This is a genomic window from Mesorhizobium sp. LNHC232B00, assembly GCF_000502435.1.
Classification (GTDB): domain Bacteria; phylum Pseudomonadota; class Alphaproteobacteria; order Rhizobiales; family Rhizobiaceae; genus Mesorhizobium; species Mesorhizobium opportunistum.
In genome coordinates, this window is record NZ_AYWP01000009.1 from 1 (window position 1) to 230,686 (window position 230,686).

Genomic DNA, 230,686 nt, shown 5'->3' on the forward strand with positions numbered 1-230,686 from the left:
GGTGCTGGCGAAACCGGTGGCAAGGCCGGCGGCGCCGGCGAGACCGGTGGCAAGGCCGGCGGCGAGAGCGGCAAGGGCAGCGGTGGCGCTGGCTAGGCCGATAGAAGCTTGAGACTATCGGGTGCCGGTAATGGTTGTTCCCTTATCGGCATCCGTGTCCAACAACTGGCGCAATTCATCCGCGCAAGCAGCAAGTCCCATCACTGGTCACCAGTCCGAACCGGCATAGCGCGCGGCCTCCTTCCACAGGGCGAGCGCAACCTGTGGGGAACGGGCTTTCACCTCGAAATCTTGACCTTTGTATTTCCCGGCCGCGACCCAAACTGTTTTTGAGCGCTGATAAACAGTGACGCCTATAGCGCCGGCGAGCGTTCGCCATTGTGGATCATTTGCATTCATACATTCCAGCCCCCGCGATGTAAGAAGCAACGAGGGATGCCAGATTGGAGTTCCAAGGAATGTGATCATTTTAACACTTCCCGATCCGAACCTTCCATTCGGCAACCGAAACAACCCGCCGCTGGCGTGAGCGGCGGCATCGATCCGGTCCTCGACGATTGCAAGCCACCAGGGGCCAGGCACTCCCCCGACCAAAAGTCTAGCAAGAACACCCAAAAGCCTGTCTGGGATCGTTGGGTCTAGCGGCGATACCATCCACCTCATGATCTGCGCGTAACAGCAGCCGCTTCGCTTGGTGCGCAACGCTTGATCGCCCGCCGCACCAACATGCGGCGAGCAATTCTCATCGGATGGTGCGCATGCCTGTATCGCCAAAAGCCTGGATCGCCAAAAGTCCCTTCGCCTTCGGGCAGAATTCAGCGCGGTTTGGCCCTCTTCATCTCCGGAGGACCGACAGCGTCCCCTGCGATTCATGGGAGCGTGCACCGTCCTTGTCCAGAAGAAGGTCCACCCTGTTGGATGATCGGCCGTAGGTAAGGTCTTGCTATGCGGGCACTGTCGCGAAGGACGTTTGGGCAGGGAGCCATATTCGGCTTTCTGCACTGGCTGGGCGCTGGCAAGGCAGCCGGCGCGTACGCTCAGCCAGGCGATGGTGTGACGTTGGTGGCGGGAGGCAGACCCGCCGTCACGCTGGTTATCCCGGACAGGCCGAAGGACTCCGTCCGCTATGCTGCCGTGGAGCTCGGCTGGCATATCGAGAAAGCGACCGGCTTCCAACCTGCCATGGCGACTGAAAGCGAGGTGACGTCGGCGAGCCTGGGCAAAGCCCATGTCTTTCTGGGCGATACCCGGTTTGCCCGAAAGGCCGGCATCGATTCCGACGCATTGGAGCCGGAATCGTGTGCAATCCGCACCGTCGGCCGCCACCTCTGTATCGCGGGGCATGACACGAGCGGCAGCCCTCTTGATGAGGACACCTCCGCGGGAACGCTCTTCGGCGCATACGAACTTCTCGATCGCTACTTCGCGGTTCGGTGGCTATGGCCAGGCGAACTGGGAACGTTTGTTCCAAGAGCGGAGTCCGTGGTCGTTCCTCTTCAAGACCATGTCGTAACGCCTCGATTCATGCAGCGCCACGTGCGCTCGGCTGCGGGCTTGAAGGCCAAGGATCATCCCGAGCTGGGCTTCACTGCCGCGGCGGCCGAAGAATACATGAACGCGCAGGCAACATTTCTGCGCCGCAACCGCATGGGCCGCCGAATCCCGGCGAAGTACGGCCATGCCTTCGTGGACTGGTGGCGGCAGTATGGCGCCGAGCATCCTGAATGGTTTCAACTGGTCAACGGCAGACGAGGCCCCTCAAGGCTGGGTGCGCGCTTCTCCATGTGCATTTCCAATCCGGGTCTGCGCGAAGAGATTGTCGCGCAGTGGCGCGAGCATGGAGGGGATACCCCGGAACAACTTCCAACCTTCGTCAATGCTGTCGAGAATGACGTGCCTGGCCAATGCGAATGCGATGCATGCAAGGCGCTCGATGGCCGGGAGCCACCGGATTATCGAAAATTCATTCCGTCGAAATCAAAGATCGCCAGCAAGCCTTTCGTATCCGACCGATATGCGCGTTCATGGCAAGCCATCCAGCAGATCGCCGCGAAATACAATTCGAACTCGGTTGTCGTCGGCTACGCCTACATGAACTACTTCGCCGCTCCGACCTCGGGCATAAAACTGGGGCCGAACATCATGATCGGATTTTGCCCATCATCCTGGTTCTATCCCCGAAGCGGCGACGAGCAGGATTGGATGAAAGCCCAGTGGCGAGGATGGGCGGAAACCGAAGCCCGGCTTTTCATGCGGACGAACTATTTTCTGGACGGATATTGCATGCCGCACATATTTTCCAGCCAGTTCGCCGACGAGTTTCAGAGCGCCGCGAACAACGGGATGATCGGGACCGATTTCGATTCGCTGACAGGTCATTGGGCGACACAAGGCCCAAACCTTTACCTGTTGCTCCGCTTGCAGATCCACCCCGACATGCCTGCCAGCTCCCTGCTGTCCGAATATTACTCCGCCTTCGGACCCGCGGCGGCTGACGTGAGGAGATATTTCGATTTCTGGGAGGCGTATACGTCCGGTGGGCGAGCCCGGCTGCGTGACACTTTCGAGGCTCTTGGGGCTTCGCGTTGGCGAAGCTGGGCGAAAGCGGCGCATGCGATCTATCCAGAGGAGAGCTTCGCGCCGGCCGAAGCATTGCTCGACAAGGCAGCATCCTCCGCGGCGGCAGACCAGCAAGCGTCAAGGCGGGTGCAGTTCCTTCAATTGGGATTGCAGCACGCGAAATTGTGCTCTTTGGCCTCCACCAAGCTTACGCTCGGCGATCCGGAATCCAGCTACGAGAGAGGCAAGGTGGAATTGCAGGCGCTGTTGGAATTTCGACGAGCGCACGAGCGCACGTGGGTATCCAACATGAATCACTGCGCGTGGGTCGAGAGCACCAGCTGGGCCCTTCCCGGCGCTGCAGTCCAATTGCAGGCGCCCGATCCGGAGTGATCTTCTTCAAGCAGCGAAACTTCCAGCCTGGCCTTCGGTCACCAACAGGGAAGGCACCCCGCCAGCTTGCACGCTGGCAAGGGTGCGCTCTTTACGACCTGGCAAGATCGGCAAGACGGTCAGCCGCCCTTGCTGCCGCCACCGTCTCCAGCGCCGCCGGATTTCCCCCCGGACTCACCGGCGCCGCCAGCCTTGCCGCCGGACTCACCGGCGCCGCCGGCCTTGCCACCGGTTTCGCCGGCACCGCCCGCTTTGCCAGGTTCTGCAGCGCGCCCTGCCTTTCCGGGTTCTGCGGCGCGACCTGCCTTGCCTGCTTCCACAGACTTAATTTTGGTCGCCGATTCGGCAAAGCTAGTCGTCGAGACGGATGCGACAGATATAGCAAGAGAAATTGCGGTAAGAATGCGAATGATCATGATAAGCCTCCTTAACAGGGTGACATTCAGCCCCTGAGGATCTTGTCGTGTATTTTTCCGGGAAGATCGAGTCTTGTACGAGGGTGAGCCCGTCGGCATGTTTTATAATTAGTGAAAAAATTTTCGGACGAAATTTTACTCATTTTTCTTTGGAAATAGGCGCACTAATGATTTCTTGGATATCTGCCTAAAACTTGCAACTCAATGTGATCGGTCGCAACAGTCACCTGCATCGATCGCGAGGGCCAGCGCTCCGGTGTGGCGTCGCCAAGTAGAAAATGACGTATCTATTTAAAACTCCGGGGAGCTGGATCGTCAGCTCGGTTTGACTGTTCGTCGCATTCTTGACGTCCGAGCCGACAAACCCCAAAGTTCAGAGGCAACCATTTGTTAACTATCTGACAATGTTGTGGTGATGGTTGCGTGCAGTGCTGCACTTTGGGCACGCACAAAGCGATTTCCGTCTATCCGCCCCGATCTTCAGGCTTGTGCCCGACGATCGACAGGTCAATCGGGCCAACCGCGCGTGAGCCGGGATGGCCAGCGCCTGGGGCTGCGAATGGATGCTTACGCGTCGGCGATCCCGGTCACTAAATCCGCTGACCAGCATATTGAGCGGCTTCCATCCATAACGTGAGTGCAACCGCGGGCGAGCGGGCTTTCACCTCGAAAAGGCGGCCTCGGTAGCTTCCCGTGGCCACCCACACTGTTTTTGAACGTTGAAGGATCGAAACCCCAAGAGCATCCGCCCGATGGAAAATCTCGTCGTGATCGCGGTGCATTTGCTCTGGCCTTTGGCTCCTAAAACGGGCGAAGGTGCTCCTTCATTGGCAAACCATGGCTTGGTCTACGTTCATATTGGGGCGCTGTCATTTGCATTTGACATAGATGCGGGCTTCGTACGAATCCGTCATAGCATCCCAACAGTCGCTATGACCGTGCAAAGTCACGGCCTTGATAGGTCAGCAGCCAGCCGCTCACCCTCATCGCCCATGGGACTTCAGTCTTATTTGCGTTATTGCTAATATGTCTATAATTTGAGCAGTGCGGGGGACACCCAAACCAACCCGCAGTGGCCGGTGTGGCGCAAATCAAGCTGCCCAACGCAGCGCAGCCGCACCGGCCATTGGTTCCCAAAAGCCTCGGCTTTGTCGTCATACGGTTGCAATGACATCTCGACTGCGGTGCCTTCCGACACATGCGAGGAAGCCGCGGGGTCTAATCGATCGGCTCGCCACCCAAAGACCTGAGTTGTCGATAGACCGTCAAGGGATCAGATTGGGACCAGGTTGCACGTTGATGAGCGCGCTACCGATCCAAGAAGCCGACACGCAGGCCAAGCCGATCATATCGACGATGGGACGCTCAATCGGCCGAAGACTAAACGGAGCCAAGACTTGCCGTCTTGTTTCATCACATAATCTTCAGTCTCGGCCATTTTCTTACACCAGCGGCCAATCGTCGACGGAGTTCCTGGGAAATAGCGCGAGCAGTAGCCGCTGCCTCTTCATCGTCGTCGATATCGTCTTCAATCAGCATAGCCAGCGTTTCGACATCGTCGAATGGAAATTCATCGGCGATGTCATCGGCAGCACCCCGTATCACCTCGGCATGGGCACATACGATTTCGGCGGGCTCTTCCAACATCCGCAATTGCCGGAACAGCGATGCAATAGTTTCGGATTGTTGGGACATCGCTCCATGCCTCCGTGTGGGGCAGGAGTAAGTCTATGGCTCCCAAGCGCTAGCGCCCAAAATATTTGCTAACGACAGCACTCCTTTTAGGGTTTCGTGCAAAACCCGTAAAGTCAACTGGCGAAGAAAACTGTTCACAACCCAAGCCAGTCCGCGCGTCTCGGCAACAGGGACAGACCATTCGCGCTCCTGGTCCCTGCGGCGAGCCGCCGAGCTTGAGCCGTCTCGCGGCTGCGGATGCTCGAGCTTAAAACGCCGAACCTCTATAACGTGTCGCTTCCTTCCACAAAGCGATCGTTGGCTTTGGAGCACGCCCCTTCACCTCGAAAGTACGGCCACGATAGCTTCCCCTGGCCACCCAAACTGTTTTTGAGCGTTGATAGATGTTGATGCCCAACGCGCATGCTCTTGCAAGCAATTCTCTATCATTTCGCATTTTGATCGACCTCGTCACGGCTCCTTGAAAGTTGAGATAACAATGATGCCCAGAGTTTGTTGCAGTATCGTGTCGGACCCCATTCCGTCAGGTAACCTGTCGTCACGAAGGGCCGATGCTTCCGCGTTCGCGAGGCGACCCATCTAAGAAAAACCCGCCGCCCCATTCACGGCAGCGACGGGCCGCCCCTGGGATTTTTGGGACTTGCCGGGCGTTGGGTCCCTGCCACCACCAACCTTTAGATGGACCTAATGTTCCTGGATCGTCGCGATGGTACTTTTTTGACGATTCATCATCGCACGGGCGAAGCTGCGTCATGCGGCGCAGCCAGCGCGCGGTGAGTTTTGAGACTACATTCCGCAGGTGTGGAGCTTCACAGTTCTTGGGCCTAAGCGGGTGGCTGCGCGTGCTTGCGGTCGCTAAGCTCCCGAATGACGTGGCGAGTTCCTCAGCCCTTCGGTCGCTGAGCTTCACCCCATGGCGGAAGCCCACTGTCCAAATGGAGAGGCGGAACAAGACGCATCCCGTTTAAATTGGGCCTCGCTGACCATGGAGGCCCGCTTGAGGTTCATCGCGTTGCAAGATCCGGCCGACAACTGGATGGTGTATGATCTACATTCCGAGGTTCCGGCGGAATTCACTTGCAAAGTGCTCTTCGGTCTCTCGCGCGAAGAAGCAGAGCATCTGACCGTTCTGGCCAATGCGAAATTTCGATCCAGAACAGCTATCGCGGAGCCCATGCTTGGCCGCCCGGCCCTGGGTTGAAGGATCACACGCCCCTCACAACGCTGGACATGGGACTGGTAGCTTCCTGCTCGGATTTGTGACTGGGGGATGCGCCGCATGGCTCGGGGAAAGGCGGCAGCGCTCTCCCGCGACCAAACCATGATTAGAGTTGACTCGGGCGTCGAGCAAGGCAGCGGATCGTGCTGTGGCAGGCTGCGATCCCCCCCTTGCGTTCAGTGCATTATCCTTTGCCTTAGCCAGGCAATAAACCTGTTCCCGCCAATCGTTGCGCGGACCCGGTTGGCAGCCCAGCCCGCCTTCATCGTAGCGCCGACGTGACAATCGCAGACGATGTCGTGCAGTTGCCAGTCGCTCAGCCCGAAGAAGCGTTTTGCCTCACCATAGCTGTCGTCTTGCAGGCCCGATGCGCGCAGCACCGGATCTTCGAAGGCCACAGCAATTGCCGATCCTTCCCCACGCACGCTGTCACGTTCCTCCAGGCGCAGATATTCGGTGCCTGTAAACGCTGCAAGGCATCGCTCGGGATGTTGTTCGAGAAGTTCGGCCCAACGTTCGATACGCTGGTTCCGCGTCATCTCCGAATATGCCGCCGAGGATTCGATCTTGGCGACGGCATGCAGTTGGTCGAGTGTCTGATGTTTCATGGCAGGCTCCTGTCGAGAGTGAGAAGCACCCACGCCTTCAGGGAAATTATCGCGCGGTGATGCCCCGACAAGAGCGGGAGATTGAGGCGGTCAGGATTGTAAATGGACCGATTGCATCGGCCAGCAGAACCAGGCTGCCCAGAACCGGGCTGCATGAATCCAGCGACTGCAGCTACTTTTTAATGATGTTTCCGTTGCGCAGGTCGAAGGCTTCGGAACCGCGGGTCTGGCGGTAGAAATCATCCTGCAGTTCGCCCCATTCGCCAAGAAAGGCACCGCACTTGCTGCAGTGAATTGGCGTCGACTCCTCGGCGTTGTCGGGAATGTCCATTTGGATAGTCCCGCATACCTTGCAATCGAGTTTGTCGTCCAGCCGGCGTTCCATTTTCCAAGGATTGCGCATTTTTAGTCAAGAGCCAATTGTTGGTTTCGTACCAAGGAACATAGACCAGCGCCAAGCCTTCGGCCATCGATCACTCACGAGAGTCAAAAAGGACGGCTAGGCCCAGTTCCCGTGCCAGATCGACGATCTTCTCCGTCAACTCGTCATCCGTATCTTGCAAATAGGGCGCATCCCTGCGAGCGGCCTCTATTGCCGCTTTGACCGAGACGATATCGCCATATCGCGCACTTCGAAGCTCTGATGCCAGAAACTCCCTAGCGGTACCGACGGGTCTTGTTGCCCATCTGGCGATGCTCATGCGGTTCCTCCCATCACCCTCGGCTTCATCTTGATCCCGTCCAAGACGCCGATCAATCGATGGTACGATTCCGTACCAAATCGCTCAGCTATAAGAAGGCAACGGCGGCACGGCATCGGCCGGGCCTTGGTTTGAGTGTCGCGAAAGTTGCCCACGCGAAATTGTCCTGCGAGGCAATCGCGATCTACGAAAGGCTGGCTTAGTCATCGCACTTCCGCAGCGGTCGTCATGCTGCCTAGCTACCGGCAAACCGCCGACCCAAGATCGATTGGATCCTTGCATCGGCGTTACCACAAAGCGCCGCCGGTCACCTGGATGTTCTCCATGGTGATGCCCCTGGCGGCGTCCGAGCACAGGAACACCGCGAGCGCCGCGATTTCCTCCGGCTGCAGCATGCGCTGCTGCGGGTTGCCGCGAACGATTTCGGCCATGGCTTCCTCTGGCGTGCGGCCCTTGCCCTCACGCTCGACCACTTGCGCGACGTTGCGGCGCATCAGTTCCGTCTCCACCCAGGTCGGGCTGATCATGACGCAGGTGACGCCGTGTGCGGCACCTTCCAGCGCCACGCAGCGCGTCAGCCCGAGCAGGCCGGCCTTCGAGGCGCAATAGGCAGGATTGTCCTTCCAGCCAACCGAGGCCGCGGTGGAGCCAATGTTGACGATGCGACCCCAGCGGCGTCCGATCATGCCCGGCAGCACGGCGCGTGTGACACGGAAGGCACCCGTAAGATTGGTGTCGACGATCTTGTCCCAGAGTTCGTCGGAATGCCCCACGACCGGCTGCTCGGCGGTGGTGCCGGCGGCATTTACGAGAATGTCGGCCGGCCCGATCGCCGCCTCCGCCTCGGCCACGAAACGATTGCTGAGATCGCTATCGCGCACGTCGAGATGCGCGGCGTGGACACTTGAGCCATGCGCCGCCAAAGCCGAGCGTACCCGTTCGATCTCGCCGGCGCCCGGATAGTAGGCGGCATCGGTCCTTCCCGGGCCCGGCGCGGCCACGTAGGAGCCGACAGCGACATTGGCCCCTGCCCTGGCAAGCGCGGTGGCGATGGCGAAGCCCATGCCGGAAAAACCGCCGGTGACGATGGCCCCGCGGCCCGAGAGGTTGGTCATCGAACTGGATCTCCGCAATCAAACCACAAGGCAGTGGGCACCAACCGTCATTTTCGGAAGTCGCGACGAACCTATCCAAGGCCCGGCAACCGGCCTGGTCAAGGCTGCAGCGGCTTGCCCAGCCATTCGCGATAGAAGCCCTCGAGGTCGGGTTCGAAATCATGCACGATTGGGTAGCCGGGTGCGGCTGCTTCTACTTCGTGCATGGTGCCGCATTGCGGGCAGATGAATTCGCGAATTTCCATCCACTGCGGATCGGGAATATCATTGTTGGGATAGATTTCGCGCAGCGTCTCCTCTGTATTGCGCACGATGATCGCTGCGTTCAGCTTCCAGTTCTTGCGATAGTCGCCGAAGGAGTGGCCGCACTCACAACGGGTCACCCGCTCGTCACCGCTCTGGCAAATGAACAGATGATCCGAGACCGGCAACAGGATCGGGTCTTTCCAGCCGACGCGATCCTGCAGCACCGCGACGTATTTGAAGAAGCGGTCGTCGTCCTTGTAAGCGCTCATGACGCGGCGCGTCTGCGGCCAGGACAGCGTGCCCGCGACCAGATCGGCGATGACTTCCTTGCTGTACGAGGTCATGGCTTTGCTCCCGGCATGAAGATCGATTTGGCGTCGACGTCCCAGAAATCGCTGAATTCCCTGGTGAAGCGCGAGGAAAGCTTGATCGCGCTGGCATACATTTTCTTGACCTCGGGCGCGAAGTCGGCCTTTTCGACCCGGCCGCGCTCGGTGGCGATCCACTCCGACACCGGCTTTGCCTCGGCGAGCCGCCTGGCGCGCATCTCGGCGCGGTGACGCTTGGTGGCCTCGATGTTGGCAACGGGATAGCCGTCCCCATCCTCGTCGAGGATGATGCCGAAGATGCCCTCGGCCGCTTCCTTGGTGAGATAGCCGTTCTCGACATCCAACGCCGTCTTGAGCGGATCGCGCTCCAGCACGTCGCCATAGCCGCCACCGCCATTGTAGGAATGGGTGAAGACGTCACCGGTCTTGTGCGGGGCGGTGATGTAGGGGCCCTCCATCGTCACATGCTCGCCCTGCAGCCGCAGCTCAAGCTCAGAGCGATGCGGGTTGGTGCCGGTGTGGTGCGCGAGCGGTGCCCTTTTTTCGGCCAGTTCGAAGATGTTGGAGTTGCGCACCGCGCGATGCTTCTGGCAGGTCGGCGCCGGATAGCCGCCGCACATGCCGCCATTGTCGAACACGCGGGACGAATGCTCCGAAGTCACCAGTCTGAGATGATCAGTCTTGCTGACCAGCCAGGTCGACAGGAAGGAACAGCCGCCGCGATACTTGCCGGCGCCGCCGGAATTGGGAACGATCGAGCGGCCGATATAGACCATTGGCATGTTCTGTTCCCAGATCTCGATATTGCCCATGTCGGATTCCGGGTTCCAGCCGACATAGGCGGTGTCGAGACCGTCCTTGATCGCCAGCGCGCCGGAACCGGCGGCCGCGCATTCGAAATGCGCCATGCCGAACAGCTTGCCGTACTGGCTGGTGCCGCCCATCTCGATCATCGGGCTGTTGACCTGGCCGACGAAGGCTTCCTCGACGAAGCCGCGTCCGATGAAGGAGCGCGACAACAGCCGCTGGAACACGCCATAGGCCGGAAGCAGCAAGGCCCATGAGGTGGCGGTCGCCACCATTTCGTTGTCCGGGTTGGTCCATGTGCCGTGCGGCAGTTTCAGTTCGGTCGCCATCCAGGCCCCGTCATTGACCAGCCCCTCGAAATTCATGTGCTGGGTGAGCGTCACGAACATGCCGCCATCCATGCCGGCCGGGGTGCAGTTCATCGAATGGTAGCCCCAGGGCTGCGTGCCCTCGAAATCCATGATGATCTTGCCGTCGGTGGTGATCTCCATCTCGATCGGGATGTTGTACAGCCAGTCGGGGTCGCCGAGCGGCTGGTAGCCGGGCTTGCCCGCTGTGACGTGGCCGTAGAAGGTGTGGCCGCGGTAGATGCCGGGCACAGTGAGCTGGCGCGTGCGGGCGAGTTGGGCGCGGCGGCCTTCTTCGATGAACTCCTTCGACACCTTCATCCAGTAGTCCAAGCCGATCTCGTCGATCAGCGCCTTGACGCTTTCGCGCATGTCGATGCAGGAGGCGACCTTGGCCTTCTCGTCCAAGACCCAATAGATCGGCATGCGCAGATTGCGCTCGCAGCGGATGACATAGTCGCGGCGGATCTCGTCGTTCTCGCCGATTTTTTCGGCGCAGACGAACAGCCCTTCCGTGAAGCGCTCCTGCGCCAGGGCCACGTCGCCGCCGGGCGTGATGCCGCCGGCCTCGAGCTCGTGGCAGACCGCGCCCGCCCAGCCGACCAGTTTGCCCGAGTGGAAGATCGGCACCACGTCCATCACATCGGGCACCTGCACGGTGCCGATGAAGGCGTCGTTGTTGGCGAAGATGTCACCGTCGCGGATGCAGGGGTTTTCCTCATAGCCCTGTCTGATCATCCATTTGATGAAGCGGCTCATCGTGTGCACATGCACCATGATGCCGTTGGAGAGCGCGATCGCATCGCCTTCCGGCGTGTAGATGGCGACCACCATCTCGCCGACCTCGCGCACGCCCGGCGAAGCAGAGATACGGCGGGCCATCTCGCGGGCCGAGACGCAATAGGCGCGCAGCTTGGTGTGCAGCGTCTCGAATTTGAGCGGATCCTGGTTGCGCAGCGAAAGTTCCGTGATGCCGTCGTAGCAGCCGGTCTCTTCCATGAGCCGTTCGGATTCGATCAGCCGTTCGCGGAGGCGGAGCGCGGAGGCGGGTTTGTCCAGCATGGCGTTCGCCCTTCTCAAGCGTGGGTGTAGTGCAGCAGCGTCCATTCATCGACATGGACACGGTCCTGCGGATGAACGACGAGCGTTGTGGCGGGATGTTCGATGATAGCCGGGCCGGTGACCTCGTGGCCGGGCTGCAGCAGATCCATCTCGTAAAGATTGGCCTTGTGCCAGCGGCCGCCGATATAGGCCTCGCGCACGCCCTTGTGGGCGGCCGCCGGATCCGGCTTGCCGAGCGCACGCTTCAAGAGCATCGGCTTGACCTTGTCGGCGGTGGCGACGAGCCCGAGTTCGGTGATCGAGAAGCCGGCTTCGCCGTAGCGCGAGACGCGGTGGTTGACCTTGGCATAGACGGCCTCGAATTCGTCGATGACACCGCGCATGTCGTCGGCCGAACGGATGGCCGAGAGCGGCGCCATCACCTCGACATCCTCAAGCTGGCCGGTATAGCGCATCATCAGGAACGGCACGGTCTTGATCTTGTCGCGCGCATGGCCGTCCTCGATCATCTCGTCGACGGCTGCCTTGGTGAGATCATCCCAGACATTGGTGACCTTCACACCGAAGGCCATCAATTCGTCATCACTGGCGCGCGCGCCGATGTCGTGCTGCGTCGACACCGAATGGCGGCGCATGAAATCGGCCGTGGTGCAGCCGAAGGCCGAGAAGGCGGCGGCGAACTGGAAGGTGATGATGTCCTTGAAGCCGATGCCCCTGGAGCAGCCGGCCAGATGCAGCGGGCCTGAGCCGCCATAGGAGAGCAGCGTGAATTCGGAGGGGTGGATGCCCTGGCCGGAGATGACGCGCCGCAACGCGTTGTTGGCGTCGGCCTCCAGCATGTCGATCATGCCTTCGGCAGCCTCCTCGACGCCCACACCGAGCAGGCGCGCGCACTTTTCCTCGAAGGCTGCCCTCGCCTTCTCGACCTGCAGCACGACCTTGCCGCCAAGGAAGTAATGCGGGTTGAGGCGGCCCAGGATGGCGTCGCAATCGGCGATGGTCGGTTCGGTGCCGCCCTTGGCGAAGCAGATCGGCCCGGGATCGGAGCCCGCACTTTCCGGCCCGAGCGAGACCTTCTTGGTCAGTGGATCGACCTTGAGGATCATGCCTGCGCCGGCGCCGATCGTGTCGAGATGCAGCGTCGGCACGTTGAGCTTGAAACGGTCCATCAATGGCTCGTTCTCGATCCGCGTCTGGCCGCGCGTGATGACGCCCATGTCGAAGGAGGTGCCGCCCATGTCCGAGCAGATCAGCGAATCGTTGCCAATCAGCTTGCCGACATAGGCCGCGCCGAGGATGCCGCCGATCGGGCCGGAGATCATGGTTTCGTGCAGGCGCGGATGGTTGATCGAGGTCAGGCCGCCGAAGGACAGCAGCGTCTGCACGCCATATTTGAAGCCGTATTTCTTCGAGACGTCCTCGATACCCTTGAGCTGCTTGCGGCCGCGCGACGTCGCGTAGGCCTCGATCAGCACCGAGTTCAGCCGTGACTGTTCGCGGATGACCGGGCGGACTTCGTGGCTGGTGTAGACGGTGATCTCGGCGCCGGCCTTTTCGATCTCCTCGCGGCAGATCTCGGCGATGCGCTTCTCGTGCACGGGATTGACGTGCGAGAAGATCGTCATGATGCAGATGCCCTCGACCTTGTCGGCGATCAGCTTCCTGGCTGCCGCAGCCACCTCATGCTCGTAGAGCGGCAGGATGATGTCGCCGAACTGGTCGATGCGCTCCGTGACGCCATGGGTGCGACGGCGCGGCACCAGCGGATCGGGATGATGATGGGTGACCGCATGCAGCCGGTCGGCGTAGGAATAGTCGGCCCAGACCTGCAAGCCGCGGCCCATCAGGATCATGTCCTCCAAGCCCTTTGTGGTGATCAGGCCGAGGCGGCGGCCGGTGCGCGACAACAGCGTGTTGAGCATGCCGGTGCCGGAATAGAGCACGACGTTGACGCCGGAGAAGAGCTGCTCCAGCGAGATGCCCCAGGCATCGGCCGCGTCCTCGGCGGAGGCCAGGAAACCTTCGGCTTCGTTCTTCGACGTGGTCGCCGACTTGCCGATCTTGAAGTGACCGTCCTGATCGACAAGGATGGTGTCGGTCATGGTGCCGCCGGCGTCGATGCCGATGACGATGGGGTTGCCGACGATGGGGCCGATGGGATTGGGTTGGGTCACAGGCGCCTCGGAATGTGGTCTGGGTTGAGGCAAGGCTAGAGCTCTTGGGCGGCCTCGCGCCATATGCCAAAAGACACAATGACGGTCGGGCCGGGATCGCCGAGAAAAGGGCATGCGCATGGGCAATATCTGGGCGCCGCTCGCCAGGGCGATCGCCGCCACCGGCACGGACAGGCATGTCGACTGCCTGATCGACCTGATCGGCGCCGACATCGAGCACGACCTTGTCACCGTGACGCGCTATTCGGCGACGCAGACACCGGAATTCGTCAAGCACCGGCGCTTCTCGGACGAGATGGTGCAGCGCTATCTCGCCAGTTACTACGTGTTCGACCCGTTCTACGCCTCGTGGCGGCGCGAGCGGCGGCTTGGCATCATGCCGCTGAAACGGCTTGCCGACGACGAGGCCAAGCGCGGCCAGTACATAGCCGGCTTCCTGGCGCAGTCGGAAATCTGCGATGAAGTCGGCATCATGCTGGCGGATGGCGGCGACTGGTGTCTCGGCATCTTTCTCGACCGTTCGAGCGCCTCTTTCAAGGACAGCGAGATCGCGCGATTGGAAGAGCGGCTGCCGGTGTTCGCAGCCCTGCACGCACTCGACATAACCGCGCGCGGAAACGAATTCTCCCGCACATCGGTGCCGACAGGGCCCGGCGCTTCGCCGCAGCAGAAGCCCAGCATTCCGGCCAGCCTCTGGCCAGAGCTTTCACAGCGGGAACGCGAACTCGTCCAACTCGTCCTGGCCGGGCATCCGACCGCCAGCATCGCCGAGCGGCTGGGGATCGCGGTCGGCACGGTCAAAAATCACCGCCGCCGCATCTACGAAAAACTCGACATCACCACGGAGCGCGAATTGTTCCTGCAGTTCTTTCAATCGCGGACATCCCGGTTGAATGGTCCCTGAGATTTCGGACCTGGATCGAACCTGTTTCGACGCCGCTGCACGCCTATTGCTTGACCGAGGTGGAAGTCCCCCATGTGTCCGACAGCACGTAGCCTTGCGGATATGGGTCCGTCGGATCGAGGTAGTAGGCATGCTCGCCGGTGACCCAGGCTCGGCCAGTGATTTCCGGAACGATCGCCTTGCGGCCGCCGATCTCCGTCAGCTCAACGATCTTGCCGGTGAAGCGCGAGCCGATAATCGATTCGTGGATCAATACGTCGCCAACTCCCATCAGGCCTCGGGCCTGCAGCACGGCCATGCGGGCCGACGTGCCGGTTCCCGTCGGGCTGCGGTCGGATCGTCCCGGCGAGACGATGCAGGTGTTGCGGGTGACATTGCCGGGACCCTGGAACGGCATGGCGAACTGCACGATGGACACGCCGCGCACATGCTCGAATTCCGGATGCACGACATCAAGCTGTTCGCGCGCGGCCCGTCGGACCTTCTCGCCCATCACCGCCAACTCGCGAGCCTCGTCGGGGGCGACCGAGAAGCCGAGCGCCCTAGCATCGACGATCGCGTAGAACATGCCGCCATAGGCGACGTCGATCGTGAGCGTTCCCAGCCCCTCGACCTCGATGTTGGCATCGAGACGTTCGGCGAAGGCAGGCGCATTGCGCAAGGTGATCGACACGCATTTGCCGTCACGGCATTCGGCGCGCACGTCGATGACGCCACCCGGCATGTCGAGCCTGAAGCGCGTCTCGGGCTCCAGCATCGGCACCATGCCGGTCTCCAGCAGGACCGTGGCGACGCAGATCGTATTGGAACCGGACATCGGAGGGTATTCCGTCGGCTCCATGATGATGGCGCCGGCGACGCAATCGTCACGCGTCGATGGCACGAGCAGGTTGACGTGCCGCGCGACGCTGCCGCGCGGCTCGCAGATCAGCATCCGCCTGATATGGTCGTGATCACGTTCCATCGTGATCATCTTCTCCATCATCGTGCGGCCCGCCGGCGGCAGCACGCCACCCACGATGACGTCGCCGACCTCGCCTTCGGCATGACAGCCGACGACACGAATGCTGGTTTTGGTGCGCATTGTTGAAGCCTGTCCTAGACGGCGCGCGTTATGCCGCCATCGACGCGGATGTTCTGGCCGGTGATGTAGGCCGCGCCGTCCGACGCAAGGAACGCGATCGTGGCGGCGATTTCCTGGCTGGTGCCATAACGCCCCAACGGCACGCTGTCGCGGCGTTCCACGGTTGCGGGCAAGCTGTCGATCCAACCTGGAAGAACGTTGTTCATGCGAATGTTGTCACCGGCATAGGTATCCGCGAAGATCTTCGTGAAGGAGGCCAGTCCGGCACGGAAGACGGCAGAGGTGGGGAACATCGGGCTCGGTTCGAACGCCCAGGCGGTGGAGATGTTGACGATGACGCCCGATTTCTGCATCTGCATGATTGGTGTAACCAACCGCGCCGGACGAACAGCGCACAGGTAATAAACGTTCATTGCGTCATGCCAATCCTCGTCGGTAATCTCGAGGATGGGCTTTCGTGGGCCGTGGCCAGCGCTGTTTACAAGCACGTCGACGCGACCCCACCGCTCGACAGCGCCATCGACCAGCCGCTTGAGATCGTCATTGGATTGGTTCGAGCCGGTGACACCGAAGCCGTCGAGCTCCTTTGCCAACGCTTCCCCTTTGCCTGAGGACGAGAGAATCCCGACCTTGTAGCCGTCCGCAGCAAGTCGACGGGCGGTCTCCGCGCCCATGCCGCTTCCGCCAGCGCTAACCAACGCAACTTTTTGTCCTGTCATCGTACTTCCCTTCGGCTACCAACTCTCATGCATTTTTGCGAAACTGGGCGAAGTTCTGACACATCGCCGTGGGGATGGCTAAACAGAAATCGGCCGTCGTCCAATAGGAAACTATCGAATGACTCAAATGGCTGAACGGCTCGCCTCGGGGCATTCGCGCCGGCAGGGTCTGACAGCCTCGGACATTATAGCTGAAGGTATATTAGGAGTTTCTTGACAAACTGGTTAACCTCTGATTTCCTGATTTTGTGGGTATTTAATAAGTTCGTTGCGTTTTTTACGGACGGTGTTCGCATGTCAACGTTGGTTGTTGCGGACCCGCGGGGGGTATATCTCGCCGGTCTGGAGTGGGTGTTGCGCAAGGCGGGACACGATGTTGTCGCCGAATGCAACCGCGCGGTTGATGTTCCCCTTCATGTGGAGCGTCACCAGCCTGATGTTGCCATTGTCGGCGTGGATGCAATCGACCCGCAGACGGCCGGGCTCTCTTCACGGCTGAGAGCCTGCGGCAAAGCTCTCGGCATCATCTTCATCGTGCAGCCGAACAGCGGCCTCGGCGTCAAGGAAATACAGGCGCTCGACGCTGACGGACTGCTGCTGGACGGCATCAGCAACCACTATCTCGTCGACTGCGTAAATGCGGTTGCGAGCGGCAAGAAATGGATCGACAACAAGATCCTCCTGCATCTGCTGATGCCGGAACCACAGAGCCAGCCAATGTCCAGGCTGACCGGGCGGGAGACCGAAATCGCCGATCTCGTCTCGCGCGGATTGCGCAACAAGACCATCGCGCAGCGGCTGCATGTCTCGGAAGGCACGGTGAAGATGCACCTGCATCACGTTTACGAGAAGCTGCAACTCGGCGGCCGGGCGGAATTGGCCTGGGTGGCGCATAACAAAGGTGGCGACCATCCAGGAACGCGTCACTCCGGCCTGCTCTGACCACCGCTTTCAACATTGATGCCTTGCCGGAAGCCGTCTGACAGCACCGGCCGTGATACCGGCGCGACCGCCTGCAGTAGCCTGATCTATCGAAGGATATATATCGTTCGATCAGGTGTGGGCATTCACCCTAATACTATCGAAACGCGAATGGACGCGCCCTCTGCGCCGACAACACAATGGTCAATTGAAAACCGCAAATTCAATGCGCGTGGGGTAGGCCTGGGGCAGGTGCATTTCTGCGTTACTGGATGTGCGGATCGTTAGAAGCGACCTTACCAAGGGGGTAACGATCATGACCACCACCATCGACATCAATGGCACGCTGACGCTCGACCAGACTTCCGGAGCTCAGTCCGGCGATACGGCCATCAGCAGTGATCTCACTGGACTTTCGACGGCGTTCAAGGACTTCCTCAATGGGCTAACCGGCGACCTGCAACTGTCGGCAGGCCAGTTCGCTTTTGCCGATAACGTCGAGGCGGCGGTCAGCGGCGCCGGTCTTGTCACCGTCACTCCGGACGGCGCGACGATCAGCAAGCTGTTCTTCTCCGACGGCAGCGGCAATGCGCTCGACGGCGACCAGGTCATCTACAATGGCAGCCCGCTGCTGACGGTCGATGGCAGCCAACCTATCTATCTGCATTCCTATGCAAATGGAACGATCGTGCTGGCGACCACTAGCGCCACCGAAGGCGTCGGCGATGTCGTCGCCGCCTTCTATCTGAACGCGGCAGGCAACAATCTCAGCGCCAGCGTCGAGATGGTGACCTTCCAGGCCATTGCCCACCCGGACACCACCAACCCTGACGACGCGATCGACTGGACCAACCTTCTCAACGTTTCGGCGTCAGGCTCCACATCCTTCAATTTCGACAATCTCGCCTCGGGCAACAATCTGTTCGTGGCCGTAGGCACATCCGGCGCGGGTCTGGTGGTGAGCGGCATACACCCGGTCATCAAGGCCGACGGAACGCTCGACAACTCAGGCGACAACATCAAGACCAGCCAGGGCGGCGTCGGCGCCACTATCGGCGTCAACAACCAGATGTTCGATCCGGGTGAGACCGCGGTGTTCAGCTTCGTCAAGGGCCAGGCACCGGGCACATACGGCGATATCGACAATATGAGCTATACGGACTTCATCGACGTCACCGACGCCAAGCTGTTCATCTCCCAGACCGAGGGCAGTCCGGGCACCAATTTCACCGTGAAGATCGGCGCCTTCAGCGCCGGCGGCGCTTCTACCAGTCCCGAGGCGGGCCGCAGCTACATCGACAACAATCTCGCCAGCGGCGCCAATCTGGGCAACGACGCCGGACAAAGCGCGCTTGCCGATGACTCGGCGGTCGCCATCGTTCGCGTCGTCATCAGGGATGGCAACGGGGGGCTGGTCACCGATACGACCGCGACAAACGGTTTCGTTACCTTCAACGCGGACGGCACCATAACCGCGCAGCATCTCAACGATGCCTATACGGTGCAGTGGTTCACCGACAATAGCGCCACACAGGCCGTGGAGACCTTCAACCGCTTCCAGGCGACGGCGGTGGTCGGAAAATTCGACGTCGGCCGTGTCGACCTGTCGCAAGGCGTGACCGTCACGGAATCCGTCGGCGACAAGCTGCACACCAATGATGACGGCCCGACGGCGGCCTTGACCGAGAACGCGGCCAAGGTACTGCATGACGAGACCTCCGGCGTCGATGCCAATTCCAACGACCAGTCCGGTGCGGCTCCAGCCGCCTTCACCGCGCTCGGCACCGTGCTTGGNCTGGCGTCGATGCCAATTCCAACGACCAGTCCGGTGCGGCTCCAGCCGCCTTCACCGCGCTCGGCACCGTGCTTGGCTGGGCGGCCAGCGCTTCCGCCGTGGTCACGCCGAACTCCAGCTTCGGCACCGACGGACCGGGCACCCAGACGCTGTCGCTCGGCGTCAGCGGCGCCAATGCCGATTCCGGCTTCGATTCACTCGACCACCACAACATCCTGCTCAATGTCGAGGGTGGCCTCGTCGTCGGCCGCGTTGACGTCAACAACGACGGCAACACGACGGGTGAACCCATTGCCTTCGCCATCTCGATCAGCCAAGGCGGCATCCTCAGCATCGCGCAATACATCGCCATCGCGCATCCGGACGGCACCAATGCCAACGACGTCGCGACGATGCTCGACAGTGCGCTGCTTGCCAAGCTCCACACCACCGACGGTGACGGCGACACCAGCGACACCAGCATCGCCATCGGGGACAAGGTGCAGATCAGGGACGACGGCCCGACAGCGGCTCTGACCGAGAATGCAGCCAAGGTGCTGCATGACGAGACGGCTGGCGTCGATGCCAATTCCAACGACCAGTCCGGTGCGGCTCCAGCCGCCTTCACCGCGCTCGGCACCGTGCTTGNGTCGCGACGATGCTCGACAGTGCGCTGCTTGCCAAGCTCCACACCACGACGGTGACGGCGACACCAGCGACACCAGCATCGCCATCGGGGACAAGGTGCAGATCAGGGACGACGGCCCGAGCATCGGGGCAAATGGCACAGTGCCAACGGTCGTGGTCGATGAGTCCGACTTCACGACAAACGGTGGCCCGACAGATTTCTCGAGCATCTTCACACCGCAAAGTGGTGGTGCCGACGGCACAGCGGCGGTCGCCATCACCTTTGCACTGGCCGCGTCCGGCGCGTCAGGTCTCACCGACACTCTTACCGGTCAGTCGGTCGTTCTGTCGACAGTCGGTGGGGTGGTTTTCGGCAAGAACGGCGACGGCGACACGGTGTTCACGATCAGCGTGGACGGCAACGGTAACGTGACGCTTGACCAGTCCCGCGCCGTGGTTCACCCGACCAGTGACCCGAACGAATCGGTGTTCATGTCGAACGCAAACCTCGTCACGCTGACGGCGACCATCACCGACCGCGACGGGGACACGGGTAGTGCCTCGGTCAACATCGGCACGGCGTTCGAGTTCAAGGACGACGGCCCGACGATCACGGTGCCGTTCGACGGCGACCAAAACGCCGGCAACGGTAACGGGACCCATGAGACTCTGGCTAACACGCTCAACGCGTCGGTCACAGGAGCCTTCGGGTACGACATCGGCCATGACCTCTTCGCGGTCTACGACGCCACGCACTCGGACTTCGCGAGCATATCGCTGTCCGGCAACGTCACCGGCCTGGTGCCGAACACTCCGACCGCATTCGCAACCTCGAGCGTTACGCTCGTGGCGGGGTCGGAGACTGCCACCTCAGCGACGTTCAACTGGGCTGCCACTTACGATGCTAACCCGGACTTGGCTGGCGTTCAGCCGGGGACGATCGCCGGTACGCTTAGCTTCAACAAGACTGCCGACACCTACACCATCACGTTGAGCGATACGGCGGATGGCTTCACGAAGGACCTACTCCACACCTCGGAGTTGCTTTCCAAGGAGCCCATCGGCAACACGGGTCACCCGAACGTCGTGGTCGAGAAACTTTTCGATGCGTCGACGACACCCGAACAGACCGACAAGGATTTCTTCGTGCAGTTCACCGGCAACTCAAACCCCAACGGGAGCCCCTTTGGGTTCAACGGGACGGGTGACGGTAGCCCGATCGCCGGCGATACTTTTTTCAACGCCGGCCAGCAAGTCACCAGCAACTTCGAGGACTGGGTTTCCGCAACCCAGACCACGAACGGTGTTGCGGGCGACACGATCCAAAAGGGCGAAGCGCTTACCCTCCGATTCTTCGAAACCACGCCGGGCATCACGACCGACGACGGCCACATCGCCCCGACCCAGACGGCCAACGATATGGCCATCGAGTTCGACGGTATCGGCAACTCCGAGGACCTGATGCTGGTCCTTAACCTCGTCAACCTCGGTTCAGACGGAGCGTTTGGGGGTTCCGGCACTGCGGCAGACACCTTCACCACGAAGGCGATGTACGTGGAGAACCAGGACATCTATAAGGCCAGCACTCCGGGTGGTGTGCCCTCCCCGTACACCAACGAGTTCTCGCTCGACAACAACGACGGTCTCGTGATCGTCGAGCGGAACGACTATAACAGTGCCGGCGAGAACTGGGTGCTTCAGGGTGCCCAGATCATGCAGTCCGGTAACGGTCTGACCGGTCCAGACAGCGTACCGGGAGGTGCGTTCACGGAACTGGCAACGGCGCTCAACCTGCAGAAGGCAGTCGGCGCAAACGGTGGCAGCACGACCATCGCCCTTCAGAACTGGGACCCGACGGACAACGATGTGCTCAAGATCACGGACATCGCTTTCACGGCGACCCAGACCGTGACCCCGGACGCGCACCTTAATTTCGCAGTCAACATTCATGACGCGGACGGCGATGTGACCGGCATCAACAACATCTTGGTCGACGTCGTCTGACCGACACCGCACCAGGGGAGGCAGCTCACGCTGCCTCCCTCCCCCTGTAGATGATCTCGCGCCCTGCCTAAAGCCGGTTCAAAACAAATGAAATCAACCGCACAGCCCCGCGCCTTGCAGACGGTGATGAAAGAGGCTCGACGGGCCATCAAGCCGCTCGTTTGGTTCAGCGCCGGTATCAACATACTTATGCTGACGGGGGCAATATACATGCTCCAGGTCTATCACCGCGTATTGGGCAGCCACAGCTTGGAGACGCTAGTAGCGCTGTCGTTGGTGGCGGCGGCGGCTCTCGCGACAATGTCAGCCTTGGACATCGTGCGTGGCCGCTTGCTGGCCAAAGTCGGCGCATGGATGAACGTGCGACTGGCACCGGTTCTCCTGACCGCGACGGTGGAATACGCCGCCGCCACACCAGGCCAGGCCACGTCTCGCCCGCTGCGCGACCTCGACCAGGTGCGGAACTTCTTCACAAGCCCGAGCATCTTCCCGATTATCGACGCACCGTGGGCACCGATCTTCTTCGCCGCCATCTTCCTCATGCACCCGTGGCTCGGCTGGTTGGCACTCTGCGGCGGCATCGTGTTGTTCGCCCTGGCCCTGTTGAACGAATATATCACGCGGAAGCCGACCGCGGAGGCCGCAAGTGCCCAGGCGCGGGCCTACACGCAGGCCGAGGCGGCAATCCGTAACGCCGAGGTCGTCCAGGCGATGGGCATGTTGAAGCCACTGTTGGAGGGCTGGAAGGCGCAGCAGGACGAAGCAAACAAAGGACAGATTCTCGTCGCCCACCGCGGCGGCACAATCTCGGCCATCGCGAAGAGTTTCCGACAGGGTCTCCAGATGGCCATCCTCGGACTCGGCGCTTATTTAGTCGTGAAGAATGAGGCTTCGGGCGGTATCATGATTGCCGCCTCAATTCTGATGGGTCGCGCGTTGGCCCCCGTCGAACAGGCGATCGCCACGTGGAAGGCGACGGTGGGGGCCCGCGCGGCTTACAAGCGGCTTGTCAATGTCGCCGGTCAGCACCCGGAGATCACAACCGCCCTGCCATTGCCGCGCCCAAAGGGCAGGTTTGAGGCCGAGAACATCGTCCTCGCGCGCCAGGGCGGTGAGCACATCTTGAAGGGAATCAGCTTTCAGCTCAAGTCGGGTGAAGCGATGGCTTTGATCGGTCCGAGCGGAGCCGGCAAGACGAGCCTGGCGCGAATACTGGCCGGCACTTGGCGCCCATCAGGGGGTCGCGCTTTGCTGGACGGCATGAGCGTCGCCGAATGGGCATCGGAGGACCGCGGAAAATACGTCGGCTACTTGCCACAGGATATCGAACTCTTCGCCGGCACCGTCGCCGAAAACATCTGCCGCTTCACGACGCTCAGCCCAGCTGTCTTCAACAAGGTGGTCGAGGCCGCGCAGTTGGCGGGAGTTCACGACCTGATCAAGGGGCTGCCGAAGGGTTACAGCACCGACATCGGCGAATCTGGCGCGGCGCTGTCAGGCGGGCAGCGCCAGCGCATCGGGTTGGCGCGGGCACTCTACGGCGACCCGGCGCTCCTTATCCTAGACGAGCCCAATTCCAATCTCGACCGCGAGGGGGAGGAGGCATTGATCGCAGCCCTCGGCACGGTCAAGGCGGCGGGCACGACCATCATCCTGATCGCGCACCGACCAAACATTATGGAGAAAGTCGACAAGATATTGCTGCTCAACCGGGGCCAACTTGACCTCTTCGGGCCTCGCGACGCCGTCTTCAACGAACTCGCCAATCGCGCCGGCAAGGTGGCCCATATGCCAAAGGCGGCCCAGTTGGCGACCCTCGAGGTGGTCAAGGAAATCAAAGAGGTCAAAGAAGCATGAGCCGTTCCCCGGAATTGAACGTCGTGCCGTTGCCCGTTCCGCCGCCCTCCCTGCTGCAACCGGTGCCGCTGCGTCTCACGGGCGTGACGCTCACCGGATACGCGATCATGTTCCTGTTCTTCGGTGTGGCTGGGGGCTGGGCGGCGCTGGCGCCGTTGGACAGCGCCGCTGTGGCACCGGGTGTCATCAAGGTCGCCGGCGATCGCAAGCTCATCCAGCATCTCGAGGGCGGCATCATCGCGGAGCTGAACGCCGCCAACGGCGATATCGTCAAGGCGGGCAAGGTCCTCGTCCGGCTCGACGACACACAAGCCAAGGCGCAGCTGGACCTGGTCCAGAACCGCATAGCAACGCGTGAGGCATTGGCCGCTCGTCTCAGGGCAGAGCGCGATGGCAAGGCCGAGATCGCGTTTGATCCGACCTTGCTGGCAAATCCCGCCTCCGCAGTAAGGGACGCGGTGGCCGCACAGCGTGACGTGTTCGCGGCCAAGCGCCACAACTTGACGGACGAACGGGAAATTCTCAGCCAGCGCCGTCACCAGACCGAGAATGAGACTAAGGGACTCGAGGACCTTATCGCCACCGAGGACAAGCAGATCGTAGCGATCGAAGGTGAAACCAAGGACCTGGAAGGTCTGCTCGAGAAGGGACTGACCACTCGCGAGCGGTCGCTGTCGCTCAGGCGACAACAGCGGGAGATCGAGGGGCAGCGCGCCACCAATGTCGCTTCCATCGCGCGAGCCAGAAGCGGCATGGCCGAGATCGACATGCAGATCCTGAACCTCGACACGGTGCGGCTGAACGATGCCGTCGATGAGTTGAGCAAGGTCGAGGCGGAGCTGTTCGATCTTAGACAGGGGGAACGCTCGGCTAGGGACGTGCTTACCCGCACCGGTATCGTCGCCCCTGTTGACGGCATCGTGATGGACCTCAAGGTCCATACGGCCGGCGGGGTCGTGAAACCCGGCGACACGCTGATGACGATCGTGCCGCTCGGACAACAACTCGTGGTCGAAGCCATGGTCAAACCAGAGGACGTCGAGACGATAGCCCCCGGACAGCCCGCGCACATCAGCTTCCCGGCTTTCGCCCGCTACAACCTGCCGCCGCTTGATGGCGTCGTGGAGATCGTGTCGGCTGACCGCATGGTCGACGAGCGCAGCGGCGCACCCTATTTCGCCGCCACCGTGCTGATCGACAGGAACGAGCTCGCCAAGCTGGAGGGCCGCAAGCTGCTGCCCGGCATGTCGAGCGAGGCGATGATCCGCACAGGGGCTCGTACCGTGCTTTCTTATCTCGCCGAGCCGATCACGCAGAACTTCCGTCGAGCGATGCGGGAAAAATAGCCGCCAGAACGCGCTGCAACCTGGGGATCGACAGGGGCGATCTGCCGCGAAAAGCTTGCTCGGAACGAGTCCGGCTTTGTTTCAGCGGAATCCCGCCTTGCCCTGGTTGCGTCGGAACCCCACCCGACGAAGTTCGTTCCAAAAGGACGACCCCTTTTGTTCATCCCAACGGCCCGGCATGCCCACGAGCAAGACCAAAACCGACGAAGGCGAGAACCGGCAGCAACTCCTGCAGATAATGACCACGGAACATTTCGTGCTGGGAACAGCCAGGGCAGCCACCATTCAGGAGGCGAACCAGCGCGCGAATTTATTCCTGACTTCGGTCTCAAGCGCCACGATCGCCCTCGCCTTCGTAGCCCAGGTGACGAGGATGGGGCTTCCTTTCGTGCTGTTCAGCCTGATCCTGCTGCCATGCCTCTACTTCCTCGGGCTGGTAACATTCGTCAGGGCCGTGCAGGTCGCCGTCGAAGACATGGTTCACGCCCGTGGCATGGCACGTATCAGGCACTTCTATACCGAGCTTGCCCCTTCGATGACGCGATATCTTGTTCATTCCACCCACGACAACCAACAGGCGCTGCTGGCCGATGTCGGTCTCCAGCCAAGGCCCTGGCAAGCATTCACCAGCACCGCGGGAATGGTGAATGTCGTCAATGGTGCCATCGCAGGCGTCTTTGCCGGCGTGATGACCAACGCTGTCCTTGGCTCGACGGTTGGTCTCGCCGTTGCGGTCGGCATTCTGGCCTTCGTGGTGAGCAACTGGTGTCTGTGGCAACATCACGCGCGCAGCTGGGCGGGCGCCGAACACAAGCTGAAGGTGCTGTTCCCGGATGCGCCCGGCCGTGACCGCATGGACGGAGCGCACAGCGGATAACCGGTCGAAAGCGACAGGACGGATCTCACGCGGCGCGGCCCGCCTGCGGGGTTTCGGCAACCTGTCGGAACCGGCCGCTCTCCACCACATTGAGCGCGGTGACGGCGGCCAGATTATCGCCTTTTTGGTCCCACTCCACGAGATCGCGATAGGCGATACCCATGAAGTGGAGATTGCGCATCGCTGCCACCACACCGCTTCGGTCGGGATATCGCTTGGCGTCATCGACGGCATCTTTTATCGCTGCGATCAAGACGCGGGCTGCATCGTAGGAATTCACGGCATAATTTCCGATCGGCCCAAAGCGGGCCGTGTAACGTGCCGCGAACTCGTTCGAACCAGCGACCCTGCCCAGCTCCGGCGTGGCCGAGAGCACCAGGACACCTTCCCCCACCGTCGCGGCGTCTCCCGCCGGTTCGAGAAAATTCGTGGTGTCCCAGCAGCCGTCGCCACTGGCAAAAAGCTGGCGGAGGCCCGCGTGGCGCATCGCTTTCAAGATGTAAGCACCCTCGAAACTTCCGCCATAGAACAAGACATCGAAGTTCGCCCGCAAGGACGCCACCAGCGGGTCGAAATGACGGCTCCCTTCCCGAACGGTGCGCCGCTCCGCAATCCGTCCTCCAAGCGAGAGAAATGCCCGGGAGAATGCGCAACCCATGCTGTGGCCGTACATTGTTTCCGTCTCGACCAGAACGGCTCGGCGCTTGCCCAGGACGTCGTGGAGATGACGCGCAATGGCCGCTCCGGTCTGATCGTCACGATTGGTGAAGCGAAAGACATTCGGCAGCGCGCGCTCGGTGAGCGCAGTGTCCGAAGCAATGGGCGTGATCATCCCAAGATTGTATGCGGCATAAATCTCCGCCGCGGCCAAAGTGACGTTGCTGTTGTAGTGACCGACCACGCCAAGCACATCCGGTCGCCCACAAAAGTCGTCCGCGACTTGCCGGCCCGTCTCGACCGACCCCTGGTCGTCCGCTTTCTCGGCGGCAATGACAAAGCCCGCTATGCCGCCGCTCGCATTCTGCTCTTCGACCGCGAGTTCTACCGCCTGCGCCATTTCGACACCGAGCACCTCCCCGTTTCCCGACAGCGGTGCCCCGATCGCTATCCGGATCGTTTCGACACCGCTGTTCATGGCAGGTTCTCCATGGCCACCTACGGGCCTCCCGTGACCGAACTGCGCTTGTGCCCATCGGTTCCCCGTTCGACGGAAGAAACACTACCAGCTGGCGTCGACGAGCCACGTGAGCGGCGCGGAGGTCCCCCCGCCATTCGAGCGCTTCGAGGCGGCACCTATGCGCCGACGCTGTCGGGCCATAGCGCCTGTACGCCTTTCGGCAAGGCGTCGCGCACTTTCGCCGACTGGCCAAGGTCGACATGATGGGCAAGCGTCTTGAACACTGTTCTTGTCGCCTCGCCTGCGTTCACGGGTCGACCAGATTTCAGCGCTTCCGCGATGCGATGGACGAATTCCTCGACAGTGCGATCCCGGCTCGGCACATCGGACGGCTGATACTGATCGTAATATGCGCCCCTGATCAGGAGCGGCAGCTCCGCACCGAGATTGGCTCCCAATTCCGCGGGCAGCCTGTCGCGCAAGGCGCGCAAGACCACGCCAAGCACGTGCCATGCGAACTGCCGGTCGGGGCCGAGATCATCCATGATCTCGTTGAGCCAGATGTTGGTGGTCTGCACTGTCTTGTCGATAACATCGAGGCCGGTTGCAGTCATTATCGCCTCCAGACAAAGAACGCTCCCACGCCCACTGCCGGTAGAACACCTGACCGCTCGGATTGTTTCCTTCTTTCGATAATTGGTGAAGTTCGACGGACCGCCCCCCGGCGCGGAACATTCGCCCCACCCGATCGTTCCACGAAACGACGATAGGCTCCGATGAGGAGGAAATCATGGCCGGAAACAAGACCCACGAACAGCAGCTTCGCATCCTGGAAAAACACGAAAATACCAGGAATGCCGACAAGGATTTCGACGCCAACGGCGATCTGAAGAAATCCGGAAGGGAGCGAGAGGCGTACCGAAAGGGCGCGGACCTCAAGCCTGATATGCCGGATATTGCCGACCGCGACGACAGGAACATCATCCGCGGCGAAAACCAGGAAAGCGGGCACCACAAGCGTCGCGCGGATGATTGAAACGCCTCCGTCGGCAGCCGCTGCCGGTAACGAAAAAAGCAGCGGGTAACGACTGGCAACCTACCGCGATTTGCCAATCCCCGAGGAGGAACGCCATGGCCACGAGCAGGAAGATCACCACCGGCGCGAACGATCGGCCGCGCGATGCCCCGATCGGCCAGACCGCGGAGGGGCTGCCCGATGACAGCTCACAGCCGATCCAGGCCGACAACGAGCAGATCGAGCGTGTCCGCAAATCGCTGTCGCGCAAGCCGCAAGAGCGCAAAAGGCCTGCCACCGATGAATAGCTCTTGGAAAGCCGCCTCGGTTAACCGGAACACGTGTCGCGCGACGTTGTCACCCCGCGGTAACCGTTAAGGAGACCAATCATGACCTTTGCTTTGAGAAGCCCCGCCTTTGCCGATGGAGAAAGGATACCGCCGCGATATTCCCGTGACGGCGAAAACCTCTCGCCGCCGCTGCAATGGCAAGATGCTCCCGCGGGCGTCAAAAGCTTTGCCCTCGTCGTCGAGGATCCCGATGCGCCTTCAGGCACGTTCCGCCATTGGGCGGTCTACGACATCGACCCGCAACGCGACATTCTGGCCGAGGGCACGACCGCGGGCGCCAAGACCGAAAGCCTTGGGCATGGCATCAACGATTTCGGCAATCCCCACTATGATGGGCCCCAGCCGCCATCCGGGCACGGCCTTCATCACTACCATTTCAAGCTTCTGGCACTCGATGTGGAGACGCTGCATCTCGACCGGAAAGCGCCTGTCGACGAGGTGATGAAGAGAGCTCAGCCGCACATATTGGAACAAGCCGAATTGGTCGGTACGTTCGAGCGGAATTGAGCATCGGCGCCATCGAGGCGGTTGACGGACGCTCCATGCGATCACTCGCCCAATACAATTCCGGATGCCACGATCTGCGCCGTGCGCTCCGTCAATTTTCCGCATTTTACAAGCGTGGGTTTGACGTAGGTTTTCTTCTTCATGATCGCGATCCGATGTAGCACCGGACTAAACGACCTTCGGCACGGCAACGTTCCATCGGCCGACATCGAAGGCAGCCGCCCTTCTCCTCACCTCGCGCTCAACGCGACCATGCGTTCGAGCGCCGCGCTCAGGCCGTGCAGCGACACAGGAAATGTCAGCGGGGTCTCGGCATCCGTCGTGACATTGAGCTTCAGCACCGTGCCTCCCCGCATCTTTCCAACCACGGACCGATCGATGGCAAAGACCGCGAGGCAGCCCGTCGGCAGGCAGGTCCTGAAACGCTGTTGGGACGATGGCGGCTGATCGTCGATCTGCAGCGTCACGCCGGAATCGAGCAGGATGCCGAAAGGCAGAAGCAAGGTAGCCGTCGTCGAGCCGTCCGCGCGTCTCTGTATCTCCACGGCAAGCAGCCTTTGGCCGTTCTTCTGGACCTGGTCCTGCGAAAGCGAGCAGACCCTCACATTCTCCTGGACAGAGCAAGCCACGCTCCAGTCCTGGTAGACTTCGCGCAGCGATGAGGGGCCATCCGGAACAGCCGCCACCTGCCGACCTCGGTTCAAATCCTCGGCCAGCGATGCCGCGCCATCGGGCTGCGAGGCATGAGCTGATGCATTGCCTTCTGCAATCGCTCGCTGGATAGTCCCGGCAATGTTCGAGACTATTGCGACTCACGGCACCACAATCCTGGCGATCATCTCGGTGACGATGGCAACCGTCGGCATCGCCCACGCTGTCATGACCAAGGAAGATGTCCGCGCCGCCACCGGCTGGGTCGGCGTGATGGTGCTGTCGCCGATCCTCGGCGTGCTGATCTATGCCGTCGCCGGCATAAACCGCATCCGTCGTGCCACGATCAGCGCACAGCGCCCGCTTGCCGGCGATGCGGTGTCGGCCAAGCATGAGCGCGACCTCGCCGCCGAGGAGGCCCTGATCGTCGAGCGCTACGGACAGCGCTTCACGGGTCTTAGAACGCTCGGCGACCGGGTGGCGAGACGCACGCTGAACCCGGGAAATGCAATCGACGTGCTGGAGACGGGCGACGAGGCCTACGCCGCCATGTGCGCGGCCATCGATGGCGCCGAGCGCAGCGTCTTGCTCGAGACCTATATTTTCGACAATGACGCCGTCGGCCTGCTCTTTGTCGAATCGCTGGCCAATGCCGTCCGGCGCGGCGTCACCGTTCGCGTGCTGATCGATGCCGTCGGCGCCCGCTACTCGGTCCCCAGCATTTTGGGGCACTTGCGCGAGGCGAATATTCCTGCCGATCTCTTCAACGGCAACATCGTCATGGGCCTGCGACTGCCCTACGCCAACCTCAGGACCCACCGGAAGATCCTGGTGGTCGACGGCACGGTTGCCTTTACCGGCGGCATGAACATCCGCAAGGGTTTTTCCGCGGAGTTCGCCGGCTCGAACAGCGCCAGGGACACGCATTTCCGGGTAACCGGCCCGGTCGTCGCCGACCTCTTCTCGGTCGCCGCCGAGGACTGGCGCTTTGCCACCAACGAGGCGCTGAAGGGCGAAGCCTGGCGCATAGCGCCACTGTCGCCGGCGCCCGGCGTCCCGATGCTGGTGCGGGCGGTCGCTTCCGGCCCGGATGCCAGCAACGAGACCAACCACAAGCTCTTGATCGGCGCGTTCTCCGTCGCGCGCAAGTCGATCCGCCTGATGTCGCCCTATTTCCTGCCCGACCGCGAATTGATCAGCGCGCTGATCACCGCTGCCCGGCGCGGCGTCGAAATCGACATCGTCGTGCCGGCGGTGAACAACCTTTTCCTCGTCGATCGAGCCATGAGCGCGCAATTCGATCAGGTGCTGAAGCACTATTGCCGCGTCTGGCGCACCGAAGGGCCGTTCGACCATTCGAAACTGCTGTCGATCGACGGCGCATGGGCCTATATTGGATCGTCCAACCTCGATGCCCGGTCGCTGCGGCTCAACTTCGAAATCGATCTGGAGGTCCTCGACGCAGGCTTTGCCCGCGAGATCGAAGCGCGGATCGGATCGGCAATGACCTCCGCCGTGCCGGTGACGCTCGATGCCTTGCGCGCCCGGCCATTCCTCATCAGGCTGTTCGACCGGGTCCTTTGGCTCGGTTCACCCTATCTCTAGATGGGTTTACCCCTATCTCTAGAGGGGTTTGCCCTATCTTTAACAAAACGACGTGTTTGCCAGATAGTTTGACGCCGATCATGGAACACAGACGGAAAGACTCTATTTGATGTGCATGATGAAAGCGGCTGAAATGGCGGGCACGCGATGCGGATGAACGGACGCAGCCTGCCGGCAAGCATGCTTTTGTCCATTCGCGACCGTCGGATGCAGAAGGCAAACGCTGCCGCGCACAAGACGAGCGGCACCACCGGCACGCTGGTCGCCTCCTACAATGTCCACAAATGCATCGGCGTCGACCGCAAATTCGATCCCGAGCGCACCAGCCGCGTCATCCGCGAAATCGATCCCGATGTCATCGCTCTGCAGGAAGCCGACAATCGTTTCGGCGACCGTGACGGGCTTCTCGACCTGCCCCGGCTCGAACGGGAAACCGGCCTTGTTCCCGTGCCGATTTCGGCCACCGGGAAGGGCCATGGCTGGCACGGCAATGTCCTGCTGTTCAAGAAGGGCGTGGTTCGCGACGTGCATCAGATCAAGCTTCCGGGGCTGGAGCCGCGAGGTGCCGTCGTGGCGGAGATCGAGATGGACGGAAGCCAGACTTTGCGCGTCATCGCCGCTCATCTCGGTCTGTTGCGCCACTCGCGTTCCCAGCAGGCACGTGTCGTGCTCGATCTCATGAACAGCCCGGACGAAAAGCCGACCTTGCTGCTTGGCGACCTGAACGAATGGCGGCTCGGCAACCGCTCGGCGCTCAACACGCTGCATGCGACCTTCGGTCCGCAGCCGCCGGCTGTTCCCACCTTCCCGTCAAACCTGCCGCTGCTGGCTCTCGACCGGATCATGACCAATCGGCACGGACTGATCGCGGCGGTGGAGGCGCACGATACGCCGCTTTCGCGCGTTGCCTCCGACCATCTGCCGCTCACGGCGCTTGTTCGCCTCGATCGTATGGCCGATCCTGATAACGCCATGATGTCCCCGGCGTCGCAAAGCGTGTAGATGCAACGGGAACGCCCAGTTCTTCCATGAGTTTATACCTCTTGGACAGGCAGGAGGATGAAATGAAAAAACTGATTTTGGCTTCCATGTTGGCATTTGCCGCGACAGCGGCAGTGACTGCACCAACGCGAGCCGCAAGCGTGATTATCCAGTCCGACGACGGCAACCGATATTCATCCGACGATGATTCCGACAGCGGAATTGTTATCCGCCGTCACCACAATCGGTATTATGACAACCAGTATGATGACGACCAGAGCGTCCAGTACGACAGTGATAGCGATTACCGGGATCGCGTATACCGGCGCCACCACCGGCACCATCGCTGCCACGTCGAAACGGTCGTGCATTGGCGCCACCACCACAAGGTGATTGAAGACGTTCGCGTCTGCGGCTGATCTCATGCGGCGAACGCCATGAGGCGCATGGCTGCGGTCTCATTGATGGACATGGCTATGCCGCATTGCACAATTTGACGGCGTTGCCCACAATGCAGGCATGATCCGCCCCGCCCTAGCCGTCCTGGTGATCGATGAAAATCGCATCCGCGCCTCGATAATCGAGGCCGGCCTGCGCGAGGCCGGCCATCAGCAGGTCACCGTCATTCACGATGTCACCGGCATTGCGCGGCGGATCGCCGAGATCGAGCCTGACGTCATCGTCATCGACCTCGAAAACCCCAACCGCGACATGCTGGAGAACATGTTCCAGCTGTCGCGCGCCGTGAAGCGCCCGATCGCCATGTTCGTCGACCGCTCCGACCAGGCCTCCATCGAGGCCGCGGTAGATGCCGGCGTTTCGGCCTATGTCGTCGACGGCCTGCGGCAAGAACGCGTCAAGCCAATCCTCGACATGGCCGTAAGCCGCTTCAACGCCTTCTCGCGCATGGCGCGCGAACTGGAAGAGGCGCGCAGCGAACTGGAGAGCCGCAAGGTGATCGACCGTGCCAAGGGCATCCTGATGAAGTCGCGCGGCCTGACGGAAGAAGCCGCCTACACGCTGCTGCGCAAGACCGCGATGAACCAGAACCGCAAGATCGGCGACATCGCCCAGAGCCTGGTGACTGCCGCCGGGCTGCTGGGACCGGCGGAGGACGAATGACGATGGGCGCCGAGCACCAGATAACCGCCGGCTTCATGCCGCTTTTCGACAGCGCCGTGCTGGTCGCCGCCGGCGAGCTTGGCTTCGCCAGGCGCGAAGGCATCGACCTGACGCTGCATCGCGAGACCTCATGGGCCAACATCCGGGACCGCATCGCCATCGGCCACTTCCATCTCGCGCATATGCTGGGACCGATGCCGCTCGCCTGCAATCTCGGGCTGACACCGCTCGCTTCCGAGACCATCGTGCCTTTCTCGCTCGGGCTCGGCGGCAATTGCGTCACCATCTCCAATGCAGTGTGGAAAGGCATGGCGGCGCATGGCGCGGCGCCCGATCTCGATCCGGCGCGCGCGGGTGCGGCACTTGGCGCGCTCATCCGCGAACGCGCGGCCTCTGGCCATGATCCGCTGCGCTTTGCCGTCGTGCACCCGCATTCGGGGCATAATTACGAACTGCGCTACTGGCTGGCCGCTTGCGGCATCGATCCCCAGCGCGAGATCGAGATCGTCATCGTGCCGCCGCCCTTCATGGCGGACGCACTGGCCGCCGGCCGCATCGATGGCTATTGCGTCGGCGAGCCCTGGAACAGTGCCGCGGTGGCGGCGGGCACCGGCCATATCGTCACCGTCAAGGCGCTGTTGTGGCGCAACAGCCCGGAGAAGGTGGTCGGCGTGCGCAAAGCCTGGGCCGAGCAGTCCCCCGAAGCCCTGGCGGCGCTCTTGCGCGCGCTGCATCATTCGGCGCGCTGGTGCCAGGATCCGGCGAACCGCGCCGAATTGGCCGATGTGATGGCCAAAGCTGGTTTCCTCGGCCTGCCGCCGGCTGTCCAGATGCCGATCCTCACCGGCCATCTCCAGTTGGGTGGCGGGGCGGACCTGGATATCGACGACTTCTTCGTGCCCTTCGACAAGGCGGCGAACTTCCCGTGGAAGAGCCATGCCTTGTGGTTCTACACGCAGATGGTGCGCTGGGGGCATGTCGCGCACACGCCGGACAATCTCGCCATTGCCCGCGACTGCTATCGTCCCGATCTCTACCGTTCGGCGCTGAAGCCGCTGGGCGTGGCGCTGCCGGGTGCCAATTCGAAGGTCGAGGGCGCGCTCAAGGTCGCAACCGCGGTCGGCGCGACCGGGGCGGGCCTGGTGCTTGGCCCCGACGGTTTCTTTGACGGCCAGATCTTCGATCCGGACCAGATCGAAGCGTATGTCGAGAAGCAGAAATCGGCCCGCGCGGAAGCCTGATCGTTTCCGCGCCACTCTTGTGCATTGCACAAAAATTGTGCGCGCGATTGCTCTAGTGAACAATCTTTGGTCTGCTCGCCATGGCGCCTGACGCGTTGACGATCGGCGTTTAGCAATGATTTCATTGATATTTTTCCCTCACCCTCAAACTGGCACGGTTCCTGCTTTGAAATAACCAGGCCCTTCGCGGGTCACGGAACAGGCGTCCAATGGCGGGCGCCACAGGCAAAGCTGCCGCTCAGGTCAAGACGCGATCCGATTCCCGGACGCGACGACCTGGCCGGCGGCTTTTTTGTTTTTGGGTCAATCGACGGCGCGGATCGCGTTCAACCGGAGACGACGATGAAGAAGACAATGAAGAAATTAATCGGCACCGGCACATCGCTCGGGGATGTGACCCGTCGTGATTTTCTGGTCAGCAGTGCGATGACAGCCGGCCTGTTCATCGCCGCCCGCAAACTCTTTCCGTCCGGCGCCCATGCCGCTACCTCCGCTCCGGAAGTCACTGGCGCCAAGCTCGGCTTCATCGCGCTGACCGATGCCGCACCGCTGATGGTCGCCAAGGAGAAGGGGCTGTTCGCGAAATTCGGCATGCCCGATGTCGAGGTGCTGAAACAGGCCTCGTGGGGCGCGACGCGCGACAATCTGATGCTCGGCGGCGCCGCCAACGGCATCGACGGAGCCCATATACTGACGCCGCTGCCCTATCTCATGCACACCGGCAAGGTGACGCAGAACAACCAGCCGATGCCGATGGCGATCGTGGCGCGGCTCAACTACGACAGCCAGGGCATTTCGGTCGCACAGGAATATGCGGCAACCGGCGTCGGCCTCGATGCCTCGAAGCTCAAGGACGTTTTCGCGGCCAAGAAAGCGGCCGGCAAGGACATCAAGGCCGCCATGACCTTCCCGGGCGGCACCCACGATTTGTGGCTGCGCTATTGGCTGGCCGCCGGCGGCATCGATCCCGACAAGGACGTCTCGACCATCGTCGTGCCGCCGCCGCAGATGGTGGCCAACATGAAGGTCGGCAACATGGACGTGTTCTGCGTCGGCGAGCCGTGGAACGAGCAGCTCGTCCACCAGGGCGTCGGCTTCACCGCCGCCACGACTGGCGAGTTGTGGAAGGGCCATCCGGAAAAGGCGCTCGGCCTGCGCGCCGAGTTCATCGAAAAGTACCCGAACGCCACCAAGGCGATCCTGATGGCCGTCATGGAAGCCCAGCAATGGTGCGAGGCCACGCAGAACAAGGACGAAATGGCCGCCATCATCGGCAAACGGCAATGGATGAACGTGCCGGTCGCCGACATCATCGGCCGCCTCAAGGGCGACATCAACTACGGCAATGGCCGCGTCGCCACCGGCACCGATCTCTACATGAAGTTCTGGAAGGGCGGCGTCTCCTATCCCTTCAAGAGCCATGACAGCTGGTTCCTCGCCGAGAACATACGCTGGGGCAAGTTCGCGCCGACCACCGACATCAAGGCGCTGGTCGACCAGGTCAACCGCGAGGATCTGTGGCGCGAGGCGGCCAAGGAGCTCGGCATNGCATTGCCGCTGCCGACATCCCGGCATCCTCCTCGCGCGGTGTCGAGACCTTCTTCGACGGCAAGGTCTTCGATCCGGCCAACCCGTCCGCCTATCTCGACAGCCTCAAGATCAAGGCTTCGGCCTGACCTTCGCAAACGGCGCGTTGCGCCGTTTGTCGTCCCCAGCACAAACGGCGCCGTTCGCGCCGTCGCCGCCGGCCCTTACCATCTGCCCACGGAGTTTTTCCCAGACATGTCTATCCAGACGATCGAGGACACCAAGGTGAAGGCCTTTCCAGCCAAACCGGCCGAAGTCATCGCCTTCACCGTCAAGGCTCGACGCCGCTTCGATCCGGTCGCGATCGCCGGAAAGCTGGCGAGCACGCTGGTGCCGCCGGTCGTCGTCATCGCTTTGATGCTCGTCGTCTGGCAAATCGCCTGCTCGTCGCCGACATCAAGCCTGCCGCCACCCAGCCAAGTGTGGAACGAGGCCTACGACCTCATCGCGCATCCGTTCTTCGACAACGGCCCGCAGGATATCGGGCTGGCTTGGCGGGTGCTGATCTCGCTGCAGCGTGTTGCCATCGGCTTCGGCATGGCGGCGGTCGTCGGCGTTGCACTTGGCGCGCTGGTCGGCCAGTCGATCTGGGCGATGCGCGGCCTCGATCCGGTGTTCCAGATCCTGCGCACCGTGCCGCCGCTCGCCTGGCTGCCGCTGTCGCTGGCCGCGTTTCGCGATTCCAGCCCGTCGGCGCTGTTCGTCATCTTCATCACCTCGATCTGGCCGATCATCATCAACACCGCCGTCGGCGTGCGCAACATCCCCCAGGATTACCGCAACGTCGCCCGCATCCTGCGGCTCAACCCGCTCGAATTCTTCATCAAGATCATGGTGCCGGCCGCGGCACCCTACATCTTCACCGGCCTCAGGATCGGCATCGGCCTGTCGTGGCTCGCCATCGTCGCCGCCGAAATGCTTACCGGCGGCGTCGGCATCGGCTTCTTCATCTGGGACGCGTGGAACTCGTCGCGGCTGCCCGACATCATCGTCGCGCTCGCCTATATCGGCGTCACCGGCTTCTGCCTCGACCGCCTGGTCGCCGCGGTCGGCGTCTTCGTCACCCGCGGCACGACGGCAAAGTGAGGAGAGCGTGATGACCGCCTATCTGAAACTCGACCATATCGACAAATCCTTCGCCCGCGGCGGCCAGGTCAGCGAGGTCCTGAAGGACATCCGGCTGACCATCGACAAGGGCGAATTCGTCTCCATCATCGGTCACTCCGGCTGTGGCAAGTCGACCTTGCTCAACCTGATCGCCGGGCTGACCACGGTGTCCGCTGGCGCCGTGCTGCTCGAGAACAAGGAGGTCGACAGCCCCGGACCCGAGCGCGCCGTGGTGTTCCAGAACCACAGTCTTTTGCCATGGCTGACGGTCTACGAGAACATCAACCTGGCGGTGTCGAAAGTCTTTGGCCGTTCCAAGAGCAAGGCCGAGCGGCATGACTGGATCATGCGCAATCTCGATCTCGTGCAGATGGCGCATGCAAGGGACAAGCGGCCGGCGGAAATCTCGGGCGGCATGAAGCAGCGCGTCGGCATCGCGCGCGCGCTGGCCATGGAGCCGAAGATCCTGCTGCTCGATGAGCCTTTCGGCGCGCTCGACGCGTTGACCCGCGCCCATCTGCAGGACGCGGTGATGGACATCCATTCCAGGCTCGGCTCGACGACGATCATGATCACCCATGATGTCGATGAGGCGGTGCTGCTCTCCGACCGCATCGTCATGATGACCAACGGCCCGGCCGCGACCATCGGCGAGGTGCTTCCCGTGCCGCTGGCCCGTCCGCGCCGGCGCATCGAACTCGCCTCGGACCGCACTTTCCTGCGCTGCCGCGAGGCGGTGCTGAAATTCCTCTACGAACGCCACCGCTTCGTCGAAGCCGCGGAGTAGACCAATGACCGAAAAACTCGTCATCATCGGCAACGGCATGGCCCCTGGGCGCATGCTGGAGCACCTGTTGGAGCAGGCCCCGGGCCGCTACCAAGTCACCATCTTCAACGCCGAGCCCAGGGTGAACTACGACCGCATCATGCTGTCGCCGGTGCTGTCCGGCGAAAAGGCGTATGAGGAAATCATCATCCACGGCGATGGCTGGTACATCGCCAACGACATCACGCTGTACAAGGGCCACAAGATCGTCGCCATCGACCGGACGGCCAAGACCGTCACCTCGGACCACGGCGTCACCGAACCCTACGACAAGCTGGTCATCGCCACCGGCTCGGTGCCGTTCATCATCCCGGTGCCGGGCCACAATCTGCCCGGCGTGCTCACCTATCGCGATCTCGACGACGTCCAGGCGATGATGCTTGCCGCCCAGTCCAGGTCCAAGGCCGTGGTCATCGGCGGCGGCCTGCTGGGGCTCGAGGCCGCGGCCGGCCTGAGCGCTCAAGGCATGGACGTCACCGTGCTGCACGTCATGCCGACGCTGATGGAGCGCCAGCTCGATCCGGCCGCCGGCTATCTCCTGCAGCGCGCGGTCGAAGAACGCGGCATCAAGGTCATCACCAAGGCCAACACACAGGCGATCACGGGCAACGGCAAGGTGGAGCAGGTCGAACTTGCCGACGGCACAGTCATCCCGGCGACTTTGGTGGTGATGGCGGTCGGCATCCGGCCCAATGCGGCGCTGGCCAAAGAGGCGGGCATTGCCGTCAATCGCGGCATCGTCGTCGACGCCGGCATGCGCAGCAACGACCCCGACATCTTCGCGCTCGGTGAATGCGCCGAGGTCAACGGCATGGTCTATGGGCTGGTGGCGCCGCTCTATGAGATGGCACGCGTTGCCGCGAGCCAACTCGCCGGCGACGAGGCTGCCGCCTTCATCCACATGGACACGCCAACCAAGCTCAAGGTCACCGGCATTGACCTGTTCTCGCTCGGCGATTTCGCCGAAGGCGAGGATCGCCAGGAGATCGTGCTGCGCGACGCCGCCGCCGGCGTCTACAAGCGGCTGGTGCTCAAGGACGACCGCATCATCGGCACCGTGCTTTATGGCGAGACGGCGGACGGCGCCTGGTTCAACGACCTCAAGAAGAAACAGACCGACATATCGCAAATGCGCGATACGTTGATCTTCGGCCAGTCCTACCAGGGGGGTGCCCCGCTGGACCCTATGGCGGCCGTTGCAGCCTTGCCGGATGATGCGGAAATCTGCGGCTGCAACGGCGTCTGCAAGGGCAAGATCACCAGCGCGATCACGGCCAAGGGCCTGACCTCGCTCGACGACGTCAGGGCCCACACCAAGGCCTCGGCCTCCTGCGGGTCCTGCACCGGGCTTGTCGAGAAACTGATGGTGCTGACCATCGGCGACAACTACAACCCGGCCGCCGTGCAGCCCATGTGCGGCTGCACCACGCTCGGCCATGACGAGGTGCGCCGGCTGATCAAGGCCAAGGGGCTGAAGACCATTCCCGCCGTCATGCAGGAACTGGAGTGGAAGACCTCCTGCGGCTGCGCCAAATGCCGGCCGGCGCTCAACTACTACCTCGTCTGCGATTGGCCGGACGAGTACGCCGACGACTATCAATCGCGTTTCATCAACGAGCGCGTCCACGCCAACATCCAGAAGGACGGCACCTATTCGGTGGTGCCGCGCATGTGGGGCGGCGTCACCAATGCGGCCGAGCTGCGCGCCATCGCCGATGTCGTCGACAAGTTCGAGATCCCGATGGTCAAGGTCACTGGCGGCCAGCGCATCGACATGCTGGGTATCCGCAAGGAAGACCTGCCGGCGGTGTGGGCCGATCTCGGCCAGGCCGGCTTCGTCTCGGGCCACGCCTACGCCAAGGGCCTGCGCACGGTGAAGACCTGTGTGGGTTCCGACTGGTGCCGCTTCGGCACGCAGGATTCGACCGGCCTCGGCATCCGCATCGAGAAATTCATGTGGGGCTCGTGGACCCCGGCCAAGGTCAAGATGGCGGTGTCGGGCTGCCCGAGGAACTGCGCCGAGGCGACCTGCAAGGATGTCGGCGTCATCTGCGTCGACAGTGGCTACGAGATCCATTTCGCCGGGGCCGCCGGCCTCGACATCAAGGGCACCGAAGTGCTCGGCCTTGTGAAGACGGAAGACGAGGCGCTGCAGCATATCGTGGCGCTGACGCAGATGTACCGCGAGCAGGGCCGCTATCTCGAACGCATCTACAAATGGGCCAAGCGCATCGGCATCCCCGAGATCAAGCGCCAGATCATGGACGATACGGACAAGCGCAAGGCCTACTACGACCGCTTCGTCTTCAGCCAGAAATTCGCCCAGGTCGATCCGTGGTCGGAGCGCGTTTCGGGCAAGGACAAGCACGAATTCCGGCCGATGGCTTCGGTCGGGTTTGCCGAGGCGGCGGAGTGATGGAGATGTTTGCGCGAGGCGCCCCCCTCTGGCCTGCCGGCCATCTCCCCCTCAAGTGGGGAGATCGGATGTCGTTTCGGTTTTCGCCAATCTCCAAAGCCGGCAGCTGGATGCCACCGTCGAAGCTGCCAATCTCCCCCCTTGCGGGGGAGATGTCCGGCAGGACAGAGGGGGGTGCCTGGGCGCATTTCTATCAAAGAGAGACACGGGTGCCCACATGAACTGGATCGCAATAGGCACCCTTTCCGACATTCCGCGCCGTGGCGCGCGTTGCGTCGCCACGCCTGAGGGCAAGGTCGCTGTCTTCCGCACCGCCGACGATCAGGTCTATGCCATCGATGACCACTGCCCGCACAAAGGCGGGCCGCTTAGCCAGGGCATCGTCCATGGCGCGGCGGTGACCTGCCCCCTGCACAATTGGGTGATCTCGTTGGAGACTGGCAAGGCGCTCGGCGCCGACGAGGGCGCGGTGCGCACCATCCCGGTGAAACGGGAAGGCGAACATCTGTTCATCGCGCTGGAAGCGCTGGCCAGCCGTGCGGCCTGAACATGGAAATTGACGCAGCGCGCGAGGTGAGGACCACCTGCCCCTATTGCGGGGTGGGCTGCGGCGTGCTGGCGAAGGTTGCCGCGGACGGGCAAGTGTCCGTCCGCGGCGACCCCGACCATCCCGCGAATTTCGGCAGGCTCTGTTCGAAAGGTTCGGCTTTGGCCGAAACCATCGACCTCGAGGGCAGGCTGCTTCATCCCGAAATCCACGGCCGCCGGGCCGGCTGGGACGAGGCGCTCGACCTTGTCGCCTCGACCTTCTCGCAAACCATCGCCGAGCACGGACCGGATGCGGTCGCCTTCTACGTTTCCGGCCAGTTGCTGACCGAGGACTATTATCTCGCCAACAAGCTGATGAAGGGTTTTGTCGGCTCGGCCAACATCGACACCAATTCGCGTCTCTGCATGGCCTCGTCGGTCGCCGGCCACCGCCGCGCCTTCGGCTCCGACACGGTGCCAGGGAACTACGAGGATCTCGAGCTTGCCGACCTGATCGTGTTGGTCGGCTCCAACCTCGCCTGGTGCCATCCCGTCCTCTACCAGCGCATCGCCGCGGCCCGCGAAAGGCGGCCGGACATGAAGATCGTGCTGGTCGACCCGCGCCGCACCATGACATCGGACATTGCCGACATGCACCTGGCGATCGCGCCGGACGGCGACGTCGCCTTGTTCACCGGTCTGCTCGCCTGGCTCGGCCAGCACAATGCGCTGGACCGCGCCTATATCACCGCGCACACCACCGGCTTCGGACAAGCGCTTTTCGCCGCCTCGGCGCTCGATCTGGCGGGCATTGCCGCAACGACGGGCCTCGGCGAAGAAGAGCTTGTCCGTTTCTACAGCCTGTTTGCCGCGACCGCGAAGACGGTCACCGTCTACAGCCAGGGCGTGAACCAGTCGTCCGCAGGCACCGACAAGGTCAACGCCATCATCAACTGTCATCTCGCCACCGGCCGCATAGGCAGGCCGGGCGCCGGACCATTTTCGGTGACCGGCCAGCCCAACGCCATGGGCGGCCGCGAGGTCGGCGGCATGGCCAACATGCTCGCCGCCCATATGGAGATCGAGAGCCCTGAGCATCGTGACCGCGTGCGGCGCTTCTGGAATGCACCTGATGTCGCGCAAAAGCCTGGCCTGAAGGCGGTCGAGATGTTTCAAGGCGTGGCCGACGGGCGCGTCAAGGCGCTGTGGATCATGGCCACCAACCCGGTCGATTCGATGCCGGACGCCGATGCCGTCGAGGCCGCGATCAAGGCTTGCCCGTTCGTCGTGGTCTCCGACGTGCTGGCCAGCACGGACACCGTCCGCCATGCCCATGTCCGGCTGCCCGCCGCCGCCTGGGGCGAGAAGGACGGCACTGTCACCAATTCCGAGCGCCGCATCTCGCGCCAGCGCGCGTTTCTCAGCCTGCCCGGCGAGACGCGGCCCGACTGGTGGATCATCGCCGAGGTGGCGCGTCGGATGGGATTTGGCGAGGCGTTTGCGCATGAGACGCCGGCGGCGGTTTTCGGCGAGCATGCCGCGCTGTCTGGGTTCGAAAATGAAGGCGCGCGGGATTTCGATATTGGTGCCTTTGGTTCGATTGATGCAAAGGCCTACGAGGACTTGGCTCCGTTCCAGTGGCCGGCGCCGAGCCCAGGCACCCCCCTCTGGCCTGCCGGCCATCTCCCCCGCAAGGGGGGAGATCAGCTATCGTCACGGCCTTCGCCAATCACCAGCGACGCAGGAAATCTGCCGGCGTCAAAGTTGCCAATCTCCCCCCTTGCGGGGGAGATGTCCGGCAGGACAGAGGGGGGTGTTCAAGCTGGACCTGGCCCCTCCAACACCCGCTTCTTCGCCAACGGCAATTTCTACACCCCCGACCGCAAGGCGCGCTTCATCGCCATCCGCGCCACCACGGAAATCCGCACCACACCTGACTTCCGGCTCGTCCTCAACACAGGCCGGATCCGCGACCATTGGCACACGATGACGCGCACCGGCAAAAGCCCACGTCTGTCCCAGCACATCGCCGAGCCCTTCGTCGAAATCCATCCGGCGGATGCAGAACACCATGGCATTGGCGATGCCGACATCGTGCGCATCTCCACCCCGCGCGGCGAAGTATTCGCGCGTGCGCTGATCACGGCCCGCCAGCGCCGTGGCAGCCTGTTCGCGCCGATGCACTGGACCGATCAGTTCGCCGCCAAAGGGCGGCTCGACACGCTTGCCGCGCCGCTCACCGATCCAATCTCAGGCCAGCCGGCGCTGAAACACGTCGCGGCCCATATCGAGAAATTTGCGGCCAGGGCCTTTGGTTTCGCGGTGACGCGGCAACATCCCCAGGCAATTGCCGCACCCTATTGGGCGGCAGCCCGCTGCAAGGGTGGGTGGCGGGTCGAGCTTGCTTTCGCCGAGGCCGAGGTCGATTGGACGGGCTTTGCCCGGTCACTGTTTGGTGTGGAGCCGCGAGCAGAAATGCTTGCCTATCACGACCGCGAGGCCGGCCAGCATCGCATTGCCGCTTTCGATGGCGAGCGCCTCGCCGGCGCCTTGTTCGTCGCGCCCGGTCCGGTCGCGGTGTCGCGCGGCTGGGCGGCTGAACAGCTGGAAACATCCCACGCCGGCCAGCGCGAACGCTTCCGCATCGTCGCCGGTCGTGCCGGCGCCGAACGGCCCGATGCCGGCGCGACCGTCTGCTCCTGCTTCAGCGTCGGCGTCAACCAGATCGTGACGGCCGCGGCGGCCGGCTGCACGACCGTCGAAGCCATCGGCGATGCGCTGAAGGCCGGCACCAATTGCGGCTCCTGCCGGTCCGAGATCCGCGCCATCATCCTGGCCAACCGCGTCCAGGCCGCCGAATGAGCTGCGTCCAGCGCGACCGGATCAGCCATGTTCCACGCGCCGGCGGCCCGCCAAAGACAAGCAGGTCGCCGGCATTTTTGCCAATCACGATCTTCTTTCGATAATCCACTCAGTCACTTTTCGGAGTTGGAACGCGACAAAGCTTCGCCGCCAGGCGATGTCTTATCGCTCGTCAAACCATGGCTGGTCTGCACTCATGTCCGAAAGGCGTGCCCCGCCGCTCGGAATGACGCGGAAACCAAGCCTGTCCCTCATGAAGGTCAATTAAACGGGCGGCCGTTCGGCTGACTATTATTGGAAGGGCTTTTCCAAGCCCTAGCAATCAGTTAGCGGACTGGATCATGACCCATCGCCGTAGCTCCATGCCTTGGTTGGCCCAGTTCTCCGCAATTGGTACGTCTGGACACAAGTGTTGAAGACTGGAAAATGGGAAACGTAACTTCGCCATGCGAGTTTGATTCAAGCATCAGGAGACCAGCGCTGAATCTGGAAGACATAGCCCGACATCCGGCCCTGCACCGCTACGTTCAAGAACAGTCGAAGGCGCTGATCCGAATCTATGAGGAGAGCCCACGGCTGGCGTCCATTTTTGCCACGCAGCAGCGCTGGCTGTTGGGTCATGTCGGCCTGGCCATGCACTTCAGGCGCGACCCGAACGACCGCCGCAAGGACCTGACCGTATCGCGCTTCATCGAGGTCGTGCACAAGAACGAGGTAGCCAGCCGCAACACTGCGGACGCCTTCATCAAGGAGATGCTGCACTACAACATCGCCGAGTATGTGGCGGGTGGGGATGGCCGCACCCATCCCCTGCAACCGACGGCGGCCACCATCGAGAGATTCACCGGCTGGGTGATCGCCCATCTACGCACGCTTGACTATATCGATGGGGGCGACCGGCTGGCCAGATACCTGGACCGGCCCGACATGCTTGCCACGCTGCAGCCTCTGGTGGCTGACGGCCTGCTTGCCTCGAAGCCGGTGCGCGAACCCAACCGGACCTTTTCCCTGTTCATCTGGCTCAACAATGGCGGCATCGTCATGGACTGGCTGATGTCAGGCATCGATCCCGACCATGCCGACCTGGAGCGGATTCCGACCAGCGTGGTTGCGATCGGCGACTTCGCCAAATGGCTCAAGCTGTCGCGGACCCATCTCGGCCGCAAACTGCGCACCGCCGAGGAACTCGGCAGCATCGGCTGGCTCGGCCAGCGAGGCCATTCGGTGATGTGGGTATCACACGGATTCTACGAGGAATACATGACCGTCCAGGCCGCCAAGTTGGCCGTCGTCGACGATGCCTTCAAAGCTTGCTTCCCGCCATCGCAAGCCGGCACCTGAGAGGCGCCGCGCGAGAGGGACGCGGTCAAGCTGGCCATCATCGCCAACGCCTTGCCAAAGCCCGTGTCGATTGATGCTCGCCGAGCACACTGACACGGGCCTTGGTCGGCGATCTCAATCGATGTCGAACGAGACGCCCTGGGCAAGCGGCAGCGCCTTCGAATAGTTCACCGTATTGGTGGCGCGCCGCATATAGGCCTTCCACGCATCGGAGCCGCTCTCGCGGCCGCCGCCGGTTTCCTTTTCGCCGCCAAACGCGCCGCCGATCTCGGCCCCCGACGTGCCGATATTGACGTTGGCGATGCCGCAGTCCGAACCGTCGACGCCGAGGAAACGCTCGGATTCCTGCAGGTCGCGGGTGAAGATCGACGACGACAGGCCGGCGCCAACCGCGTTGTGCTCGTCGAGCACGGTCTCGAAATCCGAATATTTCATCACATAAAGGATCGGCGCGAAGGTCTCTTCCGTCACCGGCGAGACCTGTTTCGGCATCTCGACCAGCGCCGGGTGCACGTAGTAGGCGTCCGGATGGCCGTTCTCGACCCGCGCGCCGCCGGTCACCTTGCCGCCATGCGACACCGCTTCCTCCAAAGCCTTCTGCATGTTGTCGAAGGCAGCCTTGTCGATCAGCGGCCCGACCAGCGAAGAGGTCTCCAGCGGATTGCCGACCGACACACTTTCGTATGCCTTCTTCAGACGTGGAACCAGGGCGTCATAGACACTGTCATGCACGAACAGGCGCCGCAGCGTCGTGCAGCGCTGGCCAGCGGTGCCCATCGCTCCAAAGGCAATCGCACGCAGCGCCATGTCGAGGTCCGCCGTCGGGCAGACGATACCGGCATTGTTGCCGCCGAGCTCCAGCACGGCGCGCGCGAAGCGCTTGGCCAGGCGCGGCCCGACGTCCCTGCCCATGCGGGTCGAGCCGGTGGCCGAAACCAGCGGCACCTTGGGATGGTCGACCAGGATCTCGCCGACCGCCCGATCGCCGATCAGCACCGGCGCTAGGCCCTGCGGCGCGTCCGCGCCGAAGCGCTTGACGGCGCGTTTGAAGATCGCCTCGCAGGCAAGTGCGGTCAGCGGCGTCTTCTCCGACGGCTTCCACACCACCGCGTCGCCGCAGACCAGCGCCAGCGCTGCGTTCCACGACCACACCGCGACCGGGAAGTTGAAGGCCGAAATGACGCCGACGACGCCAAGCGGATGCCAGGTTTCCATCATCCGGTGGCCTGGACGCTCGGTGGCGATGGTCAGGCCGTACAATTGCCGGGACAGACCGACGGCGAAATCGCAGATGTCGATCATCTCCTGCACTTCGCCGAGGCCCTCGGACGGGATCTTGCCGACCTCGATCGACACCAACCGGCCGAGCTCGGCCTTATGCGCACGCAGTTCCTCGCCAAGCAGGCGCACCAGTTCGCCGCGCTTCGGACCCGGAACCAGCCGCCAGGATTGGAATGCCTTATGCGCGGCATCGATGGTCTTGGCCGCCTCAGTCGGCGAGATGGTCTTCAGCGCCGCGATCTCCTCGCCCGTCACCGGGCTGCGCACGATCAGGTCGCCGCCAACAAGCGCGTCCTTGGCGACACCCAGTTTCGCCAGAAGTTCGGCCGTTTCCTTCGCTATCGTCATTTTTGTCCCTTTCAGATCCCGTCGCTCAGATGGCTTCGGTCAGAGCTTCGCGCCACGTTCCCGCGTGCCGGCTGGCATCTCGGGCACAGTCATGGCGTGGCATTACGCGTTTCAGGGGGAAATCGCCACCCCGGCATGGTCCAAGCCCAACCTGCACGATTGAGCCAGGCAGACGGAGCTTAGTTGGCCTTTTTTGCCGGCGCGCGCACGGCGCCGTCCTTCATCAAGCGGTCGATATGCATGCGGATATGGGCCGCTTCGGCCGCGGTATTGGCAAGCGCGATGGCGCGGTCGAAGGCGATGCGCGCCTCGTCGCCGCGGTCGAGCTGCATCAACAGCCCGCCCTTGAGTCCGAAGAAGTGGAAATAGCCGGAAAGCCTCGGCTCCAGCGGTTCGATCATGGCAAGGGCTGCTTCCGGGCCGCTCACCTTGGAGACCGCAACCGCGCGGTTGAGCGTCACCACGGGCGATGGCTGCATCTGTTCGAGCAGGCCGTAAAGCAGGTCGATTTCCACCCAGTCGGTATCCTCGGCCTTCGTAGCCCGGGCGTGCAGGGCGGCGATTGCCGCTTGCACCTGATAGGGACCGGGCTTGCGATGGCGCAACGCCTTGTCGACCAGCGCCAGCCCCTCATCGATCATCTTGCGGCTCCACAGGCCGCGATCCTGGTCCTCGAGCAGCACGATCTCGCCGTCTTGGTCGAAACGGGCCGGCGCCCGCGCATGCTGCAGCAAAAGCAGCGCTGTCAGCCCCATGATCTCCGGTTCGGTCTGGAACAGCCTGAGCAGCAGCCGAGCCAGCCGGATTGCCTCCTCGCAGAGCGGCGCACGGGCCGGCGCCTCGCCGCTGTTGGTCGAATAGCCTTCGTTGAAGATCAGGTAGACCATGGCCGCCACCGCAGCCAGCCGTTCCGAGCGCTCGACCGCGCCCGGCGTCTCGAACGGCACGCCGGCGTCCGCGATGCGCGCCTTGGCGCGGGTGATACGTTGTTCCATGGCGCTTTCGCCGACCAGGAAGGCGCGCGCGATCTGCTTGACGGTGAGACCGGAGACGATACGCAGCGCGACGGCGATCTGCTGTGTCGCGGGCAAATCAGGGTGGCAGCAGATGAACAGCAGCCGCAGGATGTCGTCGCGGTAATGCGCGCCGTCCAGCCGCTCGGCGATATCGCTTTCGGCATCCTCCAGATCGGAGATCTGGTCCTCTTCCGGCATCGGCGCCTGCTTGGCGCGCTTGCGCACCGCGTCGATGCCGCTGTTGCGGCCGACGAAGATCAGCCAGGCCGCCGGGTCGCGCGGTGGCCCGTTCTGCGGCCAGTTCTTCAACGCCCTGAGGCAGGCATCCTGGAAAGCTTCCTCCGCGGTGTCGAGATCGCGGAAATATCGCAGCAGCGCGCCCATCGCCTGCGGGCGGGCGGCGCCGATCGCGGAGCTGATCCAGGCAAGTTCGGTCATACGGCAACCTTGGTGGGATTGAAAATGGAGACCGGCCGGATCTCGTAGGAACCGCCGCTCGGGTTGACCTCGGAGAGTTCGCGCGCGAATTCGACCGCCTCGTCGAGATCGGCGCAATCAAGCGTGTAGAAGCCGAGGAACTGTTCCTTGGTCTCGGCGAACGGCCCGTCGATGACGACCGATTCGCCCTTGACCTTCCGCAGCGTCGTCGCCGCCGTCGTCGGCAAAAGCCGCGCCACCGGGCCGAGCCGGCCGGCATTGGCGTATTTCTGCTGAACGTCGAGGAGATCGGTCATGACCTTGTCGTCCTGCTCCTTGCTCCAGGAGCAGACGACGTCTTCGGAGGCATAGCAGAGGATGGCATAAAGCATGGGCGGTCCTTTTCTGTATCAAAGGACGAAACAGTAAGGCCGATCCCGACATGACGTCGATAAAAAAATCCGACGGCTTTGGATTTGCCGCCGCTGGCAACCGCAATCAACCTTCATGTGCCCTCAACCATCTCAGCACGAGCGCTTCCTCCTCGTCGAGACCGTCGATGGAACGCTTGCGCCTGTTGGCTTCGGCCATTTCGGCAAGTAGGCGCCCCTGTGACCAGGCTTCGAAGACCCGCGGGTGGATATAGCATTTTCGGCAGACGGCACGGGTGTTGCCCAACCGCTCGGCCACCTTGTCGATGACGCTGTTCATCACCCGCTTTTGCTGTGCCTGGCTTTCGGGCAATTCCGTCTGCGCAAACAGCGACGCGGCATGGATGGTGCCGCCCCATGTACGGAAATGCTTCGAGCTGAACGCATCGCCGGCAGCGCCCCTGATATAGCGGTTGACATCGTCGGAGCGGACCGGACGCCTGTTGCCCTCCTCGTCGAGATACTGGAACAGCTTCTGGCCCGGCAGATCCTGCGCACCGCGCACGATGCCGGCGATGCGGCGGTCGACCAGCTTCAGTTTCCATTCCTTGCCGGATTTGCCCTTGAACGCAAAGCGCAGGCTCGATCCCTTGATGTCGACATGGCGGTCTCGCAACGTCGTCAGGCCGAAGCTCTTGTTGTCGCGGGCATAGGCGGCATTGCCGACGCGGATCATCGTGTTGTCGAGCAACCAGACGATAGCGGCAACGACACGCTCGAACGGCAGGCCGTGACGGCGCAGGTCGCTGTCTATGGTGCGCCGCAGCTCCGGCAGGCTTTCGGCGAAGGCGACGAGGCTCGAATATTTGGCGCTGTCGCGTTCTTCGGCCCATTGCGGATGATAGCGATACTGCTTGCGCCCCCGCTGATCCCTTCCGGTCGCCTGGATATGCCCGTTCGCGTCGGGCGAAATCCAGACATCCGTCCAGGCCGGCGGGATGACGATCGCCTCGATACGCGCCCTCGCGGCATTCGAGACCGGTCGTCCGTCAGGTCCCTTGTAGTAAAATCCCTTGCCTGCCTTCAGCCGGCGAATACCGGGCTCGGCATCGCTGACATAGGTCAGCGCGGCGTGTTCGGCCGAGGTTTGTGCCCCGTTTTTCGGCACAGCGCCGCTGTCGGCCGACGTGCCGCGCGATAATCCGGATCTCTGCAGCATGACCGCTCCACGCCAAATATCCGTAGATAAGCCGTTGGCTGACCGCTGGTTCCACCGCCGGCCGCAAAGTCGATGGCAACCGACATCCGTCGGCCGGCGAAATGCGGGGTATCCAGAGCAATTCCAGGAAAAGTATGAAACGGTTTCCCGGAAAAGCGCAGCGCTTTCCCTTTGGGAATTGCGTCAAAAGAAACACCTAGAGGGCGCTTTGCAGCTCTATCCGTGGTGCCGACAGACGGCACCGTACGGCGAGCTTCAGCCTGTAGCGCAGGCAGCGCCAGGCTTCCGACCGCCGCTTCGGCGCGGCCGCGGCTACCGCCAGGAAGCGCGCGGCGGTGTCGAGGTCGCCGCGTGCATAGTGGACGCGTGCGATCTTGAGGGCGACAAGCCCCTCCCTGGTCTTCAGCGCCGAGACCGGGATGCTGCAATCGGTGAGTTTGCGCAATTCATGGCGCCACTCCAGGAAGCGCCGCACCGGGTTGATCGCGAAACGATCGTCGGAACGGGCCGGCGAAACCTCATAGACCATGACGGGCTGCGGAATCATGGCCAGCGACGCCTTGCTCATCAGCCGCGCCCAGAACAGCGTGTCCTCGTCATAGGCAAGGCTGACCGGAAACCGTGTTTCGCCGATCAGGCGCCGGGATGCCAGCACGCTGCCCACGGCCACCGAACGTATATCGCCTTTGACATAGGCCGAAGCGTTTGCGAGGCAGGCGTCCTGGTAGCCGTTCGGCACCTTGATCTGCCGATCCTGGCCATTCACGCGTCGGCGGTAGGCGCCTACGATCATGTCGGCTTTCGGCTGGCTCTGGGCCTGCCGCAGCAGCGCGCGCAATCCACCTTGAAGATGCAGGTCGTCGGCGTCGATCAGATACACCCAGGGATGGAGCGCCTGCGCCAGCGCCCCGTTTCGGGCGCCACCAGCATCGCGGCAGTCGGCCGGCAACACGCGTAGCGGCAGCGACAGTTGTGCCGCCGCCTGCCGTGCGACCGCCGCCGTGTCGTCCGTCGATGCGTCGTCGACCAGCAGGACCTCGCCGATGACCTCCGCCTCGCCTCGCAGCGACGCCAACGTTGTCCCAATGGTAGCCGACGCGTTGTGGGCAGGAATGACGACGCTGACCGCTTTCAATTACAAAATCCCGCGCCTGCGCGCTCTAGCAGTATAATGATTGTCCCCTCGAAACGAACATAGAATAGCGGCCCCTTCGATGTTTGAGAAGCCGCTTCATCCACCGCATTTGCAGCGACAGGGTGAGCCTCCTGTTTCGGTCCGCCTCACGCCTTTTCGAGGGCGACCGGAATGACGTCGACAGCCTGCTCGCCGACCTGCCCGCCGGTGGTCTTCAACACACCGACGATCGGTGCCACGTCCGAATAATCGCGGCCGAAGCCGACCGTGATATGGTCGTTGCTGGCCCGCATGCCGTTGGTCGGGTCGAACTCCTGCCAGCCGGCGTCGCGCCCGCACCACACCTTGACCCAGGCGTGCATGGCATCGGCGCCTTCCAGTCGTGGCTTCCCCTTCGGCGGAATGGTGCGCAGGAAGCCGCTGACATAGCCGGCCGGAATGCCGAGCCCGCGCAAGCCGGCAATCATGATGTGCGAAAAATCCTGGCAGACCCCACGTTTCAGCTTGAAAGCATCGCTGGCCCGGGTCCGCACCGTCGTCGCCTCGCCATCATAGGTGAAGTCGCGATGGATGCGCTCGCACAGGGTCATCGCCGTACCGGCGGCCGAGTTGCCGACGCTGTCCTGCGCATAGGCGGTGATCGCCGCATCGATGCCCGCGTGGCTGCTGGCAGTCAGAAAGTGATGCGGCGAGGCAGACGCCAACGACCGCACCGCGGCGAGTTCCTGCCTGAGCCGGCCGATATCGGGCGACACATCGAGCCCCGGCTCGGGCCGCGACACCGAAACGCGGGCGCTCATCCTGATGTCGAGCGCGTCATGCGCATCGCGAAAGGCGATCGAGGTAACACTGTTGCCGAAGAAGTCAGAGAAATCCGACCGTTCATTGGGCGCCGGCGCAAAGGACAGGGATGCCGCGATGACGCGCTGCACGCCGGAAATCGTCGACGGCAGAACACGGATCTGATGGCGGCCGCCGCCGGCGGCGGCTGCGTAGTCGTAGTGGAGATGAAGCCTGATGTCGTAAAGCATGCCCTACTTTTCTTGTCTTGGCCCGGGTTCCTGTCGCAAAACCGTGCGATCTGGGGCCTAGCCGAAATAGGCCTTCGAAAGGCTGCTGTAGAGGCCGCCTATCTCGCTGGCGAGATCGTCCAGAGCCTTTGCCGTCATGTCCGACGGCTCCTTGATGGCGATGGCCGTGTTGAGCTGCAGGATCTCCTTGGCCGCCGGCGACATATGCCCCTCGCCGCCAACCGAGGGCAACAGGCCGATCTCGGCCTTCAGCCTTTCGAGCTGGAACAAGATAGAGCGCGGATTGAGCGGATCGAGCGCCAGAAGATCGATCACCGTGCGACGGCCGGCCTGCACCGGATATTGCCGGCGATGGGTCATCACGCTGTCGCCGATCTCCAGCATCATGTCGAGCGCCCCGTCCGGCGCCTTGGTGCTGGTCAGCCGGGCGAGCGTGCGGGCGATCTGGATGCCGCGCTCCAGCCGCCGGCCGATCTCGAGGAAGCGCCAGCCCGCGAAGCGGTACATGTTCTCGTGCAGCAGGCCGGAAAAGCCGGCGAGCTTGCGCAGGATGACGGTCATGGCCCGCGTCGCGTCATCACCCGGCGCCACCGTCGTTGCGAACTGATGAATGGTCTTCGACAGGTCCTTGAGCGCCAGCCAGCCATCCGGCGAGAAGCGGTCGCGTATCTGGCCCGCGCTGTAGACGGCGCTGTCCAGCGTGCCGATCAGTCCCGACGGTATAGCCGTTTCGACGTCGATGCCGAACGGTTCGAGATAATCCCTGATGTCGGCCAGCAGCGGCATGTCCGGATCGGACGTCTCGGCGAGCCGCACATGATAGGCGCGCAGGATGCGCACCGTGTCTTCCGAGCGTTCGATGTAGCGGCCGAGCCAGGTCAGGTTTTCCGCCGCGCGGCTGGGCAGGCTGCCTGGCCTTGTGCGGCTGAAGCTGTCGCCCTCCTGCGGCAGCAGCGTCTCGCGCTCCACCGGCTGGTCGCTGACCACCCAGACGTCGGCCGCCTGGCCGCCGCGCTGCATGGCGATCGCCGTCGGATCGAGCGACAGGCCGACGCGGGCAAAGCCGCCCGGCATCACCGTCCAGCCCTCGGGCGTGCGCGCCAGATAGACGCGCAGGCTCGCCGGCCGCGGCTCCAGCCAACCGCCGACATAGACCGGTGTCGTCGAAAGCGTCACCGCTTCCTGGCCGACGAAGGCGCCGCCCTCGCGTTCGATATGCGCCACCAGCTCCGCCCGCTCTCCGGCCGACAGCGCCGAGCCGAGCTTGGTCTGGCCGTCATCCTCGAAGGCAAGCCTTGTCGACAGTGCCGGGCCGATCACCATGCGGTCGATATTGGCAAGCACGTGAGCCCGTTCGGATTGTTGCCCGCACCACCATGTTGCCACGCTGGGCAACTTGAGTTCCTCCCCGCGCAGTTCGCGCGCGATCTTGGGCAGGAAGCCGAGCAGCGCCCGCGTTTCCATCAGCCCCGAGCCCAGCGCATTGACCGTCGCAACCGCACCCTGGCGGATCGCCTCGACCAGCCCCGGCGTCCCGATCTGCGAATCCGATCTCAGTTCCAGCGGATCGGCGAAAGCGGCATCGAGCCGTCGCCACAATACGCTGATCGGCATCAGGCCCGACACGGTGCGGACCATCAGCCGGCCGCCGGAAACGGTCAGGTCCTCGCCTTCGAGCAGCATGATGCCGAGGTAGCGGGCGATATACGCGTGCTCGTAATAGGTTTCGTTGAGCGGCCCCGGCGTCAGGATGGCGACACGACCGTCGGTTTCCTTGGCCATGCCGATCAGCGCATCGCGGAAGCGGCGGAAGAAGCCCGCCAGCCTATGCACATGCATCTCGCCATAGACGTCGGACAGCGCGCGCGTGGTGGCGACGCGATTCTCCAGCGCGAAACCGGCGCCGGACGGCGCCTGCGTGCGGTCGCCCAGCACCCACCACCTTCCGTCTGGTCCACGGCCAAGCTCGAAGGCGCAGAAATGCAGGAAATGGCCGCCGGCCGGCCTGGTGCCGACCACCGGCCGCAAATATTCCGGGCTGGCGGCAATCAGCCCCGCCGGCAGAATGCCCTTTTCGACAAGCCGGTTCGGCCCATAGATGTCGGCGATGGTTTCCTCGAACAGCTCGGCGCGCTGGACGAGGCCGGCGCTGATGTCGGCCCATTCGGCGTCTTCGATGAGCAGCGGCACATGCGCCAGCGGCCATTCGCGTTCATTGGCGCCGGCCTTGTCATAGACGCGGTAGTAGACGCCGGCATCGCGCAGATACTGGTCGGCGCGAGCGAAGCGCTGGCCGAGCTTTTCGGCGCCGAGTTCGTCGAGCGCCTCGATGAAATGCTTCCAGACCGGGCGGGGATTGCCCGACGCATCGACCATCTCGTCGACGACGCCGTCAATCGGCTGGTAGTGCTCCAGCAGGCTGTGGGTCTGCGGCTTGCCGCGTACCCTTCTGTGATTCCCCTTTGCCATCGCTGATCAGAGTCTTGCCGGCCGCCGAAGGTCAAGGGTCATCGGGAAATCTTCCGCCGGTTGTTCCTCGCGCAGCACATAGCCCGATGGCGTGTGGCCGCGCGGTTCGAAGCGGGCGAGCCGCCGTGCCTCGGCCTCGTTGCCGTTGACCGGGAAGGTGTCGTAATTGCGCCCGCCGGGATGCGCGACGTGGTAGACGCAACCGCCGACCGCCCGGCCGGACCAGCGGTCATAGATGTCGAACACCAGCGGCGTGTTGACCGGCAACGCCGGATGAAGGCCGGAGGCCGGCTGCCAGGCCTTGAAGCGGACGCCCGCCACCGCGACCTCGCGGTTGTCGGTAACCTTCATCGGCACGATGCGGCCATTGCAGACGATCGCATGACGCTCGGGGTTGAGACCCTCGGTCTTGATCTGCAGCCGCTCGACCGAGGAATCGACGAAGCGCACGGTGCCGCCGATGGCACCCTGCTCGCCCATCACATGCCACGGCTCCAGCGCCTGCCGCAGCTCCAGCTTGATGCCAGCATGCTGGACCTCGCCGCAGAAGGGAAAGCGGAATTCGAGCTGGGCGTCGAACCATTCCGGACGGAATTCGAAGCCATTGAGGTTGAGGTCGTCCAGCACATCGAGAAAATCCGCCCAGACGTGATGCGGCAGCATGAAGCGATCGTGCAGCGAGGTGCCCCAGCGCACGAAGCGCCCGTCGAGCGGGTTTTTCCACGCGCGAGCAATGATCGCCCTGACCAGCAATTGCTGTGCCAGCGACATACGCGCGTTGGGCGGCATCTCGAAGCCGCGGAATTCGACCAGCCCAAGACGCCCTGTCGGACCGTCCGGCGAAAACAGCTTGTCGATGCAGATTTCCGAGCGGTGCGTGTTGCCGGTGACGTCGGTCAACAAATTGCGGAACAGCCGGTCGACCAGCCACGGCAGAGGTGCAGAGCCGGTGTCCGGATGCGGCACCTGCGCCATGGCGATCTCGAGTTCGTAGAGCGAATCGTGACGCGCTTCATCGAAGCGCGGCGCCTGGCTGGTCGGTCCGATGAACAGGCCGGAGAACAGATAGGACAGCGAGGGATGCCGCTGCCATTGCAGCACCAGGCTCTTCAGCAGATCGGGCCGGCGCAGGAACGGACTGTCATTGGGCGTCGCGCCGCCGACCACCACATGGTTGCCGCCGCCGGTGCCGGTATGGCGGCCGTCGATCATGAACTTGTCGGCGCCAAGCCGCGTCAGCCGCGCCTCCTCGTAGATCGCCGTTGTCGTCGCCACGCAGTCCTGCCAATTGGCAGCCGGATGGATGTTGACCTCGATGACGCCGGGATCGGGTGCCACGCGGATGACGTTGAGGCGCGGATCATGCGGCGGGCCATAGCCCTCTATATGCACGGGAAGACCTATGGCCTTAGCTGCATTCTCGGCGGCGGCAACCAGTTCGAGATAGTCCTCCAGCGCCTCGACCGGCGGCATGAAGACGCATAGCCGTCCATCGCGCGGCTCGACGGAGAGCGCCGTGCGCACGGCGCCGCCGATCTCGGTAATCTCCTGCTCGACCCGGTCCTGCTGTCCGGTCGCGGCGGTAAATGAGGCAGCCTGCTGGCGCCGCGCCATCTCGTCGGCGCCTTCAAGCTCGGCTGGCGCGGGCCCTGGCAGCATGGCTTCACGCGTCGGCAACGGTCCACGCGGCAGCGACGGATCGACCGGCACGATGTAGGGGAACTGCGCCGGCGGCACGTGAGGAAGCGTGCCGAGCGGCAGCCGATAGCCGACCGGTGAATCGCCCGGCACCAGGAACAGCCGGCCGCGCCGCGTCGTCCATTTTTCGGACCGCCAGCGAGGGTCCGAGGCCTGGCTGTTCCACCGCTGCACCGGCAGCACGTAGCCCGATGGCTTGGTCAGCCCGCGCTCGAACACCTTTGTCATGCGGCTGCGTTCTTCCGGGTCTTCCAGCTTGGAGTTCGATGGATCGACATTCTCTGGCAGCTTGCCTTCCTTGATCAGCCACTCGGCCGGATCCTCATAGGCCTCGCTGACCATGGACGTGTCGATGCCAAGCTCACCGGCGATCGCCGTCAGCAGGTTTCCCGCCTGCTGCGGGCCAACATTGTCGGCCGCGCTCTTTTCGTGCGCGATCAGCGACGGGTCGCTCCATACCGGCTGACCGTCGGTGCGCCAGTAGAGCGAAAAGGTCCAGCGCGGCAGGGTTTCGCCGGGATACCATTTGCCCTGGCCATAATGCAGGAAGCCGCCAGGCGCGAAGCGTTCGCGCAGCCTTCGGATCAGCGCATCGGCCTTTTCGCGCTTGGTCGGCCCGACGGCGGCGGTGTTCCACTCGGCGGATTCAAAATCGTCGATCGACACAAAGGTCGGTTCGCCGCCCATGGTCAGCCGCACGTCCGCGGCCGTCAGCGCGGCATCGACCTTGTTGCCGAGCGCGTCGAGCGCCTGCCAGCTTTCGTCGGAGAACGGCTTGGTGATGCGCGGATGCTCGGCGATGCGATCGACCCGCATCTCGAAGCCGAACTCGACATTGGCGAAGCTCGCCATGCCGGAAATCGGTGCCGCATTGCGGAAATGCGGCGTTGCCGCCAACGGCACATGGCTCTCGCCGGTGAGCAGACCCGAGGTCGGATCGAAGCCGATCCAGCCGGCGCCGGGAAGATAGACTTCGCACCAGGCGTGCAGGTCTGTGAAATCGACAGCGGTGCCGGCCGGCCCATCAAGCGCCACCAGATCCGGCTTCAGTTGGATCAGATAGCCCGAAACGAAGCGCGCGGCGATGCCGAGATTGCGTAGGATCTGCACCAGCAGCCAGCTCGAATCGCGGCACGATCCCTTGGCCGCGGCCAGCGTCTCCTCCGGCGAGAACACGCCGGTCTCCATGCGCACGATATAAACGATCTCGCGCTGCAGCCTGGCATTGAGATCGACGAGGAAATTGACCGTATTTTCCGCGCTGCGGTCGATGGTCTTCAGGAAGGCCGAGAGCAGCGGTCCCGCCGGCTCCGGTGTGCGGTAGATGGCGAGATCGTCGCGGATCTCTTCCGGATATTCGAACGGAAATGCCTCGGCCGACGGCTCGACGAAGAAATCGAACGGATTGTAGACCGTCATGTCGGCGACGAGATCGACCTCGATCTTGAGCTCCGTCACCGGTTCCGGAAACACGAAGCGGGCGAGGAAGTTGCCGTAGGGATCCTGCTGCAGGTTGACGAAGTGGTTCGCCGGCTCGACCTTCAGCGAATGGCTCAGCACCTTGGTGCGGGAATGCGGCGCCGGCTGAAGCCTGATGATTTGAGGACCGAGCACCACCGGCCGGTCGTATTTGTAATGGGTCAGGTGATAGACGGCTGCCAGAATTGCCATAGGGCCCCGGAATTCAGCGTTTCAAACGAACGCTAGACCCTGACACATCAGGCGGCCATTCTCCAAGCAGAGATGTTGCGGTGCACCTAATTTAAGCAACGGTTGCCGCTCAGAAAAACGCCTGTATCCCCGTCTGCGCCCGCCCGAGGATCAGCGCGTGCACGTCATGCGTGCCCTCGTAGGTGTTGACCGTCTCCAAATTCTGCGCGTGGCGCATGACGTGGTAGCCGATCTGGATGCCGTTGCCGCCGTGCATGTCGCGGGCCTGGCGAGCGATGTCGAGCGCCTTGCCGCAATTGTTGCGCTTTACGATCGAGATCATCTCCGGCGCCATCTTGCCTTCATCCATTAGCCGCCCAACCCTGAGCGAGCCCTGCAGGCCAAGCGCGATCTCGGTCTGCATGTCGGCGAGCTTCTTCTGGAATAGCTGCGTGCCGGCGAGCGGCTTGCCGAACTGCTTGCGGTCGAGGCCGTATTGGCGCGCCCGGTGCCAGCAATCCTCGGCGGCGCCCATGGCGCCCCAGGAAATGCCGTAGCGCGCCCGGTTGAGGCAGCCGAACGGGCCACCGAGGCCCTTGGCGTTGGGCAGCAAGGCGTCCTCGCCGACCTCGACGCCTTCCATCACCACCTCGCCGGTGATCGACGCGCGCAGCGACAGCTTGCCGCCGATCTTCGGCGCCGACAGCCCCTTCATCCCCTTTTCCAGAACGAAGCCGCGGATCTCGTCCTTGCCGTTGTCACCCTTCAACTTCGCCCAGACGACGAACACGTCTGCGATCGGCGCGTTGGAAATCCACATTTTGGAGCCGGTGAGCTTGTAACCGTTGGCGGTCTTCTCGGCACGCGTCTTCATGCCGCCCGGGTCCGAGCCGGCATCCGGCTCGGTAAGGCCAAAGCAGCCGATCCATTCACCCGACGCCAGCTTCGGCAGGTATTTCTTGCGCTGCGCCTCCGAGCCGTAGGCCTGGATCGGATACATCACCAGCGACGACTGCACCGACATCATCGAACGATAGCCAGAATCGACGCGCTCGACTTCCCGCGCGACCAGCCCGTAGGTGACATAGTTGGCGCCGAGCCCGCCATATTCCTCTGGGATGGTGATGCCGAGCAGACCCGCCTCGCCCATCTCGCGGAAGATGCCGGCATCGGTCCTTTCCTCGAGATACGCCTCCTCGATGCGCGGCGCGAGCTTGTCGGCGGCAAAGGCCGCCGCGCCGTCCCGCACCATGCGCTCGTCGTCCGAAAGCTGGCCCTCGATCAGGAACGGGTCTTCCCAGACGAATGCATTCTTGTCGGCGGCCATGGCTTCTTGATCCTCAAACGGGTGAAGTCCGGCTTATCGGCCCGTGGCCTAAAAAAATCAAACGAAATTGCTTCACCGATCAATGAGCGTTAGGAATGGATCATGAGTGTCCAACGCCGCCTTTTGCCCAACATCAGCGCCCTTGCCGCCTTCGAGGCGGTGGCCAGGCTTGGCAGTTTCACCGCCGCCGCGCAGGAGCTTGATCTGACGCAGGGCGCGGTCAGCAGGCAGATCAAGCTACTCGAAGATCAGTTCGGCCGCCGGCTGTTCGAGCGTGACAGTCGCAATGTCCGGCTGTCGATAGCGGGCGAAATCTATGCCGACGCGGTGCGTTCGGCCCTCGGCCAGTTGCGCGACGCAGCCCTTGGATTGATGAGCAATCGGCATAGCGGGGTCCTGAACCTGGCCATACTACCGACCTTCGGCACGCGCTGGCTGATGCCGATGATCCCCGATTTCGTCGAGAACAACCCTGATATCACCATCAACTTCGTCACCCGCGTCGGCCGCTTCGATTTCGCCAGGGAGAGGCTGGACGCCGCCATCCACTACGGCCTGCCGGATTGGCCGGAGGCCGACTCCACACTCCTGGTGCGCGAGACGGTGGCGCCGGTAGTGTCGCCCGGTTTCCTCGCCGGCCGCGCCATTGCCACGCCGGCCGATATTGGCCGCTTGCCTCTGCTGCACATGGCGACGCGGCCCGGCGCCTGGACCGAATGGTTCGAGCACCAGGGCCTGAGCGCGCCGACCGGACCGGGCATGCAGTTCGAGCAGTTCGGCACCGCCGCCCAGGCGTGCATGGCAGGGCTCGGCGTCGCGTTGTTGCCGCTCATCCTCATCACGGGTGAATTGCAGCGCGGCCAGCTCGTGCCGGCGCCAGGCCAGCCCATGCAAAGCCGCAGCGCCTATTATCTCGTCGTGCCTCACGACAAGAGAGGCCACCCGCCCGTCGCCAGTTTTCGCGACTGGTTGCTGGGCCAGCTTGAGAAGGAGCCGACCGTTCTGGCTTGGTAGCTACTTCCGCTTCAGCGCATCCGCCAGCGCGGCGCCAAACGCGCCCTGCTGGGCCGGCCGTTCCGGTTGCCGCTGCGGCATTGGCGAACGTGGCGTCGGCTTGCCGCCACCATTGTCGCGTGGCCCTCTCGATGCGCCGCCCTCGCCGCCATCCTTGCGCATGGAGAGCGCGATGCGTTTGCGCTTGATGTCGACGTCGACGACGCGCACCTTGACCACGTCGCCGGCCTTGACCACCTCATGCGCGTCCTTGATGAAACGGTCGGCCAGCTGCGAGACATGCACCAGCCCGTCCTGGTGGACACCGATATCGACGAAGGCGCCGAAGGCGGCGACATTGGTGACGGTGCCTTCCAGCAGCATGCCGGGCTTCAGATCCTTGATGTCGTCGACCCCGTCGGCGAAGGTCGCGGTCTTGAAGCCGGGACGCGGATCGCGGCCGGGTTTTTCCAGCTCGGCCAGGATATCGCGCACTGTCGGCAGGCCGAAACGCTCATCGACGAAGACGCGCGGATCAAGCGCCTTGAGCGCCGCGCTGTCGCCCATCAGCGAACGCACATCACGGCCGCAGGCGGCGACGATCTTCTTGGCCACGCCATAGGCTTCCGGATGCACCGAGGAGGCATCGAGCGGCTCGCTGCCATTGGCAATACGCAGGAAGCCGGCGGACTGTTCGAACGCGCGGGGTCCAAGGCGCGCTACTTTCAGCAAATCCTTGCGACTGGCGAAGGGGCCGGTCGCGTCGCGATGCGCGACGATGGCGTCGGCCAGCGACGCACCGAGACCCGAAACCCGCGCCAGCAATGGCGCTGAAGCGGTGTTGAGATCGACGCCGACCGCGTTGACGGCATCCTCGACCACCGCTTCCAGCGACCGGCCAAGCCGGTACTGGTCGACATCGTGCTGGTACTGGCCGACGCCGATCGACTTCGGCTCGATCTTGACCAGTTCGGCGAGCGGATCCTGGAGACGTCGCGCGATCGACACCGCGCCGCGCAACGACACATCCAGGCCGGGGAATTCCGCCGCCGCCGTCGCCGATGCAGAATAGACGGAGGCGCCCGCCTCGCTGACGATCACCTTCAACGGCTTCGGTCCGCCGTCGGACGGCATGTCGGACAGCATGTCCGCGACCAGCTTCTCCGTCTCGCGGCTGCCGGTGCCGTTGCCGATGGAAATCAGCTCGACCTTGTGCAGGCGAACGAGCCTGGCGAGTTCCGCCTGCGTGCCCCTCACATCGTTCTTTGGCGGGAAGGGATAGACGGTCGTCGTCGTGAGCACCTTGCCGGTGCCGTCGACCACCGCCACCTTGACGCCGGTGCGGATGCCGGGATCGAGCCCCATCGTCGGCCGCGACCCTGCCGGCGCGGCGAGCAGCAGATCCTTGAGATTGCGGGCAAAGACATGGATCGCCTCTTCCTCGGCCCGCTCGCGCAGGTCGCGCATCAGATCGAGCGTCAGGTGCAGCGAAAGCTTGATCCGCCATGTCCAGCCCGCGACCTCCATCAGCCAGCGGTCGCCCGGCAGGCTGCCGCCGATGGCATAGGCATTGGCGACCATTCGCTCGACCGGCTTCACCGGCGAGGTGTCATCGGCATCGACCTCGATGTCGAGCGACAGCACCTCCTCGTTGCGGCCGCGCAGCATGGCCAGCGCGCGGTGGCTCGGCACATTTGCCCAGCGTTCGACATGGTCGAAATAGTCGGAGAATTTCGCGCCCGCCTCCTGCTTGCCGTCGACCACTCTGGCGCGCATGAAGGCGCGTTCCTTCATGTAGGTCCGCAATTTGCCGACAAGATCGGCATTTTCGGCGAACTGTTCCGACAGGATGTCGCGCGCGCCTTCCAATGCGGCCTTGGCATCGGCCACCTCTTCGCTGACATAGGCCAGCGCCAGTTCGGCGGGCACGAGCGAACGATCGGCGAGGATGGCCTCCGCCAGCGGCCCCAACCCGCGCTCCCGAGCGATCTCGGCCTTGGTGCGGCGCTTGGGCTTGTAGGGCAGATAGATGTCTTCCAGCTCCGCCTTGGTGGCGGCGGCGATGATCTTGCCCTCGAGTTCCTCGGTCAGCTTGCCCTGCTCGCGGATGGAGCCAAGGATCGTGTCACGTCGCGCGTCGAGCTCACGCAGATAGGCCAGCCGCTCGGCAAGGTCGCGTAGCTGCGTATCGTCCAGCCCGCCGGTGACTTCCTTGCGGTAGCGCGCCACGAACGGCACCGTCGCACCTTCATCGAGCAGTTCGATCGCCGCGGCCGCCTGCTCGGGCCGCGCCGCGATCTCGGTCGCGATGATGGCTGCGATGCGCTTGATATCGGATGCCATGTCATTCCCACTCTTGTCGAAAGAGCGGCGACCATAGGCGCTGACATCCGGTCCGCCAACCGCCGCGCTTCCGTCAGCCCGGCGGGTCCACAGGAAAGCACTCGCTAATTTGGTGGCAGGAGGCGTTTAGACCATCCGGCTCAGCGCTTCGAAAAACGCCACAAGCTCGAGATCGAGCGCATCGTCGACCGGCTGCGGCTGCGACGACATCTTGGCGATCACCACTTCGGTCCTGGGGTCGACATAGAGCCACTGGCCATGGATGCCGATGCCGCAATAGGCGCCGTTCTCGTGTCCGGTCTGGTACCATTTGTTGCGATAGCGCCCCTTGGGGAACAGTGGCAGCATCGCGCCGCGCTGCCAGGCTTCCGCGCTGCCGCCGGTGCTGGTCGTGTCGCGCACCCAGGCCTCCGGCACGATGCGCCGGCCATTGGCCGTGCCGCCCTGACGCATCATTTCGCCGACACGCGCCAGATCGCGCGGCGTCACCGAGATGCCGCCGGCGGTGCGTGCGGTGCCTTCCATGTCGACGCCGATAGAAGCCTCGCTGACGGCGCCGAGTGGCAGCCAGAGCTTCTCGCGCATCAGATCGTTGAAGCGCTGGCCCGAGGCACGCTCCAGCAACAGGCCGAGCAGGTCGGAATTGGGCGAACGGTAGCGGAAGGTCTGGCCATGCGGCTCGGCCAGCCGCTGCAAGGTCAGGATGAATTCGCGCAGGCTTTCGGTGCCGCCGCCCGGGTTCCACAGCGTCGCCCGGCGATAGCGGGCAAAGGCGCTTTCCGGATCGAGATAGGCTTCCTCGAAATCGAGGCTGACGCTCATGTCGAGCACATGCCGCGCACTCGCATCGCCATATGCCGAGCCGGCGGCCTCCGGAATGTAGTGCGCCACTGGCGCTTCCGGATCGAACACCCCCTCGCCTTCCAGCATCCCGGCGACAATGGCGGTCACCGACTTGCTGATCGAGAAGATGATGTGACGGGCGCCGAAATCCATGTGCGGCGCGAACCAGTCGCCGATGATCTTGCCGCCTTTCATGATGGTCAGCGCGTCGGTGCTGGAGCGGACGAGAAATTCGGCCACCGTTTCCGGCGCGCTGGCGACCGAGACCTTTTCGCGAAGCAGGCCACCGAGATCTTGCATGGGTGCCTCGATGCCCCCGGCCGCCGTGACGCGTGCCGTCGGCACCAGTTCGCCGAGGTTCTGGAACGACCATCGGTTGAATGGGTTCTCGCGCCAGTTGGCGAGCAGCACCTCGTTGCGACGGAAGCCGTAGCGGGTCTCGAACACGGTCATGCCGGTCATGGCGTTTCCTCTTGGAGTCGTTTTTTCTAGGGGGGGCTCAGCTCAACGCGGCGGCGATGGCATGCACGGCCTTCAATGTCGCCATGGAGTAGGCGAGGTTGTTGAAGTCCGGATAGCTCGACAGCTTCACCACGACCATTCCCGTGTTCCAGTCGATGTGGATCATCTGCCCGAACACGCCCCGGCACATCAGCGCGCGCGAGCGGGGATCCTCGATCCAGAATTGGTTGCGATAACTGCCTTCCGGCAGGCTGGCGGAAAAATCGGGGCCGTGCCTGCCATTGCGTGTCGTCTCGATCCATTCGGCCGGCACGATGCCGCCGCCATTGCCGAGGATCATCAGGCCGAAGCGGCCATAGTCGCGCAACGTTGCATTGAAGCCCCCATCGGCGAGCGCATAGCCGGCGCTGTCGACGGTAAAGCAGGCGCTTTCGTCGGCGTCGAGCTTTTGCCAGAGCTCTTCCGAGACCAACTGCGCCAGCCGCTTGCCCGTCACCCGTTCCATGATGAAGGCGAGCACGTCGGTCTCGATCGAGCGGTACTCGAATTTCGCGCCGTGCGGACGGATTGTGTCCTTCAAGCCCAGGATCAGGTCGAACATATGCGAAGGCCAGCGAAAGTCCGGATCGCTGCCCGGCGGCACCGGCTTCCAGCCGGTCGCGACATCGACCTGGCCGATGTCGGAGTAGCGGTCGGTGTATTCCTCGGAGAAGCGCACGCCCGTGGTCATGTCCAGCACATGCTGGATGCTGGCCCCGGCCCATCCCGTTGCCTTCAGCTCTGGCAGGTAATCGGTCACCGCCTTGGCTGGATCGATCAGGCCACGGCCGGCCAATATGCCGAACACCGATCCGGTGACGGACTTCGCCATCGACTGCGACAGATGCAGCGTGCGCTCGTCCATGCCGTTGAAATAGCGCTCATAGGCGACCTTGCCGTTTTTGAGCACCAGGAAGCCATCCGTGTAGGTCTCGTCGAGCAGCCCCGCGAGCGTCGAAGGCTGGCCCTCGCTGCCCTCGACCGGCAGCCCGTCGAGATCGACCTCGGCGCGTTCGAGGCGGTGGCGATGCCCATTGCCGCGCCAGACTTCGGCGGTCGGCAGAATTTCCCTGATGTGCTGGAACGCCCAGCGGTTCCATGGCGGCCTGTCCCAGTCGAGCTTCGGCGGCACCATGGCGGGCGGCGAGCCCTGCATGATCGGCGGCCGCGGATCGCTGTTGCGATAGGAGTCCATGAAAGCCATTCCCGGAACAAAAAAGACCCGGCGGCGTGTGCCGCCGGGTCCATCGCGTAGCGATTACTTCTGCAGCTCGGTCCAGATCTTAGTGTAGAGTTCCTGCGTTTCAGGCGGGCACATCTTCTGGAATTCGCCTTTCGGCTTGGCGTCGGCCGGAATGATGACTTCCGGCGCGTCCTTCATGTCGGCCGGCATGTACTTGTCCGAGCCGGTGATGGCGTTGGCATAGCGATGGAAGGCCGAGAGGCCAGCCGCGTTTTCCGGATCCATGATGAAGTTCTGGAACAGCTTGGCGTTCTCGACGTTCTTGGCTTCCTTGAGGACGACGACGTTGTCGCTCCACAGGCCGAAGCCTTCCTTCGGATAATTGTAGTGGATGGCCGGGTTGGCCAGCCGCTGGCGCAGCGCCGAGCCGTTCCAGTCACTGGTTGCCTTGAAGTCGCCGGCGCCCATCTTTTCGATGGTGTTGTATTCCATGGCGATCCAGTTCGGCTTGGCCGCCACCAGGAGGTCACGCACCTTCTTCAGCACCGCCTTGTCATCGGTGCACTGCTGGCCGCCGACATATTTGATCGCCGCGAAGATGACGTCGCCCATTTCCGGGACGACATTGACCTTGCCCTTCAGTTCGTCCGGCGTGTTGAAGACAATGCCCCACGTATCGGCCGGGCCCTTATAGGCATCGGTGTTGACGACGACGCCGATCGTGCCCCAGGCCCACGGCACGGAATATTTGCGGCCGGGGTCGAATTCAGGATTGGCCCATTCCGGCGCCACGTTCTTGAAGTTCTCCATCTTGCCCGGATCGGTCTCCAGCACGAGACCTTCCTTGATCCAGATCGGCACATAGGTCTGCGACGGAACCGCGATGTCGAAACCGGTGCCGCCCTGGCGAATCTTGGCAAGCGCGGTGTCGTTGGAATCGTAGTCGGTGATGGTCACCTTGACCTTGTATTTGTCCTCGAACTTCTTGATCACGTCGGGGCTGGTGTAGTTGCCCCAATTGTAGATGTTGAGCACGCCCTCGGCGCGGGCAAGCCCCGTCGATGCGAGCAACGCCAACCCCATGGCGGTCGCTGTTGTCTTCCAGTTCATCGTTCTAACTCCCATTTCAGGTTTCAGTCTCGTTTCCTGCTGACGAAGAAAAACAACGTGACGATCGCGACCGAAAGCAGCAGGAAAGCGGTCGATATCGCGTTGATCTCGGGTGTAATGCCGCGGCGGATCTGGCCGAGCATGTAGGTGGGCAACGTGTCCTGGCCGCCCGACTTGACGAACTCGGTGATGACGACATCATCGAGCGAGATGACGAAGGCCAGCATCAGTCCGGCCAGGATGCCGGGCCACAAAAGCGGCAGCGTGATGCGGCGGAAGGTCTTCCATGGCGTCGCGTAGAGGTCGGCGGCCGCACGTTCCAGCGTCAGGTCCATATTCTCCAGCCGCGCCCGGATCGGCAGGTAGGCGAAGGGAATGCAGAACGCCGTATGCGCGGCGACCAAATAGCCGATCCCCGAATAACCGGTGAAGATCTTGATGCGCGAGAAGAAGATCAGCAGCGCCACGCCGGTGACGATCTCGGGCACCATCAGCGGCTGGTTGATCGCCGCGTATTTGAAGGTAAGGCCGGGATAGGATGCCGTGCGCGTGGTGGCGAGCGCGGCCATGGTGGCGAAGATGGTCGAAAGCACCGCCGCGATGGAACCGATCTGGAAGGATCGCAGCGTCGCATCGATGACCTGCGTGTTCTGGTATGCCGACTGGAACCACTTGAACGAAAACCCGCCCCATTCCGATGTCGAGCTGGCCGCGTTGAAGGCGTAGATGACCAGCACGATGATTGGCAGATAGAGCACGACGAAGCAGGTCGCGGCGATCGCCGTGAACCCCGGCTGGTGCTTGATGGAGAAGTTGTCAGCCATGACGCACTCCCGACTTGCCGGCATTGCGCACATAGGCAAGCAGCGCCACCATGACGATGATCATCACCGTGATCGACAGCGCCGAGCCGAGCGGCCAGTTGCGGCCCTGGCCGAACTGCAGTTCGATCAGGTTGGACAGCATCATGTTCTTGCCGCCGCCAAGCACGCTCGGCGTCACATAGGCGCCAAGTGCCGGGATGAAGACCAGGATCGAGCCGGCGATCACGCCGGGTTTGACCAGCGGGAAAATGATCTTGCGCAGCACCTTGAAGCGTGTCGCGTAGAGATCATAGCCCGCCTCGACCAAACGAAAATCGAGCTTCTCCATGCTGGCATAGATCGGCAGCACCATCAGCGGCAGGTAGACATAGGCCATGCCGACCAGGATCGCCGTATCGGTGTAGAGGATCTGGATCGGCGCCGAGACGATGCCGAGCTTCAAGAGGATCGTGTTGATGATGCCTTCGTTGCGGATGATCTGCAGCACGGCGAAGGTACGGATCAGGAGGTTGGTCCAGAACGGGATGGTGATCAGGAACAGCCAGAGATCCCTCGTCTTCTCGCTGCGCGTCGCCATGAAATAGGCGGTCGGGAAACCGAGCGCCAAGGTCGCGAGCGTCGTCACCACCGCAAGCTTGACCGAACGCCAGAGGATGGTGACATGCGCCGCCGCGAGCGAAAGCGTATCGTCGAAAATGTCGCGCTCCAGCAGCACCGATGTCCAGGCGTCGGACGAGAACTGCCATTTCACGTCGCCATAGGCGCCGGGCGTCAGGAACGAATAGACAAGCACGATCAGCAACGGGCCGGTCGCGGCAAACAGAATGACCAGCAGCGCCGGTGCTGACAACAGCCAGCGGTCACGCACATCGCGCCGCTCCGCTGCCTTGGCGACTTCTTCCGCGGTCGCCATCAGTCCCTCAGCACTTGCGCGGCGTCGTTGCCGATCATGATGCCGACCTTGTCGCCGCGTTCGAAACCGCAGCCGGCGCTGCGCGTGTTCTGCTGGCGCACGGTGAAGGCCTCGCCGCTGTCGAGCTGGACATGGATATGCGTATCGGTGCCGAAATAGACGATGTTTTCGACCGTGCCCGCGAGGTCGCCCTTGTCCTTCGTCAGCTTGGCATGCTCGGGCCTCACCACCACGGTGGCGTTGTCCTTTGGCTGGAAGCCTTCGGCAACGGTCGCCTCGATGGCCGTGCCGGATTTGAGCGTCGCGCGCGCCCTTCCGTTGCCGATGCCCGATATCGCTGCGGTGAGGAAGTTGGTTTCGCCGATGAAGTCGGCGACGAAGCGTTCCGCCGGCTTGTCGTAAATGTCCCAGGGCGAGCCGACCTGCAGGATCTTGCCCGACGACATCACCGCGATGCGGTCCGACATCGTCAGCGCTTCTTCCTGGTCGTGGGTGACGAAGATGAAGGTGATGCCGGTCTCGTGCTGCAGCCGCTTCAGTTCGATCTGCATCTCTTTGCGCAGCTTGTAGTCGAGTGCGGACAGCGGTTCGTCGAGCAACAGCACTTTGGGCTGCGGCGCCAGCGCCCGGGCCAGGGCCACGCGCTGCTGCTGGCCGCCGGAGATCTGGCTGGTGCGCCGGCCCGCCAGCGCTTCCATCTTGACCAGCTTCAGCATCTCGGCGACGCGCGCCTTGATCTCGGCCTTGGGCTTACCCAGCATTTCCAGGCCGAAGCCGATATTGTCGGCCACCGTCATGTGCGGAAACAGCGCGTAGGACTGGAAGACGGTGTTGACCGGCCGCTTGAAGGGCGGCAACGGTGCGATGTCCTGGCCGTAAAGCAGGATCTCGCCGGCGGTTGGAAAATCGAAGCCGGCGATCAGCCGCAGCAGCGTGGTCTTGCCGCAGCCGGATGGTCCCAGCAGCGTGAAGAACTCGTTTTCGCGGATGGTCACCGAGACCGTATCGAGGGCAGCGACCTGCCCTTCCCCTGATCCGAAAATTTTACTGACGTTTACGACTTCAATTGCATTCCGATCCGGTTTTTCCGGCACGATACGCCTCACTGTTGACCCCGCTCTTGCTGGCGAGGTTTTTCCCCTGTTGGATGTGACCACACGGCCGGTAGGTTGGCAAGTCCGGCATTGAATCACAGTTCAGTAGTCATTCATCCGGCTAGCAAGCCGCATGCCATTGTCAGGCCTGGTAGGTGACCTTGCCGCCGCAGATCGTCGTCACCGGCCGCAGTCTGTGCAGTTCGGCCGGCGCGGTCCTCTCGATATCATCGGACAAAACCACCAGATCGGCCATATAGCCTGGTTTCAGCATACCCTTGCGGTGCTCGGCGAACTCCGCATAGGCACCCTCCACCGTGTACGCGGTGAGCGATTCATGCAGCGAGAAGCTCTGGTCCGGGTCGCTTTCTGCCCATGGTTTGCGCATCACTGCCGCCTGAATACCCAGGATCGGATCGATCGGCGACACCGGCCAGTCCGATGCGAACACGACATGCGCGCCGGCATTCTTCAAGGTCCGCCAGGCATAGCTCAGCGGCCAACGGGCCGGCCCGATGCGCGACACGGTCGGCTCCAGCGGAAAATCCATGGCGCCGGGCGGATGCGGCGGCTGCATGGAAGCGATGACACCGAGTTCGGCGAAGCGCGGCACGTCCGATGTGGTTATGACCTCGATATGTTCGACGCGATGCCGGCTGTCGCGCTTGCCATTGGCCTTTTGCGCCGCCTCGTAGCCGTCGAGCACGGCGCGGACGGCGCCGTCGCCGATCGAGTGCACGGCGATCTGCAGTCCACGTCTGTCGACGGCAACCGCCAGATCGATGAACTGCTGCGGCGTGAACAGTGGCTCGCCGACCCAGTCGGTGCGATCGGCATAAGGCTCGACCATCACCGCCGTCCAGGAATCGAGCACGCCATCGTAGAACACCTTGACCATGCCCGAGGACAGCCACTCGCTGTTGTAGCGCTCGGTCATCACGGACGCCTTGTCGAGCATGTCGAGCGTCATGAAATTCTTGTAGTGGAACGGGATCTGGACGCGGCAGGGCAAGCCTTCCGCGGCCTCGATCTCGGCCAGCAGCTCAAGCTGGTAGAGATTGCCGTCCATGTTCTGGATCGAGGTGATGCCGTGGCGCGCGCACCAGGCAAGCCCGCGCCGCATGATGTCGCGGTCGGCGGCGCGTTCTTCAGCCGACGGCATCGGGTCCGGCTCGCCGCCTGTCGCCAGCCCCAGCCGCACCCGGCTCTCGCCGGCAAGGTCGAGCACCGGACCGAAGGCCTCGCCCTCGCGCAATTCACCCGCCGCCAGGCCATCGTCACCCATGACGATCTCGTTGCCCGGACCAAGCGTGCGTCCGTGCAGGATGCCGGCCATCTCCAGCGCCCTGGTGTTGGCCCACATCGTGTGATGGTCGGGCGCGGCCATGCAGAAGGGCCGGTCCGGCAGGATTTGATCGAGATGGTGGCGCGTCACCGGCTCGCTGCCAAGCACGGTGTAGTCGACGCCCTGCCCGACCAGCATCGTGGCATGGGGCCGTGTCGGCGCATAGTCGCGGATCGCCTTTTGCAACGCCTCGAAGCCATGGACACCGCCAAGCTGAAGATGCGCGAGCTCGGCCCCGCCGGAGAACAGATGCATGTGGGCTTCGATGAAGCCCGGGATCACCGAGCCGCCCTTGGCGTCGATCACCTTTGTGGCCGGACCTTTAAGCTCTTCGATGGAGGCACGGCTGCCGATGGCGGCGATGGTGCCGTCCTTGACGGCAACGGCCTCGGCGGTGGGATTGTCATCGTCCATGGTCAGCATATGACCATTGATGACGATCAGATCCGCATTGTGACCCGCACCTGTGACAGACATCGCGACTCCGCGCTTTTGACGACTGACTGAGACCGGCAATCCTCTTGTCCGACAAGCTGCCACGTCACCGCAGCGGCGCTATCGGACGAAAAATGATGCCAGTGCGCTGTCTCTGGAAATTCCCCTTGTGATCCCTGAAAACAGCGTGGATAAAAGAATGCGACTAATTATTCGCGTTTGTCAACGTACCGAATTTCGAATGTATTGGACAGCACCTGCACCCGTATTGAGACCCGGCAGGGAACGAGGACATCGAGCAGTGAAGCGCAGTCTCAGCCGCGAAACCAGGATGGCGCTCGAACCGCGCAAGCAGCCGCGGCAACAGCGGTCGAGCAAGGTGGTCGACCGGATTCTCGACGCGGCGCTGGTCTTGACGCGGGAGCAGGGAACCAAGGCGCCGACGACGCTCGCCATTGCCCGGCGCGCCGGCCTGTCGGTCGGTTCGGTCTACCAATACTTTCCCAACAAGGAAGCCATTCTCCTGGATCTCGCCCGACGCTGGCTGTCCTCCTTTCCCGAGGTGATCGCGAGGCGCATCGAGGTCGCCCCGCCCACCAACCGCGACGAGTTTCGCCAGGAAGTGCGCAAGCTCTTCATCGACACGTCCACGCTTTATCGCGACAACGCCACCCTGATGCCGGTGATCGAGGCTATTTCCGGTAACGCCGACCTCAGGCCGATCCAGGACGAATATGACGAGCAGATCATTGCCCTCTACGCCGCATGGCTGCAGCATGTGAATCCAGCGCTTGAAGACGAGATCGCCAGCCGGCTCGGCGTGCTGATGATGGATGTCGGGCACGCCTGCCGGCTCGTGGGGCTGAAAAGAGATCGCAAGACATACGACCTCATCGAGGACGATGTGGAAAGAATGTGGCTCGCTTTGGTGACCCCCTATCTCAACCTTGACTGATTTCGTATTTCGAGAGGAATTTTATGAAGACTGTCTATTCGCCGCTTCATGCCGGCCATGCCGGCCAGATGGAACTGGTCACATCGGCGATCGTGCCGGGTTTTGAAAAGCCCTCGCGCGCCGAATTCATCAAGGCGCGGGTCGAAAGCGAGAAGCTCGGTCCGATCGTCCTGCCGCTCGAGCACGATCTTGCCGCCGCCAAACGCATTCACAAATCGGACTATATCGACTTCCTGCCGACAGTTTGGCCGCAATGGGTGGCCTCCGGTCACGAGGGCACGGCCATGCCCTTCACCTGGCCGACGCGCGGCCTGCGCGGCGACGTGCCGCCGAAGCGTGTCGATGCGCTGCTCGGCTACTATTCTTTCGATGCCGGCGCCACCTTCGTCGAAGGCACGTGGGCGGCGATCAAGTCGTCCTATGACGTGGCGCTCACCGCCGCCGGTCTGGTCAAGGCCGGCGAAAGGTCCGCCTTCGCGCTCTGCCGTCCGCCCGGCCATCATGCCGGCGCCGGCTTCATGGGCGGCTATTGTTACATCAACAACGCCGCCGTCGCGGCGCAGTGGTTCCGCGATCAGGGTGCCAAGCGCATCTCGATCCTGGATGTCGACTATCACCACGGCAACGGCACGCAGGAGATCTTCTATGACCGCGCCGACGTGCAGGTTCTCAATCTGCATGGCGACCCGATGGTCGAATATCCGTTCTTCCTCGGCCATGCCGACGAGCGTGGCGCCGGCGCGGGCGAAGGCTTCAACATCAACTATCCGATGCCCTTCGGCACCGGCTGGGATGCCTGGAACGCCTCGCTGGAGGACGCCTGCGCCAGGCTCGCCGCCTACGCGCCCGACATCGTCATCGTCTCGCTCGGCGTCGACACCTTCGAGAAGGACCCGATCAGCCAGTTCAAGCTGACCAGCCCCGACTATCCCAAGATCGGGCGCCGCATCGCCAAACTCGGCCTGCCGACGCTGTTCGTCATGGAAGGCGGCTATGCCGTCGAGGAGATCGGCATCAACGCCGTCGGCGTGCTGACCGGTTTCGAGGATCGGTAGACCTTCTCGCAAGCACAGCGACAGGCACGAAAGAAAAGGGCGCGTGGCCGCCCTTGTTCGCAGGCTACGCCGCGGTGCCAGTGCCTGGCGCGGCCATCGGCGCCACTGGCTTGCGTGACCGCCCGAGATAATAGACCGCCGCCGCAGCGATGACGCCGGCGGCCAGGATGCCAACCGCCAGAACCGGCCGATACCAGAACCAGGCAATCGCGATTGTCGTCGTGCCGACCAGGATCGCCAGGAAGAAGGCGATGATGCCGGTTCCCATCCGCGCCATGCTGCCGAGGAACGGGATGACGTCGAGGATCACGCCAATCGGGCTGAGGAACAGGGCAAAGCCGATCGTCAGGAGCAGCAGGCCAGCGGCACGCAGCAGCCAGGTGATCAGCGTGTTGGCGCTGACCGCCTCGGCGAACATCTTGTCGGCCGGTACCTGGCCCATATCGACCATCAGCAGCGCATCGCCTGCCTCGGTCTGGTAGGACTCGAACCGGCTGCCGGCCTGGCGCGCGACAATGCTCACCACGCCGAGCGGCGCAAGCTCGTAGCCGATGCGGTAGTCGCCGAGCGCCGGCGTTGTGTTGTCGGTACCGAGATAGATCCTGCCGTCGACGATGCTGAGCGGCTTCGTACCGGTGTAGGCGGCCTTTATCGCGGCCGACTGGCTTGGCGATAGCGAAAGATCCTTGTCGCCCTCGATGCGATCCAGCACCGGCGCATCGAGATCGAAGGCGACGAGCTTGCCTTCCGGAATCTGGAAGGTCCGGCTGTGGATCGCCATCGGCGGATTCTGATGGCCATCAGGCTTCTTGAAATCCGACGAGTCGATCTGGCTGTCGTCCCACACCTTCGAATAGCTGTAGGTCGTCTCCGTCTCCTCGCCGCCGCCGAGCTTCTTGGTGGTCTCGGATTTGGAGTCTTCCTTCCACTGATACATCTCGACGCCGCGCGACAGGCGCAGGCCTTGCGCAGCGATCCCGAAATCCGGATCCGACAGCCCGCTATCGGCTGTCACCGGCCCGCTGACATGCACTAGTTTGCCGTCATTGGCGGCGTCGACACTGTCGGCGCCGGCCGAGACGACGGCGCCGGCGCCCTCGGCCAGCGAGCGCGCCGTCTGCACCGCGCGGCCTTCGTTCCAGAACAGCCCGATCACCATCAGCACGACCAGAAGCAGGCCGAATACGACCCCGCCGACAGCCCGCTTGATCCGCCCGAACCACGAGACGGACGTAACTTCCCGAAATGAATCGCTCATTGTTTCCCCCGAAACCGGACCATGCCATGAGCCTGCGTACGACTGCCCCGACGACTTCGTCAGTCATGCCGTCTACAGGCTCGATTGCCGGAGATGCCCACCCCTTCGGCATTTCGAATCTATCGCAACGGGCGGGCCGCCGATATGGCCGGCTTGCGCAGTCCCGACATTTTCACGCCTCGAAGGCTACGAAAATCGCCTCCTGAGTCGCACCTGAGTCCATCAGATTCGATTTTGTCAAATCGCGTTTGATGTCGGATTCATCTGCGGGTAGATTAGACCCGAATCAGCCGGTCCTCGGGGGGCGCGGCGACCACCCAAAGTCTCACGTTCCGGAAATTTTCCGGCGCCAGACGCGGACGGCTTCGCGTTCCCTGAATGGATTCCGTCTGATTGGGCGCGGCCCCGCGCCTCGTGTGTGTCTCGTAAAAGTAACGCGTTTTCGGGTTCGGCGGCTGGCTCTCCAGCATCCGGACATCAGAATCGATTCCGGCCAAAAGCAACAGATGAGCAGTCCCGCCGCGCTTCTTCAATCCGACACATTAGGCTCGCGCCTGACCTCGCGCGGTGATCTCACCAGCTTTTTCATGGAATTGACCGCCGAGATCGGCGCCGACAGCTACATGCTGGTCGCCATCGTCCATGACCAGGACCGCAACGACGCGCGCATCGTCTCCTCGAACTGGATATTCGACGCTATCGAATTGATCGGCAAGCGGCTGATCGCCGGCCTTGCCCAGGGCGCGCTCACCGTTGCGCCCGGTATCCGTCCAAGGCCGCTGGTGGCGGCGCAGGCGCCGGATGCGGATGGACTGGTCTCCGGTGAAGAGGCACGCCTGCTCGACGTACTCGGCCATGCCGAGATTTATTCGCTGCGGCTGAATGTCGGTCGTCAGCGCCTGTTCGCCCTGTTCTCGGCGGCAAGTGCCGGCAAGATCGACCAGCCGGCGCTGATGAAGGCGCAACTGAAGTGCTGCTATGCGCTCTCGCACATTCCGCAGTTGATCGCCGCCGCCGCCATGCAGGATCCGCTGTCGGACCGCGAGCGCGAATGCCTGTTCTGGGTTTCGGAGGGCAAGACCACCGATGAGGTCGCCGTCATCCTTGGCGTCTCGTCCAACACCGTCAACAGCTACATCACCCACGCCATCCAGAAGTTCGCCGCCAGCAACCGCGCGATGGCCATCGCCACGGCGATCAGGAGTGGCATCATTTGAAAAACGCCGACATCAAGGAAGCAGCCGAAGCCCTTTTCAACGAGCAGCGCAACCCGTTCGGCGCCTTCTCGCTCGGCTCCGAAACGCATCACGCGGTCACCATTCCCGATGCCGTGCGCCGCTGCCGCTGGATATCGGTCGACATCAACGCCTCGGCCTTCGGCCTGTTCTTCGTCAGCCCGTCACCGGAGCGGGCACGGCTGGTCCCGTGTTTCGATTCCGACTATCCCGGCATCGCGGTGGCGACGAAGTTCATCTCAGGCGCCAATGGCGAGGAGATCGTGCGCCACACCCGCAACTCGACGGAGCCGCGCTGGTGGACGGATGACGGCGTCGCGGCGATGGCTGAGATGTTCGGCAAACTCGCCTGGACCGAACAGATCACAGCGCTGGCGCCCGGCACCAGCGGTATCGCCCTTCCCGTCCATGCCGACCGCGGCCAGTGCGGTCTCGTCGTCTTCCTCGGATCGGAGATCGCCCTCCCCCAGGATACGCTCTACGAAATCCATGCCCGCTGTTTTTCGCTGTTCGCCGCTGTCGCCCGGATCCGCCCCAGCGATGCCGGCAGGATGCGCGCCATCTCCAAGCGCGAACTCGAATGCCTGAAGCTGACCGCCAACGGCAACACCAGCGAAGAGATCGCGCGGCTGCTGAAACTGTCGGTGCACACCGCCAATCAGTACCTGACCCAGTCGACGCAGAAGCTCAACGCCGTCAACCGCAACCAGGCGGTGGCCAAGGCGCTACGGCTCGGTTTGATCGAGTAGCGGTCAAGGTCTGTTGAGGTTCAGGTATCAGCGATTTGCAGGCCGGCATCACCTGAATATCAATAGGCCTAGAAGGCCAGCGGCTCGACCCTGCGGATACGGGCCTCTTCGATCACGGTCTCGAGCAAGGCCGTGTTGTGCTCGGGATCTTCGCCCGGCTTCTCGAACGACACGTAGTTGACCACAACCGAGTTGCCGTTCTCGCTCAGCGTCAGCTGGAAATAGACCGTCGCCCCGGGTGGCCGCAGTTCCAGGTCGAGCACGATGCGCGGGCTGCCGCTCCAGTCGACATGCGCCTCGCCGCCATGGCCGAGCCTGAGCGTGCCGGGCATGAAGAACAGCTCCGCCGCTGAATCGACCAGATCCGACAGGCAGGCGAAATGCTCCAGCCGGATGAAGGCGATATAGTCGGCGACATCGATCAGCCTCAGTTCGCCCACCACTTGCTCGATGGCGCTGGCGACGATGATCTCGCGGGATTTTGCGTGCGGTTGGCGGTTCATGAAATCTGTCCGCGCTCAGCCTTTTTCGAGTAGACGATCCGCACCAGTTCGGCGACGGCCTGGTAGAATTGCGACGGGATCACATTATCGACCGAAACTTGCTTGTACATGGAGCGGGCAAGCGCCACGTCCTCGAAGATCGGGATGTTGTGTTCCCTGGCGATCTCGCGGATTTTCAGCGCCACCAGATCCTGTCCCTTGGCCACGACGAGCGGCGCCGAATCCTCGTCGCGCACATATTTCAGCGCGATCGAGAAGTGGGTCGGGTTGGCGATGATCAGCGTCGCGCGCGGCACCGCCGTCATCATCCGCTTGCGCGCGCGGTCGCGTGCCAGCGAGCGCAGCCGCGACTTGACGATCGGGTCGCCCTCGGACTGCTTGAACTCGTCCTTGACCTCCTGCTTGCTCATGCGCAGGTCCTGCTTCCAGTGGAAGCGCGACCAGACGATGTCGATCGCCGCGATCAGGCCCATGACGAAGACGATCGCCACCAATATGTCGACCGCGATGCCGCGGATGACGAGGCCGAAGGCAACGGGATTTGTGATCATCCCGGCAAGCAGCTTGCGGTGATCTTCCGACAGCGTGAAGGAGAGCACGGCAATGGCGAAGCCGACCTTTCCCAGGGATTTCAGGAACTCGACCCAGCCCTGAACGCCGAACATGCGGCTCCAGCCCTTGACGATCGAGATGCGGGAAAACTGCGGCCTGATGCGCTCGCCGACGATTTGCGGCATGTTCTGCAGCACCGAGGCGCCGATGCCGGCGACGGTCAACAGCACCAGCAGGCTGACGAGGGCGCGGCCCACTTCCAGCATGACGAGTTTGTAGAGCGCGATGACATCGGTCTCGGTGTCCATCGGCCAGGCTTCCGGCTTCTCGAGAAACGTCGCCAGGAACATGCCGAGGTCGATGATGGCATCCTTGGCATAGAAGACGGTGAACACCAGTATGGCGACGAAGGAGGCGAGAAGCGCGGTTTCCCTCGAATGGGGCAGCTTGCCCTGTTCGATGGTGTCGCGGATCTTCTTTTCCGTCGCCTCCTCGGTTTTCGAATCCTTGTCGACGGCGTCGGACATGCCTTAGGCGGCGTCCTGCGTCGAAGGAAGTTCGAACGCGCCTTCGCGCGACAGACGGATCGTCGTCGTCACGATGGTCTTGCGTGCCGCCGTGATGTCGGCGGCGGGGATGCCTTCCGACCCCTCCCCGAGTTCGGCTTCGATCATGCGTCGCGACCGTGCGCCGATCGCCGACAGCACCGCCTCGGCGAGCGCCGCAGACGTGCCGCGCAACGCCAGCGTGACAAGTTCGGTCGACAGTCCGTCGAACAGCAGCACGCGTGCCTTCTGCGTAAGCAGCGGCAGGTCGTCGAAAGCGAACAGTCGCGCGCGCACGCCGTCGAGATCGGGCGTACCGGCGGCTTCCAGATCCTGCATGACCTCCTCGAGCAGCGGCTTGTCCAGTTCATTGAGCACGCTGGCGACGCGTGCCTGCCCCACCGACGTATCCTTGGTCGAGGTCTCCGCCAGCACGCTGGTGCGCAGCCGGTTCTCGACAATCCTGGCCGCGGCATCCGGAACATTGGCCATGGTCACCATGCGCTTGATGATTTCGCCACGCATCGGCTTGGTCAGGGTCAAAAGCACCCCCGCCGCCGTCTGCGGCGCCAGCTTCGACAGCACCATGGCCGCCGTCTGCGGATGTTCGCCGGCCAGGAACGTACCCAGCCGCGCCGGCTCGAGCTTCTCGAGCTCGGGCCAGATCGGTGGTGGGCCTTCCGGAGCGACCTCGAATTTCTTGTCGCCCATGATCGCGCTCATCTCTTCGGGCGAGAGCGATTCATTGAGGATCGTGTCCATCCTGTCGGCGGAATCGAGCAAGCCCGCGCCCTCGGTGAATTCGGCCTCAAATTCGGCGACGATGCGCTCGAGATCGCTCTGTGGAATGGTCCTGAGCAGCCGCGCACCCTCGATCAGTGCCTTCAGCTCCTCCTGCTTGAAGAATTTCAGGAGACGGCTGGCCGACGGCTTACCCATCGCCACCAGGATGGCGGCCGCCTTCTGCGCGCGCGTCAGGGTCGCCGGCGTCGTCATATTGCCTCTCGCCTCCGCTGCCACCGGCAAGCCCCGCAAACCATGTCTAGGCGCCCTTCGTACCGGCGATGATTTCGGTCAGCCTGATGCCGAAGCGCGAGGGATCGCTTTCCAGCACCGTGATCTCGCCACGCGCGATCTTGCGGCCGTTGACGACGACGTCGACCGGTTCGCCGATGCGGCGGTTGAGCGCGACCGTCGACCCTTTCTGCAACGCCATCAGGTCGGACACAGCCATCTCGGTACTGCCGAGAATGATCTGGACATCGACGGGGATGTTCATGATGACGCTGGAATTGGCTCCTGCCGCGGCCCGGAAGGCTGCGTCTGGGCGCTGTTCCTCTTCATGCAGGACCCCGCGCAATTCCTCGATGGCGCGGTCGAGCTGCTCGTCCGGCTGGTCGAGGTCTGGTTCTGCCTTGGTCTTGGCCATGTATCGTCTCCAAATGCTCAGGCGCGCCCGGCGCCAGCCGGCATCAACCCGTCGATAAAGTCTTGCCCGGCATCGAAGGGATGCCTGATCCGGACGGTGTAATTCTGTCCCAGTTTGCCGAACTCGCATACGAACAGCGTCTGGCCGCGCGCGCTGAGGCGAGCCCGCGATTGCGCCGTTTCCTCGAAATCGATGACCTGGCCCACTTCCAGCCTCGCAAGGTCGCCCAGCGTCAGCCGCGCCAGCGGCATGGTGGCTTCGAGCGCCACCGTCGAGCGCATCACCTCTTCAGAAAAGCGTGCGCGCCAACTGGTGCCGGGATCGGCCTCGCTGGCGCTGGCGATACCGTCGCGGCCGGCCAGCACGATACGCTGCGGCATCGTTACCGTGATGCTGCCACTGTCGACCGGCGTCGAGATGCCAAGGACGATGCGAATTGCCGCGCCGTCGCGCAAAACATGCCGCCTGGCCTCGATGCCGGACATGGCCCGCGGGGCCGGCAGTCGCAGTTCGAGCGAGCGCTGCCCCGATCCGTTCAGCGCCTGCGCTACCTCCTGGAAAACCATGGTCGAGACATCGGCCTCGAGCGGCGACAGGTCGCGCTCGATCGGCGATACCGGCATGTCCGGGTCGCCGCCAAACAACGTGGAAACCATGATCGCGATCGCGGCTGCGTCGATGACGAGTGTCATCGCGTCCGACGACGCCGGTGAGCCGACCACGGTCATGGCGAAATTGTCGCCGGCGCGCGAGCGCGCCTCGGTAACGCGGCTGACCTCGACCGCCTTGAGATCGACGATGACGGGGACGCCAAGCCCGCTCGACAGCCCCTTGTGCAGCAGCGGCACGGCGCGTTCGGCCATGGCACGGCCGGCGTCGATGACCTGATCGGCCTCGCCGCTGTCACCGACCAGACGCTCTATGATCAGCGAGCGCGCTTGCGCGGGGCTGCCTGGACTGGTCATGACCGTGTGGGCACCGATCTGTCGTGCATCGCTCAGGCGGCCTTCTTCTCGGCGGCGCCGGTGTTCATCGTGCTCTGCTCGACGGCGTCGATGGTCGGCCGCTCATAGGACGAGATGGTCTTGCGGCCGAACTCGATCGCCACCTGCGGCAGGGCGCCGTTCATGTAGGCGAGCAGGGTCTGCTTGACGATAATGTAGAGGCGGTTCTTCTTCTCGCGCACCGTCTTGATCTTGGTGGCGACAGGCCCGACCACCGCGTAGGACAGGAAGATGCCGAGGAACGTGCCGACCAGGGCGGCGCCGATCAGGCCGCCGAGGATTTCCGGCGACTGGTCGAGCGCGCCCATCGCCTTGACCACGCCAAGCACAGCAGCAACGATGCCGAGCGCAGGCAGGCCGTCGCCGACCGCGACCAGCGCGTGATAGGCCTTCATCTTGTCGGACTTGATGGTTTGGATTTCCTCGTCCATCAGCGCCTCGATCTCATGCGAGCGGGCATTGCCGATGATGATGATGCGGCAGTAGTCGCAGATGAAGGCCATCAGATCGTGGTTCTTGAGCACGGTCGGAAAGGCTTGGAAGATCGCTGATTCTTCCGGATTGTCGATATGCGCCTCGACCTCGCTGCGCGATTTCGAGCGCAGCTCGCGCATCAGGCTGTGCAGCACGCCGAGCGTCTCCAGGTAATCCTGTTCCTTCGGCACCGCCTGCTTGAAGGCCTCGAGGATGCCCCTGCCGGTATCCTTGACCGTCTTCATCGGATTGGCGACCAGGAAGGTGCCCAGTGCAGCGCCGCAGATGACCACGGCTTCCCACGGCTGGACCAGCACGTGCAGATGCCCGCCCATGGCCATGAAGCCGCCGAGGACGCAGCCGAGCGTTACCACCAGTCCAATCAGAATGCCCACGACAGGTCCTTCCGCATTTCACATCAGGTGCAAGGGATAGTCCCCGTGCCTTGTGTGAGGCTTGAATCGGAGCCGCCATGGAACCGAATTGAGGCGATTCAGTTTCGCGCAAGGAAGTGGCGCTATCGTGCTGGCATTGCTTCGGCCGGAGGCGCGTCCTTGCTCAATACCTTTACCAGCTACCAGTTGATCACCAGAGACATCTCAAAGTCGATCGACCGGATCGAGAAACAGCCGACGGTCGATCGCGATACGCAATATTATCTCGCCAACATCACCAAGGTGAAATCGATCGACGATTTCGTCAAAAACGATCGGTTGTTCAAATATGCCATGAAGGCCTACGGGCTTGAAGACATGGACTACGCCAAGGCGTTCATGGTCAAGGCGCTCAAGGAAGGCGTCACCAATCCCGACAGTTTCGCCAACAAGCTGACCGACAAGCGCTATGCCCAGTTCGTCAGCGCATTTAATTTTGCCGCCAACGGCGCCGATGCGACGATCTACAACAAGGCGCAGCAGCTGGTGACGAAGAACTACGCCACGCAGGCGCAGATCGCCGGTCTCGATCCGAATTCCGACTATGTGAAGGGCGAGACGACCTATTATCTCGCCAACATCACCAAGGTGAAGTCCGTCGACGATCTGATGTCGAACAGCCGGCTCTACACCTACGCGCTGGCTGCATATGGTCTGGACTCCGCGACCGAGGACAAGGACCTGATCAAGCAGGTCCTGCAAAGCAAGGTGAGCGACCCTGACAGCGTCGCCAACAAGCAGACGAACCCAGCTTACGCGGGACTGGCTTTGGCCTTCAATTTCGAAGCCAATGGCGAGAACGCCACCACCATCAATCCCGCGCAGCAGCCGACCGTCGACAAGTATCTGCGCCAGACGCTCGAAGAGGATGCCGGCCAGACCAATCAGGGCGTGCGGCTGGCGCTTTATTTCCAACGCAAGGCGCCTGACATAACCAGCTGGTACGACGTGCTGGCCGACACCGCTCTTGCCAGCGTCGTGCGCACCGCGCTCGGCCTGCCCGATTCCTTTGCCACCGCCGATATCGACAAGCAGGCGCAGTTGTTCGAGCAGAAGCTCGACCTCACGGACTTCACCGACCCCGCGAAGCTCACCAAGTTCCTGACCCGCTTCACCAGCATGTATGAGATCAACAACCCGACCTCGACCGCGGTGTCGTCGATCAGCGTGCTCTTCGCCAAGCCGGTCACGTCGGGCATCTCCACCGACCTGATGATGGCCATGCAGAAACTGAAGTTCTGACCATGCGGGACAGTCTCTACGTCGCCCTTTCCGCGCAAATGGCGCTCGAGCGCCGGCTCGACACGATCGCCGACAATGTCGCCAACGCCAATACTGTCGGGTTTCGCGCCACGGGCGTGAAATTCGAGGACGTGGTGTCCGGCACCGGGCAGAAGTCGGTCTCCTTCGCTTCGTCCGGCAAGACCTATCTTTCCGGCGCCCACGGCCCCTTGACCGAGACCGGCAACCCGTTCGATTTCGCCATCCAGGGCGACGCCTGGTTCGCCATCGACACGCCCGCCGGCCCCGTCATGACCCGCGACGGCCGGTTTTCCATGAACGAGAATGGCGAGCTGATGTCGATCGAGGGCCATCCGGTGCTCGATGCCGGCGGCGCGCCGATCCAGCTCGACCCGCGCAACGGCCCGCCCAAGGCAGGGGCCGACGGCTCGCTGCGCCAGAACGACCAGCTTGTCGGCTCGATCGGCCTCTACAATTTCGATCCGGGCGTAAACTTCGTGCGCTATGGCAATTCGGGCATCGTGCCGGCACACACGCCCGAACCGGTCACCGATCGCTCCGATGTCGGCATCGCCCAGGGCTTCGTCGAGGAGTCCAACGTCAATCCGGTGCTGGAGATGACGCGGCTGATCATGGTCCAGCGCGCCTTCGAAAACACCGCGGCCCTGATGCGGCAGACGGAATCCTCCACCGACGAGGCGATCAAGACGCTCGGCTCGAAGTAGCATGTCGCTCCAACAGCCATCCATCCGCGCACCCGAGAGACAGCTGCAGCCGGCGCCGGAAGACCGTCTGGCCGCGCTCGAGCGTGTATGGCGCCGATTCAGCGGCGCCGACGGGCTGGTCAAGCGCGGCGGCCTCGTCACCGAAGTCACGCCCACGCACTACAAGGTGCGCGGCCTTTCCGATTTCGCTCGGTTGGGCGATATCGTCGAGCAGCGTGGCCTGGCCGGCGCGCGCCGCGGCGAGATCGTCAAGATCAGCCGCGACGAGGTTGTCGTAGCCCCCTTCGAACGCAGTGCCGATGCCGGTATCGGCGATGCCGTCTTCCGCCGCGGCCCGCTCGCCGTGGCTCCGCACGGCTCGTGGCGCGGCCGCACCATCGATGCGCTGACCCGGGCGATCGACGGAGGCCCGCCGCTCGTCAGGGGTGACGACATGGCGGCCAACGCCACCACGCCCGGCGCCATGGCCCGGCAGCGGGTCGGAACGGCGTTCATGACCGGCGTCAAGGTCATCGACATCTTCACGCCGCTGTGCCTGGGCCAGCGCCTCGGCGTCTTTGCCGGCTCCGGCGTCGGCAAGTCAACGCTGCTTGCCATGCTCGCCGGTGCCGACGCTTTCGACACCGTCGTCGTGGCGCTGATCGGCGAACGCGGCCGCGAGGTCCGCGAATTCCTCGAGGATACGATCGGCGACAGCATGGCCAAGACCGTGGCCGTGGTCGCCACCAGCGACGAGAGCGCCATGATGCGCCGGCGCGCACCCGACACCGCCATGCGTGTCGCGGAGCACTTTCGCGACCAGGGCCACCGTGTGCTCCTGGTGCTGGATTCGATCACCCGCTTCGCCCATGCTTTGCGCGAAGTGGCAACGGGAACCGGCGAGCCGCCGGTCGCCCGCGGATACCCCGCCTCGGTTTTCACCGAACTGCCGAAGCTGCTTGAGCGAGCCGGGCCAGGAGCCGAGGGAAAAGGCTCGATCACCGCCATCATTTCCGTGCTGGTCGATGGCGACGACCACAACGATCCGGTCGCCGATTCCGTGCGCGGCATCCTCGACGGCCATGTCGTGCTCGACCGCGCGATCGCCGAACAGGGACGCTATCCGCCGGTCAATCCGCTGTCGTCCATATCGCGTCTGGCTGGCAAGGCGTGGAGCCTCGAGCAACGCGCCCTGGTGACCCGGCTGAAGTCGATGATCTCGCGCTTCGAGGACACACGCGACATTCGCCTGCTCGGCGCCTATCAGGGTGGCGTCGATGCCGAACTCGACATTGCCGTGCGCCAGGTGCCGCTGATCTACGAGGCGCTGACGCAATCGCCCAGGGACCGTCCTTCGACCGATCCGTTCTCCGACCTTGCCCGTCATCTCAAGGGAAAGCAGAATGCCGAACCAGGAGAGTGAACGACAGTACACCGAACGCGTCCTGCGCGAGATGATCGCCGAGGCGAACGCCGCGGAGGAAGCCAGGACACGGGAAGCGAATGCGGCCAAGGCAAAAGCCGCTCGTGCCATAGCCGCCAAGGCCGAGGCCGTTCTGGCCAGGGCTGTCAAGCCGATCCTGCCCAGGGCCGGCAGAGCCGAGCCTATCGTGCCCAGGATTGTCGAACCCACCCTGCACGAGGTTCCTCATGCAGAGGCTGCCGAGATGGCGCAGGCCAGCCGCAACTTGCTGATCGACGACCTGTTCCGCGTCACCGAGTGGCCCCAGCCGCCAAAGGCGCAATTTCCCAGGGTGGGCAAGAAGCCCGACCGGCGAAGCGATGTCGTCATTGCCGCGCTCGGCATTGCGCTGGGTCTCACCTGCGCCCTGTTTCCCTGGTACATCTTCTTCAATCAGGACCAGTTCGGCGTCCAGGCGATCAAGTTCGGCGGCACCGGCACCAATTCGGGGCGCGAGGGTGGCGGCGTGGTCGCCGAACGCAGCGCTCCGCTGACGGCGAAGGACGTTCCCAACGCCAATCTCGACCTGTTTGCCACGGCAACGGTGCAGGACGATTCAAGGCCGGCATCGCCGCCCGGCGATCAGCCCTTTCCTGCCGACGTCGCGAAATTCCGTATGGTGCACGTCGCCAACGGCCGCGCCATGATCGAGGACGACACCGGCCTGTGGCTCGTCCAGCGCGGCTCGAAATTGCCCGATTCCAGCAAGGTGTCGGCGATCGAACAGCGCAACGGCAAATGGGTCATGCTCACCAGCACCAACCAGGTGATCGAGCTTTCCAGGTAGTCGACGCGGTTTGTCCTAAATCAAAGGGGTAAGCCTGATGCCTGGACAAACAATGCCCGTTTGTCCGAGAAAACCGGGTCACGCTTTTGGGCATCCCGCTCTAGCGGTCGTCCGCAAGGTCCGCGCAAGACTGGCGGCCTAGTCTCTGGGGCATCTGCCCGGAGATTCCCATGGAGCCCGTTTCCCTTTTCGATCTCGCCGCCAAGCAAGCGCAGTGGCTGGCCGTGCGCCAGTCGGCGATCGCCGGCAACATCGCCAACGCCAACACGCCGGGCTACACGGCAAACGATGTCGAGCCGTTCGAAAAGGTGCTCGACCGTGCCGCGGTGTCGCTGCAGGCCACCCAGGCCGGCCATCTTGGCAGCGCTGCCACCAACGCCGGCTTCGCCATCAAGCCGCAGGAAGACGACGGTGTTGTCATGCCCTCCAAGAATTCGGTGGTGCTCGAGGACCAGCTTCTCAAGGCCGGCGAGGTGCGCCGTTCCTTCGAGCTCAACACGGCCATCGTCAAGGCGTTCCACTCGATGATGATGATGGCGGTTAAGAGCTGACCATGGACGCGCTGACCGCAGCCCTGAAAGTCGCAGCATCCGGCCTTGGCGCCCAGTCCGAACGCCTGCGCGTTGTTTCTGAAAACCTCGCCAATGCCCAGTCGACCGGCGCCACGCCCGGCTCCGACCCGTATCGCCGCAAGACCATCAGCTTCGTTTCCGAACTCGACCGGGCCTCGGGCAGCTCGACCGTCGAAGTGAACTCGATCGACCGCGACCCGAGCGACTTTCCCGTCGAATTCCAGCCCGGCAACGAAGCCGCCGACGAGAAGGGCTACGTCAAGATGCCCAATGTCAACGTGCTGATCGAAATGGCCGACATGACCGAGGCCAACCGCTCCTACGAGGCCAACCTGCAAGTCGTGAAGCAGGCGCGCGACCTCATTTCCATGACCATCGACCTGATGAGGAACCAATGATCGTGAACGGCATCGGCGCGCTTAACCTGAAGCCGGGTCTGGGCGACACTACGACTGACCTGCTTCAAGGCGGCGTTGCGCCCGCGGCGCCCGGCAACCTTGGCACGTCCTTCGCCGAGGCGCTGAGCCGGGCCGCCTCCAAAACCGTCAGCACGATGCAGAATGCCGAGCAGGTGTCGATGCAGGCACTCAAGGGCGACGCCGATACCCGCCAGGTCGTCGATGCCGTGATGAGTGCTCAGCAGGCGCTCCAGACCGCCGTCGCCATCCGCGACAAGGTCGTTTCGGCCTATCTCGAAGTTAGTCGTATGGGCATCTGAGGAACAGGCCATGAAAGCACTCGCCATCGCCGCCACCGGCATGAATGCCCAGCAGACGAATCTGGAAGTCATCGCCAACAACATCGCCAACATCAACACCACCGGCTACAAGCGGGCACGCGCCGAATTCTCCGACCTGCTCTACCAGGTCGACCGCACGCAAGGCGTGCCCAACCGCTCCAACGCCTCGCTGGTGCCGGAAGGCGTCTCGATCGGCCTCGGCGTCAAGACGACGGCCGTGCGCAACGTCCACACCCAGGGCGAACTGACCAGCACCGGCAACAGTTTCGACATGGCGCTCACCGGCCGGGGCTGGTTCCAGATCGAGGGCGCCGATGGCGGCACGCTCTACAGCCGCGCCGGTGCCTTCAACACCAACGCCACCGGCCAGTTGGTGACCGTGGACGGAGCCAGTGTCATTCCGGCCATCAACGTGCCTGTCGATGCCGTCGAGGTCATCGTCAACAAGACCGGCCAGGTCTTCGCCCGCATCGACGGCCAGACCGACCTGCAGAACCTCGGCCAGCTTCAGATCGCGAACTTCGCCAACGAGGCGGGCCTCGCCCCGCTCGGCGACAACCTTTTCCAGGAAACGACCGCCTCCGGCCCGGCCAATGTCGGCGTCCCCGGCGACCCCGGCTTCGCCACCATCCAGCAGGGCTATCTCGAGGCCTCCAACGTCGATCCGGTCAAGGAAATCACCGAGCTGATCTCGGCGCAGCGCGCCTATGAGATGAACTCCAAGGTCATTCAGGCCGCCGACGACATGGCCTCCGTCGTCTCCAAGAACATCAGGTAACGATGGCCATGCCGATCTCCTGCTCCGCATTCCGCCGCACCGCGCTCGTCCTTGCGCTGGTGACCGGTGGCATGCCGGCTTTCGCCCAGGAATCGACAAACCAATCGACAGGTCAATCGGCAAACCAATCGGCTACTCAGATCGCCAGCAATCAATCCGGCGGCGAGGTCGTGCTGATCCCCAACCGGGTCATCTATCCCGGCGAGACCATCGAGCTCACCGCCTTGAAACAGGTGACCCTGATCCCGGGCAAGCACAAGCCCGAGGCGATGGCGACGCTGGCCGAGGAACTCCAGGGCAAGGTCGCCAAACGCACGCTGCTGCCCGGCCGCTATATTCCTTCGACAGCCGTTCGCGATGCCTGGCTGGTCGAACAGGGCGCAGCCGTGCAGGTCTTCTTCATCTCGGGCGGCCTGACGATATCGGCCACCGCCGTGACATTGCAGCCAGGTTCCGCCGGCGACCTCATCAAGGTTCGCAACAGCGACAGCGGCAAGATCCTCTCCGGCACGGTGATGGCCGACGGAACCATCCAGGTCAGCGCTTCATGATGCGTCCGCTTGCCCTTCTGCTGGCGGCCTTGCTCGGCCTGCAGCCGGCGCTGGCCGACGGCCTGACACCCAAGGCCAAGCGCGAACTTGCGGCCAGGAATGGCGGCGTCTACGACGATCCCGAATATGATCCGGCCACCACCACCCGCATGTTCCGCGTTTCGCCCGGGCCAAGCTCGCTGCCGCCTGGCCAGGTCGCCTCGCGCATCAAGGACATCGCCCAGCTGCAGAGTTCGCGCGACAACCAGCTCGTCGGCTACGGCCTGGTCATCGGGCTTGCCGGATCGGGCGACAGCCTGCGCAATTCGCCGTTCACCGAACAGTCGATCCGCGCCATGCTCGAAAACCTCGGCATCGCCACCGAAGGCGGTAGCGCACGCGCCAAGAACGTCGCCGCCGTCATCGTCACCGCCAACATGCCGCCCTATGTGCAGTCGGGCGCGCGCATCGACATCGACGTCTCCTCGATGGGCGACGCGACCTCGCTTGCCGGCGGCACGCTGATCATGACGCCGCTGAAANATCGACATCGACGTCTCCTCGATGGGCGACGCGACCTCGCTTGCCGGCGGCACGCTGATCATGACGCCGCTGAAAGCGGCGGACGGCGAGATCTACGCCGTCGGCCAGGGCGCGGTCATCGTTTCGGGCTTTACCGCCCAAGGGCAGGCCGAGCAATTGACGCAAGGCGTGCCGACCGCCGGCCGGGTGCCGAACGGCGCCATCGTCGAGCGTTCGGTGAAAGCCGAGTTCGACGACCAGGCGATCCTCACGCTGCAATTGCGCAATCCCGATTTTTCGACCGCCATCCGCATCGCTGACGCAATCAACGACTACACCAGCCAGCGCTTCGGCATGCGCGTGGCGGGCGAGCGCGATTCCCGAACCGTGCAGATCAGGCGGCCGAAGAATGTTTCGGCGGCGCGATTCTACGCCGAGATCGAGAATCTGGTGGTCGAGTCCGACACGCCGGCCCGCGTCGTCATCGACGAGCGCACCGGCACAATCGTCATCGGCAACGACGTCAAGATTTCGCGCGTCGCCATCAGCCACGGCACGCTGACCGTGCGCATTACCGAAGCGCCGCGCGTCGTGCAGCCCGAACCCTTCTCCAAGGGCGAAACCGCGGTCGAGCCGTTCACCGCCATCGACGCCAGCCGGCCGGACGCCCGTGTCGCCGTGCTGGACGGGCCGGACCTGCAGACCCTCGTCTCCGGCCTCAACCGGCTCGGCGTCAAGCCGGACGGCATCATTGCCATCCTGCAAGGCATCAAGTCGGCCGGCGCCCTGCAAGCCGATCTGGTTCTTCAATAGGCGATGCCGATGATCCTCTTCCTCTCATCCCATGAAAGACCTCGCTCCCGCGCCATCCTATTCGCGGCCGCGGCTCTCGCGGCCATGTCCGTTTCCGGCGGCGGAGCGCACGGCGAGGATGCCGTTCGGCAGGTTCTGCCAGGGGCGCAGCCTGCGGCGGCACCCCAGCAATTGACGCGGGAGAAGGCACCGGACCAGAGCGAGATCGAGCGCTTTTGCTCAAACATAGCCGACGCCGCCCGCGACCGCCGCTATGCCTTGCAGGCCGAGGAGCTGAAGCAGCTCCAGGCCGGCATCGACGAGCGCATGAAGGCTCTGGACGAAAAGAAGGCCGAATACGAGACCTGGCTGAAGCGGCGCGAGGTCTTCCTGGCCCGGGCAGAGGACGGCGTCGTCAAGATCTATGCCGGCATGAAGCCCGATGCCGCGGCCGAGCGCTTGGCAATCGTCAACGCCGACCTGGCCGCGGCCATCCTGATGAAGCTCGATTCGCGCAAGGCTGGCGTCATCCTCAATGAAATGGACCAGAAGGCGGCGGCGACGCTCACCGGCATCATGGCCAGCGCAGCCCGAAGGGTAGATCCGTCATGATCCGCAGAACGCTCATCCTGTTCGCGGTGGCTGCGTTGTCTGGCTGCGGCACCAATCTCAAGGAAGTCGGCAAGGAACCGGCGCTCTCTCCGGTTGGCTCCGGCATAGACGGCGGCGATACCGGGTCCCTTTACAAATATCCCGAGACGCCGCGCGCGCCGGTCAAGAAATTCTCGCTGTGGGACGATCGCCAGAGCCGGCTGTTCACCGACCCACGGGCACTGTCCCAGGGCGACATCCTGACCGTCAGGATCAAGATCAACGACCGCGCCAACTTCAAGAACCAGAACGACCGGAGCCGTACCGCCAACCGCAAGCTCGGTTTCGATATCAGCGCCCAATGGGACAAGATCGGCAGCACTGCCGGCAAAGGCGCTGGAGCGCTGAATTCCCAAACCGACACGACCGCCGATGGTGAGATAAAGCGATCCGAGACATTGGAGCTGAACGTGGCGGCCATCGTCACCGACGTCCTGCCCAATGGCAATCTGATGATCACAGGCTCGCAGGAAGTGCGTGTCAATGCCGAACTCAGGGTGCTGACCATCGCCGGCATCGTGCGGCCGGCCGACATCGGCGCCGAGAACACGATCCCCTACGAACGCATCGCCGAAGCGCGCATTTCCTACGGCGGACGCGGCCGTATCACCGAGGTCCAGCAACCCGCCTATGGCCAGCAGGTTCTCGACCAGGTTCTTCCGTTCTAGGATTGGGAAGCGAAAACGTGGCCAACGTCGAACAGCTTCAGCATCGCAAGGGTCCTTCCCTCGCCGTCCAGGGTGCCATGCTGCTGGTGGTGACGGCCGCCGCCATCGGCATGGGCTGGATGTCGGGCGGCTATCTCAAGGGTGTCGGCGCACCGTCATCGGTGCCGGCTGCGGAGAATGAGGGCAAGACGGCCGAGCCCGCCGCCACGCATGAAGCTGGCACGGGATCGACCCTCGTTGCACTGGCGCCGATCACCACCAACATCGCCTCGCCCGCGGAAACCTGGCTCAGGATGGAAGTGTCGGTGGTCTATGACGCGCCGCAGCCGCCGGCCATGTCGGAGGACATCCATCAGGATCTTCTGGCCTTCGTCCGCACCTTGAAGATGCACCAGATCGAAGGCGCCAGCGGCTACCAGCACCTGAAGGCAGATCTCGACGAACGCGCGTCGATCCGCAGTCAGGGACACGCCAAGCAAGTACTCATCAGGACATTTCTGCTCGAATGAGAAAATTCCTTCTCGCCGCGGCGCTGATTGGCGCCACCACATCGATCGCAGCGGCCCAGCAGCTGGACCTTGGCGGCATCGGCAAGGCCGACGGCGCCACCGTCGGCTACATCATCCAGATGTTCGGCCTGCTGACCGTGCTGTCGGTGGCGCCGGGCCTGCTGATCATGGTGACCAGCTTCACCCGTTTTGTCATCGCCTTCTCGATCCTGCGCGCCGGCATCGGCCTGCAATCGACACCCGCAAACCTTATCCTAATCTCGCTATCGCTGTTCATGACCTTCTATGTCATGGCGCCGACCTTCGACCAGGCATGGAACACCGGCGTCAAGCCGCTGATGGACAATCAGATCAGCCAGACCGAGGCCTTCGACAAGATCTCGGATCCGTTCCGCACCTTCATGCTGCACAATGTGCGCGACAAGGATTTCGACCTTTTCGCCGACCTCGCCCGCGAGCGCGGCCAGACCGTTTCGCGCGACACCGTCGACCTGCGCATCCTGGTGCCTGCCTTCATGATTTCCGAGATCCGGCGTGGCTTCGAGATCGGCTTCCTGATCGTGCTGCCGTTCCTGGTCATCGACCTGATCGTCGCCACCATCACCATGGCGATGGGCATGATGATGCTGCCGCCGACCGTGGTGTCGCTGCCGTTCAAGATCCTGTTCTTCGTGCTGATCGACGGCTGGAACCTGCTCGTCGGCAGTCTGGTGCGCTCGTTCAACTGATCGTCCGCACCGTAACGCCTCGGTAGAAGCACCGTCCGCCGAAGAGGCTGGACGGGGTGCACGGCATCGTCGAAATTTCCCAAATTATTTTCGGTTAACCTTCCGGTTTAGCCCTTTGGTAGGGACTTGCCGCCATATTCGCTCGCAGATGGCGGGTGATCGAAACAACGGTCATTGGCATGATGCCGCTCCGTCATACCGGGAAAGCCGGTATGTCAAAAAAACACCTGTAAAAACAAGGTACGAGTAGCATGGCCAGTATCATGACGAACGCCGCAGCGTTGACCGCGCTGCAGAGCTTGAACGCCACCCAGAAGAGCCTTGACACCACCCAGTCCCGCATCTCGACGGGTTATCGCGTCTCCCAGGCTTCGGACAACGCCGCCTACTGGTCGATCGCCACCACGATGCGCTCCGACAACCAGGCCATGTCCACCGTTTCGGATGCGCTCGGTCTCGGCGCTTCGAAAGTCGACACTGCCTACACCGGCATGAACAGCGCGATCTCCACCATCAACCAGATCCAGCAGAAGCTGACCGCATCTTACGGCCAGACGGATGCGTCGAAGGAAAAGACCCAGGTCGAAATCGCCGCTCTTCAGAAGCAGCTGAAGGCCTACGCCGACGGCGCCACCTTCTCCGGCACGAACATGCTTTCGGTGTCCACCGCTACCGGCACGGCTGCCGACGTCAAGGTCGTTTCGGCCTTCAACCGCAGCTCCACCGGCGCGGTGTCGATCTCGACGATCGACGTCAATGTCGAAAGCATCAAGCTGTATGATGCAGGCGCAACGCCGACCGCGAAGGGCATCCTCGACGCCGACCGCCTCGGCATCAGCGGTGTTGCTGCAACGGCCTCGGCCCCGACCCTCGGCGCTGCCGCGGCGGCCACCGACACCTATTCGGTCGCCTCGCTGAAAATCTTCTCGGGCACCACGGCCGCCAGCGACACTCAGATCCAGCAGATGATGACCGTCGTCGACGCCGCACTCAAGGATATGACGACCGCCGCCACCAAGCTCGGCGCCGCCAAGAGCTCCATCGACCTGCAGAAGACCTTCACCTCGAGCCTGATGGACTCCATCGACCGCGGTGTCGGCCAACTCGTCGACGCCGACATGAACAAGGAATCGACCCGCCTCCAGGCTCTGCAGGTCCAGCAGCAGCTCGGCGTCCAGGCGCTGTCGATCGCCAACGGTTCGTCGCAGTCGATCCTGTCGCTCTTCCGCGGCTGATCGCTCTCACCAACCACGAACAGGACTAGAATATCGGGCCGCGCCAAAAGCGCGGCCCGATTTGCGTTTGCGCCAGCCCCGCGCAACGCTCGTTCCTTAACTCTCGAAAGCAAGCCTTTAACAGGCCGTTAACCATAACGCGCTAGTCATGGTTAACCATTAGCTTACAACGGATTGGCGAATCGACGGCAATCCATGGGCGGGCCAGCGGCTCGCGAGGGCAATGCCGGTTTTGAGAAACCGGCTCGGAAAAAGGAGCGAGTTTCTTGGCGAGCATCATGACAAACGCTGCGGCGTTGACGGCACTTCAAAGCCTTAACGCCACCAACAAATCGCTCGAGCACACGCAGGCCCGGATATCGACGGGTTACAGGGTCTCCGAGGCCTCGGACAACGCCGCCTACTGGTCGATCGCCACGACGATGCGCTCCGACAACCAGGCGCTGTCGACCGTGCAGGATGCACTCGGTCTCGGCGCCTCGAAGGTTGACACCGCCTATACCGGCATGAACAATGCGCTTGATACGATCGGCAAGATCAAGACCAAGCTGCTCTCCACCATTGGTCAGACGGCTGCCGCCAAGGCAAAGACGCAGACCGAAATCACGGCGCTCCAGGCGCAGATGAAGTCCTTTGCGGATGCCGCCACCTTCTCGGGTTCGAATTTCCTGTCGGTGACATCCACGCAGGTCGCGGCCGCAAATGACGGTGTCCAGCCTGACGCCAAGATCGTCTCGTCGTTCAATCGCTCCTCATCGGGCGCGATCTCGCTCGGAACGATCGACATAGATGTCGAGAGCACCAAGCTGTTCGATTCCGGTTTGGCGACCGATGTCAAAAACCAGGGCACGCTCGATCGCCAGACCTCCGTCTATGCCACCGCGGCCGCCCAGAGCCTGTACGACAACGCTTATGCGACCGCGCTCGCCGGCGGCGCCACCGATATTGCCGCCAACACGGCCGGCCAAACCGCGGCTGGCGCGGTCGTGGCCAGGATCGACAACGTTTCCGCCTACAATCTCGACATCACGGCGGCCGGCGTGACCGACGACATCATCACCCAGATGGTCGGCAAGATCGACAAGGTCATGAGCCAGCTGACCGACCAAGCCACCATCCTCGGCGCCGCCAAGAGCTCCATCGACCTACAGAAGACCTTCACGCAGAGCCTGATGGACTCCATCGACCGTGGCGTCGGCCAGCTCGTCGATGCCGACATGAACAAGGAATCGACTCGCCTGCAGGCGCTGCAGGTGCAGCAGCAGCTCGGCATCCAGTCGCTGTCGATCGCCAACAGCTCCTCGCAGTCGATCCTGTCGCTCTTCAAGAACGGCTAATCCAGCCGTAGCTGACGGACACCCCACCTCCAATTCACGGGCCGCGCGCAAGCGCGGCCCGATTTCATTTTCGCACAAGCTTCGAGGGCTAGTGTTCCGGCGGACAATCATGCTGGGAGTCGCTCTATCGTGCCGGAACAGATCCAGAGCATCATCTCGAATCTCCGCGGTTTTGGGGTGAAGCGCCTTGCCATCCTGGCGGGTATCGCCGTCCTGGTGATGGGCGTCATCGGCATCGCCTCGGTCTATCTCAACCGCCCTGCCTACGACACGCTCTATGTAGGGCTCGATCGTTCCGACGTGAACCAGATCGGCCTGGTGCTGGGCGAGGCAGGCATCGGTTTCGACGTCGGCTCCGACGGAACCTCCGTGCTGGTGCCGGCCGGCACCACCGCGCAGGCGCGCATGCTGCTCGCCGAAAAGGGCCTGCCCACCAGTGCCAATGCCGGCTACGAACTGTTCGACAATGTCGGCGCGATGGGCCTCACCTCCTTCATGCAGCAGATCACCCGCGTGCGTGCGCTCGAAGGCGAGATCGCCCGCACCATCCAGTCCATCGCAGGCATCAAGGCGGCGCGCGTCCACATCGTCATGTCCGAACGCGCCAACTTCCGCCGCGACGAACAACAGCCTTCCGCATCGGTCGTCATCCGCTATTCCGGCATCGACGCCGAGAAAAGCGCCATGTCGATCCGCCATCTCGTCGCCGCCGCCGTGCCGGGCCTGTCGGCCGACAAGGTGACGGTGCTTGATTCCAACGGCAATTTGCTGGCCGCGGGCGATGATCCCTCCAACACCAGTGCTGCCCGCACGCTCGGCGTCGAGCAGACGGTGGAGGCACAGATCGGCGACAACATCCGCCGCGCGCTCACCCCTTATCTCGGCCCGGACAATTTCCGCGCCAGCGTCAAGGCCGAGATCAACACCGACACCCGCCAGACCGAAGAAACCATTTTCGACCCGAATTCCCGCGTCGAACGCTCTGTGCAGTCGGTGCGGGCCAACGAAAACAGCAACCAGAAGCAGGCTTCGACCCCGGCCAGCGTCGAGCAGAACCTGCCGGAGACCCAGGCGACCAGCACCGAGGGTCCGCAGACCTCTTCGGCGAACGACCGCAAGGAGGAGATCACCAATTACGAGATCAACTCCAAGAAGATCGCCACCGTCTCCAATGGCTACACCGTCACCAAGATGTCGATCGCCGTCGTCGTCAACCAGGACCGGCTGAAGACGATCCTGGGCAAGGAAGCGACCCCCGAACAGATCGCCAAGCGCGTCGCCGAGATCCAGAAGATGGTGAGCTCTGCCACCGGTTTCGACGACAAGCGCGGCGACGTCATTGACGTCTCGGCGGTCGAATTCATCGACGGACTGGATGGCGAGGCGGTTCCGCAAGCTGGAATGCTCGATTCCATCGGCCAGCACGCCGGCACGCTGATCAATGCCGGCGCCTTTATCGTCGTGGTGTTCCTGGTCGCCTTCTTCGGCCTGCGGCCGATGGCGGCCGCGCTGACGGCAAAGGCGACGCCCGCCATCTCCGGCCCCAACTTCGATGAGGTCCAGCGCTCGTTGCCGACACCGGAGGCAGCCGCTTCCGCCAATGCCGCCGTCGGCGCCTTGCCCGGTGCAAGGCCCGGCGCCACCCCGCTCGACGATCTTCGCCAGAAAATCAGGCCCGCGCCGCAGGAGCGGCTTGCCCGCATGGTCGACATCAACGAGGAACGCACCGCGCAGATCCTGCGCAAATGGGCGGCCCAGGAAGTCGCGGCCTAGACCATGCCCTCCGCAACCCTTTTCGATCTCCTCCCTGATTTCGGTACGCGCGCGCAGCGTGTCAGCCCGCCTCAGGCCACGGCCGACCCTCGGCGGGCCCCTGAACCGGCGGCATCCCAGGCCGATATCGGCATCCTGATCGCCGAGGCGGTTGCCCAGGCGGAGGCCACACTCACGGAACGCTTCTCGGCCGCCCATGAAGCCGCGCTGGAAGCGGAGCGCCAGGCCAATGCCGAGGAAGCGAGGATCTTTCTGGAAAGCTTCGGCGGCGATGTCGGCAACGCCGTGTCGTCGCGCATCGACGCCATGGAGGCGCGTGTCACCGATCTCGTCGCCGCCACGGTCGCCCGCATCATTGGCGGCGTGGTCAGCGACGACGTGCAGAAGCGTTCGCTTGAAGCGCTGGCCGGCGCGGTTCGTGAAGCTGTCGGCGACAGCGAAGCAGTGCGTATCGCCGTGCGCGGGCCGCTCTCGCTGTTCGAAACACTGAAGGCATCGCTCGGGCCGCGCACTGCCAATCTCGACTTCACCGAGGCGCCCGGCTTCGACTTGACCGTCAACATCGACGAAGCGGTGTTCGAGACCCGCATGGCCGAGTGGTCGGAAACTCTGTCCGAGGTTCTGTCGTGAGCGTCGCTGAAGCCGATCACGGCAGGCACGAGATCATCATCGTGCGGCATGCCCATGGCGACCACGACGAAGGTCACCACGGCGGCGTCTGGAAGATCGCCTTCGCCGACTTCATGACGGCGATGATGTGTTTCTTCCTGGTCATGTGGCTGATCAACGCCGCCAACGAACAGACCAAGGCGGCTGTCGCCAGCTATTTCAACCCCGTCAAGCTGGTCGACCGCAACTCAAGCCGCAAGGGCCTGGAAGACCTTGGTGACGGTCCGAATGCGATCGGCGCGACCGCCGAAAGCCCGCAACAGGCGACAGGCAAGAGCGGGCAGGACGGCACCGGTGGCGCAGGCACATCCGAACGCAAACAGGACAAGCAGGAACAACAGCAGTCCGAGAGGTCCGACGAGCATCTCTTCGCCGACCCTTACGCGGTGCTCTCGGAGATCGCCACCGACACCGGCGTCATGCAGAACGTCAGCCAGAAGGGCGACGGCGGCGCGCAAAGTGCCGGCCCGGCGACCGGCGCCTCCGGTGGCGCATCCTATCGCGATCCCTTCGAGCCGGATTTCTGGTCGCAGCAGGTCGCGGCACCGGGCGCCGAGGCGAGTGCCCAGCGCCCCAGGATCGAAGGCGACCCGGTCAAGCCCGGCGACAAGGCCGCCGAGACACAGGTCGCCAAAATCAAGGCCGTGCCGCCGGCACCGCCTCTCAAGGACGCGCCCCTCGAGCCCTTGGCCAAGGATGCGGCCGCGACGATGGCCAAGGCCAACGATATCAAGGCCGGCGATATCAAAGCCGGCGATACCAAGGCCAGCAATGCAGAGGCCGGACAAGGCAACGCCGCGGAAGCGGCCAAGGCGGACGCTACCCCTGCCAGCCGAGAAGCCGCGAAGCCCGAAGCCGCGGAAAAGGCACCGACCGCCGCCGCGCTGAAGGCGGCGGCCGATGTCAAGCGGCAGCTGGCCGATGCCTTCAAGCCCGGCGACAAGCTGCACGACGGCGTCTCGGTCGAAGCCACGGACAAGGGCGTCGTCATCTCCATAACCGATCAGCTCGACTTCGGCATGTTCGAAGTCGGCTCGGCCTTGCCGAGCCGCGAACTGGTGTTGGCGATGGAAAAGATCGGCCGCATCGTCAACAGCCAGAAGGGCACCATCAGCATCAACGGCCACACCGATGCACGCCCCTTCCGCAGCGACAGCTACGACAACTGGCGGCTGTCGACGGCACGCGCCCATTCCGCCTACTACATGCTCGTGCGCGGCGGCGTCGACGAACGCCGCATCACCGAAGTCGCAGGCTTCGCCGACCGCCAACCGAAGGATCCGGCCGATCCCATGGCGGCGGTCAACCGTCGCATCGAGATATTGATGGCGGCCGGCGGATGAGACGGGTGGCCGTCACCAGCCGCATTATGGGCCTGCTGCTGCTGGCTGCCGGACATCCATCGTCCGGCTTCGCCCAGGATGCGCTGCAGCCCTATCAGCTGGTGCGCTCGCTGCAGCTCATCCAGGACCGCATCGCCGCCGGCGATCACGCCGCCATGCCGATGCAGGCCAAGCTGCTCGAGATGACCGATGCGCGTCTGCGCGAGGCGGATGCGCAGGATTTCCAGGAACCAAAGAATTTTCGCGCGCTCCTGGTCTATGGCATGAGCGGCGGCAATCCGGTGACTGTCGAGGCAGCCGTGTCGCGTGCCGCCGCCGATCCGGGTGACCTGGCCATCGCCAAGGGCGTGATCGACTATCTGAATGGCCGGCCCGGCGACGCGATCAAAGCCCTCGGGCCGATCGATCCGATGGCGCTGCCCGGCGATCTCGGCGCATTCCTGGCCCTGGTCAAGGGGTCGCTTCTCGCTGGCGACGAGCCGGCGGCGGCACTCAAATTGCTCGATGAGGCCAAACTGCTCAGCCCCGGCACACTGGTCGAGGAAGCGGCCTTGCGACGCTCGGTCGGCATTGCCGTGGCGCAAGGCGACGCGGCGCGTTTCGCGCTTGCCTCCACGCAGTATGTCGAGCGCTACCTCTATTCGCCCTATGCCAGCCAGTTCGCGGATTCCTTCGTCTCCGGGGTCATCGCGCTGCACATGTCGATCAGCCAGGACAAGCTGGCCGACATCACCTCGATGATGGATCCCGAGCGCGAGAAGGTGATCTATCTGCGCATCGCCCGCCGTGCCGCGATCGATGGCCTGAACGAGTTGTCGGCCTTCGCCTCGACGCGCGCCGAACAGGGCCGCGACGGCAACACCAATCAGGACGATCCGCGCGCCCTGCTTTATTCCAGCCTGTCCACCGTGACCTCGGACACCATCGAGGATGTGCGCGCCAAGCTCGGCAAGATCGACCGCAGCAAGCTGTCGGATGGTGACCGCGACCTGCTCGACGCCGCACAGACCATCGCCGGTGAAGTGGTGGCGCCACCCGCTTCTCTTCCAGCCGCAAGTCCGGCGCCCGCGGCAGCTGCACCGAAGCAACCCGAAGTTACCGCCGCGCAGGCCGCCGACTCCGCCGGGTTGCCACCCGTCGAAGGCGCTGCCTCCGAACAGCCCGCGGTTGCGCCAGCCGATGGCGTCGCGACCGTTGCGCCGAGCGCGCCGGTTCCTTCGGCCGAAACCGCAGCCGTCCTCCCGGCCTCGGCGCCCGCAGCCTCGGCCAGCCCTGACAAGACCGACCCGACCGACGCCGCCATGGTGAAAACCCGTCGACAGCTCGACCTGATCGACCAAATGCTTGGAGCCGCCCCGAAATGACACCCAGCCTCGGCCCAGGCCTGCCAGGATTTACCGCCGCGCGCACCACGGCGGACCAGCCGGCCGTGCCGGGAAAGAAGGATGATGACGGTTTCGGCAAGATGGTGCACGTTGGCGCGAACCCGGCCCGCCCGGAAAAGCAGCCGCCGACCGAGGCCGGGTCGCGCGATCCGCGCTGGAGCAAGCTCGCCGCTGGCCTTGCGGCGCAGACGGGCGAGGACAAGCCGATGCTGGACGGCAAAGCGCGGGCCGCACGGGCCGCACCGACCGGATTGACGGCGGCGAAATCCACGAAGGACGGCAAGGATGCCCGGGCTGCCAAGGACACCGACACTGAAACACCAGTGTCCGACGCCGGCGCAACGCCGCTTGACGATCATCTGCCGCTTCTGATGGCGTTTCATGACCTGCGCCATTTCTCGACATCGACCAAGTCGGCCGACGTCGGCGAAACCGGCCAGGACGCCGCTGTCGAGGGGCAGGATCTCCCCAAGGGCTACCGGCCGAAGTCAGCCGCCGGCAGTGGCGACGTCGAACCTATGTCGAAGCCTGAGCGGGCGTCGCTCGTGGACGGGCTGTTGACGAAACTTGACGACCCGTCCGCGCGCGACGCCGCCGCTGGCGCGCCACGGCGCGACAATGCGATCGCCGCCGGCCCTTTGCCGGAGACGACCCCGGCCGACGTACCCGGCGTGGATCCGAAACAGGCGGCGCCACAGCTGAAGTCCACCGCCGACGTTCAGTCTTCGTTGCGTTCCGAACCAGGAAAACGGCTCTCGACGGCCGGGCGCATCGACGTGGTTTCCGAGCGCAGCTTCCCTGCCCCGCCGCAGGCGCCGATGAGCCAGGCAGCGCTCAGCGTGATCGGCGCCATAACCGCCGATGGCGGCCCGCAGCAGGTGCATTCGACGGCTTCCGCGGCCACCCAACTGGCCAGCCCTGTTGCCGTTCCGACACATGTGTTGAAGATCGAACTCCACCCGGCCGAACTGGGCATGGTCACGGCACACCTTCGTCTCTCCGGAGAACAACTCTCGATTGAACTGAAGCCCGAAACACACGACGCCTACCGTCGGCTTTCCAGCGATAGCGAGGCGATCGTCAAGTCGCTACGCGGGCTGGGCTTCGAGGTTGATAAGATCACCATCATGCAACCGTCGGTGGCCGTTGCGGCTACAACCCGGGCGGATGCAACCGCGTCGATGACCGCGGTGGCTGGCCGCGACCAGTCGTCCTTTCAGCCCGGAAATTCCAGCGGCGGCAATGGTGGAGCCGGCGGCCAGCAACCGGGCCAGCAATCCGCAAGGGGTAACCACGATGACGCGCAAGCACACGGCCGCGCCGTTTCGCCTTCTCGCGAGCGCGCTGGCGGCGATATCTTTATCTAGCCTTGCGGGCGGCGCCGCTGCCGCCACCAATCCCTGCGAGCCCGAGATCCTGCGTGCCGCCGACCGCTACGGCATACCCGCCGGCATCCTCTACGCGGTTGGCCTGACAGAGACCGGCAAGAAAGGCAGCCTTCAGCCTAACGCTTTGAACATAGAAGGAAAAGCAGTCTTCCCGAAAAGCCGAACCGAGGCACTTGCCACCTTCGCCAACGCCCGCCGCGAGGGCAAGACGCTGATCGATCTCGGCTGCATGCAGATCAATCATCACTACCACGCCTCGCATTTCCGCAGCGTCGACGACATGCTCGACCCCCGCCAGAATGTCGACTACGCGGCACGTTTCCTGGCCGGTCTCCATGCCCGCCACGAGACCTGGTCGATGGCCGTCGCGCGCTATCATGCCGGTCCCGACAACGATCCGGCGCAGAAGGTCTATGTCTGCCGGGTCATCGCCAACATGGTTGCCACCGGTTTTGGCAAATGGACAACCAACGCCCGGTCCTTCTGCAACCCATAGGCGTATTTTCAGCCTCCTATATGCTAGCCGCACTGCACCGTGGCTCGATTTTGACCTGGCCCCTCAAGCATATCTGGCTGCACGCTAATGCAACCGGCACGATTCCAGACTCCCAAGAAACTAGTTACAAGAAATGACCGTGTTCAGGATTCCCGCCACCGGTTACGCCTCTTTCCACGGGGCAAATGTGCTGATTCGGAGGCGGGGCCGATGATCGTTATCGTTGACGAGCGAGAGCTCGTAACAGAGGGATACAATTCACTTTTCGACCGCGAGGGGGTCGCCTGCGCGGGTTTCGCACCCGGCGAGTTTGGCGAGTGGGTGAACTCGGCCGCCGACGCCGATCTGCGCTCGGTCCGCGCCTTCCTTATCGGCGACTGCCGCGAAGGCTCGATCTCTCCACGCCATATCCGCGACCGCACCGGAGCTCCTGTCATTGCTCTCAGCGAACAGCATTCGCTGGAAAACACGCTGCGGTTGTTCGAGAGCGGCGTTGACGACGTCGTCCGCAAGCCCGTCCACATCAGAGAGATCCTGGCCCGCATCACCGCCATTCGCCGCCGCGCCCAGGAGGACGTCGCCTACACCGAGATCGGCGCCATGCGCATCTTCATGGACGGCCGCGATCCCGAGATCGACGGCCAGCCGCTGCCCTTGCCGCGCCGTGAACGCCGCATCCTCGAATATCTGGCGAGCAACCGCGGCCGCCGTGTCACCAAGACCCAGGTGTTCAACGCCATCTACGGCATCTTCGACGAAGAGGTCGAGGAGAACGTGGTCGAAAGCCACATCAGCAAACTGCGTAAGAAGCTGCGCGAGAAGCTGGGCACCGACCCGATCGATTCCAAACGCTTCCTCGGCTACCGGCTGGTGTTCTGATGCCGTATCGCGCCAGCTTCGCGCAAGACAAGGCGCGTAGCCTCGCCGCCAGTGGCATGGATATTGCGGAGACATCTCGATGAGCCTCTACGGAATGATGCGGACCGGCGTTTCCGGCATGAACGCACAGGCCAACCGCCTGTCGACGACAGCCGACAACATCGCCAATTCCGATACCACCGGTTACAAGCGATCCTCCGCCGAATTTTCGACGCTGATCATGCCGTCGACGGGTGGCGCCTACAATTCCGGCGGCGTCACCACGACGATCCGGCAGGCGGTCAGCGATCCGGGCGTGCTCCAATACACCACCTCCGTCTCCGACCTTGCCGTCAGCGGCGATGGCTTCTTTGTCGTCCAGGATCCCAGCGGTACGCCCTATCTGACCCGCGCCGGCGCCTTCGTTCCCGACGCGCAGGGCCGCCTGGTCAACGCGGCCGGCTTCCAGCTGATGGCCTACAGCTACGCCAACGGCACGCCGGCTGCGACAGTGAACGGCTTCGAAGGTCTGGAGCCGGTTGTCATCTCCGACCAGGGGTTGACCGCGACTCCGAGCACCGCGGGTAGCTTCAGCGGCAATCTGCCTGCAGGCGCGACAGCGGTCGCCACTGCCAACCTGCCCGGCGCCAACGCGGCCACCGCACAGTACACCTCGAAATCGTCGATGGTCGCCTATGACAACCTCGGCAACAAGAAGCTGCTCGACGTCTATTTCACCAACACGGGTACCGGCACCTGGCAGGTGGCGGTTTTCGATCAGTCGAAGGCGACGGCCGGAACATCGTTCCCCTACACCGGCGGCGCACTCGGCACGGCCAACCTGACCTTCGATACCACGACCGGCAAACTCACCGGCACGCCCACCAGCGTTTCATTCACCGTGCCGGGCGGTGCGAGCCTCAATCTCGATTTGTCGACGCTGACCCAACTCGGGACCGGCTTCACCGTTTCCGACGCCCAGGTCAACGGCAACGCGCCGAGCACCATCGACAAGGTCCAGATCAGCAAGGACGGCACCATCTACGCCCAGTACAAGGACGGCACCTCCAAGCCGCTCTACAAGATACCGCTTGCCGACGTTCAGAGCCCGGACCAGCTCAAGGCTCTTCCCGGCAACGTCTATGCCCAGGGCACTGATTCCGGCGCGGTCCGTGTCGGCTTCGCCAACGAAGGCAAAGCCGGTTCCATCATCTCCGGCGCGCTCGAAAACTCCAATGTCGATATCGCCGAGGAACTCACCGACATGATCGCAGCGCAGCGCAGCTACACCGCCAATTCGAAAGTCTTCCAGACCGGTTCCGACCTGATGGACGTCCTTGTCAACCTGAAGAGATAAACCGGGCGTCGCCCGTGAAAGACCAGCATGTCGCTATCCTCCGCATTGAGTATCGCCCAATCGGCGCTTATGAATACCGCGCGGCAGACCAGCGTTGTCTCGCGCAACATCGCCGACGCTTCCAATCCGGATTACACGCGCCGCATCTCCGTCATCACCAGCACGGCGCCCGGCGCTCGTTTCGTTGACGTCCAGCGTGCGGCCAACGACCTGCTGTTCCGCCAGAACCTTGGTGCCCTGTCGGCGTACAGCGGTCAGAACGCGCTCTACAGCGGCATGGATCAGCTGGATGTTTCGGTCAACGGTGTCGACAACGCGTCATCGCCCTCGACGGCGATCGCCAATCTGCAGCAGGCGCTGCAGCTCTACGCCACATCGCCGTCCAATCAGAATCTCGGCTCGAGCGTCATCGATGCGGCCAAGCAGGTCGTGCGCTCCCTGAACGAAGGCTCCAAGGCCATTCAGGATTTTCGAACCCAGACGGACGGCCAGATCGACACGGCGGTCAAGGACCTTAACTCGCTGCTTGGCCAGTTCGAGGACGCCAACCAGGCAGTCATGTCCGGAACCCGTTCCGGCACCGATGTTTCCGACGCTCTCGACCAGCGCGACGCGCTGCTGAAGAAGATCTCGAACTATGTTCCGATCTCGACCTTCACGCGCGGCGACAACGACATGGTCATCACCACGGGCGACGGCACGACGCTGTTCGAGACGATACCGCGCACGGTGAGCTTCACGCCGGCGGCCGGCTATGCCGCCGGGACCGCCGGCAACACCGTCTATATCGACAACGTGCCGATTTCGGCGGGAACCGGTGGCAACACAACCGCCAGCGGCACGCTTGCCGGTCTGCTGCAATTGCGCGACGGCGTCGCCTCGACCATGCAGAGCCAGCTCGACGAAACCGCGCGCGGCTTGATCACCGCCTTTGCCGAGACCGCACCGTCGATGCCCAACGCCGCCGGCCTGTTCACCTGGTCTGGCGCGCCGGCCGTCCCGGCCGCGGGCACGCTCGTCAACGGCCTTGCCGGCACGATCGGCATCAATGCCGCGATGGATCCAAGCGTCGGCGGCAACCCGACATTGCTGCGCGATGGCGGCGCCAACGGTGTGGCCTATGTCGCGAACACCACGGGCGGCGCCTCCTATTCCAACCTCCTGATCGCTTATGGCGACCGACTCGACAAGCCGATGACGTTCGATTCCGCGGCGGGTATTTCGGCAACGTCCAGCGTTTCCGACTACGCCGCCAATTCGATCGGCTGGCTCCAAAGCGTGCGCCAGCAGGCTTCGACCGCCGCCGACGCCAAGGAGGCATTGGCACAGCGCAGCGCCGACGCGCTGTCCAACGCGACCGGAGTCAATATCGACCAGGAAATGTCGCTGATGCTCGATCTCGAACACACTTACCAGGCATCGGCCCGGATGATGAAGACAGTCGACGACATGATGACGGCGCTGTTGAGCGCGGTGGGATAAAGCCATGACTTCCGTCTCTTCTGCTGCCCTTTCGAACGCCGCGCGCTATCAGCAGATGCGCATGCAGGCCGATCTTGTCAAAGCCACGAAAGAGTCCTCGACCGGCAGGATCGCCGATGTTGGACTTGCGCTGGGTGGACGCACCGCCCAGTCCGTCACCTTTTCGCGCGATCTCGACCGGCTCAACGTCATTGTCGATTCGAACGGACTGGTCGCGGCCCGGCTTTCATCGACCCAGACCTCGCTCGGCCAGCTCTCAAGCGTCGCGCAGACCTTCCTGTCCAGCCTGACCACGGCATCGTCGGGCGACAACTCCGACAGCCTGACCCGGTCGACCGGCCAGACGACGATCCAGCAGCTTGCCTCGATCCTCAACACCAGCGTCAACGGCGAATACCTGTTTGCTGGCACCAACACCGACGTCAAGCCGATCAACGATTTCACCGCGCCCGGCTCACCCGCCAAAGCCGCCTTCGACGCCTCTTTCGTCGCCAATTTCGGCTTCCCGCCCAATGACCCGCTCGCCGCCAACATCACCGCCGCCCAGATGGACGACTTCATCACCAACGACGTCGAGCCGCAGTTCCTCGGCTCTGGTTGGCAGGCCAACATGTCGAATGCCACCGACCAGCAGATCGTCAGCCGCATCGCGCTCAACGAAACCACCGAGACCTCGACCGGCGCCAACAGCGATGGCATCAAGAAACTTGCCATGGCCGCTGCCATGGTCAGCAGCCTGATGTCCACCAACATCAGCCAGGCTGCGAAAGATACGATCGTTAGCCGCTCGCAGATCTTGGTCGGCGAGGCGCTGAGCGGCATCGCCCAGGTCCAGTCGGAAACCGGCATCGTCCAGAAGCGTGTCTCGGACGCCAGCGACCGCATGAAGACGCAGGTCGACCTGTTCGAACGGCACATTCTCGATCTCGAAGCCGTCGACCCGGCGGAAGCCGCGACCCGCGTCGCCGATCTGACGCAGCATATCGAGACGTCCTTTGCTCTGACAGCGCGCCTGCAGCAGCTCAGCCTGTTGAATTACCTGACCTGACAACTCCAGCGGAACGGTAGAGCCAACGATGTACCAATTCTCCTACGCCGACGTTCAAAGCACCTCCGTCTCGGACGCCAAGGACCGTGAGCGTGAGCTTTTGACCCGCTCGATCGACATGCTGTCGGCGGCGGCCGCCGCCGGCCAGGATTCGAAGGAGGCGGTGGAGGCACTGCATTTCACCAACCGTGTCTGGACGACCTTCGTCGAGGATCTCGGCTCCAGCGACAATGCGCTTCCCAAGGAATTGCGCGCCAACCTGATTTCCATCGGTCTGTGGCTGCTGCGCGAGGCGGAGGATATTCGCCAGGGTCGCACCGACAATTTCGAAGGGCTGATCGAAGTGTCCCAGATCATCCGCGACGGCATTCAATGACCAACACGCTGAAGATCTCGTTGAAGCCGAACGAGAAGATCTACATCAACGGCGCCGTCATCCGCGTCGACCGCAAGGTTACCGTCGAACTGATGAACGATGTGCAGTTTCTGCTCGAGAGCCATGTGATCCAGGCCGAAGAGGCCTCGACACCGCTCAGGCAGCTGTACTTCATCCTGCAGGTCATGCTGATGAACCCCGCCGGCGCGGACGAAGCGCGCGAGATGTTCCGCCGCTCCCTGCCCCTATTCCTGGCCAGCTTCGAGGACGCCGAGATCTGTGGCACGCTGAAGCAGATCGACCGCATGGTCGGCGAGGACCATATCTACGAGGCATTGAAGGCGATCCGTTCGCTTTATACTCTCGAACGCCGCGCGCTTGGCGGCAATGACGATGTTCCGGGCGCGTCGCGCCCGCTTGCCGTGGGAGCACGCTACTAATGACCGTGGACATGACGACGACGATACCGGTCGGCTCCAATTCGACCACCACGTCGACCTCGAAGACAGCGGTCGACTACCAGTCCTTCCTGAAGCTTCTGATCGCCGAGATGAAGAACCAGGATCCGACCAAGCCGATGGATTCGACGCAATACGTCGCCCAGCTCGCCACCTTCTCGCAGGTCGAGCAGTCGGTTCAGACAAACACCAAGCTCGAGCAGATCATGCAGTCCTCGGCACTGTCGCAGGCCGACGCGATCATCGGCCGCACGATCACCTCGGCCGACGGCAAGACCACGGGAACGGTGGCTTCGGTGACGCTCGCCAGCAACGGACTTATCGCTGTGCTGCAGGATGGCACTCAGGTTCCCGTCGGCGCAGGCGTGTCGATCAAGCCGGCAAGCTAGGCCAACCGCCACATGAACGAGGCCGACGCACTCGACATCGTCCAGTATGCGGTGTGGACGGTGCTGACCGCGTCCGCTCCGGTCGTGCTGGTAGCCATGGCGGTCGGCATCGGCATCGCCCTCATCCAGGCGCTGACGCAAGTCCAGGAGATCACCTTGACCTTCGTCCCGAAGATCGTCGCCATCATGCTTGTGGTGGCGCTGACCGGCCCGTTTATCGGCGGCCAGATATCGGCCTTCACCAACGTCATCTTCGAGCGCATCCAGAACGGGTTCTGAGCCTGGAAGTATCCGTTTTAGGGACCCATTTTGCTGCGCTATGAGGAGGCGTTTGCGAGGGTCGGCATGGAGCTTTTCCTTCGCTTGCATGCCGGCGGCCAGACCGCGGGCCACCTACCGAGATGCTGCATGCCGCGATCAGGAGGCACGTTGTGATAAGGCATCCGGCAAGCCAGTGGAAGCGTGGCCCTTTGCTATCCCCTTGTTGGACCATGATCTTCCGCGCAAGACATTCGCCCTTTTCGGCGCGATGCCATAGTTTCGGCAAACCATCCGGGGAAACGATCAGCGCAAGGATCAGCACGCCGTGGCAGGAACCCATCCATGATCGACGAAAAACCGGAAAGCGAAGGCGTCTCGGCGCTGGCGCCCTTCCGGCATGGCATCTTCCGCGCCGTATGGGCCGCGAGTCTCGTCTCGAATTTCGGCGGCCTGATCCAGGGCGTCGGCGCGGCCTGGATGATGACCACGATCGCCACCTCGCCCTATCAGGTCGCGCTGGTCCAGGCCTCCACCACCTTGCCGATCATGCTGTTCGCGCTCGTCGCCGGCGCCATCGCAGACAGCTTCGACCGGCGCAAGGTGATGCTGGTCGCCCAGACCTTCATGCTGTTCGTCTCGGTGCTTCTGACCGTATTCACCTACTACAATTTGCTCACGCCCTGGACGCTGCTGGCCTTCACCTTCCTGATCGACAGCGGCACGGCGCTTAACAGCCCCTCCTGGCAGGCTTCCGTTGGCGACATGGTTCCGCGCAACAAGGTGCCTGCGGCTGTCGCGCTGAATTCCATGGGCTTCAACCTGACGCGCAGCGTCGGCCCGGCGATCGGCGGCATCATCGTCGCCGCCGCTGGTGCCGCGGCCGCCTTCGCGGCGAATGCGGTGAGCTATATCGGCCTCATCGTCGTGATGGCACGCTGGAAGCCCGATGTCCCGGTATCGACCTTGCCGCGCGAGTCGCTGGGCGCGGCCATGGGCGCCGGCCTGCGCTATGTCGCCATGTCGCCCAACATCGGCAAGGTGCTGGTCAGGGGCGCGGCCTTCGGCTTCAGCGCCGGCGCTGTCCTGGCGCTCCTGCCGCTGGTGGCGCGCGACGTCGTCAAGGGCGACGCCTTGACCTACGGCATCATGCTCGGCGCCTTCGGCATCGGCGCCGTCGGCGGCGCGCTGATCAGCGTGAGGCTGCGGCAATTGCTCTCCAGCGAGACGATGGTGCGCTGCGCCTTCGCCGGTTTCGCCGTCTGTGCCTTCAATGCGGCAATCAGCCAGCATGCCTGGCAGACATCGCTTGGCCTGCTGGTCGGCGGTGCCTGCTGGGTGATCGCGCTCTCGCATTTCAACGTCACCGTGCAGATGGCGACGCCGCGCTGGGTGGTCGGCCGGGTCTTGTCGGTTTACCAGACCGCGACCTTCGGCGGCATCGCGCTCGGCAGCTGGATCTGGGGCGTCGTCGCCGATGCGCATGGCGCCGAAACGGCGCTGATCGCGGCCGCCATCGCCATGCTGGCCGGCGGCGCCATCGGCCTCGTACTGCCGCTGCCGCAGCAGCAGGTGCTGAACCTCGATCCGCTCAACCGCTTCAAGGAGCCGCATCTGGCGCTCGACCTGAAGCCGCGCAGCGGCCCCATCGCCATCATGATCGAATATGTGATCCGGCACGAGGACGAGGCGGAATTCCTCGCCACCATGGCCGAACGCGGACGCATCCGCCGCCGCGACGGCGCCCGCAACTGGACGCTGGCGCGCGATCTCGAAAATCCCACGATATGGATCGAGCACTATCACACGCCGACCTGGCTCGAATATGTCAGGCACAATAGCCGCATCACCCATGCCGACGCCATGGTCGGCGAACGCCTGCGGGCGCTGCACAGCGGCGACGAGCCGCCGCGCGTGCGTCGTGTGATCGAGCGTCCGACGACCGCCGGCACGACGCTCGTGATGGCCAAGGGACCGATCGAGCACTGACGCCTAAGTTGCGCCCTAACCTTCGCCCGACAGATCCCGGCGTGCCTTTTCGAGTTCCTCGGCGTAGCGCCGCATCAAGTGGCCCTCGGTCAGCAGCCCGAGCACGATGTGATCGGTGAAGTCCTCGACAACGGCCAACTCCTCGGCGCCGGCGCGCTGGAACGTCTCGGCGGCGGCCTGCACGTTCATGCTGGGCACCAGGACGGCATCCTTGTACTGGGCAAGATCGCGCACCGGCACCTCGCCGCCGGCTTGATCGCTGTGCAGTTCGGCCACGATCAGCACGCCGACATACTCGTCACCCGGGTCAACGGCGATAACGCGCTGGGCCGAGCCGAGCGGGATGTCCCTGCGGAAGTCGGCCAGTGTCGTCGAGGCATCGATGGTTTTGATGTCCTTGCGCATCATCGAGCCGACGGTGAGGCTGCGCATCCAGCCGACATCGTGGGCGCTGCGGATCGTCTCGCCGCGCAGATGGAAGCGCCAGGTCGAGAACGAGTAACCGAAGGTCTCGCGCACCAGGATCGCCGCCATTATCGAGGCGGCCAGCACCACACCCGTGAGTGTCAGGTCGCGGGTCGATTCCAGCGCCAGGAAGGTCATCGTCAGCGGACCGCCGACGACACCGACGGCCAGCGATGTCATGCCGACGACGGCGGCCACGGAAGGGTCGATACCGGTCGCTGGCGAGACCAGCGCCATCACGCCGGCGAATGCCTTGCCAAGCAGCGCGCCGAGAAACAGCGAAGCGAAGAACAAGCCGCCGCGAAAACCGGAGCCGAGCGAGACGGCTGATGCCGCGAGCTTCAGCACGAAGACGCTGGCGACAACGGCCAGACCGTAATTCATGGCGAATTCGCGATGCAGCGCGCCATGGCCACTGGACAGGACCTGCGGCGTGATCAGCCCCAGCAGGCCGACAATGACGCCGCCGATGACGGGGCGCAGCGAGGCATCGATGGACAGCCTGTTGAAGCCGCGTTCGATCAGCGTCACCAGTTGCATGATGGCGATCGAGGCCGCACCCCCGAGCAGTCCAAGCAACAGGAACGGCACATACTGGCTGGGGGAGAGTGCCGGCAGGCCGGCAAGTTCCAGCGGAAACGGCACGCCGCCGAACATTTCCGCCGTCAGCGAAGCCGAGATCGCGGCGGTCATGACCGGCGCGACATTGGCGACCGAATAGATGCCGATGACCAGTTCGAAGCCGTAGAACGCCCCCGTCAGCGGCGCGTCGAAGGCGGCGGCGATGGCGCCGGCGGCACCGCAGCCGACCAGGATGCGGACATCGTTGCGGCGCAGCCTGAACATCCGCGCCAGCCGCGACGCCACACCGGAGCCGACCTGCGTATAGCCCGCCTCCAGGCCAACCGAAGCGCCGAAGCCGCTGGAGATCATCGTCTGGCCGACGATGATGAAGGTGTCGGTCAGCGACATGCGCCCGCCATAGAGCGCGTTGGCCTCGATCGGATCGACCGGCGTGCGGAATTTCCGCTTTCTCAGCCAGATCACGCTCAGTCCGAGCAGGATGCCGCCGATTGGCGGGATCAGCGCCTGCATCGGATTGGCGAGCGAGAACATGCCGGAAAGCCGGCCACCCGGTTGGACGCCAAACAACAGCCCGTGCATATCCTGCACGATCTGGCTCATCGCGGTGACCAATATGCCCGCCATGACGCCGATGATGCCGGCCAGGATGACCACCGCGATGCCGCGCGCCTCGAGCAGCGGGATCGACCTCAAAAGCACCGCGCGCAGCCGGCGGGCGTAGACTTGCGGTTGGTTTCTGGAAAGCACCGGGGCGGCTCGCCGATATCGGAAAAGGCAACGGAAAGCCGCTGATACGCCCGCCGACACCGCATGGCAACCACAATGGCGACATGGAAGGCGCCGTTGTGGCCAAGAGGCCGCTCATTGCGTGAAGCGCTCAGGTCGGCATCGACTCGCCAGCCTCATAGAGCAAGAGATTGCGCTCGCCGATGCCCAGCGCCGGCCAGCTCGAGCGCCACTCAGCGATATGCGGCGAACGGAAATGCGCATCGAGGGCATGTCTGTCGCGCCACACTTCGGTGATACGGATCAGCCCGGCATCGAGCACATCGCGTGCATAGGAATATTCGAGGCAGCCATCCTCGGCGCGGCTGCCCGAGATCATGCGCTCCATCGCAGCCTTTGCCTCCTCGAACTTGTCGGGCGGCAGGCGGATGGTGCCGATGATCAGGAGCATGGGTCTTCCTTTTTGCGAGACGTCGGAGCGAGCCACTCTCCCACCCTCGCGCAAGCTTGGCCAGTTACCCTCGCCGGGTTGTCGCATGCGCGGCAGCACATGGTTCGAGGACTTCAATGGCGATCAGCGAAAGCATCCAGCCCGGCGCGGTGGCCAAGAATGGCCGCGACATCTTCTTCGCGCTCGGCATCGTCGTCATCCTGGCCGTGCTGTTCCTGCCGATCCCGGCCTTTCTCATCGACATCGGCCTCGCCTTCTCGATCGCGCTTTCGGTGCTGATCCTGATGGTGGCGCTGTGGATCCAGCGGCCGCTCGATTTCTCCTCGTTTCCGACCGTGCTGCTCATCGCCACAATGCTCAGGCTGTCGCTCAACATCGCCACCACGCGCATGATCCTGTCGCACGGCAACGAGGGCACGCACGCCGCCGGCTACGTCATCGCCGGCTTCTCCAAGCTGGTGATGGCGAGCGACTTCGTCATCGGCCTGATCGTCTTCATGATCCTGATCGTGGTGAACTTCATCGTCATCACCAAGGGCGCCACCCGTATCGCCGAAGTCGGCGCCCGCTTCACGCTGGACGCCATCCCCGGCAAGCAGATGTCGATTGACGCCGACCTTTCCGCCGGCATGATCGACGACAAGACCGCGCAGTTGCGGCGACGCGAACTGGAGGAGGAGTCCTCCTTCTTCGGCTCGATGGACGGCGCCTCGAAATTCGTCCGAGGCGACGCCATCGCCGGCCTCATCATCACCGCCATCAACATCGTCGGCGGCATCGCCATCGGCTACATCAGGCACGGCATGGGCATGGGCCAGGCCGCCGACGTGTTCATCAAGCTGTCGGTCGGCGACGGCCTCGTCACCCAGATCCCGGCGCTCATCGTCTCGCTCGCCGCCGGCCTGCTCGTCTCCAAGGGCGGCACCCGCGGCTCGACCAACCAGGCCGTGTTCGGCCAGCTCGGCGCCCATCCGCGCGCCCTCTATGTCGCGGCGGCGCTGCTGGTGCTGCTCGGCCTGATGCCCGGCCTGCCGCTTTTCCCGTTCTTCGCGCTGGCCGGCGGCATGGCCGGCCTTGGCTACATCATCCCGATGCGCGCCAACCGCGTCCTCGCCGAGGCCGAGGCGCTGAAGGACAAGGAAAAGGCAAGCAAGGTCGAGGAGGAGAAGAACTCGGTCAAGGCCTCGCTCGCCACCGCCGAGATCGAGCTTCTCATCGGCAAGCAGCTTTCGACCCGTCTCCTGGTATCGCACCAGGAGCTGGTCTTCCGCATGTCCAAGATGCGCAAGAAATTCGCGCAGCAATACGGCTTCGTCGTGCCGGAAGTGCGCGTCGCCGACGATTTCGCCATTCCGCCGAAGAGCTACCAGATCAAGGTGCACGGCACCGTGGTCGCCGAATACCAGATGCGGGTCGGCGAGATCATGGTGCTGCTCGGCAATCGCGACGTGCCCGAGATACCGGGCGAGGAGATCCGCGAGCCGGCCTTCGGCATGCGCGCCTATTCCGTCATGGAAACCTTCGCCGAGGATTTGAAGCGCGAGAACTACACCTTCGCCGACAACATGTCGGTGCTGCTCACCCATCTCTCGGAAGTCATCCGCAACAACCTGCCGCAGCTTCTGTCCTACAAGGACATGAAAGCGCTGTTGGAGCGTCAGGACCAGGAATACCGCAAGCTCGCCGACGAGATCTGCACCACGCACATCTCCTATCCCGGCCTGCAAGCGGTGCTGAAGCTGCTTCTGGCCGAGCGCGTCTCGATCCGCAATTTGCATCTGATCATCGAGGCAATCGCCGAGATCGCGCCGCATGTGCGCCGCACCGAGCAGATTGTCGAACATGTCCGCATCCGCATGGCGCAACAGATCTGCGGCGACCTCTCCGAGGGCGGCGTGCTCAAGGTGCTGCGCCTCGGCAACCGCTGGGACCTCGCCTTCCACCAGAGCCTCAAGCGCGATGCCAAGGGCGAGGTGCGCGAGTTCGACATCGATCCGCGCCAGCTCGAGGAATTCGGCCAGGACGCCACCAAGGCGATCAAGAAATTCCTCGAAGCCGGCGAGCGCTTCGTCCTCGTCACCGCGCCCGACGCACGCCCCTATGTGCGCATGATCATCGAGCGCCTGTTCACCACGCTGCCGGTGCTCTCCCACGTCGAAATCGCCAAGGGCGTCGAGATCAGGGTGCTCGGGACCATATCGTGAGCGTTCTCTCGCAGAGCGTCGTCATCGCGGCGTTCCTCGCCTTCTGCCGCATCGGCGCCTGCTTCATGCTGATGCCGGGCCTGTCCAGCGCCCGCGTGCCGATCCAGGTCAGGCTGTTCGTGGCGGTCGCCGCCACCGGCGGCCTGCTCGCCTTCCTGTGGGACAAGATCTTTCCCTTCGTCGATGCGCGTCCGCAGATCCTGGTGCCGATGATCATCTCGGAACTTCTGGTCGGCGGGCTGATCGGCGCCATGACCAGGCTCTACATGGAAGCCCTGCGTTTCATGGGCTCGGCCATTGCCATGCTGATCGGCTATGGCGGCTCCGGCGGACCGGCGATCGAGGAGCCCGAGCCGCAGGCAGCCCTTGCCGCCATCATCTCGTTCTCGGCGCTGCTGATGCTGTTCGTCTTCGATTTCGACCACGAAATCATACGCGCGCTGGTGACGTCCTACACAGTCGCGCCGGTCAACATCTTCTTCAACCCGCAGGCAGCCCTCGTCGATGTCGCCGACACCGTGTCGGACACGTTCTTCCTGGTCATCCGCCTTGGCAGCCCCTTTGTCGCCTACGCCCTTCTCGTCAACCTGACGATCGGCTTCGTCAACAAGCTGACCCCGCAGATCCCGATCTACTTCATCTCGCAGCCCTTCGTCATCGCCGGCGGCATGATCATCTTCTATTTCGCCATCGGCACCATGCTGTCGCTGTTCGTCGATGGCTTCGTCGACCTGACGTTGGCGAGGTAGCGATGAGCACGCGCAAGGACCGCCTGCGGAAATTGGTCAAGGTGCAGGAACAGCTGAAGGCGCTGCACGAGACCCGCCACGCCACCTTCCTGGCCGCGGCAAACGCCGCCGAGGCCGAGGCCAGGGAATTGATCGGCCATTTCGACCAGGATAATTCCCTCTCCAGCCTGTTCCCCGATCTCTATCACCGCCGCATCGCTCAGGCCGTCGTGCGCCAGGAAGAAAGCCTGGAAAGCGCCAGGCAGGAGGCCGGCCTGATTGCCACGGCAAACGCGCGCACCAACATGGTCGAACGCGCCTACAAGGATGTGCGCAACCGCGACGAGCGCGAACGCTCCGACCGCGAACGGCTGGATTTGATCGCGCAGAAGCGAAGTGAGGAGTAGCCGAGGGAATTCTGTCTAAGACCTGCAAGCTGACGCTGGCAATGACCATGCTAGAGATTGCTGCTGCGCCATCTCCCGGCGCACCGCCTAGCCTTCACAGCGGTCGGTCGACGTTCATGCTTACTTCAGTGACCAGCTTGCGGCGAAGAGCCATGACGTAGTCGTCCGGCCCCTTCGGCGTTATGACGAAGGCTTGGGAACCGCCAATGACCGATTTGGCGAAATAGGATGCCAACGTATTGTCGGGGCTCTCATCTTCCATCGGGATGGCGATCGCGTTGATCGTGTATCCCTTGGCAATGGCGTTCAGCCTGCTCGGCTGAACAGGAAGTCCATCATTGTTCTCACCATTGGAGGAGATGTCGATTACTTTCCTGGCCGCCTTTCCAGGAAACTGGTCGAGCAGAAGACTGCCGATGTCGATGGCTGAGGAAACGGATGTTCCTCTGCGTCCTCTGCGGGTGATCCCGGTATCCCCTTCCTTGCTGATCACCGATGCTGCCGCTCTGGCGTCTTCCAGTCCGCAGATGTTTGTCCACGGAAGCACAGTGCGTGCGTGTCCGGGACTCGACCATTCAAAGTAGGCCACGCTGATGCAGCCAACGTAGTTGCGCGTGATGGCCGCGATGATCTCTGGCGACGTGAGCGCGGCGGCATGACCCTCGCGCTGCAGGTCGGCAATCTTCGGATCGATCGAGGACGAGAAATCGACCGCGAATACGATGGCGACATCGACATCGGCGGCATGTGCCTGCGGTCCCCAAACCATCGAAGCGGCAAGTGCTCCCGCCAGTCTAAGGCACGAGCTAACCCGGTTTGCCGGCCACCTGACCGATCGCGTCGCCGGCTTCGGAATACCCTTCCCTCTCATCCGCGGCTGCTCGTGAAAGGAGCCTGTCACAGACAAGCCAGTTACGTCCTGATGCACAGTTGCGCACATGTCATTCTCCATCGAGCAGCCGTTTCAAAGCGGCCATTTTCAGCAGGTGGAAATTTGGCGAGGGGTGCCCACGCCGAACAGCAGCAGGTCGGCCCTGGTCCACAAAACGTAACAACCAAGCAAGGTCAGTGGCATGGCGAGTAGCGCGAAGGATCCGCCCGACCAGACTTCCGGCAAAGCCAAGCCCAGGGCGACGGCGGCCGCCAAAATCCCGGGCAACCGGCTGGCAAGCACCGCGCTGCGGAATGGATCGGGCCAGGCGGCCGGCCACACCGGAACCTGAGTGCCCGGTGTGTGGTAGGTGCTGCCGAATTTGCCCAGGGCGTGCAGCAGGCCGGACGTCGCCGCAAGCAGAGGATCGCCGAGCAGCAACAGGGCGATGCCGAGCCCGATCGCGCCCAAGCCTGACAGGAAGTCGCCGAGACGGTTGAGGAATAGCAGCAGCAAATTGGCTTTTGTCCTGGACACTCGCCACCCCTCAAACCAAGTCTTCCGTTGACTTGCCCCCCTAATTTAGGAAAGCCTAAGTTACTTGCCGTTACGGCAGCGTTTGAGCGCGGGGGCCAATGGCGGCGAAACGTTAGTTTCGAGTTAGGATTTCGTCAGGCTGGGATAGCGAATGCGAAGTGAGGACAGCGGCGCTGCAAATAGAATCTCACTCTTCGGCGGGTTCCGGATTGATAATGAAACGGCCGGCCCGCTTCGGCTGACCGGGAAACGGGGGCCAGCAATCATTGCTTATCTGGCCCAGAGCCCGGGCATGGCGGCGACGCGGGAGAGGCTGGCGGACCTGTTATGGGGCGACAGCGATAGCGAACATTCGCGCAATAGTCTTCGGCAAACCCTCAGCGTCTTGCGCCGGGATCTATCGCCCGCTCGAGTGGATCTTATCCACTCGAGCGGGGAGTCCATCAATCTCAGGCCTGAGATGGTTCGGGTCGACGTGCAGGAGTTCGAAGCGGGTCTCGGGGCCCGGTCCGCGCACGAACTCGAGACGGCTTTGGCGAGCTACACCGGCCCATTTCTCGACGGACTTTATTTGGGAAGCAGTGGGTTCGATGACTGGGTCGCATCGGAACGCGACAGGCTGCTCGGCCGCGCTCTTGTGTCTTTCGAGAAACTGGCTCGCCTTGTCGACTCTGAAACCGGGCTGGTCCTTGCCGATCGCCTTCTGGCCATGGAACCGACGCGGGAAGAATCTTATCGGCTCAAGATGGAATTATTCCTCGCACGTGGCCAACGCGACAGGGCGATCAAGACATACGAGACTTGCAGAAGCATGCTGAAGAAGGAGTTCGGTGTCGAACCTGGCTCTGAGACGCGGGCGCTTTGGCAATCGCTGCTCCTTGCTGCCGACACGGCGTCAAATGTTCCGTCGGCAAGTGGTAATCCGACCGGCCAGCGCTCCGGGCGCCCGACTATCAGCGTTGCCGACTTCACCAATCTGACCGGAAAGCAAGGCGATGATTTTTTCGCCAGGGGGCTCGTCCAGGACATCACCACGGCGCTCTCCGAGGTAGCCGACTATGTCGTGCTGTCCGCGCCTTCGCCCATGGAGAAGAAAGGCCCAGGCGAAGAAGACAAAACGCCGGGAATGCTCCGGGCGCAATATTTGCTCAGCGGCAGTGTCCAGAGATCCGGCAATGGGCTGAGGGTGAACATCCAGCTTGTCGATACCGCTGGCGGCCAGCATGTCTGGGCCCAGAAATTTGACGGCAACTCAGAGAACGCGCTCGAATTCCAGGACAGGATCGCGCAGTCCGTTGTTCTGGCCGTGATCCTCGAACTTCAACTGACCAATTGGAAAGTCCGTGACAAAAGCCCGCCTGGTCCCCCTGAAGTGCGCAGGTTGGTGAACGAGGCTCTCATGAAGTATTTTGAGATGACGCAGGACTCGCTGTTGGTCGGGATTGAGCTCGCCGAGAAGGCTCTCTTGATAGGTCCCGACAATGCCCGTGCGAAGCGGACGCTCTCGATCGTGATCTCCATGGGCGTGGCGTTTGGCGCACTGCCTCGGAAGGAAGGGTTGATCGAGCGTGCGCTTCAGCTTGCGGAAGCCGCGGTGAGGGCGGTGCCGGACGATGAAATTGCCCGGTGTATCCTGTCATTCGCACTCGAAAGTTCTGGGCGTATCGATGAGGCAGTCGTCGAGTGCCGCCATGCAATCAGCCTCAACCCGAACTATCCAAGTGGTCACGGCGATATTGCGATGCTGTTTGCCCTCCGCGGACAGGTCAGCGAAGCAGTCCGCGAGTCCAACGAGGCAATTCGGCTCGGGGCGTATGACGTCATCGACTTCTGGCGTCACCACGGCTTGGTTGTGGCGCTGTTTGCCGGCGGAGACGATCAGCGGGCGCTCGAAGTCGCCCGCAGGGTGGTCAGGACAAAGCCGGGTTTCGTTCGAGGCGCCCTATATTGGGCTGCGGCCGCGTCGGCAACCGGAAACAACGAAGAGGCGTCCCGGGCCATCCACCATTGCCTCTCACAACTTCCACATCTCAACCTGGGCAATGTCTGCCCCGGCTTTGTGCCACGCTATGTCAAGGATCATCAGCACTCGAGATTCCTTGAAATGTTGTCGAGAGCCGGCCTTCCCAATTGCTAGAGCAAGGTGAGAAATCGCGGCCGGTCGGTGATCGGTTGGTCTCAAGCCAATTTCCGTCTGCCGCTCTCCAGTTTTTTCCAAGACGTTCAAATTTGAGCTTCCGTACTCACGCTTTGTCGAGAGTATCTCCTGTAATCACTTGAACCTCCTGCGCCGAAAGTTTTAGCCGTTCTGAATCGCCGGCGGCGACGATGACGATGAAATAGGAGAACGCAATGTCTCGCAATCACGTTGAACGTCTTGAAGAGTTTAGGGAAATCCTGATCGCGACTCGACGCGAAGGAGTCCGCAATGTGCACCATACTCGCGACGCGATGCGGGCAAGCGGCTTTCAGATCGGAGACAGCGATGGCTCCAGCTACGGAGCCGAGCTGAAGGCGCTCCAAGAGGAAATCGAGGCAGTCGATCGCGCCATCGAAGACGAGAAGCGGTTGGTTTTGGCCCTCGAGAGCGCGGCTCAATCCCGTCGACCGGCTAAACCGAGAATCGTGAAGGGTACATAGCATCAGGCGCGACCGTTGGCGCTCGTTGCGCCGATCGCCCGCGGCCTGGTGTCGGACTCGCCGTCGTGGTGTCATCAGTTGCGTCGGGAAGGAACAGCCGAGATTGCCTTCTGCCGATGTGTCATCTCGCTCAGACTGCGACTAAACGACAAGTGAGATCACCAAAGCCAGCAAGCCGATGCTGGTGAGCACGGCCCGCGCTACATGGGCATATTCCCAACGATCACGAAGTTCGGTCCAATCCGGCTGCGAACCGTCGCGCTTCCCGCCAGCCCCGAAGAAGGCTGCGCCAGGCGCGCCCACCGGCGCGCCTTCCATCCAGTATTTGTTTACCGGGTGGATCGCGAGCCAATAGATCGCGACCGTTGCCAGCAAGGCAAAGAAAGCGAGCAGAACAGCCCAGAAGGCAGTGGTTCCAGCCGGGGCCAGGAACAGCAGGAGACCGGTCACGACGACACTCAGCGGTTCGGCCGCGCCTCCGATCGTGAAGCCGGGATAATAAATGTGCTGCACGGCGCGATATGTGCGCTCGTCGAGGCGCATCTTGCCTGGAAGCTCCAGGGCGTGTGCGACCGATAGCGCCATGGGCAGCGCGGCGATCACGACAGCCACGACTTGCAGCAGGCTGTACATTCCTCGCCTCCGGGTTCGCCATCGACAATACTATGGGGCGAACGCCGATGGGCGCGCGATGTTCCATTGTAGCATCTGGATTTGAGGCCTTTTGGCGCCAGGCAACAGGCCGGCCTGATTGCCAGGCAAACGCGCGCACAAACATGGTCGAGCGCGCCTACAAGGACGTGCGCAACCGAGACGAATGCGAACGCTCAGACCGCGAACGGCTGGATTTGATCGCGCAGAAGCGAAGTCAGGAGTAGCCGCGGAATTCTGTGCCGTTGGGTGGCGAGGCAACCATCTACCCGTCCGCCACCCTCTGGGAACACTGATCGACGCCGTGGCTCAGCCAGCTTTGCTAAGGTGGAGTTCATCGGCAAGCACACGTTCGTTGGGATCGATCGGACCCAGGTTCTTGACGACCTGGAAGCGACCGCCCTGCGCCTGCGCGATGTACATGTTCATGCGAACATGGTGCTGGCCGGGGACCATTTCGGCCGGGCCGCCTGGGCCCTCGCTGATGCGGGCGTGATCGAGTGCCCGGATGACCGCGCCCTGCTCGAGCGTGCCGGCTTCGTTCACTGCTGCTTCCCACATCTTGATTGCCCGGTAGTGGCCAGTGCAGCCGCTGCCTGCGGTCAATATGGCGCTGCCGGAGAATCGGTCCTGGTAGCGACGCAGGAGCGCTCGGCCAAACGGATCCTCGAGCTCCTGATAGTAGTCGAGGCAGCTGTAGAGGCCTTCGATCTGTTCGGACGGCACGAGATTGAAGAAGTTCTCGTCGAAGTAGGTGCAGACGATCTTGCCGCCGCATTTGCCGAAACCGGCTTTGTACAGCTCTTCGAAGAACGGTGTCAGGCCCGGCGGAACGATGGTATTGAAAATCACGTCGGTGCCGCTCGCCATGATCTGATGCACAGTCCGCCTGAAATCGATGGTGTCCAGCGGAAAATACTCCTCGCCGACGATCTCGCCGCCATTGGCACGCACCACCCGGCTCGCCGCCTTGTTCAGCAGATGGGGCCAGATGTAATCAGCCGACGGCAAATAAAACCGCTTCGCGCCGGTGCTGTTCATGAGCCACGGTATCAATGGCTCAACCTGCTGCGCGGGGACGGGTCCCGTGCAGAAGATCAGGGGATGGTTTTCCTGTCCCTCATATTGCTCGGTATAGATGTAGAGCGTCCTGCCCCGCGTAACCGCCTCGCTCTTGATGGCCTGTCGGGTTGAGCTGTAGATGCCGCCTACGACCAGGTCGACCTTGTCGACGTCGATCAGCTTCGCGGTCCTTGCCTTGGCGGCGCCGTCGATGGTTTCGCCATCCTCGATGACAAGCTCCAGCGGCCGGCCGAGCAAGCCGCCCCTTGCGTTGATATCGTCGACGAGCATGGTGGTGAGGTTCGCATTGGCGATGCCCATGAAAGACAACGGGCCGGTGAGTTCGGCGATAAGGCCGATCTTGATGGGTTTCGGATTCATTTGATCTCTCCAAATCTTGGGGGTTCGTCGGGCGCGCGCCGCCGCCGGGTGGCAGGCGGCGCTCAGCGAGGGGACCTCAGGCCTCGTAGTGGCCGAGCAGGAATGCTGCCTGCGGCTTGCCGACATGGCCGGCTTCCTGCAGGATCGCGGGCACCTCCGGATCCGACACGAAATTCTTCCAGCCCTCGGCGTCCCAGTCGAAGATCGCCCAGACGCGGTCTGGCTCGCTTGGGTCGCGGAAGACGGTCGCACCATTCGAGCCGTGCAGCCGGCGCTTGTCGGCGCCCTTGGTCGAAAAGATACGGATGAAGTGGTCGATATCAGCCACTTTGGTCGTTGCGAGAAGCATTTGATTTCCTCCTGTCGGTCGCGGCCACCATTGGTCCGTCGACAGGATCACGATGCGCGCCCCGGAGCGGGCGCACATGGGGTGGATTCCCTATGTCTGCGTCTCGCCTGGCCGGACAAGGCCGTGCTCGACCGCATAGAGCGCTGCTGCCGCGCGGGTGGTCACGCCGATCTTGGCATAGACGCTCTGGATATGGTGGTCGGCGGTCTTGGGCGAGATATCCAGCTTGCGCGCCGCTTCCTTCGCCGTAAGGCCGGCGGCAATCAGGCGCAGCACCTCGATTTCGCGCGGCGTTATTCCAGCCAGCGGCCGGGGCGGCGTCCGGCGCGACGGTTGCCCGGCGAAGGACAGCACGGCCTCGGCAGCGTCAGGGCAGATGCAGCCCTCGCGAACGGCGGCACGTAACTGGCTTGCCGCCGCATCACTGGACAGTGCCCGGCGGTGAGGGCGTTCCTCTCGCGACGTCTGGAATGCTTCGGCAGCGGCCAGGATCCTCGCCGCCGGGGACAGGTCGGAGGCGTGGACCTTGCGGTGATAGCCCGAGCCGTCCAGGCGTTCGTGATGGCGAAGCACGAGAGCAGCCATCGCTTCGCCCTCGCGACCGAACGAGGCCAGCGCCCGCTCGCCGTAGTAGGCATGCAGCTGCGCCGCGTCGCGCTCACGGACAGACAGCGGGCCGTTACGCATCCAAGTCGCCACCGGCACCACGAGTTCGCCAATATCGTGGATACAACCCGACCAGCGCAGCGCACGCAGGTCGTTGGCGGGAAGCTTCATTTGTCCCCCGGCTCCCTCGGCCAGTTGCGCCACCATCCGTGAATGGCCGTAGGTAAGCGGCATGCGCATGTCGATCATGTCGGCGATGGCAAGGAACGCCTCGTCGCAGCCTGCCTCGTCCAGCGTCACCGGCGGATCGGGCTCGAGCGCCAGTATCGTCTCGCGGTCGACCGTTGCGCCGATCCCCTCCATCAGCGCCGGCGCGTTGGCTGAGACGAGCCGGGCCAGATCCGCTTCGTATGGGCCATCCGCGCGACTGGCGATGGTTTCGGCCATTTCCTCGATGCCGACGGCTTCGCTGAGCGCGATGGCATCCTGCGCCAGCGTAATCAGGCGCACGGCTGGCAGGACATCCTCGCCGCTCAATCCACGCGGCAGGCCCTTGCCGTCCCAGCGTTCGTAGATCTGCCCGAGATTGTGCCGAATCTCCTCGGAAAGGCCGAGCCGTTGGCCGATCCGCTGCGCGACCTCGCAATGCGCGGTAAGCACCGGGCGCGCGACCGCGAGCGCCTGCGACATCGCGGCCTCGATTGCCCTGGCCTGCGCGTCAGGCTCGAGATCATAGTAGAACCGCTTGAAGGCCTGCACGAACACTCTGCCCAGTTCCGCCCGATTGCCCATGTCAAGACCGACAAGATCCTGACGGAGCGCGATTTCGTCGCCGAAGGTGGCCGACAGAAGGTCCGTGTCGGCATTGCAGCCGACATAGCGCAGCATCGACTGGTGGTAGGCATTGCGCCGAACCTCATCGGGAACACCCCCCAGGGCGGCGATCCGCATTGCAAGCACACAAGATTTCAGCGCGAAGTCGCGAGAATGGCCAGTGGCGAGATCGGAAGCATAGGCCAGGACCATCATGAAGTCCGCGCGGCGCATCGAGACGTCTGTCATCGCACACCCCCCAGTGAGTCCCATGCTAGCCCCGTGGGCCGTCAATACCTAGGGGAAAATCCCAAGCTTGACGTATCGACGCGCGCCTGCATTCCGCCTCCCCTCTCCCTCGCAAGCCTGCCACAAGCTTGTTGAGGCATGGTCTGGCCAAGGAAAACCGGCAAAAGGCGGACTTTCTTGGCGATTTCTCCACCCAGCGACATCGTTATGGATGTCGCCCGAGCCGCGGAGCCGGCGGACATCGAGGCTGCCCGCGCCGCGCTGACGAAGCGCGCGGGCGGTGCTGCCGGCACGTTCTCGGTCGACGCCGCCGCGTCGGTCGATGCCGGCTCGATCCTGTCGCGCGCCACGGCCGACAAGGCCGCGGCGACAGCCGACCCGGCCAAGAAATTCAAGAAATTCGAAGCGATGGTCTTGCAGACCTTCATCCAGAACATGCTGCCCAAGGACACCGAAGGCGTCTACGGCACGGGTCTCGCCGGCGACATGTGGAAATCGCAGCTTGCCGAGCGTGTCGCCGACGTCATGGCCGATCGCGGCGGCATCGGCATCGCCAAGTCGCTGCTCGCCGACCACTACATGGACGGCAAGCGCAAGGTGCCGATCGGCCCGGTTTCAAATGGACCGGAGAAGACCGAGATCGACCAGCAAACCCGTCTGTCCACTTCGCTCGTCCAGGAATTGCAGCGCAAGGCCGCAAGGTCGATGACCGGCGACGAGATAACCACAAAAACAGACATCAAGATCTAAACTGGGAAACGCCATGGCCGACATTACGGAATTCACCCCAAACCTGCCGGCGCGCACGACAGAATCGGAAACACCGATCCAGTTCGCACGGCCTGGAAACCTGGCCGCCATCATCGGCCGCATCGAGGAAGTGGTCGAGGAAGAGACCGCCGGCATCCGTAGCGACACCAGCTACGACCTCAAGGCGTCGAACGCCCGCAAGAGCCGCTATCTCTATGAACTGACCCGCGCCATGAAGGGCGGCAGCGAGGTCGAATTCCTCGAGCAGCACCGCGAGGGCCTGACCCGGCTGCGCCAGAAGCTGGCGAGGAACGAGGCGGCGATCCTGGCGCATCTCTCCGCCGTCAACGAGGTTGCCGGCCTGTTGCGGACCGCCATTCAGCGCGCCGAGACCGACGGCACCTACTCCGCCGTTGAATTCGGCAGGAAAGGTTAGGGCGCGATGATTTCGGGCTCGGGCTCTCGATGATCAAGGTCATTGCCATCGCGGTCTGGATCTGCGCCGCCACGCTCGGCGCGGTGTTCTATTCGTTCCAGGCAGCGGGTGAAAAAGGTGTCGGCGAAACCCCGAAGCCGATGCTGGGCGGGTTGGACTACGTCAAGACCGACATCATTTCGGTGCCGCTGATCCACAACGCCTCGATCGACGGCTACTTCCTGACCAAGCTCGTCTACACTGTCGAGCCGGAGCAGATAAAGAAGCTGTCGATCCCGGCCGACGCGCTGATCACCGATCAGGTCTACACCTACCTCTATTCCAATCCCCAGATCGACTTCACCAACAAGCAAACGATCGACCTCGATGCCTTTCGCGCCGCGATCCGCGACACCATCAACACCCGTGTCGGCGCGAACCTGGTGCATGAGGTCCTGATCGATCAGGTCAACTTCCTGTCGAAGGACGAGATCCGCGACAACTGGCTGCGCCGCAAGAAAAGCGAGACCGCAAGCGAGATGACCAAGGCGTTCAAGGACCATTGAGCTCCGCAAGGTGCTGCCCGTGCCGACGCCGGCATGTGCGGCGATAGGAACCAGCCCCTGCAAACCGCGTTGACGTAAACGTCAATCCGAAGCTATATGCGGCAGCGATCATGATCGCCAAAGATGCGGCACGGGCTTCCGCCGGACCGAAATGCCCTGCGCTACAGATACAACCAGACAAGCAGATGCAACCAGACAGGAGAACAGCGTGAGCGTTCAGCAGATTGCGGAGAAGATCAAGTCACGCGTGGCCAGCAGCGGGTTCGATCGTTCCGTGAAGTTCGACACCGGCAGCGACGGCGTCATCGTCATCGACGGTGCCACCGTCTCGAACACCGATGCCCCGACCGATTGCACCATCAAGCTCTCGCTCGACGACCTGGACTCGCTGATCGCGGGCGATCTGAACCCGACCATGGCGTTCATGACCGGCAAGATCAAAGTCGAAGGCGACATGACGGTCGCCATGGCGCTGAGCCAGTTGATCGGCTGAGTGCGCGGCCGCTTGAACGCGGCTTTTTGAGATCAGACAAACGCCGCCTTTCGGCGGCGTTTGTCTGAGGAGTGATGGGTTAGTGTCTTAGGCCGCCAGCGTCGGCGCCTGCGCCTTCAGCTTGCGGCCGGCAGCCTTCAGCGTGCCCATAGCGCCGTCAAGCGCCCCGTCCACCAGTTCCAGTGCCAGCAGCCGATGCCGCTCATAAGGTCCGGGCATGGCGAGCGAACCGGTCCTGGCGGCCGAGAACCCAAAGCGTCCGTAGTAGGGCGCATCGCCCACCAGAAGGATTGCCGCGTGGCCGAGGCGCGCCGCCTCGGCGATGGCATGGCGCATCAGCGCCGAACCGATGCCGGCGTTCTTGAGCGACGGGTCGACGGCGAGCGGGCCAAGCAGCAATGCCGCCGCACCGCCCTCGCCCAGCCTGACATCCCACAGCCGCACCGTGCCGGCAACGCCGCCCGAGGCATCGCGCGCGACGAAGGCCAGGCCTTCCGAAGGCCGGCGGCCGCGCCGCAGCTTCTCCGACGATTTGGTCTTGCGCTTCGGCCCCATGGCACGATCGAGCAAGGCTTCGCGCGCCGCGACGTCGGCAACGGTTTCCGCGACCATCATGAAGGCCGGCGCATGAGCTACGAGTTCAACTGACATTTCCATTTCCGCAATCCCTGGCGAGCGGAGATCTGTTCCACAGGCGAGCCCGGGTGGGCGACATGCGCCCACCTGGGATGATCTGATCGGCTCTCTCAGCGCATTTTCGGGCGAAATCGTGTCCGGTTCGCCGTTCGAAAATGCGCCAAGGAAGCGCCGTCAGATCACGTAGGATCGGAGAGGCTCGAAGCCGTTGAACGCGACCGCCGAGTAGGTTGTCGTGTAGGCGCCGGTGCCTTCGATCAGCACCTCGTCGCCGATGGTCAGCGACAAGGGCAGCGGATAGGGCGTCTTTTCGTACATCACGTCGGCCGAATCGCAAGTCGGGCCGGCGAGCACGCAAGGCGCGGTCTCCGTGCCGTCATGACGGGTGACGATCGGGTAGCGGATCGCCTCGTCCATCGTCTCGGCCAGGCCACCGAACTTGCCGATGTCGAGGAACACCCAGCGCACATTGTCGTTATCGGCCTTCTTCGAGATCAGCACGACTTCCGACTTGATGACGCCGGCATTGCCCACCATGCCACGGCCCGGCTCGATGATGGTCTCCGGGATCGCGTTGCCGAAATGCTTGCGCAGCGCCGAGAAGATCGCCTGGCCATAGGCCTGGGCCGCCGGCACGTCGCGCAGGTAGCGCGTCGGGAAACCGCCGCCCATGTTCACCATCTTCAAGACGATGCCTTCCTCGGCGAGCGTCGCGAAAACCGTCTTGGCGTCGCGCAGCGCACGGTCCCAGGCGGTCAGGTCGGTCTGCTGCGAGCCGACATGGAACGACACGCCATAGGCGTCGAGGCCGAGGCCCTTGGCATGGCGCAGCACGTCGACGGCCATCGCTGGCACGCAGCCGAACTTGCGCGACAGCGGCCATTCGGCGCCCTCGCCGTCGGTCAGCACGCGGCAGAACACGCGCGCGCCTGGAGCGACGCGGGCGATCTTCTCGACCTCCTCGACGCAATCGACCGCGAACAGGCGGATGCCGAGCTGGTAGGCGCGTGCGATGTCACGCTCCTTCTTGATGGTGTTGCCGAAGGAGATGCGGTCCGCCGGCGCACCGGCGTCCATCGCCATCTCGACTTCGGCAACGGAAGCGGTGTCGAAGGACGAGCCCATCGCAGCAAGGAGACGCAGGATTTCCGGCGCCGGGTTTGCTTTCACCGCATAGTAGATCCTGGAATCGGGCAGCGCCTTCTCGAAGGCGCGGAAATTGTCGCGAACGACATCGAGGTCGACGACGAGGCAAGGGCCGGTCGGACGTCGGGTGGCGAGGAAGTCGAGGATGCGCTGAGTGGCCATCGGGATTCTCCATCACGCCTTTCGGCGCGCACAAGGGTGCGGACGCGGGCTTTCGGCCTCGCGAACACGCGGTGGACAAAGGCGGGACGGAAAATCATGGAACCAGCCGGTGGAGACCCCGGAACCATGAAACGCCGTCTCGCGGCGATGAACCTCAGCCTTGCCCGGCTTCGGTTCGCTTTGTCTGCCTTGGCTTGGATTGGGAGAACCCCGTTCCGCACTGCCGGCAATGATGGTGTGCCTCTTCAGTAACCCCGGTCTTTGGACAACCGGCAGAGAACCAGAAAGGCCCGCACCGTCGTTGCTTCAAGGTGTCCTCGGTCTGGCGGTTGGCCGCTAAACCGACTGGAGGGGTTAGCTCCAGTTACCTTACCGATTTCCCTCGCCATTCGAGGATCGGCGGACACCCACAGGCACGTGCGACTTTGGGCAAGCGCGATATAAGAGCGAAGAGTTTCACAATCAATAAAAATCGTATCCAAGGTTGTAAAATTTCTGGCGTCGAACAATGTTGGCTCAACCGTATCCGGATAGCGAACGATGACAGGCACGCGTGGCCCTCTCAATGCCTTTCTCGATCTTCGCCAGATGCCGGTGGCGCATGCCGCGCTTGGCCCGCTGGCCGGCCTGCGGCTGGCCGTAAAGGACATCTACGACGTTGCCGGCTATCGCAGCGGCTGTGGCAATCCCAGGAAATTCGCCGATAGCCCTGCCGTCTCGCGCACGGCGCCGGCGGTGCAGATGATTCTCGATGCCGGCGCGCGCTTCGTCGGCAAGACACAGACCGACGAGCTTGCCTTCGCGCTGTTCGGCCAGAACGCGCATTTTTCGTTTCCGGTGAACCCGGCCGCGCCCGACCGCGTCACCGGCGGCTCGTCGTCGGGATCGGCTGCGGCGGTGGCGGGCAAGCTCGCCGACATCGCCACCGGCTCCGACACCGGCGGCTCGATCCGCGCGCCGGCGAGCTTTTGCGGGCTGATCGGGCTGCGCACCACGCATGGCCGCATTTCGCTCGACGGCACCATGAAGCTGGCGCCGAGTTTCGACACTTTCGGCTGGTTCGCCGACGACATCGAGACTTACGAGACCGTCGGCAAGCTTCTGCTCGGCCGCGACCCGCACCATCACCATCTGGACCGCCCGCTGGCGCTCGGCTGGCTGGACGAGCTGGTCGCCCGCCCGGCACTTGCCGAATATGCCGAAATGAAGAGGTTGGCGAGCGCGGTTTTCGGCGCGCAGGCGACGCCGACGACGCCCTTCAGTTCGTCTCCGGATGAACTCTACTGGTGCTTTCGCCGCCTCCAGGCCAAGGAAGCCTGGGGCGTGCATGGCGAATGGATCACCAGCGGCGAGCGTGACCTCGGCCCCGGCGTCGAGGAGCGTTTCGGCTTCGGCCGCGCCGTCGACGAGCGGACGGCGCAGGCTGAGGAGGTGCGAAGGCTGGTCTTTCGCGATGAACTCGGCGCCCTGCTCGGCAAGGACGGCTTCCTCGTTCTGCCGACGGTGCCGGGCCCGGCGCCCTATGTCGACTCGACGCCGGAGCAATTCCAGGCCTATCGCGAGCGGGCGCTGCACCTTCTGTGCCTCGCCGGGCTCTCCGGCTTTCCACAGATCACCTTGCCCATCGGCTCGGTCGCCGGCGCTCCGTTCGGCCTGTCGCTGCTTGGCCCTTCCGGCAGCGACATTGCCCTGATACGGCTCGGCCGAAAACTTCTCGACGCAGCAAAGGCCTGACAATGGACACACTGACCCGCATGCGCGCCTTCATCGACGTCGTCGAGGCCGAAGGCTTTTCGGCGGCCGCGCGCAAGATCGGCCGCTCCAAGGCGCTGCTGTCGAAATATGTGCGCGAGCTGGAGGACGAGCTCGGCGCGCTGCTCCTCAACCGCACCACGCGCCAGTTCTCGATGACCGAGGCCGGCCACACCTATTACCGGCGCGCCTCCGAGATCGTGCGCGAGGTCGACAGCCTCGCCGACGCCGTGCGCGAATCATCCGGCGACGTGCGTGGCCGCATCAAGGTGTCGGCGCCGCGCACCTTCGCCGACGCGCCGATCGGTCAATCGCTGATCGACTTCGCCAAGCAGCACCCCGACATCGTGCTCGATATCCAGCTCGACGACCGCTTCGTCGATCTGGTCGAGGAAGGCTTCGACCTCGCGGTCCGCATCTCGCGCCTGGAGAATTCGTCGCTGATCGCCAGGCGGCTGGCGCCGTTTTCGGTAAAACTCTGCGCCTCGCCGGAGTTGATCGCCAAGCATGGCATGCCGACGCGGCCGCAGGACCTCGGCCACATGCCTTGCATCGTCGACACCAATGGCCGCGGGCTGAACAACTGGCCGTTCAAGGGTGACAATAACGACCAGCTGAGCGTCGCGGTGTCGGGCCCGATCGAGGTCAACAGCCCGATGGCGGCGCGCGCCGCCGCCATATCGGGGCTCGGATTCTGCATCCTGCCGGATTTCATCGCCGCGCCCGATTTGAAGAGCGGCCTGCTGGTGACGGCGCTCGATGACCGCATCCTGTCCGGCGGCGGCATCTTCGCCGTCTACCCGCACCGCCGCTATCTGCCGGCCAAGGTCCGCGTCTTCGTCGACTTCCTGGTGCAATGGTTCAGGACGCGCGAGATCGCCTAGCCGGTTTTAACCGTCTCAAGGTCCCAATTTCGCCCCCTTTCTGGTCACTCTCGACATCTCTCCGAGGCCAATGGAATCGCGACCGGTAATGCACCTGAAACGGCACGCAATCATGCTGGCTTCGGCCTTGACGACGATCTTTGCCGCGACTGGTCCAGCTTACGTGCACCCGCACGTCTTCGCCGAGGCGCGCCTCGACGTGATCCTCGGCCCGGATCACCAAACCGTGAAGGCGCTGCGCCATCTGTGGCGCTTCGACGACCTGTTTTCGAGTACGGTGATGATGGAGTTCGACAAGAACTCCGATCTGAAACTTGACGACAAGGAGCTGAAGGAGGTCGCCGACACGGTTCACGCCTCGCTGGCCGAGTTCAACTATTTCCAGCTCGTCACCCAGAACGGCAAGGACGTGACGATGGTGCCGCCGCCGCATCTGATGGCCAATTTCGACAACGACCAGCTGATCATCCTGTTCGAGTCCGAGCCCAAGGTCCCGATCAAGCTGACCGGCACGATCGACATCGGCGTCTACGACCCGACCTTCTACACGGCGATCGACTTCACCGAGGATTCCAACATTACGGTCGAAGGCCTGCCGTCCAATTGCACCAGCAAGGTGATCCGTCCGGACCCGGATGAGGCGATCAAGGAAAACCAGAAGACCCTGACGGATGCCTTCTTCAACGACCCGACAGGCACCGACATGAGCAAGATCTTTGCCACCAAGCTCGAACTGACCTGTCAGCCAGAAGGATGAAGCCGGTGACGAAACCGTCCCTGCGTTTGGCATTCGGCCTGTTGGCCCTGACCTTTGCCGCGATGCATTTCGCCAACGCCGCGCATGCCCAGTCCTCGCTCGGTATCGGCGTCAATGACGGCATGGCGCCGAGCACCGGTCCGTTCGCCCACATCCTGATGTGGATCAATCTGCGCCAGCAGGAATTCTACCGCGCGCTGGCGACAGCCATGAAGGCGATGCGCCAGGACAACAGCAAGATCTGGATCCTTATCGGCCTGTCCTTCGCCTATGGCATCTTCCATGCCGCCGGCCCCGGCCACGGCAAAGCCGTCATCTCGTCCTACATGGTGGCCAATGAAGTGGCGCTACGGCGCGGCATCCTGTTGTCCTTCGTCTCGGCCCTGCTCCAGGGGCTGACGGCGATTGTGGTCATGCTGCTCGCCTATTTCGTCCTGCGCGGCACCACCATCTCGATGACCGACGCGGCCTGGTTCATGGAGGTCATGAGCTTTGCGCTGGTCACCCTGTTCGGCGCCTGGCTGCTGTGGCGCAAGCTCGGCCCGTCTATCCTGCGCCTGTTTGGCAAAGGTCCCGCCTACAGCCTGTCGGCGGCTCATGCCGGGCATTCTCATGGTGGCCATTCTCATGCGGGTCACTCTCACGCGGGCCACTCTCACGCAGCCCATTCGCATGCCGCGCACAGCCATTCGGCGCATGCCCATTCGCACGCGGTCCATGTGCATGACGATCACGGCCATGAGCATGACCATTCGCACGATGATCACGACCATAGCGCGCATGACCACCATCATGACCATGGTGCGCATACCCATCACGATCACGCTGCGGGCGAGGTCTGCGAAACCTGCGGCCACTCGCACGCACCCGATCCGGCGCTTCTGTCGGGCGATCGCTTCGATTGGCGCACCGCGTGGTCGGCGGTGGCCGCGGTCGGCATCCGCCCCTGCTCCGGCGCGCTGATCGTGCTCAGCTTCGCCCTGCTCAACGGGCTGTGGCTCGGCGGCCTGCTGTCGGTGCTGGCGATGTCGATCGGCACCGCCATCACCGTCTCGGTACTGGCGACGCTTGCCGTGACCGCCAAGAACTGGGCGGTATATTTCGCCGGCGACGGCCGCATGGGCAACCGCATCCATTCGATCGTCGAGATCGGCGGCGCCGCCTTCGTGTTCCTGTTCGGACTTTTGCTGCTGTCGGCGAGCCTGACAGGCAGCGTCTAGGCCTGCTCGAACGGATGGGCTGCACGAACTCCTAATCGGGGAGCTTGCCGCCTAGTTCATCCTCGATATGAGCGCGGATGATCTCGTCAAAACTCTTTTCGGCGCTGAAGCCAAGCTCCCGTGATCGCTTCGCCTCGAACCGGGTCGGCCAGCCCTTGACGATCGCCCAGATCGTCTCGTCCGGAACCTCGCGGATCAGGCTCACCGCCTTGGCCCCGGCGATGCGTTCCAGCGCCTCGATCTGCTCGCCGACGGTGACGGCGACGCCAGGCATCGTCAGATTGCGGCGCGGCCCGACGGCGGCGCCGTCGATCCCGGCGGCATGGATCAGGAAATTGACGGCCGAGCGCGGGCTGGCGTGGGTGTGCACGACCGAGCGCGGCACCGGCAGGATCGCTACATGGCCGCTCAACGGCTCGCGGATGATGCCGGAGAAGAAGCCGGAGGCCGCCTTGTTCGGCTTGCCGGGCCGCACGCAGATGGTCGGCAGCCGGATGCCGATGCCATCGAAGAAGCCGCGCCGGGAATAGTCGGCCAGCAGCGCTTCGCTCATCTGCTTCTGGGTGCCGTAGGAGGTCAGCGGCGTCGGATGGAAGTCGTCGGGAATGACATCCGGGAATGGCGCGCCGAATACCGCGATCGACGAGGTGAAGACGACGCGCGGCGCAAAGCCGGCCAGCCGGATAGCGTCGAACAGGGCGCGCGTGCCGTCGAGATTGACGCGGTAGCCGAGATCGAAATTCGCTTCCGCCTCGCCCGACACGATGCCGGCAAGATGGAACACGACATCGGGTCGCGAAGCCACCAGGCCTTCGGCGGCGCCCGCCGCGGCCAGATCGCCCGTATGGGTATTGATGCTGACACCGTCCATCGCCGGCGCCTGCGGCGGCACAATGTCGTGCAAATCGAGCGCGGTGATCTTCTCGGCCCGCAGCGCGCCGTCCTTTGCCAGCCGGGCGATGAGCTTGCGGCCGACCATGCCCGCGGCGCCCGTGATCAGAATGCGCATGTCAAAATCCCTTACTTGCCCTGATTTTTGCGCTGGCTGCGCGCGCGCAGCCAGAACACTAGGAAGAACGCCATCACGAACACGGTGCCGAACACACCGGCCAGCACGGTCGAAAAACTGCCGAGTGCCAGCATCATGGTCGGCAGGTAGAAGACGGCAATGCCGAACAGAAGCATGATCCAGACCGCTGCGATGGCCGCATTGCGCGTGTCGCGGTCCATCATGCCGCACCGGGGCGGCGGTCGTCGGGCTGGGTTTTCAAAGCTGGAGAACTCCTGAGGCAGGTTCGATCGATGGTCATCGACAGGACCTAGTGATAGTGGCCGTGATGCGCAGCCGCATCGTGCTCGTGCTCGTGATGGTGGTCGTCGCCCTCGTCGGTGCACTTTCCGAATTCCGGCTCCACGGTGGCATGGCTGATGCCGTGCGCGCTGGCAAGCCGCTTCTTGACGGCGCTGACCGCCTGATACGCATCGACGCCGTCATTGAGGCAGGCATGCAGCGTCGCCATGTTGCTGGCGCCATCGAGAGACCAGATATGCATATGGTGCACCTCCCGCACGCCCCTGACCGTTGCCTCGATGTCCCGGGCGATCAGGTCCCGGTCGAGGCTGGGCGGCACGCCTTCGAGCAGCACATGGGCCGCGGCGCGCATCAGCGACCAGGCCGTCGACAAGATGAGCAGCGAGACCAGCACCGACAGGATCGGGTCGATCGGCGTCCAGCCTGTCGCCAGGATCACCAGTGCGGCCACGATCGCCGCGGCCGAGCCGAGCAGGTCGCCAAGCACATGCAGGATGGCGCCGCGCATGTTCAGGCTTTCGCGGTCGCCGCCATGCAGCACGAAGAAGGAGCCGAGATTGACCAGCAGGCCCAGGATCGCCACCACCAGCATCGGTCCGCCCAGCACCGGGGCCGGCGTCTGCAGGCGCTCCCACGCCTCGTAGATGATCCACAGCGCGATGACGAAGATGGCGATGCCGTTGGTGTAGGCCACCAGCGTCTTGACCCGGCCGAAGCCGTAGGTGAGCTGGCCGGTCGCGGGCCGTCCCGCAAGGTGGAAGGCATACCAGGCAAGGCCCAGCGCGATCGCGTCGGCGAGCATGTGCCCAGCATCGGCCAGCAGCGCCAGCGAGCCGGTGAAGAGGCCGCCGAGTACCTCCGCCACCATGAACCCCGCCGTCAGGCCGGCCGCGATCAGCACACGCTTCTTGTCGGTCGAGCCATGCACATGGCCGGCCCCGCCGTGATCATGGCCGCTATGGTCGTGGGAATGGGCCAAAATAAGAACTCCTAGGCGCCGAATTCAGCGCGACAATCCTCGAGCCGTCGCTTCTGCTGGCCGTCGCCATCGAAATTGGCCGGGTCGAGCCACGCTTCGTAAGCCTTGCGCAACGCCGGCCATTCCTTGTCGATGACCGAATACCATGCGGTGTCGCGGTTTTCACCCTTGACGATGAGATGCTGGCGGAAAATGCCCTCGAATTTGAAGCCGAACCGTTCCGCCGCCCGCTTCGACGGCTCGTTGCGGTTGTTGCACTTCCATTCGTAACGGCGATAGCCGAGCCCGTCGAAGATGTATTTCATGAACAGGAACTGCGCTTCCGTGGCTGCCGGCTTGCGCGAAATGAGCGGTCCCCAATAGATGTTGCCGATCTCGATGACGCCATAGGCCGGATCGATGCGCATCAGCGTCTGGCGCCCGGCGACCTTGCCGCTGGCCTTGTCGATGATGGCGAAGAACAGCGGATCTTCGCTGGCCTCGACCTTGTCCAGCCATGGCTGGAAGGCGGCACGGGTTTCCGGCGGATAATCGGGCAGCCAGGCAAAGCGGCCGTCGACATCGGACACCGAGGACGCTTCGTAGAGCCCATCACCGTGCTTTGCGGCGCTCAGCGGTTCAAGCCGGACGTATCGACCGTCGATGGGCTTGCGCTCGGGTCGCGGACGCGGTTGCCAGTCTTTGAGATTTTCCGACACCAAAAACTCCAATCCGTTTGACTTTTGCGGGCCAAGGCTCACAAAAACGCGACCCAACAGTAAGAACCACACGGACGGGAAAAATGCTCCACACGATTTCGGCCTTCGACCGTCTCGGCGAGGAAAATGCGTTCGCTGTGCTGGCCCGGGCAACGGCGCTGGCTCAACAGGGCCGCGACATCGTCAATCTCGGCATCGGCCAGCCCGACTTCAAGACGCCGCAGCACATCGTCGAGGCCGCCATCAAGGCGCTGCGCGACGGCCACCATGGCTACACGCCGGCAAACGGGCTTCTGGCGACGCGCGAGGCTGTGGTGCGCCGCACGCTGACCACCACCGGTGTCGAAGTGTCGCCAGAGACGGTGATGGTCCTGCCCGGCGGCAAGCCGACCATGTTCGCCGCGATCCTGATGTTCGGCGAGCCCGGCGCCGAGATCCTCTACCCCGATCCCGGCTTTCCCATCTACCGCTCGATGATCGAGTTCACCGGCGCGGCACCCATTCCCGTGCCGATGCGCGAAGAGAACGGCTTTGCCTTTTCCGCCGAGGAAACCCTGGCGCTGATCACCTCCAAGACCAGGCTCTTGATTCTGAACTCTCCGGCCAACCCGACCGGCGGCGTCACGCCGCGCGCCGAGATCGAGAAGCTGGTCAGGGGCCTGGAGAAGCACCCAGACGTCGCCATCCTTTCCGACGAGATCTACGACGTCATGACCTATGACGGCGAGACGCATTGCTCGCTGCTCGGCTTCCCCGAGATCCGCGACCGGCTGATCGTGCTCAATGGCTGGTCCAAGACCTGGGCGATGACTGGCTGGCGCATGGGCTGGTCGATCTGGCCGAATGGCGACAAGGGCGCTCATCTCTACGACAAGGTGCGCAAGCTGGCGGTCAATTGCTGGTCCTGCGTCAACGCGCCGAGCCAGTTCGCCGGCATCGCCGCCATCGACGGTCCGCAGGACGACGTCGACAGGATGATGCGTGCCTTCGACCGCCGCAGGAAGATCGTGGTCGAGGGCCTGAACGCCTTGCCCAACATTTCCTGCATCACCCCCAAGGGCGCCTTCTACGCCTTCCCCAACGTGTCGAAGACCGGCTGGAAGGCAAAGAAGCTGGCTTCCGCCCTGCTCGACGATGCCGGCGTGGCGCTGATCGGCGGCCCCGATTTCGGCATTCTCGGCGAAGGCTACATCAGGCTTTCCTACGCGAACTCCGAGGAGAATATTTTGCGGGCGCTGGAGCGGATTGGAGCCTTCCTGGCGAAGTGAGCTTCAAAGCGGCCTGCTGCCCTCTCCCGGACGGTGTCATGAGCCGTCCGGAGGCGCACGGCCAAGACTGGGCGTGCATGTCGGGAACGGCTACGGTCCTCGGATCAGGATCGAAGTGGGGTGACATCCGAATGTTCTATGCAATCCTTGCCTATCATGTGGAAGACGCAATCAAGGCGCTGACGCCGCAGGAAGATGCGGCGCTGATGGCTGACTTGCTCAAGATCAACACCCGGCTTCATGAGGAAGGCACGCTTGGACCGTCAGCGCGTCTGGAGTCGACACAGGATGCCTGCACCTTGCGCGGCCCGGGCGACGGTGTGATCATCGACGGCCCTTTCGCCGAGACCAAGGAACAGCTGCTCGGTCTCTATGTCGTCGACTGCGCCACCAGAGATGCGGCAATCGCGATCGCCCGCGACCTTCGCCGCGTCAATCCGACCGCCGTTTACGAGATCAGGCCCATTCTGCTGTTCAAGCCCGGCGTGCCGCTGGCGGGCGAATGAGGCGGCGGCGATAGCCTGTGCTCATCCACGCCCCACGAATGGCATCTTGGTCGCCATCACCGTCATGAACAGCACATTGGCCTCGAGCGGCAGGCTGGCCATGTGGACGACCGCGTCGGCAACATGCCGGACATCCATCACGGCCTCGGCGGCGATGGAGCCGTTGGCCTGCGGCACGCCGACGGTCATCGGCTGCGCCATGTCCGTCAGTGCATTGCCGATGTCGATCTGGCCGCAGGCGATATCATAGGGGCGGCCGTCGAGCGCCAGCGTCTTGGTCAGCCCGGTGATGGCGTGCTTGGTCGCCGTATAGGGCACCGAGCCCGGGCGCGGCGCATAGGCCGACACCGAACCATTGTTGATGATGCGGCCACCCATCGGCCGCTGCTTGCGCATGGCGCCAAAGGCGGCACGCGCGCATAGGAACGAACCGGTGAGGTTGACGCCGACGATATCGTTCCACACCTCGACCGGGATCTCATCGATCGGCGTCGACTTGTAGCCCATGCCGGCATTGTTGAAGAGCAGGTCGACGCGACCAAAGGCCTCCGCCACGGTCTCGAAAAGATCATCGACCTCGCCGGCCTTGCTGATGTCGCAGGCAACCGCCAGCGCCTTGGCGTCGGAGGGTCCAGCTTCGGCGACCGCGGCGTCCAGCACCGCCTTGCGGCGGCCGCAGAACACCGTGTTCCAGCCGGCCTTGAGCAATGCCGTGGCGACGCTCTTGCCGATGCCCGTGCCGGCGCCGGTGACGATGGCGGTTTTCTCGGTCATGGCAGTTGTCCTCCGGCAGCGCCGCGCGTGCCCGCTTGATTTTCAGGATCTGGCTTCAGAACAGAAGGCATCGCAAATGACGGCAGCGATGGCAAGCGGAGCGGCCAGCTCACATTCCCGAAAAGTGGAATCCGATGTGCGGAAGCGGCCTCATCCGGGCCGACAAAAAGGGCGGTCATTGGCGACCGCCCTGATCTGAACCGGACTTGGGAGGAGGAAAGCCGATCCGACTGCGTAGAATCATGCGCTTTCTGAGTTAACCGAGGGTAAACGTAGGTTAAGCGCGCCTGTGCCGATATGGGCTACCAACGCGGATTGGGCGAAGTGCCCGCTTTGGCGGCTGGCACCTTGGCAGCCGAAACCGTCGCCTCGACATGGTCGACCAATGCGTCCGGCAGGCCAAGCCGGCCGGCGAGCAGGTCGAGATAGCCGCGCTCGGTGCGCGTGTCCGGGTCTATGGTCAGGCGCGACGCGGTGTAGAGCTCGAGCTTCTGCGCGTCGGTCTTGGCACCCGCCACCAGCGTGTCGAGATCGAGCGGGCTTTCCAACTCCGCCATCAGGAATTTCTCCGCATCGGAGCCGATCCCCGAAAGGTTGAGCTTGCCGGCGATCTTCTTGCGTTCCTCCTCGTCGACATGGCCGTCGGCCTTGGCCGCCGAGATCATCGCGCGAACCAGCGTCAGCGTGAACTCATCCTCGCCCTGTGGCGCCTGCGACGGGTGGAAGGCAGTATCCTTGGGCGGCGGCAGCAATTCCGGTTCGCCGGCGGCGGGCGCCTGCTCCGGTGCATTGCCGGCCTTGTAGTTCTGATAGGCCTTGTAGGCGAGACCGCCAATGGCAGCCAATCCACCGAGCTTCACCGCCGTGCCTGTCACCTGGCGACCGGCGCCGGTTCCAAGCAGCACCGCCGCAAGCGCGCCGGCCGCCAGCGGATTGTCCTTGGCCATCTGCACGGCCTGGCCCGCCTTGTCGCGGACGGTGCCGGTGGTGCCGGGAATTTGCGAGCCGAGCAGATCGTCGAGAAGCTTCTTGGGATCGAACATCAATGCCTCCAGGATTTGCCCGGCTGAACGGGCAGGTTTCGAACGTCGAAGACGTAGGTTCCGAAGCCTGGCATTGCAATGACAGGCAGCCGCTTGGCAGCGGCTAGATGCCGGGATCAGGAGCCGATATGCGGACCCTTGCCCCGCGCTTGCGCGAGTTCGACCTGGCGCTGGCGCTCGGCGTAGCGCTTGCGGTCTTCCTCCGAGCGGGCATCGAAGCAATGCGGGCAAGAGATACCAGCGGCAAATTTCGGCGACGACCGCTCGCTTTCCGTCAGCGGATGGCGGCAGGCGCGGCAGAGTTCGGCGTCCCCCTCGGCCAGGCCATGCGACACCGAAACGCGCTCGTCGAAGACGAAGCACTCGCCCTGCCACAGGCTTTGTTCGGCCGGAACCTCCTCGAGATATCTGAGGATGCCGCCCTTGAGGTGGAACACATCCTCGAAGCCAAGCGACCTGACATAGGCGGTCGCTTTCTCGCAACGGATGCCGCCGGTGCAGAACATCGCCACCTTGCGGCCTTCGAGCTCCGCCCGGTGCGCTTCCACCCAGGCCGGAAACTCGCGAAAGCTCGCGGTCGCTGGGTCGATCGCCCCCTTGAACGTGCCGATCGACACCTCATAGGCGTTGCGCGTGTCGATGACGATCGTGTCGGGTTGCGAAATCAGGGCGTTCCAGTCGGCCGGCGCGATATAGGTGCCCGCACTTGTCGCCGGGTCGATGTCCCCGACGCCCATGGTGACGATCTCGCGCTTCAGCCGCACCTTCATGCGGTGGAACGGCATTTCCGCAGCTTCGCTGTATTTGACCTCCAGGCCCGCCAAGCCCTCGACGGCCTCGATATGGTCGATGAGTTCGGCGATCGCAGCTTCGCTGCCCGCGACGGTGCCATTGATGCCTTCATGCGCCAGGAGCAGCGTACCCTTGATGCCGCGTCCGCAACAAAAGGCGGCAAGCGGCGCGCGCAACGCTTCGAAGGCGTCGAGCCGGGCAAACCGGTAGAGCGCGGCGACGCGGACGGGTTGGGATGGCGCGGACAGTGTCATTGCCAGAGCAACTAGACGCTCGTAAAAGCCGATTCAAGGCAAAACGGGTTCGGCGGCCTGTTTCGATGGCTTGTTTCGCTTGCCTGTCATGGCCCTGTCGGGGAAGAGACGGTAAGCTGTCCGATGGCGCGTGACATCGCGACGCGACCAGGTTCGTGGACAGACAAACACCCGTCTGCTAATCGGTTGAAATAGCCTTTTACATGGAGAGACAGATGCCCAGCAAGACCGAAAAACTCCTGTCGCTTCTGAACGGCCAGCCGGTCATTCCGGTGTTGAAGATCACCGATGTCGCCAGCGCGGTGCCGCTGGCCCGTGCACTGGCGCGTGGCGGCTTGCCGGCGATCGAGATCACGCTCAGAACCGCCGATGCGCTGGAAGCGATCCGGCGGGTCGCCGCCGAAGTCGAGGAAGCCATTGTCGGCGCCGGCACCATTCTGGACAGCGGGCAGTTCGACGAGGCAGCCAGCGCCGGTTCGCGCTTCATCGTCAGCCCCGGCATCACCCGCGAGCTTCTGGCGGCGGCCGCCGACAGCGAGGTTCCGCTGCTGCCCGGCGCCATCACGCCCGGCGAGATCATGGCCGCGCGCGAGGCCGGCCTGCGCTTCCTGAAGTTCTTCCCCGCCGAGCAGTCGGGCGGCATCGCCTCCTTGAAGGCCTTCGCCTCGCCGCTGGCCGATGTCAAATTCTGCCCGACCGGCGGCATCACCGGCAAGAACGCGGCCGACTACCTCAGCCTGCCGAACGTGATCTGCGTCGGCGGTTCCTGGGTCGCGCCCGACGACATGGTCAAGGCCGGCAAATGGGACGAGATCGAAGCCCTCGCACGCGCCGCGAGCCAGCTTCGGAAGTAGCCATCGCTCACCAGGGCAACGGACCATTCTCATCGAAATAGCCGCCGGTGGGGCTGCCGGCCTTCAGCGTCGCCAGCTGCACGATGATTCCGGCAGCCTGCTGCACCGTGCGGCCGCCGTTGTGCGCATTGAGGTCCGTCGCGGTGTAGCCGGGAGCGGCGGCGTTGACCATGATGCCGCGCGGCGAAAGCTCTCGGGCGAAGGCCACGGTGATGGCATTGAGCGCTGTTTTCGAGCTGCCATAGCCCATGACATTGGGCGACTGGCTGTTATCAGCGGCGCGCGCGATCGAGCCGAGATAGCTGCTGACCATGACGATGCGGGCGGCGGGCGATGCCAGGAGGAGCGGCAGGAATGCCTGGATGACGCGAACCGGACCGAAGACGTTGACGTCATAGGTGGCCTTCATGTCGGCGACACTCTCGCGGCTCGGCGGCCGTTCGTAGCGGCCGTCCGGCCCCAGCGCGTCGACATAGCCGGGGGCAATGCCGGCATTGTTGACCAGTGCATCAAGGCTGGATATCCGCGCCGTCAAGGTTTTGGCCGCGGCCGTTACGCTGTCGTCGCTGGCGACGTCGAGTTCGAGCCATTCAACGCCGAGCCCTTCGTTGCGCAACATCTTTGCCGCGGTCTCCCCGCGCTCTGCATCGCGAGCGCCGAGCCAGACCTTGAACCCCATGGCCGCCAGCCGGCGAGCGGTTTCAAACCCGATGCCCTTGTTGGCGCCGGTGACCAGCGCATTCACGTTCGTCGTCATGTCCGTGTCTCCTTCTTGGTGACCTAGAAATGACCTGCGTCGACCGGTTTCGCGCGCCGGATACTCGCGTCCTCTTGCCTAATCCTCTCAACCGGTTGCGCGGCTCGCATGGATCGGCAATGCTGAAGACATGGAAGAAACTCTGCAGGAATTGATCGCGATCGCCGGCCGCCATGCGCATGGGCGGCGCACAAAGACAGCCATCCCGCGTGTTTCCATCGGCCGCAGCGAGGTTGCGACCCCGCCGCTGCCCGAGCTTTGCCAACCGACGGCGCTGTTCGTGCTGCAGGGGACCAAAACGGTGCTGATCGGCGACCGCACGCTTCGCTACGGCGCCGGCAGCTATTTCGTCTATCCGGTGGAAACGCCCGCCACCAGCCAGCTCGTCGAGGCGAGCAGCGCCCGTCCCTACGTGGCCGTCGCCTTCGCCCTCGACATCGAGTTGATCGCCACTTTGATCATCGACCACAAGCCGGCGCTCGACGGCGACAGCTTCGTGACCGACCGGGCCGATGACGAACTGCTCGATGCATGGCGCCGCATGCTGCGGCTGCTCGACCGGCCAGCAGAGATTCCCGTGCTCGCGCCCATGCTCGAACGCGAGATCGCATTCCGCCTGTTGCAGGGTCCGCAAGGCGCGAAGCTTCGCCAGCTCGCGCGCGCTGACGGCCGCTTGTCACAGATCCGCCGCGCCATCGCCTGGATACGATCGCACTACAACGAGCCTATCGACGTGACGGAATTGGCCGAACTCGCGCATATGAGCAACGCCTCGTTTCACCGCCACTTCAAGGCGGCAACCGCCATGAGCCCGATCCAGTATCAGAAGCAGGTCCGTCTGCTGGAGGCGCGTCATCTGCTGATCGCTGAGTCGGGCAACGCCACGCGCGTCGCCTTTGCCGTCGGCTATGAAAGCGCATCCCAGTTCAGCCGGGAATATGCGCGCCATTTCGGACTGCCGCCGTCGCGTGACGCAGCGCGGCTTCTGGCCAAGGGCGAAGCAGCTACGCTGGAAGTCGACTGATGCCGCCGCCCAGAAGTGACCACGGTTTTGGGGGGACGAAAGCTCGCGGTGACTTCCAGACAGGTCAACTCGGAACCAGTGCAAGAGCCGCGTCAGCCGGCATATGAAAAGCCCGGCCGACTCCCGCCGACCGGGCCAATTCACCGGATCCTATCGGTCCTGGATCAATTGCAGACCCTGACCTTGTCGACCACCCTGTGGTGGTGAACCCAATGCTTGACCACCTTGGTCCTGCAGTGATGCTTGCCGTTCTTGATGATCACGGTTTCGGCTTGCGAGGGAGCAATCGCAGCCGACGACGCCGCCAGTGCCAGAACTGATGCCAGTAGAATCTTCTTCATGAATATCCCCAGGTTGGCACGCGCAGATAGTGACCTGGAAATGGGTTCATCGTTCCGATCTCACGAGAAGTTCAGTCTCGCGTGATCTGGCTCCCGACGGTGATGACCGGCGAGCCTTTCAAGCATCGAATGGGTAATATTGAAGAGCAAAAAGCCGCGCGGGCTGCCCGGCGCGGCTTTTGCGATTGGCTGGTCGGTTACTTCGTCTGGAAGCGGGCGACCGACATGAACTTGACGGCGTTGCCGGTGAAGCGATTGGGGTCGGCCACTGGGTCGCCCGACTGGAAGCCGGCAGTATAGACCTCGCTCGGCGGCGTATGCACGATATTGTAGGCGTAGCCCGGTGCGGTCGTCGCACTCGAAACGGCGGCGACGGTCTCGCCGCTGGTCAGCGCCCAGCGGGCGGCCTGAGGCGCGGCTGCAACCACCACGGCCTTGGGGCCGGGCTTCTGGTCGCGGGCGGTGGCCCTGGCTTCCTTGCGGGTCGTCTTCACGCCGGCGCCGATCGCGGCTGCCGGATCGGAACCGGCCGGACGGGCGGCAACAGCCTGGCGAGGCGATGCCGCATCGACGGCGGACGGATCGTTGAAGGCCGAGCGCGGTTCCTGGGACAGCGAGGCAAGCTGGTATTCGTCACCGCCGCCGACCTGTGCATTGGCAACCTGTGCATTGGCAATCTGGGCATTGGCGATCTGGGCATTGGCGAGTTGGGCATTGGCTTCGTCGAGCACGGCCTTGACGGCATCCGGCTTGGCCGGTGCCGGACGCGCCGTCGGCAGCACCGAGAACGCATCCGTGGCGGACTTGTCTTGATCAGCTGTCTCGGCCAGCGCCATCAACACATCCTTGCTGGGCGGCGGTGCAAGATCGGCCGGCAACGAGTGTTCGGGACGCCAGGTCGGCAATGGGATGTTGTTGACGGCAACCTGCGCCGGATCGGCGGCGGCGGCAGCCGCCATTGCCGCGGGGTCGGCCTTGCCGAAAGGCATGTCCGCCGGCGCCTGCGCGGTCGCCACGGCCTGTTCGGTGGTGGCCGTGGCATCCGCCGTGGCGAACGGAACATTCTCAGGCTGCTGCACGCCGACATCAGCCTTCGGCCGCGGCGCGAAGTCGGGCAGCGGGATCTCCTTGGCAGGCAGCGCCGCGATGATCGTCTCCGGCGTGTCCGTCTGCGGCTCCGGAGCCTGCTCGTCGGCGACCTGCGGAATTTCGGCGCGCTGCGCATTCTCGGGCGCGACGATGGCGATGCCCGGCAGGTTGCTGCTCTTGGCAGTGGCCAGCGGCTTCACGTTTCTCGGCTTGGGCGCGGGTGCGGCCGAAGCGGTTTCGACATCGGCGCTGTCGTCGGCTTCATCGTCGCCGCCGCCAAAGAATGCGGAGAGGAACCCGCCGGACTTCTTGCCGCTGCCGCCGGCGCTGGCCAGTTCGATGTTGGGTGTGCCGGAGCCGCTGCGCGCCTTGTAGGAGGCGAGCGCCTGCTCATAGCCCGGCAGCGGCCGGCCGTCGCTCGGCACATGCAGTGTCTTGCCATTGGGGAACAGGCTGACCAGTTCCTGGCGGCTGATGCCGGGCCAATGGCGTACATTGCCGACATCCATGTGGACGAACGGCGAACCGGAGGTAGGGTAATAGCCAACGCCACCGCCCTGCATCTTGAGGCCGATGTTGCGCAGCTTCTTCAGCGGCACGCCGGGAATGTAGAAGTCCATCGCTTTGCCAAGCATGTGCTGGCTCTTCTCGGCGACGCCCCGGCTGCGGCTGCGCAGCATCGAGTTGGTCGCCGGCGAGCGGTAGCCGCAGACGACCTGGATATAGTCGGTGGCGCCGCTTTCCCGATACGCCTCCCAGACCAGGTCCAGCAGGCGCGGATCCATTTTGGTCGGCTCGTTGCGCCGCCAGTCGCGCAGGATGATGTTGATCTTCCTCAGACCCTCGGGAATGTAGCGGCCATTGCGCTTGTAGACGATCTCGGCCTTCTCGTGGGTGTGGAGGTGATAGAGCTTCAGCGAACGAACTTCGGCCTGGGCGCCCGTGGCGGCCGCGGCAACAAAACCAAATGCGACAATCACCGCTGCCAGCCATCTTGGCCAGACGCGCAAATGATGATGCCGCCCGTTTGTGAGTCGTTCGATTCTGTTCAAATCAAAAGGCCTTGCAGGCTGCCGTTTGTCCCCGGATTTGCCCAAACGGATGTGTCGTTTTCACATCCGAATATCGATCCTAATGGTTAATCATCGCTTATTGAAGCCGAAATGCGGTAACACCATGGCGATATCCCGTCAAAAATTGTTCGCAGGGTTTCTTGGTAAACCGCTGGTTTAGATCACGTTTCCGCCCTTGGCCGAAACACGATCTGTTACCATTAGCCTTAATGCGTGATCGCCACCTGTCGGGCACCGCTCTCAGTCCGTCATAATCCGGCCGGGACGGTGCAAGGACTGCACCATGACAGGGCAAGCTGGTCCCGGCCTTGCGCCGCTCAGGAGGCGAGGCGGTCGATACGCCCGGTTTCCGGGTCGATGCCGTATTCCTTGAGCTTGCGGTAAAGGGTCGAGCGGCCGATGCCGAGGCGGCGGGCGACTTCGCTCATCTGGCCGTTGTAGTGATCGATGGCGAGCTTGATCATCTCGAGTTCGACATCGGCCAACGCCCGCACATTGCCGCGTTCGTCGAGCGCCCTCACAGTGCCGAAGCGAGGCTGGGTCCTGACAGCTTGGTCGTGCCCACTTGCCGGAACGGCATCGCCGGGCACGACATCCTCATCGCGGGGCTCCAGCGGTGGCGGCGCGAGAGCGTCTGCTTCGTTATCGCCATCGGTTTCGAGGTTGACGGTGCCTTCCACCTGCGCCCGGATCTGCGGGAAATCATCGACCGTCAGCACGTCGCCTTCGCACAGCACTGAGGCGCGGAAGACCGCGTTCTCCAATTGCCTGATGTTGCCCGGCCAGTCATAGGCCTGCAGCACGGCAAGCGCCGCCGCCGAAATGCCCGTCAGGCGATGGCGCGGGTCGGCAGGCGCCACCTTCTCCATGAAATGCGTGACCAGGTGTGGGATGTCGTCGCGGCGGTCGCGCAGCGGCGGCACGAAGATCGGATAGACGTTCAGCCGATAGAACAGATCCTCACGGAACTTTCCGTCCTTGACCTGCTGCAGGAGGTTGCGGTGCGTGGCCGAGATCAGCCTGATGTCGACCCTGACGGTGGCGCGGCCGCCGACCGGATCGACCTCGCCGTCCTGCACGGCACGCAGCAGCTTGACCTGCACGTCGAGCGGCAGGTCGCCGATCTCGTCGAGGAACAGCGTACCCGAATGCGCTTCGACGAACTTGCCGGTGTGCTTGTCGGTGGCGCCGGTGAACGAGCCCTTCTCGTGGCCGAACAGGATCGATTCGACCAGATTGTCGGGAATGGCGCCGCAATTGACGGTGACCAAGGGTTTCGAACGGCGGTCGCCGCTGCCCTGGATGGCGCGTGCCACCAGTTCCTTGCCGACGCCGGATTCGCCTTCGATCAGGATCGGGATATTGGACGCCGCCGCTTTCTGGCCAAGGCGGATCACCCTGTCCATGGCCGGACTGTGCGTGATCATGTCCTTGAAGGTCAGCAGTCCGCCGCGCTTGCGCGACGTGCGCTTGACCTCGCCCTCGACCGCCTCGACCTTGAGCGCATTGGCAATCGCGGCCTGCAGCCTGTCGGGCGAAGCCGGCTTCACGACGAAATCGAACGCGCCATGGCGCATCGCCGAAACCACGGTTTCGATGCCGCCTTGGGCGGTCTGCACGATGACCGGCACGCTGATGTCACGCTCGCGCATCGCCTTCAGCACACCGATGCCGTCGAGGCCGGGCATGACCAGGTCGAGGATGACGACGGAGACGTCGCGAGCGCCGGGCCCGTCGAGCACTTCGAGACCCGCGGCACCGCCGTCGGCGACGATTGCCGTATGGCCGAACCGCGTCACCGCAGCCTCGAGCAGCCGGCGCTGCACGGGATCGTCATCGACTATGAGTATGGAACCTGTCATGACTGTCTTGAGTTGCCCGCGCCCGAAATCCCCATGGATCATCTTGGCACAGGGTTCTAAATAAGGTTTCAAAAAACCCGGTGAACGAATTCCTTAGGATTTGACCGGCTTCTCCATTCCCTTTGATTCTGACCCCAGATTCTGACTCGTTGATCACAGAAGGTATTGTCGATGCGCATGATGTTTGGTCGGCGGCTTGCGGCGCCAGCGTCCGGTCAGGGCGCGGCCGGGCTTGGCGATCTGCCGGAATGGAACCTTGCCGACCTTTACCCTGGCATGGACGCGCCGGAGCTGAAGCGTGACATCGCCAGGGCCGCTGCCGATGCGATCGCCTTCGAGGCCCGCTGGAAGGGCACGCTGGCGGCCGAAGCCGAGCGCGGCAGCGCCGGCAGGCTGGGCGAGGCGCTGGTGGCCTATGAGGCGCTGGAGGAACTGATCGGCCGCATCGTCTCGTATGCCGGCTTGATCTATGCCGGCAACACAGCCGACCCGGCGCGCGCCAAGCTCTATGGCGACATCCAGGAGAAGATGACTGACGCCAGCGCGCATCTTCTGTTCTTCGCGCTCGAACTAAACCTGATCGACGACGCGGCGATCGAAGGCGCGCTGGCCGGCGACCCCGCTTTCGGCCACTACCGGCCATGGGTGCTCGACCTCAGGATGGACAAGCCCTATCAGCTCGAGGACCGCGTCGAGCAGCTTTTCCATGAGAAGTCGATCACCGGGCGCGGCGCCTGGAACCGCTTGTTCGACGAAACGATGACCGACCTTCGCTTCGACGTCGATGGCGAGGAACTGACGCTGGAGCCGGCGCTCAACCGCCTGCAGGATGCTGATGGTGAAGTCCGGCGCCGGGCCTCCGAGGCGCTGGCCGCGACTTTCCGCAAGAATTTGCGCACCTTCACCCTGATCACCAACACGCTGGCCAAGGACAAGGAAATCTCGGACCGCTGGCGCGGCTTCGAGGACATCGCCGATTCACGCCACCTCGCCAACCGGGTCGAGCGCAGCGTGGTCGATGCGCTCGCCACCGCCGTGCGCGAGGCCTATCCGCGCCTGTCGCACCGCTATTACCAGATGAAGGCGCGGTGGCTTGGCATGGAGGTGATGAACCACTGGGACCGCAACGCGCCGCTGCCGGAGACGCCGCAAGCGGTGATCGGCTGGGACGAGGCCAGGAACACCGTGCTGTCGGCCTATCAGCGCTTCTCGCCGCAGATGGCCGAGATCGCACGCACTTTCTTCGACCGCAACTGGATCGATGCCCCGGTGCGCCCGGGCAAGTCGCCCGGCGCCTTCGCCCACCCGACCGTGCCGTCGGCTCACCCCTATGTGCTGCTCAACTACATGGGCAAGCCGCGCGACGTGATGACGCTGGCGCATGAACTTGGTCACGGCGTGCACCAGGTGCTGGCCGCCGGCCAAGGCGCGCTGATGGCCTCGACACCGCTGACGCTGGCCGAGACGGCCTCCGTCTTCGGCGAGATGCTGACCTTCCGCTCGTTGCTCGAGCAGACCACCGACAGGCGCGAGCGCAAGGCCATGCTCGCCCAGAAGGTCGAGGACATGATCAACACGGTGGTGCGCCAGATCGCCTTCTACGAATTCGAGCGCAAGGTGCATGCCGAGCGCCGCAACGGCGAACTGACATCCGACCGGCTCGGCCAGTTCTGGCTCGAGGTGCAGGCGGAAAGCCTGGGACCCGCGATCAAATTGCGCGAGGGTTATGAAGTGTTCTGGACTTACATCCCGCACTTCATCCATTCGCCCTTCTACGTCTACGCTTATGCTTTCGGCGACTGCCTGGTGAACTCGCTCTATGCGGTCTACCAGAACGCCGAGCGCGGCTTCCAGGACAAGTATTTCGAGATGCTGCGCGCCGGCGGCACCAAGCATCACTCCGAGCTTCTGGCCCCCTTTGGTCTCGACGCCACCGATCCGGCGTTCTGGCAGATCGGGCTCGGCGTGATCGGCGGTCTCATCGACGAACTGGAAGCGCTGGACGGTTGAGGCCTCTCTCGCAGAGGAGAACAGTTTAGCCGAAGTGCATGTTGGGGCAGCACCATTCCTGCGCTAAATATTTGTTCTTCAACAACTCTCGGCGGCAAGTTTTCCGATAGCTTTCCGCAAGCCCTATGGTAGCCTTTGCTCCAAGCTCAGCCGGAGCGCACGCGGATCGGCGAGGAAAAATCTCGGCCGACCGTAGCGCTCCGGCGAACGCGACAACGGCCGTTGGCATGGCAGCAAGCCGATCGCCGACAGCTCGACCGAAGCCGGCTGTTCCGCGCCGCGGAATCACCATCAAGTAGTCCTTCGCCGAAGGTCATGAATCCATACCGCGGCAGACGGATCTGACTGGAGAGAGACAATGGGCACTTTTTTCTACATGCTCCTGGCGTTCCTTGTGGGTGTGTTGGTTGGCTGGTTCATCTGGGGACGTCTGCGTGGTGAGCTCGACAGCTTGCGCGGCGATCTCGACCGCACCCGCAGCGAGCGCGACAGGCTGCGTGCCGACAGCGACCGCCTGACGGGTGAATTGAATGCCTGCGGCAAGACCCGCTCGGATCTCGAGCGCCAGCTGCGTGACGCGCAGGCTTCCGCCGGAGCCGGCGCGGCAAAGGCCGCAAGTCAACCGTCGGCCGCCCTGATGTCGACGCCGGCCACGGCCAAATCAGCTCCGGCAGCGGCCAAGGCTGCAGCGGCCAAGGCCGCGCCAGCCAAACCGGCCGCGGCAAAGCCGGCGGCGGCCAAGGCACCAGCCAAACCCGCTGCGAGCAAATCCGCGGCCGCCGGCTCGGCAACCAAGAGCGCGGCCGCTCCCAAGGCCTCAGCAGCGAAGAAGGCCGCGCCGCCGGCGGCCAAGGCCGCCTCCGGCAAACCCGACAATCTGCGCCGGCTGATCGGTATCGGCCCGGTCAACGAGAAACTCCTCAAGGCGCAAGGCGTGACTTCCTTCGCCCAGATCGCCGCCTGGACCGCCGCCGACATCAAGCGTATCGAGGACGTGATGAACTTCGACGGCCGCATCGCGCGCGAACGCTGGATCGAGCAGGCCAAGCTGCTCGCCGCCGGCAACGAAAAGGAATTCGCCAAGCAGTTCCCGACAGCCGGAACCGCCAGCAACTCCTGACCGATAGACACTGCGATTAACCGGCGGCGCCAAGACGCCGCCGGTTTGTTTTGAGCGGACAGAGCCAGCAGAGATCGGCCCGGCAGAGGTCGGCTTTGAGTGGCAGCGTGCCGTTCCCTCGATTGCGTGCGAACGGCCCCCCATATAGAGCGGTCAACGGCTTCATTGACCGCAGCACCCGAGTCCCATGTCCCTGCCCGCCGCCATTTTCCGCAACGACGAAAGCGCGCGCCAGCTCGTTTTCGACCGGCCGGCCGATATCATCGTGGCGCATGCGGAAAAGGACTTCCGGCCGGCGCTGGAGGCCGCGCAGGCCGCGCACGATGCCGGCAAGTGGCTGGCCGGCTATTTCTCCTACGAAGCGGGTTACCTGCTCGAGCCGAAGCTGGTTCCCTTGCTGCCAAGCGGACGCCGAGCGCCGCTGGTCTGCCTCGGCGTTTTCGATGCCCCGGTCGAAGAAGCGGTGCCTCAGCGCGCCGCGCCGACCAACGGCCCGATCTTCGATGCAATGGCGGCATGGTCGTTCGAGGATTACGAGAAGCGCTTCGCACGGCTGCACCAGCACATCAGGCAAGGTGATTGCTACCAGGGCAATCTGACCTTTCCGGTGCGGGCGCAATGGTCGGGCGACCCGCTTGCCGCCTTCGATGCGCTGACCGAACGCCAACCGGTGAAGTATGGCGCACTGGTCGCGCTCGGTGACCCCGTAGTGCTGTCGCGCTCGCCCGAACTGTTCTTCGAGATCGACGCCGGCGGTATGATCGAGACGCATCCGATGAAGGGCACCGCACCGCGCGGCGCGACCAAAGCCGAGGACGAACGGCAGAAAAACTTCCTGCGCAACGACGAGAAGAACCAAGCCGAGAACCGGATGATCGTCGACCTCCTGCGCAACGACATCTCGCTGATCAGCGAGGTCGGCACGCTGGACGTGCCGGCGCTCTTCCGCATCGAGAGCTATCCGACCGTTCACCAGATGGTGAGCGACGTCAGGGCGAAACTGCTGCCCGGGCTCTCGATCCGCCAGATCTTCGCGGCGCTGTTTCCCTGCGGGTCGATCACCGGCGCGCCGAAGATCCGCGCCATGGAAATCCTGCACGATCTGGAAAGCACGCCCCGCGACGTCTATTGCGGCGCCATCGGCTGGATCGCCCCCGGCGGCACCATGCGCTTTTCGGTGGCGATCCGCACCATATCGCTCTTTTCCAGCGGCGAGGCCGTCTACAATGTCGGTGGCGGCATCGTCTTCGATTCGACGGCGCAAGAGGAGTATCAGGAGTGCCTGCTCAAGGCCCGCTTCGCGACGGGAACGCCACCGATTTCGAGCTGATCGAGACCATGCGCTGGGAGCCGGACAGCGGTTTCCTGCGCTTCGATCGCCACCTTGCGCGCCTCTATGGCTCGGCGGCGGAACTGAGCTTCAGCCATGATCCGGACAGGATCGGCGAGGCCCTGAGCAGCGCGGTCGGCGGCTCCCCCATCGCCATGCGCACGCGGCTCGCTCTGTCGCGCCGTGGCGAGGCGAGCGCCTCCGCGCAGCCTTATGAAGCGCTCGCCGCCGACAAGGTCTGGGTGCTGCGGTTGGCGCGGACAAAGCTCGATTCAGGCAATATGCTGCTGCGCCACAAGACCAGCCGTCGACAGCTCTACACGCATGCCCGCTCCGAATATCTCGCCACCCAGGCCGACGAAGTGCTCCTGGCCAATGAGCGTGGCGAAATCTGCGAAGGCACGATCACCAATGTCTTCGCCGATTTCGGTGATGGCGTGCTGGCAACGCCCCGACTCGACTGCGGCTTGCTGCCTGGCGTACTGCGCGCCGAGCTTCTGGACGAAGGCCGCGCCCGGGAAGCGATCTACAGCTTGGACGAGTTGAAATCCGCCAAGGCGTTGTTCGTCGGCAATTCGCTGCGCGGACTGATCCCGGCAAAATTGATCTGAACCATGACCTCCTTGCCCACCCATACGCCCTATGACGGCTCGTCGAAACTCTTCACCATCGGGCTGAAGCCGCTCGATCCGGCGGATTGGATCGAGGTCGACGGCCATCTTCTGCCTTACCTCGCCGAGAAGCGCCGGCTCTATGCCGAAATCCCGGAGCGGGTTTTCGTCGAGGAGGAGCACGGCACGCGGGACGCGCAGCAGGAAGTGCTCGAATTGCTCGGCGCGTATTTGCCCGGGAGATTTCCGCGCACCCATCGCCGCACCGATATGGGCATCGAGGTGATGGACGCCGCGAACCACCCTGCGCTCCCTTCGGGTCTCGCAGACGCACCGCTGGTCGCGGCATCGCTGCTGGTCCAGGAAGACCTGATCCTGATGCGCCGCGACGACAGTGGCTGGCGGCTCGCAGCCGGCTCGCTGTGCTTTCCTTCGTCCTGGTCGCTGCTCGAAAAATTCGGCAAGCCGCTGCAGCAGATTCACGAGCCCGTGCCGGGCTTCGGTCCGGGCACGCGGCCGGCAGAACTGATCAACCGCATGTTCGACGGCCTGCAGGGCCAGGCGGTCGAGCGCTTCAACTGGTCGATCCAGGCCGACAATGCGCTCTACCATCCGCTGTCCAATGTCGAGCGCATCGACCGTGCCACCAACCGGCCGACACGCTTCCCTGACGGTGACGTCAAGGCGCACGCCTTCATCCGCGTCGAACGGCAGACGCTGCGCAAGCTTCCCGCGTCGGGCGATATCCTGTTCACCATCCGCATCCATCTCGACCCGCTCGCCGTGCTGGCACGGCATCCGAACAGGGCGACGCTGGCGCTGTCCTTCGCCGCCCAACTCGATGCGCTCGACCTTGCTCAGCTCGACTACAAGGGCCTGACACCGGACCGCGACCGGCTGGTCGCCGTCCTTAACCACATGGCCAAGGACGGGTAGTCCCGGGTTGGCGCTTTTCGCTGGTTTATGACAATGATCTGTGATGTAGCGCATGGCCGGTGGGCGAGAATGCCCCCTGGTTTTGCACGTGTTTGCCCGGCTTTTGTACATGCTTGAAGGAGTGCTCGATAAAATGGCGACTGAAAACTGGCCCGTTTACGGTGAGATCACCGGCCCTGTGGTGATGATCGGCTTTGGCTCGATCGGACGGGGAACGCTGCCGCTGATCGAGCGCCATTTCAAGTTCGACAAGTCGCGCATGACGGTCCTCGACCCGCGCGACACCGACCGCAAGCTGCTCGACGAGCGCGGCATCGCCTTCGTCCAGGAAGCGGTGACCGAGAAGAATTACAAGAAGCTCCTGACCCCGCTGCTGACCAATGGCGGCGGCCAGGGCTTTTGCGTCAACCTGTCGGTCGATACCGGCTCGGTCGACCTGATGCGGCTCTGCCGCAAGCTCGGCGTGCTCTACATCGACACTGTCGTCGAGCCCTGGCTCGGGTTCTATTTCGACGCCAAGGCCGACAATGCCAGCCGCACCAACTATGCGCTGCGCGAAGCCCTGATCAAGGAAAAGCACGACAGGCCCGGCGGCGCCACGGCGGTCTCCACATGCGGTGCCAATCCCGGCATGGTCTCGTGGTTCGTCAAGCAGGCGCTGGTCAATCTCGCCACCGATCTTGGCCTGGAATTCTCGGAGCCCGCGCAGGAAGATCGCGAAGGCTGGGCCAAGCTGATGAAGAAGGCCGGCGTCAAGGGCATCCACATCGCCGAGCGCGACACGCAGCGCACCAAGAAGCCGAAGCCGATGGATGTGTTCTGGAACACCTGGTCGGTCGAGGGCTTCATCTCCGAAGGCTTGCAGCCGGCCGAACTTGGCTGGGGCACGCACGAAAAATGGATGCCGAAGAACGGCAAGAAGCACAAGCATGGCTCCAAGGCCGCGATCTATCTGGAGCAGCCGGGCGCCAACACGCGCGTGCGCTCGTGGTGCCCGACGCCGGGCGCCCAGTACGGCCTGCTGGTGACGCACAACGAGGCGATCTCGATCGCCGATTTCTTCACGGTGCGTTCCAAGAAGGGCAAGGTCCAGTACCGCCCGACCTGCCACTATGCCTATCATCCCTGCAACGATGCGATGCTGTCGCTGGACGAGATGTTCGGCGCCGCCGGCAAGCCGCAGCCGGTGCACCACGTGCTCGACGAGAACGAACTGGTCGACGGCGTCGACGAGCTCGGCGTCCTGCTCTACGGCCATGACAAGAACGCCTACTGGTATGGCTCGCAGCTTTCGCTGGCCGAGGCGCGCAAGCTGGCGCCTTATCAGAACGCCACCGGCATGCAGGTCACCTCGGCGGTCCTCGCCGGCATGGTCTGGGCTCTGGAAAATCCGGACGCCGGCATCGTCGAGGCCGACGAAATGGACTACAGGCGCTGCCTCGACGTGCAGTTGCCCTATCTCGGGCCGGTCAAGGGTTACTACACCGACTGGACACCGCTCGACAGGCGCCCGGGCCTGTTCCCGGAGGACCTCGACCGCAGGGACCCGTGGCAATTCCGCAACATCCTCGTCCGATAGCATGCCCCATTACCTTGCAATCGCCCGGAAATCGGGCGATTGAAGGGATGCGGCCTAGACAGCCTTGTGCGTCCCGTTGGGCGCACAAGGCACACTCTAGCACTTTGGGCGTTCGCATCGTGCTTTCCAAAATCGAAGCCGATTTTTGGGCCGATGCGTTTGGAGAGGATTTCATATGACTATTGCGCGCAAATTTCTTTCGATGGGCATGGCGGGTGCTGTGGCCTCGATGCTTGCTGCCTGTGCCACCAGCGGTCCCGGCGAGCCGCCGATGGCAGCCTCGCCGAAAGGCGTCGAAGGCTCCTGGATCGACGCCAAGGGCACCGGCCTGTCGACCTTCACCGCCGGGAAATTCGCGACGGTGGCCACCGACACCGGCCAGAAGCTGGCGGATGGCAGCTACACGATGACCGGCGCCACGTCGGTGCAGATCAACGGCACATCGCTGATCCGCCAGACCGGTGTCAGCTTCAACTGCCTGCTGGTGTCGACCAGCCAGCTGAACTGCACCAGTTCGTCCGGCCAGAACTTCGTGCTGACGCGACGCACCTGAACGAGCAGGGGTTCGCCTCATAGCGCCTCACGAGGGACGGCGGTCAACAGGCCGCGGTCCCTTTTTTTGCGCCAGAAAACACCCCGGGGTTTTCGCCGGAAAATACAGCCGGCATTTCCGCTTGCGTCTGCCGAAACGCGATGGGAACATGGTCAAAATGCTGGCTGTTATGTCCCAGTCAAGCAAGGGTGTTAAACGCCTCTGATCAGCCTGCCGGGAGACGAAGATGAAGAAGCTTGCCGCCATTGCCGCCCTTTCCGTATCGACGCTCGGCCTGTCGGCCGGCGCATCCTTTGCCGACTACACACTGAACATTTTGCATTTCAACGATTGGCACAGCCGCATCGAAGGCAACAACAAATACGAATCGACCTGTTCGGCCGATGAGGAGACCAAGGGCGAATGCATCGGCGGCGCCGGCCGGCTGGTCACCGCGATCGCCCAGGAACGCAAGAAGCTCGAAGGCCAGAACGTACTGCTGCTCAATGCAGGTGACAGCTTCCAAGGATCGCTGTTCTACACCACCTACAAGGGCGCCGTGGAAGAGGAATTCCTCAATCAGATAAAACCCGACGCTGTGACGCTCGGCAACCACGAATTCGACGACGGCGAGAGCGCGCTGGTGCCTTATCTCGACAAGGCGAAGTTTCCGGTCGTCAGTGCCAATGTCGTGCCCAACGACAAGTCCGGCGCGGCGGGCAAGATCAAGCCGTCGATCGTCGTGGAGGTCGGCGGCCAGAAGATCGGCATTGTCGGTGCCGTCACCAACGACACGCCCGAACTCGCCTCCCCCGGCCCCAACATCGCCATCGCGGACGACGTCAAGTCGATCACCGCTGAGGTCGAGAAGCTCAAGGCGCAAGGCGTCAACAAGATCATCGCCGTGACCCATATCGGCTACAACCGGGAGCGCGACGTCATCGCCAAGATCCCGGGCATCGACGTGGTCGTCGGCGGCCACAGCCATACGCTTTTGTCGAATACCGATCCGAAGGCGGCAGGCCCCTATCCGACGATGGCCGACAATCCCGACGGCTACAAGGTGCCGGTCGTGCAGGCGGCGTCCTATTCGAAATATCTCGGCGAGTTCAAGGTCGTGTTCGACGACAATGGTGTCGTCAAATCGGCGAGCGGCGATCCGATCTCTCTCGACAAGTCGATCACGCCTGATCCTGCCGTGCTCGCCCGCATCAAGGAGCTTGGCGCGCCGATCGAAGCCTTGAAGAACAAGGAAGTCGCCGAGACCACCGACGTCATCGACGGCAGCCGTGAGAGCTGCCGCGTCCATGAATGCGCGATGGGCAACCTCGTTTCCGACGCCATCCTCGACCGCGTCAAGGGACAGGGCGTCGAGATCGTCATCTCCAATGGCGGCGGCCTGCGTGCCTCGATCGACAAGGGCACCGTCACCATGGGTGAGGTGCTGACGGTGCTGCCGTTCCAGAACACGCTGGCGACCTTCCAGATCTCCGGCAAGGACCTGGTCGCCGGCCTCGAAAGCGGCCTCAGCCAGATCGAGGACGGCGCCGGCCGCTTCCCGCAGGTCGCCGGCCTGAAATATTCCTTCGACAAGTCGGTCGCGCCCAATGCCGGCCGGGTCAAGTCGGTCGAAGTGATGGAGAACGGCGCCTGGGCGCCGATCAATCCCGACAAGGACTATCTGGTCGCCACCAACAATTATGTCCGCCAGGGTGGCGACGGCTACAAGGTCTTCGCCGAAAAGGCCAAGAAGGCCTACGACTACGGCCCCGGCCTCGAACAGGTGGTTGCCGACTATCTCGGCGCGCATCGGCCCTACACGCCCAAGCTCGACGGCCGCATCACCGAGATTGCCGCGACGGTCGCGGCGGCAAAGCCCGCCGAACCGGCGAAGCCAGCGCCGGCCGAAGCCGCCAAGCCGGCCGAACCGGCGAAGCCCGCGGACGCGGCACCGGCAATGCCTGAACTGCCCGCCAACTCCGGCGATATCGCCAACAAGCCGCCGGCCATGTCGACAGAGGCTGCACCTGCCGAGCCGGCAAAGCCGGCCGAGACGGCTCCTGCACCGGCAGCATCTGCCCCGGCAGCCCCCGCGCCCGCCGAGCCGGCAAAACCCGCCGAGGCCGCGCCGGCTACGGGCAACCATGTGATCGTTGCCGGCGATACCTACTGGGACCTGGCAAAGAAGGCCTATGGCGACGCGACCAAGTGGAAGCTCATCTATGATGCCAACAAGGCTCAGAGGCCGCACCGGCTTATGCCCGGCGCATCGCTGACCATTCCAGCGAAGTAGCCTCACTTTACCTCTTCCAGCACCAAGCCTGCCTGGGAAACCGGGCGGGTTTTGTGTTTTCAGGCTAAGGTGCGGCCAGACGCTGCATTGAAAGCGCGCGCAAGATGGTTAGGTTCGCGTCTCCTGGAGAACCCTTATGTCGCGTTCCACCTCCGTCGATGCCAAAGCCGCGAAAGCCATCGGCCCCCTGCCTGCCGGCCACCTGCCGGTCAAGGCGGGCAAGGTGGGCGTCGTACTGATCAATCTCGGCACGCCGGACGGTACCGATTTCAAGCCGATGTGGCGCTATCTCAGGGAATTCCTGTCCGATCCGCGTGTCATCGAGCTCAACAAGGCGGTCTGGTATCCGATCCTCTATGGCCTGGTGCTCACCATGCGGCCGAAGAAGTCGGGCGCCAACTACGCCAGGATCTGGAACCGGGAGAAGAACGAGTCGCCGCTACGCACCTATACGCGCGCTCAGAGCGAGAAACTGGCCGAGGCATTGCGCGACCTGCCCAATGTCGTGGTCGATTGGGCAATGCGGTACGGAAATCCGTCGACGGCAAGCGTCGTCGAGAGGCTGGTCGCGCAAGGCTGCGACCGCATTCTTTCATTCCCGCTCTACCCGCAATATTCGGCGACCACCACCGCGACCGCCAATGACCAGCTGTTTCGCGCTTTGATGAAGATGCGTCGCGCGCCTGCGGTGCGCAGCGTGCCGTCCTACTATGACGAGCCGGTCTACATCGAGGCGCTGGCGCGTTCGATCGAACAGCATCTGGCGACGCTCGATTTCGAACCCGAGGTTGTCATCACCTCCTATCACGGCATCCCGAAGCCCTATTTCGAGAAGGGCGATCCCTATCATTGCCACTGCCAGAAGACGACACGCCTGCTGCGCGAACGGCTCGGCTGGGATGACAAGAAACTGATCATCACCTTCCAGTCGCGCTTCGGCGCGCAGGAATGGCTGCAGCCCTATACCGACAAGACGGTGGAGAAACTGGGCAAGGACGGTGTGAAGTCGATCGCCATCGTCAATCCCGGCTTTTCCGTCGACTGCATCGAGACGCTGGACGAGATTGGCCGCGAGGCCGCCGAAACCTTCCATCATGCCGGCGGCAAGAACTTCGCCCACATCCCTTGTCTCAACGACAGCGCCGAGGGCATGGCGGTGATCGAGGCGCTGGTGCGGCGCGAACTCTCCGGCTGGGCCTGACGCCGGAACAACGGCCACTCCGGGGCGTTGAGGCGCACCTTCCGGAGCGTTCGATGCCCCGCCAACTCGACCTCAGAACTGGCCGGCCCGTCTGGTCCGCCTATCGGGCGCCCGCGGTGCCGACGACCGCGCTGACCCGTGACGCCAAGGTCGATGTGCTGATCGTCGGCATGGGCATCAGCGGCGCCATGATGGCCGAAGTACTGACGGCGGACGGCCATTCCGTGATCTGCATCGACCGGCGCGGACCGGTGAAAGGCTCGACCGCCGCGACCACGGCACTGGTCGAATTCGAACTCGACCAGCCGCTTTCAGTGTTGATCAAGATGATCGGCGAGTCCAAAGCGCAGCAGGCCTGGAGACGCTCGCGGCTCGCCATTTCCAGTCTGGCCGGTCGTATCGAGGATCTGGCCATAGACTGCCGCCTGAGCCGTACCCAATCGCTCTATCTGGCCGGCACCATGCTCAGCGCTTCGGAACTGCGGGACGAAACCGAAGCCCGCCGGCAAGCGGGTATCGCCGCAACCTATCTCACTCCGCAGCAGCTGGTCGAGCGCTACGGCATCGCCCGTGACGGCGCCATCCTCAGCCACGGCAATATCGCGCTCGACCCGCGCAAGCTGACCGCCGGGCTGCTGTTGAAGGCGTTGGAGCGCAAGGCATGTTTCCACGCCCCCGTCGAGGCAACGAGGATCGAGGACAGTGCCGACGCGGTGGTCGTGGCGACCAAGGGTGGCCCGACGATCACGGCGCGGCATGTTGTTCTGGCCACCGGCTATGAACTGGTCGACATCGTGCCGGCGGCCGCTCACCGGATCATCTCGACCTGGGCTATAGCGACACGCCCGCAGCCGCGAAAGCTCTGGCCGCAGGCAGCTTTCATCTGGGAAGCATCAGAGCCCTATCTCTACGCCAGGGCGACAGCCGACGGCAGGGTCATCTGCGGCGGCGAGGACGAGGACTTCATCGACGAGGCACGCCGCGACGAACTGATCGCCGACAAGAGCGCGCGCATCGCCGCAAAACTTAGCCGGCTGTTTCCACGTCTCGACGTCAGGCCTGAATTTGCCTGGACCGGTTCCTTCGGCACCACGACCACCGGCCTGCCCTATATCGGCGCCATTCCGAGACACCCGCGCATCCATGCCGTGATGGGTTACGGCGGCAACGGCATCACCTTCTCGCGGATTGCCTCGGAGATCGTCTCAGCCTCGATCGGCGGCTTCGACGACACGGATGCAGGCCTGTTTGCCTTCAACCGCTAGCTGCAGACCCACAAACAATCCCTCATCACCTGATTGTAACGTTGCTGAAACACACTTAAGTCTTTGCTGAAGCTGGCTGCGCGGGAATGGCTCGCGCGACTTGCTTCTGAGGGAGAGCCAAATGGATTTCAGTGGTTTCGATATTGCGGTCGTAGTGCTGGTCGCGCTTGTCGTGCTGGTGCTGTTCAAAGGCATCAAGACAATTCCGCAAGGCTACAACTATACGGTCGAACGTTTCGGCCGTTATACAAGGACACTGAGCCCAGGCCTCAACATCATCACGCCGTTCGTCGACCGTATCGGCGCCAAGATGAACATGATGGAGCAGGTGCTCGACGTTCCGAGCCAGGAGATCATCACCCGCGACAATGCCATCGTCGGTGTCGACGGCATCGCCTTCTTCCAGATCCTCAACGCGGCACAGGCGGCCTATCAGGTTGCCGGCCTGCAGAACGCCATCCTCAACCTGACGATGACCAACATCCGCACCGTCATGGGTTCGATGGATCTCGACGAACTGTTGTCCAACCGCGACGCCATCAACGAGCGCTTGCTGCGCGTCGTCGACGAGGCCGCGCATCCGTGGGGCATCAAGATCACCCGCGTCGAGATCAAGGACATCAACCCGCCGGCCAACCTGATCGAATCGATGGGCCGCCAGATGACCGCCGAGCGCAACAAGCGGGCGCAGATTCTCGCCGCCGAAGGCCTCAAGCAGTCGCAGATCCTCGAAGCCGAGGGCCGCAAGGAAGCCGCCTTCCGCGACGCCGAGGCGCGAGAACGCTCGGCCGAAGCGGAAGCCCGCGCCACCCAGGTGGTGTCGGAGGCGATTTCCAAGGGCGACGTGCAGGCGCTGAACTACTTCGTCGCCCAGAAATACACCGAGGCACTGGGCAAGATCGGCTCGGCCACCAACAGCAAGATCGTGCTGATGCCTTTCGAGGCGTCGTCGCTGATCGGTTCGCTCGGCGGCATCGGCGAGATCGCCAGGGAAGTGTTCAAGGGCGACGGCCCGGCCGGCACGCAGCGGCAGGTTTCACGCCCGCCCGTCGTCAAGCCAAGCGACAATTGATGTCTGCGGTTGGGAGTAGACCATGATCGACCGTGTCATTTCCGAACTCGGCCCGTGGAGCTGGATGGTCCTGGGCTTCGTCCTGCTGGTGATGGAAATCATCGCGCCGGGCATCTTCATGCTGTGGATCGGCATCGCGGCGCTCATCATCGGCGCGCTGTCGCTGCTGATCTGGGATGTGGCCATGTGGACCTGGCAGGTCCAGGTACTCGCTTTCCTCGCGCTTTCGCTGGTCTCTGCCTATGTCGGCAAGAAACTGGTCGGCGGGCGCCATGATCCGACGGACCAGCCGCTGCTCAACCGGCGCGGCGCCCAGATGGTCGGCAAGATGGCGACGCTTGCCGAGCCGATCAGGGACGGCCGTGGCCGCATCAAGCTCGGCGATACGCTGTGGCGCGTCTCTGGCCCGGATCTGCCGGCCGGCACGCAGGTCCGTGTCACGAGTGCGGCGGATACCGACCTGGAACTCACGGTGGAGCGGGTCTGAATCTTCAGACTGCGCTAAGGTATTGAGATTCAGGTCAGGCCGCGTCGAAAACGATGGCTTTCGAGAACTGGAGCGGAGCGGACATTTGGGTCCATGAGCACCGGCCTATGCCGGCCGTAGCCTTAATTGCCGCAGCCACTCATGCGTGCTTCGGTCGGCGAAGGCCGGAAGCGCAGAAAGCCGTCGTTTGCAGGCCGGCCTCACCTGAATATCGATACCTTAGGCGGCGCCGATGCGAAGCAGGTCGTGGAAGTGAACCACGCCCAGCGGCATGTTGTTCTTGGTCACCACCAGGGCGCCGATATTGTGCTCGTTGAGCAGCGCGATCGCCGTACCGGCAAGCGTCTGCGGGTCGACTGTCTTGGGCGTGCGGGTCATCACCTCGTCGACGATGACGTCGGCCAGGTTACGGTGCAGGTTGCGGGCAACGTCGCCATCGGTGATGATCCCAGCCAGTTCGCCGTTGGCGTCGACGATCAGGACGCAGCCGACCTTCTTCTGCGACAGCGTCATCACCGCTTCCGGCATCTTGGTGCCGAGCGAAGCCAGCGGAATCTGGTCGCCGACCCGCATGATCTCCGAGACCAGGGTCAGGTTGGCGCCGAGTTGGCCGCCGGGATGGAAAGTGCGGAAATGGTCCGGCGTGAAGCCGCGCGCCTCGAGCAGCGCGATCGCCAGCGCGTCGCCAATGACCAGTTGCAGCAGGGTCGACGTCGTCGGCGCCAGGCCGTGCGGGCAGGCTTCCGGGGTGCGTGGCAAAAGCAGCACGACGTCGGCGGCCCGCGCCAGCGCCGATGTCTCGCCGGAGGTGATGGCGATGAGCGGAATGGAGAAGCGCCTGGAATAGGCGACGATGCCCAGCATCTCCTTGCTCTCGCCAGACCATGAGATGGCGATGATGGCGTCGTCCCTGGCGATCATGCCGAGATCGCCATGGTTGGCCTCGACCGGATGGACGAAGAAAGCCGGCGTACCGGTCGAGGCAAGCGTCGCCGCGATCTTCGAACCGATATGGCCGCTTTTGCCGACGCCGGTGACGATGAGCCGGCCTTCGATCTTCGAGATCGTGTCGACGGCCTGGGCGAAAGGTGCGGCCAGGCCGTTCTCCAGCGCTTCGGCCAAGGCTGCGATCCCGGCCTGTTCGGTCGCCACCGTTCTCAGCGCCGAAGCGATCGACGCCTGCCTGTCCAGGGGCTTCTTATCGAAGGATTTCGCATGCATGGGTGATGCGATTAGCGCTTTGCCGCCCGCCTGTCCAACAGAAATGGCCCCACGGATATCGGCCGGGCTGTGAGACGGATGGGCCAGCGACAGGCATGAAAACACGAAGCTTGACGAAGGCGGTATGATTCCCTTTCGAAACCGGCGTCCGGGACCCGGTAAGGGACCCGTCTCAACCCTCCGTTAACCATCCCCATTTACGGTTCGGTAAGTATGGCGCTGAAGGCGCCGCGCAAGCAGTGGTGGCGATGTCCGGGGTCCAGCCAGAAAAATCGACAGGACGACAGGGCAAGGCGGTCTGCGTCTTGCTGCTGGCGACCAGCATGTTTGCCTTGCTGCGCCCGGCACCGCTGCATGCCCAGGAGACGGAACTGCGCGGCGAGGTGTCCGAATCGGCGATCCTGTCCGACCAGCAGCGCAAGGCGCGGCAGCTTGCCTTGGCAAGACAGGGCCAGCAGGCACCGGCCAACGCCGTGCAGGACGCACAGGCCGACACCTATCTGCCGACCAGCGCCGGCGCCGTGCCTGACGATACGGACAGCAACGACGCAAGCGCGTCCGGCAGCATTTTCGACCCGCCGCAGGCGACCGACGATAGCTCCGCCGATACTTCGAAGCCGCCCAAGCCTCGCCGCCGTCCATCGACTGGCGGGAAGGCGGATCAGGACAAGACCAAGGCGGGCTCCAAGACTTCCGACAAGGCGGCAGACAAGTCGAAAAAGAAGAAAAAAACGACGTCCACCGATACCACCGCTTCAACCACCGCCTCCACGACGGACGCTGCCGATACGACGGACACGGACGAGGAGACGGCCAACCGCCGTGTCCGCACCATCGACAGCGCCGACAAGCAAAAGCTCGACCCCGGTGCCGAGCGCACCGACGCCATCGAAGGCCAGAAGAAGAAGCCAGAGGACGACCCGTTCGCCGCCCCCGGCGTCAAATGGGGTTCCTTCGTCATCCGGCCGACGATCGAACAGGGCCTGACCGCCACGTCGAACGGCGATTCGAGCAGCGCCGGCAAATCGGCGCTGCTGTCGGAGACGGCGCTGCGCTTTTCCGCCACTTCCGACTGGCGCGAGAACTCTGCTGTCATTGACGGCTACGGCCTGTTCCGCGAAACGGTGTCGGGTTATCCCGTTCACAATGCGCAGGGCCGCATCGAAGGCCAGTACAATGTCGACCTCGACAACGAGTTGCGCGCCATCGCCAAGCTCGGCTACGAGGCCGTGCCGGAATCGGCATCATCGCCGGACGCCATTGCCGGCGTCAGCACCCAGCCGCTGCGGCAGACCGTCGACGGCAGCCTTGCCGTCGAAAAGGCGGTCGGCAAGATGCAGTACACGCTGACCGGCGCGGTCGCGCACGACTTTTACGGCGACGCCAAGCTTTCGGACGGCACCTCGCTGTCGCAGAAGGACCAGGACAACACGCTCTACACGGCGACTTTGCGCACCGGTTACGAAATCTCCCCCGCCCTCACCCCGTTCAGCGAAATCGAGGTCGGCCGCCGCACCTACGATCAGCGCATCGACAATGAAGGCTTCGAGCGCTCCTCGACGCGGCTCGGCGCCCGTGCCGGCCTGCAGCTCGACATGGGTGAGAAGCTCTCGGGCGAATTCTCGGCGGGGTGGCTGCGCGAAGCGATCGATGACAAGAGCCTGGAGCCCATTTCAGGCGCCACCGTCAACGCCGCCCTCAAATGGTCGCCCGAGCGTGGCACCACGATCGGCCTGACCGGCAGCAGCACCGTCGAGACCACGACCACCGCAGGTGAAAGCGGCGATATCCTCTACTCCGGACGCCTGACCGGCGAGCGGCAGATCCGTGCCAACCTCACCGGCAACGCGGCCCTGGGCCTCGACTGGCGCAACTATGTCGGCATCGACGGCCACGACAGGATTTTGAGCGCCGAGGCCGGACTGACCTGGTGGCTGAACCGCTATGCCGGCCTCACCAGCAAGGTGAGGACCGAAAAGCTGACCAGCAATTTGCCAGGCCGCGACTACACCGCCAACAGCATCTATCTCGGCGTGAAGGTGCAGCAGTGAAGGCGCCTGCAAAGCCAAGGATGTGTTGAGATTCAGGTCAGGCGGCGCCGAGAATGGTGGGTTCCGAGAACCGGAACGGAGCGTACGTTTGGGTACGTGAGTACCGGAAGCGCAGGAAGCCGCCATTCGCAGGCCGGCCTCACCTGAATATCAGCACATCCTAGAATGCTGCCCCGCGCCGCTCTGATGGCTTCATCTCGTCGAGAAGCGTGCGGATGACGCCGGCCATGCTGTGGTTCATGTCGCTTCGCCACAGCGCGAAGGCGACATTGGCCTCGACGAAGCCTTCCGGGGAGCCGCAGTCGAAGGTGCGGCCCTGATAGTGGTAGCCGTAAAAGGCCTGCTGCTTCTCCAGCTTCAGCATCGCATCGGTGAGCTGGATCTCGTTGCCGGCGCCCTTCTCCTGCCCTTCGAGGATCTTGAAGATCTCGGGCTGCAGGATGTAGCGGCCGTTGATGTACAGGTTCGACGGCGCGGTGCCGGTCTTTGGCTTCTCGACCATTTCGGTGATGCGGAAGCCGTGATGGGTCGGTTCGCCCCGGCCGACAATGCCATATTTATGGGCTTCGGCCGGATCGCACTCCTGCACGGCGATGATGTTGTTGCCGGTCTCGGCGTAGAGATCGACCATCTCCTTCATGCAGCTCTTTTCCGACTGCATGATCATGTCGGGCAACAGCAGCGCGAACGGCTCGTCGCCGACCAGTTCGCGCGCGCACCAGACGGCATGGCCAAGCCCCATCGGCACCTGCTGGCGGGTGAAGCTCGTCTGTCCCGGCGCCGGCTGCAGCCGCTGCAACCGGGCAAGCTGCTCGTCCTTGCCGCGCTGGGCGAGCGTGTCATAGAGCTCGAACTGGATATCGAAATGATCCTCGATGACCGCCTTGTTGCGGCCGGTGACGAAGATGAAATGTTCGATGCCCGCCTCGCGCGCCTCATCCACCACATACTGGATGACCGGCCGGTCGACGACGGTCAGCATTTCCTTGGGAACAGCCTTGGTGGCGGGGAGAAACCGCGTGCCGAGACCAGCGACTGGAAAAACTGCCTTGCGAACTCTCTTCATACGCCAATTATCCATTTGATGGCTGGCTCCGCAATCCCTGTCCGGCGACATTTTCACGCCGGATTTGAGGATTACTGGCAAGACCGAGGGGAAACTCCCATCCGTAAAGCATCGAGACGTCTTTTCGTTCCAGGCATTGCCTATGGTAAACTAATTCATAACCCGGTTCGGCGATGAATGGTCTTTCCTGAGACAGAGAAGGAGGAAGAGATGTCCGTTCGCAATGCCGCAAAACGTTTCACCAGCGTCATGACGGCGGCCAGCCTCTCGCTCGCTATGCTGATGCCTGCGGGGCCGGCCTTCGCCGACGCCGGTTTCCGGCAATGGGTCGCCGGTTTCCGGGCCACGGCCGTGGCGGGCGGCGTTTCCGGCTCTGTCTACGATCAGGCTTTCAGAAGTATCAACGAACCCGATCCGGTGGTGCTGGAAAAAGCCCGCACCCAGCCCGAATTCACCGCGCCCGCCTGGGACTATTTCGACAACCGCGTGCATGACCAGTCCGTCGCCGTCGGGCAGCAGATGGCGAAAAAGTGGAAGCCGTGGCTGGACAGGATCGAGGCGAAGTTCGGCGTCGACCGCTACATTCTGCTGGCCATCTGGTCGATGGAATCGAACTATGGCGAAATCCTCAAGCGCGACGACATCATGCGCAATGTCGTGCGTTCGCTGGCGACGCTTGCCTATGGCGATCCGAAGCGGTCCAAATATGCCCGCACACAGCTGGTCGCGGCGCTGAAGATCCTGCAGACCGGCGACATCGACGAAGGCCACCTGATGGGCTCCTGGGCCGGCGCCATGGGCCAGACCCAGTTCATCCCCACCAGCTACCAGCACTATGCCGTCGACATGGACGGCAACGGCAAGCGCGATATCTGGAATTCCATCCCCGACGCGCTGGCGACATCGGCCAATCTGTTGAAGAAGAATGGCTGGCAGGCCGGCAAGACCTGGGGCTATGAAGTCGCCTTGCCGGCGGGAAAACTGCCGGCCGGCTCGAAAACGCTGGCGCAATGGCAGGCGCTCGGCGTCGTCAGGGCCAGCGGCAAGCCGTTCAAGAACCTCACCGACAAGGCGACGCTCAAAGTGCCGGATGGCCGCGGCGGGCCGGCGTTCCTGATGATCAGGAATTTCTCGGTGATCAAGGCCTACAACAACGCCGACAAATATGCCCTCGCCGTCGGCCTTCTTGCCGATGAGATCGCCGGCTCCAGCGGTCTTGTGCAGGATTGGAAGCGGCCTTTCACCAAGCTCAGTTTCGAGGAACGGCAGGAGCTGCAGAAGCGGCTTTCGCAACATGGGCTTTACGACGGTAAGTTCGACGGCAAGATCGGCGACGGATCGAAGACCGCCATCATGGCCTATCAGGCAAAGGTCGGCTTGACCCAGGACGGGTATCCGAGCATGGAAGTGCTTAAATGGCTCCGGCAAAAATAACGCCGGCCACGGCGCCGAGTGCGTTTTTGGCGGACGCACCAGGCGCAACGGTACTTTGAACTTGCGCCCGGTCCCAAAACCGGCTCGTTTTGTGGGGTGGGCGCAAGGGGAGGAGGAGTGATTGGTTTCGGCCGCGCGTATCGCGATCCTTGTTCGCCGCATGCCGATCCTGATTCTGGCGATCGTTCTGCTGGTGATCGGCGCTGCCAGTGCCTTCCATGCGCCGGCCATGGCGCAGGAGCAGCAGCAAAATCGTGGCTGGTCGTTGCGCGACCTTCTGTTTCCGCGCCGCAGCGAGCGGTTTGAGCCGCCGCCGACCATCCAGAAGGCAAGACCCAAGGCGAAAAAGCCGCGCGCTCCCCGTCCGCCCGCGGAACCGGAAACCCCGGTGGTCGACAAGGCGCCGGATGCCCGTACCGTCCTGGTGGTCGGCGACTTCATGGCAGCCGGCCTATCCGAAGGCCTGGACACCGCCTTCGCGGAGAATCCCGGCGTCAGGATCGTCGTTCGCTCCAATGGTTCGTCCGGTTTCGTGCGCGACGATTTCTACAACTGGCCCGAACAGATCAAGTCGCTGATCGAGACCGAGAAACCGGCCGCCGTGGTCGTCATGCTGGGGTCCAACGACCGTCAGCAGATGATGGTGGGGGACGTTCGCGAGCAACCCCGGTCCGAGAACTGGACCAAGGAATACGAGCGCCGCACCGACGAACTCGGCAAAGCCATCGCCAGCACCAAGGTGCCGTTCCTTTGGGTCGGCATGCCGGCCTTCCGGGTGGCGAAGATGACCTCCGACATGCTGGCTTTCAACGACATCTACCATTCGGCGGCCCAGAAGAACGGCGGCGAGTTCGTCGATGTCTGGGATGGCTTCGTCGACGAGAACGGCGCCTTCATCACCAGCGGCCCCGACATGAACGGCCAGCCGGTACGGCTGCGCGCCGATGACGGCATTAACGTCTCGAAAGCCGGCAAGCGCAAGCTCGCCTTCTACACAGAAAAGCCGCTGATGAAGATCCTCGGTCTGGCCGCGTCCGGAAACATGGCCCCGGCCGCCGCACCGGCAGGCGCCCCTGTCGAGGCCCCGGCGTCGGCCGCCGCACCCATCGTCATCGACCGCACCGTGCCCATGCTGCTCAGCGATCCGGCGCTCGACGGCGGCACCGAACTGCTCGGCGCCGCGCCGCCGGCAAAGGCCAATCCGGCTCTTCCCGGTGAAAGACTGGTGATCGAGGGCAAGGCGCCGGCGGCTTCACCCGGCCGTGCAGACGATTTTTCCTGGCCGCCCAAGACAAGCTCCGCCGCTGCGGCCGCCTCGGCTGACACGACGACGGCGATCGCGCCTTAACGCGGCAGGACGCTCGTCCCCATCAACGCCTCGTCGATCGAGCGCGCCGCCTGGCGGCCTTCGCGGATCGCCCAGACCACCAGCGACTGGCCGCGGCGCACATCGCCCGCCGCGTAGAGCCTGTCGACGCTGGTCTTGTAGTCGCGGTCATTGGCCTCGACATTCCTGGAGCGGCGGCTGTCGGTGGTGACCTTCATCTCCCCCTCCAGTTCCGTCACCACACCGGCCGTCGTCGGCCCGGCAAAGCCGATGGCGATGAAAGCAAGGTCGGCGCGGATGACGAAGTCGGTGCCGGGGATCGGCTGGCGCTTCTCGTCGACCTCGCAGCATTTGACGCCGGTCAGTTGGCCCTCCTCGCCGATGAACTCGAGCGTCGCCACCTGGAACTCGCGCTCGGCGCCTTCGGCCTGTGAGGACGACGTGCGCATCTTGGTCGCCCAGTAGGGCCAGACCGCGAGCTTGTCTTCCTTCTCCGGCGGCTGCGGGCGGATGTCGAGCTGGGTGACGCGCACCGCGCCCTGGCGGAAGGCCGTGCCGACACAGTCGGAGGCCGTATCGCCGCCGCCGACGACGACGACATGCTGGCCGCCGGCGATGATCGGATGCGAAGGCCAGGCCACCGACTGGATCGGCTCGCCGCCGACGCGGCGGTTCTGCTGCACCAGATAGGGCATGGCGTCATGCACGCCGCCGAGATCGTCGCCGGGAATGCCGGCCGCGCGCGGCGTTTCCGAACCGCCGCAATAGAGCACGGCATCGTGCTCGGCGAGCAGTTCGGCAACAGGCTTGTCGACACCGACATTGACGCCGCAATGGAAAGTCACGCCCTCGCCCTGCATCTGCTCGATGCGGCGGTCGATATAGTGCTTCTCGATCTTGAAGTCGGGGATGCCGTAGCGCATCAGCCCGCCTGGACGGCTTTCGCGCTCGTAGACGTGAACGTCGTGGCCGGCGCGCCCAAGCTGCTGGGCTGCTGCCATGCCGGCCGGACCGGAACCGATGATGGCGACCCGCTTGCCGGTCTTCTTCTCCGGCGGATAGGGCCTGATATGACCGGTCTCATACGCCTTGTCGGCGATCGCCTGCTCCACCGTCTTGATGGCGACCGGAATGTCCTCGAGGTTCAGCGTGCAAGCTTCCTCGCAAGGTGCCGGACAGATGCGGCCGGTGAATTCCGGGAAATTGTTGGTCGAATGCAGGTTGCGGATCGCATTGTCCCAGTCCCGGTTGTAGACGAGGTCGTTCCAGTCGGGGATCTGGTTGTGGATCGGGCAGCCCGTCGGCCCGTGGCAGAACGGAATGCCGCAATCCATGCAGCGCGCGGCCTGTTTCTCGACCTCCTTGTCCGACATCGGCAAGGTGAATTCGCGGAAATGCCGGATGCGGTCGGAGGCCGGCTGGTACTTATGGACCTGCCGGTCGATTTCGAGAAAGCCTGTTACCTTGCCCATAGTCCAGTTCCTGCTGTCCAGATGGTGCGGTTTTCGCCGCACCCGTTAACCTCTTGAGGCAGCCATGGCAACCTTCGGCAAGAGGTCAAATTGTCGGTGACATGAAGCCGGGAAGCCTGGGCTTCCCGGCCGTTGCAAAAATCTATTCGGCGGCAACGCCCATGCGCATGCGTTCCATCTCGATCAGCGCACGGCGATACTCGACCGGCATGATCTTGCGGAATTTCGGCCGGAACGTCGTCCAGTCGTCGAGGATCTCGCGGCCGCGCACCGAACCCGTATAGTGCACGTGGTTCGAGATCAGCTGGTAAAGCCGTTCCTCGTCGTGGCTGGTCATGTCGCCCGAGACGTCGACGCGGCCCTTGTGGTCGAGGTCGCCGCCATGGTGCAGCAGCTTTTCCATCAGATCGTCTTCTTCCGGAACCGGTTCCAGCTCGACCATGGCCATGTTGCAGCGCTCGGCGAAATCGCCGGCCTCGTCCAGCACATAAGCGACGCCACCCGACATGCCGGCGGCGAAGTTGCGGCCAGTCTTGCCGATGACGACGACGATGCCGCCGGTCATGTACTCGCAGCCATGGTCACCGACGCCTTCGACGACGGCGGCAACACCGGAATTGCGCACGGCGAAGCGCTCGCCGGCAACGCCGGCGAAATAGGCTTCGCCCTCTGTTGCGCCATAGAGCACCGTGTTGCCGACGATGATGGACTCGGCCGCGACGATCTTGGCTTCTTCCGGTGGCCGGATGACGATGCGGCCGCCCGACAGCCCCTTGCCGACATAGTCGTTGCCGGCGCCGACAAGCTCGAACGAGATGCCGCGCGCCAGGAAGGCGCCGAACGACTGGCCGGCGGTGCCGGTCAGCTTCACCTGGATCGTGTCCTCGCGCAGCCCCTTGTGCTTGAAGCGCTTGGCGACTTCGCCCGACAGCATGGCGCCCGTCGAACGGTCGACATTGCGGATGTCGACCTCGATCTGGACCGGCTGCTTGGCCTCCAGCGCGGGCTTGGCCAACTCGATCAGCTTGCGGTCGAGCACATCGTCGATGGGATGCTTCTGCCGCTCGGTCCAATGCACCGCCTCATGCGGGGCGTCGGGCTTGTAGAACATCTTCGAAAAATCGAGCCCGCGCGCCTTCCAGTGCACGATCAGGTCGCGCTTTTCCAGAAGGTCGGTGTCGCCGATGATCTGGTCGAGATGGGTGAAGCCCATTTCGGCGAGCAGCGCCCTCACCTCTTCCGCGACGTAGAAGAAGAAGTTGATGACGTGCTCGGGCGTGCCCTTGAAGCGCTTGCGCAGCACCGGATCCTGCGTCGCGACGCCGACAGGGCAGGTGTTCAGGTGGCACTTGCGCATCATGATGCAGCCGGCCGCGATCAAGGGCGCGGTCGAGAAGCCGAACTCGTCGGCACCGAGCAGCGCGCCGATGATGACGTCGCGCCCGGTGCGCAGGCCGCCATCGACCTGCAGCGCCACGCGCGAACGCAAGCCGTTCAGCACCAGCGTCTGATGCGTCTCGGCCAGACCCATTTCCCACGGGGAACCGGCGTGCTTGAGCGAGGTCAGCGGCGAGGCGCCGGTGCCGCCATCATAGCCCGAGATGGTGATATGGTCGGCGCGTGCCTTGGCGACACCCGCCGCGACAGTGCCGACACCGACTTCCGACACCAGCTTGACCGACACGTCGGCCGCCGGATTGACGTTCTTCAAATCGTAGATCAGCTGCGCCAGATCCTCGATCGAATAGATGTCGTGATGCGGCGGCGGCGAGATCAAGCCGACGCCGGGCGTCGAGTGCCGGACCTTGGCGATGGTCGCGTCGACCTTGTGGCCGGGCAACTGGCCGCCTTCGCCGGGCTTGGCGCCCTGCGCGACCTTGATCTGCATGACATCGGAATTGACCAGATATTCCGCCGTCACGCCGAACCGGCCGGAAGCGACCTGCTTGATCGCCGAGCGTTCCGGGTTCTTGCCGCCACCGGGCAGCGGCAGATAGCGGTCAGCCTCTTCGCCGCCCTCGCCGGTGTTCGACTTGCCGCCGATCTGGTTCATGGCGCGCGCCAGCGTGGTGTGGGCTTCGCGCGAAATCGAGCCGAACGACATCGCCCCGGTCGAGAAGCGCTTGACGATATCGGCTGCCGGCATGACTTCGTCGAGCGCGACCTTCTTGCGCCCGGTCTCCCCAGCCAGCTTGATCTTGAACAGGCCGCGAATGGCCTGGGCGCGCGCCGTCTCGCTGTCGATCTGCGCGGAATAGTCCTTGAACGTCTCCCACGAGCCCTGGCGCACGGCATGCTGCAAAGTGGCGACCGCGTCGGGCGACCACATATGCGCCTCGCCGCGCATGCGGAACAGATATTCGCCGCCGACATCCAGGCTGTTGCGCAGCACCGGGTCGCTGCCGAAACCGTCCGTGTGACGGCTGACCGTCTCGGCCGCGACCTCGTCCAGCCCGACGCCTTCGATCAGCGTCGCGGTGCCGGTGAAATATTGCTGCACGAAGTCGGACTTCAGCCCGATCGCGTCAAAGATCTGCGCGCCGCAATAGGACTGGTAGGTCGAGATGCCCATCTTGGACATCACCTTGAGGATGCCCTTGCCGATCGACTTGATGTAGCGCGACACCACTTCGTAGGCGTCGACCTCCTCCGGCAGTTCGCCGCGCTTGTGCATGTCGAGCAGCGTGTCGAAGGCGAGGTAGGGGTTGATCGCCTCGGCGCCGTAACCGGCAAGGCAGCAGAAATGGTGCACTTCGCGCGGCTCGCCGGATTCCACGACGAGGCCGACAGAGGTGCGCAGCCCCTTGCGGATCAGGTGGTGATGCACGGCTGCCGTCGCCAGCAGTGCCGGGATGGCGATCCGGTCCGGGCCAAGCTGGCGGTCGGAGAGGATGATGATGTTGTAGCCGCCGGCGACCGCCGCCTCCGCTCGCTCACAGAGCCTGTCGATGGCGCCTTGCATGCCGGCAGCGCCCTCGCTCGACCCGTAGGTGATGTCGATCGTCTTGGTGTCGAAGCGGTCTTCGGTGTGGCCGATCGAGCGGATCTTTTCCAGATCGCCGTTGGTCAGGATCGGCTGGCGCACTTCGAGCCGCTTGCGGCGCGAATTACCGACCAGGTCGAAGATGTTCGGCCTGGGACCGATGAAGGACACCAGGCTCATCACTAGCTCCTCGCGGATCGGGTCGATCGGCGGATTGGTGACCTGGGCGAAGTTCTGCTTGAAATAGGTGTAGAGCAGCTTCGACCTGTCCGACATTGCCGAGATCGGCGTGTCGGTGCCCATCGAACCCACGGCTTCCTGGCCGGTGGTCGCCATCGGCGACATCAACAGCTTGGTATCTTCCTGGGTGTAGCCGAACGCCTGCTGGCGATCGAGCAGGCTGACATCCTTGCGCAACGCGCGCGGCTCGACCGGCTTCAAATCTTCCAGGATCAACTGCGTGTTGGCGAGCCAGGTCTTGTAGGGATGCTTGGTCGCGATCTCCGACTTGATCTCCTCGTCGGGAACGATGCGGCCCTTGGCAAGGTCGATCAGCAGCATGCGGCCGGGCTGCAGCCGCCACTTCTTGACGATCTTCTCCTCCGGCACCGGCAGCACGCCGGCTTCCGAGGCCATGATGACGCGGTCGTCGTCGGTGACGATATAGCGTGCCGGGCGCAGTCCGTTGCGGTCGAGCGTGGCGCCGATCTGGCGGCCGTCGGTGAAGGCGACCGCCGCCGGTCCATCCCATGGCTCCATAAGCGCTGCATGGTACTCGTAGAAAGCCTTGCGGTCGGCCCCCATGAGCTTGTTGCCGGCCCAGGCTTCCGGGATCAGCATCATCATGGCGTGGCTGAGGCTGTAGCCGCCCTGGAACAGGAATTCGAGCGCGTTGTCGAAGCAGGCGGTGTCGGACTGGCCGTCGTAGGAGATCGGCCACAGCTTCGAGATGTTGTTGCCGAACAGTTCGGAATCGACGGAAGCCTGTCTGGCCGCCATCCAGTTGTTGTTGCCGCGCACCGTGTTGATCTCGCCATTGTGGGCGACCATGCGATAGGGATGCGCCAGCTTCCACGACGGGAAGGTGTTGGTCGAGAAGCGCTGGTGGACCAGGATCAACGCGGTCTCGAAGCGCGGGTCCTTGAGGTCCTTGTAGTAGGCGCCGACCTGATAGGCCAGGAACATGCCCTTGTAGACGATGGTGCGCGCCGACAGCGACACGCAATAGGCGCCGATGTCCTTGTTGTCGTTCTCGGCGTAGATGCGGCCCGATATGACCTTGCGCAGCAGGTAAAGCCTGGCCTCGTACTCCTCGTCGTCGGGAATATCCGCCGTGCGGCCGATGAAGACCTGCCGATGGAACGGCTCGGACGCCACGATGTCAGCCGCCTTCGACAGGGATGAATTGTCGACGGGCACGTCGCGAAAACCGATGAGCGGCAGTCCCTCGGACTGCGCCGATTCGGCAATGATCTCTTCGATGTGGGCACGAAGAGCGGCGTCTTGCGGCATGAACCAGTGCCCGACGCCATATTGGCCAGAAGGCGGCAGTTCGATGCCCTGGGCCGCCATCTCCTCACGGAAGAATTGGTCCGGAAGCTGCACCAGCACGCCGGCGCCGTCGCCAACCAGCGGATCGGCCCCGACGGCGCCGCGATGCGTCAGGTTTTCGAGCACGGCAAGGCCGTCCTTGACGATCTGGTGCGACTTCACGCTCTTCATGTTGACGATGAAGCCGACGCCGCAGGCGTCATGCTCGTTGCGCGGATCGTAGAGGCCCTGCGCGGCAAGACCGTTGGCGGTTCGGCCGATGTTGGATCGAGGTGCAGTTTTGACGGCAGCCGCTTTCGTCTGCGCGGCCTGGCCGTTCGTCGCAGCAAGCGTCATGTCCGTCATTGTCCTGTCCTCCGTTCCCAGCCCTTCGGGCGCTGGCCATTTCTTCGGTCGCTAATTTGCCTCGGCAAGCGTCTTGCTCACCCTGATCCTTGCGGCACGTCTTGCGAAATCCTTGCCGGATCATGCGGCTTTTCGCATGGTCCGCATCTGGTATCGTACAGGCCAGAGTCTGGCCGTCCACCTGTCGCTCGCGGCAACAGCCGGAGAGGCCCATATGTTACGCTAATCCAGCCTGTTTTGTGCGACAAAATAAGACAGCACTACTGTCCTAAATTTTTATGGCAGAATTCCCCGACGCACACAAGACCGATTCACAAAAAACTTGGGCTTTGCACGACAGAAAATGTCGCAAAGGTGACCGAAAACGTAAGCTTCAGTCGCCAGCCGCTACACTGACAAGTTGATTGGGCGGTGGTTTTTCGGCGTCTGGCCCTTGCGGTCGGCTTGCGAAACCGGTCAACTTCGCGCTGATTTCCCCAGCACAGGCAGATACATGTTCTTCGCTTCCGACAATTGGGCAGGCGCCCATCCCAATATCGTCGCCGGCCTGTCGGCCGCGGCCGGCGGCTTTTCCACCGCCTATGGTGACGGCGCCCTCGACCAGGCGGTCTACCGGCGCTTCAGCGAGATTTTCGAACGCGAGGTCGCGGTGTTCTTCGTCGCAACCGGTACCGCCGCCAACTCGCTGTCGCTGACCGCCTACAACAAGCCCGGCGGCATTTCCTTCGCCCACCGCGAATCGCATGTCATCGAAGACGAGTGCGGTGCGCCGGAATATTTTTCCGGCGGCTCGCGGCTTCATGCCGTCGATGGCCCTCTGGGCAAGATCGACCCGCACAATCTGGAACGGACCATCGGCCGCTTCGCGCCCGGGATCGTCCATTGGGGCCGGCCGATGGCCGTTTCGATCACCCAGTCGACCGAGGTCGGCACCATTTACGGTCTTCAAGAGATCGAGACGATCGCGGCCATCGCCAAGCAACATTCCGTGCCGTTGCATATGGATGGCGCCCGCTTTGCCAACGCGCTGGCCGCGCTCGACACGACGCCGGCCGAAATGACCTGGAAACGCGGCGTCGACATCCTGTCCTTCGGCGGCACCAAGAACGGCTGCTGGTGCGCGGAGGCAATCGTGCTGTTCGACCTCGACCGCGCCAAGGAAATGGCCTTTCTGCGCAAGCGCGCCGCGCAGCTGTTTTCGAAGTCGCGCTTCGTGGCGGCGCAATTCGAGGCCTATTTCAAGGACGGGCTGTGGCTCGACACGGCTCGGCACGCCAACGCCATGGCCGCGCGCCTCGCCGCGGCGATCGAGGACTCGGAGACAGCGAAGCTTGCCTGGCTGCCGCAGGCCAACGAGGTGTTCGCGGTGATCAAGAAGACAGAAGCCGACAGGCTGCAGGCGGCGGGCGCCGCCTTCTACGACTGGCACAAGCCGCATGGTTTCGACGGCCATATCGGCGAGGACGAGTTGCTCTACCGCTTCGTCACCAGCTTTGCCACGACGGCCGAGGAAGTCGATCGCTTTGGCCAGCTCCTGGCCGGATAAGCGGGCAAAATGGCTGCGACACGCCCCGTTTTTGAATTGGCCTCGGACCTTGATAAGCGGACCAAGGTGGAAGGCAGCGGATCAGGGTTCATACGTCGTTGGCGATACTATTGGCTTCGCTGGACAATTCAGTTGCGAGCAGCGCTGGTCACAATGATCCTCGCTTGCAGCCTGCAAGGGGCTTGGTCCCAGAGCTGCTCCGTCACGGCCGCCAACGGATCGTACGGCGTGGTGGACATTCTGAGCGGAGCCGTTGATGACACGACGGCAACCTTCTCGATCAACTGCACCGGGACAGCCAACCAGACCGTGCGCCTTTGCGTCGAACTTTCACCTGGCCAGACCAACGCGGCCGGCAACCGCCGGCTGGCTTCTGGGTCCGAGCGATTGGTCCACGAGCTTTACAGCGACGCGTCGCGAACGACGATCTGGGGGTCCTGGGGTCTGGCCACGACCAGTTACGGACTCTATCCCATTGGGGCGACCTACGATCTTGCTTTGGGTTCCTCGGGCAGCGCCGGCACCGCGTTGACCGTTTACGGTAGAGTATTCTCCAACCAGACCGCCGCTGGACCCGGATCGTATGTCTGGACCATGACCACCGCACCGGCTGCCAGCTATGATTACAAGACCGCCTCGGCGTGTCCGACAGGCAGCCGGCAAGCCACGTCCAGCGGCTCCACCTGGACCGCGACAATCAACGCGAACTGCAACGTCTCGGCCACCAACGTGAACTTTGGCTCCGTCGGAGTGCTGGCATCCAATGTCGATTCGACCGGTTCGGTCACCGTTCGCTGTACCGACACGACGCCGTACAATATCGGGCTGAGCGCCGGCGCCGGCTCCGGTGCCACGGTTGCCAGCCGCAAGATGACGAGCGGTGCAAAGACCGTGACCTATTCGCTCTACAGCGACAGCGGCAGGGCCAGTGTCTGGGGAAACGCGATCGGCACTGACACCGCTAGCGGCACCGGCACCGGGCTCGATCAACCATACACCGTATACGCCCGTGCGCCCGCGCAGACGACGCCCGCGCCCGGAGCCTACACCGACACAATCGTCGTGACGGTTACGTACTGATGACCCACAGACAGCCGATCCGGGATCAGCGGCAGACAACCGGGATGACCACTTGCTCGTTTGCTTTTGTCATGTAGCCGAATGATGCGCGGCACGAACCCTTGGCGGTCTGGGAAACGACAGTGTTGCTTCGCGCCAGTGCTTTCACATAAGCGCGTCCGTCATAACCGATGACGAAGTCCTGCGTGCCGTTGATCGTGCCGTGCGACCCGACCTCGAGCGGCTGTCCGTCCGGCCCCGACAAGACGAGGACCGCGGCGCTGACGTCGGTGCGAACTCGGAAATCGACCCGCACGCCAGCCCGGTCGGCTGGCGCGATGATATCCTGCGTGGTCGTGACGTCGGCGTCGACGGGCAGATTGGTCGTGTCGATGGCGATCTTGTTGCGCTGATAGGAGCGCAGGCTCGGCACCAGAAGCCTTCCTTTCGCGTCGGTGACGCCGGCCGGCCGGTTCTCGAAAAGCACGCCGACACCCGGCAAACCCGTCTCGACAACGGCGAAACTGTCGTCGACCCGGTCTGTCAGGAAAATGCCGGAACCCATCGTTGCGATTGCCCCGTCGAACTGGGCTGTCGCCGCCGTGCCCGAGATTGAACGGCCGACACCGGCCTCGGCATGCCCATGGGAGGAACGATAGGAGACTGCTGCGGAGCCCTCGGCGGACCCGTCCTGACTGAAGCTCGTCCGCCAGCCGAGGCTGCCCGGGTCCTCGCCGAGCGGTTTGCTCACATCGGCTATCACATCGACACCGTGCTTGTCGGCTGAAATGGCCGTCGAAGCCATTACATTGCCGCCGATCGGGATCGACAGGCCGGCGAAGAGGCCGGCATTCCGTCGCCCGCCAAGGGCGGCGAAGGCGGTCGCGTTGAGATAGCCGAATGGCAGCGCCCGCGAATAGGAAGCGGTGAGTATCCTGGAACCTTCACCGCTGGCCGGCGTCAGATCGATGTAGCTTGCGCTGATGCTGCCACTGTCGAAGGGCAGCGGCGTTCCGAAGGAAATGCTGTTGACCATCTTCGGGGGCCTGGATCGGGTCGACGCACCTACGGCCATGGGGTCGAAGGATAGCAGCCTGAAGAAGGCCTGGCCGGACGTTCCGCCGTCTTGAAGACGGTCGCTCACCGAGGCGAGATCGTCATAGGACCCGAACGTCATTTGCGAACTGGCGTTTACACTGAGGGTCCCGATTCTGATCTCATAGGAGGCATAGGACTGCAGCCCGCCGCCCGCCGCGCCATGGCTGCCGGCCACCGCGAAGGAAGCGACGCCGAGCGAACCGGTGCGCGTCACTATGCCGAGACCACCGTTGAGCAGGCCGCTGCTGGCCTCCGCGTGGGCTTCGAGCGTCAGCCAGTCGAAGATGCCCTTTCTCAGGCTTGCCGACAGGACTGGCTGGTTGACGGCATAGGCGTCGGACGTCGTCGCGTATCCCAACCTCGGCAGGCCTGCCTCCAGCGAGAAGTCGAAGAGCCCCGGCCTCAGTAGGTTGGGCGAGGCGTAGAACGGCACGCTCGTGCGCGTTTCACGGCCGGCCGCATCGCGCAAGACGATAACCGCCTGCCCACCGCCGGTGGTGACGGGAATATCTGTGATCTGGAACGGTCCGGTGTCGACGGGGTGCGAATAGGTCTTCAACTCGTTGACATAGACGTCGACCGTCGACGGCACCGCCGCGCTGCCGCTCGCCGATACAAGCGGCTGGGTGATCAGATCGGTGCGAAGGCCGAAGTCGCGGCGCGCCTGAAGCCCGCCGATGCGGATCGGCCTGGTCCAGGCGAACCCGCCGGAAATCGCATCGCCAGCTTGGTACGTGGTTAGCGTTGCCGGGTCGGAATAAGTGTAGGCGGTATCGAGCCTCAATGCATCGGCGCGCCCGTTGTCCTCCAGCCGCAGGATCGCCGATTGGCCGAAGGTGCCGACCGGCGAAAAGGCCCGTGCATCGAGGGTGGTGGAAGCGCCGCTGAAGGCGAAGCCACTGGCGTCGGGCTCCTGCCGCGATGCCGCGAACAAATTGTAGTTGAGAACCCCGCCGAACCCCGCTCGAACGTCAGGGGAAGCCTCCCGGCCGGGCGCGGCGTCATAGGATATCATGCCGCGCAGGCCACCATTGATCGTCAGAAAAATGCGTTGCTCCCGCTCTTCATAGCGGTAGCCCAGCCCCCGCACGGTGTCGAGCATGACGATGGCTCCCCGAGGTCGGGCTTGCTTGCCGAGGTCCAGTCCCAAAGCGCGCAGTTCGTCGGGAGCGGCGCCGAGATGCCGGCCGTCGAAAGACTCGAATGCCGCGATCTGGTTGGTGGCGGCGCCGTTGATGAAGACTTCGAGCTGAAGCTGCTGCGCCGCTCCGTCCGCTCGATTGGACTGTATCAGCGTGGCAACCAATATCGACAATGTCAGGAGCCAAGCCGCATTCACGGCGCGGCGACAACCGGCGCCACGGCATTGATTGGGCCATCATTGCCTTGGCCCGAGATCGAGACCGATCCCTTGGTGGCGAATTTGCGCCCGCTGGCCGGTGCCGCCCACCGCATGGTCGACTGACCGAGCGCATAGCCGACCAAACCCCCGCCGAATGAAATCTTGTGCCCGCTGACGTCGCGTAGCAAGAGTGCGGAGATGCGCAAGCGGGTACCGCCCCTGTTGTGGGCTGAAACGATCAAACGGCCGTCCTGTCTCGATATCGTCCAGTCCAAGCTGGGTGGCGTTCTTGCCTGCGAACCGAAGAAGACTGGGATCGAGTGGCGAACCAGCAGCCTCACCGTGCCTGTCTTGGCCCGACTGGCGTCTGGAAGCTCGTCGACGAGCAGGCGATAGGCCTCCTCGGTCGCAACCGGTCGCTTGACCACTCGCACGATGCGGGCAACATAGTCGGTACCCGGCAGGAGCGTGACGGCAGGAGGCGAGGCAACCACATCATCCGTGGGTTGAAGGGATTCTTCGCCATTGACCTGCGACCAGCGAAAAACACGAATCTGCACGTTGGTCGGCGTTGTCCCCTCATTGCGCAGCGTAATGGTCGACGCCGCGCTCGGCGCGACGACATCGACCAGAGCGGGCTGCACCTGAAGCGACTCCGCACGGACCTGCACAGCGCCGAACAGCAATGCCCCCGCCAGGGCCGAAGCCAGCCTTGCCCAATTCATTGCCACCCCCATGGCGTCGACCGTCAATGAGGCCGACTTTAGTAGGTTACCGTGACGGTCACGGTGTCTGTATAGACAGCTGGCGCAGGCGTTGATTGCGCCGGCACGCGTCCATAGACGGTAAAGTTTTGCGCGGCGCCGGAACCGGTCGCCGAAACCGTATTTGTCCCGATGGTGTTGCCCCAGACGGTCGTTCTGCCGCTGTCGCTATAGAGAGAATAGGTAATCGTGGCGGCACCATTGGTCATCTTGCGGGCGGCGACGGTCGCGCCCGATCCGGTGCCCGCGTCCAGGCCAACATTGTATGGAGTCGTGTTCGTGCACTGAACCTGGACCGTGGACGTCTGGTCGACATTGGCCGCAATGACGCCGGACGAGCCGAAGTTCAGGGTTGACGCGCTGTTGATGGTGCAGGACGCGGTGATCGTCATCTGCACGGCCATGGAAGCGGTTGTTGTCGTGGCGCGCGCCTCGCCGCCGGTAATTGCCAGGATCGCCAGGCACGCTGCTGTTTTCCGCCACATCCGGCGAGGTCCTTTTTCGATGGTCCCAGGAGAAGACGAGGCGGGATTGGAAGCATGTGCCCGTGATTGAGCCCCGCCAAAATATGTTCGATCTTGCTTAACAAGATATTACTTATTTAGAGAAAGCTAAACCAATTCGTGCTCGGCCCCTCCCGAGGGCAAAAAGAGGTATCCCGCTGCCGCATTCGAGCAGCGTCAGGGCAAAGCCCCCTTTTCACATCCACCCAGCAAACGCAAAAAAGCGGCGCCTTTCGGCGCCGCTTCCGTCTCGGGAGGAGACTTTAACTTTATGCGTTAGGCAGCCGTCTTGTTAGGCGGCGGTTTTGGCCTCGATCTGCTTGGCCTTGGCCGGAGCCGAAGTGATCGCGATCTTGCGCGGCTTCAGCTCCTCGGGGATGTTGCGCTTGAGGTCGACGAAGAGCAGGCCGTTCTTCAGCGCGGCGCCGACGACTTCAACGTGATCGGCAAGCTGGAAGCGGCGCTCGAAAGCCCTTGAGGCAATACCACGATAGAGCAACTCGGAACCTTCGCCGGTGCCCTCGTCCTTGCGCTCACCCTTCACGGTCAGCACGTTGCGATGGGCTTCGATCGAGATTTCCTCATCCGAGAAGCCGGCAACCGCCATCGAAATCCGGTAAGAATCCTCGCCGGTGCGCTCGATGTTGTAAGGCGGATAGGTCTGCGCGCCATCAGGCTGCGCAAGCGAATCGAGCATGGTGAAGAGGCGGTCGAAGCCGACGGTCGAACGATAAAGCGGGGAAAAATCAACGTGACGCATGAGGTGTTCTCCTGTTGAGCAACATGGTTTGCGTATGGCCGGTGCGAAACCCGCGAGCGGCGTTTCGGCTAGACCAGCGGCCCCGACATTGGCGACCGCAAACCACATTTGGGGAGCGTTCGAAGGCATTTCAAGATTTGGCCGGACGGCAAAAAAGCAGGGCGGCCTGCCTTGATGAACGGCAGATGAACCGGCGCTTAGGCGCGCGTTCATTGAGCTACCGCTAAAGTGGCTCTCAAGATCAAGGATTGGCGGCGCCGGATTTGCAGAGGGCCGCAACGAGGCCGAACCGGGTGTTAACGTCCCTTCCTCCCGGATCGACAGAAGGCCGGAAGCGCGCTCAAAAGCCGCTTCCGGCCTTCCCTGTTCTGCGGCCCCCGTCACCTGGAATTCCTTTGCTTTTGATGTATTGACGTCTATCACCTTGAGAGGCCGGTCCCGACAGGCTGGCACGTGAAGACGCCGAGCATAAAGCGCCGTATGACGGACATCCTCCAAGACACCTCCCTTTTCCATGAGACTGAGGGCAATCCGCGGCCGGAGAACGCCGCCGGCGGCTTCTTCACCACGCGCGACCGCAAGAAGATCCGCTACGGCCTGTTCGGAGCGGTCGCGCGCCCGATGAGAGGCACGGTGGTGCTGCTGCCAGGCCGCAACGAGTGCATCGAGAAATATTTCGAAACCATCCGCGATCTTGCCGCCCGGGGCCTTGGCGTCGCCACGCTCGACTGGCGCGGCCAGGGCGGTTCCGACCGGCTGATCCGCGATCGCCAGCGCGGTTATGTCAGGTCCTTCCGCGATTATACGGCCGACCTGGAGCAGTTCTTCGAGGAGATCGTGCTGCCCGACTGCCGTGGACCCTACTACATCCTGGCTCATTCCGCCGGCGCGGTGATCGCGCTGCTTGCGGCGCCGTCGATGGTCAACCGCGTGCGGCGCATGGTGCTGATCGCGCCGTTCCTGACGCTGCCCGACCTGCCGGTCTCGATAAGCACGGTTCGCCGCGTCTGTTCGTTTTTCTGCGCTTTGGGCCTTGGCAGGCTCTATGCCGCCTGGGGTCCGCGCCCGAGAGACACGCTGCCTTTCGAAGCCAACAAGGTGACGTCGGATCCACGGCGCTACCGTCGCAACACCCGCATCTACGAAGAGTATCCGCAACTGGCCCTCGGCGGCCCGACGATCCGTTGGCTGCAGGCGGCGGCAAAGGCTTCGGAGGCAATCAGCGATCCCGACTTCATGGCCAGGATCCAGGTTCCCCTGCTGATCATCGCCGCCGGCGCCGACCAGGTCGTCTCGACCAGGGCGGTGGAAGCATACGCCAGAAGTCTGAGGCTCGGCTCGATGCTGATGATCGACGGCGCCAAGCACGAAATCCTGCAGGAGGCCGACCTCTACCGCGAACAATTCCTCGCCGCCTTCGATGCTTTCGTTCCCGGCTCTGACGACCCGACGGCCTGACTGGCGCCAAAGCCCTTCACGGATCGGCCGGCATAGCTGACACCCCGTTGTCAGGAAGGTGGGGCGCTCGCGCCCGCGGCGCTCAAAAGTGCTAAAGATTCTGACAGTCCGCGCCCGTCTCGGAATGCTCATCTGCTCGCGTCGAATTCAACGCCGAGGAGATGAGATCATGACCGACAAAACCTGCGCCGCCTGCGATTGCCAGCTGGACGCCAATCCGATCCAAGTCAAGGTCGGCGGCAAGACCGTCGAGGTCTGCTGCGAGGAATGTGCACAGGCACTCAACGAAGCCGGCGCTTCGGCGGCCGGCGCCGGTGAGGACTGAGCCATGCGTCCTGATCATTCAATAGCGCAGCGCTTGGCCGGCCATGTCCCGGCACGGGCAACGACCCTCCGCACCACGACCATGCTGCAGTCCTTGCACGCCCGATGCCTTGCGGCAGCCCGATGGCTCGGTCGCCAGATGGAAAAACGCCGAAGCCGCCTTGCCTTGCTCGAAATGACCGACGAACAGCTCAAGGACATCGGCCTGTCGCGCGGCGATGCCTATTGCGAATTCAGCCGCCGCTTGTGGGATTGAGGCACCATCCGGGAAGTCTCCTGACAGAATCGGACCGGCCGATTGCGTAGAGTGCCTTCGTAAATTCCGGATTGATTTTCCGGTACGAGGAATGAACGCAACGGCCATGTCGCAATTCACGGTACAGCCGCTCCTGGACACCGGCACCGTCAGGGTGCGCGACATCGTCTGCAGCGGCGAATGCCGGCACCGGAGCGACGAAGAGTGCAGCGCGGCCACGCATCTGGTGTTTCCCTATCGCGGCGTCTTCGTGCGCCATGTCGGGCGCAACGACGTCGTCGCTGAGGCCAATCAGCTGCTGTTCTTCAACGCGGCTGAGGCCTATCAGGTCAGCCATCCCGTCGAAGGTGGCGATGCCTGTCTGGACCTTGTGGTCGAGGAAGGCCAATTGCGCGAACTGGCGCCGAAGGGGCAGCTGCGCACCGGCGACCGCCTGGCGTTCCACCGCCAGGGCCGGCGCATCGACCCGCGCGCGCAGGCCCTGGTGGCGTTGCTGCGCCATAGCCTCAGCCGCAATGTCGCCGAGACCTTGGAAGCCGAGACGCTTGCCCTGACGCTGGTGCGGCGCTCGCTCGGCGAACACACCTCGCATGCCGCGGGCGCCAGCCCCGGACGGCAGAAGCTGGTCGACCGCACCAAGCTCGTCCTGTCTTCGGACCTGTCGCGGCGCTGGACGCTGGCCGAGATTGCCGTGGAGGTCGGCGTCTCGCCGGTCTACCTGACGCAAGTGTTCCAGCAGGTCGAGGCGATGCCGCTCTATCGCTATCACCTGCGCCTGCGGCTGGCGCGCGCGCTCGACCTGCTTGGCCGCTACGACAATCTGACCACGCTGGGCATGGATCTCGGCTTCTCCAGCCACAGCCATTTCAGCTCGACGTTCAGACAGGTCTACGGACGCACCCCAGCGGAATTCCAGCGCTCGATCGGATCACGCTGATTTAATCGCGCCAAAGAAGGCGCCGACATATCAACCGCGCAGGGCAGCCATGGCGGCCGCATGGAGCTCAGGCGTTGCCGCCGCCAGCACATCGCCGCCCTTTTCCGCCGGCCCGCCGTCGAAGGTGGTGACGACACCGCCCGCCTTCTCGATGATCGGGATCAGCGCCACGATATCATAGGGCTTCAATCCGGGATCGGCGACAATGTCGACGCTTCCCGAGGCGATCATGGCGAAGGCGTAGCAATCGGCGCCGTACCGGGCGAGCTGGATCTGCCTCTCGAAGGCGTCATAGCGATTGCGCGCCTCGCCCTTGAACAGCGCCGGCGTGGTGGTGAACAGGGTTGCCTCGGAAAGCTTCGTCGTCTTGCGGGTCGAAAGCTTGCGCGGCCCTCCCGGCCCCTCGTAGTGCGAGCCCGATGCGTTGGCATAGAACAACTCGCCGGTGAAGGGTTGCGCCATCATGCCGGCGACCGCGTCACCGTCGACCGTCAGCCCGACCAGCGTCCCCCATACCGGCAGGCCGGAGATGAAGGCGCGCGTCCCGTCGATCGGATCGATCACCCAGACATGCCTGCTGGAGATATTTTCGCTGCCATGCTCCTCGCCAAGAATGCCATGGTCGGGATACTCGGCCGAGATCAGCGCCCGGATGGCGCGCTCGGTTTCGCGATCTGCCTCGGTGACCGGATCGAAACTGCCCTTTTCCTTGTTGGCGACAGCCCCTTGGGCACGGAAGCGCGGCAAGGTCTCCGCCGCTGCCGCCTGCGCGATGCGGCGCATGAAATCGATGCTGATGTCCAACTGATTCTCCCGCATACGGCATGCCCCGAATAGGGCTCTGTCGCCACTTTCCTGCTAAAACAAGCCTGTTTATCGATTTATCCGCTGTCGCGATTGTTGCCGGAATGTCACGCCAGCGTCATCGAAACGCAATTTTCACATCACTCTGAATTAAAAAAGCCTGAACGTCGCTTGACATTTGTGCAGCGCACAATACCCTCAATCTCGGACAGGTTCTCCTGTCCATGCCCTCCTTGGGCGTTTCCTCCCTAGACTTCGACCGTATCGTGAAAACGATGCGGTCTTTTTTTACGCCGCAAATCCCAAGCTGCCCATCCGGTGCGCGATCTCACTCCGCGGCCAGCGGCAGGTCGATGAAATGATGGTCGGGCATCGCCATCAGATCGGCCGAAAACCGCGTCAAATCATCCGCCAGCGCGTCAAAGCCCGCTGCCTTCTCGAATGTCCGCTCGTTCATGTAGAGCCCGCGATTGACCTCGATCTGCAGTGCATGCAGATGACGCGCCGGGCGGCCATAGTGCTCGGTGATGAAGCCGCCGGCATAAGGCTTGTTGTGGGCGACGGTATAGCCCATGGCGCAGAGCAGGCCGATCGCGGTTTCGGTCAGGGCAGCGGTGGCCGAGATGCCGAAACGATCGCCGATGATGAAGTCCGGCCGCAGGCCGTTGTCGCCGACACGGATGCTCGCCGGCATCGAATGGCAATCGATCAGCACCGCAAAGCCGAAACGGGCATGGGTTCTCGTCAAAAGCCGCTTCAGCGTCTCGTGATAAGGCTTGTAGACGGCCTCGATGCGGGCGACCGCTTCGGCGAGCGGCAAGCGGCCGGAATAGATGTCGAGCCCTTCGCCGACCAGCTTGGGCACCGTGCCGAGCCCACCCGCCACCCGCGCCGAGCGTATGTTGCAGAAAGACGGCACCGGCTCGGCGAACATGCGCGGGTCGAGTTCCCAGGGCTCGCGGTTGACGTCGAGATAGGCGCGCGGGAAATTCGCCGCCAGCATCGGCGCGCCGAGCGCCACCGCGCCCCCGAACAGCTCATCGACGTAGCAATCCTCCGAGCGGCGGATGGCGTTGCGGTCGAGCCTTGCCATGGCAAGGAAGCGTTCGGGATAGTAGCGGCCGCTGTGTGGTGAGTTGAAGAGGAAGGGGACGCGCTGTTCGGCGCCCGATCGGATTTCGAAGGGTGGAACGACCGAAAAATCCTCGGCTGCCGTCTTCAATTTGAACGAACCCGAAAGCACCAGTGCATCATGATATGAAACTGCCACCTTGCTGGCCGCATGTCCAGCATTTCGGCGGCCTCACCGCTTACCAAATGTGGGGCTTCCTCGTCCTCGTTCACTTGATGTTTACCCTCACCTCCTCATATACAGGATGGTTAACGGGCCTGCCCCACGGCAGTCTCGGGCGGGTGATTCGGACGGGACATCATGGCACGCATTCTTCTGGCGGAAGACGACGACGATATGCGTCGGTTCCTCGTCAAGGCGCTGGAGCGCGCCGGTTATCAGGTCAGCGATTTCGACAATGGCGCCAGCGCCTATGAGCGGCTGCGCGAGGAACCGTTCTCGCTGCTGTTGACCGACATCGTCATGCCGGAGATGGACGGCATCGAACTGGCACGGCGCGCCACCGAGATCGATCCCGACCTTAAGGTCATGTTCATCACCGGTTTCGCCGCCGTTGCGCTGAACCCGGATTCCAAGGCGCCGAAAGACGCCAAGGTGCTGTCGAAGCCCTTCCACCTGCGCGATCTCGTCAACGAGGTCGAGAAGATGCTGCAGGCGGCCTGAGCCGCCTTCGGCCAAGGCATCGCGGCTGCGGCGAGACGACGCCTTCTTTCCTTTTTCCTGCTATTGACGCGCTGGATCAAAAATGGTGTATGCGCGGCTTCGGATGGGCGTGTAGCTCAGCGGGAGAGCACTGCATTGACATTGCAGGGGTCACAGGTTCAATCCCTGTCACGCCCACCATCCTTTCAAAGACTTAGATAACTTCCTGACGACGTGGCTTATCGAGCGTCTTGGCCGACGCCGAGCGCGCCGGCTGCTTCCCAAATCGATGCCTGCGAGCAAGGCTGGTTGCATGGCCACCAGCGCGATGTGCGCTGGCCGAGAAAGGCAACCTTCGGCCGGATCCAAACCGTGCCGCCCGTGGTGCGGACCCACAGACTGGGTTGCAAATGAGACAAGGATCTCTTTATCCTTAAGTGGAACCTAATATACCAGTTCTCAGTTTCAGTAGTGCAGCATCCCCCTCCGCTGCGGCCAAGGGAATTCACTCTTGGTCGGCCCGCATCGTCCCAACCCGGCGGTGCGGGCTCATTTTGTTTGGAAACCCTATTCCCTCGATAAAGTTCAACGGGGCTCGGTGTATCCCTCCATCGAGCAGGACCGACGAAGGCCCGTCATCGTTCCCTATGGTAGGCTTTACCCAGATGCAGGAGCGGACCACTGCAACGGCAATTTTGGCCGATCAAGGAACCTGTTTTCGAAATTGGAGTTTGGAAGCCGCTTGGGTTCCCTCACCAAGCAGAACACTGGAAAGGCCCGTCACTGCTTCCTCAGTGGCGGACTTTTCTTGGCGGCTTGGACGTGCGCCTACGGCGCTGGACTCGGCAAGCCTCACCCGTATCCGCTGGCCTTCGGCAAAGGCCGGGGCGAACGATAACAGTTGCCCGCTTGCTGAAGGACAGGGCTCCGCCGCTAGTGCGCTACCTATTCAAGGTCTTCGGTTCGACAAGGAACGATGCTGCGATCAGGTCGTCGCCAGCAATCTGCCCGCGACCGTCATCCATGATCGCTGCGACCTTTTGGAAGGTTCTTATTTCGGTCTCGGTTATGCGAGCGGCCCGCACTCTCGCCTGGAGATCAACCAAGCGCGCCTCGAGGGCTTGCGATGTTTCGACTTCAAGGTTCATCATCTTCACTTGTCCGGTTGAGTGGCGACCGACATGCACTGCCCGCCGCCATGGGGTGGCGGCGGGAGTGGTAGTTCGAAGTTCAGTCGTAGACCTTGACAATCTTGCGGGTGCCTGGGTCCACCAGAACCGTGCGGTTGTCGACCACCACGTAGCGGTATTTGACGTTGGGGACCTCATGAAGTTCAACCGTGTCCGGCAGAGCCGTTCCGACGTTCAGTTCCACACCGGGAACCTTCACGGAAGCAAGTGGCTGCTTCTTCACGTATTCGCGCACGACGGTGTCCTGCTCCGGCGTGATGACAACGTCCTGTGCCGCAACTGCGCCGACGCCGGCTAAAAGCAGTAGCGCCGCAGCGCTGCTGGTAAGGTGCATCCTCATGGTTTTCTCCTCTTATGGTCCGGGCGACAGCACGACCGTCTGCGCGCCAGCCATCCGAACACCTCGTCCGGCCAAACGTTCCGCTGCCGGGCTTCAGTCTGAAACAGGATAGGACCAAAGTCCGGCCGCAAAACGCAATGGTCTTGCCTCTTGGGACTGGGCGGAACGGCCTACGTCCGGCGTAGTTGCTTCTCCAAATCGGAGAAAGCAGATGGATAAGAGTGTTGGCCAAGCGCGGTGGTTGCTCGCACCGGTTTTCGCGACGGCCGTCACCTTTCTGGTGATCGGCATAGCCCTTGGCTGACATGTCGTGGATCGGCACAGCTACGTCCCTTCCTGTGCTGATAGGACCCGCGAGCCGCCTAGGGCAGCTGGCGGGTCCTCTATTATCTGGTGAGCAAAGGACAATGACATTGATCCAGAAATCGAATGAAAGCGGCAACGCGAACGACCCTGCGAATGACAATGATCAGCCTGGGTTGCTGGACGCCGTCTCCTTGACCGACGAGGAAAATATTGCCGATCTTGTCAGACGAACCGAGCGCACTGCTCTTTGGGTAGTTCTAGGAATGGGCGGCTGGTTGATGTTAGTCCCGGCTATCTACATTGTACTGACCCACGGAATATGAAGGCACAACTGCGCCCGCCGTAGGGGCATTGCTCAACCTCACGAAGCGTCTCGATGGCAAATATCGAAGCGGGTCCGTCAACCAACGGACTGAAGGCGAAATGGTATTCGATCGAATTCGAACTTCTCGGTGTCGAGCGCGAAACGGCCGAGCCGGCATTGGCTCTAATGGCCGATCGGTCGACGGGCAGGCATGCGGTTCGGCTTTCATCAATTCGAGCGGCGCCATCCGAGACCGACTGTGGAAGCGGATCCAAGCACTTGGGGCCGGCGGAAGGTCATGAAGCGGCCGGCAACACAATGGGTCAGCCCGACCGCATTAAGCACTTGCGCGGAAAGGAAGATTTGCGGCACGTTTCACTGCAGGAATTTCGGGGAGGAAGATCATGCCGATTCGACGGAAGGCGACTGAGGTAGGTATTTTTGACGCTTCAGAGATAGCTCTTCTCGGGCGGGTCTTTGATAGGCTCAGGCTTGATGGCCAGTCGGCCGATGCACGCGACGCAATCGCATCCCGCATTATCGCAAACTACATGGCGGGTGTGGTCGACGAGGACGAACTCGCCTCGCTTTCGAAACAGCCGTTGGGGCGCTAACAATGGCGGTCGCCAAGAAGGATCAGGAGTGCGCCAACTGTGCCTGGATGTACTGCGCTACAAGCGCGGGAACATGGCAAAGAACGCGTCGTGCCTGATATCTGCCGACGCCTTGCTAAAAGCCTTTGGCGACGTTCTTGTAGGCCGCCAGAGCGCGATCGGCCCGATCGTCCCGGCCTGGTCATTAAAACGGCGCATGGCTGGAAAAGTGCCCAGGATCTCACTTCTTGTCGGCGAGCGATACCGTCCGCTCGTAATAGCCGTCGGCCGGGATGAGACAGCACTTTGATTTGAAGAACCCCAAGAACCTGTCCAGATAGCCCCGCCTGACTCCCGGTCGGCGGGGCTTTTCCGTGCGTTCATACCATGCGTTCAATGCGCTAGAATGAGCGGCCGTAACCACGGGGCCTGGCTTTCGGCCCCGGCGAACTTTCCGCCGGATTCGCGGCCAATTTGGCGAATCGCCGGTCTCTTAGCCGCAGGAACTTCTCTTTTGCCAGCAGCTCGTCGCGCTCGTCATCATCCGCGTCCATTCGGCCATACGTCGCGGCAATCACATAGTCGGCTTTGTTGGTTCGATAGTCTCCTTTTCGCACAGACATCGTTTCCTCCCTGCTCGCGGCCTTTTTCCCTCCTTTTGGCCTGACGGAGGAATTAACTGCCGGTGCGCCGCACGAGTCTACCAATTGGGGATTGTATTAAAACGGTACACGCCCGTCCGGCGGCCCACGCAGTGGCTCTCGGCGCCGAGATCACAAATCACCTCATGCGGGGGGATACTTCCGATCAATCCCGCTGGGCTCAGATGCCCGAGACCGCGCACAGGCTCTTCATCCTGGATACAGCCAGGTCCGGATCGGCCAGCAGGCCTGCCTGGTCGGCAAGGCGAAAAATATCGGCATAGTGGCGGATGCCACGCGCCGACTGCATGCCGCCGACCATCGTGAAATGGTCCTGATGGCCGTTCAGCCAGGCCATGAAGACGATGCCGGCCTTGTAATATTCGGTCGGTGCCTCGAAGATCTTTCGCGACAGCGGCACCGTCGGCGCCATCAGCGCATCATAGCCGGCGCGGTCGCCCTCGGCGAGTTTCGCCAGGGCGGCATTGGCGACCGGCGCGATGGCGTCGAAAATGCCGAGCAGCGCGTGCGAATGACCATGGCCGTCTCCGGCGATCAGTTCGGGATAATTGAAGTCGTCGCCGGTGAACATCACGACACCATGCGGCAGCCGGTTGCGCAGCGCGACCTCCTTGCCGGCATCGAGCAGCGAGATTTTTATGCCTTCGACCTTGCCGGCATGGCGCTCGATGATGGCGACCACCGTATCGAGCGAGGTCTCGAAATCGCTGCTGCCCCAATAGCCTTTCAGGGCCGGGTCGAACATGTCGCCCAGCCAGTGCAGGATCACCTTGCCGGACGCTTGGCTCAAAAGGCGGTCGTAGACGCGCGCATAGTCATCGGGGCCCTTTGCGACAACCGCCAGTGCCCGGCTCGCCATCATGATCACCTTGCCGCCCTGCCCTTCGATGAAGGCGAACTGCTCTTCATAGGCGGCGATCACATCGTCTGGTGTGCGAGCCGCCGCCGGGGCCAGATGATCGGTGCCGGCGCCCGAAGCAAGATCGGCGCCTTCGACGGTCCGCGCCTCGGCGATCGAGCGGCGGATCAATTCCCGCGCATTTGCCCAGTCGAAACCCATCCCCCGCTGCGAGGTATCCATCGCCTCGGCGATACGGAAGCCGAGCCGCCACAGATGATGGCGGAACGCCATCGTCCGCTCCCAGTCGACCACCGGCCGCGACCATGGATCGGTCATCCCGAGCGGATCGGCAACGACATGCGCCGCCGCATAGGCGATGCGCGAAAACCGCGCGCCGACCATCGGCCGCACCGGCTGGCCGACAAGCGCATAACGGCTGCTGGGGCCACCCTCATCAGGCAAGGCTATATCCATCGATCTCTCCCTGTAATCGCGCCTATTAAATGGAACGTTCCAATAAATCAAGAAGCTTTAAGATTCGAGGTTCTCCTCCGTCGTATTGCTGCAACGCAGCACGATAGGCCCGCAATTACAGGGCCCATGGCGTTAGATTATCGATATTCGGGAATCCAAAAATTCCCGATTGACTCCCGATTGGAGCAGTGATTAGAACGTTCCAATAGATTTGACGGAACCTGGGAGGAGACATCAGGATGGCCAGCCGGGCCAAGGCGACGATCTTCGACATCGCCCGCGAGGCAGGCGTGTCCAAATCGACGGTGTCGCTCGTCCTCCAGGGCAGCGGGCTGATCCGCCCCGAGACCGCGGTCAAGGTGCGCAAGGCGATCGAGGACGTCGGCTATGTCTACAATCGCGGCGCCGCCAATCTGCGCAAAGCCCACTCCAACGTGATCGGCATGGTCATCAACGACCTCACCAATCCGTTCTTCGCCGAACTGGCGGTCGGCATGGAGCGCGTCTTCCAGTCCGCCGGCATCGTGCCCTTCATCGCCAACACGGCGGAAAACCCGGTCCGCCAGGAAGAAGTACTGAAATCGCTGATGGAACAGGGCGTCGCCGGGCTCATCGTTTCGCCGGCGCGCGGCACGACCCCGGGAGCATTCCGGCGGCTGGAAATGGCCGGTGTTCCGATTGCCTTCGCCATGCGCCGGCTGCCCGAGAGCCGCATTCCGGTGATCGCTCCCGACAATCATCGCGGCGCCTATCTCGCCGCCGCTCACCTCATCGGCAAGGGGCATCGCCGGTTGGCCTTCTTCGGCGGCTCGTCCGACCTCGTGGTCTATCATGACCGGCTGGGCGGCTTTCGCGAGGCATGCGAGACGCTCGGGATAGATACGCGTGACATGCTCGTCATCGAAGGTGAGACAAGTCGTCGGGGCGGCATCGCTTGCCTGGAAACCGCGCTTGCAATGGCTGAACCGCCGAGCGCGGCCCTGTGCTTCAACGACGCCGTCGCCTTTGGCGCCATGCTGGCGCTGCGCAAGCGTGGACTTGAGCCGGGACCGGATTTCGCCGTCGTCGGCTTTGACGATGTGACGGAAGCCGAACACTACATGCCTGCGCTGACCAGCGTCGCGGTGGACAGCGCCGGCCTCGGCGAACGCGCCGCCCATGTCATGATCAAGATGATCCAGTCGCGCACCACGCGCGCCGAAGACCATATCGGCGCGGTCAATCTCGTGGTCAGGGAAAGCTGCGGTCCGGACCGCCGCGCCAGAAACAGGTCGTCGGGAACGGGAGGCGTCGCATGAGCCTCAAATGGGGACTGATCGGCGCCAGCACGATCGCCAGGCAATTCATGGTCAACGCCATCCGTGTGCAGGCCGATGGCAAGATTGCTGCGGTGATGAGCTCCAGTCCGGAGCGGGGCCAGGCCTATGCCGTGGAAAACAACATTCCGCTTGCGGTCTCGACGCTTGACGAGCTCCTCGCAGAAGATATCGACGCCGTCTACATCTCGACCACCAACGAGCTGCATCTCGAACAGGCCTTGGCCGCCATCAAGGCAGGCAAGCACGTGCTGTGCGAAAAGCCGCTGGCACTGACGAGTGCCGATGCCCGCACGATGGTTGCCGCCGCCAGGGCGGCTGGCATCGTGCTCGGCACCAACCACCACCTGCGCAACGCCGGCGCGCATCGTGCCATGCGCGAAGCCGTCGCTGCCGGCCGCATCGGCAAGCCGATCGCGGCGCGTGTCTTCCACGCCGTCTACCTGCCTGAAAACCTGCAGGGTTGGCGCATCGCCAGGCCCGAGGCGGGCGGCGGCGTCGTGCTCGACATCACCGTGCATGATGCCGACACGCTGCGCTTCGTGCTCGGCGACGATCCGGTCGAGGTTTCGGCTTTCACACAATCCGCCGGCATGGCCGGCAGCGGACTGGAGGACGGCGCCATGTGCATCTGGCGTTTCAAGTCCGGCCTCATCGCGCAGTCGCATGAAGGCTTTACCACCAGCTATGCCGGCACCGGCTTCGAGGTGCATGGCTCGGAAGGTTCGCTGATCGCCAGCAATGTGATGACGCAGAAGCCCGTCGGCGCGGTCATGCTGCGCACGGCAAGCGGCGAGGAGGAGTTGAGCTTCGACCACGAGGATCTCTACGTCAGGTCCGTGCGGCGGTTCCATGCCGCGATCCACGGCGACGGCCAGCCTGCCGCCACCGGCGAGGACGGCATCTGGTCCCTCGCCTCGGCCGAGGCGGCATTGCAATCGGCCAGCTCCGGCAAGGCCATCGAGATCGACCCGAAACTCGGGAGCATGAAGTGAGCAAGGTCGTTTCAGCGGCGCAGGCAGCCGGTCTGATCAAGGATGGCATGACCGTGTCCGTCTCCTCGTCGAGCGGCCTCGGCTGCCCGGACGCGGTGTTGGCCGCCATCGGCGAACGCTTCGACGCGGAAGGCCACCCGAAGAACATAACCACGCTGCATCCAATCGCCGCGGGAGACATGTATGGCATCAAGGGCATCGACCATCTGGCAAAGCCTGGCCTTTTGAAGCGCACCTTGTGCGGTTCCTATCCGTCCGGTCCCTCCTCTTCCGAACCGCCGCGGATCTGGAAGATGATCGGCGACAATTCGGTGGCCGCCTACAACGTGCCGTCCGGCATCCTGTTCGACATGCATCGCGAAGCCGCCGCCAAGCGGCCGGGCGTGCTGACCAAGGTCGGGCTCGACACCTTCGCCGACCCGCGCCACCAGGGCTGCGCCATGAACGCGGCGGCCAGCGAACCGATCGTCTCGGTGCAGCAGTTCGACGGCGAGGAATGGCTGTATTTCCGCTCGATCGTGCCCCACGTCTCGATCATCCGCGCCACCACGGCGGATGAGCGCGGCAACCTCACCTATGAACATGAAGGCGCCTATCTCGGCGGCCTCGAACAGGCGCTCGCCGCCCGCAACAATGGCGGCGTCGTTATCGCGCAGGTCAAGCGCGTCGTCGAAAACGGTACGCTGAAGCCGCATGACGTGCGCGTGCCAGGCGTGCTGGTCGACCACATCGTCGTCGCGCCCGACCAGTTGCAGACGACGCTGACGCCTTACGACCCGGCCATATCAGGCGAGATCTTCCGGCCATTGTCGACCTTCCGCAACGCCGAGATGAACGTCCAGAAGGTGATCGCCCGCCGCGTCGCCATGGAGCTGCGCGACGGCATGGCCGTCAACATCGGTTTCGGCATCTCCGCCAATGTTCCGCGCATCCTTCTGGAAGAAGGCCAGCATGGCAAGGTCACCTGGGTGATCGAGCAGGGCGCGGTCGGCGGCGTGCCGCTGCTCGACTTCAAGTTCGGCTGCTCGTCGAACGCCGACGCCTTCATGCCCTCGCCGCACCAGTTCATCTATTTCCAGGCCGGCGGCTTCGATGCTTCGCTGCTCTCCTTCCTGCAGATCGACCGCCACGGCTCGGTCAACGTGTCGAAGCTGTCGGCGCGGCCGCATGTCACCGCCGGCGCCGGCGGTTTCGTCGACATCACAGCGCGGGCGAAGAAGATTGTTTTCTCGGGCTTCTTCAATGCCGGCGCAAAACTGTCATTGGCCGATGGCGGCATCCGCATCGACCAGGAGGGCAAGGTCAAGAAAATCGTCGGTGAGGTCGAGCACATCTCCTTCTCCGGCAAGCGCGCGGTCACGCAAGGCCAGGACATCACCTATGTCACCGAGCGCTGCGTGATGAAGCTGACGCCTGACGGGCTGATGGTGACGGAACTGGCGCCGGGCATCGATCTGGAGCGCGATGTGCTGGGGCAGTCCGAGATCGCACTCGGTGTCGCCAACGACCTGAAGGTAACGCCGTCAGCACTCTACCACGACCAGCCGATCGGCCTGTCGCTCAATGGCGGCGCCTCGCTCGGAGGCGCACATGGCTGAACGCCTCGTCACCTTCGAGCAGGATGGCGCCATCGGCATCGTCACCTTGCGCCGGCCGGAGAAATTCAACGCGCTGGATATTCCGATGCTTCGCGCGCTCGAAACAGCGCTTGACGAAGCGGAGGCGGCCGACAGCGTGCGTGTCGTGCTCATCCGCGGTGCAGGCAAGGGCTTCTGTGCCGGCGGCGATGTCGAAGCCTGGGCCGCCATGAGTGCCGCCGAATTCCAGGTGCAATGGGTGCGCTACGGTCACCGCGTCTTCGACCGGCTGGCGCGGCTGCGGCAACCGACCATCGCCGTGCTGTCGGGCCACGCGCTGGGCGGCGGGCTGGAACTGGCGGCGGCCTGCGATTTCCGGGTCGCGGAAACACAGGTGAAATTGGGCTTCCCCGAAACCTCCATCGGCGTCGTTCCCGGCTGGTCCGGCACGCAGCGCGCCGTGCGCCGTTTCGGCGCGCAGACGGTGCGTCGCATGGCGCTGGGCGGCGAGGTTCTCCTTGCTCCTGAAGCGCTGGCCCTGGGCGTCGTCGATCGGGTGGTCGAAACCGGCAAGGCACTCGCCGAGGCCAAGGCCTGGGCCGAGAAGATCGCCGAGCGCGGCCCGCTGGCGACGGAAGCGGCCAAGCTGATGATCGCGATTGCCGAAGGCGAGGAAAGTGCCGCCGCGACCGAAGCGCTGGCCAGCGGCTTCATTGCGCTGACCGGCGACCTCAAAGCCGGCGTCGGCGCCTTCAAGGCCAGGCAGAAGCCGGCATTTTCGAGATCCTGAGGATTCACGACCAAGATGAACGCGTCTCTCAACATCGCCATGCCCGCCGAGGCTTCCGCAGCGCCGAAGACCTATCGGCTGCTGATCGACGGCAAACATGTCGATGCCCGCGACGGCAGGACGCTGGAGCGCAACAGCCCCGGCCATGGCTTCACGGTTTCGCGTTACGCGCAGGCCGGTGAGGCCGAGGTGGAAGCGGCGATGCAAGCCGCGCACAGGGCGTTCGAGACTGGTCCCTGGCCGCGCATGAAGGCGGCCGAACGCGCCGCGCTCCTGCACAAGGCGGCCGACCTGATCGAGGCCCGGCTTGAAGACATTGCCCGTCTCGATGCGCTGGAATCCGGCAAGCCGATCGCCCAGGCCCGCGGCGAGATCGGCGGTGCCGTCGACATCTGGCGCTATGCCGCTTCGCTGGCCCGCACGCTGCACGGCGAGAGCTACGCCAATCTCGGCGACGCGATGCTGGGCGTGGTGCTGCGCGAACCGATCGGCGTCGTCTCGATCATCACGCCGTGGAATTTCCCGTTCCTGATCGTCAGCCAGAAACTGCCCTTCGCGCTCGCCGCCGGCTGCACGGCGGTGGTCAAGCCGAGCGAAATGACCTCGGCCTCGACCTTCGTGCTCGGCGACATCCTGATCGAGGCCGGCCTGCCTGCCGGCGTCGTCAACATCCTGGCCGGCCTGGGCAGCGATGTCGGCGCACCGATGGTCAGCCACCCCTTGGTCGAGATGGTGTCCTTCACCGGCTCCACCCGCGTCGGCAAGATGACCATGGCTTCCGCCGCGCAGTCGCTGAAGAAGGTCTCGATGGAGCTCGGCGGCAAGAACGGCCAGATCGTCTTCCCCGATGCCGACCTCGAAGCCGCGGCCGACGCGGCGGTGTTCGGCGGCTTCTTCAATGCCGGCGAATGCTGCAATGCCGGCAGCCGGCTGATCGTACACGAGGCGATCGCCGACGATTTTCTTGCCGCCGTGAAGGCACTTACGGCCAAGGTGACAGTCGGCGATCCGCTCGACGACCGAACCAAGGTCGGTGCGATGATCTCGTCGGACCACCTGGCCAAGGTGACCGGTTACGTTACGGCAGCGGCAAGCGACGGCAGCAGCATCTACAGCGGCGGCAAGCAATTGGCCTCCAATGCCGGCCAATATCTCGACCCGACGATCATCCGCGGCGTCACCGAGGACATGGCCATCGCGCGCGAGGAAGTGTTCGGCCCGGTGCTCTCCGTGCTGACTTTTGAATCGATTGAAAAGGCGTTGCACATCGCCAACAACACGCCCTATGGTTTGTCGGCGGGCGTGTGGAGCGCCAGCATCGACACATGCATGTCGGTAGCGCGTGGGGTGCGTTCGGGGACGGTTTGGGTGAACACATTCATGGAAGGTTATCCCGAGCTGCCTTTCGGGGGCTACAAGCAGTCCGGTCTCGGACGCGAACTCGGCAAGCGCGCCGTCGAGGATTATACCGAGGAAAAGACAATCCAGTTTCATCGCGGCCAGCGCACCGGATGGTGGGTCGGCTGAGTTGGGAAGAACCCGGTGGGCTTCCACCGGTCGTGTAATGCAACAAGGGAGGAAGTACATGTTGCGCAAACTGCTTATCGGAACGGCTCTCGCATCGGGGCTCGCTTTTGCGGCCCATGCCGAGGACGTCAAGGAAGTTCAGATGCTGCATTGGTGGACGTCGGGCGGCGAAGCAGCTGCCCTCAACGTCCTCAAGGGCGATCTGGCCAAGGAAGGTTATGCCTGGAAGGACGTGCCGGTGGCCGGTGGCGGCGGCGACGCTGCCATGACCGCGCTGAAGGCGATGGTCGCGGCAGGCAACTATCCGACCGCCTCGCAGATGCTCGGCTACACCGTGCTCGACTATGCCGCCGCCGGCGTCATGGGCGACCTGACCGAGACGGCGAAGAAGGAAGGCTGGGACAAGTCAGTTCCGGCGGCTCTGCAGAAATTCTCGGTCTATGACGGCAAGTGGGTCGCGGCTCCGGTCAACGTCCACTCGGTCAACTGGCTGTGGATCAACAAGGCCGTCATGGACAAGATCGGCGGCACCGAGCCGAAGACTTTCGACGACTTCGTTGCGCTGCTCGACAAGGCCAAGGCGGCAGGCGTGATCCCGCTCGCTCTCGGCGGCCAGAACTGGCAGGAAGCCACCATGTTCGACTCGGTCGTGCTGTCGACCGGCGGACCTGAGTTCTACAAGAAGGCCTTCAACGACCTCGACGACGCGTCGCTCAAGTCCGACACGATGAAGAAGTCTTTCGACAACCTCGCCAAGCTCGTCACCTATGTCGACCCGAACTTCTCGGGCCGCGACTGGAACCTTGCCACCGCCATGGTCATCAAGGGCGATGCCCTGGTGCAGGTCATGGGCGACTGGGCCAAGGGCGAGTTCAATGCCGCCAAGAAAACACCGGGCACCGACTTCCTGTGCTATCGCTTCCCGGGCACGGAAGGCTCAGTGGTCTACAACTCCGACATGTTCGGCATGTTCAACGTTCCGGACGACCGCAAGGCCGCCCAGGTCGCACTGGCCACCGCCACCCTGTCGAAGAGCTTCCAGTCGGCCTTCAACGTCGTCAAGGGTTCGGTTCCGGCGCGTACCGACGTTCCGGACACCGACTTCGACGCTTGCGGCAAGAAGGGCATCGCCGACCTGAAGGCCGCCAACGAAGGCGGCACGCTGTTCGGTTCGCTGGCCCAGGGCTACGGCGCGCCGCCGGCGGTCGCCAATGCCTACAAGGACGTCGTGTCGAAGTTCGTCCATGGTCAGATCAAGACCTCCGACGAAGCCGTGACCGAGCTGGTCAAGGCGATCGACGACGCCAAGTAAGCGCAACGCCCGATAAAACCTTCCCCGCTTCGGCGGGGAAGGTTTTATATCAACCATTGGACGGCTCGATAGCATGCCGACCGAAGACCCGTATGCACGGGCCGCCTTGCCGCCTGACGGCAGAGCACGGACGACCCAAAACGGGAGGAGCTCATGAGCACGGTAGCGACAAGCCAGATCAAGCTGACGCCGGAGCACGCCAGGCCACGCGCCTCGGTGCGCTCGCGCCTGCAGGACGCGTTGCCGAAGATCGTGCTGGCGCCGAGCTTCGCCATCACCATCGTCTTCGTATACGGCTTCATCCTGTGGACGATCTATCTGTCCCTCACCAACTCCAAGACCTTCCCGTCCTATGTCATCACCGGCTCGCGCGCCTATCAGCGGCTGTGGGGCTGGACCTTCGACACCGACCCGCCTTCGAGCTGGTACACGTCGATCACCAATATGGGCATTTTCGGCTTTCTCTATATCCTGATCTGCCTGGCGCTCGGCCTGTTCCTGGCCATCCTGCTCGACCAGAAGATCCGCGGCGAAGGCGTGCTGCGCCCCATCTACCTCTATCCCATGGCGCTCTCCTTCATCGTCACCGGCGTCGCCTGGAAATGGTTCCTCGATCCGGGTCTTGGCCTCGAGCAGACGTTGCACCAGTGGGGCTGGACGAGCTTCCATTTCGACTGGATTAAGAACAAGGATTTCGTCATCTACACCGTGGTCATTGCCGGCGTCTGGCAGGCTTCCGGCTTCATCATGGCGATGTTCCTGGCCGGCTTGCGCGGCATCGACGGCGAGATCATGAAGGCGGCGCAGATCGATGGCGCCACCACCTTCCAGCTCTATCGCCGCATCGTCATTCCGCTGCTGCGGCCGATCTTCCTGTCGGCCTTCATCGTGCTCGCCCACCTTGCCATCAAGTCCTATGACCTTGTCGTGGCGCTGACCTCCGGCGGACCCGGCGGCTCGGCCTGGCTGCCGTCCAACTTCATGTACGAGTACACCTTCAAGCGCAACGAGATGGCTGTCGGCTCGGCAAGTGCGGTGATCATGCTGATGACCATCGTCGCCATCATCGTGCCCTATCTCTATTCCGAACTGCGGGAGAAGCCGCGATGAGCGCTGTCACCACTCCCGCCCGCCAGGCTTCCGGCGGCGTCAACGCCAAACTCGTCAACCGCATCGTCATCTACGGGTTGCTGGCGCTGTTCGCGCTGTTCTACCTGATGCCGCTGTTCGTCATGCTGGTCACCTCGTTCAAGACCATGGACGAGATCCAGAACGGCAACATGCTGGCGCTGCCCAAGGCGCCGACCTTCGATCCATGGCTGAAAGCCTGGGGCGAGACCTGCGTCGGCCTCACCTGCGCCGGCATCAAGGGCTATTTCTGGAACTCCATCAAGATGGTGGTTCCGGCCGTCATCATCTCGACGATGCTCGGTGCGCTGAACGGCTACGTGCTGACCAAATGGCGTTTCCGCGGCGCGACGCTGGTGTTCGGGCTGATGTTGTTCGCCTGTTTCATCCCGTTCCAGTCGGTGCTGTTGCCGATGGCCACCATTCTCGGCAGCCTCGGCCGCTTCGGCGTGTCGCTGCAGAACACGGTCGGGACCAGCTTCGGCCTCGGCAATCCGACCGTGAACCTGGTCTTCGTCCACGTCGTCTACGGCCTCGGCTTCACCACCTTGTTCTTCCGCAACTATTACGAGGCGTTCCCGACGGAATTGGTGAAGGCCGCGCAGGTTGATGGGGCGTCCTTCTTCCAAATATTCCGCCGCATCATGCTGCCGAACTCGATGCCGATCTTCGTCGTCACCGTGNATGGGGCGTCCTTCTTCCAAATATTCCGCCGCATCATGCTGCCGAACTCGATGCCGATCTTCGTCGTCACCGTGATCTACCAGTTCACCAACATCTGGAACGACTTCCTGTTCGCTTCGGCCTATGCCGGTACCGGCGACTCGATGCCGATGACGGTGGCGCTCAATAATGTCGTCAACACCTCGACAGGCGTCGTCGAATACAACGTCAACATGGCGGCGGCGATGATCGCCGCACTCCCAACCCTTCTCGTCTATGTGCTCGCCGGCCGCTATTTCGTGCGCGGTCTGATGGCCGGCGCCGTCAAAGGATGATCCGATGGCTTTTCTGGAAATTGATGGTCTGAGGAAGCGCTTCGGCCAGGTCGAGATACTCAAAGGGATCGACCTCGAGCTGGAAAAGGGCGGCTTCCTGGTGCTGGTCGGCCCCTCCGGCTGCGGCAAGTCCACGCTTCTCAACACCATTGCAGGGCTGGAGACGATCACCTCGGGCGAGATCCGCGTCGACGGCCGCACCATCAACGATCTGCACCCTTCGAAGCGCGACATCGCCATGGTGTTCCAGAGCTATGCGCTCTACCCGAACATGACGGTGGCCGGCAACATCTCCTTCGGTATGGAGATGCGCGGCGTGCCGGCGGCGGAGCGCCAGAAGGCGATCGACAAGGTGGCCAAGGTTTTGCAGATCGGCCACCTGCTGCAGCGCAAGCCGAGCCAGCTTTCAGGCGGCCAGCGCCAGCGCGTCGCCATGGGGCGGGCGCTGGTACGCGACCCCAAGCTGTTCCTGTTCGACGAGCCTTTGTCCAACCTCGACGCCAAGCTGCGCGTCGACATGCGCATCGAGATCAAGCGCCTGCATGCCACCACCGGCACCACAATCGTCTATGTCACCCACGACCAGATCGAGGCGATGACGCTGGCGACCAAGATCGCCGTCATGCGCGACGGCGAGGTTCAGCAGTTCGGCACGCCGGCCGAGATCTACAACAACCCCAGCAACCTGTTCGTCGCCGACTTCATGGGTTCGCCGGCGATGAACCTGATCCCGGCGACCATCGCCACCTCAGGCAATGCACTGTCCGTCGTGCTGCAGCGCGAGGCGCGCGAGCCCATTACCTTGCCGATGGCCAATGCCCCGGCGGGCCTGTCGGCTTTCCAGGGCAAGCCGATCATCTTCGGCGTCCGCCCGGAGGCACTGACCGATCCGGAGGGCGCCGAGCGAAACGCCTCGAACATCGCCACCGCCGACCTGCACATCGAAGTGGTCGAGCCGGCCGGCTCCGACACTTTCGCCGTCACCAATCTTGGCGGCAAGGGCGTGGTGGCGCGGCTGCGCGCGGACGCCAACATCCAGCCGGGCACCAGCACGCCGCTCGCCTTCAATCTGACCAAGGCGGTGTTCTTCGATCCGGCGACCGAAAACCGCATCCTCTGAGCGAAATGACAAATCCCGATATCGTCATCATCGGCTCCGGCATTGGCGGCTCGACAATCGCTTCCGGCCTGGCAGGCAGCGGCGCCTCGATCCTGATGCTGGAGCGCGGCGAGCCCTTGCCGGCAACGCCGCATGCGCGCGATACGCGTTCCATCTTCGTCGACGGCCACTACCGGCCGAAGGAGATGTGGCGCGAGGCGGGTGGAGCGGCCTTCAACCCCGGTAATTACTACTATGTCGGCGGCAATTCGAAATTCTACGGCGCGGTGCTGATCCGCTATCGCAAAGAAGATTTCTCGGCCATGGAACATTTCGGCGGCGTCTCGCCGGCCTGGCCGTTTTCCTATGACGAGTTCGAGCCCTGGTATTCCAAGGCCGAGCAGCTGTTTCGCGTGCGCGGCGCACTGGGCGAAGATCCGACCGAGCCGTTCCACTCGGTCCCCTATGCCTATGAGCCGGTGCCCGACGAGGCGCCGATCGCCCGCGCCCGCGCCGAGCTCAAGGGGCTCGGCCTGCATCCGGCCTCGCTGCCGCTCGGCGTCGACATCGACACCTGGTTGAAGGAAGGCAACACCGGCTGGGACGCCTTTCCGAACACCGGCCAGGGCAAGGTCGACGCGCAGACCGGACCGCTGACGGCGGCGCTGAAGGACACCAATATCAAGCTTGAGACCGGCTGTTATGTCGAGTACCTGGAGACCTCGGCCGACGGCAAAACCATTGCTGCCATTCACTATCGGCAAAATGGTGAGCTGAAAAAGGTCGCGCCAAAGCTGGTGATCCTGTCCGCTGGCGCGGTCAATTCCGCCGTTATCCTGCTGCGCTCGCCGTCTTCCGATGGCAAAGGCCTCGCCAACCGTTCCGACCAGGTCGGCCGCAATTTCATGAACCACAATTCGAGCGCCATGCTGGCGATCGATCCGCGCCGCCGCAACGATGCCGTCTACCAGAAGACGCTGATGCTGAACGATTACTACCTGTCCGACGGCAAGGGCGGCAAACCTCTGGGCAATGTCCAACTGCTCGGCAAGATCGACGGCAATATGCTGAAGGCCAACGTGAAGTCGATGCCGAAATTCGCGCTCGACTTCATGGCCGGCCACGCCGTCGACTGGTACCTGATGTGCGAGGACCTGCCCGATCCGGAAAGCCGCATCATGGTCGACGGCAAGGACATCGTCATGCAGTGGCGGCGCTCCAATATGCTGTCCCTCGACGGTCTGACCAAGGTGATGCGCGAAAACTTCCGCGCCTGCGGTTACCCCATCGTGCTGTCGCGCCCCTTCGACAAGCGCACCCCCTCGCATCAGTGCGGCACGGTCAAGATGGGCGACGACCCCGCGACCGCACCGCTCGATCCGTTCTGCCGGTCCTTCGACCACCATAACCTGTTCGTCGTCGACGGCAGTTTTTTGCCGAACTCGGCGGCGGTCAATCCGGCACTGTCGATTGCCGCACAGGCGCTGCGTGTCGCCGACCACATCCGCAAGGCTAGCCTCCAATGACCCGCCCGGCCGCGATCATCACCGGCGGCGCGCGCGGCATCGGCCTTGCCTGTGCCCAGGCGCTGGCCGATGCTGGCTTTGACATTCTGGTCGCCGACCTTGCCGAGGAAGCCGCAGACGGACTGGCCGAGAACATCGCCGCACGCGGCGCGAAATTCGCCTACACCCAATGCGACATCGCAGATCTCGACACCCACACAGCACTTGTCGATGCCGCGCTACGTGCCTTCGGCCGCATCGACTGCCTCGTCAACAATGCCGGCGTCGGCGCCGTCGTGCGCGGCGATTTGCTGGAGCTGAAACCGGAGAATTTCGACCGCACGCTCGGCATCAACCTGCGCGGCACTGTGTTTCTCAGCCAAGCCGTCGCCAAGGCGATGCTGGCCACGCCGGGCGAACACTCCCGGTCGATCATCACCATCACCTCGGTCAGCGCCGAAATGGCCTCACCCGAACGGTCGGACTACTGCATCTCGAAGGCCGGGCTTTCGATGTGGGTGAAGAACCTTGCGCTCAGGCTCGCTCCGGAAAGCATCGGCGTGTTCGAGCTGCGGCCGGGCATCATCCGCACCGACATGACCGCCGGCGTGACCGCCAAATACGACGCCTTGATCGACAGCGGTCTGGTGCCGGCAAAACGCTGGGGCGAAGCATCCGACATCGGCGCGGTGGTGGCGGCGCTCGCCGCCGGCAAGCTCGGCTTTTCGACCGGCTCGATCATCAATGTCGACGGCGCGCTCTCTGTGCCGCGGCTGTAAGTGGACAGTGTCATGACCGACTACATCATCGTGGGCGCCGGCCCGGCCGGCTGCGTTCTGGCCAACAGGTTGAGCGAGGATCCGGGAAATTCCGTGCTGCTGCTGGAGGCCGGCGGCAAGGACTGGCATCCCTATATCCATATGCCGGCAGGCTTCGCCAAGATGACCAAGGGCATCGCGTCCTGGGGCTGGTCGACCGTGCCGCAAAAGCATATGAAGGACCGTGTCTTCTGGTACACGCAGGCCAAGGTGATCGGCGGTGGCTCCTCGATCAACGCCCAGATCTACACACGCGGCAACGCCCGCGACTACGACGCCTGGGAGAAGGAGGAGGGCCTCGCCGGCTGGGGTTATCGCGACGTGCTGCCCTACTTCAAGCGCGCCGAGAACAACCAGCGTTTTGCAAACGACTTCCACGGCGACCAAGGCCCGCTCGGCGTGTCGAACCCGATTTCGCCGCTGCCGATCTGCGAGGCCTATTTCCGCGCCGGCCAGGAGATGGGCATTCCCTTCAACCCGGACTTCAATGGCGCTGCCCAAGAAGGCGTCGGCTATTATCAGCTCACCCAGAAGGATGCCCGGCGTTCCTCCGCTTCGGTGGCCTATCTCAAGCCGATCCGCGCCCGCAAGAACCTGACCGTCAGGACTGATGTGCTGGTGACCCGCATCGTCGTCGAGAACAGTCGCGCCATCGGCGTCGAGATCGTCGACAGGCCAGGCGGCGAGAAGAAAATCTTGCACGCCGAGCGCGAGGTGATCGTCTCGTCCGGCGCCATCGGGTCGCCGAAGCTGCTGTTGCAATCGGGCATCGGCCCAGCGGACCATCTGAAATCGGTCGGCATCACGCCGGTGCACGACCTGCCCGGCGTCGGCTCCAACATGCAGGACCATCTCGATTTGTTCGTCATCGCCGAGTGCACCGGCGACCACACCTATGACAATTACGCCAAGCTGCACCGCACCGCCTGGGCCGGCCTGCAATATCTGCTTTTGAAAAAGGGGCCGGTTGCCTCGAGCCTGTTCGAGACCGGCGGCTTCTGGTACGCCGACCCCACGGCCGCCTCGCCCGACATCCAGTTCCATCTCGGCCTGGGCTCAGGCATCGAGGCCGGCGTCGAGAAGCTGAACAATCCCGGCGTCACCTTGAACTCGGCCTTCCTGCGGCCGCGCTCGCGCGGCACGGTCCGCCTGAAGAGCGCCGACCCGGGCGACCATCCGCTGATCGATCCGAACTACTGGTCCGATCCCTATGACCGCGCCATGTCGATCAAGGGCTTGAGGCTCGCGCGCGAGATCATGCGGCAGAAGGCGCTTGCCCCTTACGTGCTGCGCGAGGTGCTGCCCGGCCCTTCGCTCACCAACGACGACGAGCTCTTCGACTACGCCTGCCGCAGCTCCAAGACCGATCATCACCCGGTCGGCACCTGTCGCATGGGCCATGATGAGATGGCGGTGGTGACGCCTGACCTGCGGCTGCGCGGCATCGAGGGATTGCGTGTCTGCGATGCGTCGGTGATGCCGCGGGTGCCCTCCTCCAACACCAACGCGCCGACCATCATGGTCGGCGAAAAGGGTGCCGACCTGATACTCGGCCGCGAGCCCTTGCCGCCAGCTGTGTTTTCCGGCAACCGGGCTGCTTAGGAGCAAAAGATGATCAGGCACTGTGTCTTCGTCAAATTCCGCAATGATGTCGGTGTCGGTGAACACAAGGCGATCCATGCCGACCTCGAGGCGTTGCGCCAGGTGATCGACGGCATGGACACCGTCCATTTCAGTGCCAATGTCAGCCCGGAGCCGTTTGCGCGCGGCTTCAGCCATGGCTTCACCATCGATTTCCGCGATGCCGCGGCGCGCGACGCCTATCTGGTGCATGAAGCGCATCAGCGGGCCGGGGCCCGGCTGGTCGCCGCACTCGAAGGCGGCACCGACGGATTGATGGTCTTCGACCTCGAGCTTACGAAAAAGTGACCGCTTAGCCTTTCGAAGGCCGGCTGAATGCTGTTCTCTTTTGCCAATCGGGCGACATATCGTTCCTTTGGGGGATACAAAGGAGGACGCCTTGAACCTCACTGCCGAGCAGAAGAAAACCGTCCTGGCCTCATTCCTGGGGTGGACGCTGGACGCTTTTGATTTCTTCCTGCTGACATTCCTGCTCACCGATATTGCAAGTGAATTCCAGACGGACGTCCCGGCGGTCTCAAAGGCACTGTTCCTGACCTTGGCCACGCGCTTCATCGGCGCGTTCTTCTTTGGCATGCTCGCCGACAAATACGGGCGCAAGCCCATCCTCATGCTCAACATCGTCAGCTACTCGGTGATCGGCGCGCTCGCCGCCTTCTCGCCCAGTCTCGGCATCTTCCTGGCTCTGCGTGCGCTGTTCGGCATCGCCATGGGCGGCGAATGGGGGCTCGGTAGTTCGCTCGCCATGGAATCCGTCCCGCCGAGTGCACGCGGCTTCGTCTCGGGCATCCTGCAATGCGGCTATCCGGCCGGCTACCTGCTGGCGGCCGTGGTCTATGGCTTGCTCTATCAGCAGACGATCGGCGGCTACACGATCGGCTGGCGCGCCATGTTCCTGCTCTCCTTCATCCCGGCACTGATCGTGCTCTTCATCCGCTCGCATGTGCCGGAATCGCCGGCCTTCGTCGAGGCGCAGAGGACGGCAAGGCCCGGCATGCTGGAAACGCTGCGCAAGCACTGGGGCATCGCGCTCTATGCCGTCGTGCTGATGATGTTCTTCAATTTCTTCAGCCATGGCACGCAGGATCTCTATCCGACCTTCCTGAAGAAGCAGCACGGCTTCGATCCGCATACGGTGAGCTGGATCACCATCGTCGCCAACATCGGCGCCATCGTCGGCGGCCTGGCGTTCGGCGCGCTGTCCGAGAAGATCGGCCGCGTCAACGCCATCACGCTCGCGTGCCTGATCGCCCTGCCGTCGATTCCGCTATGGGCCTACGGCTCGACGCCGTTCATGCTCGCCGTCGGCGCCTTCGTCATGCAGGTCGCCGTCCAGGGCGCCTGGGGCGTCATCCCGGTGCATTTGAACGAACTGTCGCCCGGCGCGGTGCGCGCGACCTTGCCCGGTTTCATCTACCAGGCCGGCAATCTGGCGGCGTCCTATGGCGGCCCGTATCAGGCCGGCATCGCCGAAGCGCCCGGAGGCAGCTATGGCTACGCACTGGCGCTGTTTGCCGGCGTGGTCGCCATCTGCATCATCGTCGTCATCCGCTTCAGTCCCGAACGGCGCGGCCAGGTCATGACGGTGCTGGACCACGAGGTCAGCCGAGTCTGAGCGCCACCACACCGGCGACGATGCTGAGCGCGGCCGCGCCGCGCCAGCCCGTCATCTTCTCGCCGAGGGCGAAGACCGAGATCATCATGGCAAACAGGATCGAGGTCTCGCGCAGCGAGGCCACCGAGGCGATCGGCGCCTTGGTCATCGCCCACATCACGATCCAGTAGGCAGCACCGCTGAGCACGCCCGTGAACAGCCCCGTCTTCCAGTCGCGCGCCAGAACCGGAAGCGCCTTGGGTCCGCGGAAGATCAGGCACAGCGCCAGGGCGCCAAAAGCATCGCAGATGAACAGCCAGGCGGCATAGCTCTGCGCGGTCGCCGCCAGCCGCGCGCCGCTGCCGTCGGACAGCGTGTAGCTGGCGATGAAAATCGACGTGCCCAGCGCAAAGCCGACCGCGCGCAGGTTCAGCTTCTCCAGATGCGCGCCGCCGCGAAACGACATCACCAGCGTCCCGGCCGACAACAGGAAGATGCCCAGAATGGCAAGCGGAGCCGGCACTTCGGCAACGACGAACATGCCGCCGAGAGCTGCCAGCAACGGTGCCGTGCCGCGCGCCAGCGGATAGGTCTGGGCGAAATCGCCGGCCTGGTAGGCGCCGATCAGGAAGGTTCGGTAGCCCATGTGAAAGAAGACCGAGGCGACGATGTAGGGCCATACTTCTGCCTTCGGCACCTCGACGAAGGGCAATACCACCAGGCCCGCGACGCCCATGCCCAGCGTCATCAGCGTGATCGACAGGAAACGGTCGAGATGGACCTTGACCAGCGCGTTCCAGATCGCGTGCATGGCGGCGGCGGCGAGCACCGCGAAGAAGACGAACAGGGTCATGCACGGCTCATGTGGCGATGCCCGGCGTCTCCAGATCGATGTCGATCCGCAGCGGGAAATGATCAGACGCGACCTCGCCAATGTCGGCGCCAACCGAGCGCACGCGGCCCGCGAACATGCCGCTGACAAAGCAATGGTCGAGCCGGCGGTTTGTCAGTTTGCCGTCGATGGTCTTCACATGGGTGTGGAAATCCGGAACCGGCTCGCTGGCGACAGCGGCAGCGTCAACGAAGCTGTCCAGATAGGCGGCACCGCGATGATAGGGGGTGCTGCCGACGATGCGGCGGTATTCCGCGCTGCCCGGCTCCATGTTGAAATCGCCCATCCAGATCGCCGCCAGCGGATTTTCCGGCTCGGCCTCGCCGCTGGTCCAGTTGCGCGACGGCTCGTCGTCGGCGCCGCTCCACGGGCCACCCTCGGAAGGCGCCCGGCGGTGCTCGGCGAGCAGGTAGTCGATCTGCTCCAGCCGCTCCTCCGCCGCGATATGGGCGAGGTGCAGCGACAGCACCCGCAGGGGCCCGGCCGGTGTGCGGATCATGCATTCCAGGGCCGCGTTGCGGGTGTTGAGCGGCCGCAGCGTACGCCGCATCGGCAGCCCGTGAAGCCGCGACCAGGCGATCGGCAGCTTCGAGAGCACCATGGTGCCGAACTGCCGGCGCCGATTGATCAGACGTCCGTCGCGCCGCTCGCTGGCGTCCATGTCGAAGGCCGGTCCATAGACCCAATGATAATCCGGCAGCAGGCGTGAAAGCAGTTCGGGCTGGTCGTCGAAACTGCTGCGCTGCCAATGCCGCTCCACCTCCTGCAGCGCAATGATGTCGGCGCCGGCAACGATCCGCGCCGCGCGCGAAAGATCGTAGCGGCCGTCGCTGCCAAACCCGTACTGGATGTTGTAGCTGACCAGCTTCATTGCTTACCCGGCTCAATTTCGATGTTGGCAGTAGCGGTTCGGCGAATTGGTTGCAATGTGCAGCGAGATGGCAGCAACTTGGGCCAGAAGCTTCCCTGCCGGCCCCCAGCTGCCTAGTCGGACTAGCCGTCGGTCGTCAGGGGCTGGAACCGGCCAGCCGGCGACGCCGCCAGTTCCGACCAGTCGATCTCTTCCTCCAGCCGATGATAGGCTTCATCGCCGATCGTGCCGTTGCTGCGCAATTCCTCGAGCGTGTCGCGCTGGCGATTGATGGCATAGAGGCGCAGCCGGTCGTATTCGGTTGCCGCCTGTGCGTCCTCCGGGTTTTCCGCCACCAGGCGCTCGGCCTCGTACTGCTCGCGCACGACAGCCGCCGCAGCCGACGTCTTTCGGCTCAACACGTCGAGTGCGGCCTGCATGATCGCGACGCGTGCCTGAGCCACTTCGCGATCTATTGTCGTATCCCGTTCGAAGTCGAGCATCCGCAGCAAGGGCTTCAGCGTCATGCCTTGCAGCACCAGCGTGCCCAGAACCACTGCGAAGGCGGCAAGCACGATCGGATCACGGCCGGGAAAATTGGCCGGCAGTGCAATGGCCACCACCAGCGTCACCAGCCCCCGCATGCCGCACCAGCCGACGAGCACACCGCCGCCAAATGTCGGCAGATCTCGCTTTCTGTCTTCACCGCCGAAGCGGGCGAACCATCGTATGATGGCAATGTAACTTGCCACCCAGACAAGGCGGGCGACGATGACGACGGCCAGCACCGTCGCGGCGAAGAGAAAGGCATCGCCCTGCCCTTCGCCGGAGAGTCGGCCGACGATCGAGCGCGCCTGCAGGCCCATCAGCACGAAGGCCAGCACGTTGAGCACGAACACCGCCGACTCCCAGACCGAATAGGTGCTGACGCGGCGTCTCGCCGACATGCGGCGCGGCGCTGTGCGCGCAATCGTCATGGCGTAGACGACGATGGTGATGATGGCGGACAGGCCCAGCCTGTCAGCCAGGATCCAGACCCCGAAAGTTCCGGCGAATTGCACCACCGTGCTGCTCGCCGCGTCCTCGATACGGGTGAGCGTCAAGAGCGAGATGCGGCCAAACAGATAGCCCGCGACCAGACTGCCGATCGTCCCCAGCAGGATCGTCGGAATGGCGTTGCTCAGCATGATCGAGCCGAGCGCCGCCGAAACCGCCAACCGGTAGATCAGCAGCGCGGTGGCATCGTTGAGCAGGCTCTCGCCTTGCAGGATGGCGGTGATGCGGTGCGGTACCTTGAACTGGCTGAGCACAGCGCTTGCCGCCACCGCGTCCGGCGGCGCGACGATGGCGCCGAGCGCGATGGCAGCCGCGACCGGCAGGCCCGCCATCTTCCAGCCGACGAAGGCCACGACGGCAGTGGTGAAGACAACGGCGCCCAGCGCCAGCAGCGCCAGCGACAGCCGGTAGCGCTTCAGGTCGCGCAGCGACGTATCATAGGCGGCATCGAGAAGCACCGGCGCGATGAACAGGGCAAGCGCCAGTTCCGGATCGATCTCGATCGTTGGCGCACCTGGTACGAAAGCGATCGCAACCCCGGCCAGCGCCAGCAGCGACGGATAGGGAATCTCCAGCCGTCGCGACAGCGCCGTCAGCGCAACGGCGGCCAAAAGCAGGACAAGCGTCAGTTCGAAAAGAGCCATGGCTCATCGTAGCGACGGAACAAGCCGATTGGCAGTGCCAAAGTCACTGCAGTGAGCAGTTACGTGCCGTCTGGTGGCGCGGTGGCTAGTGCAGCACCAGCATGTCGCCGGACGAGAACGAAATCTCGGCCTTCTCGCCGACGGCGGGCGGCGGCGTCGCCGGGCTGTTGAACGTGTCGAGCGACACCGTGTTGCCGCCAATTCCGACGCGAACCCGGATCACCGAGCCGAGGAAGTGGACTTCGGAAATCTCGCCGGACAGGCTGGAATCGCGGCCAGGCTGACGGCCGAGCGAGATCGCTTCCGGCCGCAGCGCCAGCGACAGCGTGTCGCCCGATTTCGAGCCATTGAGCTTGCCCTTGAGTGACACTTCCTGCGTGTTGACCTGAACCGTGCCGGCCGCGGCATCGGTGACCTTGCCTTCGAGCACGTTCAGCGTGCCGACGAAATTGGCGACGAACTTGGTCGCCGGCCGATTGTAGATTTCGAAAGGCGTGCCGACCTGCTCGGCCTTGCCGCCATACATCACGGCGATTCGGTCGGAAATCGACAGCGCCTCTTCCTGGTCATGGGTGACGAAAATGGTGGTGATGCCGAGCTTCTTCTGGATCGAGCGGATCTCCTCGCGCAGCGACACGCGCACCTTGGCGTCGAGCGCCGACAGCGGCTCGTCGAGCAGCAGCAGCTTCGGCTTCGGCGCGATGGCGCGCGCCAGCGCGATGCGTTGCTGCTGGCCGCCGGAGAGCTGGTAGGGATAACGATCGGCCATCTGCGGCAGCTTGATCATGTCGAGCATCTCGGCGACACGCCTGTCGGCATCGGCCTTCGACATGCCGGCAACCTTCAGCCCGAAAGCGATGTTCTGTGCCACGGTCAGGTTGGGAAACAGTGCGTAGGCCTGGAACACCATGCCGACATTGCGCTGGTTGGGCTTCAGCCTCGTAATGTCCTTGCCTGCAACGACGATCTTGCCGGCCGATGGCTCCTCGAAGCCGGCAACCATGCGTAGCACGGTGGTCTTGCCGCAACCGGACGGTCCGAGGAACGAGACGAACTCGCCCGGCTCGACGTCGAGGCTGAAATCCTGGACCACGGTGTTGGAACCGTAGGACTTTCGCACATGCTGGATGGACAGGAATGGCTCGGCCATGGCTTTTTCTCTCAGGTCAGTGCTTTTCGTTCAGTTCGGGCGGTTCGCCGATTTCGGCGCGAAGCGGGACAGGATCTGGATCAGCGACATGCAGCCCCAGGTAATGGCGAAGGCGATGATGGCAAGGGCTGCCGGTTCATAGGCGCGGTTGGCGCCGATGTTTTGCAAATACGGGCCGAAAGCCGGGCGATTGAGCAGGCTGGCCATGGTGAACTCGCCGATGACGATGGCAAAGGTCAGGAAGGCGCCCGACAGCACGGCGATCAGCACATTGGGCAGGATGACGCGGCCGATGATCGTTCCCCAGCCGGCGCCCAGGATCTGTGCCGCTTCCGTCAAGGTGCGCACGTCGATGGTGCGCAGCCCGGTATCGACGGCGCGGTACATATAGGGCAGTGCCAGCGTCGCATAACCGATCACCAGCAAGGCATTGGCACCCATATTGCTGCCCAGGAACGGCAGCGGCGAATTGGAGCCGTACATCCTGATATAGCCGAAGACGATGACGATGGCCGGAATGACCAGCGGCAGCAGCGTGATGAATTCGACGATCGGCCTGAGCTGCGGCAGGCGCAGCCGGATCCAGTAGGCCGCCGGCACCACGATCAGCACACCCAGAATGATGGTGAAGATCGCAGCGACCACCGAATACAGGAAGGTCGACTGGAAGCGCGCGTCGCCCAGCACGATCTGATAGGCGTCGAAGGAATGGACGCCTCGTCGCATGCGCAGCGAGAACTCGACCGTCGCCATCAGCGGAATGAAGAAATAGGCCGCACCGATGATGAAGACGACCCAGGCCCAGAATTTTCCCGACTTCATTTCAGCCACCTCTCCGAGCGAGTCCGGAACCAGATGTAGAAGACATTGGCGAGCCCGGTGATGACGATCATGCCGAAGGCGATGGCATAGCCGAGCTGCGGATTGTGCAGCACGTCGCCGTTGATCTGCGAGTACAGCTTGATGGGAACGATGTTGAGCGCCGGGCCGGCAAACGCGTAAGCGGTGGCGATGGCGCCGAAGGCATTGGCGAACAGAAGGATGACGGTTCCAAGAAAGCTCGGCCATATCACCGGTATGACCACCATGCGCCAATACTGCGCCTGGGTAGCCCCGAGCGTCGCTGCCGCCTCGCCCCATTCCTTCTTCAGGCCGTCAATGGCCGGCACGATGATGACCACCATCAGCGGAATCTGGAAGAACAGATAGACCGCGATTAGGCCCGAGGTGGTGAGGAAATTGAAGCCCATCGCATAGATGTTGATGTTGAGCACGTCACGCAGAAGCGTGGTGACGATGCCGACACGGCCGAGCGTCGCCAGGAAGGCGAAGGCGAGCGGCAAGCCCGCGAAATTCGAGGCGACACCCGAAAAAGTCAGGGTCGCGGAACGCGTCCAGCTTGGCAGCCCGCCGCGCACGATGGCGATGGCGATGGCCAGGCCGGCAAAGGCGCCGATGATGGCCGACCAGAAACTGATCTTGATCGAGACCCAATAGGAACTGCTGATCGAGGGATCACTGACCAGCTGCAGGATGTTGTCCAGCGTGAACTGGCCATCGCTTCGCTGGAAAGCGCCCACCACGAGATAGATCGTGGGCAGGATCAGGAACATCAGGGCGAAGATGAAGAAAGGCGCCACACCAATCCATTGCGTCGGCAAGCGGAAAGCGGTCGCCTCGTTCGGTGGCGCGGGCTTGGTGGCAATCGTTCGATTTGAAAGCGAGAGGTCGGTCATGCGCCGGCTACCGTCTTCGAGGGAAGGCCGGGCGGTCTCGCGACCGCCCGGTGGATTTCAGTCTTACTTGACGTTGGCGCCGACGACGGCGTCCCAGTTCTTGCTGATGACTTCCTTGGCCTTGCCCTGCTCGTCGAGCGTCGGGAATGCGGCCGAGGCGTAGGATTCCGCCGGCGGCAGCTTGGCCAGCACGTCCGCCGGGATCTTGCCGTTCTTGGCGAGATCGTTGAAGCGAATCGGGTGGCAATAGCCCTTCAGCCAGCCGACCTGGCCTTCGTCGGAATAGAGGTATTCCATCCAGAGCTTGGCTGCGTTCGGATGCGGCGCATAGGCGCTGATCGCCTGCACGTAGACACCGGCGACGACGCCGGTCTTCGGCACCACGACGTCGACGGGCGGGTTGCCCTTCAGCGTGTCGCGGCCAGCAAGCGCGTTATAGTCCCAGTTGATCAGGATCGGGGTCTGGCCCTGGGCGAGCGTAGCGGGCTTGCCGACGACCGGGACGAAATTGCCGGCGGCATTGAGCTTCTTGAAGAAGTCGAGACCAGCGGTGCCGGCAGCTTCACCGGCGGCAGCTCCCGACGACAGGCCGGCGGCATAAACCGCCTGGATGGCCTGGTTCGAAGCGCGCGGATCGCCGGCGACGGCAACCGCGTTGGCGAATTCAGGCTTCAGCAGGTCGGCCCAGTCAGCCGGCGCTTCCTTGATCAGATCCTTGTTCACCATGAACGAAAGAACGCCATAGTAGTCGCCGTACCAGGCGCCGTCGGCATCCTTGGCGCTGTCCGGGATCGAGTCCCAGGTCGACACCTTGTAAGGCATCAGCAGGCCGTCGGCCTTGGCGGTCGGACCGAAGGACAGGCCGACGTCGATGACGTCGGGAGCCTGCGGGCCCTTGTTGTCCTTGTTGGCCTTGATCGCCTCGACCTCGTCGCCGGAGCCGGCATCGGGGTTGAGCTCATTGATGGTGATTTCGGGATATTTGGCCTTGAAGCCGGCGATGACGTCGCCGTAACCGCACCAATCATGCGGCAGCGCGATGGTGGTGAGCTGGCCTTCAGCCTTGGCGGCCTTGACGAGATCGTCCATCGAATCCGCGGACGAAATCACCGTCGACGCAAAGAGCGTCGCGGCCGAAAGGGAAAGCACCTTCCCCGTGAATTTGAACATGTGTTCTCTCCGTTGAACTGACGCCGTTGGACGCCTGCGATGCGGTAGCGTTTTCGTGTGACAGCCAGATGAAAGGTTTGTGAAACCATTGGCTGGCAGCAGAAAAAGTTAACTCTTTTTAACGGGCTGTAGCAATTAGCCGTCACTTATTTTTCCGGCTAATCACTTTCTGCCTTGTTCTCCATCCCTTCCCCCTTGGTTAGCGCTTATTTTCAGATCAATTTTTCCGCAATGGCAGGCCGTCTCAGATCGTACCGGCGATAGCGTTTTCCAGCAGCGTCAGTGCCGCCTTCTTGGTCAGCTTGACCGGATTGCCGCCGGCCGTCGGATCGACCACCGCCATGTCGGCGATCAGCGCCTTGCGCTTCTTGTCCATGTCGAGCCCCTTGATCAGGCCCGGCAGCGCATGCGGCACCTTCAATTCCTTGCGCAGCTTGATGATCGCCTTGGCGAAGCCGTCGAAGCCGCCCTTGATGCCGCAATAGGCGGCGAGCCTGGCGATACGCTCCTCGATGGCGTCACGGTTGAAGGCAAGCACATAGGGCATGAACACAGCGTTGGTCATGCCGTGATGGGTGTCATAGAGCGCACCGATCGGATGCGACAGCGAATGGATGGCGCCGAGGCCTTTCTGGAAGGCGGTGGCGCCCATCGCGGCGGCACTCATCATGTGCGCCCGGGCGACAAGATCCTTGCCGTTGGCAAAGGCCTTTGGCAGGTTTTCGAACACCAGGCGCACGCCTTCGACCGCAATGCCGTCCGCCATCGGATGATAGCCCGGTGCGCAATAGGCTTCGAGGCAATGGGCAAGCGCGTCCATGCCGGTGCCGGCGGTGATGAAGCCTGGCATGCCGACCGACAGTTCCGGGTCGGCAATCACGATCGCCGGCAGCAGCTTGGGATGGAAGATGACCTTCTTGGTATGCGTCGCCTCATTGGTGATGACGCCGGCGCGGCCGACTTCCGATCCAGTGCCGGCCGTGGTCGGCACCGCGATGATCGGAGCGATCGCATCCGAATTGGCGCGCGTCCACCAATCGCCGACATCCTCGAAATCCCACACCGGCCTTGTCTGGCCTGCCTGGAAGGCGATCAGCTTGCCGAGATCGAGCGCCGAGCCGCCGCCGAAAGCGATGATGCCGTCATGCTTGCCCTTCTTGAACACGGCGATGCCGGCGGTCAGGTTGGACTCGACCGGGTTCGGCCTCACCTCGGAGAAGACACCGTATGGGATTTTGGCATCGTCGAGGATCTTCAGGGTCGAGGCCACGACCGGCAGTTTGGCCAGGCCCGGATCGGTGACGAACAGAGGCCGCTTGATGCCGGTGGCACCAAGCACCTCGGGCAGTTCCTTGATACGCCCGGCGCCGAAGCGAACGGTGGTGGGGTAGTTCCATTTGGAGATCAGCTTGGACATTTTTTGTCTTTCGAAAAATCAGATGGCTTCGCGCAGGTGGAAGGATTTCGGCCGGGTCAGATTGTCGTAGCCGATGGCTGACAAGCCCGCGCCCTTGCCGGTGTCCTTGACGCCGGTCCAGACCAGCGCCGGATCGAGATAGTCGCAGCGGTTCATGAACACCGTGCCGGTCTCGACGCGGTTGCCGATCGCCACAGCGTGCTCGGTATCGCGCGTCCAGATCGAGGCCGTCAGCCCATAGGGACTGTCGTTCATCAGCGCGATCGCCTCCTCGTCGTTGCGCACCTTCATGATGCCGACGATCGGACCGAAACTCTCTTCGCGCATGACGCTCATCTGGTGATCGACCTCGGTCAGCACCTCCGGCGCCAGATAGGGCGAGCCAGCCTTGTCGTTGGCCACCTTCATGTTGATGTGCGCCTTGGCACCCTTGCGCAGCGCCTCGGCCTTCTGCTCACGGATCAAGTCGGCGAAACGGGCCTGCGCCATCGGCCCCATCGTCGTTTCCTGATCGAGCGGATTGCCGACGACATAGTTCTTCGTCTCGGCGATGAAGCCCTCGACGAATTCATCATAGACCTTTTCGTGCACATAGACACGCTCGATGCCGCAGCAGCACTGGCCGGAATTGTAGAAGGCGCCGTCAACCAGATTGGCGACCGCGTGGTCCATCTTGGCGTCGGGCAGCACATAGGCCGGATCCTTGCCGCCAAGCTCGAGCCCGAGCGTCATGAAGGTGCCCGCCGCCGCCTTTTCGATGGCACGGCCGCCGGCGACCGAGCCGGTGAAATTGACATGGTCGATCTTGCCCGAGCCGAGCAGCTTTTCGGTCTGGGCATGGTTGAGCACGACGTTCTGGAACACGCCCTTGGGCAGGCCGACCTTGTCGAAGGCCTGTTGGAAACGCTCGCCAACCAGCAGTGTCTGCGCCGCGTGCTTGAGGATGACGGTGTTGCCGGCCATCAGCGCCGGCACGATGGTGTTGACGGCCGTGAGATAGGGATAGTTCCAGGGCGCGATCACCATGACCACGCCGAGCGGATCCTTCTTCACATAGCGGCGGAACCCGTCCTTCGGGTTGGATGCCGGCACGGATTTGAGCGCCGCCTCGGCGATCTCGACCATGTAGCTCGTGCGTTCCCTGACGCCGCCGAACTCGCCGCCATAGCGGACCGGCCGCCCCATCTGCCAGGCGATCTCGGGCACGATCTCGTCGGTCATCGCGACCAGCGCTTCCAGCATGGCGAGCATGTATTTGCCGCGCTCGACGATCGGCACCTGCGCCCACTTCTCCTGCGCCGCCTTGGCGCGCTCGACTGCCGCATTGACCGCCTGGTCCGTCGCGATCGGCCGCTCGGCATAGATCGAGCCGTCGACGGGGGTAATGAGTTTGACCGTTTCGGTCATCGTTTAAATCCTCGCACTTCTTTAAAATCGAAAATCATCAGTCTTTGTGCTGCCTCATCCGTCCGCCGGCACCTCATTCCGTTTGGTGACGGGAGAAGAGAGCTCCAACGTCGACGCACCCTCTCCCCATTCTCTATTGGGAGAGGGTGAGGGGCGGCGCGGACGCTTCGCAGGCAATCTAGTACCGCTCGAATCCCCTGTGCAGTTCCCAATCCGTAATGCGGCGATCGTATTCGAACTGCTCCCACTTGGCGGTGTGGACATAATGTTCGAGCACGTCTTCGCCGAGCGCCTGTTTCAGCATCTTCGACTTGGCCAGCGTCTCGGTGGCATCGCGCAGCGTCTTCGGAATCTCCGGCAGGCGAGACGCCTGATAGGCATCGCCGACGAAGGGCTTCTGCAATTCGAGCTTCTCGTCGATCCCGGCAAGGCCGGCGGCGATCAGTGCGGCGAAGGCGAGATACGGGTTCAAATCGGCGCCGCCGATGCGGCATTCCATGCGGATGCCCTTGGTGCCCTCGCCACACAGGCGGAAGCCGGCGGTGCGGTTGTCCTCGCTCCACATGATCTTGGTCGGCGCGAAGGTGCCGGCCTGGAAGCGTTTGTAGGAATTGATGTAGGGCGCCAGGAACCAGGTGAACTCCTTGGCGTATTTGAGCTGGCCCGCCGCCCATTGCTGGCCGAGCGTCGACAGCGTCCACTCAGCCTTCTTGTCGAAGAACAGCGGCGTCTTGCCGTCGGCGCTCCACAGCGAATTGTGGATGTGGCTGGAGTTGCCGGCGAGCCCGTAATTGTATTTCGACATGAACGAGATCGCCTTGCCCTCGGACTCGGCAATCTCCTTGGCGCCATTCTTCAGGATGACGTGGCGGTCGGCCATGTCCAGCGCCTCGGCATAGCGCACATTGATCTCTTCCTGGCCTGGACCCCACTCGCCCTTGGAGTTCTCGATCGGAATGCCGGCCGCTTCCATCTCGTTGCGAAGCCGGCGCATGACGCCTTCTTCCTTGGTGGTGATGCCGATCTGGTAGTCGCCGATATAGGGCGAAGCGGTGTCGAGACCCTGCCAGTGCTTCTTGCGGGCGGAATCGTAGGTTTCGTTGAACAGATAGAATTCCAGCTCGGACGCGAAATAGCCGATATAGCCGCGTTCCGTCAGCCGCTTGATCTGCTTCTTCAGGATGGCGCGCGGCGAATGCGGCAGGTCGTCATGGGTGTGGTGGTCGAGCACGTCGCAGATCAACAGCGCGGTCTTCTCCAGCCACGGAATGCGCCGCAGCGTGGCGAGATCCGGCTTCATGACGAAGTCGCCATAGCCCTTCGACCAGCTTGCCGCCTTGTAACCGGGCACCGGCTCCATATCGATGTCGGCGGCCAGCAGGTAGTTGCAGCCATGCGTTTCGTCATGCGCGGAATCGACGAAGTACTGTGCCAGGAACCGCTTTCCCGCCAACCGGCCCTGCAGGTCGACGATGCAGGCGAGCACCGTGTCGATCTCGCCGCTGGAGACCGCTTTCTTCAACTGATCGAACGAGAAATTTCCGGCCATTCCTGTGGCACTCCAGTGCTTGTCGTTTCGGGCTTGTCACGTTGAACGGGAACAAAAAGCCGTGGCGGGCGAGCCCGCTACGGCTTGATTGGCTGTTACGCGGATTCGCCAACGGCCTTTTCAGCCGCTGCGATGGTCGCCCTGCGCTTGGCGATTGCCGCATCGCCGATAGGCGGCCCCTGGAAGCGCCGGTTTTCAACAGCGAACCACAAAACGACGAGCAGAACGATCAATCCGATCGCATAGTTGATCAGGATGTCGAAGGGCGGCTGGATGCCGGCATACATCAACACCAGAACACCAAGCACGGTGATGACGGCGAACGGCTTTGACCAGATGCCGAGCCGGAACGGTCCGAATTCGGTCCAGCTCTTTCCTTCCGCAAGAAGTCCGGCTGCGATCGGCATGGCATAGGAGACGTAGAGGAAGAGAGCGCACCCAGCTGCGAGCGCCGCGAAAGCCGGCGAATAGAGCGTGGCGGCGATCGACAGCACAACACCGAGCCAGATGGCCGGGACGGGCGTGCGCCAAGTCGGCGAAACCTGCTTCCACACAGATGACCCCGGCAGACCGCCGTCACGCGAGAAGGCAAAGATCATGCGCGAGGTCGAAGTGAGCCCGGCCAGCGCGCACAGATAGTTCGACAGCACGATGGCGATGCCGAGCAGAGCCTTGAGCCAAGTTGGCGCCGGCAGATTGTTGAACAGGTTGAACCAGGCATTGCCGCCATCCTTGGCGGTCGCGACGAGATCTGGGCTGGCAAGGACGAAGGAAACCGCCATGACGAAACCGAAGACGAGAGACCAGAGGACCGCGTGGATCATGCCTCTCGGCACGGCGACGCGGGCATTGTGCGTTTCCTCGGCGGTATGCGCCGATGCGTCGAAGCCGGTGATGGTATAAAGCGGGTAGAGAAGGCCGATGAGGAAGGCCACGAGCGCCGTACGGGCCGTCGGAACATAGCCACCGCCAAGATCGCCGGTCGTGTTCACGAAAGTCGTCAGCCGAGCAAGATCGAAGCCATGCGCGCCCCAGATCAGGAAGGTCAGCGTAAGCACGACCGCGACAACGAGGATGAGATAGCCGGAAAAGTCGGTCAACATCGTCGTCGTCTTGATGCCGAGATGATTGAAGAGGCCCTGGGTGATGGTAATCAGGACGACTGCCGCCGTCTGCTGCCAGAAGCCCCAGGTCGACGTGTCCAAGCCCAGGATCGGCCCCGCGACGAGCCCCTGAAACAGCAAGTAGACGCCGACATTCACCGAAGCGACGACGAAGATCAGGCCGAGCAAGTTGATCCAAGCCGTGGCCCAGCCCCAGCCGCGTCCGCCGAGGATTGAGGACCAGTGATAGAGGCCGCCGGCTGTCGGATAGGCTGATCCAATCTGGCCGAGAGAAGCCGCGACCACGAGCGCAAAGACGCCGCCTATAACCCAGCCGATGGTCGCCTCGAAACCGCTGCCGGTTGCCATGGCCAGCGGGAAGGACGTTATGCCGCCAGCCAGAATGCAGATGATCGAGAAGGAAATAGCAAAATTGGAGAAGCCGCTCATGCGGCGAGCCAATTCCTGGGCATAGCCCATACTGTGAAGGATTTTCGTGTCCTCCGACTTGTCGGAGTGATCAGGTGTTGTCATGTCAGAATTCCCCTGTTGGTCCTTAGCTGGCCGATTGAACTGACTTTCCGACTGAACGCGATCTGGTTTGTCCTGCCTCCTCTGGTTCCAGATCCGAAAAAATGCCCGTGAGCAGATCCGCCCATTTCCGCTGCCCGGTGTCGCCGGAGATTTCGTCGTTGCGGATTTCGATCATGGCGCAGGGCAGCCCGCGTGAGCGCGCGTGCCGTTCCAGCGTGAAATAGACGCGGTCGGCAGGCGAATAGGGTTCGTTGACGCCGACGGTGATGCCGGCGAGCCGCTTGAGCGCCGATATCAGTGGCGATGCCAGCCGGCGGTCCTCGTCGTGAATGATGCCGATATGCCAGGGCCGGTTGCGGCTCTTGTAGACCGGCGTGAAGGAATGGACGGAGACCAGGCGGGTCTCCTGACCGCGCGCCAGCCTGTCCTCGACAATGTGCTCGATCGCGTCGTGAAACGGCTGCCAGGCAAGGGCGATCCGCGCCGCGCGCTGTTTTTCCGACAGGCCGGTATTACCGGGTATGGCTGTCGTTTCGCTGACCGGCGGCACCAGGTCCGGCGCGTCGAGCGGCCGGTTGCAGTCGATGACGAGACGCGAAATGCGGGTTTCGACCAGCGTGGCATCGAGTGCCTGCGCCATGCGCGTTGCCACCGGCAGAGCGCCGGGATCCCAGGCGATGTGCCGGGAAAGGTCTTCGGCGGCAAGGCCGAGCGTGCCGAATTCGGCGGGCAGGAAATTGGAAGCGTGATCGCAGGTCAGCACGAAAGGGCTCGATCCGCCCGGGTTCGTCACCCTCACGGTATCCGACGATGCAAGGCTGGCGGGCCGTGCTTTCTCCATAGTCTGCGGTCCCCGGGGAGCGCTGTATCGTATGTTACGTATTTTGCCTCATTGCGTCCCTACGGATGATTTCATACAGTTTGTCCGGCTTTGTCAAATGCGATCTCGTGGGCCAGGCCAAGGGGTGGGGAAAACATGATTTCCAGCATTGCCGAACTGATCGCCGACCGCGTCGGCACGATGCCGGCCGGCGAACGGCGCGCGGCTCAGACGCTGATCGCGAGCTATCCCTTGATCGGCCTCAAGACGGTCGCCGAATTCTCGGCTGCGGCCGGCGTCTCCTCGCCGACGATCCTGCGCTTCGTTGCCCGGCTGGGCTTCCAGAACTATCCGGAATTCCAGTCGAGCCTGCAGGACGAATTGGCGGCGCAACTGCAATCGCCGGCCACGCGAACGCTCAACCCGCCCTCGCCCGGCGGCGGCACGGTGTCGCCGATGCTGGAAGCGACGCTCGACAACATGCGCGAGACCTTCCGCCACCTCTCGGACAGGCAGCTTGCCGACATTGCCACCCGGCTTGCCGAGCGGCGCGGCAAGACATTCCTGATCGGCGGCCGCTTCACCGATCCGCTGGCGCGCTACATGGCCGCCCATCTGGCGGTCATCCAGCCCGATGTCTTCCATCTCGCCGGCCAGGAAAGCATGTGGCGCGACCGGCTGATCGACATGGGCAAACGCGACGTGCTGGTGATCTTCGACATCAGGCGCTACCAGAACAGCCTCGTCCGCTTCGCCGAGAAGGCGCATCAGCGCGGCGTTCAGATCGTGCTCTTCACCGACCAGTGGCTGTCGCCGATTGCCCGGTTTGCCCGCCATGTCATCGCCGGACGCACCGCCGTGCCTTCCGCATGGGATTCCTCGGCAGCGCTTTTCGTCGTCGCCGAAACGCTGATCGGCGCCGTCACGAGACAACTCGAGGCCGACGGCGCCCGGCGCATTCGGGAAATGGAAGGCCTGCGCTAGATACGTTTCCAACGCAAATCGCAACGGCTCCAGGGAGCGTCCGGATCTCACGTTACCGAGATTTAATGTGCACGATCGCGTGATAATTGCCATAAACCGATGATATCGGGATGTGGCGTGGCTGGTTTTCGCCCCCAGCCCGTATCGTCGCTGCATTTGTTTCCATCTGGAACCGGCAGACGATTCTTGTCGCTGGAGTGTCGATGTCGCGCTGGAAACAGATTGTCCTTGGGCTTGTGATTTTGGTCGCCGCCGCGGCTGCCTGGGCGCGTTTCTACCCCGGTGCTCCTGAAGTGCTGGCGCGCTGGGGGATGGATTGGGCGTATGGCGCGACACCCCCGGCGAAAGAGGCCTCGGCCGCCGGTTCCCGGCAGGGCGGGCGCAACGGCACCCAGATTGTCACCATCGTCGCATCGCCGGCCGCCTCCGCAACCATCAACGACCGCCTGCAGGCGATCGGCACCGGCCGCGCCAACGCCTCGGTGACCGTCAATCCCTATAGCTCCGGCCGCCTTGCCGAACTGCTGGTGGAATCGGGCAGTCATGTCGACAGGGGCCAGATCATCGCGACACTCGATTCCGAGACCGAGATCATCTCTCAGGACCGGGCCAAGCTCGCTTTGCAGGATGCGCAATCCAAGCTTGACCGCGTCAAGTCGCTGCGCGCCTCCAATGCGGCGACGCCTGTCGCCGTTGCCGACGCCGAAGTGGTTCTGGCGGGCGCCAAGCTGGCGCTTCAGGATGCCGAACTTGCGTTGCAGCGCCGGTCGATCCTGGCGCCGATCGCCGGCACCGTCGGCATCTTGCCGATCTCCGCCGGCAACTATGTGACCAACCAGTCGGCGATTGCCACGCTCGATGACCGTTCCTCGATCCTGGTCGATTTCCAGGTGCCCGAGCGCTTCGCCGCCGCCATAAAGGTCGGCGCCCAATTGACGGCGACGCCCATTGCCAATCCGAGCAACGTCTATACCGGCACGGTTTCGGCCATCGACAATCACATCGACGAAAAGAGCCGCACGCTCCTGGTCAAGGCCAAGATCGCCAACCCGGCCGATTCTCTGCGCGCCGGCATGTCGTTCGGCATCACTATGAAATTCCCCGGCGAGACCTATCCGGCCGTCAGTCCGCTGGCGATCCTGTGGGGATCGGACGGCGCCTATGTCTGGCAGATCGAGAACGGCAAGGCCAGGCGGGTGCCGGTGCGCATCATCCAGCGCAACACCGAGACCGTGCTGATCGATGCGAAGATCGATAGCGGCGACATGGTGGTCACCGAAGGCACGCAGAGCGTCAGCGAGGGCGGCGAGGTTCGCATCGCTGGCCAGGAGCAGCCCAACCCCAACGCCGCCGAAGGCTCATGACCGGCCCCGTCAACGCCGCCAGCGACACCGGCTTCACCGCCCTGTTCATCCGCAGGCCGGTGATGGCCTTCGTGCTGAACACCCTCATTGCCGTTGCCGGCCTCGCCGCCTTCTACGGCGTCGAAATCCGTGAACTGCCCGACGTCGACCGCGCCGTCGTCACCGTTTCCACCACCTTCGAGGGGGCGGCCGCCGAAACCGTCGACCGCGAGCTGACCGACACGATCGAGGGTGCCGTCGCCCGCGTCTCCGGCGTCAAGTCGATCTCGTCCTCGTCGTCCTTCGGCTCGAGCCGCGTTACCATCGAGTTCAACGACGGCGTCGACCTGAATGTGGCCGCCTCCGATGTGCGCGACGCCGTCGGCCGCGTCGCCAACCAGATGCCGGACACCGCCGATCCGCCACGCATCGTCAAGGCCGACGCCAATTCCGACGCTGTGATGCGGCTGGCGGTGACCTCCGACAACATGTCGATCCAGGACATGACGGTCGTGGTCCAGGATCAGATCGAAGACGAACTGGCGGCCGTGCCCGGCGTGGCCGACGTCCAGGTCTATGGCGACCGCGACAAGATCTTCCGCATCGACGTCGACCAGAACAAGCTCGCCAGCCTCGGCTTCACGGTCGCCGACCTCAGAACAGCGCTAGCGTCCGTCGCCTTCGATTCTCCTGCCGGGTCGATCACCACGACCAACCAGGATCTGATCGTGCGCACGACCGCGGACGTGACCACGCCCGAGGAATTCGAAAACATCATCATCGGCGGCACGACGCGCATCCGCGATGTCGCCACCGTCACCCTCGGCCCCGATATCGGCCAGACGACGCTGCGTTCGGATGGCAAGACCGGCATCGGCATCGGCATCATCCGCCAGGCGGAATCGAACACTCTGGACATTTCGACCGGCGTCCAGGCCGCCGTCGCCAAACTGCAGCAGAACCTGCCCAAGGGCATGGCGATCAAGATCACCAGCGACGACGCCGTCTTCGTCAAGGGCGCCGTGCACGAGGTCGAGATCGCGCTCGGCCTGTCGGTCACCATGGTGCTGATCGTCATCTATGTCTTCCTGCTCGACTGGCGCGCAACGCTGATCCCCGGCCTGTCGATGCCGGTGGCCATGATCGGCACCATCGCCGCCATCTATCTGGCCGGCTTCTCGGTCAACATCCTGACGCTGCTCGCCTTGGTTCTGGCAACGGGACTGGTGGTGGACGACGCCATCGTGGTGCTCGAAAACATCGTGCGACGCCGCAACGAAGGCATGGGGCCACGCGCGGCCGCCGTGCTCGGCGCGCAGGAAGTATTCTTCGCTGTCGTTGCGACGACGCTGACGCTGGTCGCCGTCTTCGTGCCGATCTCGTTCCTGCCCGGCCAGACCGGCGGCCTGTTTCGCGAATTCGGCTTCGTGCTNGGTCGCCGTCTTCGTGCCGATCTCGTTCCTGCCCGGCCAGACCGGCGGCCTGTTTCGCGAATTCGGCTTCGTGCTTGCGATGTCGGTGCTTCTGTCCTGCGTGGTGGCGCTCACGCTCTGCCCGATGCTCGCTTCGCGCATGCTGACCAGCGCGTCGCTTCACCACGAAGCCGGCCACGGCATCGGCGCCCGCATCGGCGGTGCCTTGAACGCAGCCTATCGGCGCGGCCTGCATGCTTGCCTCGACGCGCCCTGGATCGTGATTCTGGTCGCGGTGCTGTTTGCCGGTACCGCCTTCACGCTGTTCGGCACCATCCGCCAGGAACTGACGCCGACCGAGGACCGCGCGGCCGTGCTGTTGCGCATCAGCGCCCCGCAAGGCGTCAGCCTCGACTACACGACGCAGCAGATGCAGAAGATCGAGAAGCTGATCCAGCCGATGCGCGATTCCGGCGAGATCCGCTCGACCTTCGAGAACGCCGGCCAGAACGGCTCCTACAATTCCGGCTTCATGGTGATGACGCTCGCCCCCTGGAACGAGCGTAGCCGCAGCCAGCAGGAGATCATGGCCGAGATCAGACAGCTCACCAAGCAGGTGCCGAGCGTGCGCATCTTCCCGGTGCAGCCCAACAGCCTCGGCATTCGCGGCGCCGGCAACGGCCTGCAATTCGCGCTGGTCGGCAACGACCGCAAGGCGCTCGGCGACGCGGCGCTGAAGATCATCGCCGAGATGCAGAAAGACCCGCGCTTCCAGACGCCGCGCCTGTCGATCGACCCGACCCAGCCGCAGCTTGCCGTCGCCATCGACCGCGAGCGCGCCTCCGACCTCGGCATCGACATCACCGGGCTCGCCAACACCATGCAGGCCATGCTCGACGGCAATGATGTCGTCGACGTCTACATCGCCGACCGCAGCTATGGCGTGAAGCTGGTTTCCACCACCAACCCGATCAACGATCCGACCGATCTCGAAAACGTCTTCCTGAAGACGGCGGACGGCCGCTTCGTGCCGATGTCGACCATCGCCACGCTGACAGAGCGCGCCGTGCCGCCATCGCTGTCGCGCGAGCAGCAGCAGCCGTCGGTGGCGATCACCTCCAACCTCTCAGGCAATTTCGCGCTTGGCGATGCCTTGACCCGCGCCGAGGAGATCGCCACGCCGCTCCTGCCGCCAGGCAGCCGCATCTTGCCACTGGCCGAGGCGGCGACGCTGGGCGAAACCAACAGCGCCATGATCACCATCTTCGGCTTCGCGCTGGTCATCATCCTCCTGGTGCTGGCCGCGCAATTCGAGAGTTTCGTCAGCGCCGTCATCATCATGGCGACGGTGCCGCTTGGTCTTGCCTGCGCCATCATCGCACTGCTGCTGAGCGGAACCAGCCTCAATGCCTACAGCCAGATCGGCCTGGTGCTTCTGGTCGGCGTCATGGCCAAGAACGGCATCCTGATCGTCGAATTCGCCAACCAGCTGCGCGATCGCGGCCTTGGCGTGCGCGAGGCGATCGAACAGGCCTCGACCATTCGCCTGCGGCCGGTGATGATGACGATGATCTGCACTATACTTGGCGGCGTGCCGCTGGTAATGGCCGCCGGCGCCGGCGCGGAGGCGCGCGTGGCGCTCGGCTGGGTGATCGTCGGCGGACTGGGGTTGGCCACCGTCTCGACGCTGTTCCTGACGCCGGTCGCCTATCTCCTGCTTGGCCGCTTCGTCACGCCCAAGACGCATGAGGAAGCGCGGCTGAAGCGCGAACTCGAAGAAGCCGCCTACGCCAATGTGGAGCCGGCGGAATAAAAGTTCCACGAAAGTGTGTTGCGATATTCCATCTGGAATTTCGCCCGAACAGAATACGCTATTTTAAGAACCGGCCCTCGATCGACCAGCGTGCGGCGATGAAATTCAGCACCGCCGCCACGATGACACCGCCGATCTTTGCCGGCCACACGCCGGCGATGCCGGCAAAGAGTGCGATCGACAGGCTAGAGACGCCGAGCGAGATCAGCGCCCCAAGCGAGACGAAGCGAAGGAAGGCGTCATGCAGCCGGATCGCGCGATTGCGCTCGAACGACCAGAACCCATTCGCCACGAAGGAGAAGACGACGGCGATGGACCATGAGACGATGTTGGCTGGCAGCGGCGGAACATGCAGCTTGAGCAGCAGGAAAAACCCGGCAAGGTCGATGGCCGTGTTCACCAGCCCGACAATGGCGAAGCGGACGATCTTGCTGCCGGTCGAACGCTGAGGCTGGTCGGCGCCGCTCATCCCCTGCCATCCATGATCTCGACATCGGCGCGGGCGAGGCTCTCGCCGAATGAGTCCGAGGCCAGCACGCCGAATTCCACTTCGCGCACCCTTTGCATTGGATCACGCCCGCGCAATGTGTCGTCGACGTGGCCGGGATGGCACATGAACAGACCTCGTTCCGGCAGTGCTTCGACAGCGGCTTGCAGAACCGGAGCAAATCTCTCTGGCTGCCGCCAATCATAGATGCCGGCGAGCGGCTGGAAAATGGTGAAGCCGGCGTGCGCCATCGAGCGGTTGAAGCCGGCGGCCACGGCGGCGATTGCCGCGACTTTCGGCGCCACGGCGGCACTGCCGAACGCCGGCGCCCCACGCAGCACCGGCTTCTCGGAAGCTTCGGAAAAACGTGCCCGCAGCCATGTGCGCACGACCGGCAGGAAATGCACGTGCTGGTGACCGTCGATGAAGTCGGGCCGGCGGCCCAACGCCTCCACGAAGCGGCCGCACTGTGCGTCGAGCTCGGCATGGACATCTCGCTCATCGACGCGGCCGCGCAGGACCGGCAGTGCCAGCGAGCGGAGCGGCGGCAACCGGCCTTCCGGCGCCAGGCTCGATCGGCCCGTGACCGCTGGCTGGTCCGTCAGGGTAAGATGCAGCCCGACCGCCGCACGACTGCAGAGCGGCTTTATGAGCGCTGCGGCGTCAGGCCATTCCGGAAAGCCGGTCATGCAACTGGTGCCTGTCAGGCGCCCTCGATCGAGCAGGTCGAGTATCCCGGCGGAAACGCCTGGCGCCAGGCCGTAATCATCGGCGATCAAACGGATGCGCCGCGTCATGCCCCGGGTGCGCCTGGCAAGCTGTCAGGGGCGACCTTGCCGCGCAAGACCTCACCATGCAAGACATCCCCGCGCAAGACATCCCCACGCAAGACATCGCGCACGATGTAGACCGGTCGATCCTTGCTCTCCGAGAGCGTGACCCAGACATATTCGCCGATCAGGCCGAGCAGTGTGAGGTTGAGGCCGCCGAGCAGGACGACGGCGACCATCAGGCTGGGATAGCCGGGCACGGCGATGCCGTAGAACATCACCTCGAAGAACACCTTGGCGCCGTAAAGCAGGCCCGCCAGCGCCGCGAGCATCCCGCTCAGGCTGATGATGCGCAGCGGGATGACGGAAAACGACGTAAACCCTTCCAGCGAAAAGGCGATCAGGTTGAGCCGGCTCCATTTCGACTTACCGCTGGCGCGGTTCTCCGGCGAATATTCTATGGCCTTCTGGCGGAAGCCGGCCCAGGCGAACAGGCCCTTGTTGAAGCGCCGCTTGTCGCGCAAGCTCGTCAGCGCGCGTGCCACAGCGGCCCGCATGACGCGAAAATCACCCGCGTTCTCCGGAATGTCGAAGCGCTGGCTGCTGTTGATCAGGCTGTAGAAAAGCCGCGCCAACTGGCTGCGCCGCCAGCTGGCCTCGCGCCGGTCGTTCTGCGCGTAGACGACATCGATGTCGGGGTTTTCCACCAGTTCGGCGATCATCTTCAGGCTGATGTCCATCGAATGCTGGAGATCGGCGTCCATGACCAGCACCATGTCGCCCCGCGACTGGTCTAGGCCGGCGAGCACCGCGACTTCCTTGCCGAAGTTGCGGCTGAGCCGCACGATCTCCCAGGAACCCGACAGCGCCTGCGAAAACCGCTCAGCGCTATCGTCGCGGCTGCCGTCGTCGATCAGGATCTTGTGGACGGCCATGCCGAAACGTTGCGACACCGCCGCTTCGAGCCTGTCGAGCAATTCGGCAAAAGCCGAAGCCGATTGCGCCTCGTTGAAGAACGGCGCCACGATATCGAGAGTAGGCCGCGACTCAGCCATTTGCGACAGGCCCTTCATGCATCACCTTGTCTCGCGTCACCTTGTGTCGCACCTTGGCCCAGAACCACCAGATCAGGGACCCGGCGATAATGGTGGCCGCGATCGGCCGAAACCAGGGATACGTCAAATCTTGGACATGGCGCTCGACGCCCGTCAATCCGGTCAGGAACAGCATCACCGACAGCACCGAGGCCAGGACACCGCCTTTTTCCTCGCGCCATAACAAGGCAATGGCTAGGCCGGCGGGCACGGCGATCATGGCATAAGTGTTAGGCTCGACACGCGGGTTGAAGACGCACATGTAGAACGTTGCCGTGAGGAAGATGGCGAGATCAGCCGTTCCGCGCTCGAGCCTGCGGTCGAACCAGATGACCGCGCAGAGCGTGAACAGGGCCATGACGATGCGTATGACCGTGGCGCCGATTTCCGGCAGTGGCAGTCCCATCCGGGTGAAGGGGGCTGTGAAATCGGTGGGGACGAAGTGGCTGGTGTTGTCGACGGCCATCGAGGTCAGCATCTCTGCGAAAAGACGATATT

General features: G+C 63.3%; 203 protein-coding genes, 1 tRNA gene and 4 pseudogenes (1 of these 208 cut by a window edge). 119 read left to right on the top strand and 89 right to left on the bottom strand.

Annotation, left to right across the window (positions count from 1 at the left end; all coding sequences use genetic code 11):
• Positions 1 to 207: 207 nt before the first annotated feature.
• Positions 208 to 468 (bottom strand): hypothetical protein, encoded by a 261-nt coding sequence (locus X743_RS1000000172035; RefSeq protein WP_156934420.1) that lies wholly within the window; start codon positions 466 to 468, stop codon positions 208 to 210.
• 477 nt (positions 469 to 945) lie between these two features.
• On the opposite strand from X743_RS1000000172035, the gene X743_RS1000000169815 reads away from it, so the two are divergent.
• A complete protein-coding gene (locus X743_RS1000000169815) occupies positions 946 to 2,952 on the top strand; it encodes a DUF4838 domain-containing protein (protein ID WP_023765678.1) in 2,007 nt (668 codons plus the stop codon).
• Between the two features lie 119 nt (positions 2,953 to 3,071).
• On the opposite strand, the gene X743_RS1000000172040 is transcribed toward X743_RS1000000169815, so the two are convergent.
• Both X743_RS1000000172040 and X743_RS155895 read right to left on the bottom strand, forming a co-directional pair.
• On the bottom strand, positions 3,072 to 3,368 hold the full coding sequence (locus X743_RS1000000172040; RefSeq protein WP_156934421.1) for a hypothetical protein: 297 nt from the start codon (positions 3,366 to 3,368) through the stop codon (positions 3,072 to 3,074).
• 1,413 nt (positions 3,369 to 4,781) lie between these two features.
• Entirely contained in the window at positions 4,782 to 5,063 is a 282-nt protein-coding gene (locus tag X743_RS155895) for a hypothetical protein (protein ID WP_031250176.1), read from the bottom strand.
• Positions 5,064 to 5,976: 913 nt separating this feature from the next.
• Between X743_RS155895 and X743_RS155890 the strand changes: the two genes are divergently transcribed.
• Complete coding sequence (locus X743_RS155890; RefSeq protein WP_023765681.1) at positions 5,977 to 6,264, top strand: hypothetical protein; 288 nt, start codon at positions 5,977 to 5,979, stop codon at positions 6,262 to 6,264.
• A gap of 194 nt (positions 6,265 to 6,458) precedes the next feature.
• On the opposite strand, the gene X743_RS155885 is transcribed toward X743_RS155890, so the two are convergent.
• The 7 genes from X743_RS155885 to X743_RS155860 all read right to left on the bottom strand — a co-directional run bounded on the left by X743_RS155885 (position 6,459) and on the right by X743_RS155860 (position 13,671).
• The gene (locus X743_RS155885) at positions 6,459 to 6,890 is read right to left on the bottom strand and encodes a hypothetical protein (protein WP_023765682.1); all 432 of its coding nucleotides are present in this window, start codon (positions 6,888 to 6,890) and stop codon (positions 6,459 to 6,461) included.
• A 172-nt stretch (positions 6,891 to 7,062) separates the two neighbouring features.
• Positions 7,063 to 7,221 carry a hypothetical protein gene (locus tag X743_RS01000000168915; protein ID WP_023765683.1) on the bottom strand — a complete coding sequence of 53 codons (159 nt, stop codon included), beginning with the start codon at positions 7,219 to 7,221 and terminating at the stop codon, positions 7,063 to 7,065.
• Between the two features lie 142 nt (positions 7,222 to 7,363).
• Positions 7,364 to 7,591, bottom strand: a complete 228-nt coding sequence (locus X743_RS155880; protein ID WP_023765684.1) for a hypothetical protein — start codon at positions 7,589 to 7,591, stop codon at positions 7,364 to 7,366.
• A gap of 287 nt (positions 7,592 to 7,878) precedes the next feature.
• The gene (locus X743_RS155875; protein WP_023765685.1) at positions 7,879 to 8,706 is read right to left on the bottom strand and encodes an SDR family oxidoreductase; all 828 of its coding nucleotides are present in this window, start codon (positions 8,704 to 8,706) and stop codon (positions 7,879 to 7,881) included.
• A 98-nt stretch (positions 8,707 to 8,804) separates the two neighbouring features.
• Positions 8,805 to 9,296 (bottom strand): acetone carboxylase subunit gamma, encoded by a 492-nt coding sequence (locus tag X743_RS155870; protein WP_023765686.1) that lies wholly within the window; start codon positions 9,294 to 9,296, stop codon positions 8,805 to 8,807.
• Complete coding sequence (locus tag X743_RS155865; protein ID WP_023765687.1) at positions 9,293 to 11,497, bottom strand: hydantoinase B/oxoprolinase family protein; 2,205 nt, start codon at positions 11,495 to 11,497, stop codon at positions 9,293 to 9,295. Before X743_RS155865 ends, X743_RS155870 begins: the two co-directional genes overlap by 4 nt.
• Positions 11,498 to 11,511: 14 nt before the next feature.
• Positions 11,512 to 13,671: a hydantoinase/oxoprolinase family protein gene (locus X743_RS155860; protein ID WP_023765688.1), complete on the bottom strand. Its 2,160-nt coding sequence runs from the start codon at positions 13,669 to 13,671 to the stop codon at positions 11,512 to 11,514.
• A gap of 112 nt (positions 13,672 to 13,783) precedes the next feature.
• Between X743_RS155860 and X743_RS155855 the strand changes: the two genes are divergently transcribed.
• On the top strand, positions 13,784 to 14,575 hold the full coding sequence (locus X743_RS155855) for a LuxR C-terminal-related transcriptional regulator (protein WP_023765689.1): 792 nt from the start codon (positions 13,784 to 13,786) through the stop codon (positions 14,573 to 14,575).
• A 43-nt stretch (positions 14,576 to 14,618) separates the two neighbouring features.
• On the opposite strand, the gene X743_RS155850 is transcribed toward X743_RS155855, so the two are convergent.
• Together X743_RS155850 and X743_RS155845 are read right to left on the bottom strand one after the other, a co-directional pair.
• Entirely contained in the window at positions 14,619 to 15,659 is a 1,041-nt protein-coding gene (locus tag X743_RS155850) for a proline racemase family protein (protein WP_023765690.1), read from the bottom strand.
• A 14-nt stretch (positions 15,660 to 15,673) separates the two neighbouring features.
• A complete protein-coding gene (locus X743_RS155845) occupies positions 15,674 to 16,378 on the bottom strand; it encodes an SDR family oxidoreductase (RefSeq protein WP_023765691.1) in 705 nt (234 codons plus the stop codon).
• A gap of 213 nt (positions 16,379 to 16,591) precedes the next feature.
• Here X743_RS155845 and X743_RS155840 point away from each other — a divergent pair, with 213 nt between their 5' ends.
• The 5 genes from X743_RS155840 to X743_RS155815 all read left to right on the top strand — a co-directional run bounded on the left by X743_RS155840 (position 16,592) and on the right by X743_RS155815 (position 25,784).
• Positions 16,592 to 17,320 carry a response regulator transcription factor gene (locus X743_RS155840; protein WP_245264213.1) on the top strand — a complete coding sequence of 243 codons (729 nt, stop codon included), beginning with the start codon at positions 16,592 to 16,594 and terminating at the stop codon, positions 17,318 to 17,320.
• Between the two features lie 2,497 nt (positions 17,321 to 19,817).
• Positions 19,818 to 21,704 carry a DUF5801 repeats-in-toxin domain-containing protein gene (locus X743_RS155830; RefSeq protein ID WP_023765694.1) on the top strand — a complete coding sequence of 629 codons (1,887 nt, stop codon included), beginning with the start codon at positions 19,818 to 19,820 and terminating at the stop codon, positions 21,702 to 21,704.
• Between the two features lie 87 nt (positions 21,705 to 21,791).
• Positions 21,792 to 23,561 carry a type I secretion system permease/ATPase gene (locus tag X743_RS155825; RefSeq protein WP_023765695.1) on the top strand — a complete coding sequence of 590 codons (1,770 nt, stop codon included), beginning with the start codon at positions 21,792 to 21,794 and terminating at the stop codon, positions 23,559 to 23,561.
• The gene (locus X743_RS155820) at positions 23,558 to 24,907 is read left to right on the top strand and encodes an HlyD family type I secretion periplasmic adaptor subunit (protein WP_023765696.1); all 1,350 of its coding nucleotides are present in this window, start codon (positions 23,558 to 23,560) and stop codon (positions 24,905 to 24,907) included. The genes X743_RS155825 and X743_RS155820 overlap by 4 nt, the downstream gene beginning before the upstream one ends.
• Before the next feature lie 178 nt (positions 24,908 to 25,085).
• The gene (locus X743_RS155815) at positions 25,086 to 25,784 is read left to right on the top strand and encodes a hypothetical protein (RefSeq protein ID WP_023765697.1); all 699 of its coding nucleotides are present in this window, start codon (positions 25,086 to 25,088) and stop codon (positions 25,782 to 25,784) included.
• 25 nt (positions 25,785 to 25,809) lie between these two features.
• On the opposite strand, the gene X743_RS155810 is transcribed toward X743_RS155815, so the two are convergent.
• Positions 25,810 to 26,919, bottom strand: coding sequence for a branched-chain amino acid ABC transporter substrate-binding protein (locus X743_RS155810; protein WP_023765698.1), 1,110 nt, complete (start codon positions 26,917 to 26,919; stop codon positions 25,810 to 25,812).
• A 158-nt stretch (positions 26,920 to 27,077) separates the two neighbouring features.
• On the bottom strand, positions 27,078 to 27,515 hold the full coding sequence (locus X743_RS155805; RefSeq protein ID WP_023765699.1) for a DUF2267 domain-containing protein: 438 nt from the start codon (positions 27,513 to 27,515) through the stop codon (positions 27,078 to 27,080).
• A gap of 176 nt (positions 27,516 to 27,691) precedes the next feature.
• Here X743_RS155805 and X743_RS155800 point away from each other — a divergent pair, with 176 nt between their 5' ends.
• The 3 genes from X743_RS155800 (at position 27,692) to X743_RS155790 (ending at position 28,773) form a co-directional block, all read left to right on the top strand.
• Positions 27,692 to 27,937, top strand: coding sequence for a hypothetical protein (locus X743_RS155800; RefSeq protein ID WP_023765700.1), 246 nt, complete (start codon positions 27,692 to 27,694; stop codon positions 27,935 to 27,937).
• 95 nt (positions 27,938 to 28,032) lie between these two features.
• Positions 28,033 to 28,224: a hypothetical protein gene (locus tag X743_RS155795; RefSeq protein WP_023765701.1), complete on the top strand. Its 192-nt coding sequence runs from the start codon at positions 28,033 to 28,035 to the stop codon at positions 28,222 to 28,224.
• Positions 28,225 to 28,305: 81 nt separating this feature from the next.
• Entirely contained in the window at positions 28,306 to 28,773 is a 468-nt protein-coding gene (locus X743_RS155790; protein ID WP_023765702.1) for a YbhB/YbcL family Raf kinase inhibitor-like protein, read from the top strand.
• A 230-nt stretch (positions 28,774 to 29,003) separates the two neighbouring features.
• Here the strand turns inward: X743_RS155790 and X743_RS155785 are convergent.
• A pseudogene (locus X743_RS155785) lies at positions 29,004 to 29,465 on the bottom strand (invasion associated locus B family protein); the annotation flags it as partial.
• Between the two features lie 100 nt (positions 29,466 to 29,565).
• Between X743_RS155785 and X743_RS155780 the strand changes: the two are divergent.
• The 12 genes and pseudogenes from X743_RS155780 (at position 29,566) to X743_RS155730 (ending at position 45,040) form a co-directional block, all read left to right on the top strand.
• Complete coding sequence (locus X743_RS155780) at positions 29,566 to 31,029, top strand: phosphatidylserine/phosphatidylglycerophosphate/cardiolipin synthase family protein (protein WP_023765704.1); 1,464 nt, start codon at positions 29,566 to 29,568, stop codon at positions 31,027 to 31,029.
• Between the two features lie 147 nt (positions 31,030 to 31,176).
• On the top strand, positions 31,177 to 32,031 hold the full coding sequence (locus tag X743_RS155775; RefSeq protein ID WP_023765705.1) for an endonuclease/exonuclease/phosphatase family protein: 855 nt from the start codon (positions 31,177 to 31,179) through the stop codon (positions 32,029 to 32,031).
• Positions 32,032 to 32,093: 62 nt separating this feature from the next.
• Positions 32,094 to 32,429, top strand: coding sequence for a hypothetical protein (locus X743_RS1000000170585; protein WP_084555498.1), 336 nt, complete (start codon positions 32,094 to 32,096; stop codon positions 32,427 to 32,429).
• Between the two features lie 100 nt (positions 32,430 to 32,529).
• Positions 32,530 to 33,132 (top strand): ANTAR domain-containing response regulator, encoded by a 603-nt coding sequence (locus X743_RS155765; protein WP_013893260.1) that lies wholly within the window; start codon positions 32,530 to 32,532, stop codon positions 33,130 to 33,132.
• 2 nt (positions 33,133 to 33,134) lie between these two features.
• A complete protein-coding gene (locus X743_RS155760; protein WP_031257719.1) occupies positions 33,135 to 34,373 on the top strand; it encodes a CmpA/NrtA family ABC transporter substrate-binding protein in 1,239 nt (412 codons plus the stop codon).
• Positions 34,374 to 34,727: 354 nt separating this feature from the next.
• Positions 34,728 to 36,049: pseudogene (locus tag X743_RS01000000168920) on the top strand (CmpA/NrtA family ABC transporter substrate-binding protein).
• 268 nt (positions 36,050 to 36,317) lie between these two features.
• Complete coding sequence (gene ntrB / locus X743_RS155755) at positions 36,318 to 37,046, top strand: nitrate ABC transporter permease (RefSeq protein ID WP_245264218.1); 729 nt, start codon at positions 36,318 to 36,320, stop codon at positions 37,044 to 37,046.
• Between the two features lie 10 nt (positions 37,047 to 37,056).
• Positions 37,057 to 37,854 (top strand): ABC transporter ATP-binding protein, encoded by a 798-nt coding sequence (locus tag X743_RS155750; protein ID WP_013893256.1) that lies wholly within the window; start codon positions 37,057 to 37,059, stop codon positions 37,852 to 37,854.
• Between the two features lie 4 nt (positions 37,855 to 37,858).
• Positions 37,859 to 40,309 (top strand): nitrite reductase large subunit NirB, encoded by a 2,451-nt coding sequence (gene nirB, locus X743_RS155745; RefSeq protein WP_023765709.1) that lies wholly within the window; start codon positions 37,859 to 37,861, stop codon positions 40,307 to 40,309.
• 217 nt (positions 40,310 to 40,526) lie between these two features.
• A complete protein-coding gene (gene nirD, locus X743_RS155740; protein WP_013893254.1) occupies positions 40,527 to 40,856 on the top strand; it encodes a nitrite reductase small subunit NirD in 330 nt (109 codons plus the stop codon).
• 2 nt (positions 40,857 to 40,858) lie between these two features.
• Positions 40,859 to 43,699 (top strand): nitrate reductase, encoded by a 2,841-nt coding sequence (locus X743_RS155735; protein WP_023765710.1) that lies wholly within the window; start codon positions 40,859 to 40,861, stop codon positions 43,697 to 43,699.
• 426 nt (positions 43,700 to 44,125) lie between these two features.
• Entirely contained in the window at positions 44,126 to 45,040 is a 915-nt protein-coding gene (locus tag X743_RS155730) for a hypothetical protein (protein ID WP_023765711.1), read from the top strand.
• 114 nt (positions 45,041 to 45,154) lie between these two features.
• On the opposite strand, the gene X743_RS155725 is transcribed toward X743_RS155730, so the two are convergent.
• The 9 genes from X743_RS155725 to X743_RS155685 all read right to left on the bottom strand — a co-directional run bounded on the left by X743_RS155725 (position 45,155) and on the right by X743_RS155685 (position 59,002).
• Positions 45,155 to 46,669, bottom strand: a complete 1,515-nt coding sequence (locus tag X743_RS155725; RefSeq protein WP_023765712.1) for an aldehyde dehydrogenase family protein — start codon at positions 46,667 to 46,669, stop codon at positions 45,155 to 45,157.
• Positions 46,670 to 46,848: 179 nt separating this feature from the next.
• Positions 46,849 to 48,123: an RNA polymerase sigma factor gene (locus tag X743_RS155720; protein ID WP_023765713.1), complete on the bottom strand. Its 1,275-nt coding sequence runs from the start codon at positions 48,121 to 48,123 to the stop codon at positions 46,849 to 46,851.
• Entirely contained in the window at positions 48,120 to 48,494 is a 375-nt protein-coding gene (locus X743_RS155715; protein ID WP_023765714.1) for a YciI family protein, read from the bottom strand. Before X743_RS155715 ends, X743_RS155720 begins: the two co-directional genes overlap by 4 nt.
• A 106-nt stretch (positions 48,495 to 48,600) precedes the next feature.
• Entirely contained in the window at positions 48,601 to 49,692 is a 1,092-nt protein-coding gene (locus X743_RS155710) for a DNA topoisomerase IB (protein ID WP_023765715.1), read from the bottom strand.
• A 196-nt stretch (positions 49,693 to 49,888) separates the two neighbouring features.
• Positions 49,889 to 50,827, bottom strand: a complete 939-nt coding sequence (locus tag X743_RS155705; RefSeq protein WP_023765716.1) for a glycosyltransferase family A protein — start codon at positions 50,825 to 50,827, stop codon at positions 49,889 to 49,891.
• Between the two features lie 146 nt (positions 50,828 to 50,973).
• Complete coding sequence (locus X743_RS155700; protein ID WP_023765717.1) at positions 50,974 to 51,858, bottom strand: transglutaminase family protein; 885 nt, start codon at positions 51,856 to 51,858, stop codon at positions 50,974 to 50,976.
• Positions 51,859 to 51,915: 57 nt separating this feature from the next.
• A complete protein-coding gene (locus tag X743_RS155695) occupies positions 51,916 to 54,327 on the bottom strand; it encodes a circularly permuted type 2 ATP-grasp protein (RefSeq protein ID WP_023765718.1) in 2,412 nt (803 codons plus the stop codon).
• Positions 54,328 to 54,333: 6 nt separating this feature from the next.
• Positions 54,334 to 57,696, bottom strand: coding sequence for a transglutaminase family protein (locus X743_RS155690; protein WP_023765719.1), 3,363 nt, complete (start codon positions 57,694 to 57,696; stop codon positions 54,334 to 54,336).
• 109 nt (positions 57,697 to 57,805) lie between these two features.
• Positions 57,806 to 59,002 carry an acyl-CoA dehydrogenase gene (locus X743_RS155685; protein WP_023765720.1) on the bottom strand — a complete coding sequence of 399 codons (1,197 nt, stop codon included), beginning with the start codon at positions 59,000 to 59,002 and terminating at the stop codon, positions 57,806 to 57,808.
• A 102-nt stretch (positions 59,003 to 59,104) separates the two neighbouring features.
• Here X743_RS155685 and X743_RS155680 point away from each other — a divergent pair, with 102 nt between their 5' ends.
• Positions 59,105 to 60,016 carry a LysR family transcriptional regulator gene (locus tag X743_RS155680; RefSeq protein ID WP_023765721.1) on the top strand — a complete coding sequence of 304 codons (912 nt, stop codon included), beginning with the start codon at positions 59,105 to 59,107 and terminating at the stop codon, positions 60,014 to 60,016.
• On the opposite strand, the gene X743_RS155675 is transcribed toward X743_RS155680, so the two are convergent.
• The 8 genes from X743_RS155675 to X743_RS155640 form a co-directional block, all read right to left on the bottom strand.
• Positions 60,017 to 62,338 (bottom strand): Tex family protein, encoded by a 2,322-nt coding sequence (locus tag X743_RS155675; protein WP_023765722.1) that lies wholly within the window; start codon positions 62,336 to 62,338, stop codon positions 60,017 to 60,019.
• Between the two features lie 126 nt (positions 62,339 to 62,464).
• Positions 62,465 to 63,643, bottom strand: coding sequence for a serine hydrolase (locus X743_RS155670; RefSeq protein WP_023765723.1), 1,179 nt, complete (start codon positions 63,641 to 63,643; stop codon positions 62,465 to 62,467).
• A 37-nt stretch (positions 63,644 to 63,680) separates the two neighbouring features.
• Positions 63,681 to 64,877, bottom strand: a complete 1,197-nt coding sequence (locus X743_RS155665) for a serine hydrolase (RefSeq protein ID WP_023765724.1) — start codon at positions 64,875 to 64,877, stop codon at positions 63,681 to 63,683.
• Positions 64,878 to 64,940: 63 nt separating this feature from the next.
• Positions 64,941 to 65,975, bottom strand: coding sequence for an extracellular solute-binding protein (locus tag X743_RS155660; protein WP_023765725.1), 1,035 nt, complete (start codon positions 65,973 to 65,975; stop codon positions 64,941 to 64,943).
• A 23-nt stretch (positions 65,976 to 65,998) separates the two neighbouring features.
• A complete protein-coding gene (locus tag X743_RS155655) occupies positions 65,999 to 66,799 on the bottom strand; it encodes an ABC transporter permease (RefSeq protein ID WP_023765726.1) in 801 nt (266 codons plus the stop codon).
• On the bottom strand, positions 66,792 to 67,712 hold the full coding sequence (locus tag X743_RS155650) for an ABC transporter permease (RefSeq protein WP_023765727.1): 921 nt from the start codon (positions 67,710 to 67,712) through the stop codon (positions 66,792 to 66,794). The genes X743_RS155655 and X743_RS155650 overlap by 8 nt, the downstream gene beginning before the upstream one ends.
• The gene (locus X743_RS155645; RefSeq protein ID WP_023765728.1) at positions 67,712 to 68,806 is read right to left on the bottom strand and encodes an ABC transporter ATP-binding protein; all 1,095 of its coding nucleotides are present in this window, start codon (positions 68,804 to 68,806) and stop codon (positions 67,712 to 67,714) included. The genes X743_RS155650 and X743_RS155645 overlap by 1 nt, the downstream gene beginning before the upstream one ends.
• A gap of 142 nt (positions 68,807 to 68,948) precedes the next feature.
• A complete protein-coding gene (locus X743_RS155640; RefSeq protein WP_023765729.1) occupies positions 68,949 to 70,628 on the bottom strand; it encodes an amidohydrolase in 1,680 nt (559 codons plus the stop codon).
• Positions 70,629 to 70,887: 259 nt separating this feature from the next.
• On the opposite strand from X743_RS155640, the gene X743_RS155635 reads away from it, so the two are divergent.
• Positions 70,888 to 71,541 (top strand): TetR/AcrR family transcriptional regulator, encoded by a 654-nt coding sequence (locus X743_RS155635; protein WP_023765730.1) that lies wholly within the window; start codon positions 70,888 to 70,890, stop codon positions 71,539 to 71,541.
• Between the two features lie 23 nt (positions 71,542 to 71,564).
• Positions 71,565 to 72,596, top strand: coding sequence for a histone deacetylase family protein (locus tag X743_RS155630; RefSeq protein WP_023765731.1), 1,032 nt, complete (start codon positions 71,565 to 71,567; stop codon positions 72,594 to 72,596).
• A 64-nt stretch (positions 72,597 to 72,660) separates the two neighbouring features.
• Here the strand turns inward: X743_RS155630 and X743_RS155625 are convergent, their stop codons facing one another.
• Positions 72,661 to 73,854 (bottom strand): TMEM43 family protein, encoded by a 1,194-nt coding sequence (locus X743_RS155625; protein WP_023765732.1) that lies wholly within the window; start codon positions 73,852 to 73,854, stop codon positions 72,661 to 72,663.
• A gap of 506 nt (positions 73,855 to 74,360) precedes the next feature.
• On the opposite strand from X743_RS155625, the gene X743_RS155620 reads away from it, so the two are divergent.
• The gene (locus X743_RS155620; protein ID WP_023765733.1) at positions 74,361 to 75,071 is read left to right on the top strand and encodes a helix-turn-helix transcriptional regulator; all 711 of its coding nucleotides are present in this window, start codon (positions 74,361 to 74,363) and stop codon (positions 75,069 to 75,071) included.
• Complete coding sequence (locus X743_RS155615; protein WP_023765734.1) at positions 75,068 to 75,838, top strand: LuxR C-terminal-related transcriptional regulator; 771 nt, start codon at positions 75,068 to 75,070, stop codon at positions 75,836 to 75,838. Before X743_RS155620 ends, X743_RS155615 begins: the two co-directional genes overlap by 4 nt.
• 68 nt (positions 75,839 to 75,906) lie before the next feature.
• Here the strand turns inward: X743_RS155615 and X743_RS155610 are convergent, their stop codons facing one another.
• From X743_RS155610 to motA, 6 genes are read right to left on the bottom strand one after another with little or no spacing between them, the layout of a single operon-like run.
• Complete coding sequence (locus X743_RS155610) at positions 75,907 to 76,341, bottom strand: hypothetical protein (protein WP_013893227.1); 435 nt, start codon at positions 76,339 to 76,341, stop codon at positions 75,907 to 75,909.
• The gene (gene flhB, locus X743_RS155605; protein ID WP_023765735.1) at positions 76,338 to 77,420 is read right to left on the bottom strand and encodes a flagellar biosynthesis protein FlhB; all 1,083 of its coding nucleotides are present in this window, start codon (positions 77,418 to 77,420) and stop codon (positions 76,338 to 76,340) included. Before flhB ends, X743_RS155610 begins: the two co-directional genes overlap by 4 nt.
• Positions 77,421 to 77,423: 3 nt before the next feature.
• The gene (locus X743_RS155600) at positions 77,424 to 78,434 is read right to left on the bottom strand and encodes a flagellar motor switch protein FliG (protein WP_013893225.1); all 1,011 of its coding nucleotides are present in this window, start codon (positions 78,432 to 78,434) and stop codon (positions 77,424 to 77,426) included.
• A gap of 46 nt (positions 78,435 to 78,480) precedes the next feature.
• The gene (gene fliN / locus X743_RS155595) at positions 78,481 to 78,867 is read right to left on the bottom strand and encodes a flagellar motor switch protein FliN (protein ID WP_013893224.1); all 387 of its coding nucleotides are present in this window, start codon (positions 78,865 to 78,867) and stop codon (positions 78,481 to 78,483) included.
• Between the two features lie 17 nt (positions 78,868 to 78,884).
• Positions 78,885 to 79,832 (bottom strand): FliM/FliN family flagellar motor switch protein, encoded by a 948-nt coding sequence (locus X743_RS155590; RefSeq protein ID WP_023765736.1) that lies wholly within the window; start codon positions 79,830 to 79,832, stop codon positions 78,885 to 78,887.
• Positions 79,833 to 79,864: 32 nt separating this feature from the next.
• Positions 79,865 to 80,740: a flagellar motor stator protein MotA gene (gene motA / locus X743_RS155585; protein ID WP_023765737.1), complete on the bottom strand. Its 876-nt coding sequence runs from the start codon at positions 80,738 to 80,740 to the stop codon at positions 79,865 to 79,867.
• A 159-nt stretch (positions 80,741 to 80,899) separates the two neighbouring features.
• Between motA and X743_RS155580 the strand changes: the two genes are divergently transcribed.
• From X743_RS155580 to X743_RS155435, 31 genes and pseudogenes are all read left to right on the top strand, one after another.
• On the top strand, positions 80,900 to 82,021 hold the full coding sequence (locus X743_RS155580) for a DUF1217 domain-containing protein (protein ID WP_023765738.1): 1,122 nt from the start codon (positions 80,900 to 80,902) through the stop codon (positions 82,019 to 82,021).
• A gap of 2 nt (positions 82,022 to 82,023) precedes the next feature.
• Positions 82,024 to 82,746, top strand: coding sequence for a flagellar basal-body rod protein FlgF (gene flgF / locus X743_RS155575; RefSeq protein ID WP_023765739.1), 723 nt, complete (start codon positions 82,024 to 82,026; stop codon positions 82,744 to 82,746).
• A 1-nt stretch (position 82,747) separates the two neighbouring features.
• Entirely contained in the window at positions 82,748 to 84,148 is a 1,401-nt protein-coding gene (gene fliI, locus X743_RS155570) for a flagellar protein export ATPase FliI (RefSeq protein WP_023765740.1), read from the top strand.
• Positions 84,129 to 84,974, top strand: a complete 846-nt coding sequence (locus tag X743_RS155565; protein ID WP_023765741.1) for a hypothetical protein — start codon at positions 84,129 to 84,131, stop codon at positions 84,972 to 84,974. Before fliI ends, X743_RS155565 begins: the two co-directional genes overlap by 20 nt.
• Positions 84,975 to 85,144: 170 nt before the next feature.
• Positions 85,145 to 85,525 (top strand): flagellar basal body rod protein FlgB, encoded by a 381-nt coding sequence (flgB, locus tag X743_RS155560; RefSeq protein ID WP_013893217.1) that lies wholly within the window; start codon positions 85,145 to 85,147, stop codon positions 85,523 to 85,525.
• Positions 85,526 to 85,527: 2 nt separating this feature from the next.
• A complete protein-coding gene (gene flgC, locus X743_RS155555) occupies positions 85,528 to 85,944 on the top strand; it encodes a flagellar basal body rod protein FlgC (protein ID WP_023765742.1) in 417 nt (138 codons plus the stop codon).
• Positions 85,941 to 86,264, top strand: a complete 324-nt coding sequence (locus X743_RS155550; protein WP_023765743.1) for a flagellar hook-basal body complex protein FliE — start codon at positions 85,941 to 85,943, stop codon at positions 86,262 to 86,264. The genes flgC and X743_RS155550 overlap by 4 nt, the downstream gene beginning before the upstream one ends.
• 10 nt (positions 86,265 to 86,274) lie before the next feature.
• Positions 86,275 to 87,063 (top strand): flagellar basal-body rod protein FlgG, encoded by a 789-nt coding sequence (flgG, locus tag X743_RS155545; protein WP_013893214.1) that lies wholly within the window; start codon positions 86,275 to 86,277, stop codon positions 87,061 to 87,063.
• 2 nt (positions 87,064 to 87,065) lie between these two features.
• A complete protein-coding gene (gene flgA, locus X743_RS155540; RefSeq protein ID WP_023765744.1) occupies positions 87,066 to 87,614 on the top strand; it encodes a flagellar basal body P-ring formation chaperone FlgA in 549 nt (182 codons plus the stop codon).
• A gap of 149 nt (positions 87,615 to 87,763) precedes the next feature.
• Positions 87,764 to 88,928, top strand: a pseudogene (locus tag X743_RS01000000168925) (flagellar basal body P-ring protein FlgI).
• 3 nt (positions 88,929 to 88,931) lie between these two features.
• Positions 88,932 to 89,519 (top strand): MotE family protein, encoded by a 588-nt coding sequence (locus X743_RS155535; protein WP_031257722.1) that lies wholly within the window; start codon positions 88,932 to 88,934, stop codon positions 89,517 to 89,519.
• Entirely contained in the window at positions 89,516 to 90,226 is a 711-nt protein-coding gene (flgH, locus tag X743_RS155530; protein WP_023765746.1) for a flagellar basal body L-ring protein FlgH, read from the top strand. Before X743_RS155535 ends, flgH begins: the two co-directional genes overlap by 4 nt.
• 17 nt (positions 90,227 to 90,243) lie before the next feature.
• The gene (locus X743_RS155525; RefSeq protein ID WP_023765747.1) at positions 90,244 to 90,735 is read left to right on the top strand and encodes a flagellar basal body-associated FliL family protein; all 492 of its coding nucleotides are present in this window, start codon (positions 90,244 to 90,246) and stop codon (positions 90,733 to 90,735) included.
• On the top strand, positions 90,732 to 91,463 hold the full coding sequence (fliP, locus tag X743_RS155520; protein ID WP_023765748.1) for a flagellar type III secretion system pore protein FliP: 732 nt from the start codon (positions 90,732 to 90,734) through the stop codon (positions 91,461 to 91,463). Before X743_RS155525 ends, fliP begins: the two co-directional genes overlap by 4 nt.
• 251 nt (positions 91,464 to 91,714) lie before the next feature.
• Positions 91,715 to 92,698: a flagellin gene (locus X743_RS155515; protein ID WP_023765749.1), complete on the top strand. Its 984-nt coding sequence runs from the start codon at positions 91,715 to 91,717 to the stop codon at positions 92,696 to 92,698.
• Positions 92,699 to 92,964: 266 nt separating this feature from the next.
• Positions 92,965 to 94,035: a flagellin gene (locus tag X743_RS155510; protein ID WP_023765750.1), complete on the top strand. Its 1,071-nt coding sequence runs from the start codon at positions 92,965 to 92,967 to the stop codon at positions 94,033 to 94,035.
• A gap of 129 nt (positions 94,036 to 94,164) precedes the next feature.
• Positions 94,165 to 95,808 (top strand): flagellar basal-body MS-ring/collar protein FliF, encoded by a 1,644-nt coding sequence (fliF, locus tag X743_RS155505; protein ID WP_023765751.1) that lies wholly within the window; start codon positions 94,165 to 94,167, stop codon positions 95,806 to 95,808.
• 3 nt (positions 95,809 to 95,811) lie between these two features.
• Positions 95,812 to 96,438, top strand: a complete 627-nt coding sequence (locus X743_RS155500) for a hypothetical protein (RefSeq protein WP_023765752.1) — start codon at positions 95,812 to 95,814, stop codon at positions 96,436 to 96,438.
• Complete coding sequence (locus tag X743_RS155495) at positions 96,435 to 97,820, top strand: MotB family protein (protein ID WP_023765753.1); 1,386 nt, start codon at positions 96,435 to 96,437, stop codon at positions 97,818 to 97,820. Before X743_RS155500 ends, X743_RS155495 begins: the two co-directional genes overlap by 4 nt.
• Positions 97,817 to 99,184 (top strand): chemotaxis protein, encoded by a 1,368-nt coding sequence (locus X743_RS155490; protein WP_023765754.1) that lies wholly within the window; start codon positions 97,817 to 97,819, stop codon positions 99,182 to 99,184. The genes X743_RS155495 and X743_RS155490 overlap by 4 nt, the downstream gene beginning before the upstream one ends.
• Complete coding sequence (locus X743_RS155485; protein WP_023765755.1) at positions 99,181 to 100,572, top strand: flagellar hook-length control protein FliK; 1,392 nt, start codon at positions 99,181 to 99,183, stop codon at positions 100,570 to 100,572. Before X743_RS155490 ends, X743_RS155485 begins: the two co-directional genes overlap by 4 nt.
• On the top strand, positions 100,502 to 101,089 hold the full coding sequence (locus X743_RS155480; protein WP_051508539.1) for a transglycosylase SLT domain-containing protein: 588 nt from the start codon (positions 100,502 to 100,504) through the stop codon (positions 101,087 to 101,089). Before X743_RS155485 ends, X743_RS155480 begins: the two co-directional genes overlap by 71 nt.
• Positions 101,090 to 101,299: 210 nt before the next feature.
• Positions 101,300 to 101,968: a response regulator transcription factor gene (locus tag X743_RS155475; protein ID WP_023765757.1), complete on the top strand. Its 669-nt coding sequence runs from the start codon at positions 101,300 to 101,302 to the stop codon at positions 101,966 to 101,968.
• Positions 101,969 to 102,047: 79 nt separating this feature from the next.
• Positions 102,048 to 103,304 (top strand): flagellar hook protein FlgE, encoded by a 1,257-nt coding sequence (locus X743_RS155470; protein ID WP_023765758.1) that lies wholly within the window; start codon positions 102,048 to 102,050, stop codon positions 103,302 to 103,304.
• Between the two features lie 27 nt (positions 103,305 to 103,331).
• A complete protein-coding gene (gene flgK, locus X743_RS155465) occupies positions 103,332 to 104,786 on the top strand; it encodes a flagellar hook-associated protein FlgK (protein WP_023765759.1) in 1,455 nt (484 codons plus the stop codon).
• Between the two features lie 4 nt (positions 104,787 to 104,790).
• Positions 104,791 to 105,834 carry a flagellar hook-associated family protein gene (locus X743_RS155460; RefSeq protein WP_023765760.1) on the top strand — a complete coding sequence of 348 codons (1,044 nt, stop codon included), beginning with the start codon at positions 104,791 to 104,793 and terminating at the stop codon, positions 105,832 to 105,834.
• A gap of 28 nt (positions 105,835 to 105,862) precedes the next feature.
• Positions 105,863 to 106,210, top strand: coding sequence for a flagellar biosynthesis regulator FlaF (gene flaF, locus X743_RS155455; protein WP_023765761.1), 348 nt, complete (start codon positions 105,863 to 105,865; stop codon positions 106,208 to 106,210).
• The gene (gene flbT, locus X743_RS155450) at positions 106,207 to 106,650 is read left to right on the top strand and encodes a flagellar biosynthesis repressor FlbT (protein WP_023765762.1); all 444 of its coding nucleotides are present in this window, start codon (positions 106,207 to 106,209) and stop codon (positions 106,648 to 106,650) included. Before flaF ends, flbT begins: the two co-directional genes overlap by 4 nt.
• 11 nt (positions 106,651 to 106,661) lie before the next feature.
• Positions 106,662 to 107,057: a flagellar hook assembly protein FlgD gene (gene flgD / locus X743_RS155445; RefSeq protein WP_031250183.1), complete on the top strand. Its 396-nt coding sequence runs from the start codon at positions 106,662 to 106,664 to the stop codon at positions 107,055 to 107,057.
• Between the two features lie 12 nt (positions 107,058 to 107,069).
• Positions 107,070 to 107,336: a flagellar biosynthesis protein FliQ gene (gene fliQ / locus X743_RS155440; RefSeq protein WP_013893193.1), complete on the top strand. Its 267-nt coding sequence runs from the start codon at positions 107,070 to 107,072 to the stop codon at positions 107,334 to 107,336.
• 324 nt (positions 107,337 to 107,660) lie between these two features.
• Entirely contained in the window at positions 107,661 to 109,304 is a 1,644-nt protein-coding gene (locus tag X743_RS155435; RefSeq protein WP_023765763.1) for an MFS transporter, read from the top strand.
• Positions 109,305 to 109,319: 15 nt separating this feature from the next.
• Here the strand turns inward: X743_RS155435 and X743_RS155430 are convergent, their stop codons facing one another.
• Both X743_RS155430 and X743_RS155425 read right to left on the bottom strand, forming a co-directional pair.
• Complete coding sequence (locus X743_RS155430; protein ID WP_023765764.1) at positions 109,320 to 111,101, bottom strand: chloride channel protein; 1,782 nt, start codon at positions 111,099 to 111,101, stop codon at positions 109,320 to 109,322.
• A 130-nt stretch (positions 111,102 to 111,231) separates the two neighbouring features.
• Entirely contained in the window at positions 111,232 to 111,531 is a 300-nt protein-coding gene (locus tag X743_RS155425) for a putative quinol monooxygenase (RefSeq protein ID WP_023765765.1), read from the bottom strand.
• A gap of 116 nt (positions 111,532 to 111,647) precedes the next feature.
• On the opposite strand from X743_RS155425, the gene flhA reads away from it, so the two are divergent.
• From flhA to X743_RS155410, 3 genes are read left to right on the top strand one after another with little or no spacing between them, the layout of a single operon-like run.
• Complete coding sequence (gene flhA / locus X743_RS155420; RefSeq protein ID WP_023765766.1) at positions 111,648 to 113,735, top strand: flagellar biosynthesis protein FlhA; 2,088 nt, start codon at positions 111,648 to 111,650, stop codon at positions 113,733 to 113,735.
• On the top strand, positions 113,732 to 114,484 hold the full coding sequence (fliR, locus tag X743_RS155415; protein ID WP_023765767.1) for a flagellar biosynthetic protein FliR: 753 nt from the start codon (positions 113,732 to 113,734) through the stop codon (positions 114,482 to 114,484). Before flhA ends, fliR begins: the two co-directional genes overlap by 4 nt.
• 2 nt (positions 114,485 to 114,486) lie before the next feature.
• On the top strand, positions 114,487 to 114,870 hold the full coding sequence (locus tag X743_RS155410; RefSeq protein ID WP_023765768.1) for a hypothetical protein: 384 nt from the start codon (positions 114,487 to 114,489) through the stop codon (positions 114,868 to 114,870).
• 94 nt (positions 114,871 to 114,964) lie between these two features.
• Here the strand turns inward: X743_RS155410 and X743_RS155405 are convergent, their stop codons facing one another.
• Positions 114,965 to 115,810, bottom strand: coding sequence for a DUF1194 domain-containing protein (locus tag X743_RS155405; protein WP_023765769.1), 846 nt, complete (start codon positions 115,808 to 115,810; stop codon positions 114,965 to 114,967).
• Between the two features lie 39 nt (positions 115,811 to 115,849).
• Positions 115,850 to 116,257 carry a hypothetical protein gene (locus X743_RS155400; RefSeq protein ID WP_023765770.1) on the bottom strand — a complete coding sequence of 136 codons (408 nt, stop codon included), beginning with the start codon at positions 116,255 to 116,257 and terminating at the stop codon, positions 115,850 to 115,852.
• 172 nt (positions 116,258 to 116,429) lie between these two features.
• On the opposite strand from X743_RS155400, the gene X743_RS155395 reads away from it, so the two are divergent.
• Together X743_RS155395 and X743_RS155390 are read left to right on the top strand one after the other, a co-directional pair.
• Positions 116,430 to 118,415 carry a BTAD domain-containing putative transcriptional regulator gene (locus X743_RS155395; RefSeq protein ID WP_023765771.1) on the top strand — a complete coding sequence of 662 codons (1,986 nt, stop codon included), beginning with the start codon at positions 116,430 to 116,432 and terminating at the stop codon, positions 118,413 to 118,415.
• Positions 118,416 to 118,630: 215 nt separating this feature from the next.
• The gene (locus tag X743_RS155390) at positions 118,631 to 118,918 is read left to right on the top strand and encodes a hypothetical protein (protein ID WP_023765772.1); all 288 of its coding nucleotides are present in this window, start codon (positions 118,631 to 118,633) and stop codon (positions 118,916 to 118,918) included.
• A gap of 141 nt (positions 118,919 to 119,059) precedes the next feature.
• Here the strand turns inward: X743_RS155390 and X743_RS155385 are convergent, their stop codons facing one another.
• The 4 genes from X743_RS155385 to X743_RS155370 all read right to left on the bottom strand — a co-directional run bounded on the left by X743_RS155385 (position 119,060) and on the right by X743_RS155370 (position 123,029).
• A complete protein-coding gene (locus tag X743_RS155385; RefSeq protein ID WP_023765773.1) occupies positions 119,060 to 119,551 on the bottom strand; it encodes a DUF1772 domain-containing protein in 492 nt (163 codons plus the stop codon).
• Between the two features lie 327 nt (positions 119,552 to 119,878).
• Complete coding sequence (locus tag X743_RS155380) at positions 119,879 to 121,012, bottom strand: substrate-binding protein (protein ID WP_023765775.1); 1,134 nt, start codon at positions 121,010 to 121,012, stop codon at positions 119,879 to 119,881.
• Between the two features lie 76 nt (positions 121,013 to 121,088).
• Positions 121,089 to 121,361: a hypothetical protein gene (locus X743_RS155375; protein ID WP_023765776.1), complete on the bottom strand. Its 273-nt coding sequence runs from the start codon at positions 121,359 to 121,361 to the stop codon at positions 121,089 to 121,091.
• 90 nt (positions 121,362 to 121,451) lie between these two features.
• The gene (locus X743_RS155370; protein ID WP_023765777.1) at positions 121,452 to 123,029 is read right to left on the bottom strand and encodes an HD domain-containing phosphohydrolase; all 1,578 of its coding nucleotides are present in this window, start codon (positions 123,027 to 123,029) and stop codon (positions 121,452 to 121,454) included.
• 138 nt (positions 123,030 to 123,167) lie between these two features.
• Between X743_RS155370 and X743_RS155365 the strand changes: the two genes are divergently transcribed.
• From X743_RS155365 to X743_RS155350, 4 genes are all read left to right on the top strand, one after another.
• Complete coding sequence (locus tag X743_RS155365; RefSeq protein ID WP_031257726.1) at positions 123,168 to 123,779, top strand: rod-binding protein; 612 nt, start codon at positions 123,168 to 123,170, stop codon at positions 123,777 to 123,779.
• A 13-nt stretch (positions 123,780 to 123,792) separates the two neighbouring features.
• Positions 123,793 to 124,215, top strand: a complete 423-nt coding sequence (locus X743_RS155360; RefSeq protein ID WP_013893173.1) for a hypothetical protein — start codon at positions 123,793 to 123,795, stop codon at positions 124,213 to 124,215.
• A gap of 29 nt (positions 124,216 to 124,244) precedes the next feature.
• A complete protein-coding gene (locus tag X743_RS155355) occupies positions 124,245 to 124,760 on the top strand; it encodes a hypothetical protein (RefSeq protein ID WP_013893172.1) in 516 nt (171 codons plus the stop codon).
• 208 nt (positions 124,761 to 124,968) lie between these two features.
• Entirely contained in the window at positions 124,969 to 125,253 is a 285-nt protein-coding gene (locus X743_RS155350) for an SCP2 sterol-binding domain-containing protein (RefSeq protein ID WP_023765779.1), read from the top strand.
• A gap of 87 nt (positions 125,254 to 125,340) precedes the next feature.
• On the opposite strand, the gene X743_RS155345 is transcribed toward X743_RS155350, so the two are convergent.
• Positions 125,341 to 125,910 carry an N-acetyltransferase gene (locus tag X743_RS155345; protein ID WP_023765780.1) on the bottom strand — a complete coding sequence of 190 codons (570 nt, stop codon included), beginning with the start codon at positions 125,908 to 125,910 and terminating at the stop codon, positions 125,341 to 125,343.
• A gap of 153 nt (positions 125,911 to 126,063) precedes the next feature.
• Positions 126,064 to 127,197, bottom strand: a complete 1,134-nt coding sequence (odc2, locus tag X743_RS155340; protein ID WP_023765781.1) for an ornithine/lysine decarboxylase — start codon at positions 127,195 to 127,197, stop codon at positions 126,064 to 126,066.
• 540 nt (positions 127,198 to 127,737) lie between these two features.
• On the opposite strand from odc2, the gene X743_RS155335 reads away from it, so the two are divergent.
• From X743_RS155335 to X743_RS155320, 4 genes are all read left to right on the top strand, one after another.
• Positions 127,738 to 128,931 carry an amidase gene (locus X743_RS155335; RefSeq protein ID WP_023765782.1) on the top strand — a complete coding sequence of 398 codons (1,194 nt, stop codon included), beginning with the start codon at positions 127,738 to 127,740 and terminating at the stop codon, positions 128,929 to 128,931.
• 2 nt (positions 128,932 to 128,933) lie between these two features.
• Positions 128,934 to 129,833, top strand: a complete 900-nt coding sequence (locus tag X743_RS155330; RefSeq protein ID WP_013893168.1) for a LysR family transcriptional regulator — start codon at positions 128,934 to 128,936, stop codon at positions 129,831 to 129,833.
• An 88-nt stretch (positions 129,834 to 129,921) separates the two neighbouring features.
• A complete protein-coding gene (locus tag X743_RS155325) occupies positions 129,922 to 130,590 on the top strand; it encodes a DUF1007 family protein (protein ID WP_023765783.1) in 669 nt (222 codons plus the stop codon).
• A complete protein-coding gene (locus X743_RS155320; RefSeq protein ID WP_023765784.1) occupies positions 130,587 to 131,810 on the top strand; it encodes a nickel/cobalt transporter in 1,224 nt (407 codons plus the stop codon). Before X743_RS155325 ends, X743_RS155320 begins: the two co-directional genes overlap by 4 nt.
• 31 nt (positions 131,811 to 131,841) lie before the next feature.
• On the opposite strand, the gene denD is transcribed toward X743_RS155320, so the two are convergent.
• From denD to X743_RS155300, 4 genes are all read right to left on the bottom strand, one after another.
• Positions 131,842 to 132,819, bottom strand: coding sequence for a D-erythronate dehydrogenase (gene denD, locus X743_RS155315; protein WP_023765785.1), 978 nt, complete (start codon positions 132,817 to 132,819; stop codon positions 131,842 to 131,844).
• Positions 132,820 to 132,830: 11 nt separating this feature from the next.
• Positions 132,831 to 133,043 (bottom strand): hypothetical protein, encoded by a 213-nt coding sequence (locus tag X743_RS155310; RefSeq protein ID WP_023765786.1) that lies wholly within the window; start codon positions 133,041 to 133,043, stop codon positions 132,831 to 132,833.
• A gap of 86 nt (positions 133,044 to 133,129) precedes the next feature.
• Positions 133,130 to 134,101: a cation diffusion facilitator family transporter gene (locus tag X743_RS155305; RefSeq protein WP_023765787.1), complete on the bottom strand. Its 972-nt coding sequence runs from the start codon at positions 134,099 to 134,101 to the stop codon at positions 133,130 to 133,132.
• 11 nt (positions 134,102 to 134,112) lie between these two features.
• Positions 134,113 to 134,799, bottom strand: a complete 687-nt coding sequence (locus X743_RS155300) for a GNAT family protein (protein ID WP_023765788.1) — start codon at positions 134,797 to 134,799, stop codon at positions 134,113 to 134,115.
• A gap of 83 nt (positions 134,800 to 134,882) precedes the next feature.
• On the opposite strand from X743_RS155300, the gene X743_RS155295 reads away from it, so the two are divergent.
• Positions 134,883 to 136,067: a pyridoxal phosphate-dependent aminotransferase gene (locus X743_RS155295; RefSeq protein ID WP_023765789.1), complete on the top strand. Its 1,185-nt coding sequence runs from the start codon at positions 134,883 to 134,885 to the stop codon at positions 136,065 to 136,067.
• A 131-nt stretch (positions 136,068 to 136,198) separates the two neighbouring features.
• Complete coding sequence (locus X743_RS155290) at positions 136,199 to 136,573, top strand: YciI family protein (protein WP_023765790.1); 375 nt, start codon at positions 136,199 to 136,201, stop codon at positions 136,571 to 136,573.
• A gap of 21 nt (positions 136,574 to 136,594) precedes the next feature.
• Here the strand turns inward: X743_RS155290 and X743_RS155285 are convergent, their stop codons facing one another.
• The 3 genes from X743_RS155285 to X743_RS155275 all read right to left on the bottom strand — a co-directional run bounded on the left by X743_RS155285 (position 136,595) and on the right by X743_RS155275 (position 139,436).
• Entirely contained in the window at positions 136,595 to 137,347 is a 753-nt protein-coding gene (locus tag X743_RS155285) for an SDR family oxidoreductase (RefSeq protein WP_023765791.1), read from the bottom strand.
• A 302-nt stretch (positions 137,348 to 137,649) separates the two neighbouring features.
• Positions 137,650 to 138,390 carry a tellurite resistance TerB family protein gene (locus X743_RS155280; protein ID WP_023765792.1) on the bottom strand — a complete coding sequence of 247 codons (741 nt, stop codon included), beginning with the start codon at positions 138,388 to 138,390 and terminating at the stop codon, positions 137,650 to 137,652.
• A gap of 116 nt (positions 138,391 to 138,506) precedes the next feature.
• Positions 138,507 to 139,436, bottom strand: a complete 930-nt coding sequence (locus tag X743_RS155275) for a rhodanese-related sulfurtransferase (RefSeq protein WP_023765793.1) — start codon at positions 139,434 to 139,436, stop codon at positions 138,507 to 138,509.
• Between the two features lie 215 nt (positions 139,437 to 139,651).
• On the opposite strand from X743_RS155275, the gene X743_RS155270 reads away from it, so the two are divergent.
• Entirely contained in the window at positions 139,652 to 140,290 is a 639-nt protein-coding gene (locus tag X743_RS155270; protein WP_023765794.1) for a 2-dehydro-3-deoxy-phosphogluconate aldolase, read from the top strand.
• Positions 140,291 to 140,297: 7 nt separating this feature from the next.
• Here X743_RS155270 and X743_RS155265 read toward each other — a convergent pair whose 3' ends face one another.
• The gene (locus tag X743_RS155265; RefSeq protein ID WP_023765795.1) at positions 140,298 to 141,047 is read right to left on the bottom strand and encodes an SDR family oxidoreductase; all 750 of its coding nucleotides are present in this window, start codon (positions 141,045 to 141,047) and stop codon (positions 140,298 to 140,300) included.
• Between the two features lie 130 nt (positions 141,048 to 141,177).
• Here X743_RS155265 and X743_RS155260 point away from each other — a divergent pair, with 130 nt between their 5' ends.
• Complete coding sequence (locus X743_RS155260) at positions 141,178 to 142,071, top strand: AraC family transcriptional regulator (protein WP_023765796.1); 894 nt, start codon at positions 141,178 to 141,180, stop codon at positions 142,069 to 142,071.
• A gap of 164 nt (positions 142,072 to 142,235) precedes the next feature.
• Here the strand turns inward: X743_RS155260 and X743_RS1000000172785 are convergent, their stop codons facing one another.
• The 3 genes from X743_RS1000000172785 to X743_RS155250 all read right to left on the bottom strand — a co-directional run bounded on the left by X743_RS1000000172785 (position 142,236) and on the right by X743_RS155250 (position 146,436).
• A complete protein-coding gene (locus tag X743_RS1000000172785; RefSeq protein ID WP_023765797.1) occupies positions 142,236 to 142,412 on the bottom strand; it encodes a hypothetical protein in 177 nt (58 codons plus the stop codon).
• A gap of 197 nt (positions 142,413 to 142,609) precedes the next feature.
• Complete coding sequence (locus X743_RS155255) at positions 142,610 to 144,481, bottom strand: DUF882 domain-containing protein (protein ID WP_245264214.1); 1,872 nt, start codon at positions 144,479 to 144,481, stop codon at positions 142,610 to 142,612.
• Positions 144,482 to 144,891: 410 nt separating this feature from the next.
• Positions 144,892 to 146,436 (bottom strand): sigma-54 dependent transcriptional regulator, encoded by a 1,545-nt coding sequence (locus X743_RS155250; RefSeq protein WP_023765799.1) that lies wholly within the window; start codon positions 146,434 to 146,436, stop codon positions 144,892 to 144,894.
• 171 nt (positions 146,437 to 146,607) lie between these two features.
• Here X743_RS155250 and X743_RS155245 point away from each other — a divergent pair, with 171 nt between their 5' ends.
• From X743_RS155245 to X743_RS155190, 12 genes are all read left to right on the top strand, one after another.
• Entirely contained in the window at positions 146,608 to 148,446 is a 1,839-nt protein-coding gene (locus tag X743_RS155245; RefSeq protein ID WP_023765800.1) for a M3 family oligoendopeptidase, read from the top strand.
• A 358-nt stretch (positions 148,447 to 148,804) separates the two neighbouring features.
• Positions 148,805 to 149,566: an NADH dehydrogenase gene (locus X743_RS155240; RefSeq protein ID WP_023765801.1), complete on the top strand. Its 762-nt coding sequence runs from the start codon at positions 148,805 to 148,807 to the stop codon at positions 149,564 to 149,566.
• Between the two features lie 187 nt (positions 149,567 to 149,753).
• Positions 149,754 to 150,896 (top strand): aminodeoxychorismate synthase component I, encoded by a 1,143-nt coding sequence (locus X743_RS155235; protein ID WP_023765802.1) that lies wholly within the window; start codon positions 149,754 to 149,756, stop codon positions 150,894 to 150,896.
• On the top strand, positions 150,845 to 151,507 hold the full coding sequence (locus tag X743_RS155230; protein WP_031257727.1) for an aminotransferase class IV family protein: 663 nt from the start codon (positions 150,845 to 150,847) through the stop codon (positions 151,505 to 151,507). The genes X743_RS155235 and X743_RS155230 overlap by 52 nt, the downstream gene beginning before the upstream one ends.
• Positions 151,508 to 151,510: 3 nt before the next feature.
• Positions 151,511 to 152,443, top strand: coding sequence for a DUF3445 domain-containing protein (locus tag X743_RS155225; RefSeq protein ID WP_023765804.1), 933 nt, complete (start codon positions 151,511 to 151,513; stop codon positions 152,441 to 152,443).
• A 133-nt stretch (positions 152,444 to 152,576) separates the two neighbouring features.
• Entirely contained in the window at positions 152,577 to 154,022 is a 1,446-nt protein-coding gene (locus tag X743_RS155220; RefSeq protein WP_023765805.1) for a homospermidine synthase, read from the top strand.
• Between the two features lie 175 nt (positions 154,023 to 154,197).
• Positions 154,198 to 154,575, top strand: a complete 378-nt coding sequence (locus tag X743_RS155215) for a hypothetical protein (protein WP_023765806.1) — start codon at positions 154,198 to 154,200, stop codon at positions 154,573 to 154,575.
• A gap of 226 nt (positions 154,576 to 154,801) precedes the next feature.
• Complete coding sequence (locus X743_RS155210; RefSeq protein WP_023765807.1) at positions 154,802 to 156,847, top strand: bifunctional UDP-sugar hydrolase/5'-nucleotidase; 2,046 nt, start codon at positions 154,802 to 154,804, stop codon at positions 156,845 to 156,847.
• Positions 156,848 to 156,983: 136 nt separating this feature from the next.
• A complete protein-coding gene (gene hemH, locus X743_RS155205) occupies positions 156,984 to 158,048 on the top strand; it encodes a ferrochelatase (protein ID WP_023765808.1) in 1,065 nt (354 codons plus the stop codon).
• A 53-nt stretch (positions 158,049 to 158,101) separates the two neighbouring features.
• On the top strand, positions 158,102 to 159,313 hold the full coding sequence (locus X743_RS155200; protein WP_023765809.1) for an FAD-binding oxidoreductase: 1,212 nt from the start codon (positions 158,102 to 158,104) through the stop codon (positions 159,311 to 159,313).
• Between the two features lie 121 nt (positions 159,314 to 159,434).
• Entirely contained in the window at positions 159,435 to 160,385 is a 951-nt protein-coding gene (locus tag X743_RS155195) for an SPFH domain-containing protein (RefSeq protein ID WP_013893138.1), read from the top strand.
• Positions 160,386 to 160,407: 22 nt separating this feature from the next.
• The gene (locus tag X743_RS155190; protein WP_023765810.1) at positions 160,408 to 160,872 is read left to right on the top strand and encodes an NfeD family protein; all 465 of its coding nucleotides are present in this window, start codon (positions 160,408 to 160,410) and stop codon (positions 160,870 to 160,872) included.
• 219 nt (positions 160,873 to 161,091) lie between these two features.
• Here the strand turns inward: X743_RS155190 and X743_RS155185 are convergent, their stop codons facing one another.
• The gene (locus X743_RS155185; protein ID WP_023765811.1) at positions 161,092 to 162,093 is read right to left on the bottom strand and encodes a KpsF/GutQ family sugar-phosphate isomerase; all 1,002 of its coding nucleotides are present in this window, start codon (positions 162,091 to 162,093) and stop codon (positions 161,092 to 161,094) included.
• Positions 162,094 to 162,341: 248 nt separating this feature from the next.
• On the opposite strand from X743_RS155185, the gene X743_RS155180 reads away from it, so the two are divergent.
• Positions 162,342 to 164,144 (top strand): outer membrane beta-barrel protein, encoded by a 1,803-nt coding sequence (locus tag X743_RS155180; protein ID WP_031257728.1) that lies wholly within the window; start codon positions 162,342 to 162,344, stop codon positions 164,142 to 164,144.
• Positions 164,145 to 164,304: 160 nt separating this feature from the next.
• Here X743_RS155180 and galU read toward each other — a convergent pair whose 3' ends face one another.
• On the bottom strand, positions 164,305 to 165,210 hold the full coding sequence (gene galU, locus X743_RS155175; protein WP_023765813.1) for a UTP--glucose-1-phosphate uridylyltransferase GalU: 906 nt from the start codon (positions 165,208 to 165,210) through the stop codon (positions 164,305 to 164,307).
• A 210-nt stretch (positions 165,211 to 165,420) separates the two neighbouring features.
• On the opposite strand from galU, the gene X743_RS155170 reads away from it, so the two are divergent.
• Both X743_RS155170 and X743_RS155165 read left to right on the top strand, forming a co-directional pair.
• A complete protein-coding gene (locus tag X743_RS155170; protein ID WP_023765814.1) occupies positions 165,421 to 166,644 on the top strand; it encodes a lytic murein transglycosylase in 1,224 nt (407 codons plus the stop codon).
• 121 nt (positions 166,645 to 166,765) lie between these two features.
• Positions 166,766 to 167,992: a DUF459 domain-containing protein gene (locus X743_RS155165; RefSeq protein WP_023765815.1), complete on the top strand. Its 1,227-nt coding sequence runs from the start codon at positions 166,766 to 166,768 to the stop codon at positions 167,990 to 167,992.
• Here X743_RS155165 and X743_RS155160 read toward each other — a convergent pair.
• Positions 167,989 to 169,443, bottom strand: coding sequence for a glutamate synthase subunit beta (locus X743_RS155160; RefSeq protein WP_023765816.1), 1,455 nt, complete (start codon positions 169,441 to 169,443; stop codon positions 167,989 to 167,991). The genes X743_RS155165 and X743_RS155160 overlap by 4 nt on opposite strands.
• Before the next feature lie 142 nt (positions 169,444 to 169,585).
• Positions 169,586 to 174,322 (bottom strand): glutamate synthase large subunit, encoded by a 4,737-nt coding sequence (gene gltB, locus X743_RS155155; RefSeq protein ID WP_023765817.1) that lies wholly within the window; start codon positions 174,320 to 174,322, stop codon positions 169,586 to 169,588.
• A gap of 493 nt (positions 174,323 to 174,815) precedes the next feature.
• Between gltB and X743_RS155150 the strand changes: the two genes are divergently transcribed.
• Complete coding sequence (locus X743_RS155150) at positions 174,816 to 175,868, top strand: low specificity L-threonine aldolase (protein WP_023765818.1); 1,053 nt, start codon at positions 174,816 to 174,818, stop codon at positions 175,866 to 175,868.
• A 153-nt stretch (positions 175,869 to 176,021) separates the two neighbouring features.
• Positions 176,022 to 176,948, top strand: coding sequence for a spore coat protein U domain-containing protein (locus X743_RS155145; RefSeq protein ID WP_023765819.1), 927 nt, complete (start codon positions 176,022 to 176,024; stop codon positions 176,946 to 176,948).
• A 25-nt stretch (positions 176,949 to 176,973) separates the two neighbouring features.
• Here the strand turns inward: X743_RS155145 and X743_RS155140 are convergent, their stop codons facing one another.
• From X743_RS155140 to X743_RS155125, 4 genes are all read right to left on the bottom strand, one after another.
• Complete coding sequence (locus X743_RS155140) at positions 176,974 to 179,340, bottom strand: fimbria/pilus outer membrane usher protein (RefSeq protein ID WP_156934423.1); 2,367 nt, start codon at positions 179,338 to 179,340, stop codon at positions 176,974 to 176,976.
• Positions 179,341 to 179,360: 20 nt separating this feature from the next.
• Positions 179,361 to 180,092, bottom strand: a complete 732-nt coding sequence (locus X743_RS155135) for a fimbria/pilus periplasmic chaperone (protein ID WP_023765821.1) — start codon at positions 180,090 to 180,092, stop codon at positions 179,361 to 179,363.
• Positions 180,093 to 180,130: 38 nt separating this feature from the next.
• Positions 180,131 to 180,616 carry a spore coat U domain-containing protein gene (locus tag X743_RS155130; protein ID WP_023765822.1) on the bottom strand — a complete coding sequence of 162 codons (486 nt, stop codon included), beginning with the start codon at positions 180,614 to 180,616 and terminating at the stop codon, positions 180,131 to 180,133.
• 310 nt (positions 180,617 to 180,926) lie between these two features.
• On the bottom strand, positions 180,927 to 181,394 hold the full coding sequence (locus tag X743_RS155125; RefSeq protein WP_013893124.1) for an Hsp20 family protein: 468 nt from the start codon (positions 181,392 to 181,394) through the stop codon (positions 180,927 to 180,929).
• Between the two features lie 480 nt (positions 181,395 to 181,874).
• On the opposite strand from X743_RS155125, the gene X743_RS155120 reads away from it, so the two are divergent.
• From X743_RS155120 to X743_RS155110, 4 genes are all read left to right on the top strand, one after another.
• Entirely contained in the window at positions 181,875 to 182,852 is a 978-nt protein-coding gene (locus X743_RS155120; RefSeq protein ID WP_023765823.1) for an alpha/beta hydrolase, read from the top strand.
• A 169-nt stretch (positions 182,853 to 183,021) separates the two neighbouring features.
• Positions 183,022 to 183,177, top strand: coding sequence for a hypothetical protein (locus X743_RS1000000172790; protein WP_023765824.1), 156 nt, complete (start codon positions 183,022 to 183,024; stop codon positions 183,175 to 183,177).
• Positions 183,178 to 183,180: 3 nt separating this feature from the next.
• Positions 183,181 to 183,432: a DUF1127 domain-containing protein gene (locus X743_RS155115; RefSeq protein ID WP_023765825.1), complete on the top strand. Its 252-nt coding sequence runs from the start codon at positions 183,181 to 183,183 to the stop codon at positions 183,430 to 183,432.
• A 106-nt stretch (positions 183,433 to 183,538) separates the two neighbouring features.
• Positions 183,539 to 184,369, top strand: a complete 831-nt coding sequence (locus X743_RS155110; RefSeq protein WP_023765826.1) for a helix-turn-helix domain-containing protein — start codon at positions 183,539 to 183,541, stop codon at positions 184,367 to 184,369.
• A gap of 30 nt (positions 184,370 to 184,399) precedes the next feature.
• Here the strand turns inward: X743_RS155110 and hisN are convergent, their stop codons facing one another.
• Positions 184,400 to 185,173: a histidinol-phosphatase gene (gene hisN / locus X743_RS155105; RefSeq protein WP_023765827.1), complete on the bottom strand. Its 774-nt coding sequence runs from the start codon at positions 185,171 to 185,173 to the stop codon at positions 184,400 to 184,402.
• Between the two features lie 328 nt (positions 185,174 to 185,501).
• Positions 185,502 to 186,443, bottom strand: coding sequence for an N-formylglutamate amidohydrolase (locus X743_RS155100; protein WP_023765828.1), 942 nt, complete (start codon positions 186,441 to 186,443; stop codon positions 185,502 to 185,504).
• A gap of 162 nt (positions 186,444 to 186,605) precedes the next feature.
• On the opposite strand from X743_RS155100, the gene X743_RS155095 reads away from it, so the two are divergent.
• From X743_RS155095 to X743_RS1000000174115, 3 genes are all read left to right on the top strand, one after another.
• The gene (locus X743_RS155095) at positions 186,606 to 186,968 is read left to right on the top strand and encodes a response regulator (protein WP_006199474.1); all 363 of its coding nucleotides are present in this window, start codon (positions 186,606 to 186,608) and stop codon (positions 186,966 to 186,968) included.
• Between the two features lie 105 nt (positions 186,969 to 187,073).
• Positions 187,074 to 187,148 (top strand) — tRNA-Val (locus tag X743_RS155090).
• Between the two features lie 464 nt (positions 187,149 to 187,612).
• On the top strand, positions 187,613 to 188,116 hold the full coding sequence (locus tag X743_RS1000000174115) for a hypothetical protein (RefSeq protein ID WP_156934424.1): 504 nt from the start codon (positions 187,613 to 187,615) through the stop codon (positions 188,114 to 188,116).
• A 61-nt stretch (positions 188,117 to 188,177) separates the two neighbouring features.
• Here the strand turns inward: X743_RS1000000174115 and X743_RS155080 are convergent, their stop codons facing one another.
• Positions 188,178 to 188,477 (bottom strand): DUF1236 domain-containing protein, encoded by a 300-nt coding sequence (locus X743_RS155080; protein WP_023765830.1) that lies wholly within the window; start codon positions 188,475 to 188,477, stop codon positions 188,178 to 188,180.
• Between the two features lie 407 nt (positions 188,478 to 188,884).
• Here X743_RS155080 and X743_RS155075 point away from each other — a divergent pair, with 407 nt between their 5' ends.
• The gene (locus X743_RS155075) at positions 188,885 to 189,106 is read left to right on the top strand and encodes a hypothetical protein (RefSeq protein WP_023765831.1); all 222 of its coding nucleotides are present in this window, start codon (positions 188,885 to 188,887) and stop codon (positions 189,104 to 189,106) included.
• 385 nt (positions 189,107 to 189,491) lie between these two features.
• The gene (locus tag X743_RS155070; RefSeq protein ID WP_023765832.1) at positions 189,492 to 189,701 is read left to right on the top strand and encodes a hypothetical protein; all 210 of its coding nucleotides are present in this window, start codon (positions 189,492 to 189,494) and stop codon (positions 189,699 to 189,701) included.
• Between the two features lie 380 nt (positions 189,702 to 190,081).
• Here the strand turns inward: X743_RS155070 and X743_RS155065 are convergent, their stop codons facing one another.
• Positions 190,082 to 190,303, bottom strand: a complete 222-nt coding sequence (locus X743_RS155065) for a hypothetical protein (RefSeq protein ID WP_023765834.1) — start codon at positions 190,301 to 190,303, stop codon at positions 190,082 to 190,084.
• 199 nt (positions 190,304 to 190,502) lie between these two features.
• Positions 190,503 to 191,657: a dihydrodipicolinate synthase family protein gene (locus tag X743_RS155060; RefSeq protein ID WP_023765835.1), complete on the bottom strand. Its 1,155-nt coding sequence runs from the start codon at positions 191,655 to 191,657 to the stop codon at positions 190,503 to 190,505.
• Positions 191,658 to 191,896: 239 nt separating this feature from the next.
• Here X743_RS155060 and X743_RS155055 point away from each other — a divergent pair, with 239 nt between their 5' ends.
• The 14 genes from X743_RS155055 to X743_RS154990 all read left to right on the top strand — a co-directional run bounded on the left by X743_RS155055 (position 191,897) and on the right by X743_RS154990 (position 207,978).
• Positions 191,897 to 192,955 (top strand): LacI family DNA-binding transcriptional regulator, encoded by a 1,059-nt coding sequence (locus tag X743_RS155055; protein ID WP_023765836.1) that lies wholly within the window; start codon positions 191,897 to 191,899, stop codon positions 192,953 to 192,955.
• Positions 192,952 to 193,968, top strand: a complete 1,017-nt coding sequence (locus X743_RS155050) for a Gfo/Idh/MocA family oxidoreductase (RefSeq protein WP_023765837.1) — start codon at positions 192,952 to 192,954, stop codon at positions 193,966 to 193,968. The genes X743_RS155055 and X743_RS155050 overlap by 4 nt, the downstream gene beginning before the upstream one ends.
• The gene (locus X743_RS155045; RefSeq protein ID WP_023765838.1) at positions 193,965 to 195,566 is read left to right on the top strand and encodes an acyl CoA:acetate/3-ketoacid CoA transferase; all 1,602 of its coding nucleotides are present in this window, start codon (positions 193,965 to 193,967) and stop codon (positions 195,564 to 195,566) included. The genes X743_RS155050 and X743_RS155045 overlap by 4 nt, the downstream gene beginning before the upstream one ends.
• Entirely contained in the window at positions 195,559 to 196,335 is a 777-nt protein-coding gene (locus X743_RS155040; RefSeq protein WP_023765839.1) for an enoyl-CoA hydratase/isomerase family protein, read from the top strand. Before X743_RS155045 ends, X743_RS155040 begins: the two co-directional genes overlap by 8 nt.
• Before the next feature lie 15 nt (positions 196,336 to 196,350).
• Positions 196,351 to 197,862: an aldehyde dehydrogenase family protein gene (locus tag X743_RS155035; RefSeq protein ID WP_023765840.1), complete on the top strand. Its 1,512-nt coding sequence runs from the start codon at positions 196,351 to 196,353 to the stop codon at positions 197,860 to 197,862.
• A 58-nt stretch (positions 197,863 to 197,920) separates the two neighbouring features.
• Positions 197,921 to 199,174, top strand: a complete 1,254-nt coding sequence (locus X743_RS155030; RefSeq protein WP_031257734.1) for an ABC transporter substrate-binding protein — start codon at positions 197,921 to 197,923, stop codon at positions 199,172 to 199,174.
• Positions 199,175 to 199,327: 153 nt separating this feature from the next.
• Positions 199,328 to 200,284 carry a sugar ABC transporter permease gene (locus tag X743_RS155025; protein WP_023765842.1) on the top strand — a complete coding sequence of 319 codons (957 nt, stop codon included), beginning with the start codon at positions 199,328 to 199,330 and terminating at the stop codon, positions 200,282 to 200,284.
• A complete protein-coding gene (locus X743_RS155020) occupies positions 200,281 to 201,300 on the top strand; it encodes a carbohydrate ABC transporter permease (RefSeq protein ID WP_023765843.1) in 1,020 nt (339 codons plus the stop codon). The genes X743_RS155025 and X743_RS155020 overlap by 4 nt, the downstream gene beginning before the upstream one ends.
• 4 nt (positions 201,301 to 201,304) lie before the next feature.
• Entirely contained in the window at positions 201,305 to 202,420 is a 1,116-nt protein-coding gene (locus X743_RS155015) for an ABC transporter ATP-binding protein (RefSeq protein ID WP_023765844.1), read from the top strand.
• Between the two features lie 5 nt (positions 202,421 to 202,425).
• Entirely contained in the window at positions 202,426 to 203,925 is a 1,500-nt protein-coding gene (locus tag X743_RS155010; RefSeq protein ID WP_023765845.1) for a GMC family oxidoreductase, read from the top strand.
• On the top strand, positions 203,922 to 204,683 hold the full coding sequence (locus X743_RS155005; protein WP_023765846.1) for a 3-ketoacyl-ACP reductase: 762 nt from the start codon (positions 203,922 to 203,924) through the stop codon (positions 204,681 to 204,683). Before X743_RS155010 ends, X743_RS155005 begins: the two co-directional genes overlap by 4 nt.
• Positions 204,684 to 204,695: 12 nt before the next feature.
• A complete protein-coding gene (locus X743_RS155000) occupies positions 204,696 to 206,324 on the top strand; it encodes a choline dehydrogenase (RefSeq protein WP_023765847.1) in 1,629 nt (542 codons plus the stop codon).
• A gap of 9 nt (positions 206,325 to 206,333) precedes the next feature.
• Complete coding sequence (locus tag X743_RS154995; protein WP_023765848.1) at positions 206,334 to 206,651, top strand: Dabb family protein; 318 nt, start codon at positions 206,334 to 206,336, stop codon at positions 206,649 to 206,651.
• A 91-nt stretch (positions 206,652 to 206,742) separates the two neighbouring features.
• Positions 206,743 to 207,978 (top strand): MFS transporter, encoded by a 1,236-nt coding sequence (locus X743_RS154990; protein WP_023765849.1) that lies wholly within the window; start codon positions 206,743 to 206,745, stop codon positions 207,976 to 207,978.
• Here X743_RS154990 and X743_RS154985 read toward each other — a convergent pair.
• From X743_RS154985 to X743_RS154930, 12 genes are all read right to left on the bottom strand, one after another.
• Positions 207,965 to 208,810, bottom strand: coding sequence for an EamA family transporter (locus tag X743_RS154985; protein WP_023765850.1), 846 nt, complete (start codon positions 208,808 to 208,810; stop codon positions 207,965 to 207,967). The two genes, X743_RS154990 and X743_RS154985, sit on opposite strands and share 14 nt — an antisense overlap.
• A gap of 7 nt (positions 208,811 to 208,817) precedes the next feature.
• On the bottom strand, positions 208,818 to 209,720 hold the full coding sequence (locus tag X743_RS154980; protein ID WP_023765851.1) for an endonuclease/exonuclease/phosphatase family protein: 903 nt from the start codon (positions 209,718 to 209,720) through the stop codon (positions 208,818 to 208,820).
• A 122-nt stretch (positions 209,721 to 209,842) separates the two neighbouring features.
• Entirely contained in the window at positions 209,843 to 211,399 is a 1,557-nt protein-coding gene (locus X743_RS154975) for a sodium:proton antiporter (RefSeq protein WP_023765852.1), read from the bottom strand.
• A gap of 85 nt (positions 211,400 to 211,484) precedes the next feature.
• Positions 211,485 to 212,549: an ABC transporter ATP-binding protein gene (locus tag X743_RS154970; RefSeq protein WP_013893094.1), complete on the bottom strand. Its 1,065-nt coding sequence runs from the start codon at positions 212,547 to 212,549 to the stop codon at positions 211,485 to 211,487.
• 30 nt (positions 212,550 to 212,579) lie between these two features.
• Positions 212,580 to 213,371: an ABC transporter permease gene (locus X743_RS154965; protein WP_013893093.1), complete on the bottom strand. Its 792-nt coding sequence runs from the start codon at positions 213,369 to 213,371 to the stop codon at positions 212,580 to 212,582.
• Positions 213,368 to 214,162, bottom strand: coding sequence for an ABC transporter permease subunit (locus X743_RS154960; protein ID WP_224686349.1), 795 nt, complete (start codon positions 214,160 to 214,162; stop codon positions 213,368 to 213,370). The genes X743_RS154965 and X743_RS154960 overlap by 4 nt, the downstream gene beginning before the upstream one ends.
• 186 nt (positions 214,163 to 214,348) lie before the next feature.
• Complete coding sequence (locus X743_RS154955) at positions 214,349 to 215,455, bottom strand: ABC transporter substrate-binding protein (protein WP_023765853.1); 1,107 nt, start codon at positions 215,453 to 215,455, stop codon at positions 214,349 to 214,351.
• Positions 215,456 to 215,699: 244 nt separating this feature from the next.
• Entirely contained in the window at positions 215,700 to 216,872 is a 1,173-nt protein-coding gene (locus X743_RS154950; RefSeq protein ID WP_023765854.1) for an iron-containing alcohol dehydrogenase, read from the bottom strand.
• A gap of 18 nt (positions 216,873 to 216,890) precedes the next feature.
• Entirely contained in the window at positions 216,891 to 218,279 is a 1,389-nt protein-coding gene (locus tag X743_RS154945; RefSeq protein ID WP_023765855.1) for an aldehyde dehydrogenase family protein, read from the bottom strand.
• A gap of 178 nt (positions 218,280 to 218,457) precedes the next feature.
• Positions 218,458 to 219,828 (bottom strand): glutamine synthetase family protein, encoded by a 1,371-nt coding sequence (locus X743_RS154940; protein ID WP_023765856.1) that lies wholly within the window; start codon positions 219,826 to 219,828, stop codon positions 218,458 to 218,460.
• Between the two features lie 95 nt (positions 219,829 to 219,923).
• The gene (locus tag X743_RS154935) at positions 219,924 to 221,465 is read right to left on the bottom strand and encodes an amino acid permease (protein ID WP_023765857.1); all 1,542 of its coding nucleotides are present in this window, start codon (positions 221,463 to 221,465) and stop codon (positions 219,924 to 219,926) included.
• Between the two features lie 22 nt (positions 221,466 to 221,487).
• Positions 221,488 to 222,306, bottom strand: a complete 819-nt coding sequence (locus X743_RS154930; protein WP_023765858.1) for an N-formylglutamate amidohydrolase — start codon at positions 222,304 to 222,306, stop codon at positions 221,488 to 221,490.
• A gap of 135 nt (positions 222,307 to 222,441) precedes the next feature.
• Here X743_RS154930 and X743_RS154925 point away from each other — a divergent pair, with 135 nt between their 5' ends.
• The 3 genes and pseudogenes from X743_RS154925 to X743_RS01000000168930 all read left to right on the top strand — a co-directional run bounded on the left by X743_RS154925 (position 222,442) and on the right by X743_RS01000000168930 (position 227,837).
• Positions 222,442 to 223,269 carry a MurR/RpiR family transcriptional regulator gene (locus X743_RS154925; RefSeq protein ID WP_023765859.1) on the top strand — a complete coding sequence of 276 codons (828 nt, stop codon included), beginning with the start codon at positions 222,442 to 222,444 and terminating at the stop codon, positions 223,267 to 223,269.
• A gap of 203 nt (positions 223,270 to 223,472) precedes the next feature.
• On the top strand, positions 223,473 to 224,633 hold the full coding sequence (locus X743_RS154920) for an efflux RND transporter periplasmic adaptor subunit (RefSeq protein ID WP_023765860.1): 1,161 nt from the start codon (positions 223,473 to 223,475) through the stop codon (positions 224,631 to 224,633).
• Positions 224,630 to 227,837: pseudogene (locus tag X743_RS01000000168930) on the top strand (efflux RND transporter permease subunit). The gene X743_RS154920 and the pseudogene X743_RS01000000168930 overlap by 4 nt, the downstream one beginning before the upstream one ends.
• A 58-nt stretch (positions 227,838 to 227,895) precedes the next feature.
• Here X743_RS01000000168930 and X743_RS154915 read toward each other — a convergent pair.
• The 4 genes in view from X743_RS154915 to X743_RS154900 are tightly spaced (each overlapping or abutting the next) and all read right to left on the bottom strand, a layout consistent with a single transcriptional unit that may run on beyond the window.
• Positions 227,896 to 228,306, bottom strand: coding sequence for a GtrA family protein (locus tag X743_RS154915; RefSeq protein ID WP_023765861.1), 411 nt, complete (start codon positions 228,304 to 228,306; stop codon positions 227,896 to 227,898).
• Entirely contained in the window at positions 228,303 to 229,121 is an 819-nt protein-coding gene (locus tag X743_RS154910) for a ChbG/HpnK family deacetylase (RefSeq protein WP_023765862.1), read from the bottom strand. The genes X743_RS154915 and X743_RS154910 overlap by 4 nt, the downstream gene beginning before the upstream one ends.
• Positions 229,118 to 230,149, bottom strand: coding sequence for a glycosyltransferase family 2 protein (locus X743_RS154905; RefSeq protein WP_023765863.1), 1,032 nt, complete (start codon positions 230,147 to 230,149; stop codon positions 229,118 to 229,120). The genes X743_RS154910 and X743_RS154905 overlap by 4 nt, the downstream gene beginning before the upstream one ends.
• A protein-coding gene (locus X743_RS154900; RefSeq protein ID WP_023765864.1) for a glycosyltransferase family 87 protein crosses the window boundary here: on the bottom strand, positions 230,142 to 230,686 show its 3' portion. 637 nt of this gene lie beyond the right edge of the window; only the last 545 of its 1,182 coding nucleotides appear in the window; the start codon falls outside the window, past its right edge; its stop codon occupies positions 230,142 to 230,144. The genes X743_RS154905 and X743_RS154900 overlap by 8 nt, the downstream gene beginning before the upstream one ends.

What these genes read in the sequence shown, in the direction of transcription:
- X743_RS1000000172035 (WP_156934420.1), bottom strand. Translation starts at nt 468, where the DNA reads ATGATCACATTCCTTGGAACTCCAATCTGGCATCCCTCGTTGCTTCTT.
- X743_RS1000000169815 (WP_023765678.1), top strand. Translation starts at nt 946, where the DNA reads ATGCGGGCACTGTCGCGAAGGACGTTTGGGCAGGGAGCCATATTCGGC.
- X743_RS1000000172040 (WP_156934421.1), bottom strand. Translation starts at nt 3,368, where the DNA reads ATGATCATTCGCATTCTTACCGCAATTTCTCTTGCTATATCTGTCGCA.
- X743_RS155895 (WP_031250176.1), bottom strand. Translation starts at nt 5,063, where the DNA reads ATGTCCCAACAATCCGAAACTATTGCATCGCTGTTCCGGCAATTGCGG.
- X743_RS155890 (WP_023765681.1), top strand. Translation starts at nt 5,977, where the DNA reads ATGGCGGAAGCCCACTGTCCAAATGGAGAGGCGGAACAAGACGCATCC.
- X743_RS155885 (WP_023765682.1), bottom strand. Translation starts at nt 6,890, where the DNA reads ATGAAACATCAGACACTCGACCAACTGCATGCCGTCGCCAAGATCGAA.
- X743_RS01000000168915 (WP_023765683.1), bottom strand. Translation starts at nt 7,221, where the DNA reads ATGGACATTCCCGACAACGCCGAGGAGTCGACGCCAATTCACTGCAGC.
- X743_RS155880 (WP_023765684.1), bottom strand. Translation starts at nt 7,591, where the DNA reads ATGAGCATCGCCAGATGGGCAACAAGACCCGTCGGTACCGCTAGGGAG.
- X743_RS155875 (WP_023765685.1), bottom strand. Translation starts at nt 8,706, where the DNA reads ATGACCAACCTCTCGGGCCGCGGGGCCATCGTCACCGGCGGTTTTTCC.
- X743_RS155870 (WP_023765686.1), bottom strand. Translation starts at nt 9,296, where the DNA reads ATGACCTCGTACAGCAAGGAAGTCATCGCCGATCTGGTCGCGGGCACG.
- X743_RS155865 (WP_023765687.1), bottom strand. Translation starts at nt 11,497, where the DNA reads ATGCTGGACAAACCCGCCTCCGCGCTCCGCCTCCGCGAACGGCTGATC.
- X743_RS155855 (WP_023765689.1), top strand. Translation starts at nt 13,784, where the DNA reads ATGCGCATGGGCAATATCTGGGCGCCGCTCGCCAGGGCGATCGCCGCC.
- X743_RS155850 (WP_023765690.1), bottom strand. Translation starts at nt 15,659, where the DNA reads ATGCGCACCAAAACCAGCATTCGTGTCGTCGGCTGTCATGCCGAAGGC.
- X743_RS155845 (WP_023765691.1), bottom strand. Translation starts at nt 16,378, where the DNA reads ATGACAGGACAAAAAGTTGCGTTGGTTAGCGCTGGCGGAAGCGGCATG.
- X743_RS155825 (WP_023765695.1), top strand. Translation starts at nt 21,792, where the DNA reads ATGAAATCAACCGCACAGCCCCGCGCCTTGCAGACGGTGATGAAAGAG.
- X743_RS155820 (WP_023765696.1), top strand. Translation starts at nt 23,558, where the DNA reads ATGAGCCGTTCCCCGGAATTGAACGTCGTGCCGTTGCCCGTTCCGCCG.
- X743_RS155815 (WP_023765697.1), top strand. Translation starts at nt 25,086, where the DNA reads ATGCCCACGAGCAAGACCAAAACCGACGAAGGCGAGAACCGGCAGCAA.
- X743_RS155810 (WP_023765698.1), bottom strand. Translation starts at nt 26,919, where the DNA reads ATGAACAGCGGTGTCGAAACGATCCGGATAGCGATCGGGGCACCGCTG.
- X743_RS155805 (WP_023765699.1), bottom strand. Translation starts at nt 27,515, where the DNA reads ATGACTGCAACCGGCCTCGATGTTATCGACAAGACAGTGCAGACCACC.
- X743_RS155800 (WP_023765700.1), top strand. Translation starts at nt 27,692, where the DNA reads ATGGCCGGAAACAAGACCCACGAACAGCAGCTTCGCATCCTGGAAAAA.
- X743_RS155795 (WP_023765701.1), top strand. Translation starts at nt 28,033, where the DNA reads ATGGCCACGAGCAGGAAGATCACCACCGGCGCGAACGATCGGCCGCGC.
- X743_RS155790 (WP_023765702.1), top strand. Translation starts at nt 28,306, where the DNA reads ATGACCTTTGCTTTGAGAAGCCCCGCCTTTGCCGATGGAGAAAGGATA.
- X743_RS155780 (WP_023765704.1), top strand. Translation starts at nt 29,566, where the DNA reads ATGTTCGAGACTATTGCGACTCACGGCACCACAATCCTGGCGATCATC.
- X743_RS155775 (WP_023765705.1), top strand. Translation starts at nt 31,177, where the DNA reads ATGCGGATGAACGGACGCAGCCTGCCGGCAAGCATGCTTTTGTCCATT.
- X743_RS1000000170585 (WP_084555498.1), top strand. Translation starts at nt 32,094, where the DNA reads ATGAAAAAACTGATTTTGGCTTCCATGTTGGCATTTGCCGCGACAGCG.
- X743_RS155765 (WP_013893260.1), top strand. Translation starts at nt 32,530, where the DNA reads ATGATCCGCCCCGCCCTAGCCGTCCTGGTGATCGATGAAAATCGCATC.
- X743_RS155760 (WP_031257719.1), top strand. Translation starts at nt 33,135, where the DNA reads ATGGGCGCCGAGCACCAGATAACCGCCGGCTTCATGCCGCTTTTCGAC.
- ntrB (WP_245264218.1), top strand. Translation starts at nt 36,318, where the DNA reads ATGCTCGTCGTCTGGCAAATCGCCTGCTCGTCGCCGACATCAAGCCTG.
- X743_RS155750 (WP_013893256.1), top strand. Translation starts at nt 37,057, where the DNA reads ATGACCGCCTATCTGAAACTCGACCATATCGACAAATCCTTCGCCCGC.
- nirB (WP_023765709.1), top strand. Translation starts at nt 37,859, where the DNA reads ATGACCGAAAAACTCGTCATCATCGGCAACGGCATGGCCCCTGGGCGC.
- nirD (WP_013893254.1), top strand. Translation starts at nt 40,527, where the DNA reads ATGAACTGGATCGCAATAGGCACCCTTTCCGACATTCCGCGCCGTGGC.
- X743_RS155735 (WP_023765710.1), top strand. Translation starts at nt 40,859, where the DNA reads ATGGAAATTGACGCAGCGCGCGAGGTGAGGACCACCTGCCCCTATTGC.
- X743_RS155730 (WP_023765711.1), top strand. Translation starts at nt 44,126, where the DNA reads ATGGGAAACGTAACTTCGCCATGCGAGTTTGATTCAAGCATCAGGAGA.
- X743_RS155725 (WP_023765712.1), bottom strand. Translation starts at nt 46,669, where the DNA reads ATGACGATAGCGAAGGAAACGGCCGAACTTCTGGCGAAACTGGGTGTC.
- X743_RS155720 (WP_023765713.1), bottom strand. Translation starts at nt 48,123, where the DNA reads ATGACCGAACTTGCCTGGATCAGCTCCGCGATCGGCGCCGCCCGCCCG.
- X743_RS155715 (WP_023765714.1), bottom strand. Translation starts at nt 48,494, where the DNA reads ATGCTTTATGCCATCCTCTGCTATGCCTCCGAAGACGTCGTCTGCTCC.
- X743_RS155710 (WP_023765715.1), bottom strand. Translation starts at nt 49,692, where the DNA reads ATGCTGCAGAGATCCGGATTATCGCGCGGCACGTCGGCCGACAGCGGC.
- X743_RS155700 (WP_023765717.1), bottom strand. Translation starts at nt 51,858, where the DNA reads ATGCTTTACGACATCAGGCTTCATCTCCACTACGACTACGCAGCCGCC.
- X743_RS155695 (WP_023765718.1), bottom strand. Translation starts at nt 54,327, where the DNA reads ATGGCAAAGGGGAATCACAGAAGGGTACGCGGCAAGCCGCAGACCCAC.
- X743_RS155690 (WP_023765719.1), bottom strand. Translation starts at nt 57,696, where the DNA reads ATGGCAATTCTGGCAGCCGTCTATCACCTGACCCATTACAAATACGAC.
- X743_RS155685 (WP_023765720.1), bottom strand. Translation starts at nt 59,002, where the DNA reads ATGGCCGCCGACAAGAATGCATTCGTCTGGGAAGACCCGTTCCTGATC.
- X743_RS155680 (WP_023765721.1), top strand. Translation starts at nt 59,105, where the DNA reads ATGAGTGTCCAACGCCGCCTTTTGCCCAACATCAGCGCCCTTGCCGCC.
- X743_RS155675 (WP_023765722.1), bottom strand. Translation starts at nt 62,338, where the DNA reads ATGGCATCCGATATCAAGCGCATCGCAGCCATCATCGCGACCGAGATC.
- X743_RS155670 (WP_023765723.1), bottom strand. Translation starts at nt 63,643, where the DNA reads ATGACCGGCATGACCGTGTTCGAGACCCGCTACGGCTTCCGTCGCAAC.
- X743_RS155665 (WP_023765724.1), bottom strand. Translation starts at nt 64,877, where the DNA reads ATGGACTCCTATCGCAACAGCGATCCGCGGCCGCCGATCATGCAGGGC.
- X743_RS155660 (WP_023765725.1), bottom strand. Translation starts at nt 65,975, where the DNA reads ATGAACTGGAAGACAACAGCGACCGCCATGGGGTTGGCGTTGCTCGCA.
- X743_RS155655 (WP_023765726.1), bottom strand. Translation starts at nt 66,799, where the DNA reads ATGGCTGACAACTTCTCCATCAAGCACCAGCCGGGGTTCACGGCGATC.
- X743_RS155650 (WP_023765727.1), bottom strand. Translation starts at nt 67,712, where the DNA reads ATGGCGACCGCGGAAGAAGTCGCCAAGGCAGCGGAGCGGCGCGATGTG.
- X743_RS155640 (WP_023765729.1), bottom strand. Translation starts at nt 70,628, where the DNA reads ATGTCTGTCACAGGTGCGGGTCACAATGCGGATCTGATCGTCATCAAT.
- X743_RS155630 (WP_023765731.1), top strand. Translation starts at nt 71,565, where the DNA reads ATGAAGACTGTCTATTCGCCGCTTCATGCCGGCCATGCCGGCCAGATG.
- X743_RS155625 (WP_023765732.1), bottom strand. Translation starts at nt 73,854, where the DNA reads ATGAGCGATTCATTTCGGGAAGTTACGTCCGTCTCGTGGTTCGGGCGG.
- X743_RS155620 (WP_023765733.1), top strand. Translation starts at nt 74,361, where the DNA reads ATGAGCAGTCCCGCCGCGCTTCTTCAATCCGACACATTAGGCTCGCGC.
- X743_RS155610 (WP_013893227.1), bottom strand. Translation starts at nt 76,341, where the DNA reads ATGAACCGCCAACCGCACGCAAAATCCCGCGAGATCATCGTCGCCAGC.
- flhB (WP_023765735.1), bottom strand. Translation starts at nt 77,420, where the DNA reads ATGTCCGACGCCGTCGACAAGGATTCGAAAACCGAGGAGGCGACGGAA.
- X743_RS155600 (WP_013893225.1), bottom strand. Translation starts at nt 78,434, where the DNA reads ATGACGACGCCGGCGACCCTGACGCGCGCGCAGAAGGCGGCCGCCATC.
- fliN (WP_013893224.1), bottom strand. Translation starts at nt 78,867, where the DNA reads ATGGCCAAGACCAAGGCAGAACCAGACCTCGACCAGCCGGACGAGCAG.
- X743_RS155590 (WP_023765736.1), bottom strand. Translation starts at nt 79,832, where the DNA reads ATGACCAGTCCAGGCAGCCCCGCGCAAGCGCGCTCGCTGATCATAGAG.
- flgF (WP_023765739.1), top strand. Translation starts at nt 82,024, where the DNA reads ATGCGGGACAGTCTCTACGTCGCCCTTTCCGCGCAAATGGCGCTCGAG.
- fliI (WP_023765740.1), top strand. Translation starts at nt 82,748, where the DNA reads ATGTCGCTCCAACAGCCATCCATCCGCGCACCCGAGAGACAGCTGCAG.
- X743_RS155565 (WP_023765741.1), top strand. Translation starts at nt 84,129, where the DNA reads ATGCCGAACCAGGAGAGTGAACGACAGTACACCGAACGCGTCCTGCGC.
- flgB (WP_013893217.1), top strand. Translation starts at nt 85,145, where the DNA reads ATGGAGCCCGTTTCCCTTTTCGATCTCGCCGCCAAGCAAGCGCAGTGG.
- flgC (WP_023765742.1), top strand. Translation starts at nt 85,528, where the DNA reads ATGGACGCGCTGACCGCAGCCCTGAAAGTCGCAGCATCCGGCCTTGGC.
- X743_RS155550 (WP_023765743.1), top strand. Translation starts at nt 85,941, where the DNA reads ATGATCGTGAACGGCATCGGCGCGCTTAACCTGAAGCCGGGTCTGGGC.
- flgG (WP_013893214.1), top strand. Translation starts at nt 86,275, where the DNA reads ATGAAAGCACTCGCCATCGCCGCCACCGGCATGAATGCCCAGCAGACG.
- flgA (WP_023765744.1), top strand. Translation starts at nt 87,066, where the DNA reads ATGGCCATGCCGATCTCCTGCTCCGCATTCCGCCGCACCGCGCTCGTC.
- X743_RS155535 (WP_031257722.1), top strand. Translation starts at nt 88,932, where the DNA reads ATGCCGATGATCCTCTTCCTCTCATCCCATGAAAGACCTCGCTCCCGC.
- flgH (WP_023765746.1), top strand. Translation starts at nt 89,516, where the DNA reads ATGATCCGCAGAACGCTCATCCTGTTCGCGGTGGCTGCGTTGTCTGGC.
- fliP (WP_023765748.1), top strand. Translation starts at nt 90,732, where the DNA reads ATGAGAAAATTCCTTCTCGCCGCGGCGCTGATTGGCGCCACCACATCG.
- X743_RS155515 (WP_023765749.1), top strand. Translation starts at nt 91,715, where the DNA reads ATGGCCAGTATCATGACGAACGCCGCAGCGTTGACCGCGCTGCAGAGC.
- X743_RS155500 (WP_023765752.1), top strand. Translation starts at nt 95,812, where the DNA reads ATGCCCTCCGCAACCCTTTTCGATCTCCTCCCTGATTTCGGTACGCGC.
- X743_RS155490 (WP_023765754.1), top strand. Translation starts at nt 97,817, where the DNA reads ATGAGACGGGTGGCCGTCACCAGCCGCATTATGGGCCTGCTGCTGCTG.
- X743_RS155485 (WP_023765755.1), top strand. Translation starts at nt 99,181, where the DNA reads ATGACACCCAGCCTCGGCCCAGGCCTGCCAGGATTTACCGCCGCGCGC.
- X743_RS155480 (WP_051508539.1), top strand. Translation starts at nt 100,502, where the DNA reads ATGACGCGCAAGCACACGGCCGCGCCGTTTCGCCTTCTCGCGAGCGCG.
- X743_RS155475 (WP_023765757.1), top strand. Translation starts at nt 101,300, where the DNA reads ATGATCGTTATCGTTGACGAGCGAGAGCTCGTAACAGAGGGATACAAT.
- X743_RS155470 (WP_023765758.1), top strand. Translation starts at nt 102,048, where the DNA reads ATGAGCCTCTACGGAATGATGCGGACCGGCGTTTCCGGCATGAACGCA.
- flgK (WP_023765759.1), top strand. Translation starts at nt 103,332, where the DNA reads ATGTCGCTATCCTCCGCATTGAGTATCGCCCAATCGGCGCTTATGAAT.
- X743_RS155460 (WP_023765760.1), top strand. Translation starts at nt 104,791, where the DNA reads ATGACTTCCGTCTCTTCTGCTGCCCTTTCGAACGCCGCGCGCTATCAG.
- flaF (WP_023765761.1), top strand. Translation starts at nt 105,863, where the DNA reads ATGTACCAATTCTCCTACGCCGACGTTCAAAGCACCTCCGTCTCGGAC.
- flbT (WP_023765762.1), top strand. Translation starts at nt 106,207, where the DNA reads ATGACCAACACGCTGAAGATCTCGTTGAAGCCGAACGAGAAGATCTAC.
- flgD (WP_031250183.1), top strand. Translation starts at nt 106,662, where the DNA reads ATGACGACGACGATACCGGTCGGCTCCAATTCGACCACCACGTCGACC.
- fliQ (WP_013893193.1), top strand. Translation starts at nt 107,070, where the DNA reads ATGAACGAGGCCGACGCACTCGACATCGTCCAGTATGCGGTGTGGACG.
- X743_RS155435 (WP_023765763.1), top strand. Translation starts at nt 107,661, where the DNA reads ATGATCGACGAAAAACCGGAAAGCGAAGGCGTCTCGGCGCTGGCGCCC.
- X743_RS155425 (WP_023765765.1), bottom strand. Translation starts at nt 111,531, where the DNA reads ATGCTCCTGATCATCGGCACCATCCGCCTGCCGCCCGACAAGTTCGAG.
- flhA (WP_023765766.1), top strand. Translation starts at nt 111,648, where the DNA reads ATGGCGATCAGCGAAAGCATCCAGCCCGGCGCGGTGGCCAAGAATGGC.
- X743_RS155410 (WP_023765768.1), top strand. Translation starts at nt 114,487, where the DNA reads ATGAGCACGCGCAAGGACCGCCTGCGGAAATTGGTCAAGGTGCAGGAA.
- X743_RS155405 (WP_023765769.1), bottom strand. Translation starts at nt 115,810, where the DNA reads ATGTGCGCAACTGTGCATCAGGACGTAACTGGCTTGTCTGTGACAGGC.
- X743_RS155395 (WP_023765771.1), top strand. Translation starts at nt 116,430, where the DNA reads ATGCGAAGTGAGGACAGCGGCGCTGCAAATAGAATCTCACTCTTCGGC.
- X743_RS155390 (WP_023765772.1), top strand. Translation starts at nt 118,631, where the DNA reads ATGTCTCGCAATCACGTTGAACGTCTTGAAGAGTTTAGGGAAATCCTG.
- X743_RS155385 (WP_023765773.1), bottom strand. Translation starts at nt 119,551, where the DNA reads ATGTACAGCCTGCTGCAAGTCGTGGCTGTCGTGATCGCCGCGCTGCCC.
- X743_RS155380 (WP_023765775.1), bottom strand. Translation starts at nt 121,012, where the DNA reads ATGAATCCGAAACCCATCAAGATCGGCCTTATCGCCGAACTCACCGGC.
- X743_RS155375 (WP_023765776.1), bottom strand. Translation starts at nt 121,361, where the DNA reads ATGCTTCTCGCAACGACCAAAGTGGCTGATATCGACCACTTCATCCGT.
- X743_RS155370 (WP_023765777.1), bottom strand. Translation starts at nt 123,029, where the DNA reads ATGACAGACGTCTCGATGCGCCGCGCGGACTTCATGATGGTCCTGGCC.
- X743_RS155365 (WP_031257726.1), top strand. Translation starts at nt 123,168, where the DNA reads ATGGTCTGGCCAAGGAAAACCGGCAAAAGGCGGACTTTCTTGGCGATT.
- X743_RS155360 (WP_013893173.1), top strand. Translation starts at nt 123,793, where the DNA reads ATGGCCGACATTACGGAATTCACCCCAAACCTGCCGGCGCGCACGACA.
- X743_RS155355 (WP_013893172.1), top strand. Translation starts at nt 124,245, where the DNA reads ATGATCAAGGTCATTGCCATCGCGGTCTGGATCTGCGCCGCCACGCTC.
- X743_RS155345 (WP_023765780.1), bottom strand. Translation starts at nt 125,910, where the DNA reads ATGGAAATGTCAGTTGAACTCGTAGCTCATGCGCCGGCCTTCATGATG.
- odc2 (WP_023765781.1), bottom strand. Translation starts at nt 127,197, where the DNA reads ATGGCCACTCAGCGCATCCTCGACTTCCTCGCCACCCGACGTCCGACC.
- X743_RS155335 (WP_023765782.1), top strand. Translation starts at nt 127,738, where the DNA reads ATGACAGGCACGCGTGGCCCTCTCAATGCCTTTCTCGATCTTCGCCAG.
- X743_RS155330 (WP_013893168.1), top strand. Translation starts at nt 128,934, where the DNA reads ATGGACACACTGACCCGCATGCGCGCCTTCATCGACGTCGTCGAGGCC.
- X743_RS155325 (WP_023765783.1), top strand. Translation starts at nt 129,922, where the DNA reads ATGCACCTGAAACGGCACGCAATCATGCTGGCTTCGGCCTTGACGACG.
- X743_RS155320 (WP_023765784.1), top strand. Translation starts at nt 130,587, where the DNA reads ATGAAGCCGGTGACGAAACCGTCCCTGCGTTTGGCATTCGGCCTGTTG.
- denD (WP_023765785.1), bottom strand. Translation starts at nt 132,819, where the DNA reads ATGCGCATTCTGATCACGGGCGCCGCGGGCATGGTCGGCCGCAAGCTC.
- X743_RS155310 (WP_023765786.1), bottom strand. Translation starts at nt 133,043, where the DNA reads ATGATGGACCGCGACACGCGCAATGCGGCCATCGCAGCGGTCTGGATC.
- X743_RS155295 (WP_023765789.1), top strand. Translation starts at nt 134,883, where the DNA reads ATGCTCCACACGATTTCGGCCTTCGACCGTCTCGGCGAGGAAAATGCG.
- X743_RS155290 (WP_023765790.1), top strand. Translation starts at nt 136,199, where the DNA reads ATGTTCTATGCAATCCTTGCCTATCATGTGGAAGACGCAATCAAGGCG.
- X743_RS155285 (WP_023765791.1), bottom strand. Translation starts at nt 137,347, where the DNA reads ATGACCGAGAAAACCGCCATCGTCACCGGCGCCGGCACGGGCATCGGC.
- X743_RS155280 (WP_023765792.1), bottom strand. Translation starts at nt 138,390, where the DNA reads ATGTTCGATCCCAAGAAGCTTCTCGACGATCTGCTCGGCTCGCAAATT.
- X743_RS155275 (WP_023765793.1), bottom strand. Translation starts at nt 139,436, where the DNA reads ATGACACTGTCCGCGCCATCCCAACCCGTCCGCGTCGCCGCGCTCTAC.
- X743_RS155270 (WP_023765794.1), top strand. Translation starts at nt 139,652, where the DNA reads ATGCCCAGCAAGACCGAAAAACTCCTGTCGCTTCTGAACGGCCAGCCG.
- X743_RS155265 (WP_023765795.1), bottom strand. Translation starts at nt 141,047, where the DNA reads ATGACGACGAACGTGAATGCGCTGGTCACCGGCGCCAACAAGGGCATC.
- X743_RS155260 (WP_023765796.1), top strand. Translation starts at nt 141,178, where the DNA reads ATGGAAGAAACTCTGCAGGAATTGATCGCGATCGCCGGCCGCCATGCG.
- X743_RS1000000172785 (WP_023765797.1), bottom strand. Translation starts at nt 142,412, where the DNA reads ATGAAGAAGATTCTACTGGCATCAGTTCTGGCACTGGCGGCGTCGTCG.
- X743_RS155250 (WP_023765799.1), bottom strand. Translation starts at nt 146,436, where the DNA reads ATGACAGGTTCCATACTCATAGTCGATGACGATCCCGTGCAGCGCCGG.
- X743_RS155245 (WP_023765800.1), top strand. Translation starts at nt 146,608, where the DNA reads ATGCGCATGATGTTTGGTCGGCGGCTTGCGGCGCCAGCGTCCGGTCAG.
- X743_RS155240 (WP_023765801.1), top strand. Translation starts at nt 148,805, where the DNA reads ATGGGCACTTTTTTCTACATGCTCCTGGCGTTCCTTGTGGGTGTGTTG.
- X743_RS155235 (WP_023765802.1), top strand. Translation starts at nt 149,754, where the DNA reads ATGTCCCTGCCCGCCGCCATTTTCCGCAACGACGAAAGCGCGCGCCAG.
- X743_RS155225 (WP_023765804.1), top strand. Translation starts at nt 151,511, where the DNA reads ATGACCTCCTTGCCCACCCATACGCCCTATGACGGCTCGTCGAAACTC.
- X743_RS155220 (WP_023765805.1), top strand. Translation starts at nt 152,577, where the DNA reads ATGGCGACTGAAAACTGGCCCGTTTACGGTGAGATCACCGGCCCTGTG.
- X743_RS155215 (WP_023765806.1), top strand. Translation starts at nt 154,198, where the DNA reads ATGACTATTGCGCGCAAATTTCTTTCGATGGGCATGGCGGGTGCTGTG.
- X743_RS155210 (WP_023765807.1), top strand. Translation starts at nt 154,802, where the DNA reads ATGAAGAAGCTTGCCGCCATTGCCGCCCTTTCCGTATCGACGCTCGGC.
- hemH (WP_023765808.1), top strand. Translation starts at nt 156,984, where the DNA reads ATGTCGCGTTCCACCTCCGTCGATGCCAAAGCCGCGAAAGCCATCGGC.
- X743_RS155200 (WP_023765809.1), top strand. Translation starts at nt 158,102, where the DNA reads ATGCCCCGCCAACTCGACCTCAGAACTGGCCGGCCCGTCTGGTCCGCC.
- X743_RS155195 (WP_013893138.1), top strand. Translation starts at nt 159,435, where the DNA reads ATGGATTTCAGTGGTTTCGATATTGCGGTCGTAGTGCTGGTCGCGCTT.
- X743_RS155190 (WP_023765810.1), top strand. Translation starts at nt 160,408, where the DNA reads ATGATCGACCGTGTCATTTCCGAACTCGGCCCGTGGAGCTGGATGGTC.
- X743_RS155185 (WP_023765811.1), bottom strand. Translation starts at nt 162,093, where the DNA reads ATGCATGCGAAATCCTTCGATAAGAAGCCCCTGGACAGGCAGGCGTCG.
- X743_RS155180 (WP_031257728.1), top strand. Translation starts at nt 162,342, where the DNA reads ATGTCCGGGGTCCAGCCAGAAAAATCGACAGGACGACAGGGCAAGGCG.
- galU (WP_023765813.1), bottom strand. Translation starts at nt 165,210, where the DNA reads ATGAAGAGAGTTCGCAAGGCAGTTTTTCCAGTCGCTGGTCTCGGCACG.
- X743_RS155170 (WP_023765814.1), top strand. Translation starts at nt 165,421, where the DNA reads ATGTCCGTTCGCAATGCCGCAAAACGTTTCACCAGCGTCATGACGGCG.
- X743_RS155160 (WP_023765816.1), bottom strand. Translation starts at nt 169,443, where the DNA reads ATGGGCAAGGTAACAGGCTTTCTCGAAATCGACCGGCAGGTCCATAAG.
- gltB (WP_023765817.1), bottom strand. Translation starts at nt 174,322, where the DNA reads ATGACGGACATGACGCTTGCTGCGACGAACGGCCAGGCCGCGCAGACG.
- X743_RS155150 (WP_023765818.1), top strand. Translation starts at nt 174,816, where the DNA reads ATGTTCTTCGCTTCCGACAATTGGGCAGGCGCCCATCCCAATATCGTC.
- X743_RS155145 (WP_023765819.1), top strand. Translation starts at nt 176,022, where the DNA reads ATGATCCTCGCTTGCAGCCTGCAAGGGGCTTGGTCCCAGAGCTGCTCC.
- X743_RS155135 (WP_023765821.1), bottom strand. Translation starts at nt 180,092, where the DNA reads ATGAATTGGGCAAGGCTGGCTTCGGCCCTGGCGGGGGCATTGCTGTTC.
- X743_RS155130 (WP_023765822.1), bottom strand. Translation starts at nt 180,616, where the DNA reads ATGTGGCGGAAAACAGCAGCGTGCCTGGCGATCCTGGCAATTACCGGC.
- X743_RS155125 (WP_013893124.1), bottom strand. Translation starts at nt 181,394, where the DNA reads ATGCGTCACGTTGATTTTTCCCCGCTTTATCGTTCGACCGTCGGCTTC.
- X743_RS155120 (WP_023765823.1), top strand. Translation starts at nt 181,875, where the DNA reads ATGACGGACATCCTCCAAGACACCTCCCTTTTCCATGAGACTGAGGGC.
- X743_RS1000000172790 (WP_023765824.1), top strand. Translation starts at nt 183,022, where the DNA reads ATGACCGACAAAACCTGCGCCGCCTGCGATTGCCAGCTGGACGCCAAT.
- X743_RS155115 (WP_023765825.1), top strand. Translation starts at nt 183,181, where the DNA reads ATGCGTCCTGATCATTCAATAGCGCAGCGCTTGGCCGGCCATGTCCCG.
- X743_RS155110 (WP_023765826.1), top strand. Translation starts at nt 183,539, where the DNA reads ATGTCGCAATTCACGGTACAGCCGCTCCTGGACACCGGCACCGTCAGG.
- X743_RS155095 (WP_006199474.1), top strand. Translation starts at nt 186,606, where the DNA reads ATGGCACGCATTCTTCTGGCGGAAGACGACGACGATATGCGTCGGTTC.
- X743_RS1000000174115 (WP_156934424.1), top strand. Translation starts at nt 187,613, where the DNA reads ATGCAGGAGCGGACCACTGCAACGGCAATTTTGGCCGATCAAGGAACC.
- X743_RS155080 (WP_023765830.1), bottom strand. Translation starts at nt 188,477, where the DNA reads ATGAGGATGCACCTTACCAGCAGCGCTGCGGCGCTACTGCTTTTAGCC.
- X743_RS155075 (WP_023765831.1), top strand. Translation starts at nt 188,885, where the DNA reads ATGACATTGATCCAGAAATCGAATGAAAGCGGCAACGCGAACGACCCT.
- X743_RS155070 (WP_023765832.1), top strand. Translation starts at nt 189,492, where the DNA reads ATGCCGATTCGACGGAAGGCGACTGAGGTAGGTATTTTTGACGCTTCA.
- X743_RS155065 (WP_023765834.1), bottom strand. Translation starts at nt 190,303, where the DNA reads ATGTCTGTGCGAAAAGGAGACTATCGAACCAACAAAGCCGACTATGTG.
- X743_RS155060 (WP_023765835.1), bottom strand. Translation starts at nt 191,657, where the DNA reads ATGGATATAGCCTTGCCTGATGAGGGTGGCCCCAGCAGCCGTTATGCG.
- X743_RS155055 (WP_023765836.1), top strand. Translation starts at nt 191,897, where the DNA reads ATGGCCAGCCGGGCCAAGGCGACGATCTTCGACATCGCCCGCGAGGCA.
- X743_RS155050 (WP_023765837.1), top strand. Translation starts at nt 192,952, where the DNA reads ATGAGCCTCAAATGGGGACTGATCGGCGCCAGCACGATCGCCAGGCAA.
- X743_RS155040 (WP_023765839.1), top strand. Translation starts at nt 195,559, where the DNA reads ATGGCTGAACGCCTCGTCACCTTCGAGCAGGATGGCGCCATCGGCATC.
- X743_RS155035 (WP_023765840.1), top strand. Translation starts at nt 196,351, where the DNA reads ATGAACGCGTCTCTCAACATCGCCATGCCCGCCGAGGCTTCCGCAGCG.
- X743_RS155030 (WP_031257734.1), top strand. Translation starts at nt 197,921, where the DNA reads ATGTTGCGCAAACTGCTTATCGGAACGGCTCTCGCATCGGGGCTCGCT.
- X743_RS155025 (WP_023765842.1), top strand. Translation starts at nt 199,328, where the DNA reads ATGAGCACGGTAGCGACAAGCCAGATCAAGCTGACGCCGGAGCACGCC.
- X743_RS155015 (WP_023765844.1), top strand. Translation starts at nt 201,305, where the DNA reads ATGGCTTTTCTGGAAATTGATGGTCTGAGGAAGCGCTTCGGCCAGGTC.
- X743_RS155010 (WP_023765845.1), top strand. Translation starts at nt 202,426, where the DNA reads ATGACAAATCCCGATATCGTCATCATCGGCTCCGGCATTGGCGGCTCG.
- X743_RS155005 (WP_023765846.1), top strand. Translation starts at nt 203,922, where the DNA reads ATGACCCGCCCGGCCGCGATCATCACCGGCGGCGCGCGCGGCATCGGC.
- X743_RS155000 (WP_023765847.1), top strand. Translation starts at nt 204,696, where the DNA reads ATGACCGACTACATCATCGTGGGCGCCGGCCCGGCCGGCTGCGTTCTG.
- X743_RS154995 (WP_023765848.1), top strand. Translation starts at nt 206,334, where the DNA reads ATGATCAGGCACTGTGTCTTCGTCAAATTCCGCAATGATGTCGGTGTC.
- X743_RS154985 (WP_023765850.1), bottom strand. Translation starts at nt 208,810, where the DNA reads ATGACCCTGTTCGTCTTCTTCGCGGTGCTCGCCGCCGCCGCCATGCAC.
- X743_RS154980 (WP_023765851.1), bottom strand. Translation starts at nt 209,720, where the DNA reads ATGAAGCTGGTCAGCTACAACATCCAGTACGGGTTTGGCAGCGACGGC.
- X743_RS154975 (WP_023765852.1), bottom strand. Translation starts at nt 211,399, where the DNA reads ATGGCTCTTTTCGAACTGACGCTTGTCCTGCTTTTGGCCGCCGTTGCG.
- X743_RS154970 (WP_013893094.1), bottom strand. Translation starts at nt 212,549, where the DNA reads ATGGCCGAGCCATTCCTGTCCATCCAGCATGTGCGAAAGTCCTACGGT.
- X743_RS154965 (WP_013893093.1), bottom strand. Translation starts at nt 213,371, where the DNA reads ATGAAGTCGGGAAAATTCTGGGCCTGGGTCGTCTTCATCATCGGTGCG.
- X743_RS154960 (WP_224686349.1), bottom strand. Translation starts at nt 214,162, where the DNA reads ATGTTCCTGATCCTGCCCACGATCTATCTCGTGGTGGGCGCTTTCCAG.
- X743_RS154955 (WP_023765853.1), bottom strand. Translation starts at nt 215,455, where the DNA reads ATGTTCAAATTCACGGGGAAGGTGCTTTCCCTTTCGGCCGCGACGCTC.
- X743_RS154950 (WP_023765854.1), bottom strand. Translation starts at nt 216,872, where the DNA reads ATGTCCAAGCTGATCTCCAAATGGAACTACCCCACCACCGTTCGCTTC.
- X743_RS154945 (WP_023765855.1), bottom strand. Translation starts at nt 218,279, where the DNA reads ATGACCGAAACGGTCAAACTCATTACCCCCGTCGACGGCTCGATCTAT.
- X743_RS154940 (WP_023765856.1), bottom strand. Translation starts at nt 219,828, where the DNA reads ATGGCCGGAAATTTCTCGTTCGATCAGTTGAAGAAAGCGGTCTCCAGC.
- X743_RS154935 (WP_023765857.1), bottom strand. Translation starts at nt 221,465, where the DNA reads ATGACAACACCTGATCACTCCGACAAGTCGGAGGACACGAAAATCCTT.
- X743_RS154930 (WP_023765858.1), bottom strand. Translation starts at nt 222,306, where the DNA reads ATGGAGAAAGCACGGCCCGCCAGCCTTGCATCGTCGGATACCGTGAGG.
- X743_RS154925 (WP_023765859.1), top strand. Translation starts at nt 222,442, where the DNA reads ATGATTTCCAGCATTGCCGAACTGATCGCCGACCGCGTCGGCACGATG.
- X743_RS154920 (WP_023765860.1), top strand. Translation starts at nt 223,473, where the DNA reads ATGTCGCGCTGGAAACAGATTGTCCTTGGGCTTGTGATTTTGGTCGCC.
- X743_RS154915 (WP_023765861.1), bottom strand. Translation starts at nt 228,306, where the DNA reads ATGAGCGGCGCCGACCAGCCTCAGCGTTCGACCGGCAGCAAGATCGTC.
- X743_RS154910 (WP_023765862.1), bottom strand. Translation starts at nt 229,121, where the DNA reads ATGACGCGGCGCATCCGTTTGATCGCCGATGATTACGGCCTGGCGCCA.
- X743_RS154905 (WP_023765863.1), bottom strand. Translation starts at nt 230,149, where the DNA reads ATGGCTGAGTCGCGGCCTACTCTCGATATCGTGGCGCCGTTCTTCAAC.